Below are 225,899 nucleotides of genomic sequence, written 5' to 3'. Positions count from 1 at the left end.
GCCCGACTATGATGCGACCGCCGTGCTCTACGGCCCGCTTGATCGGCCGACGATCCTCTATGGTGCGCGGGGTGCGCGGGCGGCGGACTATCTGGCGGTGCTGGCCGGGGGTGCGCTTTCGGCCGAGCGGCTGGGCGGCGAACTGCCCAAGGTGACGCCGCAGAAACGGCCCTTCTCGCGGCAGCGCGCGACGCTGGGCGGGCAGAACCAGACCGCGTTCCTGGCGGTGTTCGGCGTCTTCTTCCTGACCCTGTTCCTGGCGGGGCAGGTGGTCGGTACCATGGCCGAGGAGCGGTCGAACAAGGTGATCGAGGTGCTCGCCGCCGCCGTGCCGCTGGAGGCGGTGTTCCTGGGCAAGCTGCTGGGCATGTTCGGGGTCGCGGTGCTGTTCATCACCTTCTGGGGCACGGTGCTCGGTCAGGTGGCGAGCCTGTTGCCGCCCGCCTTTGCCGGAATGGTCGGCGAATTGTCGCCTGCGATCGGCCTGCCGATGTTCACAGTGCTGTTCGTCACCTATTTTACCATGGCCTATCTGCTGCTCGGCTCGGTGTTCCTGACCATTGGGGCGCAGGCCTCGACCATGCGCGAGATCCAGATGCTCTCGCTGCCCATCACCATCGTCCAGGTCGGCATGTTCACCCTGACGCTGAGCGGCTTGTCGCAGCCGGGTAGCTGGTTGGCGCTGGTCGCCGAGGTGTTTCCGCTCTCCTCGCCCTTTGCGATGGCGGGCGTGGCGGCCGCGAGCGATACGCTCTGGCCGCATGCGGTGGCGCTGGCGTGGCAGGCGCTGTGGGTGGCGTTGTTCGTGACGCTGGGCGCGCGGCTGTTCCGGCGCGGCGTGTTGCAATCCGGCAGCACACGGCCATTCTGGCGCCGCAAGGGGGCGTAAATCCTCCCCGGTACGGGGAGGTGGCAGGGCGAAGCCCTGACGGAGGGGGGCATCCACTCGGGACGTCCTTTGCGGCACGCCCCCTCCACCATGCTGCGCATGGTCCCCCTCCCCGTGCCGGGGAGGAACTTGTCGACCTTGCCGGTCGGCATGGCCTTCCTATCTTAGGTTGATGACCGCATCCCCTTCCGATCGCCGCCATTTCCTCTCGCTGGTAGGCCTGGGTGCCTTGGGCGTGGGGCTGTCCGCCTGCGGGCGTCAGGCCGAGGCGGCGGAGCGCTTTCCGGTCGCGATGAGCGATGCGGCGTGGAAGCAGAAGCTCGGTCCTGCGGCCTATAACGTCCTGCGGCGCGAAGGGACCGAGCGGCCCTATAGCAGTCCGCTCAACGACGAGCATCGCAGCGGCATCTTCGCCTGTAAGGGCTGCGGACAGCCGCTGTTTTCATCGAAGACCAAGTTCGATAGCGGCACCGGCTGGCCCAGTTTCTGGGCACCCCTGCCGCGCGCGGTGGGGAGCGAGTCCGATCGGTCGCTGATGATGGAGCGGGTCGAGGTGCATTGCAGCCGCTGCGGCGGACATCTGGGCCATGTCTTCGATGACGGGCCGAAGCCGACCGGCAAGCGCTATTGCATGAATGGTGTGGCGATGACGTTCCAGGCGGGGTGAGTTGGGGAGGGTTTCCCCTGGCCTTCGACGACGCTCAGGCTGAACGGGATTTCGGTAGTTTGGCCGCTCGGAATTGAAGCAGGGTGTTCCACCACATCCGTTCACGCTGAGCGAAGTCGAAGCGCACGTTCAGCGCTATGGGCTGGGCCTTCTGACGCCCGGCCGAGGATTACTGGATCGGCGCCGCGAAGGTCAGGATCCCCGAAACCCGGCCACCATCACGCGAGGCGATCTGGGTGGCGGGCAGGTCGGCGACGCCGCTCTTATGGCCCGAATAGATGAAACCCTTGGTCGGATAGGCGGAGGTGCCCAGGCCGCCATTGGGGCCGTACCAGACCTTGACCATCGACCAGTCGTTGTTGGGCGAAACGTCGACGGCGCGAACGTCGCGCTCGATGCCGCCGCGACGCGACCAGTTGGCATGGGTCAGAAGGACTTCGCGGTCGCTGACGACCTTGCTGACCATGGCGACATGGCCGACGCGCATCCGGCTGGTGGATTCGAAAGCAAGGACCGAACCTTCCTGCGGGGTGTGGCCACGGTCGTAGCGACCCTCGGCCTGGCCCCACCAGGTGTTGGCGTTACCGTGGAGGTCGATGCCCGAGATTTCGCGGGCATAGGGTGCGCACTGCCAGAACTGCGCGGCAGCGGGGGTGGCCATCATCAGGCCGCACGTTGCCATCAGCGCGAATCGCACTGCGAATGCCTTGAACTTCACTGGACCCCCCGGTCGGAATGTCGGTGTGAGTTTCGATTAACCGGGGCTAAATGGATTGGAAAGCGCCGCCAGAACCATATCCGGTGAACGGTGTTTCGGCGGCGGTGACTTGAAAGGCGAGTGGCGAAACGATTTTTTCGTTCCTCGTTTCGCCGCTCGGAAGGCTCGGCTTATCGCCTCAACAGGCGATCCACCGTCACTTGCGTCACCGAGTGATAGCCGGGACGCGCCTTGTCGTAGATTCGCTTGGCCAGTCCCTGGCCCCATTCGCCCTGTCCCTGAAGCTGCTGGAACAGCGGTGCGACGAACTTGCGGCGCCCTTGCGCGGTCAGGAACTGCTCGGCCGAGGCCTCGGCGGGCGGATAGCGGTTGGCGAGCGCGAGGCGCAGCCAGGCAAAGCGGATCTCGCTATTGCCCGTCTCGTTCCAGCGGAACCGTCCGTCGAGCGCGGCGAGGCGTTCGGCGGACAGCTGGCGGGGCAACTGGTCGAGGAAGCGGACATATTCCTGCGTCGTCACCTTGTCGGGCACCGCCGATACGGGACCACCGGCCGCGAACGCCTTGGCCGCCGCGTCGATCGCGGGGAAGGCGTCGGAACGGACATGGACGGCGTTGGCGGGGATGCCCGGCTGATAGACCCATTGGTCGACGCCGATCCTCGCGTCCTCGCCGGGCTTGAGCAAATTCTTGCGCAGATCGGCCAGGAAGCCCGCGCTGGTCTGCGGCTGGAAGGCATGGCGGTCGAAATAGCCGCGCAAATACGCGTCCCAGCGAGCGCGGCCGACGACCGATTCGATGGTGCGCAGGAAGGTCGCGCCCTTGTCATAGGCGATCTGGGTCATGCCGTCGTCGGGATCGCGCTTGGCATCCAGATCGAGGTGCAGCTTGGTGTCGGGCGACTGCGGGCCGCCCGCTTCCTTCACCGCATTCTGCATGTCGGTCCAGGCGAGGTCGGCCTCCATGGCGGCGCGGCGCTTGCCATACATCGACTCCATGATCCGGTTCTCGAAATAGCTGGTGAAGCCTTCGTTCAGCCAGAAATCGTCCCAAGTCGCGTTGGTGACGAGATTGCCCGACCAGCTATGCGCCAGTTCATGCGCGATCAGGCTGACGAGGCTGCGGTCCCCCGCCAGCACGGTCGGCGTCGCGAAGGTGAGCATGGGGTTCTCCATCCCGCCGAACGGGAAGCTGGGCGGCAGGACCAGCACGTCATAGCGACCCCAGCGATAGGGGCCGTACAGCCCCTCGGCGGCGGTGACGAACTTGTCGAGCCCGGCAAACTCCCAGGCCGATTTGTCGAGCATCGCGGGTTCGGTCCAGATGCCGGTGTTGGCGCTGAGCGGCTTGAACTTCAGGTCGCCGATCGCCAGCGCGATCAGATAGGGGGCGACGGGCTTGTCCATACGATAGCTGGCGGTGTGGCGGCCATCGGCACAGGGCGTCTCGCCGGTCCGCTCGCCGCTCATCACGACGGTCAGCGCGCAGGGGGCATTGACGGTGGCGTCCCAGGTCTGGCGGATGCCGGGCGAATCCTGGGTCGGAATCCAGCTGCGGTTGAGGATCGCCTCGCCCTGGCTGAACAGATAGGGCTGTTTCTTGCCCGCCGTCTGTTCGGGTGACAGCCACTGCAGCGCCTTGGCGCCGGGCGCAGAGGCATAGGCGATCTTGACCGTGCGATTGCCGTTCAGCGTGATGGTCAGCGGCGCGCCATGCACCTTGTCGACCGCGCCGACCGTGTAGGGCAGAGGACGGTTCTGCGCGTCGGTGACGGTGACGATGCGCAGGCCGTTATCGTCAACGACCAGTTGCTTTGCATCGGGCCGGGCATCGACCGACAGAGTCGCGATCCCGCGCATCACATGGGTGTCGAAATCGGCATAGAGGTTCAGCGAGACATGGGTGACCCGCGCCTCCAGGGGCTGCGCATAGCTGTGGACGTCACGCGCATCGGGGGAGGTCAGGACCGGCGCGACGTTCGGGGCGGGGGATTGGGCGGCGAGCAGCATCGCCAGGGCGGCCAGGGACATGGGCACTCCGAATGGGACAGGATGATTGCACCATAGCCGGATCGCCGATGAATGGGAGGGCCCTGGACGCAGGGGCTTCGCATAACCAGTTAGGCGGCATGGACGAATTGACGCTGGCGGTGGTCGGGATCGACTTTCCCAATGAGGACAAGGCGCGGAGCAATCGGCGGTTCGAACTGCTCGCCTCTGCGGTCGGCGATCCGGTGAGCCTGCGTCCCGAGCCGCGCAACCGGCATGATGCGAACGCGGTCGCGGTGTTCAGCGCGCGTGACGTGCAGGTGGGCTATCTCTCCGCCGAGCGGGCACCGCTGATCGGCATGCGCATACGGCGCGGCGAGCAGGTGCGGGCGGTGTTTCAGGGCATCACAGGCTCGGTCGCCTATATCCGGGTGCGTTTCGGTGGCGGTGCGCCGACGTTGCCGTCCATCGCGGAGGCGCGGCCCGAGCAGGTCGAGGATGGCTTCTACGCCGATCCCGACGGCCCCGATTGGGGTGCGTAAGGCGGACAACAAAAAAAGGGAGCCGAAACCGGCTCCCTTTCCGTCCGCCTGAGCGGTGATGGTCCGGGCGAGGCCCAAGCCCCGCCCGTGACGATCAGTTGCTGTCCGCGTTGTCGTCCTTGACGATCGCGACAACGCCGATGGCGACGACGCCAGCAGCGATCAGAGCAGCGAGGATGCCGCCGCCGGCCAGCTTGTTGCCCTTGGCGGTCGGAGCCGAAGCGCGAACCGACTTCGAAACCGACAGGCTGGCAGCCGGGTTGGTCGGCGCAGCGGCGACCGGAGCAGCAACCAGAGCCGTGGCGGCAACAGCAGACAGGAACTTCATCATAATCAATCTCCCATGGCGAACGACCGCCAAGACGCGGTGGTGTTCATCGTCCCGATAGCGCAAAAGCATGGGCTCGTAAATTTGTTCCCGCACTGCATCAATTTTTAGACAAAGGCGTGGAACAAATGTCGCAGTCGCTCAGAGAGGCCCGATTGTTTCTAAGCCTAAATGACTGAAATTCTATCGGATCAGCGGCGGATCGTCGCCGTCGCCAGCCCGGCGAAGATCAAGGCTCCGCCGCCCGCGCGCTGAGCCCAGGCCTGTGCGCGTGGCGAACGCAACAGTCCGCCCGCGCTCGACGCCGCCCAGGCATAGCAGCCGTCGGTCAGCGCCAGCACCAGCACGAACGTCACCGCCAATATCCCGGCCTGCGGCCAATAGGCACGGTGCGGATCGATGAACTGCGGTGCGAAGGCGGCGAGGAACAGGATGGTCTTGGGATGGAAGGTGCCGACGCCCAGATTGCCCAGAAAGGCGGCGCGCGGCGAAATCAGGCGCGGGCGAATCGCCACCGCATCGGCATTGCGCGCGCGCCAGAGCCCCATGACTCCGACCGCGATCAGATAGGCCGCGCCCGCCCATTTGAGCAGCCCGAATAGAAAGGACGAGGCCGCTAGCACCGCGCCCATGCCCAGCAGGCTGGCGGTCGAGGCGGCCAGATTGCCGAGCATCAGCCCGCCGACCGAGGCAAAGGCGGTCCGCCGTCCCGATCCGATCGCATAGCCCAGGATCGCCGCGACGCCGGGACCGGGGATCAGCCCGATGACCAGGGTCGCCGCGACGAAGGCGAACCACAGGTCGGGGCGCATCAGCGTCCGCCGTCGCGCCGGGTCAGCGCCGCGACGCAGCTCGCCCGGTCGATCGAACTGCCATCGGGCTCGCGCGCGTCGAGATAGGTCACGCGCGGCTCGGCCCCGTCCTTGGGATAGAGATAGGCATCGAGGACGCAGAAACTGCCCTGGAACTGCAGCTTGCGCGCCGCCCCCTCACGGACATCGGCATCGGCCGTGCCGAACAACTTGGTCAGCCCGGCGGCGTCCTGTCCGATCACCCGCTCAAGCCCGACACTGGTATAGGGCACGGGGACCGGGGCCATGCCGCCGCTGCGCACCGGCGCGGCGGTCTGCGGCACCGTACAGCCCGCCAGCAATGTCAGGCCCAGCAGCGGCAGCGCGATGAGGCGGGTCACGCCTGTCTCCTGTGAAAGAAATGGGTCGCCATGCTCGCCCCCAGGACGGGCGCGAGGAGATTGAGTCCCGGAACCACGAACAGGGTGGCGACGGCAAGCCCCAACAGGAAGCGCGCAGGCCCGGTCGCCTTTCGCCAGCGACGCATGGCGGCGCGGTCCATGTGCCGCGCCGACACCATGTCGCCCAGGTCGCGCGACAACAACCAGCCATTGACCAGCAGGAACGCCGCCGCCGTGCCTACGCCGGTCACGAGCAGCACGATGTACAGGGGCAGCAGGATCAGATTGATCGCGATGACCCGTGCAGCCGAACCCAGACCCATGGCGGTGCCGCGTGCGAAGGAAACCGGCCTGCCGCTCGCCAGCGCATGCGGGTAATGCCGCGCCTCGACCGCCGCGACGATATCGTCGGCGAACACGCCCACCACCGCCACCGCAACCGCGCGAAAGGCCAGCCATAGCGCCAGCAGTTCGACGACAAGGGTGAAGGCGGCCGACCATCCGTCCGCCTGGACGCCCAGCCATCCGGTCAGCGCCGCGCGCATGCCGTACCACAAGGCGACGCCCGCCAGCGCGAAGACGCCCAGTGTCACGCCCAGCGAACGGATCAGCACCCGGCGGATCGCCGGATCGCCCAACTGGGCGAGCGACAGGAAAAAGGCGCGGATCATGGCTCTTCGATGGCGCGGGCGGCATGGGCAAGTCAATGCGGTACGGGGCCATACGGCGGCTCCCTTGCGCAGGGGTAGCGCGCTGACTAGGGCGGCGGCATCACAGCTTGTTTCCCGGAGTCCGTTAATTGACCAACCCCACTTACGACGTGGTGGCGATCGGCAATGCCATCGTCGACATCCTTGCCTCCGCCGAGGATGATTTCATCGCCGAGAACGGCATGACCAAGGGAGCGATGCAGCTCGTCTTTTCGCCGGAGGAAGCCGACGCGCTCTATGCCAAGATGGGCCCCGGTCGCGAGATTTCGGGCGGGTCGGCCGCCAACACGCTGGCAGGCATGGCCGCGCTCGGCGGCAAGACCGCGTTCATCGGCCAGGTCGCCGACGATCAGCTGGGCGAGGTGTTCAGCCACGATATCCGTGCGGCGGGCGTCAAGTTCGACACGCCCGTCCGTCCCGGCCAGCCGACCACCGCACGCTGCATGATCTTCGTCAGCCCCGATGGCCAGCGGACGATGAACACCTTCCTCGGCGCCTCGCACTATCTGCCCGCCGAAGCGCTCGACAAGGCGCTGATCGCCGATGCGGCCTATCTGTATATCGAGGGTTATCTCTGGGATCCGGAAGAGCCGCGCGCCGCGATGCGCGCCGCGATCGACGTCGCCCGCGCGGCGGGCCGCAAGGTCGCCTTCACCGCCTCGGCCGAGTTCGTGATCGACCGCCACCGTGCCGATTTCCATGCACTGATCGATGGTGGCATGATCGACGTGATCTTCGCCAACGAGACCGAGATCGTCGCGCTGACCGAAACGGCGGATGTCGAGGCCGCGATCGCCTCGCTGAAGGACAAGGTCGAGACGCTGGTCGTGACGCTCGCTGAAAAGGGTGCGCTGGCGCAGCGCGGCGATGAGCGCGTGACCGTGCCCGCCCATCCGGTCGACAAGGTGGTCGACACCACGGGCGCGGGCGACCTGTTCGCGGCGGGCTTCCTCTATGGCCAGACGCACGGCCATGATCTGAAGGCCTCGCTGACGTTGGGCGCGGCCTGCGCGGCCGAGATCATCAGCCATTTCGGCGCCCGGCCCCAGGTCGACCTGAAGGCCCTGGCCGCCAGCCTCTAATCCCAATCCTCCCCAAGCTTTGCTTGGGGAGGGGGACCATCCGGAGGGGATGGTCGAGGGGCCAGGCCCCAAAGCAAAAGGCCCGGAGGATCGCTCCTCCGGGCCTTTTTTTGGTTTTCGCGAAAGCCGATCAGCGATCGAGCGGCTTGGCGACCTCCGGCTGCATCGCGGGATCGTCCACCACATCGACGATGCCACGCCCGACATGGCTGCGCTTGCGGCTGTAGAGGAAGTAGATCGCCAGACCCACCGCGCCCCAGCCCGGCAGGACCAGGATCGCGACCAGCGGCAGCGAGAAATACAGATACGCGCAACCGATCATCGCGGCGGGCGCGACGATGAACACGGCGGGCGTGCGGAACGGACGCTTGCGGGTCGGATCGGTCTTGCGCAGCACCATCACCGACAGCGCCACCATGAAGAAGGCGAACAGCGTGCCCGAGTTGGAATAGTCCGCGAGCTTGCCGACCGGCAGGAAGGCCGAGGCCAAGGTCGCGGCGATGCCGGTGACGATCGTCACGACGTGCGGCGTGCGATAGCGCGGATGCACCGAGGCCAGCTTTTCGGGCAGCAGGCCGTCGCGCGCCATGGTGAAGAACACGCGGGTCTGGCCGAACATCATCATGAGCACGACCGACGGCAGCGCCAGCGTGGCGGCCAGGCCGATCAGGTTGCCGATCTTTTCCCAGCCGATGGTGCGCAGGACATGCGCCAGCGCTTCACGCGAGCAGGACAGCGGCTCGGTCGCGCCGCTGGCGACGATCGCCTTGCACTGCGCGGCCAGTTCCGACGTGCCGGGCGACAGCACGACACCGGCGGCGTCGCGCACCGGCTGCGCGCCCAGCGGCGAGCCGATCGCGCCCGCCGACACCAGCAGGTAGAAGACCGTGCAGAACAGCAGCGAGGCGATCAGGCCGATCGGCACGTTGCGCTGCGGGTTCTTGGTCTCTTCGGCGGCGGTCGACACCGCGTCGAAGCCGACATAGGCGAAGAAGATCGATGCCGCGGCCCCCGCCACGCCGGTCAGGCCGGTCGGCATGAACGGCTCGAAATGCGCGCCGTTGATGACCGGCACCGAGAGCGCGATGAACAGGGTCAGCGCGGCGACCTTGATCGCGACCAGGATCGCATTGAACCGTGCGCTCTCGGTGGTGCCGATGACCAGCAGCCAGGTGACGAGCAGCGAGATGATCACGGCGGGCAGGTTGATGTAACCGCCCGACGACGGGCCGTTGACCCATTCCATCGGTATGTCGATGCCCAGCAGGTTGCGAATCTGCCCCACGACATAGCCCGACCAGCCGACCGCGACGGCCGACGCGCCGACCGCATATTCCAGGATCAGCGCCCAGCCGACCATCCAGGCCAGCAACTCGCCCATGACCGCATAGGTATAGGTATAGGCCGAGCCCGCGACCGGCACCATTGAGGCCAGTTCGGAATAGCAGAGTGCGGCCACCGCGCAGACGAACCCCGCCAGCACGAAGGACAGCATCATCCCCGGCCCCGCCTTCTGCGCGGCTTCGGAGGTGAGAACGAAGATGCCCGTACCGATAACGGCGCCGATACCCAGCATGGTAAGCTGGAACGCGCCTAGCGATCGTTGCAGCCCCTTCTTCTCGGCGGTCGCCAAAATGGCGTCCAGAGGCTTAACGCGCCCGAAAATCATGAATGTCCAATCCCCCCGAGGGAAGGGCGGCCCCGACATGGGACACGCCCGGCGTTTGGTGAATGATCCGGGAAGTTAGCTGCAATTTTATTACGCGCAATCCCTAAGGTGCGCGGGATGCGGTTGGGGGAGCGGAAAGGCGATGATTGCCACCCTTCTTTCCTTTCTTAAGCCCCTCCCGCAGGCGGGAGGGGTTTGGGGAGGGTTTGGAGTCTCACCGAGCCTGTCGCCCGTGGCGTTTCCCTCCCCCATCCCCTCCCGCCTGCGGGAGGGGCGGGCCCAGATCAGCGCGCCAGCATCGGGCCGAGCGGCTTGCCTGCCAGGATATGCACATGAAGATGCGGCACCTCCTGCCCGGCGTCCGGCCCGATATTCGCCAGCAGCCGGTATCCCGGCTCGACCGCGCCTGCCTCGCGCGCGACATGGCCGACCGCGCGGACGAAACCGGCGATCTCCGCCTCGCTGGCGCGGCCTGCGAAATCGTCCCACGACACATAGGGGCCGCGCGGGATCACGAGGATATGGGTCGGGGCGTGCGGCGCGATGTCGTGGAAGGCGACCGCCCACTCATCCTCATAGACCCGCCGGGACGGGATTTCGTCGCGCAGGATCTTCGCAAAGATATTTTGGTCGTCATAGGGCAGGGTGGCATCGATCGGCATCGAAACTCTCCAGGGGGTCAGCGGGGCCGGGCGGCCTTTTCGTCATGGCCCGACACACCCTCGCGCCGTGCCAGTTCGGCGCGAACGTCGTCGAGCGTGTGGCCGGTATCGGCCAGCAGGACGATCAGGTGAAACATCAGGTCGGCAGCCTCCGACACGATCTTGTCGGGCTGGGCCATGGCGGCGATGACCGTCTCGACCGCTTCCTCGCCCAGCTTCTGGGCGATCTTCGGTCGCCCCTTGGCGAACAGGCTGGCGGCATAGGAGGTGGCGGCGTCGCCCGCATCCCGGCGCGCGCGGATCGTGGTCTCGAGGCGGTCGAACATGTCCATGACGGCGTGGGTGGCGCGGGGAAGCGCCGGCGTCAATCCTTGCGGTTGCGGCGGCGCATCAGGTGCCGCAGCAGCCAGACCGCACCGATCGCGAAGACGAACAGGCCGATGTCGGACCATTCGGGGTGGGTGCGCGGCTTGGGCGTGCCGCTATGGGCGGTGGCGGTGGTCAGGATGGCGAGCGGCATGGGGGGAGTCTAGCAGCGGTCCGGGCGTGGGTCATCCGGGGGATTTTGGCTCATGCGAAGACGCGAGGACGTGAAGGTTTTTGTTCGCGCGGAGGCGCGGAGACGCGGAGGGTCTGGTTGTTGGGCGGGCTGTGGCCTGCATTTCGAGACCGGTGCGTGTCTTCCGATCGATCGGGTAAGCTCCCGATCCTCCGTTCAGCCTGAGCGAAGTCGAAGGCCAAGGGATAACCGCGCCACTGGGCAAAGCGCCGGGCGTGCGCTTCGACTTCGCTCAGCGTGAACGGAGGCTGGGGACAGGTGGCGGGCGGAAGACGTGTCGCACGAGTGTGAAAGGCCCATTGCCAACTTCACAACCAAACTCTCCGCGCCTCCGCGCGAACCAAAAAATCTTCGAGGCTTAGCGTCTCCGCCTTAGCCTCAATGGGCCCGAACCGGCACCCCTGCTGCCGCAAGCGCCCGATGCGCATCGGCAATCGACGCATCGCCAAAGTGGAAGATCGACGCCGCCAGCACCGCCGAAGCATGCCCGTCGCGCACGCCCGCGACCAAGTCGTCCAGCCCGCCGACGCCGCCCGATGCGACGACCGGCACGCTGGTCCGGTCGGCGATGGTGCGGATCAGATCGAGGTCGTATCCCCCCCGCGTCCCGTCGCGATCCATCGAGGTGACCAGCAACTCCCCCGCGCCCAGCTCTGCCAGCCGCAGCGCATGTTTGACCGCATCGATCCCGGTCGCGCGCCGCCCACCATGGGTGAACACCTCCCAGCCATCCGCCGTGCGCCGCGCGTCCACGCTGGCGACGCAGCACTGGCTGCCGAATCGCTCTGCGATGTCGGAAACGACCTCCGGGCGGCTGACGGCGGCGGAATTGACCGCCACCTTGTCTGCGCCGGCCAGCAGAAGCGCGCGCGCATCCTCCGCCGTGCGCACGCCCCCGCCGACGGTCAGCGGCATGAAGCACACCGCCGCCGTCCGCCGCACCACGTCCAGGATGGTGCCCCGCGCCTCATGGCTGGCGGTGATGTCGAGGAAACACAATTCGTCCGCGCCCGCCGCGTCATAGGCGCGGGCCTGTTCGACCGGATCGCCCGCGTCGATCAGGTCGACGAAGTTGACGCCCTTGACCACCCGGCCATTGGCGACGTCGAGGCAGGGGATGACGCGCGCGCGGACGGTCATGCGGCCGCCGCCACCGACAGCGCCGCCGCCAGATCGAGCCGCCCGTCATAGAGCGCGCGGCCGGTGATGACGCCCTCCACGCCGTCCTGATGATGAAGCGCCAGCATATGAATGTCGCCGATCCCCGCCACGCCGCCGCTGGCGATGACCGGGATACGCACCGCGCGTGCCAGATCGACGGTGGCGGGCACGTTGCAGCCCTTGAGCATCCCGTCGCGGCCGACATCGGTGAAGAGCAGCGAAGCGACCCCCGCATCCTCGAACCGGCGGGCCAGATCCTCGACCGAGACGGTCGACACATCGGCCCAGCCGCGCGTCGCGACCATGCCGTCCTTGGCGTCCACCGCGACGACGATGCCGCCGGGATAGGCCTTGGCCATGTCGCGCACGAAATCCGGATTCTCCAGCGCCGCCGTGCCGATCACGACGCGCGAAACGCCTAGGTCGAACCAGCGCTCGACATTCTCCGGCTTGCGAATGCCGCCGCCCAGCTGGACATGGCCGGGAAAGGCTTTGACGATCGCCTGCACCGCCTCGCCATTGACTGACTCGCCGGCAAAGGCGCCGTCCAGATCGACGACGTGCAGATGCTGGGCACCCGCCTCGGCAAACAGCATCGCCTGATGGGTGGGATCGTCACCATAGACGGTCGCGCGGTCCATATCGCCCTCGGCCAGACGCACCACTTGGCCGCCCTTCAGGTCGATGGCGGGGAAGACGATCAGGCTCACGGATGCCACTCCAGGAAACGGGTGAGGAAGGAGAGGCCATAACGCTGGCTCTTCTCGGGGTGGAATTGCGCGCCGACCACCGTGTCGCGGCCGATCGCGGCGGTGACGGGGCCGGAGTGATCGGTGGTCGCCAGCACATGCTCGCCGGTAAAGGCGTAGCTGTGGAGGAAATAGGCTTCGCCGGGCACGATCAGCGGATGCTCGCTCACAGGCCGGACATCGTTCCAGCCCATATGCGGCACCTTCGCCGATGGCTCGGCGGGGACGAGTCGCGTGACTCGGCCGGGGATCCAGCCCAAGCCCCGATGCTCGCCCATCTCGTCACTGGCGTCGGCGAGCAACTGCATACCGACGCAAATGCCCAGGAACGGCCGCGCGCGGGTGAGGGCGGCGTCGCGCAACGCCTCCTCCAGTCCGTCGACGGCGCGCAGGTTTGCCGCGCAGGCGCCGAACGCACCGACGCCCGGCAGCACGATCCGGTCGGCCTTGGCGATCACATCCGGGTCGGCGGTGATGACCACATCGCTCGCCCCCGCCGCACGCAGGGCATTGTCGACCGAGTGGAGATTGCCCGACTCGATGTCGATCAGCGCCAGCGTCACAACATGCCCTTGGTCGAAGGAATCGCGTCGGCCTTGCGCGGGTCGATCTCCACCGCCATGCGCAGGGCACGGGCGAGGCCCTTGAAGATGCTCTCGGCGATGTGATGGTTGTTATGGCCGTGCAGCAGCTCGACGTGCAGCGTGATGCCCGCTTCCTGCGCGAAGCTGTGGAACCAGTGCTCGATCATCTCGGTCTGGAGCGTGCCCAGCATCGGGTTGGTGAACGGCACCTTCCACACCAGCCAGGGCCGCCCCGAAATGTCGAGCGCGGTGCGGGTCAGCACTTCGTCCATCGGGGACAGCGCCTCGCCGTAGCGATAGATGCCGCGCTTGTCGCCCAGCGCCTTGGCAAAGGCCTGTCCGATCGCCAGCGCGCTGTCCTCGGTCGTGTGGTGCCCGTCGATATGCAGGTCCCCCTCGACCTTGACCGACAGATCGATCAGCGAATGCCGCGACAGCTGGTCGAGCATATGGTCGAGAAACCCGATGCCGGTGGCGTTCTGATAGACGCCGGTGCCGTCGAGATTGACGGTGACGTCGATGACGGTTTCCGCGGTGGCGCGGTGGACGGTGGCGGTGCGCATGGCCTCCCCATAAACACCTATCCGTCCCATGCAATCTTGACCCGCGATCAAAGGCCGCTAGTCCAAGGGATATGACCGAAGGATTGCCCGACAGCCTCATCCCCTATGACGACATCGTGCAGGAGGCCCTGCGCGCCGTGGTGGGGCGTGTGCTCGGCCCGGTGGCGGAGACGGGGCACCTGCCCGGCACGCACCATTTCTACATCACCTTCAAGACGCAGGCGCCGGGTGTCGACATCCCGCAGCGGCTGGTCGAGCGATTCCCGGACGAAATGACGATCGTCCTGCAGAATCGCTTCTGGGACCTGACGGTGGACGAGAATCGCTTCTCGGTCGGCCTCAGCTTCAACCAGGTGCCGTCGAAGCTGGTGATTCCCTATTCGGCGATCACCCGCTTCCAGGACCCCGAGGTGCAGTTCGAGCTCGGCTTCCACGTCGCCGACGATCCGCAGAGCGATCCCGATCCGCACGGCTCGGCCGAGAATGACGAGCCGGTCGCCAAGCCGGTCGAAGACGGCAGCAACGTCGTCGCGGTGGATTTCAAGCGGAAGAAGTAAGTTCCTTGGAATTCCTCCCCTGCAAGGGGAGGTGGCAGGCCGAAGGCCTGACGGAGGGGTGTCACCCTATCGAGAGCGGGACACCCCTCCACCATGCTGCGCATGGTCCCCCTCCCCTTGCAGGGGAGGAAGAGAAAACAGCTCACTCCTCCCCGCGCAACGCCTTCAGGAAGAAGGCATATTGCCGCCGCATGGCATACGCCACCGGCCCGGTGCTGCGTCCGGCGGTATGCTCCCCGCCGGGAATGACCAGCAGGTCGAAATCCTTGTCCGCCTTGATGAGTGCATCCACCACCTGGGTCGTGCTGGCAGGGTCGACGTTGGAATCCTGCTCGCCGACGACCAGCATCAGCTTGCCCTGTAGCTGGTGCGCATGGACCACGCCCGAGGCGTCGAGATAGCTCTGGTCGACCGGATAGCCGAGCCACTGTTCGTTCCAGTCGATCTTGTCCATCCGGTTGTCGAAACACCCGGCATAGGCGACCCCGGCCTTGTAGAATTCGGGGTGGAAGAGCAGCGCATTGAGCGTGCTCTGCCCGCCCGCCGAGCCGCCATAGATGCCGACACGGGAAATATCGACGCCGGAGTCCCTGGCCGCCAGCGCCTTCATCCACTCGATTCGGTCGGGAAAGCCGCTGTCGGCCAGGTTCTTCCAAGCGACATCGTGGAACGCCTTGGAGCGGTTGGCGGTGCCCATGCCGTCGATCATCACGACGACGAAACCAAGGTCGGCGAGCTGCTGCATCCCCATGACCTTGTCGCCGCCGGAAAATCCGCCGAACGGCCAGAAGGCCTTGGGCACGAAACTGTCGTGCGGGCCCGCATAGATGTTCTCGATCACCGGATAGCGCTTGGCCGGATCGTAATCGCGCGGGCGGACGACCAGGCCGTAAATATCGGTCTTCCCGTCACGCCCCTTGGCGGTGAAGCGTTCGGGCGGACGGAACCCGGCGGCGGCCAGTGCGGTGATGTCGCCCTTTTCCAGCGTCTGGATCAGGCGGCCGTCACGCGCGTCGTGCAGTTCCATCGTTTCGGGCAAGTCGGTGCGCGAGAAGACGTCGACATAGGTCGTCATGTCGGGGGAGAAGCGGACCTCGTGAGTCGCATTCTCCCGCGTCAGCCGCGTCAGGTTACGGCCGTCGAAATCGACCCGGAACCAGTGTTTGTAATAGGGGTCCTCACCGGGGACGAAGCCGCTGGCCGAAAACCAGATCTGCCGCTTCTCGTCGTCGACGTGCACGATGTCGCGGACCAGCCAGTTGCCCTTGGTGATCTGGCGCACCACCCGACCGGTCGCGCCGTCGATCAGGTAGAGATGCCGCCAGCCGTCACGCTCCGACGCCCAGAGGATTTCGCGGCCCAGTCCCTTCACGTCATGCGACCAGATGCGGTCGCGGAAGACGAAGGTCTTGGCGGTCTCGGTCACGGCGGCGTGCGCCCGGCCGGTTTCGGCATCGACCGCGATGATCTTCGTCTCGCCGAAGCCGCGCTTCAGGTCGTTGAAGGCGAAGCTCTTGCCGTCGGCGCGCCATTCGGGGGAGGAGAGGGTGTAGGCGCCTGCGAACAGGCTGGGGTCGATGTCGGTACGCTTGCCGTCCGAGACGCGGAACAGGACGGGTGCTTCCTGGTCTACCGCATCGCCGGGCTTGGGATAGAGTTGCTGGACGACTTGCGGCTGGACCTTGCCCGGCGGCGCGGCGAGGACACGCGTGACCATGCGGGCATAGCCGGGGCGGACGCGCTGGAGCGCGATGTGCTGGCCGTCGGGGCTCCAGGCGATGGTTTCGGGGTCGTAGAAATTGGCGGGGCTGCCGTCCTGGCTACGCCATACCTCCTTGCCGCCATTCGCTGCCCGCACGACCAGATTGTCGTCGAGGACCAGCGCCTCCAGCCTGCGATCGGGGGACAGGCGAGGGTGGTTGTCGGCGGCTACGCGCAGGTCGCGCACCACGCCGAAGCCGCGCGGGCGGCTGGCGTTTTCGGGCGGGAGGACCGCGCAGACCGGCTGGACGAGGGTGCAGCGATAGACGGTGTCGTCATAGCCGATCGAGAAGCGGATCGCCGAACGGTCGGGCGTATAGCTGAAATGCTCGAAGGGCAGGCGCAAGGGGGCCACGGACTCGCCCATGACTCTGGCGAGCGCGGGCGCCAATGCGGCGGCGTCGAAGGCGGGGGCTTTTGCGCGGGTGGCGGCGTCCACATCGACGAAGGCGAAGCCCCCCGCCACGGTCTTGCGGTAATGGAAATGCCGCCCGTCCGCGTCCCACTCGGCGGGCGAGGCGATGTCGCGGGTCAGCCATTGCCACTGGTCGCGAAGCGCCAGCGACCCGGCGATCCGGTCGGGTACGGTCTGCGCGGCGAGCGGCGTGGTGGTCAGCAACAGGGCAAGGGCGAAAAGACGCTTCAACGGGCGGCTCCGATGGTGAAGCTGTAGGTCAGCGGCTGGAGCGCGATACGGTAAGGCATGTGCGCACGGCCATCGAGATTCCAGCCGGTATCGCCGCCGACCCCGACCTGGGCAGCGTCGATCAGCAGCGTACCGTCGCCATGCGGGCGGATGTCCGAGCTATGCGCCTGCGCGGGCGGCTTCATCGCGAGGTCGCTGTATGGGAAGGGCAGGGCGTTGACCGACAAGGGCTGCGCGCCCGTGACGCGAAGACCCGTGCCGGTGCCGGTCAGCTGAATCCAGCGTATATCGGTCTTGTTGCCGCTCTCCTGCGGCCGGGCATAGTCGTGATACTGGTCCGCCAGCTTGCCCTCCCAGCGCGCGATCATCGCGCCGGTCTTGCGGTCGGCATAGCTTTCCCACGGACCGCGCCCGAACCAGCTGACGTTCGTGAATTGCTGCCCCGGCGTTGCGAAGGCCAGGCCGACGCGCAACGGATCGGGCAGCGTCATGCGCAGCGGCACGAAGCGCACCGTCGCAGTCGCCGCGCCGTCCGGGGCCATGGTCCAGCGGGTCTGCATCTTGACCGATCCGACGCCCATGTCGTGATCGACGAAGATGGCATTGTCTTCCTGCCGGATGGCGTCGAGGCGACGATGGTCGGAGAAATATTGCCACATCGCATGGCTCTTGGGCACGCCCGCGCCGACATCGTTGTCGGTCGGCGAGCGATAGAAATTGGGCGTACCGCCGGTCAGCAGCGTCTTTCCGTCACGGGCGTAACGGCGGACGAGGCCGGTTGTCCGGTCGATCTCCAGCACGGCATTGGCCGCCTTCAGCGTCATCGCATCGGCGCTTTCCTCCGGCGCGACTGATCCGGCGGGGACGGCGGCGAAGGTCGGAGCGGACAGCGCGAACTGTTCCCAGCCGATGACCTGGCCTGCGGGCAGCGGCGGAATCGCACCCGCCTTCGTCCGCGCGCGCAGGATCAGCGAGCGTTCGGCGGCGGCGTCCTTTGCGGGCGGCAGGGTGAAGGACAGCGGCGCGGCCTGGCCGGCGGCAACCGAAGGCGTCGCGATGCTGCCGCGCGCGGTCTCGACGCCATTCTCCAGCACTGCCCAGTCCAGCGTGAAGCGCGACAGGTCGATATGGTCGTGGCGGTTGACCACCTGCCAGCCGCCGCCCTCATGGGTGAAGTGGATCGGCGACTGGACATGCGCCATCTCATAATATTCGGGATCGGGCGTCCGGTCGGACTGGATCACGCCGTCGCCCACCGGGCTGTCGTCGCCGTGCAGTCCGGCATCCTTGGGATCGGGATCATAGTCCAGGCCCTGCCCCCAATAGGGGCGGCCATCCTTGTCCTTCAGGATCATCGTCTGGTCGACCCAGTCCCAGACGAAGCCGCCTTGCAGCTTGGGATATTTTCGGAAAACGTCCCAATAGCCTTGGAAGTCGCCCAGGCTGTTGCCCATCGAATGGGCATATTCGCACAGGATCAGCGGCTGGGTGAATTCGGGGCGCGTGGCGTAATCGGCCAGCTTCTCGACATCGTCATACATGGGCGCGAAGATGTCGACGTACGCATTGGTCGGGTGCCGCCAGCCGCTCATGCTGTAGCCGAGGAAGTTGATCAGCCGCGTCTTGTCATGTTCGCGGACCCATTTCGCCGCCGCCTCGAAATTCGGGCCGACGCCGCTTTCATTGCCCAGCGACCAGAAGATGACCGAGGGATGATTGCGGTCGCGCTCGACCATGCGCTGCACCCGGTCGAGATGCGCGGCGGCCCATTCGGGCTTGTGCCCCAGGTTGAGCGTGGGATCGTTCTTTTCCTGGGTGAGGCTTAAGTAGCCGTGGCTCTCGATATTGGCCTCGTCCATCACGTACAGGCCATATTCGTCGGCCAGGTCGTACCAGCGCGGATCGTTGGGATAATGCGAGGTGCGGACCGCGTTGATGTTGGCGGCCTTCATCAGCTCGATGTCTTTCCGCATCGTTTCCTCGGACACGATCCGGAAGGTATGCGGGTCATGCTCGTGCCGATTGACGCCGCGAATCATGATGCGCTTGCCGTTCACCCGGACCTCGCCGCCCGCAATCTCGACGGTGCGGAAGCCGATGCGGCGGCTGGTCGCCTCGATCAGCTTGCCCTTTGCGTCGAGCAGTTCGACGAGCAGCGTATAGAGATTGGGGTCCTCGGCGCTCCACGTCTTCACGCCCGGCACCTCGGCGGTGATCGTGGCGGCGGGGCCGGTCGGCGTGACGGTGCGGGTCAGAAGTGCCCGCTTGCCGTCGAGCAGCGTCGCGCGCACGGCGGTCGCCTGTGCCGCCCCCGCCAGATCGACCTCGGCGGACAGCGTGCCGTCGCGATAGTCATGGTTCAGCCCGGCATCGATCTGCAGGTCGCGGATATGGGTTTGCGGCGCGGCATAGAGGGTGATCGACCGCTCGATCCCGTTGACGCGCCAGAAATCCTGATCCTCCAGATAGCTGCCGTCCGCATGGCGATAGAGTTCGATCGCAATGGTGTTCTTGCCCGGCCGAGCGGCGCGGCTGATGTCGAACTCGGTGGGGAGCTTGGAGTCCTCGGAATAGCCGATCTTCTGGCCATTGACCCAGAGATAATAGGCCGCGCCCGCCGCCCCGACGTTCAGCAGCAGGCGGCGTCCGGCGAAATGCGCCGGGACCGTGAAGTCGCGGCGATAGGAGGCGACTTCGTTCAGCCGATGCTCGATGAACGGCTCGTTGCGGGGAAAGGGATAGCCGCTGCCCACGAAGATCGGGCGGCTCAGGCCCTGCGCCTGGAGGATGCCGGGAACCGCCACCTCGCGCCACGTCGACACGTCGCGCGCCGGGTCCTCAAAGCCGACCGGCCGCACCTCGGGATTGGGGGACATATGTACCCGCCACATCCCGTCGAGCGAGAGATGATAGCGCGACTTCGCCATGTCGCCCGACAGCGCGGCGGCGCGCGACTCGAACCCGGCGAAGGTCGTGTGCATCGGCTCGTTGCCGATATGGTTGACGGCGGGATTCTCCCAATCGGGGCGGGCGGGGGTGGTCTGCGCGGCGGCGGTGCCAGCCATCAGGATGGATAGGCTCGCGCTCAACCAAAGCCTGTTGCCTGTCTTCATCCCGTCCTCCCGATCCGTCTTTCAGGTTAACGCTATATTATACGGAATACGAATGCAAAGCCCGGCCGTTACGCCTTGAAATTCATGATACAATGTATCAAGTTGTGCTCATGATCGATGATGCTCCCGTATCCCGCAGCCATCATGGCGGATTTCAGCATATGGATGCGCTGGCCATCTCCGCCTCGACATTGTGCCTGATCCATTGCCTGGTCCTGCCGGTGCTGATCGCCTTTCTGCCCGCCATCGCCGAATGGGCCGATCTGGGCGAGGTGTTCCATATCGTCATGCTCGCGCTGGCCGTGCCGCTCAGCGGGCTGACGCTGTTCGGCGGATGGCGACGGCACGGGGTCGTCTTCCCGATGATCGCGGGGGCGGTCGGCTTGCTCCTGCTGATGCTTGGCCTCGCATTCGAGGGGCAGGGGATGGGGACCGCGTTGACCGTCGCGGGTGGATTGGTGCTGACGGTCGCGCATGTCGCCAATCTGCGCGCCACCAATCTGCACCGACTGATGACCCTGTAACGCGAACGTCGCGTCGCGATCGAAAGCGGTCGCGCAGCCGATTTTCCGATTCCCGCCCCTTGACCACCCGCCGCCGTTTCGCGCAGGCGCGCTGCTATCAAGCAAAGCGACTGGCGGGAGAATGGCATGGCCGAGGCACAGGATCGGATCGTTGCAGGGGTCGAACTGGGGGGAACGAAATCGATTGTATTGATCGGGCGCGGGCGCGACATCCTGGTGTCCGAGCGCCTGCCGACCACCACCCCCGCCGTCACCCTGGCCGCTTTGCGCCAGCGCCTGGCCGAATGGCACGAGCAATATAAGCCCGAGGCGCTGGGCATCGGCAGCTTCGGCCCGATCGCGCTCGACAAGACCGACGCGGACTATGGCCATATGCTCGCCACGCCCAAGCCGGGCTGGGCGGGTGCGGACGTGGCGGGTGCGCTGTCTGAGGGCTTTGGCGAGCGTGTCGCGATCCATACCGATGTGACCGGCGCGGCGCTGGCCGAGGGGCAGTGGGGTGCAGCGCGCGGCCTGTCCGACCATGTCTATGTCACGGTCGGCACCGGCGTAGGCATGGGCATCATCGTCAACGGCCAGCCGGTATCGGGCCGGATGCACCCGGAGGCGGGCCATGTCCGCGTCCGCCGGATGGCGGGCGACGATTTCGCGGGCGCCTGTCCGTTCCATGGCGACTGCCTGGAAGGATTGGTGGCAGGCCCCGGCATCGCGGCGCGCGTCGGTCGCCCGGCGCAGGAGCTGGCGCAGGACGATCCCGCCTGGACCTTCGTCGCGGATGCGCTGGCGGAGAGCTTTGCCGGGCTGTTCCTGACGCTGGCGTGCGGACGTATCGTGATCGGCGGCGGCGTGGGCGTGGGCCAGCCGCAACTGCTCGACATGGTGCGTGCCGCGACGGTCGAAAAGCTGTCGGGCTATCTGCCCTTCGTCAACGCGGCGGAGGTCGCCAACCGCATCGTCCATGCCCAGCTGGGCGACCAGGCCGGGCCGCTCGGCACGTTGGCGCTGGCACGTACGGTGCTGGACTGACGCCATCATTCCTCCCCTTCAAGGGGAGGGGGACCATGTGCAGCATGGTGGAGGGGTGTCCCGCTCTCGATAGGGTGACACCCCTCCGTCAGGCCTTCGGCCTGCCACCTCCCCTTGCAGGGGAGGAATCTTAAAAAGTGCTGTCCTACAACGAACCGATATGGTTCCTCCTGTCCCGTAACGGGGGGGAGAGCATCATGGGGCAGGGGGACGAAGCACGCGTCGATGCGATGATCGCGCAGGTCATCGCGCGCGAGGGGGATTATAGCGACCATTCCGCCGATCGCGGCGGGGCGACGCGGTTCGGCATTACAGAGGCGGTGGCGCGCGCTGACGGCTATGTGGGGCCGATGCGCCGCCTGCCGCTGGCACGCGCGGAGTCCATCTATCGCCGCCTTTACTGGACCGCGCCCGGCTTCGACCGGGTGGCCGCCCGCGCGCCCCGGCTGGCCGAGGAACTGTTCGACACCGGCGTCAATATGGGACCGAACGTCGCGAGCGCCTTCCTGCAACGTGCGCTCAACGCGCTCAATCGCGGCGCGCGCGACTATCCCGATCTGGCGGCGGACGGGCGGATCGGAGCGGCGACGCTGGCCGCGCTCGACGCCTTTCTCCGCCACCGCGGCGCTGCGGGCGAAGTCGTGCTGCTCAAGGCGGTCGAGGCATTGCAGGGCGAACGCTATCTGACGCTTGCCGAGCGACGCCCCGCCAATGAGGCGTTCCTGTACGGCTGGCTCGCAGACCGGCTGTCATGAGCGGCGAGCCGGACACCGACCTCTGGACCCGCCGGGCGCGACCGACCTTCCTGTATGTCATGTACGTGCTGCTGCTCTGGAGCATCCCGATGGGGCTGCTCGCGGGGGTGCGGCCCGGCATGGCGGCGGCGATGGTGCGCGGCATGGCGCAATATCTCGCCGCTATCCCTGAGCCGCTCTATGCGCTCTTCGGCACCGGCTATCTGGGCTATACGGTCGCGCGCGAATGGGGAAAGTCGCGTCAGTAGAAACGCTTGAGCGTCAGCGTCCGGTCCTGTCCGTCGCAGGTGCGCAAATGGACGACGGTGCCCGGCTTGCCCACCGTCCAGCGGGCGACGGGGCTGTCGACATAGTCGCGCGGGATGGGCTGTCCGTCGATGGCGCAGATCGTGTCGCCCTCGCGCCAGCCGCTCGCCGCCGCCGGGCCTCCGCGCATGACGTGCAGCACACGCAGGCGATCTCCCGCCACGCCCATCAACAGCCCGGCGGTCGATCGTTGGGCGGGCATGTCGGCCTGGGGGCCGGGCTTCAGGATCATCCGCCCCGCGCCGGGGTCGAGCAGCACGCGATAGCGTTGCAGGAAGCCCGAGCCGATCCGCCCGGCCGCGCCGACCGACTCGCTGAAGCCCTGGGCTGGTTCGACCCGCACCTCCACCTCATGGGCGGTCAGGTTGCCCAGCCGCACGCTCGGCACGATGGCCAGGTCGTTGACCGTCGGCCCCGCCAGCCCGAAGCCGATCGCGGTGGTGGTCGGCAGCGAGGTCAGCTTCGCTGCGCGCCAGCCCGCCTGGGTGACGGTCAGCGCGGAGCCGTCGCCGGTATCGACGATGACCGGGGACAGCTTCGCCGCGCCCAGCCCGACCATGCTCTCATAGACGCGCCGCTCGGTCGACACGGTCAGCGGCGCTGTGGCGCCGGTGAAGGGCATGCGGCCCGACGGGATCAGCCGAAACCGCTTGGCGGCATAATCGATGTCGAGCGCATGGGCTGCGAGCAGATCGCGCCCGACCAGCAGGTCGACGGGCGTCGCATCCCCGGTCGCGAGCGCAGGCAGCGGCGCGACCACCACCCCGCCGCCCTTGCGGGTCAGCCCGCCCAGCGACAGGTTGCGCGTCGGCATCCACCCGATCGCCACCGGCCCGCCGATCGCGCTGGCCTGTCCGCCGGGGCGCACTTTGGCCTTGGCGGCGATGGGCGAGCTTTGCGATAGCAGGGTGAAGCTGACCCCGGTGTCGAGGATCGCGCTGACCTTCTGCCCGTCGATGGTCATGGCAAAGCGGATCTGGTTGCCCGGTGTCAGCTGAAACGGAATCCAGCGCTGCTCGGCATCGGGTGCCAGCATCGAGACCCCCGGATCGCGCGCGGCGGCGGCGACCACATCCTCCTGCGCGGGGACGGGCTTGGAGTCGCGATGGGCGGCCGGGGCCATCATCGCGGCGGTCAGCAACAGGGGAATGGGGACGAAATAGAGCAGCGAACGCATCACGCCCCAACGCCTAAACGAGCGGGAGGCTGCGCGCGCGGCAAATCGCATGAAACAAGCCGATTGCCCGGTCGCGGCGAACGGCCGGGCAATGTTCGTCATGCTTGGGACTTAGGGCTTAATTGCCGAAGAGTTTGAATGAGGTTCCCACGAATATCCTCACACCAAACCGCTCGTCCTTGTCCTCGACATCCTGCCAGTCCACCCGAACGCCGCCGTTGAGCCCGGAGGCGCCGGAGATGAAGTAGATCGGCACGCCTATGCCGAAGACCTTGTCTCTCGTGTCGTACGCGGCGTTGACGGCGACTCCGACCGGCAACTTACCGCTCCGACCGAGATCGAATTCCCATTGCCATCGGGTCACGGCAAAGACCGAGGAATCTATGTTGCGTTCGGGTTGTGCGAAGGCGCCGGTGAAACATTCCTGAGTACCTGTGGATGCCGCCTTGCATCGTGTCCGGCTCGACACGGCTTGATATTGGCTTCGATATTCATACCCCAGGCCGAGATAGAGCGGCCTGTTGCCGGGATTCACGCCGCCGAACGCGCTCAGCGAATATTCGGTTCGGTTGGCATCTCGGCTTTGAAAGTCGTCGGTCGCCAGATAGGAAAAATTGCGTTTGCCGATCGCCGATGATGCACCGAGATACCAGACTGGCGTATCATTCCATGTATCGTACAGTGCGCTTCCCCCGCTGGCCGAATAGGCGAGGCGCTCGCATTGCTCGCGCGCTTCCGCCGTTTCTGCCAGCGACCGACATTGTTCCTGCCGCTTTTGATATGCCCTGAATCGCTCCTCCCGTGTGCCGGGAAGCGGGGGATTGCGGGAAAAGGCGATTGTCAGCGCCCCTTGCAGCGACAGTGATTTGGGCAAGCCGCCCTCGGTCAGGAAGGCGCCTTCCTTCTTGTCCTTGTCGGAAACGGGAGCGGTGAGCATGGCGGACGCGGTACTGAAGCTCAGCCGCCGATCGTTCGATCTGCTCCAGGATCGCGCGCCGACCAGCGTCACGTTGGTATTGTCATTACCCGTGGAAAGCTGGACGCCGCTTCCCGCAAAACCCGTTCGGATGTCGAGGTCCGGAGCCTGATTTCGGTCGCGTATGGCTTGTTCGGTCCCGTCTTGCGACGTTTGCGCATGGGCCCGTGCGCTTGCCATCAGCAGCGCCGGTATGAGGAGCATCGCTTTCATGGTCATGCCCTCAAAGCGTGAGGAACATGAAGTCGGTGAACCGCGAGCGGTTCGTCGGTATGGCCGTCTCGACGGCTATTCTCTCGATGCCGTCGACCGTGTATTTGATCGTCAGCTTCGCTCCCGGCCTGCCCTGAATGCGCCAATATATTTCGAAGGGGGTGCCGACTTTCAGGCTTTTTCCTGCTTGGTCGTTATCGAAGTCGAGAAGCGTATCGTTGATCTTTATGCTGACGAAATCCAAGCCTTCGCCGCGATCTATTTTGAAAACGACATGGTTGCTTGCCATCTGACTTCCCCTAAGTCTGGACGGCATATTGATGCTATGATTCGCGGCTTCCACAAATCACGAATATGTCCATTTGCGGCATTTTCGCTTTATGAATTTTGACATGAAAACTTTGGAATCATGCGGTTTGATTCGAATGGCATGTCCCAAAAGATGTCCCGATCATCCATTCCGGTTCCGACTGGTTCCAATATGACGAGCCGATAGCCGCCGCCCTTCTTAAAGACACGCCTCCAGCAGCGCCTTGTCGAAGCCGAACTGCTTGGCCTTGTCCAGCGTATAGGGGCGCAGGTTCGACGAGCGATATTCGCCGATGATCTTGCCGTCGGTGCCTTCGTCTAGATATTCGAAGGCGAACAGCTCCTGCGTCACGATCACCGGGCCTTCCATGCCGATCACCTCGGTGATGTTGGTCACGCGGCGGCTGCCGTCGCGCAGGCGCTTGACCTGGACGACCATGTCGACCGAGTCGGCGATCTGGCGGCTGATCGCTTCCTTAGGCACCTTGATGTCGGACATCATCACCATATTCTCCATGCGGGCCAGCGCCTCGCGCGGGGAATTGGAGTGGAGCGTGCACATCGACCCGTCATGGCCGGTGTTCATCGCGGCCAGCAGGTCGAAACATTCCGACCCACGGATTTCGCCCAGGATGATCCGGTCGGGCCGCATGCGCAGCGCATTCTTGACGAGGTCTCGGATGCTGATCTCGCCCTGGCCCTCCAGATTGGCGGGGCGGGTTTCCAGCGGCAGCCAGTGCGGCTGTTGCAGGCGAAGCTCGGCCGCGTCCTCAATGGTCAGCACGCGCTCGCCCGGGTCGATCATCTTGGACAGGGCATTCAGCATCGTCGTCTTGCCCGAGCCGGTGCCGCCCGAAATGACGATGTTGAACCGGGACGCGCCCGCGATCTTCAGCAGCGTCGCCATGTCCTGGCTCATCGATCCCCCGCTCGCCATCATGTCCAGCGTGATCGGCTTGGCGGAGAATTTGCGGATCGAGATGGCGGTGCCGCGCAAGCTCAGCGGCGGCACGATCACGTTGACGCGGCTACCGTCCTTCAGTCGCGCATCGGCCAGCGGCGTCGTCTGGTCGACGCGGCGGCCGACCGAATTGACGATGCGCTGCGCGACTTGGAACAGATGCTCCTCGTCGCGGAAGCGGATATTGGCCAGTTCCAGCCTGCCTTTCCGCTCGACATAGGTCTGCTCGGGGCCGTTGACCATGATGTCGGTGATGTCCGCATCCGCCAGCAGTTCCTCGAGCGGACCCAGGCCCAGCAGCTCGTCGACCAGCACCTTTTCCAGCGCGAACTGTTCGCGACGGTTGAGCGTCAGTCGCAGCTCGGCCAGCACTTCGCCGATGATCGGGCGGAATTCCTCGGCCAACTCGTCCTTGCCCAGCGTCGCGGCGGCTTCCGGATCGACACGTTCCAGCAGGCGGGGGAGAACCTGCTCCTTGATCCGGTGGATCGATGCCTCGAACCCTTCGCCGCGCGCGGGGGTCGGATCGACCGAGGCGGCCTGGCGTTCGGCGAGGCGCTGCATCGCGTCGGCGGCGCTGCCGGGCGCGGCCAGGGCGGTCTCAAGCGTATGGAGCGGCGGGAATTGCGATCCGCCACCGGGGGGCGGCGAATCGGACTCGGGGCGGCTGGCGGGGCCGGGGCCATGCATCGGGCGCGCGACGCCGAAGGCCGGACGCCCTCCGCCCGCGCTTCCCGAACCCTGACGGCGACCGAAGGCATTCATCCCGACATTCCCCATGGCATCCGGCCATTCTCTAAATGCCAAGATTTACCATATGCCTAACCGATCGCGGTTGCAGGCGACGGAAAGGGCGGGATATGGCCCTGTCCCGATGCTGAGCCGGTTCGTCCTTGCCGTCCTTCTGACCCTGGTCGGACTGTCGCCCACGCTGGCCGGGGCGGACGACATCGCCGCGACCGCGCGCGGGGTGGTGCGGGTCGTCACCATCGCGATGGTCGACGATCAGGTGGCCGGGTTCGGCCATGGCTCCGGCTTCGCGGTCGCGCCCAACCGGATCGTCACCAATGCGCATGTCGTCGAACTGGCCGAGCGCTATCCCGACAATGTCGTGATCGGCGTGGTGCCGTCGGAGGGCAGCAAATCCTATCAGGGCCGGGTCATCGCCTATGACGCGCGCCGCGATCTGGCGCTGATCGAGGTGAGCGAGGCCAAGCTGCCGCCCGTCGCCCTCTTCACCGGCCCGGTGACCGAGGGGGATCAGGTCATCGCCCTCGGCTATCCCGGCAATGTCGATCTGGCGACGGCGCAGTCGGCGGCGGACTATATCCGCCCGCTGTCGCCCGTGCGGTCGCAGGGTGTCGCCTCGGGCCGCCGTGCGCTGACGGGCATCGAGGTGTTGCTCCACACCGCCAGCATCGCGCGGGGCAATTCGGGTGGCCCGCTGCTCGATCCGTGCGGGCGGGTGATCGGGGTCAATTCGGCGCTGACGCGGGCGGATGACGGCGATTCGACCTTCGGCTTCGCGATCGCCGATACCGAGCTGATGGCGTTCCTGCGCGAGGCGAAGCAGGCTTACGCCTCGGTCGGCGTGCCCTGCACCTCGATCGAGGAGCGGCTGCGCGAAGATAGCGCGGCGGATGCGCGGGCCGTCGCCGACGCCGCCGCCGCCAAGCGTGAGGCCGCCAATGCCGCCGCGCTGCGCCGCGAGGAAGCGCTGAACGCCGCGCGCGGTGAGGCGGAGCGGCTGCGAGAGAATGTGATGGCGGTCGCCGCCCTGTTGCTGGTCGGCGGCGCGCTGGCGGTCGGCGGGGCCGGGTTGCTGGAGTCGCGGGGTTCCCGGCGCGCGGCGATCTGGACCGTGTCGGCGGGTGGCATCGCTATCGTCGCGGCGGTGGTCGTGTTCCTGCTGCGGCCTTCCGCCGAAATCCAGCTGCCGCGCGAGACCATGGCGACGACCAGCGGACCGAGTGCGCCCGGCGCGGCGATCGGACCGATGATCTGCACGCTGATCCCCGATCGCAGCCGGGTCACCGTCTCGTCCACCGCCGAGACACGACTGGACTGGGGAGCAAACGGCTGTGCCGATGGCCGCGTCCAGTATCTGGAAGGCGAGGGCGGCTGGCAGCGGATCATCGTGCCGGAGGAGGAGCCGACCGTGACCGTCGCCCGGTTCGATCCGGTCACGCGTACCTATACCCAGACCCGCTACATGCTGCCCGCCGCGACGATGGACGCGATCCGCAAGCTGCATCAGCCGAGCACGCCGACCGCGTGCGTCAAGACCGACAAGGCGCTCCAGAATTTGGAGAGCGAGCAGGCCCAGATCCGCCAGCAACTGCCGCCGCTGCCCAATGAGAAGCTGGTCTATAGCTGCCGCTCAGGACGCTGATCCCGACGGCGCGCGCATGAGGGCTTGCGTGCCCGCCATCGTTTCGACGACATAACCCTCCTGACCGATACGGCTTGGGAGGGCCGGACATGACCAAGGGGGGAATACGCGCCCGTCGCTGGATGGCGGCCGCGGCGATGGCGTTTGTGGGGGCATTGGCGGCGACACCCGCCCAGGCCGAATGGCGCGAGGCGCGGGCGAGGCATTTCATCCTCTATGGCAACATGTCCGAGGACGCGATCCGCACCATGGCGACGCGGCTCGAACAGTTCGACGGCACGTTGCGCTATCTCTACCAGAAACCCGAGGTCGAGGGGCAGGAGAGCAACCCCGTCACCGTCTATGTCCTGCCCAGCGTGTCGGCGGTCCGGCGGCTCTATGGCAAGGGCGGCGACCATATCGCGGGCTTCTACGACGGCCGCGTCTCCGGCTCGGTTGCCTTCACGCCGATGCGGGGCGACGAGGAAGGGCCCAATGCGCTCCAGCCGCAACAGGTGCTGTTCCACGAATATGCCCACCACTTCCTGATCGGCAATTCGCAGGTCGCCTATCCGGCCTGGTATGCCGAGGGCGCGGCCGAGTTCGTCGGCACCGCGCGGTTCGAGGCCGAGGGGATCATGCTCGGCGTCGCCGCCCAGCACCGCGCCTATGGCCTGCTCAACGCCGCCAAGCTGCCGATCGAGACGCTGTTCGATTCGTCGCGGCGCAAGCTGGACCCGATGGAGACCGAACAGGTCTATGGCCGGGGCTGGTTGCTGACCCATTATCTGATGTTCGACGCTACGCGGGTCGCGAACTTCAACCGCTATCTGACCCTGCTCAACGAGGGCAAGTCCAGCATCGCGGCGGGCAACGAGGCATTCGGATCGTTGAAGCAGCTCGACCGCGAACTGGGGCGCTATCTGGGGCAGAGCAAGATTCCGGGGCTTCTGGTCCGGTTCGACCGGCTGCCCAAGGCCGAGGTGTCGGTGCGCGTGCTGAGCGCGGGCGAACAGGCGATGATCCCGTTCCGGATGCAGTCGGATCGCGGTGTCGACAGGAAGACGGCGGGCGAGGTCTATGCCCGCGCCTCGGCGGCGGCGGCGGCCTATCCCCAGGATCCGGTCGCGCAAGGGTGGTTCGCCGAAATGGCCTATGATGCGGGGCAGGACCAGGCGGCCGAGGCGGCGGTCGACCGGGCGCTGGCGGCGAAGCCCGGTCTGCAGCAGGCGCTGCTCTACAAGGGGATGCTCCACCTGCGCCGTGCCGCCGGCGACAAGAGCAAGGACCCGGCGCGCTGGACCGAGGCGCGGAGCTGGATCGTCCATGCCAACCGCGCCGATCCCAATGCCGCCGAGCCGCTTGCGGTCTTCTACAACAGCTTCCGTCTGGCGGGCGAGCGTCCGCGCGAATCGGCGGTGAAGGGGTTGGAGCGCGCCTTCGAACTGGTGCCGCAGGACAAGGGGCTGCGCTTCATGCTGGCCAGCCAGCAGATTTCGGACGGACAGATCGACCAGGCCAAGCGCACGCTGCGCCCGCTCGCCTATGATCCGCACGTCCCGGCCGACAATCCAGCGGCGACATTGCTGGCGCTGCTCGACAGCGGCAATCAGGATGCGGTGAAGGCCGCGCTGGCCAATGCGTCGTCCGGCGGAAAGGACGAATAGCAGGTAATCACGTTCCTTCCATTCCTCCCCTTACAGGGGAGGAATTGGGGGCTGCTTATGGGGTATCGTTCTGGCGCGGCCGGTCGGCTGCCAACAGAGCGCGCGACACCGCCTCGATAAAGGCGATCCGCCGTGCGGGTTCGGCCAGTTGCCGATCGGGGGCGCCGGCGGCGGTGACGATCCGGACGATGCGCTCGCGGGTCGCGTCATCTGCCGGGCGTATGTCGGCGGAGGGCAGTGCTTGGACCAGCGTTTGTTCGTTTTCCTCGAAGGCGATCCGGGCGAGGCCGCGCTCGGTCATCGCCACCAGTAACGGCCCCATCGGCGACGGGACGACCGCCCAGATGATGTCCACCCCCGCGCCACCGCGTCGCCACCGCCCCGGCGCCATGCCGAGCCGCCGGTCGCTGTCCGCATAGAAGCGGCTGGGCGCGGCATAGCCCGCTTCGTACAGCGCGGCGGCGATGCTCGGTTCGGCGGCGAGGGCCTGCGCGGCGCGGGCGGTGCGGCGCGCCCGCGCATAGGCGGCGGGCGTCACGCCGGTTGCGCGCTTGAACAACCGGTGGAAATGATGCGGGGCATAACCGACCCGCGCCGCCAGCATGTCCAGCGCGGGCGGAGCGTCGGCCGCGTCGATCAGGGCGATCGCCGCCGCCACCGCCTGCCGGTCGCGGGTCACTTCGTCGGGCAGGCAGCGCAGGCAGGCGCGGAACCCCGCCGCGCGCGCCGCCTGCGGCGTGTCCAGAAACCGGACATGCTCGCGCCGGGGCCGCCGTGCCGCACAGCTGGGGCGGCAATAGATGCCGGTGGTCTTCACGCCGACCACGAACCGGCCATCGGCGGCGCGGTCGCGCGCGTCGAACGCGGCCCAGGCGGCGTCCTCGTCCAGCTGTGGGGGTGGGGTGTCGTTCATGGCGCGATGCTCGTGGCAAAATCCATTGTGGCTTTCATCCCACGGCTTGCGGCCAAAGCTCTGAAACTTGCGTCACCATCCTGTCATAACATGTGCCACGCACCTTGCATCCAAAGGTTCCCGATGCTAACCGCCCGCCAACCCATCGGAGGCGCGTTTTTCGCGCCCCGTTCCCCATGGGGCCAACCCGTTCGTTGTTCGAGGAATTCGCATCCGTGGAGATGTCCGGCGGTACTATAAGCGGCACAGGCGGCATCCAGGCGAGCCTGGGTGGTCGTTATGCGCTCGCGCTGTTCGAAACGGCTGCCGAGCAGCGTTCGATCGACACGATCGAGGCGAGCCTCGTGACCCTTCGCGACGCGCTGGCCGCCGATAAGGATCTGGCCGCGCTGACCAAGAGCCCGGTCGTGGCGCGCGGGCAAGCGGTCAAGGCGATCCTGGCGGTCGCCGATACGCTGGGCCTCGACGGCGTGACCAAGAATTTCCTCGGCGTCCTCGCCGAGAATCGGCGCCTCTCGGCGCTGCCGCAGATCATCCGTGCCTTCCGCCAGCTGGCCAGCCGCCATCGCGGCGAGGTCGCGGCCGAAGTGACGAGCGCCCACCCGCTGACCGAGGCGCAGGTCGCCGAGCTGAAGCAGCAGCTGCGCACCCGCGTCGGTCGCGAAGTGTCGGTCGACCTGTCGGTCGATCCCGACCTGCTCGGCGGGCTTGTCGTCCGCATCGGTTCCCAGATGATCGATAGCTCGATCCGCACCCGTTTGAATGCGCTCGCCAGCGCGATGAAAGGCTGACGTTCCCATGGATATCCGCGCCGCAGAAATCTCCAAGGTCATCAAGGACCAGATCGCCAATTTCGGCACCGAGGCCCAGGTCAGCGAGACCGGCCAGGTGCTGAGCGTCGGTGACGGCATCGCGCGCATCTACGGCCTCGACAATGTCCAGGCGGGCGAGATGGTCGAGTTCGCCAATGGCGTGCAGGGCATGGCCCTGAACCTCGAAGCCGACAATGTCGGCGTCGTGATCTTCGGCTCTGACGCCGAGATCAAGGAAGGCGACACCGTCAAGCGCACCGGCACCATCGTCGACGTGCCGGTCGGCCGTGGCCTGCTGGGCCGCGTCGTGGACGGTCTGGGCAACCCGATCGACGGCAAGGGCCCGATCGAGGCGACCGAGCGCCGCCGCGTCGAGGTGAAGGCACCGGGCATCATCCCGCGCAAGGGCGTGCATGAGCCGGTCCAGACCGGCCTGAAGGCGATCGACGCGCTCGTTCCCGTCGGCCGTGGCCAGCGCGAGCTGATCATCGGCGACCGCCAGACCGGCAAGTCGGCCGTCGCGATCGACGCCTTCATCAACCAGAAGACGGTCAACGCGGGCACCGACGAGTCGAAGAAGCTCTACTGCATCTACGTCGCCGTGGGTCAGAAGCGCTCGACCGTCGCGCAGCTGGTCAAGACGCTCGAAGAGAATGGCGCGATGGAATATTCCATCGTCGTCGCCGCGACCGCCTCGGAGCCCGCGCCGCTTCAGTTCCTGGCGCCCTATACCGGCACCGCGATGGGCGAATATTTCCGCGACAATGCGATGCACGCGCTGATCGTGTTCGACGATCTGTCGAAGCAGGCCGTCGCGTACCGCCAGATGTCGCTGCTGCTGCGCCGTCCGCCGGGCCGTGAAGCCTATCCGGGCGACGTCTTCTATCTGCACAGCCGCCTGCTGGAGCGTGCGGCCAAGATGAACGACGCCAACGGCGCCGGTTCGCTGACCGCGCTGCCGATCATCGAGACCCAGGCGGGCGACGTGTCGGCCTATATCCCGACCAACGTGATCTCGATCACCGACGGCCAGATCTTCCTCGAAACCGACCTGTTCTTCGCGGGCATCCGTCCCGCCATCAACGTCGGCCTGTCGGTCAGCCGCGTCGGCTCGGCCGCGCAGACCAAGGCGATGAAGAAGGTGTCGGGCTCGATCAAGCTGGAGCTGGCCCAGTATCGCGAAATGGCCGCCTTCGCGCAGTTCGGCTCGGACCTCGACGCCTCGACGCAGAAGCTGCTGAACCGCGGTGCGCGCCTGACCGAGCTGCTCAAGCAGCCGCAGTTCAACCCGCTGCCCTTCGAAGAGCAGACGGCGTCGATCTTCGCGGGCACCAACGGCTATATCGACAATGTGCCGGTGGCGCAGGTCGTCCGCTACGAAGCGGCGATGCTGGCCTATCTGCGCAACGATCATGCCGATGTGCTGGCGATGATCCGCGACACAAAGGATCTGGGCGACGAGGCCAAGGGCAAGCTCAAGGCCGCGCTCGACCAGTTCGCGAAGATCTTCGCGTAAACCAAACATAGCCCTCTCCCCTGGTGGGAGAGGGTTGGGTGAGGGGGCGCCGCAAGCGACCCCGCCCGTGGCAAACCCTCACCCCGACCCTCTCCCGCGAGGGGAGAGGGAGGCAGAAGGACGAAGATGGCGAGCCTCAAGGCCCTCAAGATCCGGATCAACTCGGTCAAGTCGACCCAGAAGATCACCAAGGCGATGAAGATGGTCGCCGCCGCCAAGCTGCGCCGCGCGCAGGAGTCGGCGCAGAACGGCCGTCCCTATGCCGAGCGTCTCGAAGCGGTGATGGCCGGCATGGCCGCGCGCGTCGGTGGCGTCGGCGCGTCGCCGCTGCTGGCGGGCACCGGCAAGGACGATGTCCAGCTGCTGGTTGTCGCCACCTCGGAGCGTGGTCTGGCGGGTGCGTTCAACACCAACATCGTCCGCGCCGCGCGCCGCAAGGCCGAAGAGCTGACCGCGCAGGGCAAGACGGTGAAGTTCTATATCGCGGGCAAGAAGGGGCGCGTGCTGAAGCGCTTCTTCCCGAACGCGATCCTCGCCGATCATGACATGAGCACGATCAAGGCGCCCAAGTTCGACGACGCGCGCACCATCGCCGACGACCTGATCGCCCGCTTCGAGCGTGGCGAGTTCGACGTGGCGCACCTGTTCTACTCGAAGTTCGTCTCGGCGCTGGTGCAGGACCCGGTCTCGCAGCAGCTGATCCCCGTGCCGATGCCCGCGCCCAGCAAAGCCGAAACCTCGGTCGAGGCGGTCGCGGAGTTCGAGCCGAGCGAGGAGGACATTCTCGACGCGCTGCTGCCGCGCAACGTCGCGGTGCAGATCTTCCGCGCGCTGCTGGAGAATCAGGCCGGTTTCTACGGTTCGCAGATGAACGCGATGGACAATGCCACGCGCAATGCGGGCGACATGATCCGCCGCCTGTCGATCCAGTATAACCGCACGCGTCAGGCCGCGATCACCACCGAGCTGGTCGAAATCATCTCGGGCGCCGAGGCGCTCTGATGCGTCTTGCGCTCCTTCTGGGCCTGACGGTCGCTCTGGCCGGATGCGGCCGGGCGTCCGACCAGCCGAAGGAGACGCCCAAGGCCTCGCCGACGCCGTTCGTGAAGGGCGGCTGGGCGACCGTGTTCGGCAATGCGCCGGAGACGGTCAGCCTGCTCGACCGGATGGGCTTTCGCATGAGTGGTTACGCGCCCGTCCAAGGTGTGCACCGCGCGATCGCCCAAGCCACCCCGATGGCCGACCCGTCGGTGTCTCCGGTCAATATGGGCAATCTGATCGTCGAGGGCGACGCAGCGCGGCTGAACGAAGTCCGCTTCTCGCTCGACCTCGTCAATCTCGAGACCAGCCCGTTCGCCAAGACGCAGTTTATCCGCTGGGTGACCAAGCCGATGGATCAACTGGGTCTGGACGGCAAGGATGCGGTTTCGGCCGCGATCCAGACCGAAAGCGCCACCACCGGCCACCTGATCGGCGCCGATTACCGTGTTACCCGTGACAAGATCGACGGTGGCCGCCGTCTGGTCGTAACCTTTACCCGCCCCGAAGCCCGCCCCGAAGCGATTTCGGGCTCTACCGAACCAAGGAAGCAATGATGGCAACCGCCGCTGAGGACATCCGGCCGACCACGGCCACCAACAATGTCGGCACGATCGCCCAGGTCATCGGCGCGGTCGTCGACGTTCACTTCCCCGATCACCTGCCCGCGATCCTGTCGGCGCTGGAGACGGACAATAACGGCAACCGTCTGGTGCTCGAAGTCGCGCAGCATCTGGGCGAGAACACCGTCCGCACGATCGCGATGGACACGACCGAGGGTCTGACCCGCGGCCAGACCGTGACCGACACCGGCAACCAGATCCAGGTTCCGGTCGGCCCCGCGACGCTCGGCCGCATCCTGAACGTCGTCGGCGAGCCGATCGACGAGCGTGGCCCGGTCGCTACCGACCTGCGCGCCCCGATCCACGCCAAGGCGCCTGAGTTCATCGAGCAGTCGACCGAGAGCGCGATCCTGGTCACTGGCATCAAGGTCATCGACCTTCTCGCTCCGTACGCCAAGGGCGGTAAGATCGGCCTGTTCGGCGGCGCGGGCGTCGGCAAGACGGTTCTGATTCAGGAACTGATCAACAACATCGCCAAGGGCCATGGTGGTACCTCGGTGTTCGCGGGCGTCGGAGAGCGGACCCGCGAGGGCAACGACCTGTATCACGAATTCCTCGACGCGGGCGTGATCGCCAAGGACGCCGAGGGCAATGCGATCAGCGAGGGCTCGAAGGTCGCGCTGGTTTACGGCCAGATGAACGAGCCGCCGGGCGCCCGTGCGCGCGTCGCGCTGTCGGGTCTCGCCATCGCGGAATATTTCCGCGACCAGGAGGGTCAGGACGTGCTGTTCTTCGTCGACAACATCTTCCGCTTCACCCAGGCGGGTGCGGAAGTGTCGGCGCTGCTGGGCCGTATTCCGTCGGCCGTGGGCTATCAGCCGACCCTGTCGACCGACATGGGCGCGCTGCAGGAGCGCATCACCTCGACCAACAAGGGGTCGATCACCTCGGTCCAGGCCGTGTACGTGCCCGCCGACGACTTGACCGACCCGGCGCCCGCCACCTCGTTCGCCCACCTGGACGCGACGACCGTGCTCAACCGCGCCATCTCGGAGCTGGGCATCTATCCGGCCGTCGACCCGCTCGACTCGACCAGCCGCGTGCTGGAGCCGCGCATCGTCGGCCAAGAGCATTACGAGACGGCGCGTGCGGTCCAGTCGCTGCTCCAGCGCTACAAGGCGCTGCAGGACATCATCGCGATCCTGGGCATGGACGAGCTGTCCGAAGAGGACAAGCTGACCGTCCAGCGCGCCCGCAAGATCCAGCGCTTCCTGTCGCAGCCCTTCCACGTCGCGGAAGTCTTCACCGGCATCTCGGGCAAGTTCGTCCAGATCGAAGACACGATCCGTTCGTTCAAGGCGGTGGTCGACGGCGAGTACGACCATCTGCCGGAAGCGGCCTTCTACATGGTCGGCGGCATCGACGAAGCCGTCGCCAAGGCCGAGAAGATGGCGCAGGACGCCTGATGTCCGCGCCGCGCCGCGAGGACGCGGTCAACGACGTCTGTCCTTGGTCGGGTAAGCCGATCAGCGACGACGGGTTGACGGTCTATCGCGGCGCGGTGGTCGGCTTCTGCAATCCTGGTTGCCGGGACAAGTTCGACGCGGCCATTGCCGCGTTCGACCGCGCGATTGAAACGAGACCCTGACATGCTGCACTTCGAACTCGTGACCCCCGAAAAGCTCCTTCGTTCGGAGGAAGTGCATATGGTGGTCGTCCCCGGCACCGAGGGCGATTTCGGCGTGCTGGAGGGCCATGCGCCCTTCATGTCGACGATCCGCGACGGCGCGATCCAGGTGTACCGCACCGACAAGGGCGAGCCGGAAGCGATCCAGATCCGTGGTGGTTTTGCCGAGGTGGGGCCGAAGGGCCTGACCGTGCTCGCGGAGCATGCGGGCTAAGCCGATACCGATCGATCCGGCCATGGGGCCGATGACATAATGATGGGGGCATCATGCGGTTGGTCTATGCAATACTGGCGCATGATGCTTTCGATCAGCTCGAACGGCTGATCCACCGCCTGCTGGCGGACGCGCCCGAAGATCGGGTTTGCCTTCACATCGATGCCAAGGTGACGCCACCGGCCGGTTTTCTGGCCGGGCTGTCCGACGCGGTCCGTACGCGGGTGACGATGGTTCGTCCCGCCGTCGCGGTCTATTGGGCACACTGGTCGCAGACCGCCGCCATCGCCCGTCTTCTGGGCGCGGCACTCGCCGAACCTTTCGACCTCGTCCATGTCATTAGCGGCCGTGACTGGCCGCTCTGCTCGCGTGAAGAGATGGTGGCGGCGATCGCGGCGGCCCCGGCGGGGGCGTGCTTCATGGACATTCGCGATGACGATCTGGCGTGGCGGATGAACGACTGGTGCTTCATCGATCGCCATTTGCGATCCCGCCCCGATCCGACGCCACTGTCCTGGCGGATCGCCGTGCTCCGCAGCCGGATGTCGGCCTGGGCTAATCGCCAGATGAAGCGCTGGCGCGGCACCCGGAGCGAGCCGCTGGGGCCGTGGGCGACCAGTTGGGAATGGTGGTCGCTGCCGATGGACGCCGCGACGCAGGTGCGCGATGCCACGGACCGGCTGATGGCGAGCGGGCGGCTGCGCTATACCCAGACCAGCGACGAGCATGTCGCGCCGACCGCCCTGCTGGCGGCGGGCTATGCCGACCGGCTGGTGCCGTCACGCCGCATGGTCCGCTTCGCCCCCGGACAGTGGAGCCCGCTGACGCTGACCCGCAGCGATCTGGAATCGCGCCCGGCCGACGCCTGGTTCGGGCGCAAGTTCGACCTGACGGTCGACCCGGCGTTTCTGGACCTTTGACCGCGATCCGGCCGGGAGGCATCTTCGCCGCCCGCGCGGCTAAAAAAAGGGCGGACCGAAGCCCGCCCTTTCGGATCACTCCGCCGCGACGCCTGCGGCCGAGAACATGTCGCCGGTTTCGCCCGGCTCTTCATTGGCGGCCTTGCTGGCCTTCGCCTTCTGGCGGGTATCGAACGCGTCCCACACGTCGTTCCACTGGCCGCGCGTCGCCGCCTTGGAATATTCGGTCGCGCGCGTTTCGAAGAAGTTCGCATGCTCCACGCCGTTCAGCAGCGGGGTCAGCCAGGGCAGGGGATGCTCGTCGATCATGTAGATCGGCTTCAGGCCCAGCTGGCTGAGGCGCCAGTCGGCGATGTAGCGGATATACTTCTTGATCTCCTTGGGCTTCATCCCCTCGACCGGGCCCATTTCGAAGGCGAGGTCGATGAAATTGTCCTCCAGGCGGATCGTCGTCTGGCACACGTCGGCGATGTCGTCCTTGACCGCCTTGGTCAGGCACTGGCGCTCCTGGCAGAAGGCGTGGAACATGCGGATGATGCCCTCGCAATGCAGGCTCTCGTCGCGCACCGACCAGCTGACGATCTGGCCCATGCCCTTCATCTTGTTGAAGCGCGGGAAGTTCATCAGCATCGCGAAGGACGCGAACAGCTGCACGCCTTCGGTGAAGCCGCCGAACATGGCCAGCGTGCGGGCGATGTCCTCGTCGCTGTCGACGCCGAAATTCTGCATGTAGTCATGCTTGTCCTTCATCTCGGCATATTCGAGGAAGGCGCCGTACTCGCTCTCGGGCATGCCGATCGTGTCGAGCAGATGGCTGTACGCGGCGATATGCACCGTCTCCATGTTGGAGAAGGCGGTCAGCATCATCTTGATCTCGGTCGGCTTGAACACCCGGCCGTATTTCTCGTGATAGCAGTCCTGCACCTCGACGTCCGCCTGGGTGAAGAAGCGGAAGATCTGGGTCAGCAGGTTGCGCTCGTGATCGGTCAGCTTCTGCGCCCAATCGCGGCAATCCTCGCCCAGCGGCACCTCTTCGGGCAGCCAGTGGAGCTGTTGCTGGCGCTTCCAGAACTCGAAGGCCCAAGGATATTCGAAGGGCTTATACTGCTTGGAGGCTTGAAGGAGGGACATGAGGGTTACTCCGGATACGAATCAAATAAGGTGAAGAGGTGAAGGCCGGTTCAGCCGCTGCTCGCCCAGGAGCGCAGAGCGGTGGCGAAACCGACGAGAATGATCCCGCCCATGGCGAACATGGTGCCCGCGATCAGTCGGGCGTAGCGGCCCTGCTCCGACCGGGGGGTGCGGAGTTGCAGCAACAGCGTTGCGCCGATCCCGGTTAACAGGGCGGCAACGCCGTACATGATCGCCGCCCCCGTCATGCGACCATTTCCAGCGTTGCGCGTTCCGAACCCGAACCCAACACAGGAGACGTAAGATGGTCGATGTCAGCCAGATCAAGGAACATGCCGAAGTCGTCGGCGCGGACGGCGTCCATGTCGGCACGGTCGATCACGTCGATGGCGATCGCATCAAGCTGACCAAGAACGACAGCCCCCAGACCCAGGACGGGCAGGGCGCCAAGCATCATTACCTGCCGCTCGGCCTGGTCGCCGAAGTCGAGGGCGACACGGTCCGACTGTCCGCGACCGCCCAGAACGCCGTCGACGAGTTCGAAGAGGCCGAGTGAGCCATTACTCCCTCTCCCCTTGGGAGAGGGAGGGAGCCGCGTAGCGGCGGAAGGGTGAGGGCAGGTCCGGTTCATGCCGGCCTGCCCTTTTTCGCGGACAACCCGCCCTCATCCTTTCCACGCGGCTTTGCCGCGCGGACCCCTTCCTTCTCCCCAAGGGAGAAGGAGATTTGGGTCAACACGCCTTCGAGATTTTGCATCGCGTCTGCATTGCTGACGCGAACCGTCCGATACCCCTCGCGCTCCATGAAATCTTCGCGTGACGCGTCATAGCCTTCTGCGGCGGCGTGCGTATCGCCGTCGACCTCGATGACCAGCTTTTCGGCAAAGCACAGCATGTCGGCGAAGAAAGGTCCCAGCGGCGCCTGATGACGCCATTTCAGATGCGGATAGGTTTCACGTAGTGCGCGGAGCAGGCGACGTTCGGGTTCGGACGCGTCGCGGCGGAGTTGGCGGGCGCGTTGCACCGTGCCGGAGCGATGATTGTCGTAGTGACGCACACCCTCACCCTTCCGCCGCCTTCGCGGCTCCCTCCCTCTCCCAAAGGGAGAGGGATTAGGCTGTCACAATTCGCTCACTGACACGCCAAGCACTCGTCGTAATCGGTCGTTTCCCCGATTTCGAACTTCGGTGCGCTGATCGTGTTGTCGGCCTCGACGCCGCCGCTCCCAGCGAAACCGGCGCGCTGCACCGACTTGGAGCGGAGGTAATAGAGCGACTTGATGCCCAGCTCCCAGGCGCGGAAGTGGAGCATCAGCAGGTCCCACTTTTCCACGTCCGCCGGGATGAACAGGTTCAGCGACTGCGCCTGATCGATATAGGGCGTACGGTCGCCCGCCAGTTCGAGCAGCCAGCGTTGGTCGATCTCGAACGAGGTCTTGAACGTGTCCTTCTCTTCTTGGCTCAGGAAGTCGAGATGCTGGACCGAGCCGCCATGTTCGAGGATCGAGTTCCAGACCGCATCCGAATTCTTCGACTTCGCGATCAGGATCTTTTCGAGATAGGGGTTCTTGACCGAGAACGACCCCGACAGCGTCTTGTGGGTATAGATGTTCGCCGGGATCGGCTCGATGCAGGCGCTGGTGCCGCCGCAGATGATGCTGATCGACGCGGTCGGCGCGATCGCCATCTTGCAGCTGAAACGCTCCATCACGCCGACATCGGCCGCATCGGGGCACGGCCCGCGCTCGACCGCCAGGGTCATCGACGCCTGGTTCACCTGCGCATTGATGTGCTTGAACATCCGCAGGTTCCACGACTTGGCCATCGCGCCCTCGAAGGGGATGTTGCGCGCCTGCAGGAAGCTGTGGAAGCCCATCACGCCCAGGCCGACCGAGCGCTCGCGACCAGCCGAATAGGCGGCACGCTCCATGCCCGGCTCGTGCCGCTCGATATAGTCCTGCAGGACATTGTCGAGGAAGCGCATCACGTCCTCGATGAACTGCTTGTCGTCCTTCCACTCGTCCCAGGTTTCCAGGTTGAGCGAGGACAGGCAGCAGACGGCGGTGCGGTCCTTGCCCTTGTGATCGATACCCGTCGGCAGGGTGATTTCCGAACACAGGTTCGAGGTCGACACCTTCAGCCCCAGCTCGCGGTGATGCTTGGGCATGTTCTTGTTCACATGGTCGGCGAAGACGATGTACGGCTCACCGGTCGCCAGACGGGTTTCGACCAGCTTCTGGAACAGCGCACGCGCGTCGACGGTCGCGCGGACCTCGCCGGTCTTCGGGCTCTTCAGCTGCCATTCGGCGCCGTCGCGGACCGCTTCCATGAAGGCGTCGGGGATCAGGACGCCGTGATGGAGGTTCAGCGCCTTGCGGTTGAAGTCGCCGCTGGGCTTGCGGATTTCCAAGAACTCCTCGATCTCGGGGTGTGAGATGTCGAGATAGCAGGCGGCCGAACCGCGACGCAGCGAGCCCTGGCTGATCGCCAGCGTCAGCGAGTCCATCACGCGGACGAAGGGGATGATGCCGCTGGTCTTGCCGTTCAGGCCGACCGGCTCGCCGATGCCGCGCACCTGGCCCCAATAGGTGCCGATGCCGCCGCCGCGCGAGGCGAGCCAGACATTCTCGTTCCAGGTGGTGACGATGCCGTCCAGGCTGTCGGGCACGGAGTTCAGATAGCAGCTGATCGGCAGGCCGCGACCGGTGCCGCCGTTCGACAGGACGGGCGTCGCGGGCATGAACCACAGCTTCGAGATATAGTCGTAGAGCCGCTGGGCATGTTCGGCATTGTCGGCATAGGCCGAGGCCACGCGCACGAACAGGTCCTGATAGCTTTCGCCGGGCAGGAGATAGCGGTCGTTCAGCGTTTCCTTGCCGAAGTCGGTCAGCCGCGCGTCGCGGGCATGGTCGACCTCGACCGGATAGGGTTGCGGGCGCACCGACTTGGTGTCCGCCGGGGTCGGCGCGGGGGCCGCGTTCTGGGCCGTGTCCGCCGCCATCTTTTCGAGCATATCAGTCGTCATGTCGCTATCCCGGCTATCCCTGAAATCCATCACCGATGCCGCTCCTTTGTTCTTGTTCCGTTCGAGTCGGCGTCCAGCCCTTAGCACCGCGCGCCAAGCGCGTCGCGATCAGGACGAGGGAGGTACGGAATCCCCGGTTTCCGGGCTTCCTCCGCATCCGGTCATGCGTTGCGGCATGACCCCCTTCCTACCAGTGCTTGGGGCCGCTCCCGGCCTCTTCCACAATCCTTAGTGGAAAATCCCGAGCGGCACCGCAAGAGGTTAAAGCATGGGGAGGGGGTTGGTTGCGACGAATGGCGGGCACGCCTGGGCCGCCCAAAAGCCGCGACGCATGGATGTCTGCGGGGTTCGGGAAGCGCAAGTCCCTAAAAATATTTTTTGCGGCGGCAGGTCAGCGCGGGGCGAGCAGGAACAGCGCGATCAGGCCGATGATCGCGACCGCCATCTGGGGCGGACGCAGCCGTGCGAAATGGCCCGGCGCGCCGCCCCAGCTCGCCAGCCAAGGATCGGTCAGCGCGATCGAGGCATAGCCCAGGATAAGCAACCCGAAGCCGGTCGACGGCCCCGCGATCAGCGCCAGCAATCCCAGCGAGAATCGCAGGATCATCGTCGCCATCTGCGAAATATGGGTGCCGCCGGGCGTGAAGAAGCTCAGGCCCCGCGCGACGCCGGCCAGGAAGATCAGGATCGCCGCGCCCCATATCTGCCCGATCAGCAGGGCCAGCGGCGTGCCGGCCCAGGCGGCCAGCGCGGCGAGCGGCAGGACCAGAACCGGCCCATAGCCGAAGACCAGGCTGAGCGCGGGGATTCGGGGCGAGGCCCCTTCCGGCGTCGGGGCGGGGCTGGGGGCCGGGGTCGGGTGGGGGAAGGTCATGACGGCGCGAACGTGCGGTGAGGCGTTCCTATCCCCCGAACCGCCCGCCGGGCTAGATCAGGCCGATCGGCGCTGCGATGGCTCATCGTCGTGGCCATGGTCCAGCCACGGATGATCTGCGGGCAGCGGCGTGGCGAAGGCCAGGCCGACCCGCCCCTCACGCTCCCAGCGGATATAGCAGCGGATCGGTGCATCACCGCCGATCCGGATGCCGACCGCCGCCCCGCCGACGACATAGGCGGGGGGCAGGCCCTCGATCATGACGCCCGCCGTCGAGATGTCGCGGATACGCACGTCGATCGTCGCATCGTGCGACAGGATCTGGGCCGCGCGCAAGGTCTTCACGCGCGGAGGGCGTAGCGATTTCAGGCCGACCGGCTCGGCATGGCCGTCATGTTCGAGCATCGACTGGGGCACGTCGACGGCCTCCATCGGCTTGCCATAGACGAAGCCCTGGATATGGCTGCATCCCAGGCTGCGGATCATCTCGATCTCGTCCTGGATCTCCACCCCCTCGGCGGTCGTCTCCATGCCCAGCGTGTCGGCCATAGTTACGATCGCGCGGATGATCGCGGCATTGCGACTGCCCGTGTGACCCGCGCCGCGCACGAAGGACTGGTCGATCTTGATCTTGTCGAACGGCGCGTGACGCAGATAGCCGAGTGAGGAATAACCGGTGCCGAAATCGTCGAGCGCCAGCCGGATGCCCAGTGCCTTCAACGCCGCGAACTGGCGATGCGATTCCTGATTGTCGTTCAGGAAGACGCTCTCGGTGATCTCCAGCTCCAATCGTGACGCCGGGAGCCCCGAATCGGCCAGCGCTTGCGCGACCAGCGCGGTCAGATGCGGCTTGGCGAACTGGATCGACGAGACGTTGACCGCGACGCGCGCCGCCTGGGGCCAGCCCGCCGCCTCTACGCAGGCGGTACGCATCACCCATTCGCCGATCTGTTCGATCAGGCCGCAATCCTCGGCGACCGGAATGAACTGCGACGGCGGGATGTTGCCCTGTTCCGGATGGTGCCAGCGCAGCAACGCCTCATAGCCGACGATCATCGCGTCGCGGGTCGACACGATCGGCTGATAGACGAGGCGCAGCTGACCCTGTGTCAGGGCGAGGCGCAGGTCCTCCTCCATCCGCTTGCGGTTGCGCGCGCCTTCCAGCATTGCTTCGGCATAGAAACGGTGGACGCCGCGTCCGTCGCCCTTGGCGGCGTACAGGCCCAGATCGGCATTGCGGATCAGCGTCTGCGAATCCTCGCCGTCATGCGGTGCGATGGCGATGCCGATCGAACAGCCGATCGTCACCTCGTTGCCCTGGATGTCATAGGGGCGCGAGAGCGCCGCGATGATCCCGTCGGCCAGCGCGGCCAGCCGGTTGCGCGCGTCGATGCCGGGTAGCAGGATCTGGAACTCGTCGCCGCCCAACCGCCCGACCAGCCCGACATCGCCGACCACCCGCTCCAGCCGCCGTGCGACTTGTTGCAGCAGCAGGTCGCCCGCCTGATGGCCCAGCGTGTCATTGACCGCCTTGAACCGGTCCAGGTCCATCAGGAACAGCGCGGTGGGGCGCCAGGGGTTGACCGACTGTTGCAACGTCTTGTCGAGCGACAGCGTCATGCGCTGGCGATTGGCCAGCCCGGTCAGGCTGTCGAACAGCGCCAAGCGGGTGATCTCGGCCTCCGACCGGCGCTTCTCGGTCAGGTCCGAGCCGGAACCGATAAAGCCGCGAAACCGGCCGATGCTGTCCAGGATCGGGCGGCCGGAGATCGACCACCAGCGCTCGGACACGGTGCCGTCCGCCACCACCGCGCAGACCGTATAGTCGGAAAAGCTGGTGCGCGACGCCATGTGGAAGGACAGGGTCCGCTCGGTACCGGGCGCGGAGGGGTCCATCTGGAACAGCTCGGTCAGCAACTGTCCCCGGCTGTCGATGCCGGAGGCCGCCAGGTCGCGTGACACCTTGTCCGACAGATAGGTCAGCCGCCCGTGCCGATCGGTTTCCCAGAACCAGCCGGTGCCATGCTCCTCGAACTCGGCGATCATCTTCACCGCCTGCTGCCCCTGGCCGAAGGCATGCGCGCGGTCGCGGGCGCCGTCATAATCGATCCGCCCGACCGTCCGCGCCTTCAGTACCAAGAAGAGCAGCGGCGGGACGACCGCTGCCAGCACCGGCAGGATCGACACGCCCCAGGCGAGCGCGGTGACCGGGGCCAGAAACGCGAAGCCGAAGGAATAGCCCAGCAGCGCGCCGCGCACCGCGTTCAGCATCGAGGCCGTCGCCCACATCGTACAGGCCAGCGTCAGCGCCGCCGCCCATCCGCCGGCGCCGTGATGCGCGTTCGCCACGATCAGCAGCATCGGCCCGGTGGCGAGCGCGACGACCAGGCCCATGCCGCTCAGCCACTGTTTCAGTCGATAGAAGGGCCATTGGTGCGATACGCCGCGCCACAGCACGAATCCGAACGCCAGCGTGGCCGCTACCATCAGGCCGCCCGCCACTGCCTTGTCGAAGAAATGACGGGATGGCTCGGCCAAGGCGTCGATCGCCAGGATCGTTGCTACGGCGACGATATTCTGCAGGATCGCCAGCGGCCAGGTGCGGCACAGCGTCTTCAACCGCCCCAGGTGCAGCGAGACCAGCAGCTCGTCATTATCCTCGACCAGCCCCATCAGGGCCAGGAAGGACAGGTTCGTGGAGGGGGCGGGCGACATGCGGTGCGGGGGTTTCCAGTTGGTCGGATCAACCCTAGGGTAACTGAGGTTAAGATTGCTTGAAGTCGGCCGCATCCATTGCGCCAGCCCTGCCGCTTTCGCTAAGGACGGGTGCATGACGACCCTCATCCGCGACACCGACCTGATCGAGAGCGTGGCCGACGCGCTCCAGTTCATCAGCTATTATCACCCGATGGATTATATCCGCGCCCTGGGTAAGGCCTATGAGGCCGAGAAGAGCCCGGCGGCCAAGGATGCCATCGCGCAGATCCTGACCAACAGCCGGATGTGCGCGGAGGGGCATCGCCCGATCTGCCAGGACACCGGCATCGTCACGGTCTTTGTGAAATGGGGCCAGGATTGCCGCCTGTCGGGCGACCGCTCGCTCCAGGAGGTCGTCGATGAGGGCGTGCGCCGCGCCTATCTCCACCCCGAGAACAAGCTGCGCGCCTCGATCCTCGCCGACCCGGCCTTCACCCGCCGCAACACCAAGGACAACACCCCCTCGGTCCTGCATGTCGAGATGGTGCCGGGCAACACGGTGACGGTCGACGTCGCGGCCAAGGGTGGCGGCTCGGAGAACAAGTCGAAGTTCAAGATGATGAACCCGTCCGACTCGATCGTCGACTGGGTGTTGGAAATGGTGCCGCAAATGGGGGCGGGCTGGTGCCCGCCCGGCATGCTGGGCATCGGCATCGGCGGCACGGCGGAAAAGGCGGTCCTGCTCGCCAAGGAATCGCTGATGGGCGCGATCGATATGGGCCAGCTGAAGGAGCGCGGTCCGCGCAACGATATCGAGGCGCTGCGCATCGAGCTGTTCGACAAGGTCAATGCGCTGGGCATTGGCGCGCAGGGGCTGGGCGGCCTGTCCACCATCCTCGACGTCAAGATCCTCGACTGGCCGACCCATGCCGCGTCCAAGCCCGTCGCCATGATCCCCAACTGCGCCGCGACCCGCCACGCGCACTTCACGCTGGACGGCTCCGGCCCGGTCTATCTGGAAGCGCCCAAGCTGGAGGAATGGCCCAAGGTCGACTGGAAACCGGACCTGCAGACGGCAAAGCGTGTCGACCTCGACGCGCTGACGGCGGACGAGGTGAAGAGCTGGAAGCATGGCGACCGGCTGCTCCTGAACGGCAAGATGCTGACCGGCCGCGACGCCGCGCACAAGCGGATCAAGGACATGCTCGATCGCGGCGAGGAACTGCCGGTCGAGTTCAAGGGCCGGGTGATCTATTATGTCGGCCCGGTCGATCCGGTCGGCGAGGAAGTGGTCGGCCCCGCCGGTCCCACCACCGCGACCCGCATGGACAAGTTCACCCGCATGATGCTCGACCAGGGCCTGCTGGCGATGGTCGGCAAGGCCGAGCGTGGTCCCGCCGCCACCGACGCGATCCGCGAATACCAGTCCGCCTATCTGATGGCGGTCGGCGGTGCGGCCTATCTGGTCGCCCGTGCGATCAAGGGATCGAAGGTCGTCGGTTTCGAGGATCTGGGCATGGAGGCGATCTACGAGTTCGACGTGGAGAATTTCCCCGTCACCGTCGCGGTCGATTCCGAGGGCCAGAACGTCCACACCCTGGCCCCGCTGGTGTGGCGGGATAAGATCGCGAAGGAAGGTCTGCTGACCCCGGCGTGATCCGGCGCGAACGGAGGGGGGACTATGTACCCCCCTTCCGTTCAGCCTGAGCGAAGTCGAAGGCCAAGGGAAACCCGAGGTTTCGGAGCCGCTCAGGCAAGGTCATGGTATCGCGATGTCATCGCTTGGCTTTCACTGAGGCTGAACGTGGGCAGGGAGAGGCTTACTCCTCCTCCTTCTGCCACCGCACCGCCCAGCTGGCATGGGCGGTCGGCCCCGCGTTGAGGATCGCGAAGAGCAGAAACAGCGTCTGGGTACCGACTTGCATCAGCGCCCCCCGGGGATAGTCGAACGCGGTCGCGCCCATCAGCAATACCAGAGCGGTCATAGTCGTCACCGCGAAGACAGCGAACGTCACCAAATAGGCCCGCGACCGAATCACCCGGTCCCATTCGTCGGCCTTTTCCATGCCGCCAAAGGGCTTGAGCGGCCCCCAAATCTGCACGAAACAGCCGATCGCAAAGCCGATCATCTCGGTGCCATAGCCCAGCGATGCGGCCGGAAAGCGCATGCCATTGGCGACCGAAAAGCCGTAACCGCCAAAGGCCAGCACCAGCGCAAGCGTCGCTGGCCAGCGCAGCGGACGGCGGCGCGGCGGCTGCTCGGTCAGCGCGGGCACGCCGGTCCAGCGAACCATCGCATCGAGCCGTTCGAAAAGCCGTTGGTTCGTCACAGCGTCTCGTCCTCCGCATCGGGCATGGGGACCATGAATTCGGCGAAGGTGGCGGGCAGGCTGACACCGACGACCAGCAGAGTGACGAGCCAGCTGGTCCATTGCATCGGCCGGGTTGGCACCGGGTATCCAAGGCCGGGCGCGGTGATCATCCAACTGATCAACACGGCGACCAGACCGATATAGGCCGCAAAGGCCCGCGCAGTGGCCCGCAGCAGTGCGGCCTGTTCGAATTCGTCGTAAACACCCTGGCCCCGGTCGGTGGCCCAGCTATCCCGTGCAAACGGGGACATCGACATGAAAAGGCCCGGCAGGAAGGCGAGAAACGGCGATGGATGATCGTTTGTCCCGTGGAAGGCGGCCATGGATAGCGCGACCACCGTCGATCCCGCCATCGCCCACCGCACCCAGTAGCGGCGGCGCCGCCGCTCCATCTCGTTGGCGCCCCACTTGTGGATATCATAGCCATCGCGATAGCCGCTCATGCGTTGCACTCCTGTTCAGGAAAGGGAATGGCGATTTCGGCCAGCAGCGCGGGCAGCGTCGTGAACAGCGACGCCAGCACCATGGCCCAGAGCAGCCAGGATCGCGCGCCGAGCACGACCGGCGCACCCGCTTGGCTCGCCCAGGCGGCGGCCAGGGTGAGCGCGATCAAAAATGCCGCGATCGCCGCATGGGCGCGTGCGGTGGCAATGCCCAAAGCCGCCGCCTCGAACTCGTCATATCGGCCGCGTCCCGGAAGGAACAGCGGCGTGCGGGCGAATGGCGACAGGCCGAAGGCGTTGGTGATGTTGAGGGACGTCAGCGCCAACAACAGCCCGTCGGGTTCCTTCCCCGCCACGGTAACGGCAAGTGCGACGGCGACCGGCCAGATCATCCCGAAAGCGAGCGCCCAGCGGACCCATTTGCGCCGCCGGATTACGGGGGCGGGCGGCTCCACGACTTCGAAGCGGGCATCATAGCGCATGGGGGCTCTCCCTGCGGATATGTCGGTCGCGGCTCATGCAAGGTCCTCCTTGTCGGGGAAGGGGATGGCGAATTCGGCGAACAAGGCGGGCAAGTTGCTTGCGATGGCGGCGAGTGCGAGCGCCCAGACCGCCCAGTTGCCCCAGCGATGCGGCATTGGTAAGCCATTGGCGCTGGCGATCGCGCACCATCCCAATGCGCCTGCGCCGAGCAGGGTGACGACCCAATAGGCACGCAGCGTCGCACGCATCAGAGCGGCGCGTTCGAACTCGTCATAATCCCCGAGCGACCAGCTTCCCTTGGCGAACGGGGAACGCCCTGAGGGAAGACTCATCGTGGCGGTCGCGACGAACCAACTGATAGGCAGGCCGCCATGGCCAACCGGCAGCCAAAGTTGCGCGATGCCCAGGGCGACGCTGCCGATGACCGCGACCAGCAGCCACCATCGCAAATGGCGGCTGCGGTAAGGGCGGTCCCCAGCAAACTCCGGCGGCCTTTCCCCCGGCGCGTAGCGGCCGGTCCAGCGGCGGCTGTCATGGCCCATCAGGCGTCTCCATCTCTGCGCAGCGCGTCGGTGAGCGATGGGAAGGGGGTGAGGGAGAAGACCAGCTCGACCGGCGCGTCGAAATAGGCGGCGATCTTCAGGCCGAGTTCGAGGCTGGGCTTATAGTCGCCGCGTTCGAGATAGCCGATGGTCTGCGGATTGACCCCGACCGCTTCCGCCAGCTCACGCCGCGATACGTTGCGGTCGTTCCGGAACAGGGCGATGCGGTTGTGCATATAGGTAGGCTATATGCCTTGTTGTGTTTACACAACGATTCGTTTTGAAGGAGCGAATAGCGCGTAGCAGGTCATTCCTCCCCTGCAAGGGGAGGGGGACCATGCGCAGCATGGTGGAGGGGTGTCCCGCTATCGAGAGGAGGGACAACTCTCCGTCAGGCTTTCGGCCTGCCACCTCCCCTCGCAGGAGAGGAAAGGGGATCAATTCTTGTAAAGCGAGTCCAGTCGCTCGCCGTAAACTTCGCGCAGGACGTGGCGGCGGATCTTGAGGGACGGCGTCAGCTGCTGGTTCTCGATCGCGAAGGGTTCGTCGGCGATGATGAAGCGGCGGATACGCTCGGTCACCGACAGATCGCGGTTCACCCGGTCGATCGCGGCCGAGATGGCGCCGCGGAAATCGAGATCGTCGTCCAGCGCGGCGCGGTTGCACCCCGTGCCCGACCTGGCGCACCATTCGGCGGTCCATTCCGCGTCGGGCACGATCAGCGCGACCATATAGGGCCGCCGGTCGCCCGCGATCATCGCCTGGCCGATCTCGGGTTGCAGGGTCAGCATACCCTCGACCTTCTGGGGGGCGACATTCTCGCCCTTGTCGTTGATGATCAGGTCCTTCTTGCGGTCGGTGATGCGCAGGCGACCCGCCGCGTCGATCTCGCCGATGTCGCCCGTGTGCAGCCAGCCGTCCTTCAGCACCCGTTCGGTCTCGGTCGGGTTGCGCCAGTAACCGTGCATGACCAGTTCGCCGCGCACCAGGATCTCGCCATCCTCGGCGATCCGCACCTCGGTATTGTCGAGCGGCGGGCCGACCGTGTCCATCCGCACGCCGGCCTTGGGCCGGTTGCAGGCGATGACCGGCGCGGCCTCGGTCTGGCCATAGCCTTGCAGCAAGGTGAGGCCGATCGAGTGGAAGAACAGCCCGATCTCGGGGTTCAGCGGCGCGCCGCCCGACACCATCGCCTTCAACCGGCCGCCGAACTTCCTGGCGATCTTGGGCTTGAACAGCGTGTTGACCGCCAGTTGCGCAGGGCGATCAATCAGCCGCAAGCGGCCGTCATAGCTCTTGGCCCCCAGCACCAGCGCTTGGTCGAGCAGCCGTGCGCCCAGCCCGCCCTTCTTCTCGATCGCCTTGGCGATGCGGGTGTGCAGCACCTCGAACAGGCGGGGCACGACGAACATGATCGTCGGGCGCACCTCCTCGATATTGGCGGCGAGCTTGTCGAGCCCTTCCGCATAATAGATCTGTCCGCCCAGCGAGATGGGGAAATGCTGCCCCCCGGTATGTTCATAGGCGTGGGAGAGGGGGAGGAAAGACAGGAACACCTCGTCGTCCCAGCCGAAATCCTCGGCGATCACCGCGCTGCATCCGGCGCAATTGTGCAGGATAGCGCCGTGATGCTGCATCACGCCGCGTGGCGCGCCGCCGGTGCCCGAAGTATAGATGATGCAGGCCAGGTCCTCGCGGGTGAAATCGGCCTGGGCCGCAACCACGACGGGATCGGCGGGATGCTCGGCGATCATCGCATTGTACTGGCGGCACTCGATCTGGCTCGGCCCCAGCTTCAGCGGCTCGATCCCGATCACCGTCTGGACATGGTTGGAGCGCAGCGCGGCGGGCATCAGCGTCGTCGCCAGCTTCTGGGTCGAGACGATGATCGCGCGCGCGCCCGAATTCTCGATGATATGCGCATGGTCGCGCTCGGTATTGGTGGTGTAGGTCGGCACGGTGACGCCGCCCGCCGCCATGATGGCAAGGTCGGCGATGCACCATTCGGGGCGGTTCTCCGACACCAGCATCACCCGGTCGCCGCGTTGCAGCCCGGTGGCCTTCAACCCCGCCGACAGGCTGGCGACCTGACGCGCGGTTTCGGCCCAGCTGATCGAGCGCCAGGCGCCGCCTTCCTTGCGCCAGAGAAAGGGCGCATCCCCCTTCTCGGCGGCGCGCGTGAAGAACATGGTCACGAGATTGGGAAAATATTCGAGCGTACGCATGGTGCCTCTCCCACCGGCCCGTATCGCACGGGGTAACGCGCGACCGGGCTCTTGGTTTATCTTATTCCGCCGGACGACCCGGCTTATCGCCGACGCGTCGGATCGCGGTCGTCCGGCCGGTCACGTCGATCGCCGCGCCCTCGCTGCGCGGATCGGCGGCACCGACCCAGCGGCCACCGGCCCGCTCGATGGCATTGGCCTTCAGCCCCATCGGCGCGACGACCACCGTCTCGCCCAAGGCTTGCAGGCCGGGGACGAGCGCTTCGAGCGAAGTGCCCTGTTCGACCGTCGCGACCTTGTACGGCGCGAAGAGCAGTCCTTGCGCGATCGCATCCTGCGCGCTCAGCTTCCAGTCGATGACGCCGATGATCGCCTTGGCGACCTGGGCGATGATGGTCGATCCGCCCGCCGCGCCGACCGCCAGGCGGACCTTGCCGTCGGGGCCATAGACGATGGTCGGCGACATGGAACTGCGCGGGCGTTTGCCGCCCTCGACCCGGTTGGCGACCAGATCACCGCCCTTGACCGGCACGATGTCGAAATCGGTCAGCTCGTTGTTCAGCATCGTGCCGTCGACCGACAGGCCCGAGCCGAACGAACCCTCGACGGTGGTGGTCACCTCGGCGACGTTACCGGCGGCGTCGACGGTGACGAGATCGGTGGTGCCGGGCACCTCGCTGATCGGCGCGCGGACACGAGGCGGGGCACCGGGCGGCGTACCGGGCGACACCGACGCCATGGTGCGGTCGGGCGCGATCAGCGCGGAGCGGCTGGCGATATAGGCCGGGTCGAACAACCCTTTCAGCGGTACGCGGACATAATCGGGATCGCCCAGATACATGTCGCGGTCGGCATAGGCCAGGCGTGAGGCTTCGGCGAACAGATGCCAGGCTTGCGGAGAATCCTTGCCCAGTCTGCCCATGTCGAAGCGTTCGAGCAGCTTCAGGATCGACAGCATCGTCGAACCGCCGCCCGAGGACGGCCCCATGCTGCAAATCCGATAACCGCGATAGGTCGCGCAGAGCGGCGGTCGCGGCTTGGCGGCGTAGGAGGCCAGGTCGCCGGTCGTCATTTTCGACGGATTGCGCTGCGCGGTATTGACGGTCGTGACCAGCTTCTGCGCCTGTGGCCCGATATAGAAAAAGTCGGGGCCGAGCTTGGCGATGCGTTCCAGCAGTGCGGCCTGTTCGGGGTTGCGGATGACGCTGCCCAGCGGGAGGACCTGTCCGTCCGCGCCGGTCAACCGCGCGCGGGTGGCGGCATCGACATGGCCGCCATAGCGGGTCAGCGCGGTCTGGAGGCGTGGGGTCAGCTGGAAACCGTCTCGCGCCAGCCGGATGGCGGGCTGGAACAGCCGCGCCCAGGGCAGCTTGCCGCCCTGGGCATGGGCCAGCGCCATGCCGCGCAATGCGCCGGGCACGCCGACGCTGCGTCCGCCGGGGACGGCATCGGCATGACTGAGCGGGCGGCCATCGGGGCCGTAGAACCAGTCGGGCGTCGCGGCCATCGGCGCGGTTTCCCGCGCGTCGATGGTGTTGGTGCCGCGCGCGTCATGGCGCACCCAATAGCTGCCGCCGCCGATGCCGGAGCTTTGCGGCTCGACCACATTCAACGCCAGCATCGTCGCGATGGCGGCGTCGGTCGCGCTGCCGCCCGCCCGCAATATCTCGACCCCGGCGGCGGCGGCGCGGGGGTCGGCAGCGCTGACCATCCCTTCGGCGGGGGCCTTAGCGGGGGCCTTGGCGGGCTGGCGTGCTTCGGCGGGCGCGGCGAACGGCAGCGTCAGCGCCGCCATGGAGAGGAGCCAGTGCTTCATGCGGCCAACCCTAGCGGCAAGGCTCTCCCTACGCCAAGCCGTAACGTCAGGCGCCGACGGCCTCGCTTACGCTGGCGAACCCGTCGCGGGCCAGCAGCGCATCGAGATCGGTCAGGATGCGCGCGGCGAGGCCGGGGCCCTTATAGACCAGTGCCGAATACAGCTGGACCAGGCTGGCCCCGGCCCGGATGCGGGCATAGGCCTCCGCGCCGGAGTCGATCCCGCCCGCCGCGATCAGGGTCATCGCCGCCCCGGTAGCCTTGCGGAAATCGGCGAGCCGCGCGCGGGCGAGCGGGGCGAGCGGACGGCCCGACAGCCCGCCGGTCTCGGCGGCATCGGGGCTCTTCACGTCCGGCCGGGTGATGGTGGTGTTGCCGATGATGATCGCATCCAGCCGGTTGTCGATCGCGGCGCGCGCGATCTCGTCGATCTGGGCGGGGTCGAGATCGGGGGCGACCTTCAGGAACAGCGGCACCGCGCCCGCCGCTTCACGCGAGGCCGCCAGCAGTTCGGCCAGCGCGGCCCCGTGCTGCAGGTCACGCAGGCCAGGCGTGTTGGGGCTGGAGATGTTGATCGTGACGTAATCGGCGATCGGCGCGGCCTGCGTCACGCCGTGGCGATAATCGGCGATACGGTCGGCGGCGTCCTTGTTCGCGCCGACATTGATGCCCAGCACGCCCTTGCGCTTGGCGGCCTTCGCCCGTGCCAGTCCCGCGTCCAGCCCGCCATTGTTGAAGCCATAGCGGTTGACCACGCCCTGGTCCTCGACCAGCCGGAACAGGCGGGGCTTGGGATTGCCGGGCTGGGGTTTCGGGGTCAGCGTGCCGATCTCGACCATGCCGAAGCCCAGGCCGAAAAAGCCGTCGATCGCCTCGCCATTCTTGTCGACGCCGGCCGCCAGCCCCAGCGGATTGGCGAAGTCGATCCCCGCCACCTTGGTCGCCAGGCGCGGATAGCGCGCCGGATCGGCCCCCATCGGCGCGCCCAGTGCGCCCCAACGCGACAGCATCGCCACCGTCAGACCATGGGCGCGTTCGGCATCGAGCGCGAAGAGGAGCGGGTGATAAAAGGCCATGTCGGCCCGGTTAGCGGATTGCGGGGGGAGGGGGAAGAAGGCGGTTGTTACGCCTTCTCCTTCTTGCTCCCCTCCCGCAGGCGGGAGGGGAGCGGCAAGATCGAAGCGCATGCGCCATCGCCGCGTCAGTCATCACAAGGAACGCTATTACCCAACATGGGTTGGTGGGGACCTACAGGGAGAGCCCCGATGAAGACCCCCGTCGCATTCACCCCCCAGGTCGAAGACGTGAAGCCTGAAGAAGGCGAAACCGTCGACCAGATGAAGCAGTCGTTCGAGCACATCCTCGACACCACGTCGAAGGACTATGGTCACGGCGTCCGCGCCGTCCATGCCAAGGCGCATGGCATCATCCGGGGCAAGCTGAAGGTTCACGACAACCTCCCGCCCGAGCTGGCGCAGGGGCTGTTCGCCAAACCGGGCGAGTATGACGCGGTGGCGCGCATCTCGACCAATCCGGGCGACATCTTGGATGACGCCATCGGCCTGCCGCGCGGGCTCGCGCTGAAGGTGATCGGTGTCGAGGGCGAGCGGCTGCCGGGTTCGGAGGGCGATGCGACGCAGGACTTCGTCATGGCCAATGCGCCGGTGTTCACCGCGCCGACGGCGGATGCCTTCGCCAAGAATTTGAAGATGCTGGCCTCCACCACCGACAAATTCGAGGGCGGCAAGAAGCTTCTGTCGGGCATATTGCGCGGGATCGAGGCGACGCTGGAGACGGTCGGCATGGAGAGCGCGACGCTCCAGACGCTGGGCGGGGCCAAGCAGGTGCACCCGCTGGGCGAGACCTATTACAGCCAGACGCCGTTCCGCTACGGCGACCATATCGCCAAGTTCGGCCTGTTCCCTGTCAGCCCCGCGCTGACCCAGTTGACCGGCGATACGGTGAATACGCACGATCGCCCCGATGCCCTTCGCGAAGTGGTGCGCGAGGTAATGATCGAGCAGGGCGGCGAATGGGAATTGCGCGTCCAGCTCAACCGCGACCTCGATGCCATGCCGATCGAGGATGCGACTGCCGAATGGAGCGAGGAGGACAGCCCGTACATCACCGTCGCGACCTTCACCGCCGAGCCGCAGATCAGCTGGCAGGACGGCCAGACCAACGCGATCGACGATGCGCTGTCCTACAGCATCTGGCACGGGCTGGCCGCGCACCGGCCGCTGGGCAATATCAACCGGGCGCGCAAGGACACCTATCGTTTCTCGGCCGACTATCGCGGCCGGGTGAATGGCTGCCCCATGCATGAGCCGCGTGCCATGGCCGAGTTGCCGTGACGGCGGCGGACGGGCTAGGACAGGCGGCATGATCCGCCTATTTCATGTCAGCGACGTGCATTTCGGTGCCGAGGACCCTGCCGCGCTCGCCTGGTTCGCCGAGCGGGTCGCGGCGGAAAAGCCGCATGCGGTTATCATGACCGGCGACCTGACCATGCGCGCGACCAAGCGCGAATTCCAGGCGGGCAGCGCGTGGTTGCAATCGCTGGGCGTGCCGGTGACGGTCGAGGTCGGCAATCACGACATCCCCTATTATTGGGACCCGTTCCGGCGGCTGTTCGCCCCCTATCAGCGCTATGCCGCGATCGAGCGGATGATCGAGAAGCCGCTCGACCTCCCCGGCGTGACCGTGGTGCCGCTCAAGACCACCGCGCGCGCCCAGTGGCGATGGAACTGGTCCAAGGGGCGGGTGAGCAGCGGTTCGCTCCGCCGCGCGCTGGCGCTGATCGAGGAGGCGCCCAAAGATCATCTGATCCTGGTCGCCGCGCACCATCCGCTGATCGAGGGGCCGACCAAGGGCACCGCCAAGACCCGCAACGGCGATGCGGCGCTGACCCAGCTGGCGGCGGCGGGGGCGCATGCGGTGCTGTCGGGCCATGTCCACGATCCGTTTGACGTGCCGATCGACCGCGATGGCCGGATCATCCGCATGATCGGCGCGGGCACCCTGTCCAAGCGCACCCGCAAGACGCCGCCCGCGTTCAACGAGCTGCGTGTCGAGGGGCTGGGCTTCGAGACGCTGGTCCGCAGCTTCGGCGAAACCGCACCGCATGTGATTACCGAGGACATGCGGGCGGGTTAGGGCGTGGGCTTCGACTACGCTCAGCCTGAACGGAGGTTGGGAATCGTTCTTATACAAACAGCCGTTCAGGCTGAGCGAAGTCGAAGCCCACCCCCCGACCTCGCCCGAAGCGATCACCCCCGCATCACATGCGGCCGAGCGGCGACTTGGTCGTACATCCGCCCCGGCTGGTCGAGCCAGATCGGCGACAGCTTGCTCGAATCCGTGCGCTCCAGCCCGACCGCATAGGCGCAGCGGGCGACGCCCCAGTCGGTATGGGCGGCGGCGGCCAGGATCGGCACGAACATCGGGCGGCCCGCCGCGTCAATCACATGGATCGCCTCGCGCGGAAGGGCGGTGACGCCGCGCACGGTGCGGCTTTCGCCGGGCGCCAACGCAAAGGCCGGGACGATCGGGCGACCCTGCGGCTGATGCGCCAGCTCGATCAGCTGGGCGTCCAGCCCGGCATGGGCGCTGAGCAGCCGCAGGTCGACCGCGACCCGGCCGATCGGCGTGGCACCGCTATTATGCACCGTTACCTCGGCCTCGATCGTCGCAGTCAGCATGTTGAGGCCGACGCGCACCGGCCGCGCCTCGACCGCCAGGAAGCTCGGCTCGGGCGGCATGGCCGGGGCGGGGGCTTGCGGCGGCGTGGCCGGTGCGCGCGGCGCCGCGTCGGGCATCGGCGGGGGCGGCAGTTCAACCGGATCGGCGGCGGCGCGCGGGGCGGGGGCCGGGAGGGCCGGAATCTTGCGGCTGCGCCGACCCAGCCAGATACCGATGGCAAGCGCGGCAAGGCCGGTGCCGATCAGCATCGGCCAGAAGGGCAGGCCGCGATCCGTCTCACCCTGCTCGGGGGCGGCGGTACCCGGTGCGGCGATGGCAGGGGCCTGGTCGTTGGCGATGGTCACGCCGTCGACGCCGGGCGTGGTGCTGCCGGCGGGTTCCGCCGCGCGGTCGGGCAGGCGGGTGGCGGGCGGCTCGGGCGAGGGCGCTGGTGCGGGCGTCTCGACCGGGGTCGGGCTCGGCGTCGGTGTCGGCGTGGGACGCGGGGTCGGCCGGGGCGTCGGGGTGGCGCGCGGCGTCGGGGTCGCGGCCGGAGCGGCCTGGGCCGCAGATTGGTTGGGCAGGACAATGCGCGGCGGCGGCGGGGTCGGCACCGTGGTCGGATTGGTCTGCGGAGTCGAAAGGCGCGGGGTCAGGCTGAACCCGTCCAGCCCGCCGGTGCCTGCGCGCGCGGCGTCATTGTCCTGCGACGTGGTCTGGAACGGGACGGCAGCGGCGGGCAGCGGGGCAAGCACCGGCACCAGCGTCAGGGCAAGAAGGCGCGCGGCGCGGCGCGGCCCGGACGATGTCATGAAATGCATTCCTCGTGGTAACTACAATCTTCAACCGCCGTCCGGGTTCCAGACCCGGCCGCATCAGCCGTGCCCGGTAGGCCCGGATGATGCAACCCCATAGTGTAACGTCATATGCGGCCAATATGTGGCAAGCCTCGCGCGGGCGGGAACTTTGCCCCCGGCTGCGCGTGCCCCGGTTTGACAGCGGGGGGCGCCGCGCCTATATCGCGCTCACTCACCACGATCTTCGGGAAATGACGCGCCTTCGCGCAGCGTGTCGGTCGAATGGAAGGTCGCTGGTTCAACGGACGCCGGATGCCGCCGCAGACACTTGCGCGCGGCCTTTCGGCGTCTGTCGTTGCGTCTGGCCCGGAGGCATCCGGGCAGTGATTTACGGCTGACGAGGCAGACAGACCCATGGCAACCAAGGCGATCGACAGCGGCTCCGCCCCGCGCAAGGGCGATGGCGGCACCGCCAAGCGGCGTATCCGCAAGGTGTTCGGCGACATCCACGAAGTGGTGCAGATGCCGAACCTGATCGAGGTTCAGCGCGAAAGCTACGAGCAGTTCCTGCGCTCGGACAAGTCCACGGGCCATGTCTCGGGGCTGGAAAAGACGCTGCGCAGCGTCTTCCCGATCCAGGATTTCGCGGGCACCGCCTATCTCGACTTCGACGATTACGTCCTCGAGGATCCGAAGTTCGACGTGGAAGAATGCCGCCAGCGGGGCATCACCTATGCCGCGCCGATGCGCGTCACGCTGCGCCTCACCGCGTTCGAGGTCGATCCCGACACCGAAGCCAAGTCGGTCATCGATATCAAGGAGCAGGACGTCTACATGGGCGACATGCCCCTGATGACGGAGAACGGCACCTTCTTCATCAACGGCACCGAGCGCGTCATCGTCAGCCAGATGCACCGTTCGCCGGGCGTGCTGTTCGACCATGACCGCGGCAAGACCCACGCCTCGGGCAAGTATCTCTTTGCCGCGCGCGTGATCCCGTATCGCGGCTCGTGGCTGGACTTCGAATTCGACGCCAAGGACATCGTCAACGTCCGTATCGACCGCAAGCGCAAGCTGCCGGTTACGGCGCTGCTCTATGCGCTGGGCATGAACTCGGAAGAGATCCTCAACTATTTCTACAACCGCCTGACCTTCGTTCGCGGCGACGGTGGCTGGAAGATCCCGTTCCAGGCCGAGAACTGGCGCGGCGCCAAGCCGATGTTCGACATCGTCGACGCCAGCTCGGGCGAGGTCGTGTTCCCGGCCGGTCAGAAGATTTCGCCCCGCGCGGCGAACAAGGCGGCCAAGGACGGCCTGTCGCAGCTGCTGATCCCGACCGAGGAGATCTTCGGTCGCTACTCGGCCTATGACCTGATCAACGAGCAGACCGGCGAAATCTACGTCGAGGCCGGTGACGAGATCAGCGCCGAGAACCTCGAAGCGCTGGACAAGGCGGGCGTCGACACGATCGAACTGCTCGACATCGACCATGTCGCGACCGGTCCGTGGATCCGCAACACGCTGAAGGCCGACAAGGCCGAAGAGCGCGAGCAGGCGCTGTCGGACATCTACCGCGTCATGCGCCCCGGCGAGCCGCCGACGCTGGAGACGGCGGAGTCGCTGTTCGCCGGCCTGTTCTTCGATCCTGATCGCTACGACCTGTCGGCCGTGGGGCGCGTCAAGCTGAACATGCGCCTCGACCTCGACTGCCCGGACACGGTGACGACGCTGCGCACCGAGGACATCCTGGCGGTCGTGAAGACCTTGGTCGACCTGAAGGACGGCAAGGGCGAGATCGACGACATCGACAATCTCGGCAACCGCCGCGTGCGTTCGGTGGGCGAGCTGCTGGAGAACCAGTATCGCGTCGGCCTGCTGCGCATGGAGCGTGCGGTCAAGGAGCGCATGTCGTCGGTCGACGTGTCGACCGTAATGCCGAACGACCTGATCAACGCCAAGCCTGCCGTGGCGGCCGTGCGTGAGTTCTTCGGTTCGTCGCAGCTGTCGCAGTTCATGGACCAGACCAACCCGCTCTCCGAAGTGACGCACAAGCGTCGCGTCTCGGCGCTCGGGCCGGGCGGTCTGACGCGTGAGCGTGCGGGCTTCGAAGTCCGCGACGTTCACCCGACGCATTATGGCCGTATTTGCCCGATTGAGACGCCGGAAGGCCCGAACATCGGTCTGATCAACTCGCTGTCGACCTTCGCCCGCGTCAACAAGTACGGCTTCATCGAGACGCCGTACCGCAAGGTGATCGACGGCCGCGTCACTGACGAGGTCGTGTACCTGTCGGCAATGGAAGAGCAGAAGCACACCGTCGCTCAGGCTTCGGCCGCGACGGACGCCGACAACCGCTTCACCGAGGATCTGGTCTCGGCGCGTCAGGCGGGTGAATTCCTGATGGCGCTGCCCGATCAGATCACGCTGATGGACGTCAGCCCTAAGCAGCTCGTCTCGGTCGCCGCCTCGCTCATTCCGTTCCTGGAAAACGACGACGCCAACCGCGCGCTCATGGGCTCGAACATGCAGCGCCAGGCCGTGCCGCTGGTGAAGGCGGAAGCGCCCTTCGTCGGCACCGGCATGGAAGAGACCGTGGCCCGCGACTCGGGCGCGGCGATCGCGGCGAAGCGCGCCGGTATCGTCGACCAGGTCGATGCGTCGCGTATCGTGGTTCGCGCGACCGGAGAGGTCGATGCGGGCAAGTCGGGCGTCGACATCTACACGCTGATGAAGTTCCAGCGTTCGAACCAGTCGACCTGCATCAACCAGCGTCCGCTGGTGAAGGTGGGCGACGTCGTGAAGGCGGGCGACGTGATCGCCGACGGCCCCTCGACCGAGTTCGGCGAGCTGGCGCTGGGCCGCAACGCGCTCGTCGCGTTCATGCCCTGGAACGGCTACAACTATGAGGACTCGATCCTCATCTCCGAGCGGATCGTGAAGGACGACGTGTTCACGTCGATCCATATCGATGAGTTCGAAGTCATGGCGCGTGACACCAAGCTCGGGCCGGAAGACATCACCCGCGACATCCCGAACGTCGGCGAGGAAGCCCTGCGCAACCTCGACGAGGCGGGCATCGTCTATGTCGGGGCCGAGGTGGAGCCGGGCGACATCCTGGTTGGCAAGATCACGCCGAAGGGCGAATCGCCGATGACGCCGGAAGAAAAGCTCCTCCGCGCGATCTTCGGTGAAAAGGCCAGCGACGTGCGCGACACCTCGCTGCGTCTGCCGCCGGGCGTGGCCGGTACGATTGTCGACGTGCGCGTCTTCAATCGTCACGGCATCGACAAGGACGAGCGCGCGATGGCGATCGAGCGCGAGGAGATCGAGCGTCTGAAGAAGGACGCCGACGACGAGCGCACGATCCTCAACCGGGCGACCTGGAGCCGCCTGCGCGAAATGCTGCTCGACCAGACGGCCACCGCGGCGCCCAAGGGCGTGAAGAAGGGCATCGTCATCGATGCCGAGGTGCTGGAATCAGTTGATCGTCACGAATGGTGGAAGTTCGCCGTCGCCGACGACGCGCGCCAGAGCGATCTGGAAGCGGTCAAGGCGCAGTATGACGAAGCCGCCAAGCGGATCACGGACAAGTTCCATGACCGCCGCGACAAGCTGGAGCGTGGTGACGAGCTGCCGCCGGGCGTGCTGAAGATGGTCAAGGTCTTCGTCGCGGTGAAGCGCAAGCTGCAGCCGGGCGACAAGATGGCCGGCCGTCACGGCAACAAGGGCGTCATCAGCCGCATCCTGCCGCAGGAGGATATGCCCTTCCTCGCGGACGGTACGCCGGTCGATCTCGTGCTGAACCCGCTGGGCGTGCCGTCGCGCATGAACGTCGGTCAGATCTTCGAGACGCATCTGGGCTGGGCGGCGCGCAACCTGGGTATGCAGGTCGCGGCGCAGCTCGAGGATTGGCGTGAAGCCAACCCCGACGCCAAGCCGGGCGCGGTGCCGGAAGCGGTGAAGTCGCGGCTCGTGGAAATCTACGGCGATCACTATGCCGAAGACATCCAGAACCGGGACGACGAGGAAGTGGCCGAGCTGGTCCAGAACATCCGCACCGGCGTGCCGATGGGGACCCCGGTGTTCGACGGCGCGCGTGAGAGCGACGTGTCGGAGATGCTGGAGCTGGCAGGTCTGCACACCTCGGGCCAGTCGGACCTGTTCGACGGGCGCACCGGCGATCAGTTCGACCGCAAGGTGACCGTCGGCATCATCTACATGCTGAAGCTGCACCACCTGGTCGACGACAAGATCCACGCACGTTCGATCGGGCCGTACTCGCTCGTTACCCAGCAGCCGCTGGGTGGTAAGGCGCAGTTCGGTGGCCAGCGCTTCGGTGAGATGGAAGTGTGGGCGCTCCAGGCATATGGCGCGGCGTACACGCTCCAGGAAATGCTGACGGTGAAGTCGGACGACGTGGTCGGCCGCACCAAGGTCTACGAAGCGATCGTCAAGGGCGACGATACCTTCGAGGCGGGCATCCCGGAGAGCTTCAACGTGCTGGTCAAGGAAATGCGCTCGCTGGGTCTCAACGTCGACCTCAAGTCGATGGAAGACGCCCAGGACGACGGTCTGGCCGAGGCGGCGGAGTAAGACAGGTGACGCCGGTGGGGCACATGCTCCACCGGCACCTTGCCTACCCCGCCCGATGAATTTTCCCTCCCTGTGAGGAAAGCAAAATGAACGAACTGACCAACTTCGCCAATCCGGTGGCCAAGCCGGAAACCTTCGACCAGATTCAGATCGGCATCGCGTCGCCCGACAAGATCCGCTCCTGGTCGTTCGGCGAGATCAAGAAGCCCGAGACGATCAACTACCGCACGTTCAAGCCGGAACGTGACGGCCTGTTCTGCGCGCGCATCTTCGGTCCGATCAAGGATTACGAATGCTTGTGCGGCAAGTACAAGCGCATGAAGTACAAGGGCATCGTCTGCGAAAAGTGCGGTGTCGAAGTCACGGTGTCGAAGGTCCGCCGCGAGCGGATGGGCCATATCGAACTGGCCGCCCCCGTCGCGCACATCTGGTTCCTGAAGTCGCTGCCGAGCCGCATCGGCCTGCTGCTCGACATGCAGCTCAAGCAGCTCGAGCGCGTGCTGTACTTCGAAGCCTATATCGTCATCGAGCCGGGCCTGACCCCGCTGGAGAAGTATCAGCTTCTCACCGAGGACGAACTGCTCGACGCGCAGGATGAATATGGCGAGGACGCCTTCTCCGCCGGGATCGGCGCGGAAGCGGTCCGCATCATGCTCGAGAATCTCGACCTGGAAGGCGAGAAGGTCGCGCTGCTCGAAGAGCTGGCGACGACCAAGTCGGAGCTGAAGCCCAAGAAGATCATCAAGCGCCTGAAGGTCGTCGAGAGCTTCCTGGAATCGGGCAACCGTCCCGAATGGATGATCCTGGAAGTCATTCCGGTCATCCCGCCCGAGCTGCGTCCGCTGGTGCCGCTGGACGGCGGTCGTTTCGCGACCTCGGACCTGAACGACCTGTATCGCCGCGTCATCAACCGCAACAACCGCCTCAAGCGCCTCATGGAGCTGCGTGCGCCGGACATCATCGTCCGCAACGAAAAGCGCATGTTGCAGGAAGCGGTCGACGCGCTGTTCGACAACGGTCGTCGCGGCCGCACGATCACGGGCGCCAACAAGCGTCCGCTGAAGTCGCTGTCCGACATGCTGAAGGGCAAGCAGGGCCGCTTCCGTCAGAACCTTCTGGGTAAGCGCGTCGACTATTCGGGGCGTTCGGTCATCGTGACCGGCCCGGAGCTGAAGCTGCACCAGTGCGGCCTGCCCAAGAAGATGGCGCTCGAGCTGTTCAAGCCGTTCATCTATGCCCGCCTGGACGCCAAGGGTCTGTCGATGACCCTGAAGCAGGCCAAGAAGTGGGTCGAGAAGGAGCGCAAGGAAGTCTGGGACATCCTGGACGAGGTGATCCGCGAGCACCCGGTCATGCTGAACCGCGCGCCGACGCTTCACCGTCTGGGCATCCAGGCGTTCGAGCCGGTGCTGATCGAGGGCAAGGCGATCCAGCTCCACCCGCTGGTCTGCTCGGCATTCAACGCCGACTTCGACGGCGACCAGATGGCCGTGCACGTTCCGCTGTCGCTCGAAGCGCAGCTGGAAGCGCGCGTCCTGATGATGTCGACCAACAACATCCTGTCGCCCGCCAACGGCAAGCCGATCATCGTGCCGTCGCAGGACATGGTGCTGGGCCTGTATTACCTGTCGCTCCAGAAGGAGAAGGAACCCGGCGAAGGCATGATGCTGGCGGACATGGAGGAGGTCCATCAGGCCCTCTTCGCCGGTGCCGTCACGCTGCACACCAAGATCATCAGCCGCGTTCCGCAGACCGATGAGCAGGGCAACCAGTATCTCAAGCGCTTCGAGACGACCCCGGGCCGCATGCTGCTGGGCGAGACGCTGCCGAAGAGCCACAAGGTGCCCTTCGACATCGTCAACCGCGTCCTGACCAAGAAGGACGTCGGCGAGGTCATCGACGAGGTGTATCGTCACACCGGCCAGAAGGAGACCGTGCTGTTCGCCGACGCGATCATGGCACTGGGCTTCCGTCACGCGTTCCGCGCCGGCATCTCGTTCGGCAAGGACGACATGATCATCGCGCCGGACAAGGATCGTCTGGTCGACGAGACGCGCGAGCAGGTGAAGGACTTCGAGCAGCAGTATCAGGACGGCCTGATCACGCAGCAGGAGAAGTATAACAAGGTGATCGACGCCTGGAGCCGTTGCGGCGACCAGGTCGCGAACTCGATGATGAACGAGATCAAGGCGGTCCGTCATTACGAGGACGGCCCGATGGAAGGCCGTGAGAAGCCGATCAACTCGATCTACATGATGGCTCACTCGGGCGCCCGTGGTAGCCCCGCGCAGATCAAGCAGCTGGCGGGTATGCGCGGCCTGATGGCCAAGCCGTCGGGCGAGATCATCGAAACGCCGATCATCTCGAACTTCAAGGAAGGTCTGACCGTTCTTGAATACTTCAACTCGACCCACGGCGCGCGTAAGGGCCTGGCCGACACGGCACTGAAGACGGCGAACTCGGGTTACCTGACCCGTCGTCTGGTCGACGTCAGCCAGGACTGCGTCATCATCGAAGAGGATTGCGGCACGACCCGCGCCCTCGAGATGAAGGCGATCGTGCAGGGCGGTTCGACCATCGCCTCGCTCGGCGAGCGTATCCTGGGCCGCACGACGGCCGAGGACATCGTCAACGCCAAGACCGGCGAAGTCATCATCGCATCGGGCGTCCTGCTCGACGAGCCGATGGTGGCGCGGATCGAAGCGGCGAACACCCAGTCGGTCAAGATCCGCAGCCCGCTGGTCTGCGAATCGAAGATCGGTGTCTGCGGCAAATGCTATGGCCGTGACCTCGCCCGCGGTACGCCGGTGAACATCGGTGAAGCGGTCGGCGTCATCGCGGCGCAGTCGATCGGTGAGCCGGGCACGCAGCTGACCATGCGTACCTTCCACATCGGTGGCGCGGCACAGCTGAACGAGCAGTCGAACCTGGAAGCGGCGGTGGACGGTGTCGTCCAGTTCCGCGACCTGCGCCTGATCACCGACCAGCGTGGCCGTCGCGTGGTGCTGAGCCGTTCGGGCGAGATCGCGATCGTCGACATGGACGGCCGCGAGCTCTCGGTCGACCGTATCCCTTACGGTGCGTATGTCCTGTTCGACGATGGCCACATCGTCTCGAAGGGCGATCGCATGGCCGAATGGGATCCGTTCACCATGCCGGTGATCACGGAAAACCCCGGCACGGTGAAGTTCCAGGACCTCATCGAGGGCAAGACCCTGACCGAGCAGGTCGACGAAGCCACGGGTATCGCCCAGCGCGTCGTCACCGAATATCGCGCCTCGACCAAGTCGAAGGAGGATCTGCGTCCGCGCATGACCCTGCTCGACGACAATTCGGGCGAGGCCGGTCGCTACATGCTGGCGCCGGGTGCGACGCTCTCGGTTGAGGACGGTGCGCAGGTGCAGGGCGGTGACGTTCTGGCCCGTGTCGCCCGCGAGTCGGCCAAGACCCGCGACATCACCGGCGGTCTGCCGCGCGTTGCCGAGCTGTTCGAGGCACGCGTGCCGAAGGACTCGGCGATCATCGCCAAGGTCTCGGGCCGTGTCGTGTTCGGCAAGGATTACAAGGCGAAGCGCAAGATCGGCATCCAACCCGAGGATGGCGGCGAGGTCGTCGAGTATCTGGTGCCCAAGTCGAAGGTGATCGACGTTCAGGAAGGCGACTACGTCAAGCGTGGCGACAACCTGATCGGCGGTTCGCCCGATCCGCACGACATTCTGGAAACGATGGGCGTGGAGCCGCTGGCCGAATATCTGGTCAGCGAAATCCAGGAAGTGTATCGTCTCCAGGGCGTGAAGATCAACGACAAGCACATCGAGACGATCGTTCGTCAGATGCTGCAAAAGGTCGAGATCACCGACGGCGGCGACACCACGTTGCTGAAGGGCGAGCAGGTCGATCGCGAGGAAATGGACGCGATCAACGACAAGCTCGAGCCGAACCAGGCGCGTGCGCAGGGCAAGCCCGTCCTGCTCGGCATCACCAAGGCGAGCTTGCAGACCCGCAGCTTCATCTCGGCGGCGTCGTTCCAGGAGACCACCCGCGTCCTCACCGAGGCGGCGGTCCAGGGCAAGCAGGACACGCTGATGGGCCTGAAGGAAAACGTTATCGTCGGCCGCCTGATCCCGGCGGGTACCGGTGCGGGCATGAACCGCCTGCGTGTGGCGGCGTCCAGCCGCGACGCGGCGCTCCGGGCGCAGCAGCGCAAGCTGGCCGAGGCGATCGTCGCGCCGGTCAGCGCGGCCGAGCAGCGGGCGGCGGAAAACGCCCGTTCGCCGCGTGACGATGCGGGCACGGGCAGCGATCCGCTGGCCGAGGTCACGCCGTCGGGCCACGGCACGGATGCCGATGCCGGTGAATATCTGAACGACTGATCCGACTAACGGATTGGAATGAAAGGGCCGCCGTCCGGGCAACCGGGCGGCGGCTTTTTACCGCCAGCCGTGCGCCCATATGACGGCAAGCAAGACCGTGGTTCCCGGTCATAATTTGTAACAGAAAAAGTGACGGATTTGCGCCGAATGGAGGGCGCGCAAGTCCGGATGCAGGAACCGAAACGCCCTCCCAACCATATACAGATATTGGAGAAGATCCCGGTGACGCGCGGGTTATTGGCGCATCGTCGGGACCCTGGAGACCTGAAATGACGTCGCCTGAGATTGACGAAGACTATTTCTACCAGCGTGCCGAAACCGAACTCGAACTGGCCCAGAAGGCGACCCACCCTGCCGCGGTTCGAGCGCATTATATCATCGCCAACCACTATCTCGACCGTGTTTACAGCCAGCCGGAAAGCGCGTTGACCGCCGAGGTGGCGGCGGAATAAGCTGTTCAAAGATATGGTTTTTGCAACCGGGCATGTCGGCTTCGACGCCCGGTTGCTTCCCCCTCACAGATCCGCGAACGATCGACGCGCCTGATGGGACGTAACGCCCGGAATGGTCGCCGCAAAGGCCAATAGATCGCGTTCGAAACGAGCGCGGGCCGCGATCGTTCTACGGCCGTTTTCGATGAACGCAGGCCGCGTCCGGTCATCCATTTCCGCCAGCTGCTGCTGCCATCGATCGGTGGTGGTGGCCGCGTTTATACGCTGCTCGACCCGCGGCACCGGCGGAGGCGGATTGCGGCCGAGCAAGGCACCGATCTTGGCGACGAAGCGGTCGAGATCGGCTTGCGTACCATCGATGGCGCACTGTGCCGCCGCCGTTCCGCCATAACAGTCGAGGTCATGTGCCGTCTCGGCATAGGCGGTCATGCTGGCATAGGTACGGGCGAACGCCGCCCTGCGGGGCGCAGGCCAATTGCGTTGCCAGCCGGCCATGAGCCGCTGGCGATCCTGTTCGCGCAGCTTCGCGTGATGGGCCGCGCATACCCCGCCACTCCCCCCGCTCGAAATGTCGTCGCAGATCGCGAAGGGCTTGGCGACAGGCTTCCCAGCCATGGCTTGCAAATGCTCGATCCGGTCCTCGGTGGCGCTGGCGGCGTCGTCGATTCCGCAAGCCATGTGGATCGCCCGGTCGATATCGCGCGCGCCGCCCCAGCCATTGGCATAGGCGACCGCAAGAATGCCCGAGCCGGAGAAATAGGCGTTGGGCGTGTCCACCTCGTCGTCGCGTTCCAGAATGGCGCAACGCCGCGCCGCCACCGGATCGGCAGGACGACCGATGCCATAGAACAGCGCTTCGCTGTCGCAGCCCTTCAACGCCGCCGTCTGTGCCCTGTCCGGTCGTTCGGACGGTGCGGGTTCGCGGTCGATCAAGCGGCGGCACAGCGCGCGTGACGGTGCGGCTTCGGCGAAATAGGGCGAGTCCTTGAGATAGGAGATGTCGGCGCTCGACCAGTCGTAGCGCGGTGTGGACGCGGCGATCAGCCAGGGTGCGCCGAAGATCGCCAGCCAGCGCAGCGGAAGGGTCGACAGGACGCGGGCGGGATGGGGCATCGGCACAGGACGTGATCCGCGAACGGGATGGCTCCCGGCATGTTCGGCCACGCATCGCTCGCGGGCAAGGCTTTTCGGTGCGAAGCTATGCATGCCCGACCGCCTCTCGACAGGGCCGCTTCGGGACCATAGGCGACGGCGATGGATCGACCTCTCCCGCCGCTTGCGCCGTCCTCATGGGAAGGGCGCACCGCCAGTATGGCGCTGTTCGCGATCACCTATGCGCTGGCGATGGTGATCTTCTTTCGCGTGCCGATCACGAGTGGATTCGATCTGGGCTTCGGGGAGCGCGGCGATGCGCTGATCGAGATGACCATCCTCGAACATTGGCGCAATGTCTGGTCGGGGGTGTCGTCGTGGAACAGCGGCTTCTACTTCCATCCCTATGGCGGGACGCTGGGCTATAATGACGGCTATTTCCTTTATGGCATCGTGTACAGCCTGTGGCGGCTGGTCGCCGATCCGTTTCACGCCGACACGCTCAACATCCTGACCTTCAAGACGATCGGCTTCGTCGCGGCCTATTCGCTGGTGGCGCGGAGCCTGTGCTGGGGACGGGGGCCGGCGTTGCTCGTCGCGTTGCTCTGGACGATCGCCAGCAACATCCATCTGCAAGCCGTCCACGCCCAGTTGCAGAGCGTCGCGCTGCTCCCCGTCGGGATGATGCTGGCGATCGGTTGCGTCCGGGCCGTGGGGGAAGGGCGGCGCGGCGCGGCGCGGGTCCGGGCAGTCGGGCTGGCCGCACTGATGGCGGCGTGGCTGATGACGTCCTACTACATGGCTTGGTTCACGATCTTTTCGGCCTGCCTGTTCCTGCTCTGCTGGGGCGTGATGGCCGGGCAGGCGCGGCCCGCCGCCGCCTTCGCGCTGGTCCGCCGTCATGCCGGGACGATCGCGGTCGGCTTTGCCGCCTTCGCCGTGCTGATCCTGCCCTTCCTGATCGTCTATCTGCCCAAGATGCGCGAGACGGGGGGCGAGGGGTTCGAGGATATGCTCGGCTATCTCGTCACGCCGGTCATCGACATGGTGAATGTGGGCCCCGGCAATTACATCTGGGGCTGGCTGTTCGTGCCGCTCCATGCGCTGGTCCGCCACCTGCTGCCGGATGATCCCGATTTGCCGCGCCGTGTGTTGGGCGGCGAGCATGAGGCGGGGTTTCCGCTGCTGATGGTCGCGCTGTTGCTGGTCGCGGCGTGGCGGATCGTCGTGCGGCGCCGGGTGGGAGAGGCCATGGCGCCAGTGACGCTGCGCGCCTTTACGCTGGCGATGATGATCGCCTGGGTCCTGACGCTGCAATGCTGGTACGCCTCGCCCTGGGTGCTGGTGTTCGAACTGGTGCCCGGGGCCAAGGGGCTGCGCACCGTCTCGCGCTATCAGCTGTGGCTGACCCTGCCGTTCCTGCTCATCATCGTCGCAGGCTGGCGGGCGCAAGCGGCGCGGCTGCGGGACAAGCGCCCGGCCTGGGCAGCGGCGATCGTCGCGCTGTTGGTCGCCGAAAATCTCAGCGCCGAGACGCCCGCCCAACTCAGCCGTGCCGAGCACCGCGCCGCGCTGTTCGCCATTCCCCGGCCGCCGCGCGAGTGCAGCGTCTTCTACGTCACCGCGTCGCGCGTGAGCGAGCCGCTCTATATCGGCGAGGAACTGCACAAGCTCTATCCGCACAATGTCGACGGCATGTTCCTGGCCGAGCTGTGGCGGGTGCCGACGATCAACGGCTTTTCGACCTTCAACCCGCCCGACTGGCGGTTCGGCGATCCGCTGGCGGCGGACTATGACGCACGGGTGGCGGCCTATGCGCGACGGCATGGGCTGCGCCATGTCTGCGGCCTCGACATGCGGCGGGCGCAGCCCTGGGCGCGACTTGGGAGCACGTTCGGCTTGTGATAGATCAATCCCGACCGCCGCCCGCAAAAGGCCGGTCGGGGAGACAGGAATGCGCCGAAGCCTGCTGGTTTTAGCATGTGTCGTACTGACGGGAGCCGCGCCCGTCGCAGGCCAGACCGTCCCCGAGCGAGCGAAAGCCGCCGCGTCCGGCCCCGATGTCGTCGTCCAGGGCGTCCGAACCCGCCTGAGCAACTGGCGCGAGGCGGAGACGAGCCATGTCGTCGTGCTGAGCGACGGCTCCGAAGCCGACCTCGTCCGCGTCACCCGCAATCTGGAGCGGCTGCACTTCCTGTTGTCGGGGCTGCTTGGCCGTAACGCCGGGGCCGATCCGACGATCAAGCTGCGCGTCACGCTGATCGGCGACGTGCCGATGTTCCAGGCGATGGACCTGCGCAACCGCCGCTGGCAACAGGGGCCGTTCGCCGATCTCTTCTCGCCGCTGCGCTATTACGACCCGCGCGAGACGGGGGCGGTGATGGCGACGACGCGGGTCGACCAGCGGACCGTGATCGAGCGGCAGATGCTGGACGCGCGCTCCGTCCAGACGATGCTGTCCGACCCGTCGCTGCGCGCGCAACTGGGCGGGGCGGACCCCGCCTCGCAGGCGGCCCTGTCGAGCGCGGCGATCGGCGACTTCGCCATGTCGGGCATGTCCGGCGCGAACGGCCTGACCACCAGCTTCGGCGAGAATGCGATCCCGGTGACGGCGGACAGCCTGCTCTATGCCGGCTATGCGCAGCATTATCTCCAGACCTATTTCCCGGCGGCCTATCCGCGCTGGTATCTGGACGGCTTCGCGCAGGTTTTCTCGACGCTGGAGGTCAAGGGCGACCATGTGCTGGAATATGGCCGCAGTCCCAAGGGCACTTCGGCGGTGTTGCGGGCTTTCGGCAGCTATCCGATCCGCGATGTGCTCGACGACCGCTATCTGGAGCAGAGCCCCCGCAAGACCGGCTGGACGCCGATCCATGCCTGGATGCTGACCCATTTCCTGTTGTTCTCCGACACCCGGCGGCCGCAGCTTCGGCAGTATCTGGCCTTGCGGGCCGGGGGTGCGGATGCGGCGACGGCGGCCAAGGCGTTCGGCGACCAGCAGGCGCTGGCGCAGGAACTCCGCCGCTATTTCGGTGCGCGCAAAGCGTTCGAGACGGTGACCTATGCCCCATCGCTGATCGAGCAGCCCATCGTCCACCGACTGACCGAAGGCGAGGCGGCGTTCGTGCAAGGACAGCTGGAGCTGGGATCGCGGGTCGAGATCCCGACCATGCCCGCCGATGCGCCGCCCGAGGCCGCCCGCGCGATCGCAAAGGCGCAGGGTGAGGCGATCAAGGCGCGCGATAGCTGGCTGATTCGGTTGCGGCGCGATGCGGCGAAATGGCCCGGCGAATATGGCGCACAGCTGCTGCTGGCCGAGGCCGAGTGTCGCAGCGGCCATGCCGACGAATGCCTGGAGGCGGCGAGCCATGCCGTCACGCTGGCCCCGCAGGACGCCGATGCGCGTGCCTGGGTCGGCATGGCGCGGGTGATGCAGGCGTCCGCCCAGAGCGAACCGACCCGCACCGCAACGCTGGCCGAGGCCCGCAAGGCGATCGCGGCGGCCAACCATCTCGACCCCCGCGCGGTCGCGCCGTTGCTCAGCTATTATCGCAGCTATGCCGGGGTCGGGCAGGCGGCGCCGGACAATGCCATAGACGGCCTGCAGGCCGCGCTGACCGCGGTGCCCAACGCCCCGTCGACCCGTGTCGACCTGGCCGAAGCGCTGGCGGCCAAGGGCGGCACGACCGTCGCCCGCCGCATCGCCATGCCGGTGGCGAAGGGGGCGTATGACAGCCCGGAGCGGCCGCGGGCCCTAGCGCTGGTGGCGGGGGCGAGCAGATAGCGTGACGGTGGGACCTACCGACCCGACGCCAGCCGAGGCGCTGACGATCGCCAAAGCCATAGTGGAGTCCCGCTATGGCGGCGCAGCCTTCGCTTATGTGGCGGGCTCCATCATGCGCGGCCAAGGCACGTATCTTTCGGACATAGACCTTGTCGTCGTCTTCGACCGCCTGGAGGCTGCACGCCGCGAATCCTTCGTCGTCGAGGGGATACCCGTCGAGGCTTTTGTCCACGACCCCGCGACGCTGGCCTGGTTCGTCGAAGACGACGTGGCACGCGGCCGCCCCAGCATCCTGAATATGATCGCGGAGGGCGTCGTCATAGGCCGGGATCAGGATCGTGCCGAGCCGTTGCGCGCGGCCGTGTCGGCGCGTCTCGCGGATGGCCCGCTGCCATTGTCGGCGACGGCTCTGAACGCCTTGCGCTATGAGATCACCGATGCCGTGGATGATCTTCGCGGAAAGCGGAGTGCCAGCGAAGTCATGGCAATCGGGGTGATGCTCCATCCCAAGCTGGTCGAACTGGCCTTGCGGGGCAGGGGGCATTGGAACGGCACCGGCAAATGGGCGCCCCGTCTTCTGGCGAAAATGGATGAAGGCGTGTCGGACAGGTTCAATACCGCCTTTAATGTGCTGTTCGCCAAAGGCGATGTGGGCCCCGTGATCGCGCTGGCGGAAGCGGAACTGGCACCGCATGGCGGCTGGCTGTTCGACGGCGATCGGCGAGAAGCGCCTGCAACATGGCGTATCGCCTGACAGAGCCTTTTCGACGACGATGATCTTATCATCCCCCCGCCGCCCGCCCCAAAAGAAAGGCGATTATGTAGTTTGCAAACAGGCGTAACGCGTCAGTGATCGCCGCTCTCAAATAGCTCTTGTCCATAAGGCAAGTGGACACCGAGCCGCTCGCAATAACACGCCGCATGACAGGGCCACGACTGATTGCCCTCACCTTTGGTAAGAATGGCGAGGGTGCATGGGTCTAACCCGACCTCGGTGACAGGCTCGCCGCAGAAACAGCAAACGCCGTCAATCATTCTGGCATCTCCGACTTGGGCTCGTTTGCAAGGTATGTAATCGTCAAAAGAAAAGGGCGACCCCCGAAGGGGCCGCCCTTGACTTTAGCTCGCCAAGCGAACGGGTGCGACAGGTTGCCCTGCCGCAGTCCGATTACTTGAGCTCGACGGTCGCGCCGGCTTCTTCGAGCTGCTTCTTGATCTTCTCGGCCTCGTCCTTGGCAATGCCTTCCTTGACGGGCTTCGGAGCGCCTTCGACCAGCGCCTTGGCTTCGGTCAGGCCCAGGCCGGTGATCGCGCGGACTTCCTTGATGACGTTGATCTTCTTGCCACCGTCGCCGGTGAGGATCACGTCGAATTCGGTCTTCTCTTCAGCGGCCGGAGCGGCAGCGCCGCCAGCGGCAGGCGCAGCTGCAACAGCAGCGGCGGCCGAGACGCCCCACTTCTCTTCGAGCATCTTCGAGAGCTCAGCGGCCTCGAGGACGGTCAGCTCGCTCAGCTGGTCAACCAGCGCGTTCAGGTCTGCCATGTTCTTATCTCCAATACGGGCCGGATGAAGTGGCCCGAGTGTGTCAGTTCAATCGTGTTCGCCCGAAGATCAGGCGGCTTCCTTGTCCTTGTCGGCATAAGCCGCTAGGACGCGGGCGATCTGCGCTGCGGGAGCCTGGGTGATGGTGGCCAGCTTGGTCGCCGGAGCGACGATAAGACCAACCAGCTTCGCCCGGAGCTCGTCCAGCGAGGGCAGAGTCGCCAGCGCCTGCACGCCTGCGACATCAAGGACGTTCGCACCCATCGATCCGCCGACGATCTCGAACTTGTCGGTCGTCTTGGCGAAGTCCACGGCCACCTTGGCGGCGGCCACGGGATCGATCGAGCTGGCAATGCCGACGGGACCCGTCAGCATGTCAGCGACACCGGCATAGTCGGTGCCCTGGGCTGCGATCTTGGCAAGCCGGTTCTTCGAGACCTTGTAGGTCGCGCCGGCTTCCCGCATCTTCGTGCGCAAGGCCGTCGACTGGGCGACGGTCATGCCGTGGTTGCGGGTGATGACCACCACGCCAACCTCGTTGAAGTTGCGGTTCAGTTCGGCGACGGCCTGGCTCTTTTGATCGCGATCCATGCCATTCTCCATGGTTGGAACGACCGCGAACGGCCATCCCGGTTGCTTGACCGGGGGGTGAAACCACCCCTCGGGGTGTCCAGCGATGGGGAATGGGCAACCGACGCGTGAGAAACGCGGGGCAGACCGGGCGGGACCAGCGAGTGGCACGACCGGCAAAATCCTTTTCCCCGTCTCGGCAGGAGATTAAGTCAGGGCATATTCCCCGGCACCTGCTGTCTTGGACGGAATCCGAACGGGCAAGCCCATCCGGATGCGAGGCTGCCCATACGAGGATCGAAGGCGCGAGTCAAGCAATCTCGTCGCATGACGCGTGTGTCATGTTTCAGTCATGCATTGGTCACCGACATGACGCCGAAATGAAGCGTGCATGACTTGGTTCGGCGGCAAAGCGCCCCTGCTTACCGCAGCGCTTCCCGCGCGGTATCGGGGGAAATTCCATGTCGGATATCAACAACATGGTCGCCTATGACGATGGCGACATCGACACCAACCGCTCCGCCAACGCGCATATGAGCGATTTGATCGCCACCCGCTTGTCGCGTCGCCAGACGCTGCGCCACGGGGTATCGGCGATGACGACCGCTTTGTTCGGTGGCGCGCTGCTGGCCGGTTGCGACGACGAGAATCCGCAGGCCGTCACCGCCACGGCGGCGGGCAGCACCGCCAGCGTCGCGGCTGGCCGCCCGGTCACGCTGACCGGTACGGTGGGCAGCGGCCAGGTCGCCAATGTCAACTGGAGCCAGACGGCGGGTCCGTCGGTCACGCTGACCAATGCCAATCAGCTGGTCGCCTCGTTCCGCGCGCCCGCCGTGACGACCGCGACGCAGCTGGCCTTCAACCTCGAGATCACCAGCCGCGACGGCCTGGTCACCAACAACAGCGTGACCGTCACCGTGACGCCGATCACGCTCGACTTCACCGCCGTACCGCACAGCCTGGCGGACGTGGTGACGGTGCCTGCGGGCTATAGCGTCAGCGTACTCTATCGCCTGGGCGATCCGATCGCGGCGGGCGTACCCGCCTATGCCAATAACGGCACCGACACCAACTTTGCGCAGCGCGCGGGCGACCATCATGACGGCATGAGCTATTTCGGGCTGGCATCGTCGGGCAGCAACCCGGACCCGAACAACAGCACGCGCGGCCTGCTGGTCCTCAACCACGAGAATATCAGCGAGCAATATCTCCATGTGAACGGCCAGACGCCCGCCCCGCGCCCCGAGAGCGAGGCGATCAAGGAGATCGAGTGCCACGGCGTCTCGGTGATCGAGGTGACGCGGAGCAACGGCGCGTGGCGCTATGTCCAGGGCTCGGCGCTGAACCGTCGCATCACGCCGAATACGCCGATGGCGTTCAGCGGCCCTGTGAAGGGCAGCGCCTGGCTGAAGACGGCCTATTCGACCGATGGCACGGGCGGTCGCGGCACGATCAACAATTGCGCCAACGGCACGATGGCGTGGAACACCTATCTGACCAACGAAGAGAATTGGGCGGGCTATTTCCGCCGCAGCAGCGGTGACGCGGCGGTGCGGACCGCGACGACGCCGAAGCAGAACGTCTCGCTGGCCCGCTATGGCATCGGCGAGGGGCGTGGCGGCAATTACAACTGGACCACGGTGACGCCGTCCGACGCGTCGAGCACCGTCTTCCGCCGCTGGAACGCGACCGCCACCGCCGCGCTGGCCGCTGACGGTACGGCGGATTTCCGCAACGAGCCGTTCCAGTTCGGCTGGGTGGTCGAGATCGATCCGTTCAACCCCGCCTCCACCCCGCGCAAGCGCACCGCGCTGGGCCGGATGAACCATGAAGGTTGCCAGAGCGGCCGGATGATCGCCGGGGTCCGCCCGGCCTTCTATATGGGCGACGACGCGCAGAACGAATATATCTACAAATTCGTATCGGCGACCCCGTGGAGCGCCTCGGACGCCACGGCCTCCGACCGTCTGGCGGTGGGCGACAAATATCTCGACACCGGCACGCTCTATGTCGCGAAGTTCAACGCGGACGGCACCGGCATGTGGATGCCTCTGGTGTTCGGCCAGAACGGGCTGACCGCGTCGAACAGCGTCTATCCCTTTGCCGACCAGGCCGATGTGCTCATCAACACCCGTCTGGCGGGCGATGTGCTCGGCGCGACCAAGATGGACCGGCCGGAGTGGACTGCGGTCAATCCGGCGACCGGCGAGATGTATTGCACGCTGACCAACAACAGCTCGCGCAAGCCGGTTGCGTCGGGCAGCAACACCGCCGTCGATGCCGCCAACCCGCGCGCCTATGTCGATGCGCCCTCGACCTCGGTCGGCAATCGCAACGGCCATATCATCCGCATCCGCGAGACAGGCGACACGACCGAGGCGACCAGCTTCACCTGGGACGTCTATGCCTTCGGTGCGGGTGCCGACCTCGACCCGACCAACATCAACCTGTCGGGTCTGGATGCGACGAACGACTTCTCCTCGCCCGACGGCTTGTGGTTCAGCCTGCCGAGCAATGTCGCGGGGCAAGCGACGCCGGTGATGTGGATCCAGACCGACGACGGCGCCTTCACCGACGTCACCAACTGCATGATGCTGGCCGCGATCCCCGGCCGGGTCGGCGACGGCGGCACGCGTTCGGTGACGAGCAGTGCGGGCGGCGCCTCGGCGACCGTCACCACCCGCATCGGCAAGGCGCCCGGCGTCACGCTGAAGCGCTTCCTGGTCGGCCCGAAACAGTGCGAGATCACCGGCATCCACTCGACGCCGGACGGCACCTCGGTCTTCGTCAACATCCAGCATCCGGGCGAGGGCGCCAGCAGCCCGTCGGCCCCGACCAGCAACTGGCCCGACAGCCAGTCGGGCAGCGCGGCGGCCACGGTGCGCCCGCGCTCGGCCACGATCGTCATCACCAAGAATGACGGCGGCGTGGTCGCGATCTGATCCACTGGTCGCATCGCAAGCGCCGGGGGGCGGGAAGGTGATTGCCTTCCCGCCCCCTTTGGCGTTTGAAGACCGCCGAACGGAGGGGCGGCATGACGACGACACGGCGTGAAGTGATGGCGGGCGCGATCGCGGCCACGGGGCTGGGCGTGGCGGGCGAGCCGCTGTTAGCGCGGCGGCCGGGTCGCGATCGGCTGATCGCGGGCACCTATGCCAATGAGGGCGGCAAGGGCCTGTATCCGATCGTCGACGGGCGCGTTGGCGCGCCGGTGACGGGGATCGTCAACGCCTCCTATGGCGTCGGTGGCGGGCCTGACGGCACCTTCTATCTGCTCCGCGAACAGGCCGATGGGCGGGTGGCCGCCTATGGTCCCGACTGGAGGTCACGCGGCGGGGCCTCGACGGGCGGTGCGGACCCGTGCCATGTCGCGATCGACCGCGCTTCGGCCTGTCTGGCGGTGGCCAATTATTCCAGCGGCTCGGTCGCCTTCTACAGACTGGACCGGCAGACGGGCGCGCCGGGCGAACCACAGCTCTTCCAGCATCGCGGGACCGGTCCCAATACCGAGCGTCAGGCCGGGCCGCACGCGCATTGGGTGGGGTTCAGCCCCGACCGGCGCTGGCTGCATTCGGTCGATCTGGGGGCGGATGCGATCTTCGCCTATCGCTTCGATCCGGTGGCGCGCACGCTCACCGACCAGCGGATCGCGTGGCAGGCTCCGGCGGGCGTCGGGCCGCGCCATATGGTCCGCCACCCGACCTTGCCGCGTGCTTATCTCGCCTGCGAGTTGAGGCCGAAGCTGTTTGTCCTCGACGCGCTGCCCGATGGGCGTTTTCGCGACGCGGGCGAGCACGCGCTGCTCCTCGAGGGCACGAAGGGGCCGTCCTATGCCGCGCATATCGCGATCGATCGGGCGGGGCGGACGCTCTATGTGTCCAATCGCGGGGCGAACAGCATCACCGTCTTCGCCCTCGACGCCAGGGGCGAGCCTCGGGTGGTGCAGCATGTCCCGACCGGCGGCGACTGGCCGCGCTTCTTCCTGCTGCGCGAGGAACGGGGCGAGATGTTGGTAGCGAACGAGCGTTCGGGTACGGTCAACGCTTTCCGTATTGGCAAGGATGGTCGCCTTACCCCGACCGAGCGCAGTATCGCCATTCCGGGCGTGGTGTTCCTGGCCGAGGTCTAGACGGAAAGCCTCGCCTTTAGCCGCTCCCCTCCCGCAGGCGGGAGGGGATGGGGGAGGGGAAGGCGTCTCACCGAGACCATCGCGTGCGGCTAAGCCCCCACCCCAATCCCTCCCCCCTGCCGGGAGGAGGGGCTTATTGAATTCCTGACCTCGAAGGCGGCTATGCGCTTCTTCCAACCCCTGCTTGCCGGAGCCACCTTGTCCGGCCGTCTGCTTGCCTGTGTCGGGGCGGTCATCGGGATCGCGCTGACCATCATCGTCTGCGGCGGGCTGCCCATGTTCGGACCGGACTTGCCGATCATCGTCGCGCCGCTGGGGGCCTCGGCCGTGCTGGTCTTCGCGGTGCCCGCCAGTCCGCTCGCCCAGCCCTGGTCGGTGGTCGGCGGCAATGTCCTGTCGACGCTGGTCGGGGTGGCGATGTTCCAGGCCATCCCCTCGCTGCCACTCGCGGCCGGATGCTCGGTGGGCGGCGCGATCCTGGTCATGTCGGTGACGCGCTGCCTGCATCCGCCGGGCGGGGCGGCGGCGCTGACCGCCGTCATCGGCAGCCAGGGGATTCACGCAGCGGGCTTTTCCTTCGCCTTCGCGCCGGTCGCGATCAACTCGATCGCGCTGGTGGCGCTGGGCATGTTCTTCCACCGGGCGACGGGGCGCAGCTATCCGCACGAACCCGCGCTTGCCCCGCCGGTGAGCGACGCCTCGCGCATCCGGGCCGAGGATGTCGACGCCGCGCTGGAGGATATGCACGAGAGTTTCGACATCGCGCGCGAAGATTTAGATATGCTGCTCGCCCATGCCGAACGCCATGCGCGAGCGAGGGTGGCGCCGGTGCGGGCAAAGCGCTTTTTGAGGGGCGGTTAAGGAGCCACTCTCCCGTTCACGCTGAGCGAAGTCGAAGCGCACGCCCAAGGCCGGGTGGCTTGGCAAATGTCGGCCCTTGGCCTTCGACTTCGCTCAGGCTGAACGGACCGGGGGGCAACAAAAAGCCCGCCCCCCACGAAGAGGGACAGGCCTTTCCGTCACAGGGTAAACCCGATCAGCGATACTTGCCGCTGAACGATACGCCGATGATGCGCGGTTCGTTGAACACGGCCGCCATATAGTTCTCGATCACGCCCTTGAGGTTCTTCTCGTTCGTGATGTTGCGGGCGAAGACCGACAGGCTCCAGTCGTCGTTCGGCGCGGAATAGCCGATGCTCAGGCCGCCCTCGAAATTGCCGTTCGAGGTGAACTCCTTGGTCCGGTACAGGACGAAGTTCGTGTACCCTTGCAGGTTCCAGTCGGTGGAGATGAACGCCTTGCCGCCACCTTCCAGCGGCATGTCGTACTTGGCCGCCAGGTTGACGTTGTACTCCGGCGCGTTGGGCAGCGGGTTGCCGTTGATCGGCACGAAGAACGCGTTCGCCCCGAAGATGCGGCGGGTCGTCACCGGGCCGTTCAGCACGGTGCAGACCATCACGCCGTTTAGGCCGCAGGTCTGGACGCTGACGTTACGATCGCGGATTTCCGAGTGCAGGAGGCTGACGCCCGCCGACAGCGCCAGGTTGCGCACCGGCAGCCACTGCGCATCGGCTTCCAGACCATAGGCAACCGCCTTGTCGGCGTTCAGCAGCACGCCGTTGCCGTCCGAATCATTGCCATTCAGCTGGATGTTCTTCACCCGATACGCAAAGGCCGCCGCGTTCAGGCGCAGCGTGTTGTCGAACAGCTTCGACTTGAAGCCGGTCTCGAACGACAGGTTCGTTTCCGAACCGGCGGTCGAGAAGTCCGAGTTGAACACCGCCGAGCGACCTTGGATGGTCGGGCCGCGGAAGCCCTGCGCCGCGCGGACATAAACGTTGACGTTCGGGTTCACCTCATAGAGCGCCGACAGGTCCCAGCTGGGCTGGGTGTCCGACAGGCGCACGTCGCGGCGGCCGCGATAGGTGGAGACACCGGCGGCGCTGTCGGCGGTGCGCAGCAGCTGGGTCCGCTTGGTGTCCTCGCTGATCCGGCCCCCGGCGGTCAGGGTCAGGCGGTCGGTCGCGCGGTAGCTGACCTGGCCGAACAGCCCCCAAGACGTGTTGACGTCGTGCAGGCGCACCCAGTTGTTCGGGTTGGTCCCGATCAGGAAAGCGCGCTGGTAGAAGTCGGTGATGTCGCGGCTGTCGAAATAGATGCCGCCCAGCTGCCACTTGAAGGCATTGTCGCCGGTGGAGGCGAGGCGGACTTCCTGCGTCCACTGGTCCAGCCCGCGCACCTGACCCTGGCTGAGGCCATAGCCGTTGGGCACGCCGTTGACCGGGAAGTTGGTCGCGGCACCGCCATCGGTGTCGCCCCGGCTGAAGCCAGCCGTGGTCTCATAAGCGGTGATCGAGGTCAGTTCGGCCCCGCCCATGTCCCAGGCGGCGCGCAGCGAAGTGCCTTGCGTGTCATAGGACTGCGGGTTGTCGCGGCCTTCGTCATAGGCGACGCGGTCGCGCGGCTCGGCCGACACGTCGTTCGAGCCCTTCTTCAGCGCACCGCGATGGAACAGCGTCGAAGTGCCGTCATACCAGCGAGCATGGCCCGACAGGTTGAACGACAGCGTGTCGGTCGGCGTCAGGAGCAGCTGGAGCCGCACGTCACGCTCGGTGAAGCCGCCCATGGCGTCCTTCTTCGGGGTCAGCGTGCCGTCGGCGCTGGGGCCGGAATAGACATTGTCGACCCAGTTGTCGCGGTGCTGGACCAGCGCCGACAGACGGAAGGCCAGCACGTCGCGGATCAGCGGGCCGCCGACACCGGCATCCATGCTGATCGTGTTGTAGCTGCCGATCGAGGCGGTGGCGCGGCTCTGGAAGCTTTGCGTCGGCTTGATCGTATCGAACTTGATGATGCCCGCAGTCGTGTTGCGACCGAACAGCGAACCCTGCGGGCCGCGCAGCACTTCGACTTGGTCGACGTCGAAGATCGGGTTCGACTTCAGCACGACATGCTCCAGGACCACATCGTCCTGGATGATCGAGACGGGCTGCGACGCGCCCAGATAGAAGTCGATATTGCCTAGGCCGCGAATGTAGAAGCGCGGGAAGATACGGCCGGTGGTCGTTTCAGCGTACAGGCCGGGCACGCGACCCGACAGCGCTAGAATGTCCTCGCCACCCTGCTGGAAGGTGCGCAGGTTCGACCCGCTGACCACGCCGACCGACACCGGCACGCGGTTCAGGCTTTCCGAACGGCGCTCGGCGGTGACGACGACGTCGCCCAGCCCCTGCTGCTCATCCGTTGCGGCGGTGGTGGCCGCGCCCTGATCGGCGGCAGCTTGCGCCATGGCCGGCACGGTTGCCAGCGTTCCCCACGCAGCGCCCAGCAGCGCCGCGGTCTTGATAACCGATTTCATATATTCCCCACGCTCCGGCGAGCGGTTCACGCCGCCCGACTGATTAGATTTTCCCGGTAGGGCGGGCGGTTAGAGGCGCATTATGGCGCTCGCGTGACAGAGGTGATGCGCCAAAACCACAGTGGGGGATGAAATCGCCATGGCATCCGCCGCGTGACGTTCAGGGGCGTGTGGGGCAGCTTGACCGTCCCGGCTGACGGCGGGTGTCACATTGCTGTAACCCAGTTTTGCTTGACGTGATGCCTGCGTCTGGTCAGGGGGGCGACATTCGTGCCATCCTAGGTTCATGACCCTTTCACGGTCCGGCGTTTCGCCGTGGCCCGATCGGCCATGGCTTGAAGACGTGTACGCTATCGGATCACTATCGGGGTTTACCGACTGATGTTCGCCTGGTTCCAACGCCTCCTGCCGAAGACGGGAAATTTCTTCGAGCTGTTCGAGGCGCAAGCCGCCACCATCCTTGCGGGGGCCGAAGCCACCGTCCGCATTTTCGACGCGCCCGGCAGCACCGCCGACGAGATCGCCGTTGTCGCCGCGCGCGAGCATGACGCCGACGAGATCACGCGCCAGGTGCTGACCTCGGTCCGCTCGACCTTCCTGACGCCGTTCGACCGCGCCGCGATCACCTCGCTGATCGGCTCGATGGACGACACCATCGACGAGATGCACGCGGCGGCGACCGCGATCGGCCTGTACCGGCTGACCAAGTTCGCGCCGGAAATGCGCGAAATGGCGGCGGTCGCGGTCGAGGCGGCCAAGCTGACCGTCGAGGCGATGCCGTTGATGCGCGACGTCGCGCGCAACGGCGATCGGCTGCACGCGCTGACCGAGGAACTGGTCCGGCTGGAGGGCCGCGCCGACGAGATGCACGCGGCGGGCCTGAAGCGCACGCTGGACGAATGCGGCGAGCGCGACACGCTGCGCTTCGTGATCGAGAAGGAAGTGTACAAGCATCTGGAGCGCATCCTCGACGCGTTCGAGGATGTCGCCGACGAGATCGACGGCATCGTCATCGATCACGCCTGAGGCGGCGGCAATGCACGAACTCGCCTTTCCGCTGCTGGCCGGCCTGATCCTGGTCGCGCTGGCGTTCGATTATCTCAACGGCCTGCATGACGCGGCCAATTCGATCGCGACCGTCGTGGCGACGCGGCTGTTGTCGCCGGTCGCGGCGGTCGGCTTCGCGGCCTTCTTCAACTTCGCCGCCTATTTCCTGACGGTGGCCTTCCCCAGCCTGCACAAGGTCGCCGAGACCGTCGGCAAGGGCCTGATCGCGCAGGACGTGGTGACGCCCTCCGTCATCTTCGGCGCGCTGGGCGGGGCGATGGCGTGGAACGTCATCACCTGGCTGCGCGGTATTCCTTCGTCGAGCAGCCATGCGCTGGTCGGCGGGCTGGTCGGCGCGGGCATCGCGCATGCGGGCATGGGTGCCGTCCAGTGGGCGGGCCTGAACAAGACGCTGATCGCGATCGTCCTGTCGCCGATGCTGGGCATGATGCTGGCGATGCTGGTCATGCTGCTGAGCAGCTGGGCGCTGCGTCGCTCGACCGCGGGCCAGGCGGAGCGTAGCTTCCGCGCAATGCACCTCGTCTCCTCGGCCGCCTATTCGCTCAGCCACGGCCTGAACGACGCGCAGAAGACGATGGGGATCATCACCGTCCTCCTTTATTCGACCGGCCGCCTGACCGGCCCGTTCGAGGTGCCGCACTGGGTCGCCATCTCCTGCTATGTCGCCATGGCGCTGGGCACGATGACCGGCGGCTGGAAGATCATCGAGACGATGGGCAGCCGCATCACCAAGCTGTCGCAGCATCAGGGGTTCAGCGCCTCGACGGCGGGCTCGATCGTGATCTTCTGCGCTTCGGCCCTGGGTATCCCGGTGTCGACGACGCACACCATCACCGGCTCGATCATCGGTGCGGGCGTCGCAAGGCGCGCCTCGGCGGTGCGCTGGGGCGTGGCGGGCAATGTGGTGATCGCCTGGATCATCACCATCCCCGCCTCCGCCGTGATGGGGGCGGGGTTCTACCTGCTGACCAAATTGTTCTGATGAAGGGGGAGGCGAGGGCCTCCCCTTTTTCTTTTGGGCATACCACCCTCCGTTCAGCCTGAGCGAAGTCGAAGGCCACGGGAAACCAGCGGAGAATGCTATTCCTCCCCTGCAAGGGGAGGCGGCAGGCCGAAGGCCTGACGGAGGGGTGTCCCGCTTGGTTTGGCGCACGCCGCCATCGCGACCGGTGACACCCCTCCACCAGCTTCGCTGGTCCCCCTCCCCTTGCAGGGGAGGAATAGGACGTGGCCTTCGACTTCGCTCAGGCTGAACGGTTGTAGGGGATGAGTTGCCCCACCCCCTTCATATCACGACCCCGTAACTGGCCCCCCGGCGGCCTGGAACAGGGCGACCGTGTCGGTCATCCGCGCCGCCTTGGCCTGGATCAGTTGCGACCGGGCCTGGGCGTCCGTGGCGGTGGCGTTCAGCAGTTGCAGCGTCCCCACATCGCCCAGCGCCAGCTGCCGCCGCGCGAAGGTCAGCGCCTGGCCCGCCGCGTTGCTCGCCCGCTGGGCCGCATCGAGCGCCTGCGCGTCGGTCGACAGGCCGGTCAGCGAGTCCGCGACATTGCCGAACGCCTGGAGCACGGCTGCGCGATACTGCGCCTTGGCCCCCTCCAGCGCCGCTTCCGCCGCCTTTTGCTGGTGGCGCAGCGCATTAGCGTGGAACAGCGGCTGGGTGATGCCACCGAGCAGCGCCCAGAAGGGATTGCCGCTCTTGAACATGTCGCCGAAATTCTGCGCAGAGCCACCGGCATTGGCCGACAGCTGGATGCTGGGCAGGCGTGCGGCGATGGCGGCGCCGACATCGGCACCCGCACCCTGCAACTGCGCGGCGGCCGCCAGCACGTCGGGGCGGCGCTGGACCAGCTCGGACGGCACGATGGCGGGCAATTCGGTCGGCAGGGTCAACTGCGACAGCTCGGGCAGCGGCGGCAGGGCCGATCCCGCCGGGCGGCCGACCAGCGTCGCGATGACGGTGCGCTGAGCGGCTTCGGCGCGAACCAGCGGGGGCAGGGCGCCCTCGGCGGTGGCGAGCGCGGCCTGTTGCGTCGCCACATCGGACGCGCCCACCGCGCCCAGCCGTTGGCGTTGTTGCAGCGCGCCCAATATGTCGCGATTGACCTTCACGGCGGTCTGTGCGGCGGCGACCTGTTCGGCCAGGCTCGCCCGCTCGATCAGCGCGGTGACGAGGTTGGCCGCCACCGTCATCCGCGCCGCATCCAGCTGATGCCGCTGAACCTCGGCCCGCGCGACGGCGGAGCGGACCTGCGCCCGGTTGCCGCCGAACGCGTCGACGTCATAGGAGACGCTGACCTGCGCGGTATGCAGCGTGTAGAGCTGCTGGTTCTGGTCGGCGACCGCCGGGGACAGCGCGTTGGATACGCGGGTCCGCTGCACATTGTAGTTCAGCCCGCCCTGCGGGAAGAGCAGCGTGCCGCGCGTCGCCCGCGCCTGTTCCTGCGCTTGGCGCAACGAGGCTTCCGCCACCGCGACATCGTTATTGTGCGCCAATGCCTCGGCGACCAGCGCGTCGAGCTGGGCATTGCCGAAGGCGTGCCACCACTCGGGCGCCACGGTAGCGGACACCGTCTGCGCCGGGCCGGTCGCGGGGGCGATGACCGGAGCAGGCGTCAGCGGCGGCAGGCTGGCATGCGCGTCCAGGTCGTGCGGGCCGACCGCACACCCGGAGATGCTGGCGGCAACGCACGCCAGCAGCGGCAGGGTCAGGAAACGCTTCATGCCGGAACCCCGGATTCAGGAGTGGTGGTATCGCCCTGGTCGTCGACCATCGGGTCATGCTTCTTCTTGCGCTGTGCCAGCGGCAGACGGGTCGAATAGCGGCTGATGAGCACGGGCAGGACCAGCAGGATCAGCACCGGGGCCAGCGTCATGCCGCCCACCACGACCAGCGCGAGGGGCTTCTGCACCTGGCTGCCGATGCCGTGCGACAGCGCGGCGGGCAGCAGACCTATGGCGGCGACCAGACAGGTCATGACGACGGGGCGCAGGCTGTTCTTGACGGTGTTGGCCAGCGCATTCTCGCGCGGGGCCCCTTCGTCGATCGCGTTGTTGAAGGTGGTGACGACCAGAATCCCGTCCATCACCGCGATGCCGAACAAGGCCACGAAGCCGATCGCCGCGGAGATGCTGAATGCCGTGCCGGTCAGGGCCAGCGCCAGCACGCCGCCCACGATCGCCATCGGGATCGCGGAGAAGGCGAGCAGACTGTCGCGCATCGAGCCGAAGTTCGCATAGAGCAGCAGCAGGATGAGCACGAGGCTGATCGGGACCACGATCTCCAGACGCGAGATCGCGTTCTTGAGGTTGTCCAGTTCGCCCGCCCATTCCAGGTGATAGCCCGGCGGCAGGTGGACATTCTGGTTGATCCGCGACCGGGCCTCCTCGACCGCGCCGCCCAGATCGCGGCCGCGCACCGAAAATTTGATCGGGATGTAGCGTTCCTGATGCTCGCGATAGATGAACGAGGCGCCGGTGGTCAGCTTGACGCTGGCGACCTCGGACAGCGGCACCTGGATGGTGCCGTTGCCGTCGGGGCTGGGCGCGCCGATCGTGATGCTGCGCACCGATTCCAGCGAGTCGCGCTGCTTGGGCTGGAGCCGCACGATGATGGGGAAGTGGCGGTCGGTGCCCGGCTCGTAGAGGTCGGCGGGCGACTGGCCACCGATGGCGGCGGCGACGGTCTGGTTGATGTCGTCGGGGGTCAGGCCATAACGGGCGGCCTTGGCGCGATCGACGTCGATCCGCACGGTCGGCTGGCCCAGGATTTCGAATACGCCGAGATCCTCGATGCCCTTCACCTTGGCCATCTGCGCCTTGATCTGGTTGGCCAGCTTTTCCAGCGTGACCAGATCGGGGCCGAACAGCTTGATTGAGTTCGCGCCCTTCACGCCCGAGGCGGCTTCCTCGACGTTATCCTCGATGATCTGCGAGAAGGAGAAATCGACGCCGGGATATTTCTTGGCCAGCTTGGTCGACAGCTCGTCGATCAGCTTTTCCTTGGTCATGCCGCTGGGCCAGGTGTCGAAGGGCTTGAGCGGCACGAAGAACTCGACGTTGAAGAAGCCGGTCGCATCGGTGCCGTCGTCCGGGCGACCATGGGCGGACAGGACCGCCGTGGTCTCCGGGTAGCTGGCGATGATCTTGCGCACTTCGTTCGTCACCTTCTCGCCCGCCTCCAGGCTGATCGAGGAGGGAAGGGTGGCGCGGATGTACATGTTGCCTTCTTCAAGGTGCGGCAGGAACTCGATGCCCAGCGAGCGCACGCCGACCACGGCCAGCACCATCATCAGCGCCGCGCCGCCCAGCGTCACCACCTTGTTGCGCAGCGCGAAGGAGGCGGCGGGTTCATAGACGGCGCGAAGCTTGCCGACGATGAACGTCTCGGTCTCGGCCAGCTTGTCCGGCAGCAGCAGCGTCGAGAGCACCGGCGCGACGGTGAAGGTCGCGAGCAGGCCGCCGCTGATCGCATAGGCATAGGTCTTGGCCATCGGGCCGAAGATGTGGCCCTCCACGCCGGTCAGGGTGAACAGCGGCAGGAAGCTGGCGATGATGATCGCGGCGGCGAAGAAGATGCCGCGGCTGACCTCGGACGAAGCGCCCAGCACCGCGCCGAAGCGGCTGGCCAGGGTATAGCGGCCCTGGCCATTCTCGACGGCGGCGGAGCGTTCGACCATGTGGCGGAAGATATTCTCCACCATGATGACGCAGGCATCGACGACGAGGCCGAAGTCGAGCGCACCCACCGACAACAGGTTCGCACTCTCCCCCTGCAACACCAGGATCAGGATCGCGAAGGCGAGCGCGAAGGGGATGGTCGCCGCCACGATGATCGCCGAGCGCAGATTGCCGAGGAACAGCCATTGCAGCGCGAAGATCAGGAGGATGCCGACCACCATGTTTTCCATGACGGTGTGGATGGTCAGGTTGATCAGGTCGGAGCGGTCGTAGATCCGCTCCAGATGCACGCCGGGGGGCAGCACGCCGCTGTCGTTGATATTGGCGACCTCGGCCTGGACGGCCTTGATCGTCGGCATCGACTGGGCGCCGCGCTGCATCAGGACGATGCCCTGCACGATGTCGTCGTCGTTATTATATCCGGCGATGCCCATGCGCGGCGCGTTGCCGACCTTGACGGTCGCCACGTCCTTGATGAGCACCGGCGCGCCGCCCGCCTGGCCGACCAGCACGTTCTGGATCGCGTCGGGCGACTGGATCAGGCCGATGCCGCGCACGATCGCGGCCTGCTCGCCGAAGTTGATCGTCTGGCCGCCGACATTGCCGTCGCTCTTGGACAGCGCCGCCAGCACCTGTGCGACCGTCACGCCATGCGCGTTCAGCCGGTTCTGGTCGATCACCACGTCATAGGCGCGCAGCTTGCCGCCCCAGCCGGTCACGTCGATGACGCCCGGAATCCGCTTGAACCGGCGCTGGAGCACCCAGTCCTGCAGCGTCTTCAGGTCCATCACCGAATAGCCCTTGGGCGCGACGATGCGGTAGCGATAGATTTCACCCACCGGCGAGGTCGGCGACAGCGTCGGCTGTGCGCCACCGGCCAGCGGCGGCAGCTGCGACAGGCGGTTGATGACCTGCTGGCGCGCCTGTTCGTTAGTATAGTCGTAGGTGAACTGGATCTTGATGTCCGACAGGCCGAACAGGCTGATCGCGCGGATCGCGGTCAGATGCGGGATGCCCGCCATCTGCACCTCGATCGGGATGGTGACGTTGCGCTCCATCTCCTCGGCGGATAGGCCTTGGGTCTGGGTGATGACCTCGACCATCGGTGGAACCGGGTCGGGATAGGCTTCGATGTTGAGGTTGATGAAGCCGATGACGCCAGCGACGATCATCGCGAAGAACAGGCCGACGATCAGCAGTCGCTGACGCAGCGCAAAGTCGACGATGCGGTTCATTATTCGCCGATCCCCGCTTCGTTGACGAACAGCGCGCCCGAGGTGACGATCTTCTCGCCCGGCTTCAGGCCGGAGGTGATGGTGACCAGGCCGTTCGCCGAGTCGCCGGTCTGCACATCGCGCGCGACCAGCAGGCCGTCGGGCCGCATTATCCAGACACGGGCGTTGTCGCCTTCATGGATGACGGCGGCGGCGGGCACGCGGATCGCTTCGCCCGCGTTCAGATGCTTGATGGCGAAGCTGGCGAACATCTGCGGCTTCAGTGCCTTGTCCGGGTTGGGGATGGAGGCGCGGACGGGCAGGCGGTGGGTCTGCGGGTCCAGTGCGGCACCGACCAGGTCGATGGTGGCGTGGAAGACGCGGCCGGGCACGGCGGGCGTCGTCACTTCGACCGGATCGCCGACGCGGACATTCTCGGCATCGCTCTCGGCCACCTGTGCGACCAGCCAGACGCGCGAGGGGTCGGTGATGGTCATCACCGGCTTGTCGCCGCCCTGCGAGACGTACTGGCCCGGTGCGACATCGCGCGAGGCGACGACGCCGCTGATCGGTGCGACCAGCGTGGTGATGTCGTGAATGCCCGAGCCCTGGCCCGCATTCTCCAGCCGGTTGATCTCACCCTGCGACTTGCCGAGGATCGCCAGCTTGTCACGCGCCGCGCCCAGCGAAGCGGCGGCGGTGCGCGCCGTCGCCTGCGCGGCGGCGAGATCGGCTTTGGCCTGCTGATAATCCTTCAGCGCGCCGCCGGCGGTCTCATAGATCTGCTGCTGGCGGTCGGCGTTGCGCTGCGCCGCGACCAGCTGCGCCTGCGCATTCTGGTAGGCGGCGCGCGCCGAGAACAGGCCCGAGCGGGCATCGACGAAATCGCTGGTCTTGATCAGCAACAGCGGCTGGCCCTGGCGCACCACCTGACCCGCATCGGCCAGCACGCGCACCACCTGACCGGCATAGGGCATCAGCACCGGGGTCGAGCGGGTCGCATCGACGGTGATCGCGCCGGTCGCCATCGTCTGGTCGCCCGACGCGCCCAGTCCGACGCGCATCGTCGGCATCGCGGCCAGCTGGTCCTTCGACAGGCGCAGCGTGCCCGGGGGCGGCGGGGCGGGGGGAGTCTCCTCCTTGTGCGTCAGTTTGCCGATGACCGTGAACAGGACCAGCGCCCCGATTAGGACGGCGGCGGCGATGCCGACCCAGCGCCATTGCTGCGCGGAGGACAGGCGACGGGTCTCGGGTAGCGTTGCGTCGGCGGGATTGACGTGCATCGGGCTCTTTCGGCGCAAGAAGGCGGATATTAGCCCGGCCGATAGGGTCAAACCCCTGACGGACCCCTTACGGGTTCCTTACGAGACGTTCATAATCGCGCGTCGTCGCAATGCCCAAAATCCGCTACCATCGCCCGAACGACCCGATTCCAATGTCTTGGGGGGAGGGTAGGCGACATGACCGGCCTGTCACCTGTCAGGAACAAAAGTCACGGTTCGTCGTTAAAAACGAACGGCTCGACATAAGGGAGGGTATAAGATGGCCAGTCACATGCCGCCGCCACGGATTTCCGACATGCCGCGCGAGCAGCGTCTGGACGCGCTCTATCGCCGTGCGGCTGAGGATCGCGCTCGGTATATGGCGCTGCGCACCCGCAAGCCCGGCCTGCTCGACCGGTTGCTCCACATGTTCTGATCGATTTGCGTCGCGTGCGTCAGGGGAAGGAACGACGCACGCGACGACGTGGAACGGCCCGTGGGCGCAAACGCTTTTCGCGCCGCATGTCGCTATGACCGATGGCGATCATGATGATGACGAGCGAGGACAGTGCCGACACGGTCAACCAGATTTCCACCAGCGCGCCCGCCATGCCGTCTCCCCCTGTTCCGAAACGCGCCAACGCGCACCGCCGCGATCCGATCCCTCGGCGCCCGGCATTATCCTTTGGTCGTGCGGTGCCGACCGCGATATAGATCGCGCCATGATCCGATCCGATCGCCGTTCCTGGCCGCTGGCCATCTGGCTGGCCCTGCTGTCCGGCTATGTCGATGCGATCGGATTTCAGCAGCTTGGCGGCTATTTCGTTTCCTTCATGAGCGGCAATGGTACGATGCTCGCGGTCCGGTTGGCCGCACCGCACGGACCCTTGTCGGGTGCGGTCGCGATATTGGCGATGCTGCTGGCGCTTTTCGTCGCAGGCGTGATGGTCGGCACGCTGATCCGGCTGGCGCTGCCGCGCATCGGGCAGGTGGCGGTCCTGCTGCTCGTCGCGCTGCTCCTGGGCGGCGTCGCGCTACTGGGCAGATGGACCGCGCCCGCCATGGTGCTGGCGATGGGCGCGACCAATGCCACCTTCGAGCGCGATGGCGAGGTGAGCATTGGCGTCACCTATATGACCGGCACATTGGTCAAGATCGGTCAGCATCTGGCGCAGACCGTCGCGGGGCGGGAGCGTTGGGGCTGGTTGCCCTATCTGCTGCTCTGGTCCGGGTTTCTGGTCGGTGCCGGGCTGGGGGCGCTGGCCTTTCCGCTCTGGGGATTGGCCTCGCTGGCGGCGGCGGTGGCGGGCGCGCTGATCGCGGCGGGGGCGGCGTGGCGGCTCTGTCCGGCGGTCTGACGCACGCCGAAACGGGCTCGCCGCCTTTTTGGTCGACCCGACTTGGATTTCACGCTTAAGCAATATAATTACAAGCGAAAGAGTCGGGCATCAGACCCGAAACAGGAGAGCTTATGCGCGTGATCGACCACCTGGTTGCCGGCGGACAGACCGCGACCGACGCCGCCGGAACCCGTCCCGAGGGTCGCTTGGGTGATGTCTTCGACCCCAATAGCGGCCAGGTTCAGGCCCGCGTGATGCTGGGCGACGCCGCGCTGCTCGAACGCGCTGTCGCCGCCGCACAAGCCGCGCAACCGGCCTGGGCCGCGACCAATCCCCAGCGCCGGGCGCGCGTGATGTTCCGCTTCAAGGAACTGGTCGAGCGGAATATGGATGCGCTGGCGCATCTGCTCTCCTCCGAACATGGCAAGGTGATCGCCGACGCGAAGGGCGACATCCAGCGCGGGCTGGAGGTGATCGAGTTCGCCTGCGGTATCCCCCACGCGCTGAAGGGCGAATATACGCAAGGCGCGGGGCCGGGCATCGACGTCTATTCGATGCGCATGCCGCTGGGCATCGGCGCAGGCATCACGCCGTTCAACTTCCCCGCGATGATCCCGATGTGGATGTTCGGCGTCGCCATCGCCTGCGGCAACGCCTTCATCCTGAAGCCGTCCGAGCGCGATCCCTCGGTCCCCGTCCGCCTGGCCGAACTGATGCGCGAAGCGGGTGCGCCCGAGGGCATCCTGCAGGTCGTGCACGGCGACAAGGCGATGGTCGATGCGATCCTCGACCATCCGGCGATCAGCGCGGTCAGCTTCGTCGGCTCGTCCGACATCGCGCATTACGTCTATCGGCGCGGCGTCGAGGCGGGTAAGCGCGTCCAGGCGATGGGGGGCGCCAAGAACCACGGCATCGTCATGCCCGACGCCGACCTGGACCAGGTGGTCGCCGACCTGTCGGGCGCGGCCTTCGGCTCGGCGGGGGAGCGGTGCATGGCGCTGCCCGTGGTGGTGCCGGTCGGGGACAAGACGGCGGACCGCTTACGCGAAAAGCTGATCCCGGCGATCGACGCGCTTCGGGTCGGTGTCTCGACTGACGAACAGGCGCATTACGGCCCGGTGGTGAACGCCGCGCACAAGAAGCGGGTCGAGGACTGGATTCAGACCGGCGTCGATGAAGGTGCCGAACTGGTCGTCGACGGACGCGGCTTCCAGCTTCAGGGCTATGAGGAGGGTTTCTTCATCGGCCCGTCGCTGTTCGACCGGGTGACGCCCGCCATGCAGAGCTACAAGGAAGAGATTTTCGGCCCCGTCCTCCAGATCGTCCGTGCCCCCGATTTCGAGACGGCGGTCCGCCTGCCCAGCGAGCATCAATACGGCAATGGCGTCGCCATCTTCACCCGCAACGGCCATGCCGCGCGCGAGTTCGCGGCGCGGGTCGAGGTGGGCATGGTCGGCATCAACGTGCCGATCCCGGTGCCGGTGGCGTATCACAGCTTCGGCGGCTGGAAGCGCTCGGCGTTCGGCGACGTCAATCAGCACGGCATGGAGGGCGTCCGCTTCTGGACCAAGGTGAAGACGGTAACCCAGCGTTGGCCGGATGGCTCGCCCGATGGCGGCAACGCCTTCGTTATCCCGACAATGGCCTGAACCTTGGCACGCCCCTCCCGCAGGCGGGAGGGGATGGGGGAGGGCAGGGAGTCTCACAGAGACCATCGCCCGTGGCGTAGCCCCCTCCCCAAACCCCTCCCCCCTCCGGGGGAGGGGCTTTAGATGGACGAGACCGACCGATGACTCAATTCGACCTCACCGACGAGCAGCGCGAGATCCAGGAACTGGCGCGCCGTTTCACCGCCGACCGCATCACGCCGTTCGCAGGCGAGTGGGACGAGAAGCACATCTTCCCCCGCGACACGATCAAGGAAGCCGCCGAACTCGGCTTCGCCGCGATCTACGTGTCCGAAGAGTCCGGCGGCATCGCGCTGGGGCGGCTGGAGGCGGCGCTGATCATGGAGGCGATGGCCTATGGCTGTCCCTCCACCTCCGCCTTCATCTCGATCCATAACATGGCGTCGTGGATGATTGACCGCTTCGGCGATGCGGACGTGAAGGGCCGCTACCTGCCCGATCTCGTCACCATGGAGCGGATGGCGAGCTATTGCCTGACCGAGCCGGGTTCCGGCTCCGACGCCGCCGCGCTCAAGACCCGTGCGGTCCGTGATGGCGACCATTATGTCGTCTCGGGCTCCAAGCAGTTCATCTCGGGCGGTGGCGATAACGAGGTGTACGTCACCATGGTCCGCACCGGCGAAGACGGGCCGAAGGGCATTTCCTGCCTGGTGATCGATAAGGACATGCCCGGCGTCTCCTTCGGCGCGAACGAGCGCAAGCTAGGCTGGCATTCGCAGCCGACGCGGCAGGTGATGTTCGACAATGTTCGGGTGCCGGTCGCCAACCGGCTGGGCGCGGAGGGCGAGGGCTTCCGCATCGCGATGATGGGGCTGGACGGCGGGCGGCTCAACATCGGTGCCTGCTCGCTGGGGGGCGCGCAGCGCTGCCTGGACGAGGCGGTCGCTTACGTGAAGGACCGCCGCCAGTTCGGCAAGGCGATTGCCGAGTTCCAGAATACCCAGTTCACCCTGGCCGACATGGCGACCGAGCTGGAGGCTGCGCGCGCGCTGCTCTATCTCGCTGCCGCCAAGGTGACGGACAATGCGCCGGACAAGACGCGCTTTGCGGCGATGGCCAAGCGGCTGGCGACCGACACCGGATCGTCGGTGGTCGACCGCGCGCTCCAGCTGCATGGCGGCTATGGCTATCTGATGGACTATCCGATCGAGCGTTTCTGGCGCGACCTGCGCGTGCATTCGATCCTGGAGGGCACGAACCAGGTGATGCGGATGATCGTCGGGCGCGATTTGTTGAAGGATTGAGCCGTTCCCCGGCGAAGGCCGGGGTCCAGTTTCTAAGCAGCCGGTGGCGCGCCTCATACGTTACCGCAACTGGGCTCCGGCCTTCGCCGGGGAACGGGAAGGGGTTAAGGAAAGACATGAGTGAAGACCTGATCGTCACCCGCGAAGGCCCGGTCGGGCGACTGCGGCTTAACCGGCCCAAGGCGATCCACGCGCTGACCCATGACATGTGTGAGGGCGTGCTGGCCGCGCTGGAGGACTGGCGCGGCGATCTGGGCGTCGAGGCGGTCATCATCGACCATGCCGAGGGGCGCGGCTTTTGCGCGGGCGGCGACATTCGCCTGCTGGCAGAAAGCGGTGCGGGCGACGGCGAGGCGGCGCGGGGCTTCTTTCACAGCGAATACCGGATGAACCACCGGCTGTTCACTTATGCCAAGCCGATCGTCGCCTTCATGGATGGCATCACCATGGGCGGCGGTGTCGGCATTGCCGCGCCTGCCCGCTTCCGCGTCGCGACCGAGAATACCCGGTTCGCCATGCCGGAGACGGGCATCGGCCTGTTCCCCGATGTCGGCGGCGGCTGGTATCTCTCGCGCCTGCCGGGGCGGATGGGCGAGTATCTGGCGCTGACCGGCCACCGGCTCGACGGGGCGGAGGCGTACGCCTTGGGGCTGGCCACCCATTATCTGTCGTCTTCCACGCTGGACGAGGCCAAGGCTGCCATCATCGCCGCGCCGCAGGAGATCGCCGCGACGCTCGACCGGCTCTCCACGCCCGCGCCCGACGCGAGAATCATGGCCCATGCCGCCGAAATCGACCGGCTTTTCGCTGCCGATACGCTGGAAGAGATCATCGCCACGCTGGAAGCGGATGGCGGCGAATGGGCGGCGCAGCAGCTCGCCGTGCTGCGCACCAAATCGCCCCAATCCTGCAAGGTGTCGCTCCGTCTGCTGCGCGAGGGGAGGCTGACCACCGACTTCGCTGACGAGATGCGCCGCGAGTACGGCATCGCCTCGCGCGTGGTGCAGCGCCCCGATTTCGTCGAGGGCGTCCGCGCGCTGATCGTCGACAAGGACAATGCGCCGCGCTGGGACCCCGCCATGCCGGAGGGCGTGACCGACACGATGATCGACCATATCTTTGCGCGCATGCCCGAGGGGCAGGCCTGGACACCCGACGACCGCTGAGAAGGACGCCCGCATGACCGACTACAACACCCTGATCGTCGAGCGCCGCGAGGCGGTGACGTTGGTGACGCTCAACCGGCCGCAGGCGCTGAACGCGCTCAATGCCGAGCTGCTGGCCGAACTGCTCGACGTGATGCGCGCCTATGACGCCGATCCTGAACAGCGCTGCGCCGTCATCACCGGCAGCGCGAAGGCATTCGCGGCGGGCGCCGACATTAAGGAAATGCAGGAGATGGGCTTTGCCGCTATGTATGGCGGCAACCATTTCACCGGCTGGGACGACTTCACCCGTACCCGCAAGCCCATCATCGCAGCGGTCGCGGGCTATGCGCTGGGCGGCGGCTGCGAGCTGGCGATGATGTGCGACTTCATCCTCGCCGCCGACACGGCCAAGTTCGGCCAGCCCGAGATCAAGCTGGGCGTGACGCCGGGCATGGGTGGCTCCCAGCGGCTGGCCCATGCGGTCGGCAAGGCCAAGGCGATGGAGATGTGCTTGACCGGCCGGATGATGGACGCCGAGGAAGCCGAGCGTTCGGGCCTCGTCGCGCGCATCGTCCCCGCCGCCGACCTCGTGGATGAGGCGCTGGAGACCGCCGCGACCATTGCGGGCATGGCCCCGATTGCGGTCAAGGCCAACAAGGAAATGGTCAACGCCGCCTTCGACATGGGGCTGGCGCAGGGCGTGCAGTTCGAGCGCCGCCTGTTCCACGGCCTGTTCGGATCGGCCGACCAGAAGGAAGGCATGGCCGCGTTCGTCGAGAAGCGCAGCCCCAACTGGACCAATCGCTGATGAGTCTCACGCCCCTCCCATAAACGGGAGGGGATGGGGGAGGGCAAGGAGTCTCACCGAGACCATAGCCTGTGGCCTTTCCCTCCCCCAACCCCTCCCGCCTGCGGGAGGGGGGCAGAAGAAACAGAAGAACACGTTAGGAGAGCATCATGGCGCGGATCGCCTTTATCGGCCTGGGCAATATGGGCGGCGGCATGGCCGCCAACCTCGCAAAGGCGGGGCATGACGTCCGCGCCTTCGACCTGTCGGCGGACGCGCTGGCGGCGGCGAAGGCGGCCGGGTGCCTGCCCGTCGACAGCGCCGTCGCGGCGATGGACGGGGTCGAGGCGGTCGTGACCATGCTGCCCGCCGGAACCCATGTCGAGCGCGTCTATGCCGACGCCGTGTTCGCCGCCGCACCTCCGTCCGCGATCCTGATCGATTGCTCGACCATCGACGTCGCCACCGCGCGCCGCGTCGCGGAGGCGGCACAGGGCAAGGGCATGATGGCGGTCGACGCGCCCGTATCGGGCGGAATTGCGGCCGCCAAGGCGGGGACGCTGACCTTCATGGTCGGTGGTTCGGAACAGGCCTTTGCCCGCGCAGAGCCGTTCCTGTCCGCCATGGGCCAGGCGGTGATCCATGCGGGCGGCAACGGCGCAGGCCAGGCGGCCAAGATTTGCAACAACATGCTGCTCGGCGCGACGATGATCGCGACCTGCGAGGCGTTCGTGCTGGCCGAGAAGCTGGGGCTGGAGGCGCAGACCTTTTACGACATCGCCTCGGTCTCGTCGGGACAGAGTTGGTCGATGACCAGATACTGCCCGGTCCCCGGCGTCGGCCCGGAGACACCCGCCGATCACGACTATCAGGGCGGCTTCGCGGCGGCGCTGATGCTGAAGGACCTGAAGCTGGCGATGCAGGCGGCTGAGGATGCGGGCGCGACGACCCCGATGGGCGAGCGTGCGGCGGAGTTGTACGCGGCATTCGTCGGAGAAGGGCAGCCGCCGGTGGACTTTTCGGGAATTATCCGCACGCTCCGCTAAACCCGAATCCCCCCTTCGCTCAGGCTGAACGGAGGTTTGGGTAAGGGGCGGGAAGTGGTGTGAATAACCGAACCCGCCTTTTCCCCCTGACCAATGCGGCCTAAAGCCCGGAGGGTGATGGAAATACCCGCTCCCCTCCGCCTGCGTGTCGACCGCGATGCGCTTATGTCCAACTGGCAGGCGCTCGATCGGTTGAGCGGGGCGGCGGCGTGCGGCGCGGCGGTCAAGGCCAACGGTTATGGCCTGGGCGCGCGGTTGGTGGCCGAAACGCTGGCCAAGGTCGGATGCCGCGACTTCTTCGTCGCCAACTGGGCCGAGGCGCAGGCGTTGGCGCCGCTGGGCATCACCCTGTCGGTCCTGCACGGCCTGCGCGCCGAAGATCTGCCCGCCGCCAAGGCCGGTTTCGCCCGCCCGGTGCTCAGCACGCCAGAACAGATCGCCCGCTGGCGGGACAGCGGCGGCGGGGTCTGCGACGTGATGGTCGATACCGGCATGAACCGGCTGGGCGTGTCGGTGCAGGCGGTGCGCGACGGCCTACTCGACGGCCTGACGATCGAGACGCTCATCAGCCACCTCGCCTGCGCGGACGAGGACGTGGCGATGAACGAGCGACAGCGTGCGGCCTTCGCCAGCCTGACCGGCCGTACGGCCGCGCGGCGGATGAGCCTCGCCAATTCGGCGGGGATCGGTCTCGGCGCGGATTATCATTTCGACCTGACCCGGCCCGGCCTAGCGCTATACGGCGGCCTGCCGCGCCCCAACATGGCGGGGCACCTCCGCCAGGTCGCCTGGCCCGAGGCACAGATCCTCCAGCGCCGCCATGTCCCGGCGGGCGAGACGGTCGGCTACAATGCCACCTGGACCGCGACCGCCGGCACCGAGGTCGCGATCCTGAACCTGGGCTATGCCGACGGCTATCGCCGCGCGTTGTCTGGCGTCGGGGCGGCGGTGGCGGACGGAGAGAGCCTGCCGGTGCTCGGCCGCGTGTCGATGGACCTGCTGGCGGTCGACGTGACCGCGCGCCCCGACTTGGTCGAGGGTGACTGGCTGACCATGGACTATGATCTGGCGGCGGCGTCCGCCGCATCGGGCGTGTCGCAATATGAGTTGCTGACCGGCCTCGCCCAGCGCTTCGCGCGGACATAAAAAAAGGGGCCGCCTCTTTCGAAGCGGCCCGCATAGTTCAGGAATACACCTTAGAAACCGGCGCGTACGTTCGCAAAGATGGTGCGGCCGACATAGTCGTAGGCGCTGTACAACGGCACGTTACCGACGCGGTTATAAGCGCCCGAGGAGATTTGCGGCAGCTTCTGCTGGAACAGATTGCGGACGCCGAACGTAAACTGGAACTTGTCGGTTACCTGCCAGCGTAGCGAGGTCGAATGGATGAAGTAGTCCTTTGCCTCGAACACATAGGTGTCGCGCGACGCCTGAGTCAGACCCAGATAGTCTGCGGTGGTGTTGGTGGCGCCAACCCATTCGACCGAGTAGCGGAACGACACCTTGTCGACCCGAACGCCCCCGTCGAACACGCCCGACCAGCGCGGATTGTTCAGTGAGCCGATGGCGTTCTGGATCGGATCAGTCGGCAGGAGCTGGGTATAGCGTTGACCGAAGCGGGTCACCTGGCCACCGATGTCGAAATTCGCCTCGCCCCGACGAACCGAATAGCGTGCGTTGAAGTCCCAGCCCGTGACCTTCGCAGTAGCGATGTTCACGAAGCCGGTCGTTACGGTCAGCGCCTGGTTTGCGGAGTTGCGTACAGCCAGAGAGCAGATGCTCTCCCGGCGGAAGTCAGGGTCATCATAGCATTGCTGCAGGATCGTACCGGCAGCCAGCTGAGAAACGCCGCCATCAACCTTGATGTCAAAATAGTCGGCCGACAGCGACAGCTTGCCCCATTCGCCAAAGCTCGGCTGCAGCACGCCACCGGCGGTCCACGCCACCGAATTCTCCGACTTCAGACCCGATTCCGCGCCACCACGTTGCAGGACCGTGACGCCGTTGGTCTGGATGAAACCGTTGCTCAGCCCTTCGGACTGACAGTTCGCTACGCGAACCGGATTCTGGCCGGCCGCGCCCAGATTGTTACAAGGGTCGATCGAAGAGGACTGGAAACCGGAGGTCGCCCCCAGGAACTGTTCGAACAGGCCCGGTGCGCGGTAGCTCGTTCCATAGCTGCCCCGTGCCGACAGCCAGCGGAATGGTGAATAGATACCGCCGACCTTGTACGTCGTCTGCGACCCATAGGACGCATAGTCGGTGTAACGGGCCGAAGCCTTGAGCGTCAGGTCTTCGAAAAATGGACGATTGGTCAGCAGTGGAGCTTCGATCTCGCCGAACACTTCCTTAACATTGTCGCTACCACGGGTGATCGTCGACGAGGTGAAGTTATAGACGTTGCCACGCTGGCTCTCCAGCGACGGCGTGTCGTTCAGTGTCTGCTTGCGATATTCGGCACCGACTGCGATCTGAACCGGACCGCCCCAAATGTCGAACAGCGGGCCATCGACAACGGCGCTGACGATCGTTTCGCGGAACTTGGTCGTACCCGTTACGGGAGCGGAGATGAAGCCGATCCACGAGGCGGGGAACTGGCCGCCGACGACCGCCGGGGTCAGGGCCGGTGCAGCAACGCAGCCGCTCGCCGTGTTGCGACAAACAAAGCCCGAACCCGAGGCGACGACGTCTAGGCTCTGGTTAAGTTTGTCGGTCAGCACCAGATCCGAGGTATAGGACGCGTCCGACCAGGAGCGCAGCGCATAGGCATCATAGTGGAAGCCACCGCCCAGATCGCCGCGGATACCGCCGACCGCGCGGACGAAGTCGACCGTCTGGCGATTGTTGTAGATCCCATAGTCCGCGAACACGCGGATGCCGACGGGCACGCCGGGGTTTGTCGGTTGGGCGGGCAGGGCGGCCGTCGGGAAGCGCAGATTCGCTGGTATTAGCGGGCTGCCAAACGGGTAGTCAAACGACAGCTGGCGGTTGCCATTCTGTTCGGTCTTGCGGCGGTTGACCAGCAATTCGGTGTAGATTTCCGCATTGCCTAGGCTGTTCAGTTCATATTTCCCCTGAAGGTAACCGGTGTAGTTCTGGCCCGGATTGACGATCTCGTTCGCATACAGGGACGGCGGCAGCGTATCGCGAACGCCGAGCGGCAGCAGCCCGCCACCAACGCATTCGAAACCGGCCACTGCGCCACCTGCCGTACCATCGGGGCGGAAGCGGTTGCAGACCTGCTGCGCAGGGGTACCGAAACCGGCCGAAGAGGGCAGGGTGCCATAGCCCGCAGGCACGCCAGCGGCGCGATCGACCAATGAGCCGTTGAAATTCGGCGTAGCGATGGTGTTAATCGTTACACCGCTCTCACCGGTGACGCCGGTCGGATAACATTTCGGCTGGCCGGTCAGCGGGTCGATAAAGTCGCCCGTGCCGGGCGCGCTGCTGGCATTCGCCTTGCGGTAGCTGGTCTGGCAGCGTGCGAAAGCCAAGTCGCGATAGTTGACCGCTTCACGGTTCGAATATTCGATCGAGCCTGTGATGCTGAATCGGTCCCCCTGCGCCCCAAACAACAGGCCGTAGCGCTCGGTACGGCCTGCGCCGATTTCCGGTGCGTTGATCTGGGCATCGGCCATGATGCCCTTGAAGTTGCTACGCGTGATGACGTTCACCACGCCTGCGATCGCGTCCGAACCATAAATGGACGACGCGCCGCCGTTCAGTATCTCGATTCGGTCCACCATGATGTTCGGCAGGGTGTTCAAGTCGGCCGAGCCTACCGAACCGCGCGAACCCGATGGTGCAAGACGACGACCGTTGAGCAGCACGAGCGAGCGTGATGTGCCGAAACCGCGCAGCGACAGGGTATTCGCGCCAGGTCCGCCAGCCGTCACGAAGCCGCCATAGGTGTTGTTAATCTGCGCCGTGCCGTTGCTGACGGCTGCACTCTGCAGCACCTGTGCAGTCGACGTGAAGCCTGCCTGTGTCGCCTGGTCGAAGCTGACGATATTGACGGGGTCCGCCGTGTTGTACTGGTTGCGGCGGATACGCGAACCGGTGACGACCACATCATCGCCGCTTTTACGCTCGCGCTCAGCTACGCGACCTGCCGCGGCGTCCTTGTCTTCTTCCGATATGGGCGTGTCGGTAGTCGCTGGCTGTGTGATTTGCGCGTGTGCAGAAATCGGCAAAAGAACCAAAGTGCCAGCGAGCGCCGAAGCTCCCAGCAAGGTGCGCATTCTCATCCTGTTTACCCCCAATTATGACGGATCATTCACGTCCGTTAATCGCAGGGAAAGAAATTTTCGGTGGGAAAACAAGCGCCGTCGAAACGGCAGGTGAAAATTATGTCACGATAGTTGCAGGGATGTGACAGCTTCGACACATCCCTGCAATCCAATCATTAATCGCGAAATTTTCGAAAAGTGGCGTGTTTATCGCTCAACACACATAGCGATGCCCATCCCGCCGCCGATGCACAGCGTCGCCAGGCCTTTCTTCGCGTCGCGCTTCTGCATCTCGTAGATCAGAGTCGTGAGGACGCGTGCGCCGCTGGCGCCGATCGGGTGGCCCAGCGCGATCGCGCCGCCGTTGACGTTGACCTTCTCGGGATCGAGGCCCAGTTCCTTGCCGACCGACAGGGCTTGGGCGGCAAAGGCTTCGTTGGCTTCGATCAGGTCGAGGTCGCCGACGGTCCAGCCCGCCTTTTCCAGCGCGCGCTTGGTGGCGGGGACGGGGCCGATGCCCATGACCGAGGGATCGACACCGGCCGAGGCCCAGCTCTTGATCGTGGCGAGCACGGGGGCGCCGCGCTTCTCGGCTTCCTCACGGCTCATCAGGACGATGGCGGCGGCACCGTCATTCAGGCCGGAGGCGTTGGCGGCCGTGACCGTGCCGTCCTTCTTGAAGGCGGGGCGGACGCCCGAGACGCTTTCGATGGTCGCACCGGCGCGGATATATTCGTCATCGGCAACGACCGTGTCGCCCTTGCGGCCCTTGATGGTGACGGGCGCGATCTCGTCCTTGAAGCGGCCCTCGCCGCGCGCCTTTTCGGCCAGATTCTGCGAGCGGACGGCGAACTTGTCCTGCTCGTCGCGGGTCACCTGATACTGCTCGGCCAGGTTCTCGGCGGTGATGCCCATGTGATAGCCTGCAAAGGCATCGGTCAGGCCGTCATGGACCATGGTGTCGACCATGGTCAGCGGACCCATCTTGGTGCCGCCGCGCATCGTTTGGGCGTGGGGCGACAGCGACATCGACTCCTGGCCGCCCGCGACGACGATGGTCGCGTCGCCATTGGCGATCGCCTGCATCCCCAGCGCCACGGCGCGCAAGCCCGAGCCGCAGACCTGGTTGACGCCGTAAGCGGGGACTTCCTTGGGGATGCCTGCTGCCATCGAGGCCTGACGCGCGGGGTTCTGGCCTTGCGCGGCGGTCAGCACCTGGCCGAGGATCACCTCGGACACGTCCTCGCCCTTGATGCCCGCCTGTTCCAGCGCGGCGGTGATCGCCACCCGGCCGAGTTCGTGCGCGGGCGTGGCGGCAAAGGCGCCCAGGAAGCTGCCCACGGGGGTACGCTTGGCGGCGGTAATGACGATCTCGGTCATGAAGGCTCCTCTCAACTTTCTCTCTATCTAGGGGCGGGAAGGCCCGTGATCCAGTCGGCCAGCGGCTGCCAGAGCTGTTGCTCCGCATGGCTGCCGACCACCATGCCGACATGGCCCGTGCCGCCGCTGCGCCGGTCGGACAGGCCGATGGCGGTGGCGGCGGGGACAATCCGGTCGGCGGTGGCGACGAACTCGACGCTAGGGGCGTCGCATTGCGCGGGTGTGACGGTTGCCCCGGCGACGCGCCATTGTCCCCGACCGGGACGATCCTGAGCGATCAACTCCTCAAACAATTCGCGGCCGAATGCGTGGGGCAGGGGAGCGCCCTGATTGGCCCAGTCCTCCAGCCGGATGAAACGGCGGGCCGCCTCGCTGCGTGGATCGAGATCGGCGAAGGCCGCATATTTGGCGATGGTCCGCGCCGGATCGAGCCGCCAGAAACCCGCCTGCAACGCCTCCATGGGGACGAGGCCCAGCGCTTCGGAGGTTGGTTTGATGCCTGCCCATTGCGCGGCCATCGCGGCACGGGCCTCGTCGCCATAGCCGGTGAAGTGCCACGGCGCGGCGATGGCGGCCAGCCCGGCGACCTTGCTGCGCGCCGCCGCGGCCACTGCCAGCGTGCCGCCCAGGCAATAGCCGACCAGCACCGGCGGCTGTGCGAAAGTGGCAATCAGGGGCAGCAGGAAACGCTCGACATGCGCCGCCACGTCGAGGTCGCGATCCTTGGCTCCCGGCGTTCCCCAGTCGATCAGCCATGGATGACATCCCCGCCCACGCAACCAGCGGATCAGCGAGCGGTCGCGCGAAATATCGAGGATCGAAGGCGGATTGATCAGCGAGGGGATGAACAGCACCGGCCGCCCATCTCCACCACCGTCCCGCAGACGCACCCGGCCGCGCCGCCGCCGGACGGGCAAGGCGCGCATCGGGCGCTCGCGCTTGGCATCCTGAAAACGGCGCAGGCCGGTCAGCGCGGCCTGGGCCCGCTCGGGATTTTCCGCAGCCTCGCTGCGCAACATCGCCAGGAACAGCGGCAAGGGGCGCGGACCATGTTGCGATGCGAAATCCAAGGCGTTAGGCTGCGGCAAAACCATGAAAGGCGGGGGTCCATGAAGAAGCAGGCATCGGACGGCGTCGTGATCGTCAAGAAATATGCGAACCGGCGGCTCTACAACACCGAAACCTCCTCCTACATCACGCTCGACCACCTGGCGGGCATGATTCGCGCGGGGCGCGACTTCAAGGTGGTCGACGCCAAGACCGACGAGGACATCACCCATAATGTCCTGACCCAGATCATCATGGAAGAGGAAAGCCGGGGCGAAACGATGCTGCCGGTCAATTTCCTGCGCCAGCTCATCTCGATGTACGGCGATTCGATGCAGGCGATGGTGCCGGGCTATCTGGAGGCGTCGATGGACAGCTTCCGCCGCAACCAGGAACAGTTTAAGTCGGCGGTCGAGGGAGCATTCGCCAATACGCCCTTCGCCGACATGGCCAAGCGCAACCTGGCGATGTTCGAGGCGGCAACCCAGGGGTTCAAGCCGGGTGCGGCGGCGCCTGCGCCCGCTCCGACAGCACCTGCCGCCAGCAAGGACGCGGAGATGGCGGCTCTGAAGGCGGAGCTGGCCGCGCTCAAGGACAAGATCGAGAAGCTGGGGGAGTAATCCCTATCCTCCGTTCAGCCTGAGCCCTTCGACTGGCTGGCAAGCCAGCCGCTCAGGATAAACTTCGGCGCATCGCTTCGAAATCGAAGGCCATGCTGAAGCGGCAGACGCCGGGCAACTATCTATTCCTCTCCTGCAAGGGGAGGGGGACCAGCGAAGCTGGTGGAGGGGTGTCACCGACCGCGAGGACGGTCCTTCCTCTCGAGTCGGGACACCCCTCCGTCAGGCCTTCGGCCTGCCACCTCTCCTTGCAGGGGAGGAATAGGTACACCCAGCCGCAATGGTCGGGCGTGGCCTTCGACTGCGCTCAGGCGGAACGGCGGCGGGGAGTGATCGCCTCCATTGAACCCGCCGCCCCCCACCTCCATATCGCCGCGCATGAGCGGGAATGAACACGCCATGCCCACCTGGCATGGCACGACGATTTGCTCGGTGCGCCGTGGCGGCCGGGTGGTGGTGGCCGGGGACGGTCAGGTTTCGATGGGCCAGACGGTCATGAAGCCCAATGCGCGCAAGGTCCGGCGGCTGGGCGACGGCTCGGTCATCGGCGGCTTTGCGGGTGCGACGGCGGATGCCTTCACCCTGTTCGAGCGGCTGGAGGCCAAGCTGGAGCGGCATAACGGCCAGTTGCTGCGCGCGGCGGTCGAGCTGGCCAAGGACTGGCGGACCGACAAGTTCCTGCGCAACCTCGAGGCGATGATGATCGTCGCTGACAAGGACGTGACGCTGATCCTGACCGGCAACGGCGACGTGCTGGAGCCGGAGAACGGCATCTGTGCGATCGGATCTGGCGGCAATTACGCGCTCGCGGCGGCCCGTGCGCTCGTCGACTATGAACAGGATGCCGAGACGATCGCGCGCAAGGCGATGGCGATCGCCGCCGATGTCTGTGTCTACACCAATGACCGCGTCACGCTCGAAGCCATCGATGGCGCCCAGTAAGCACCCCGTAATCCGAAAGCTCCCATGAACGACCAGTTGACCCCCAAGGCGATCGTCGCCGCGCTCGACGCGCACATCATCGGCCAGGCCGACGCCAAGCGCGCCGTCGCCGTCGCGATGCGAAACCGCTGGCGTCGCCAGCGGCTCGGCGCGGATCTGCGCGATGAGGTGACGCCCAAGAACATCCTGATGATCGGCCCCACCGGCTGCGGCAAGACCGAGATCAGCCGCCGTCTGGCCAAGCTTGCCGATGCGCCCTTCGTGAAGGTCGAGGCGACCAAGTTCACCGAGGTCGGCTATGTTGGCCGCGACGTCGAGCAGATCGCGCGCGACCTGGTCGAGGAGGCGATCCGGCTGGAAAAGGAACGCCGCCGCGTCGCGGTGAAGGACAAGGCGGGAGAGGCGGCGATGAACCGCCTGCTCGACGCGCTGGTCGGCAAGGATTCGAGCCAGGCGACGCGCGAGGCCTTCCGTCAGCGCTTCCGCGACGGTCATCTCGACCAGACCGAGATCGAGATCGAACTGGAGCAGGCGCAGGCGACGCCGTTCGAGATTCCCGGTGCCGCGCCGCAGATGATCAACCTGTCCGAGATGATGGGCAAGGCGTTCGGCGGCCAGCCGCTCAAGCGCCGCAAGCTGACCGTCTCCGCCGCCTGGACCAAGCTGGTTGAGGAAGAGGCGGACAAGCGCCTCGACCAGGACGAGGTCAGCCGCGCCGCGCTGGCCGATGCCGAGGCGAACGGGATCGTTTTCCTCGACGAGATCGACAAGATCGCGGTTTCGGACGTGCGCGGCGGTTCGGTCAGCCGTGAGGGCGTGCAGCGCGACCTGCTGCCGCTGATCGAGGGGACGACGGTCGCAACCAAATACGGTCCGATGAAGACGGACCATATCCTGTTCATCGCGTCGGGCGCGTTCCATGTCGCCAAGCCGTCCGACCTTCTGCCCGAATTGCAGGGCCGTCTGCCAATCCGGGTCGAGCTGAAGGCGCTGACCGAGAGCGACTTCGTCGCGATCCTGTCGGACACCAAGGCGTCGCTGCCCGCGCAGTACAAGGCGCTGATCGGCACCGAGGGTGTCGAGATCGCCTTTACCGAGGATGGCATCGCCGCGATCGCGCGCATTGCGGCCGAGGTGAACGGCCAGGTCGAGAATATCGGCGCGCGGCGGCTTCAGACGGTCATGGAGAAGCTGTTGGAGGAAATCAGCTTCGAGGCGGAGGATCGTCAGGGTTCGACGCTGATCGTGGATGCGGCCTATGTCGACAAGCAGCTGTCGGCGGTGGCGCGGAATACGGATTTGAGCCGGTTCGTTTTGTGATTGGGGTGGGGGCTCGGTGAGACACCGATGCCCTCCCCCATCCCAGTTTCAGGTAAACGATGCCCCGCATCGTTTAGGTCATGCCGGGGGCATGACCGACCTGAAACTCGCCTGCGGGAGGGGCGTGCCCAAGCCGTAGCGTATGCGTTGAGTCGCAACATTTGGTCTTGCCGCTCCCCTCCCGCAAGCGGGAGGGGGTGGGGGAGGGCACGCCCCAGGCGATGCAGCGCTACTTCTTCACCCGATCATACGGCACGAACCCGTCGAAGAAACACCAGGCCGTCGGGATCGACAGCCCCTGCTGCAACACCCGGAACCGGTCGTTGCGACAGACCTGCGGTCCCCAGCGGTCGATCAACAGCGTGTTGAACGGCTGAATACCAAAGCACTGCCCGCGCACCTTGGCCCGCCAGACGCGACGCCCCGCATTGATGACGATCACGTCCTTGTCGGCGATGACCGGCCCCGACATGGTGGTGCTGGTATCGACGCACTGTGCCGGTGGCCCGGCAACGCGCCCGGCAAAGGGATCGGACTTGGCCGCCGACAGCGTCAGGGTCAGGCCCAGCGCGGCGGCGATGGCGGCCTTGCCGCGCATCAGCCCTGCTTCCGATAGGGGATGAACTCGTCGAAGCTGCAACTGCCGGTGAAGAAGCCAGAGGTGCGGTCGACCGTCTGCGCAATGTCGCCCGAACAGAGCTGGCCCGTGGTCGTGCGGGTCACGAAGATGTTGTTGCCCGACCCGCCGACATCGCTGCACCCGCCCGCCGTCCGGCTGACATATTTCAGGCGCGGCGACACTGTGTAGACGATGGTCGGGCCGTACGACCGCACCTGCTGCATCCGGTACTGGCTGATGCACTGGGTCGGCGCGCCGGGCGTCAGGCCGCGAAGCGCCTTGTCCAGATCGGCGCGCTCGGTCTGCGCGCGCTGCTCGACCTGTGCCTTTTGCGCCGGGGTCAGCGTACAGGCGCTCAAGCCCGCCATGGGGATCAGAACAGGTAACAACGTCACGATACGCATCATTCCGTCTCCGTCTAAACGCCCCTGTAGCAATGGCTTAACCCTTGAACGCGTCCTTGGCTGCACGGCGCTGCGCCAGTTCGTCCGCATCGACCGAGCGGAGAAAGGGGTTGGTCGCCCGCTCCAGCGCGATGGTCGTCGGAATGGTCGGCTCGCCCTGTTCGCGCATCGCGACGACATCGGCCAGCCGCTCGGCGATGGCGTCATTGTCAGGCTCCACGGCGGCGGCGAAGCGGGCGTTGGACAGGGTGTATTCGTGACCGCAATAGACGCGCGTGTCGCCCGGCAGCCCCGCGAACCGGCGCATATTGGCGTGCATCTGCGCCGCCGTCCCCTCGAACAGCCGCCCGCATCCCATGGCGAACAGCGTGTCGCCGGTGAAGATCGTCGCCCGGTCGGCGATGTGAAAGGCGATATGGCCCGCCGTATGGCCGGGCACCGACCAGATGGTCGCCACCGCATCACCGACCGCGATGGTGTCGCCTTCGTCCAGCAGCGTGTCGAGCCCGTCGATCTTCGCCGCCTCCGCCGCCGGACCCGCGACGCGGGCCCCTTGCGCCTTCAACGCGGCGGCACCGCCGACATGATCGGGATGCCAATGGGTCAGCCAGACCTGATCGATCGTCCAGCCGCGCGCGGCGGCCGCCGCCGCGACGGGCGCGGCCTCGCCGGGGTCGAGCGCGACGGTCTGCCCGGCGTCATGGATCAGCCAGGCATAATTGTCGGAGAGGACGGGGACTCGAACGATTTCCATGGAAAGCCTCTTACCAGCTTCCGACATTGGGCATCGAGACCCAAGGTTCGGCCGGCGGCAGCGCACCGTCCTGCAACAGTTCGATCGAGATGCCGTCGGGCGTCTTGACGAAGGCCATATGCCCGTCGCGCGGGGGACGGTTGATGATGATCCCGGCATCCATCAGCCGCTGGCACGTCGCGTAGATATCGTCGACGCGGTAGGCCAGGTGGCCGAAATTGCGACCGCCGGTATAGATTTCGGGGTCCCAATTGTGGGTCAGCTCGACCTCGGCCCGGCCTTCGTCGCCCGGCGCGGCCAGGAAGATCAGCGAGAAACGCCCGCGCTCATTGTCCACGCGGCGGACCTCCTTAAGGCCCAGCAGCTCGAAGAAGCGGATGCTGGCGTCGAGATCGCTGACGCGGATCATGGTGTGGAGATAGCGCATCGGGTGTTCTGCCTGTTCAACGGGGCCGCTCGGGCGGGACAGCCATGCTATCCCGAACGGGAAAGCATGACCTTTACGTGCGATAAGGAATTAGCGGGACGGGAATTGCGAGAGCGCCTTGGCCGTCTCGGCGCGGATCGGGCTGTCGGGCGGGGCGAGGCGGGCGGCCTCGCTCCACGCCTTGCGCGCGCCTGCCTCGTCGCCCGCGACGGCGGCGATATTGCCCGCCTCCAGTTGCACGCTGGCATCGTCGGCGGAGCGGGCCAGCGCCTGGGCGATATCCTTCTGTGCGCGGGGCAGGTCCTTCATCCGCCGCGCCAGCGTCGCCGAGAGCAGCCAGGCAAGCGGATCGGCAGGGGCGTTGGTCAGCGCCGCATCCAGATCGACTCGCGCGGCGGCCATCTGCCCGCCCGCGACCGAGGCGCGCGCCCGGTCGAGCTGCGCCTCGCCCAGCGCGAAGCCGCTCAACTCGCCTGCCGCCAGCGCGGCATCCAGCGCGGCGCGGGCATGGGGGGCGTCTCCGGCGGCCAGAAAGGCATTGCCCGCCTGCGCCCAGTAATTGGCGGCGCGCACGTCATGCGCGGTCTCGGCGGCGCGGGCGGCCTGTTGAAAAGCGTCCGCCGCCGCCGCCCAGTTGCGCTCGGTCGCAAAGGCCAGCCCCAGGCATTGCTGCGCGAAATAGTCGCCGCCCGCCAGCCGCCACTTGCCCGCCTCGACCTTGGCGGCGGCGGGATCGCGATCGGCCAGCGACACGCAGCGCTGATACCGAGCCTCGCGCGGGTCGGTGGGCAGGGGCGGCGTCTTGGCGGGGGCGGACTGGACGGCGGCGGCGAGCGCCAGGGAGAGCAGGATCATAGGCGGTGCAACACGTCCTCGACGGCCCGGATCAGCAGCGCGATATCGGCATCGCGCGACAGCCGGTGGTCCCCGTCCTTGATCAAGACAGTCTGCACATCGGCTGAACGGAACAGCTGCGCCAGATGGGTGGTCCGATGCCAAGGCACATCGGGGTCGGCCATGCCCTGCAGCAGCCGCACCGGCCCGTCGAACGTAATCGGACCAAACGTCAGCCGGTTGGCCTCGCCCGACGACCAGAAGCGGCGGGTATAGACGGTGGGGGCGGGGCCGTAGGGGTTGGGGCGCTCCAGCCGCCCGGCCTGGAGAATCGTCATCTTCTCCTCTTCGGAAAAGCCCCAGTCGGTGAAGTCGGGCGCGGGGGCGATGCCGACCAGCGCCTTGACCTGATCCGGCCGGGCGGCTGCGGCGAGCAGCATCAGCCAGCCGCCCATCGACGATCCGACCAGCACCGCCGGACCCTTCACCACATCGTCCAGCATCGCGACCACATCGTCGCGCCAGTCGGCCAGCGCCTGATCCTCGAACGCGCCCTCCGACTCGCCGCAGCCGCCATAGTCGAAGCGCAGGAAGGCACGGCCGTTCGCCTGAGCCCATTCCTCCAGCGCCAGCGCCTTCGACCCCTGCATGTCCGAGGCATAGCCCGGCAGGAAGACGATCGCGGGGCCGGTCCCCGGCGTCCAATTGTAGGCAAGCTTGGGGCGGGGGGCGAGGGTGTCGGTCATGACCGGGATTTAGGATGCGGCGGCGGGATTGGAAACCCGATGCCGCGATCTCTCACCCCCCAATTCCAACCCCCGTTCAGCCTGAGCGAAGTCGAAGGCCACGTCATAGCCTCTCCAAGCACCCCCGTGGAGAGGTCATCCCTTGGCCTTCGACTACGCTCAGGCTGAACGGAGGTAGGGGCATTCCTCCCCAAGCTCGCTTGGGGAGGGGGGGCGCCGCGAAGCGGTGGTGGAGGGACACCCCTCAGATCACATATTCCACGCTCTTCATCTGCGCCTGTGCGGCCTGCTTCTTGCGCCGCTTGGCCACCATCTCGGCATGGAGCCGGGCAACCGTGTCGCTGCCCGTCGTAGTGCACAGCCCCGGCACGACCGCATGGACGATTGCGCCCAGCCCGCCGAGGATCATGATCCCCCCGAATCGCGCCGCGACACCGAAATGCTCGACATAGCTTTCGCCGACGCTCTGGGGATGCTCGGTAAACAGGCGGCGGAACATGACGGACGTTCTCCTATGGCCGTTCGTGCCGAACCTATCACGGCGATGGGAATTGGCCAATCAGCCTTTGGACGGGCTGACGAAGATGTCCTCGATCGCGCAACCGAACAGCTCGGCGATCTTGAAGGCGAGGGGGAGCGAGGGATCGTAGCGCCCCGTCTCGATCGCGTTGACGCTCTGGCGGCTGACCTCCAGCCGCTCAGCCAGGTCCTGCTGGCTCCAGCCGCGTTCGGCCCGCAGGGTGCGGAGGTGGTTGTTCACGCCGGGCTCCGCTCGATCAGGCGGTTGACGCAAGAGCCTATGCCCAGTCCGGCGAACCATAGGATGGGCCAAGCATAGCCGACCAGATGCGGTAGCAGGTCGAAACCTTCCAGAAAGCCCCAGAGTGTTGCCCCGGTCATCGACACGCCGGTCGCAATCAGCGACTGCCGGACCAATAGCATCCGCAGATATTCGTCCCGCTCCTCGGTCATATACAGCCCGATCGCGACGAAGAAACCGACAACCGGCAAAGCGGGCAACACCCCGACCAGATAGGCCGCCGCGCCGCTGACCATGTGGCGGTTCAACAGATAGACTGCCGACAAAAGCAGAGCCGCGTAGAGGATTGCGAGCAGGATGACCCGACGCTGGTACCGACGCGTTGCGGACAACAAAGCCATGAAGAACTTCCCTCAGATGTGAAGGAGGCTTTACATGGAAAGCTGGCTTTACGTCAAGCGTCCTTTACGTGGCTCCGAGCTGCTCCACCATGTCCTGCGCCAACAGGCTGAGCGTATCGTCGCGCGCGCCCATCACCACGATCCGGTCGCCCGCCCGCGCCTCGGCCACCAGTGCCGCCGCCGCCTCGGCGCGGTCGGCGATGTGGCGGGCGTCTGCTCCACGCGTGCGCAGGTCGGCGACGATGTCGGCGCTGGTCACTTCGCGCGCGACGGTGCCGCCGAAATAGGCCGGGTCGGGCAGGACCAGCACGTCGTCGGGCTTCATCCGCACGGCGATGCTGTCGACCAGTTCGGTCCGCATGACCTTCAGCGGACCATAGCCGTGCGGCTGGAACAGGATCAGCAATCGCCCGGCAAAGGCGTGGAGCGTGTCGAGGGTCGCGGCGATCTTGTCGGGGTTGTGGCCGAAATCGTCGATGACCGTGACGCCGTTCGCCTCGCCGACCTTCTCGAACCGGCGCTTCAGGCCGGTGAAGCGCTCGACAGCGCGGATCGCGTCGATCAGGGGGACGCCCGCCGCCACGCTCGCGCCGATCGCAGCCAGCGCATTGGAGACGTTGTGGAGGCCCGGCACCGATAGCCGCACGCCATAGCCCGCCCCGCCCGTGATCAGGTCGAAGGAGATGGCAAAGGGCTCGGGCTTCAGCGCCTCGGCCACCAGATCGGCCGCACCCTCGACCGCGAAGGTGGTGAGATTCGGCAGGTCCGCGAGCAGCGCCGCCGTCTCCGCATCGCCCGCATTGGCGACCACGTGTTGCGCGCGCGCCGCGAACCCACCGAACAGGGTGCGCAATTCCTCCAGCGACTTGTGGTCCAGGCTGACATTGTTCAGCACCGCGATCGCCGGATTGTAGAGCGCGATCGAGCCGTCGCTTTCGTCCACTTCGCTGACGAACGCGTCGCCGCCGCCGACCAGCGCGCTGGCAAAGGGGCTGTCGGGCGAGACGAAATCCTTCATCACCGCGCCGTTCATCGCGGTCGGATCGCGCCCCGTCTGGTGCAGGATGAAGGCGATCATGCCGGTGACGGTCGACTTGCCGCTGGTCCCCGCAACGCCGATGGGCAGCGTGCTTTCGTTGAACAGGCTTGCGAGCATCTGTGCACGCGTGGCGCGCGCGCAGCCCAGCCGGTTGGCGACGACGATGTCGGGCACCGTGTCCTCGACCGCGGCCGAGGCGATGACGAGCTGATCGGCGGAGGTCACGCCCGACCCGTCCTGCGGGAACAGCGCGATCCCGGCGGCGCGCAGCGAGTCGAACTTGGCCGCGACGCGCCCCTGATCGAGCCCCCGGTCGGACCCCGCCACCGTCTGCCCGCGCGCGCGCAGGATCATCGCCAGCGGCATCATGCCCGATCCGCCGATACCCACCAGAAAACAGGAATTGCCGTTGGTCATGGCGCCACGCTATCGGCGAGTTGTGGTTGCAGGGCAATGCCCGGCCGGACGGGCCGCCAAGGGGGTACGCCAGAATGAAGATCGGAATCCTCGCCCCCGCCAGCATCGGCAACCCCGCCGCCGAAGCGCCGGTCAGCGCCTTTGCCGCGATCGCCTATCCGGACGTCGACCTGATCTTCCACCCGCAATGCTATGAGCAGGACGGGCACTTTGCCGGGAATGACGAGCGCCGCGCCTCGGCCTTTCTGGAGTTCGCCAACGATCCCGGCATCGACGCGATCTGGTTCCTGCGCGGCGGATACGGATCGAACCGCATCCTGTCGCGGGTCATGCCGAATCTGAACGCGGCGGCGGGGCACAAGACCTATATCGGTTATTCCGACCTCGGCTTCGTGCTGGCCGCGCTCTATGCCCGGCGGATCGGACGGCCGGTGCATGGGCCGATGGCGAGCGACATACGCCGCCAGCATGGCGATGTGACGGTGGCGCGCTCGCTCGGCTGGCTGGTCAGCGGCGACCGGCAGGGGCTGGAGCCGGGCCTGGACGGTCGCCCGGTAGCGGCGTTCAACCTGTCGATCCTGTCCGCGCTGATCGGTACGCCCTGGCTCCCCGACCTGACCGACCATGTCCTCATCATCGAGGAGGTGTCCGAGCATCTCTATGCCGTCGACCGGATGCTGTTCACCATGGCGAATGCCACCCAGTTGAAGGGTGTCGCGGGCGTGCGACTGGGCGCGGTCAGCAATGTCCAGCCCAACGAGCCCGAATGGGGCGAGACGCTGGAATATATGATCCAGCGCTGGTGCACCGAGATGGGCGTGCCCTATCTGGGGCGGGCGCGCATCGGGCATGTCCAAGACAATCATGTGGTGCCGTTCGGGATCGTGTGACGATAAGGAAAAGGGAGGCCTGACGTGAGAGCAGCGACGATCGGAATGGTGATGATCCTGTCGGCCAGTGGCGCGATCGCGCAGACGGTGGAGTCGCCGCAGATTCAGGTTTCGGGGACCGGCACCGCCAAGGCGCCGCCCGACCGCGCTACGGTCGGCTACCGCGTTCGCGGCGAGGGGGCGACCTCGGACGAGGCGACGACCAGGCTGCGTGATAATGCCAAGGCCATCCGCACCGGCGCCGCGGGGTTGCTGCGCGGCGAAATGGAACTGCACACCGCCGACTTCGACATCAAGCCTGTCCGGTCCCGCGAATGTACGCAGAATGATTACGGCCAGGTACAGCTTTCGACCGGGCCCTGCGCGATCCTGGGCTATGTCGCAACCATGCCGGTGTCCATCGACACGCCGCGCATCAAGGATGCCGGAACGCTCGTCGGCCTGATCGGGCGGCTGGGTGGGATCGACGTCGGGCTGCAGCGTTTTTGGCTGAAGGACGAAACACCGGTCCGGCAACAGGCGATGCTCGCCGCGCTGGCGAGCGCCAAGGCGCAGGCCAAGCTGATCGCGGAAGGTTCGGGCGCCCGGGTTGGCGCGCTGTTGCGGGTCCAGGATGGCAGCTTCGCCGACCGGTCCATCATCGTGACGGCCGCCCGGGCCGACCAGGCGCCCCCGCCGCCGCCCCCGCCACCGCCGCCCGAAGCGATCCGGGTCGACCTGTCGCCGACGCCCATTTCGATCAACGTCAATGTCATGGTGGCCTACGCCATCAATCAATAAGTGGCGACCATGCCGCGCGATCTCGCCACAAGGATCGCGCGGCGCGACAGACAAAACCGGTGCTGCGCTCTGTTAAGGATAATGACTTAGGTCAGGATTGCACGCGTTCCTGCCGCTTCGTTCAACAAAGCAGATTATGATTTGCCGGTTATGCAGAATATTATTGTTTTCCTGATTTTAGAAACTTGAGTGTCGGCCGGTTCGTCTTTCCGCTGGGGCGCCAGTAGGAGAGACATCATGGCAGACAGCAATGGCGGCGGCGGCCGCGAGAACAATCCGGGCAATTTCGCCAACGACCGCGAAAAGGCGTCCGAAGCAGGGCGCAAGGGCGGTCAGGAAAGCGGCGGCAACTTCAAGAACGATCCCGAACGCGCCGCCGAAGCCGGGTCCAAGGGCGGCCAGGCCAGCCATGGCGGCGGTGGTCAGGGACGCTGATCCCTACCGCACGAACCTTGGGGGCGGCGGTGGTGACGGGCCACCGCCGCCCCCTTTTCTTGGTCGTAGCGCGCGCAACAGATGGCGTTAACCATTTGCGCCTACGGTCCAACCCCATGGAAATGCGCAAGCTCTGCAGCGGATGCCGCGACGGGATCGACTTTGAAATCCCCTTCGTCATGGCGTTCCAGCCGATCGTCGACACGGCGACCGGCCGCCCCTTCGCCTATGAAGCGCTGATCCGCGGCACCGGGGGCGAGGGCGCGTACAGCGTCCTGTCGCAAGTGAACGAGGCGAACCGCTATTCCTTCGACCAAGCGTGCCGGGTCAAGGCGATCGAAACTGCGATGGCCGCCGGGATCATGGAGGGCGATGCGCGCTTGTCGATCAACTTCCTACCCAACGCCGTCTATTCGCCCATGGCCTGTATCCAGCTGACGCTGCGCACCGCGCAAGATCAGGGGCTGCCGATCGATCGGCTGATCTTCGAGTTTACCGAGAACGAACAGATGGGCTCGCCCGAGCATGTCGCGAGCATCATCGACACCTATAAGCAGATCGGCTTTTCCGTCGCGATCGACGATTTCGGGGCGGGCCATTCGGGGCTGGACCGCTTCGTCCGCTTCGCGCCCGACGAGGTGAAGCTGGACATGGAGCTGGTCCGCGACATCGACACCGATCCCCGCCGCCGCGCCATCGTGCGCGCCATGGTCGGCATGTGCGCCGAACTCGACACGCTGCTGATCGCCGAGGGGATCGAGACGGCGGCCGAGGCGGCGATGCTGAACGATCTGGGCGTGCGTTATCATCAGGGCTATTGGTATGCGCGGCCCGCACTGGGAGTGCTGCCGGAGATCCGGGCGCACGCCTGACCGCCACCCCATATACCTGCCGGGGATTCTTCCCTATAGAGCCGGTCGCGCCGGGTTCCGCTGGCGCGTCACCCGTAATTATCGAAGAGAGTATCCATGTCCGCGATGTTCCGTATCACGCTGCCCGACGGCTCCGTCCGTGAGGTCGCGCCCGGAACTACTCCCGCGGACATCGCCGCCGCGATCGGACCGGGGCTGGCTAAGGCGGCGATCGCCGCGCGCGTCGATGGCGAGCTGCGCGACATCATGCGCCCGTTCGAGGGCGACTCCGCACTCGCCCTGGTGACCGCGAAGGACGAGGCCGACGCGCTCGAACTCGCGCGCCACGACTATGCGCATGTCCTGGCCGAGGCGGTGCAGGCACTGTTCCCCGGCACGCAGATCACTTTCGGTCCGGCGACCGATGACGGCTTCTATTACGACTTCGCGCCCAAGGACCGGCCCTTCACCGAAGAGGACTTGCCCGCGATCGAGGCCGAGATGCGCAAGATCATCGCCAAGGACGAGCCGCTGATCCGCGAGGTCTGGACCCGCGAACAGCTGATCGAGCGCTGGACGGCGCAGGGCGAGAGCTTCAAGGCCGAATGGGCGGCCGAGCTGCCCGACGACGAGGAACTGACCGTCTATCGTGCGGGCAAGGGCGAGGATGCCTGGCTCGACATGTGCCGGGGGCCGCACCTCGCCTCGACCGGCAAGCTCGACCCCAATGCCTTCAAGCTGACCCGCGTGTCGGGCGCCTATTGGCGCGGCGACCAGAAGAACGCGATGCTCAGCCGCATCTACGGCACCGGCTGGCTGAACAAGAAGCAGCTGGCCGAGCATCTGACCCGCCTGGAGGAAGCCGCAAAGCGCGACCATCGCAAGCTGGGCAACGAGATGGACCTGTTCCACCTCCAGCAGGAGGCGCATGGCTCGGTCTTCTGGCATCCCAAGGGCTATCGCATCTGGCGCGAGCTGGAGGCCTATATGCGCCGCGCGATCGACGCTGGCGGCTACCGCGAGGTGAAGACCCCGCAGGTCATGGACGCGCGCCAGTGGGAGCAGTCGGGCCATTGGGGCAAGTATCGCGAGAACATGTTCGTGATCCCCGACGAGGTGCCGAACGTCGAGGACGAAGGTCCGCTGGTCTCGGACGATGCGCAGTGGATGGCGCTGAAGCCGATGAACTGCCCGGCGCACGTCCTGATCTTCCGCCAGGGGATCAAGTCCTATCGCGACCTGCCGCTGCGCTTCTACGAAAATGGCTGCTGCCATCGCAACGAGCCGCATGGTGCGCTGCACGGCCTGATGCGCGTGCGTCAGTTCACCCAGGACGACGCGCATATCTTCTGCCGCGAGGACCAGATCGTCGAGGAGGTTCGTGCCTTTTGCGAACTGGCGGACCGGATCTACAAGGATTTCGGCTTCACTTACTCGATCAAGCTGGCGCTGCGCCCCGAAAAGCGCTTCGGCACCGAAGAGATGTGGGACATGGCCGAGACCGAGCTGCGCGACGCGGTCGTGCGCGCGGGTCTCGCCACCGAGCAATATGGCTGGGAAGAACTGCCGGGCGAGGGGGCTTTCTATGCGCCCAAGCTGGAATGGCATCTGACCGACGCGATCGGTCGCACCTGGCAGGTCGGCACCATCCAGTCGGACCGGGTTCTGCCCGAGCGACTCGATGCGTCCTATATCGGTGAGGATGGCGAGCGGCATCGCCCGATCATGCTCCACCGCGCGATCTTCGGCTCGTACGAGCGGTTCATCGGCATCCTGATCGAACATTATGCGGGCCGCTTCCCCGTCTGGCTCGCGCCGGTGCAGGCGGTGGTTGCGACCATCGTGTCGGACGCAGACGGCTATGCGGAAGAGGCGGCGGCCAAGCTGGCGGCGGCGGGCATCCGCGTCGAGACCGACCTGCGCAACGAGAAGATCAACTACAAGGTGCGCGAACACTCGGTCGCCAAGGTCCCCGTGCTGCTGGTCGTCGGCAAGCGCGAGGCCGAGGAGGGCAAGGTCGCCGTCCGCCGTCTTGGCAGCCAGGCGCAGGAAATCATGACGCTGGACGAGGCCATCGCGATGCTGCGCGAAGAGGCGACCCCGCCCGATTTGCGCGGCTGAAACATTATAGGATGAACGAAAGGGCGGGACGTTGGTCTCGCCCTTTCAAATTTGTGCCCGATCGCTTATATTGAAATCGTAATTGCCACAGGAGAAATACCCATACGTCCTCCCATGATGCGCCGTCCGATGCAGGCGCCGCCGATGAACGGTCCTCGGTTCAACGAGTGGATTCAAAGCCCCAAGGTTCGCGTGATCGACCATGAGGGCGAGAATCTCGGCGTGATGTACACGCGCGAGGCGATGGCCCAGGCCCAGGAGCTCGGCCTCGACCTGGTCGAGGTGTCGCCGAACGCGGACCCGCCCGTCGCCAAGTTCCTCGACGTCGGCAAGTATAAGTACGAGGCGCAGAAGAAGGCGAACCTCGCCCGCAAGTCGCAGAAGACGCAGGAGATCAAGGAGATCAAGATGCGTCCGAACATCGACGACCATGACTACGACACCAAGATGAAGAAGGTGGTCGAATTCATCGGCGAGGGCGACAAGGTGAAGGTCACCATGCGTTTCCGCGGTCGTGAGCTGAGCCATGGCCAGCTCGGCATGAACGTGCTCCAGCGCGTCGCCGAGCAGGTGGCCGAGGTCGCCAAGGTCGAAGCCTATCCGCGCATGGAAGGCCGCCAGATGCTGATGGTGTTGGCGCCCAAGTGATGCGGGGCGACCGGGGGTGTAGTCCCTCGGGCTCGCGCGATGTTTGTGAAACCCCTGGTGGCCCGATGGGCCGCCGGGGGTTTTCGTTTGTGGTTTGCGCGTAGGACGCAGAGGTGTTTGAAATGCTGTGCAACGGTGTGGTCCGCCTGTGCCACATCCCCAACCTCCGTTCAGCCTGAGCCCTTCGGCTGGCTGGCAAGCCAGCCGCTCAGGATAAACTTCTGCGCCACGCGCAGAAGTCGAAGGCCACGGGAATCCGGCAACCTCACGCGCGGGGATAGGCTGGGGCGTGCACTTCGACTTCGCTCAGTGCGAACGGAGGTCGGGATTTGGGCGAGCGGAAACTTAGGGAGTCATCGGCCTGCACCTATTCCTCCCCTGCAAAGCTCGAACACGAAGCTGGTGGAGGGGTGTCCCCGTTACGAGGGCAGACTATCTCTCCGGCCGGGACACCCCTCCGTCTGGCCTTCGGCCAGCCACCTCCCCTGCCAGGGGAGGAAGGCTTGCTGCTCGCCCAGAGCGATCTCTGCGTCCTCAGTGCGAACCTCCGTTCGCACTGAGCGAAGTCGAAGTGCATGTCCGAACTTGTGCCGCGAAGGTCATCCCTCGACCTTCGACCTTGCTCAGGCTGAACGGAGCGGGCGTTACGCCGCGATCTCCAGCGCTTCCCCCGCCGCCGCGCCCAGCAGGCGCTTCTCCAGCGTCTTCAATCGCCCGCCATTGGTGATCTGATCCCCGGTCAGGTCGGTCAGATAGAACACGTCGACCGCCCGTTCGCCGTATGTCGCGACATGCGCGGAGTGGATCGTCACCTTCGACTGGAACAGCGCGTGTGCCAGCTGGTTGAGCAGCGCCGGGCGATCCCGTGCATGGACCTCGACCACGGTGAAGCGGTTGGAGGCGCGGTTGTCGATCAGGACGTTGGGCGCGATCGGGAAGGCATCCGCGCGGGGGCGGGCATTAGGCTTGGCGACCAACCGGTCGGCCAGCTTGCTGCGATTGGCAAGCGCATCCTCGATCGCGCGGCGCAGGCGGGCCAGCTGACCCGGATCGTCGAAGGGCCGCCCCAGCGGGTCCTGCACCAGGAAATTGTCGATCGCCATGCCGTCGCGCGTGGTGTGGATGCGCGCGTCGATGATGTTGCCGCCCGCGACATGGATCGCACCCGCGATGCGGTAGAACAGCCCCGGATGGTCGGCGGCATAGATGGACACGAGCGTCGCGCCGCGCTCGCCATAAACCTGCGCGTCGATCGACAGCTGCGCGTCACCTGCCGCCGCCATCTGGCGCGCGTTATGGGCCAGCACATCCTCGGGCTCTGCGATCCAATAGGCTTCGGGCAGGCGGCGGACATGCGCGGCGAACTGCGCCTCAGGCCAGCCGAGCAGCTCGCCCAGCCGCGCCTGCTTGGCGGCGATCCGCTCGGTCCGGCCGCGCTGCTTGTGGCCCAGGCGCAGCACCTCTTCGGCGGCGTCGTAGAGGTCGGCAAGCAGCTGACGCTTCCACCCGTTCCACGTTCCGGGTCCCACCGCGCGTATGTCGACGATAGTCAGCAACAACAACAGGCGCAGCCGCTCGGGGCTTTGCACCGTTTCGCAGAAATCGAGGATCGTCTTGAAGTCCGACAGGTCGCGCTTGAACGCGGTGGCGGACATCAGCAGGTGCCAGCGGACCAGCCACGCCACCGTCTCGGTCTCCGCCTCGCTCAGGCCGAGCCTAGGACAGAGCCGCTCGGCCACCTCCGCGCCCAAAATCGAATGGTCGCCGCCGCGCCCCTTCGCGATGTCGTGGAGTAGCACCGCGACATAGAGGACGCGGCGCGACACGATCTGGCCGATGATCGCCGAGGCGACGGGGTGCTCCTCGACCAGCTCCTGTCGCTCGATCCGGGCGAGCAGGCCGAGCGCGCGGATGGTATGCTCGTCGACGGTGTAGTGGTGGTACATGTCGAACTGCATCTGCGCGACGACGCGGCCGAAGTCGGGCATGAACCGGCCGAACACCCCCGCCTCGTTCATCCAACGCAGGACCAGCTCGGGGTCGTGGCGGCTGGTCAGCACGTCGAGGAACAGCGCGTTGGCGCGCGGATCGGTGCGGATGTCGTCGGCCAGCTTGGCGTCGCGCGAAGCGGCGCGGACCGCCAGCGGATGCACCTCCAATTCGTAACGATCGGCAAGCTGGAAGATCTCGATCAGCCGGACCGGATCTTCCTGAAAAAAGTCGTCGCGTGGCAGAGCGAGGCGCCCGCGATCCAGCACGAAGCCGTTCAACCGGCGCGGCCGTCTGCGGATGGTGGGCAGGCCGAAGCGGTGTCCGCGCGCCGCGAACCGCTCGTCCAGATGCGCCAGGAACGCGCCGGTCAACGCGCCGACCGTCTTCACCTGCAGGAAGTAGAGCTGCATGAACCGCTCGACCTTGGCCTTGCCGGGCCGGTCGGAGAAGCGCATCCGCTCGGCGATCTGGCGCTGCACGTCGAAGGTGAGGCGGTCTTCGGCCCGGCTAGTGATGGTGTGGAGGTGACAGCGCACCGCCCACAGGAAATTGTCGGCGCGGTGGAATTGTCGATATTCCTCGCGGGTGAACAGGCCCCGGTCGATCAGCTCGGCGGCGCGGTCGACGTCATAGACATATTTGCCGATCCAGAAGAGCGCGTGCAGGTCGCGCAAGCCGCCCTTGCCCTCCTTGACATTGGGTTCGACGACATAGCGGGTGTCGCCCATTTTGCGGTGGCGCAGGTCCCGCTCGGCCAGCTTGTCGGCGATGAATTGCCGGTGCGAATCGGTCTGGATCTCGGCCTTGAAGCGGCGTGATGCCTCGTCATACAGCGCTTGGTCGCCACATAGGAAACGCCCCTCCAGCAGGGCGGTGCGAACGGTGACGTCGCCCTTGGCCTGGCGGATCATCTCGTCGATCGAACGGCTGGAATGGCCGACTTTCAGCCCGAGATCCCAGATCGAATAGAGCATCGATTCGATGACCTGCTCGGCATGGGGCGTTTGCTTGAAGGGGGTAAGGAAGCCGATATCGACGTCCGAATAAGGCGCCATCTCGCCTCGGCCATAGCCGCCGACCGCGATCAGGGTCAGGCGCTCGCCCGCCGTCGGATTGCTCAAGGGGTAGAGCGTGTCGGTGGTGAAGTCGAACAGCACCTTCAACACCTGATCGGTCAGGTACGCCTGCGCCGCCGCAGCCTCCAGCCCGCGCGAGGGGTGGAGCGAGAGCCGCCGCGCCACCTCCTGCCGCCCGGCATCGAGCGCGGTGCGAAGGACCGGCGTGACCAGGGTGCGGCCCTCCGGCCCCGTGATCCCGAGTGCGGCGACCTGTTCGGCGAGCGCGCGACGGTCGACGATGGCGCGGCGGTTGGGGAGGGTTTCGAAACGGCTGTGCATGGGGGTGTCATAGAGGGTCGGGATGAACAAATGGAGAGGCCAAGACATATTCCTCCCCTGCAAGGCGAGGGGGACCATGCGCAGCATGGTGGAGGGGGGTCACCCTCTCGATAGCGGGACACCCCTCCGTCAGGGCTGCGCCCTGCCACCTCCCCTTGCAGGGAAGGAAGATTAGGATGCTTGGGCCTGTCCCCCGACCATGATACCGCCCCCTGCATGGCCGACCACCACGACATCCCCGCCCTGATCGCCGATATGGGCCAGCGCGCCCGCCGCGCCGCCGTCACGCTGGCGCAGATGCCGACCAAGGCGAAGGCGAACGCCCTTCGTGCTGCCGCCGCAGCGATCCGCGAGGCGACCCCGGCGGTGCTGGAGGCCAATGCGCGCGACGTGGCGGCTGGCGCGGCCAACGGCCTCAGCGCCGCGATGCTCGACCGGCTGACGCTCGATGAAGCGCGGATCGCCGGTATCGTCGCGGGCGTCGAAGCCGTGGCGGCACTGCCCGATCCGGTCGGCGAGCGGATCGACGAGCGCACCCGTCCCAACGGCCTGAACCTATCGCGCGTCCGCGTGCCGGTGGGGGTGATCGGCATTGTCTATGAAAGCCGCCCCAACGTCACGGTCGACGCCGCTGCACTCTGCGCGATGGCGGGCAATGCCGCGATCCTGCGCGGCGGGTCGGAGGCGGTGCACAGCAACCGCGCGCTGCACGCCGCTTTCGTCCGGGGCTGGACGGCGGCGGGGGGACCTGCGGATGCGGTGCAGCTGGTGCCGACCACCGACCGCGCCGCCGTGGGCGCGATGCTGGCCGCCGACGGGCTGATCGACCTGCTGATCCCGCGCGGCGGCAAGAGCCTGGTCGCGCGGGTACAGGCCGAGGCGAAGGTGCCCGTGCTCGCGCATCTCGACGGGATCAACCATGTCTATGTCGACAGCTCGGCCGATCATGCGATGGCGACGCGGATCGTGCGCGACGCCAAGATGCGCCGCACCGGCATTTGCGGGGCGATGGAGACGCTGCTGATCGACCGCGCCTATTGCCACCCCGCCGAGCTGGTCGCCGCGCTGGTCGACGCGGGCTGCACGGTGCGCGGGGATGCCGACATCCGCGAGATCGTGCCCGGACTGGAGGCCGCCACGGCCGAGGACTGGGACACCGAATATCTCGATGCGATCGCCAGCGTTGCGCTGGTCGATGGGGTAGAGGGCGCGATGGCGCATATTGCCGCGCATGGATCGCACCATACCGACGCGATCGTGGCGCGGGACGAGGCGATCGCCGAGCGCTTCCTGGCGCAGGTCGACAGCGCCATCGTGTTGTGGAACGCATCGACCCAGTTCGCGGACGGCGGCGAGTTCGGACTGGGCGCGGAGATCGGCATCGCCACCGGGCGGCTGCACGCGCGCGGTCCGGTCGCGCTCGAAGGGCTGACCACCTATAAGTGGGTCGGGCGCGGGACCGGGCAGATCAGAGGGTGAAGATTGGTCTGCTCGGCGGGTCGTTCAATCCCGCCCATAAGGGGCATCGCCGCATCACGCTGGACGCGATGCGCGCGCTCGATCTCGACGAGGTGTGGTGGCTGGTATCGCCCGGCAATCCGCTGAAGGACGGCGCCAGCGACATGGCGCCCTTTGCCGCGCGGCTGGCGTCGGCGCAAAAAATGGCCCAGCGCGCGCCGATCCGGGCGAGCGCGATCGAGCAGGAACTGCACACCCGCTATACCCTCGACACCGTGCGCGCGATCACCCGGCGTTATCCCGGCCACACGTTCATCTGGCTGATGGGCGAGGATAATCTGCAGCAATTTCATCGCTGGCGCGGGTGGCGCGATATTGCCCGCGCGATCCCGATTGCGGTTATCGGCCGTCCGGGCTACAATGCGGCCGCCCACACGACACCCGCGCTGGGCTGGTTCAGGCGTTTCCAGAGGCGTCCGGGCCAGGCGAAGAACTGGACGATGTGGAGTTTGCCGGCCTTCGTGCTGTTGCGCTTCCGCCCCGACCCGACTTCTGCCACGGGCCTTCGGGCCCGCGATCCGGACTGGTTTCGGCATATGGGCCGAAACGTCCCCTGAACAGGAGCTCACTTGGCCACTTCCCCGCAATCGCCGCGTCCGTCCGATCCCGCCGAGGTGGAGGCGCTGCATCGCCTGATCCTCGCGTCGCTGGATGACGACCAGGCGGTGGAGACGATCTCGATCCCGCTCGCGGGCAAATCGTCGATTGCCGATTTCATGGTGATCGCCAGCGGTCGCTCGACCCGGCAGGTCGCCTCGATGGCGATGAAACTCGCTGAAAAGATCAAGGCCGAGTTCGGCCGTTCGGTCCGGATCGAGGGGCTGCCGACCGCCGACTGGGTGCTGATCGACGCGAACGACGTCATCGTCCACCTGTTCCGGCCCGAGGTCCGCACCTTCTACAATCTGGAGCGCATGTGGGCGTTCGGCGATGCGCCGACTCCCCCGGCCAGCCCGGCCGACCGTAACCCCTGATTCACGCCAAGGTCCGCCCGTGCTGCTGCATATCGTCGCGCGCGGGCGGATCGGCCGTTCGCCCGAGGCCGAGCTGGTCGACCGCTATATCAAACGGATCGGCTGGCCGACCAAGGTCACCGAACTCCCCGACACCGGCGGCAAGGTCCCGCCGCTGGAGGGGCAGGCGCGTCTGGTCCTGATGGACGAGAAGGGCGAGAACCTGTCCTCGATGGATTTCGCGCGTCGGCTGGAGCGCTGGCGCGATGATGGCGTGCGCGAGTGCCGCTTCATGATCGGCGCGGCGGACGGCTTCGAGGATGCCGACCGGGCGCGCGCCGACCTGCTCATCTCCTACGGCCGGGCGACCTGGCCGCATATGATGGCGCGCGCGATGCTGGCCGAACAGCTGTTCCGTGCGACCAGCATCCTCGCCAACCACCCCTATCATCGCGAAGGCTGAACGCGTGAGGCGGCGGCATGGCGTGCTGGCGCTGGCGGCCCTGGCGCTGCTCGGCGCGACCGACATCGCCGCCGACCAGCGACGGCTGGCCGATGCCCGTGCGGGTGCGGCGGCAGCGCAGGCGCGAGCCCAGGCGCTGGAGCAACAGGCCGGAGCCGAGCGCAACGCCGCCGCCATCGCCCAGGCCAAAGAACGCGCCATGGCCGCCCGCGTCGCAGCGGCGGAGGCCGAGGTGACGGCGGCCCGCGCCCGCGTCGATCTGGTCGCCGGGCTGCTCGAGCAGCAACAGGCGAAACTGGCCAGCGCGCAGGCCCCGCTCGCGCATCTGCTGGCCGCGATGCAGAGCATGGCCGCGCGTCCCCCGGTCGCGGCGGTGGCGCAGCCCGGTTCGGTCGCCGATCTGGCGCATGTGCGTGCGGTCTTCGCTACCGTCGCCCCCGTCATCGCGCAGCGTTCCGCCACCGTCCGCGCCGAACTGGCCACCACCCGCCGGGTCCGGGCACAAGTGACGGTGGCGGCGCGCGCCCTCACCGAAACCACCGCCAAGCTGGAGAGCGAACGCCAGGCGCTGGCCCGGCTAGAGGCGAGCCATCGCGGCCGCGCCGAGGCACTGGGGCAGGTCGCCATCGACGAATCCAACCGCGCGCTGGCGCTGGGCGAGGCGGCGCGCGACATCGTCGACCGCATGGCCGAACGCGGCGAAGCGAAGGCGATAGCGGGCGAACTGCTGGCGCTGCCCGGACCCCTCTCCCGCCCGCTCGGTGCTGGCGTGATGGGACCCGCCATTGCGCCGGGCACCTATCGCCTGCCGGTGCAGGGCCGGGTGGCAGGTGGCTTCGGCGAGATTTCAGACTCGGGCGTGCGGGCGCGCGGCATCACCCTAACGACCGTCCCCTACGCCCCGGTCGTCGCGCCTGCGGGCGGCGAGGTCCGCTATGCAGGCGCGTTCCGGGGCTATGGCGGGATCGTCATCCTGAATCACGGCACCGGCTGGACCAGCCTGGTAACCGGCTTGGGCGGCATCGCGGTCAAACCGGGCGACCATGTCACAGCGGGGGCGGTCCTCGGCCGGGCGGGACGGGGACGAGCCGGTGTCGAGCCGCGCGTGACGGTCGAATTGCGCCGCGACGGGCGGCCGATGGATATTGCCGCCCTGCTGGGGTGAGCGCTCGGATAGTCTTGGGGCTGTTTCACGCCATGGACAGATATAGGCCATAACGCGCTATCATCGGCTGGGCGAACAGGACGGACTCAGGCACTTCCGCGCCCGTCTCAGGGCGTGGAAAGACCAGTCAAAACAAGCCCCGCTAAAGCAAGATGACATAAGATGCTCTCATCCCCTTCAGGGGGAGGAGCCCGGGGGTGGGGCGTATCCGCAAGCGCGGCGTTCGTGAAGGGGCCCCACCCCACCCTTGAAGGGGAGGGGCTCACATTGATTGAAGGCATTGTCATCATGCTCCAATGGCATGGCCGATCATGATGACGGCGCACCGTTGGCCGATGCTCAAGTGCCGAAACGGCCTGTCCATCAACTTAATCTAGAGTAATTCCCCGTATCGCGATGCCATGAATTGGCTCGTCTCGTTCGCCGTGGTTTTGGGAATGGCCTTTCTGGTCCTGTCCCTGCCGTCCATCGCGTCCATCCTGCGCACGCTGGGGGATGGCCGTATGCGGACGAGCTGGGTGTGGCTGCGCCGACTGATCGTCGCATTCATCGCGGGCTATGCCATTTTCGGAGTCCTGCGCGGCGGCGCGGTTGTGGCGGTCCCGGATGTGATCGTGTCACTGATCCTGGCGGCGGGCGGGGCATTCGTCCTGATTGTCGCCCGGCTTTCTGACCTGACGACGCGCGATATCGTGCGCATCTCCACCCTGGAGCGCGATGTGATTCGCGACCCGCTGACCGGCCTCTTCAATCGCCGGTATCTGGATGCCAAGCTGCATGAAGAAACCGATCGGTCGCGCCGCTATGGCACGCCCTTCTCGACGCTGATCGTCGACATCGACCGATTCAAGCATGTGAACGACACCTATGGCCATGCGATCGGCGATCGGGTCATCCGTCACATAGGGGGTCTTCTCGCCGATAGCGTGCGGCGCGAGGACGCGGTTGCCCGTTTCGGCGGTGAGGAGTTTGTCGTACTGGCCCCCGACCTGGATCTCGACGAAGCCGTGGTGCTGGGCGAGCGGCTCCGCGATGTGATTGCCACCCGGACCGTGCCCTTGCCCGACGGCCACATATTGATGATGACGGCCAGCCTGGGTGTGGCAACCCTCGCATCGGACGAAACGCCCTTCGAACTGCTGGCACGAGCCGACAAGGCTCTGTACCGCGCCAAGCAGGATGGCCGCAACCGAACCTGCCGGTCAGAGGCGCACGATAAGACCATGGTGGCCTGACGCGCATTTCGCCGCCCCGGTGAACGCCACCGGTCACCCCCCGTTCAGCACGGTTGCGCTTTGATTGCGTCCGGCTTCCCGCTACACAGGCGGTCTGCTTATCTGGTCCAGGACCCTCGATGCCCCGCCCGCTTTTCAGACTTCCGCTGCCGAACCGTCCGCTTCTGACTGCTACTGCCCTTGTCGGCGCGCTGGCCATGGTGCCGATCACGACCTCCGCGATGGCGGCCGTGGACAGTTCGACCGTCCGCCAGTTCGACCGGTTCCTCGACGTGTATAACCGGATCAAGGCCGATTATGTCGACAAGGTCGATGACGACACGCTCATCAAGGGCGCGATCCAGGGGATGCTGGCGGCGCTCGATCCGCATAGCAGCTATGTCGACGCACTCGACTTCGACAATCTGAAAATCCAGACCGAGGGCAATTATGGCGGGCTGGGCCTGACCGTCTCGATGGAGGACGGTGCGATCAAGGTCATCGCGCCGCAGGAGGATACGCCTGCCGGCCGCGCGGGCGTGAAGTCGGGCGATTACATCACTCATATCGACGGCAAGCTGATTTATGGCCAGTCACTGGACGAGGCGATCGGCCAGATGCGGGGCAAGCCGGGTACCAAGATCAAGCTGACCATCGTCCGCCCCGGTCGCGACAAGCCCATTGAGCTGACCCTGACCCGCGAGGTCATCGTCCAGCGCCCGGTCAAGTGGGAGGTGCGGGGCGATGTCGGCTATATCAACATCAACACCTTCTCCGAAAATACCGGTGCCGACACCCGCGCGGCGATCATGGCGATCGACAAGGCGCTGGGCCATCGGCCACTGGGTTACGTGGTCGATCTGCGCGACAATGGCGGCGGCCTGCTGACCCAGGCGATCGCGGTCAGCGACGCGTTCCTCGATCACGGCGAGATCGTGTCGCAGCGCGGTCGCGAGAAGTCGGATATCGAGCGTTACTACGCCAAGCCCGGCGACGACGCGCATGGCCTGCCGGTGATCGTGCTCACCAATTCGGGCACTGCCTCGGCCTCCGAGATCGTCGCGGGTGCGCTGCAGGATCATCACCGCGCGCTCATCATGGGCGAGCGCAGCTTCGGCAAGGGGTCGGTCCAGACGCTGCTGCCGCTCGGGCCGGAGACAGCGCTGCGCCTGACCACTGCGCGCTACTACACCCCCTCGGGCCGGTCGGTGCAGGAGGGCGGGATCGAGCCCGACATCAAGGTGCCCGAAATCTCCGATCCCGACTACAAGACGCGCCCCGTCTTCCGCGAGGCCGATCTGCGCCGCCACCTCATCAACGAGGTGAAGGCCGATAACGCGATCCTGGAAGAGGATACCAAGACCGATCCGCGCTTCGCGATGACGCCGGAGCAGTTGAAGAAACAGGGGATCGAGGACTTCCAGCTCTATTACGCGCTGAAGACTATCGCGCGGCTGGGCGGCGCGGCCCAGGTCGCCGCCGCCACCAAGCCGCCGGTGAAGTGACGATGGCGACCCCGCGCACCCGCAACGAATGCATGGCGAACTGGATCGCCTTCCTGCTGCCCGCCGCCCTGCTGGGCGGCGCCTGGGGCAGTCAGCTTATCGGCGGGCTTTACCCGTGCGAGATGTGCCATTGGCAGCGCTGGCCGCATTACGCCGCGCTGGCGCCCGCCTTCCTTGCCTTCTTCGTGCCGCAGCGTAGCGTCCGGGGATCGCTTGTCGTGCTCGCGGCGTTGTTGATCGCGGTGTCGGGGGCGATCGGTGTCGCCCATGCCGGGGTCGAATATGGCTGGTGGCAGGGCTTTACCGCTTGCACCTCGACGGTGAGTTTCACGGGCGGGAGCGCCGCCGACCGGCTGAACGCGATTTTGAAGGCGCCGGTCATCCGTTGCGATGTGGCGCAATGGACCCTGGGCGGGATTTCGCTGGCCGGGTTCAACGCGATCTTCTCGCTGGGCGGTGCGGCGGCGATCCTGCTGTTGATGAGGAAGGCGCGATGAGCCAGCTTCGCTGGATGCCGGGCGACCGGCGCGAACCGATGAAGGCGATGGTCCGGGTGGACCAGGCCGGGGAATATGGCGCGACCCGCATCTATGCGGGACAGCTGGCGGTGCTGGGCGACCGGCATCCCTTTGCACGCGCGATCCACCACATGGCCGAGCAGGAAGAGCGCCACCGCGCGTTCTTCGACCGGATGATCGCCGAGCGCCGGGTGCGCCCGACCTTGTTCCAGCCCTTCTGGGACAAGGCCGGTTTCGCACTGGGCGCGATCACCGCCGCGATCGGGCCCAAGGCGGCGATGGCCTGCACCGCGGCGGTCGAGACGGAGATCGACAAACATTATCAGGAACAGCTGGACCAGTTGGGCGACAGCGATCCCGAGTTGTCGGACGCCATCGCCGATTTTCAGGCCGAGGAGCTGGAGCATCGGGACCATGCGCTGGGCGCGGGCGCGGAAGAGGCGATCGCCTATCCGGTGATGTTCGGACTGATCCGGGCGGGCTGCAAGGTCGCGATCGCAGCGGCCAAGCGCCTCTGAACGATATAGCGGGAGAGAGAGGATGACGAACCGGTCCTGGGCCGCGGGCATGTTGGCCATGATGACGATCATAGGCGCAGGGACGGCCCCGGCGCTGGCGCAACAGGTCGCCGCCCCCGGTGCGGTTAAGCCCAAGAAGATCGAGGCACCGGGCGAGGTGTCGCGCAATGCCCCCGTCAACGGCGTACTGACCCTGTTCGGCAACGAGCGCTGCCCGACCGACAATCAGGGCAACGAGATCGTCGTCTGCGTCCGGCGCGGCGCGGAGGAACAGTTCCGCGTGCCCAAGGAATTGCGCGACCTCCAGGTGACGCCGGAGAATGAGAGCTGGGCGGCGCGCGCGACGGGGACGCTGAACGAGGGCGCGGGTGTGAATAGCATCGGCAGCTGCTCGGCGGTGGGCGCTGGCGGCGCGACGGGGTGCTTCGCCCAGCGCGTGCGAGAGAACCGCGCCGCCAACGCTCAGCGCCAGCGTGACGATACACCGCGCAATCCGTGATAGGTGGAGTCATCGTCGCAAAGGCTTGGGGCACGCGTTGGTAGCCCTTATGGGCGTCTCGTAACTGGACCCCGGCCTTCGCCGGGGTGGCGCGTTGGGGGCAGGTCCGACCTCCGCTTCTGCTGAAAGTAGCCAGAACGTAAATCCGGCGGCGGCTAGATTGGGATGACATAGGGTCGACCCACTCCAAGCACGGCGTTTGCGGAAGCGCCCCACCCCCGGCCCTGAAGGGGAGGGGTGGATTAATCTGACGTCATCCTGCTCTAGGCGGATGTCAGCCCTTGGCCTTCGACTTCGCTCAGGCTGAACGGAGGTGGGGGGTAGGCATGGCATAGGGCGGTGACGAGCTTGCCCCGCGCATTTTGCCGTCAACCCAAACCTTCGACCGGCCTGAGCGGAGGTGGAGCTTAGCAAAGCATAGGGCATTGACGGGCCTACCCCCGTGCATTCCGCCGCGTATCCCAACCTCCGTTCACGCTGAGCGAAGTCGAAGCGCACGCCCCGCACGGGCGGCTTGGCGCACTTCGGCCCTTGGCCTTCGACTTCGCTCAGATTGAACTAAGGGCGGGAATACCCCCTACGCCGCCACCGCCTGCACACGCGGAACCTGTGCCATCCGCTCCAGCGCCAAGGCGCGGGCCGCCTCGTCGGGCGTGATGCCGTTCCGGTCCGCCAGCGCGAGAACCGCCGCCATCTTCTTGCCGACCGCCAGCACCCGGCGCCGCACTTCGGGGGTGCGCCAGCCCAGATACTCGCCCGCCACGTTGATGATCCCGCCCGCATTGGCGAGGAAGTCCGGCGCATAGAGCACGTCGCGTTCGGCCAGCCGCGCGGCCATGTCTTCGCTCGCCAGCTGGTTGTTGGCCGCGCCGCACACCACGCTCGCGCGCAACTGGGCGATCGTCTCGGCGTCCAGCACGCCGCCGAGCGCGCATGGGGCCAGCACGTCGACGCGGGCGGACAGCAGCGCCCGGCTGCTCATCACCATCGCGCCGAAGCGGTCGGCGGCGCGCGCCGCGACCTCGCTGCGCGGCTCCGCGACGATCAGCTTGGCGCCCTGTTCGTGCAGCAGTTCGCACAGCGCATAGCCGACATGGCCCAGCCCTTGGACGCCGACCGTGACGTCGGACAGCTCCGCGCCCAGGCGCTGGCTGACCGCGACGCGCATCGCCTGTACCACGCCCAGCGCGGTCCAGGGCGAGGGATCGCCGCCGGGCTTCTGGCCCGACACGGGCAGTCCCGCGACATGGCGGGTGCGGATGGCGACCTCCGCCATGTCCGCGACGCTGGTCCCGACATCCTCGGCGGTGACGTAGCGGCCCTTCAATTCGGCCACCTGATGCCCGAACGCGCGGAACAGCGCGGCGCGGTCGAACGGCCCCTGGGGCAGGCGGATCACCGCCTTGCCTCCGCCGAACGGCAGGTCGGCCAGCGCGTTCTTGAGCGCCATGCCCTCGGCCAGCCGCAGTGCATCGACCGTCGCGGCGCGGTCGTCGGCATAGTGCCACAACCGACACCCGCCCGCCGCCGGGCCGAGCGTGGTCGAGTGCAGCACGATGACCCCGCTCGCCCCGCTGTCCTTGTCGTGGAACGTCACCACCTCTTCGGGGGGCAGGCTGTGTGGGTCATGGGCTTGGCGGAGCATCGGTCTTATCCCTGAATTTCTGTTGGAAAGGAAATAGCCCGAAGCAAAAGGCGAATCTGATCCGATTCCATGGCCGATGGTCGATTCTTCGGTTAGAATGACCTCAAAAATGCTATTTGGAGGATGAAATGTCGCAAGGTCTGGATATCTGGGAACGCCGCATCCTCGCCTTGCTGCAAGAGGATGCCAGCCTGTCCACTGCCGCCATCGCCGAGGCGGTCGGGCTGTCGGCCTCGCCCTGCTGGCGGCGGATCGACCGGCTGGAGCGCGAGGGGATCATCAAGCGCCGGGTCGCGCTGGTCGACCGGGCCAAGGTCGGGCTGAAGGCGCAAATCTTCGCGCAGGTGAAGCTGAACGCGCATGGCCGCGCCAATCTCGACGAGTTCACCGCCGCGATCCGCGAGGTGCCCGAGGTGATGGAATGTCATGTGTTGATGGGCTCGGTCGACTTCATGCTGCGCATCGTCGCGGCGGACATCGAATCCTACGAACGGCTGTTCTTCGAGCGGCTGTCCAACCTGCCGGGGGTGCAGGAAATCAACTCGACCGTGGCGTTGTCGGAGATCAAGTCGACGACGTCGCTGCCGATCAGCGCCTGATTGAAATCCTCCCCGGCACGGGGAGGGGGACCGCCGCGAAGCGGTGGTGGAGGGGGCGAGCGGCAGGGGGCGCCCTGTGTGGAAATCCCCCTCCGTCATCGCCGGCGCGATGCCACCTCCCCGTGCCGGGGAGGATTGCGCCGTATGTCCCGCCCCGCTAGCCCCACCGCCTCGAACCAAGGGGTGATCCGATGGCACGGTGGCAGGGCTTGGGAGGTATTCGGGCGGGGCTGTTCCTGCTGGTCTGGTTCTCCTGCGCCTGGTTCGGATCGTGGGAGTTCAACCCCAACAACGCGACCCGCCTGTTCGCCACGATCCGCATGGTCGAAAACGGCACCGCGACCATCGACCCGTTCGCGCCGCTGACCATCGACAAGGCGCAGTTCGGCGCGCACGCCTATCTCGACAAGGCGCCCGGCATGACGCTGATGGCGTTGCCCGCCGTGGCGTTGACCGATCTCGTCACCGGCGACCGGGCCGAGCGGCATGTCCTGTCTTCGGTCGACCCAGAGTTCGTCGATTATCTGAAACTGCGCACGCGGGTCGCCGCCGCCACCGGATCGGCGCTGCTGACCGCGACCGCGGCCGTGCTGTTGTTCGATCTGGCGCTGGGGCTGAGCGGCAGCGCGGGGGCGGCGTTGTTCGCAGGCCTCGGCTATGCGCTGGGCACGCCGATCTGGGGCTATTCCACCACGCTGCTCGGCCATGCGAGTGTGGCGGCGCTGTTCGTCATCGCGCTCGCCGGGGTCGCGCGGGGTGGCGGCAGATGGCTGGCGGTGGCGGGGCTGGCGCTCGGCTGGGCGGTGGTGGTCGAGTATCAGGCGGTGCTGGCCGGGTCGGTCATCGGGCTTTGGGCACTGGCGCGCCACCGGGCGAACCCCAAGGCGCTGGTGCCGTTTCTGGTGGCGGGGCTGGTCGGGCTGTTGCCGCTATTCGCCTATAATCTCTTCGCCTTCGGGACCATGTTCCGCATCGGCTATTCGGGCGTGGTCGGGTTCGAGGGCATGAATCAGGGGCTATTCGGGCTGACCTTTCCCCGGATCGCCGTCTTGCGTGAAATCCTGTTCGGGCCGATGCGCGGGATCGTCTGGGTCGCGCCGGTGCTGGTCCTGGCACCGATCGGGCTGTGGCGGCTGGCGGAGGAACGGGCGACGCGCGGGGCTGCGCTGACTGCGGCCGGGGTGACGCTCGTCGCGCTGCTGGTCAACGCGGCCTATGTCTATTGGGACGGCGGCAACGCCACCGGCCCGCGTCATGCGATGCCGCTGGCGGGCGTATTGGCGCTGGGGTTGGCGCCGCTCTGGGTGATGGCGCGGGCGCTTTGGCAGAGGGCTGCGCTGGCGCTGGTGCTGGCGGCCTCGGTCGTGATCAATCTGACCATCGCCTCGGCCGAAATCTTCGCGCCGCCGACCTTCCGCTGGGCCTGGTGGCAGGCGGTTATGCAGCAGCGCTTTCTGGTCGGCGACCTGCGTACCATTCCCTCCGACTGGTGGGGATGGACGACGTGGGACGGCCTGTACCTGTGGGCGGCGGTCGCGATCCCGCTCGCCCTGTGGCTGGTTCAGTCCTGTGCGCGCTTCAGCCCGCGGACCCGGTGCCAGACATAAAGGCCGATCAGCACGACCAGCACGATGCCGATCGCCAGGTCGGCGCGGTGGAAGAACGCCTTCACGCGGGGGTCCGAGTCCCACTTCTCGCCCAGTTCACGCCCGACGATCGCCAGCACCAGACAGAAGGGCCAGCTGCCGAGAAAGGTATAGAGGTGGAAGGGCACGAGCTTCATCCGCGCCACCCCCGCCGGAAAGGCGATGAAGGTGCGGATGACGGGCAGCAGCCGCCCGATCAGCACCGCGATCGAACCATAGCGCGCGAAGAAACGGTCGGCGGCGTCCAGCTCGCCAGGGCCGATCAGCAAATATTTGCCCCAGCGCTCGGCCACCGGCCGTCCGCCGCGCTTGCCGATCTCATAGGCGACGATCGACCCCAGATTGCACCCCAGCGCCCCCGCCGTCGCGGCGAGGTAGAGGTTGAACTGCCCGGTCGACACCAGATAGCCCGCAAACGGCATGATGATCTCTGAGGGCAGCGGAATGCACGCGCTCTCGATCGCCATCAGCAGCATGATGCCCAGATAGCCACCGGTGGAAATGACCCAGATGGCGAAGCTCGCCAGCGCGGAAAGAATATGCTCGACCATGGGGCCAGCGACTTGCGCGATCGGGGGGCGGGGGTCAATCGGAACCGCGCGGGGGTGCGGCCGGTTTGGGACGCCATGACCAAGCTGACCCTGAACGATGGCCGCTCCATGCCCCGGCTTGGGCTGGGCACCTATCAGATCCCGGATTCTCAAGCTGCGCTGGTGGTGCGGCGTGGCCTCGATACCGGTTATGGCCTGGTCGACACCGCCGCCATATACGGCAATGAGCGCGGTGTGGGCGACGGAATGCGCGACGCCGACGCGTTCCTGACCACCAAGCTATGGAACGACCGCCACCGCGATGCCGAGGCGGCGCTGGACGAAAGCCTGGCGTTGCTGGGCGTCGAGGCGGTCGACCTCTACCTGATCCACTGGCCGGTCCCAGCAGAGAACGCCTATGTCGAGGCGTGGCAAAGCTTGGTCGCGCTTCGCGAGGATGGCAAGGCGAAGTCGATCGGCGTGTCGAACTTCCTGCCCGAGCATCTCGACCGGATCATCGAGGCGACCGGGGTGGTGCCCGCCGTCAACCAGATCGAACTCCACCCGCGCTTCCAGCAGCGCGAGGCGCGGGCCTATCATGAAGCCAAGGGCATCGTGACCCAGAGTTGGAGCCCGCTCGGGCAGGGCGGCGACGTACTCAAGACGCCCGAGATCGTCGCCATCGCGGAGAAGCATGGCCGATCGGCGGCGCAGGTGGTGCTCGCCTGGCATCTGGCGCACGGCCTGTCGGTCATCCCCAAGGCGGCGGATGCCGCGCATATGGCGGACAATTTCGCCGCGATCGAGTTGACGCTGGATGACGAGGATATGGCCGCCATCGACGCGCTGGACGATGCGGATGGGCGGATCGGACCGGACCCGAGGACGATGTAAAGTCTGGGCGGGCCGAACGGCGGTCAGTCCATATCGAATATCGCGCTTATACGTCCGCGGTCGTGACCGAGTAGCCAATCCGCATGGGTCGCGTGAAGCACGCGTAGCGCCGCGGCGTCATGCGCCATGACGTCCATGCCACGATCGTCGTAGATGTGGAGCATCGTTCCGGCACTGGGATCGAGCAGGAATGCCACAATCGGCGCGCTCGGCGAGATCGGCATTTCCGCCGCGATGCTATGCCAAATCAGGCAGTCGCGTGCGACCTTGTCGTTGTCCAGTCGGCAACCGCGAAGAGTCCACTGATAGGCTTCGTCCGATCCGTCGTGATAGAGGACGCTTTGCCACTCGCTCGTATAGGCGGCCTGGAATCCGCTTGCCCGCAAAGTCGCGAACGCGGCCGCAGACGGCACATGGTGCGGGTCGGCGGGATTCGCCGCATCATCGACCGAGGCGACGACGGCATGGCATCCGTTCTGAAAAAGCGCGTCGGCTATAGCGATAGCGCGGCGGAAGGCCTGCAGAAATCGTGGGATCGGATGATCATCACCATCCCATCCGTCACCGCCCAAATCGAACCGCAGTCGCGGCTCCTGACGGGAGAAACGTTTCATCCAGAGGGACGACCAAGACTGCTCGAGGGATGACGAAGCCATCAGTCCCCATAGCACGAATCGACACGGGCGGCGGGTCGGCCCAACTTAACTGACTGCCTGCGCCGCCAGCTTCAGATCCTCGACGAACCGCGCATATTCGACCTCCTTTGCCGCCGGATCGGGCAGGCGGAGCAGATAGCTCGGATGCACCGTGATGAAGGCCATGCCGCCATCGGGCAGCGTCAGAGCCTTGCCGCGTTCGCGGCCGATCGTCATGACCTTGCCGAACAGCGACCGCGCTGCCGTCGCCCCCAGCGCGACCGTCACCCGAGGCTGGATCAGCAGGCGTTCCTGTTCGACCCACCAGCGACAGGCCTGGATTTCGCCAGCATTGGGCGAGCTGTGGATGCGGCGCTTGCCGCGCGGCTCGAACTTGAAATGCTTGACCGCGTTGGTGACATAGGCCGTCGCCCGGTCGATCCCGGCTTCCGCCACCGCGCGGTCGAACACCTGTCCGGCGGGGCCGACAAAGGGATGGCCCGCCAGATCCTCCTGGTCGCCGGGCTGTTCGCCGACGAACATCAGGGGCGCGTCGACCGGGCCTTCGCCGAATACCGTCTGGGTCGCGGGAGCGTAGAGCGGACAGCGGGTGCAGGTCATCGCCTCGTCCCTGAGCGCCGCCCACGCAGCCTGCGCATTGCCGCCGCGCCCGGTCCGCACATCCGTCTTGGCCGTTGCGATCATACCCGTCTCCCGCGCCTGCGCGCCCGCGATCAATTCGGAGACCAACGCGGTTTCCGGCATGTTTTTCCAGTATTTGCGCGGCATCTCCTTGAGCATCGCGCCGATCTTCACGCGGGCGGGATTGAAGATGCTGGCATAATAGGTCTTCCACACCGCCTCGGTCGGATCGCCCTCGGGCGCGTCGGCCCTGCTCGCGCCGGGACCTTCGGTGAGCGTCTTGCCGTCCCAGTGGAGCGACACCTCGGGCGTCAGGATCGACCAGCGCATCGTGGTGAAGCGGTTGACGAAGAACGCCGCATTGGCGCGCACGATATGATGCTCGGGCTCGAACCAGGCGACATAGCGCGGGCCGTCGTCATCCTCGGTCTCGCGAAAGCGCAGGAACGCGCGCATCTTGTGAATGTCGCGCCGCACGGCCTTGGCCAGCCGGTCGAGGCGGCGGATCAGCGGGTCGGCCTGATCCTCGATCAGCCGCGGCTGCGCGCGCAATCGGTCGAGCGCGGTGTGGAGTAGCGCGAACCGCTCCGGGCCGTTGGACAGGATGACGCTGCGCGCGAGGTCGATGAACGCGCGGGAGACGTTGAAGCGGGGGGTGGCGGTGGTCGGCGTGTCGTCGCCGACCGCACCGAACAGGTCGGCGGGCTGGTCGCCGACCTGCCACACGACCTGATCGGGTGGGACGCTGTCGGCGATCAGCCCGCGTGCGGCGTCGCGCCACGCGTCGAAATCGTCGGGGGCGGGCAGGGTTATGATGCGCATGGGTTCGCGACGTTCCTCCCCTGCAAGGGGAGGGGGACCAGCGAAGCTGGTGGAGGGGTATCCCCGGCTGCGAGGGCAGGCTTCGCTCGCGACCGGTTACACCCCTCCGTCAGGCCTTCGGCCTGCCACCTCCCCTGTAAGGGGAGGAATGTAGCGCTCAAAATCAATCGCGCTCGTCCGCACCGGGCGGGTTGGCCTTGGCTTCCTTCGCTTCGATGGGTTTGCGCTCTTCGTAAATCTCCGCCAGCTTCTGCTCGGTGGCGTCGTCGAGTTCCTTCTCGGCGGCGGGGAACATCTCTTCCTCTTCCTCGTCGATATGATGCTCGTAGCGATGGCGCATATGGAAGAATTTGGACTCCCACTCGTCCGACGCGAAGTCGAGGTCCATCATTTCGCCCAATAGATCGTCGATCTCCTTATGCTCGGACACCGAGTGGCGCGCATCGTCGCGCAGCTCGGGCTCGCCCAGCATGGTGGCGTAGAGCGACTCTTCCTCGGCGGCGGCATGGCTTTGAATCTCGATACGGAACGCTTCGAACAGCTTCTTGCGCTTGGCGCCGTCGCCCTTCAGCTCGGCGAGTTCCTTCAGCATCTCGCGCTGCTTGTCGTGGTCGCGCTTCAGATCGGCATAGATTTCGGCGGTGGCCATGATCGTCTCCTTCGCATGGCCCAACGGCGCAAGATGACGCGCGTTTCACCCGCGAATCACTCTCATGGAATCAAGTGTACTCAGCCGAACAGCTCAAGCTGCTTGGCGCTAGGCTTGATCAACGGTTTCAGGTCCGCCCGCTCGGCCAGCGCCACCGGGCGCCAGTCCTCCGCGATCAGGAAGGGGCGCAGCTTGGTGATCGAGACGGTCAGCCGCCCGACATCCTCCAGCCTCAGCTTGCGCCATTTGCGGGTGGCGATGATCCGGTCCACCGCCTTCACGCCCAGGCCGGGAACGCGCAACAGCATTTCACGCGGGGCGCGGTTCACATCGACCGGAAAATTCTGGCGGAATTTCAAAGCCCAGGCGAGCTTGGGATCGATGTCGAGCGGCAGCATCCCCGTCGCTTCGTCCGCGGCCGCCGCCACTTCATTGGGGCGATAGTCGTAGAAGCGCATCAGCCAGTCGGACTGATACAGCCGATGCTCGCGCATCAGCGGTGGCCGTTGCAGCGGCAGCACGGCCGAGGCGTCGGGGATCGGGCTGAACGCCGAATAATAGACGCGACGCAGGCGGAAGCGGTCGTACAGGGTTGCGGCACGACCGACGATATCGCGGTCGGTCGCGGCATCCGCGCCGACGATCATCTGGGTCGACTGGCCGGCGGGCGCGAAGCCGGGCGCGGACTTGTACTTCTTCGCCGCATCGGTGCGATCCTCGATCGCGGTCTTCACATCAGCCATCGCGCCTTCGATCCGGCCCGCATCCTTTTCGGGCGCGAGGCGGCGGAGACCGCCCTCCGTGGGTAGCTCGACATTGATCGACACGCGGTCGGCATGCACCCCGGCCAGCCGCACCAGCTCGGGATCGGCATCGGGGATCGTCTTCAGATGGATATAGCCGCGAAAGCCATGATCCTCGCGCAGGGACCGCGCGACCTCGACGATCTGCTCCATCGTATAGTTGGACGACTTGATGATGCCCGAAGAAAGGAACAGCCCCTCGATATAATTGCGCCGATAGAAGGCCAGCGTCAGGTTCACCACCTCCTGCGCGGTGAAGCGCGCGCGGCGGACGTTCGAGGACTTGCGATTGATGCAGTAATGGCAGTCGAAGATGCAGCTGTTGGTCAGCAGGATCTTCAACAGCGAGATACAGCGGCCATCGGGTGCATAGGCGTGGCAGATTCCCATGCCCTCGGTCGAGCCGATCCCCTTGCCGTCGCGGCTGTTACGTTTCGACGTGCCCGACGACGCGCAGGAAGCGTCATATTTGGCGGCATCCGCCAGGATCGCCAGCTTCTCACGGGTATCGAGTTGCGCCATGTGTTCGATATATGTTCGCATCGACGGTCGGGCAAGCGGAACTCCGCCAGTCATCGTCCGTACAGCCCGTCTGATCCAGATTGGCGGCGTCGAGGGGAGACGGATGATGTGTAAGGTGATGATCGCACTGGCTTTGCTCGGTGCTGCCGGTCCGGCGATGGCGCAGGTCGTGACGCGCGAGGCGAAGACTGCCGACTATGAATTCAGCTACGCCTATCCCGCCGCCGCTGGGCGCATCGCGGGACTGAAGTCATGGCTCGATGCCGAGCGCGGACGCATCCAGGCGAAGACCGCGCACGACGGTGCCGCCGCACGTCGCGATGCCCGGCAATCGGGCTTTCCCTATAACCGCTATTCCTTCGACAAGACATGGAAGGTCGTCACCGACACGCCGCGCTTCCTGAGCCTGTCGGGTAACAGCTATAACTTCACCGGCGGCGCGCACGGCTCGCCTGCTTCCTATGGGCTGGTATGGGACAAGGCGGCGGGGCGGCGGCTGGACCCCAAGGCGGTGTTCACGTCGCTGCCCGCGCTCCAGACGGCGATCCGCACCGACTATTGCGCCAGGCTCAAGGCCGAGCAGTTGAAGCGCAATCAGGGCGAGGTATCGTCGATGAACGCCTGTCCGCCGGTCAAGGACCTGACATTGCTGCTCGGTTCGACCAATGGCCGCGCGATCGACCGGATCGGGCTGATCGCCGATCCCTATGTCGCGGGCTCCTACGCCGAGGGGGCGTATGAGGTGACGCTGCCGGTAACGCGGGCGGTCATCGGGGCGGTGAAGCTGGAATATCGCGGGGCGTTCGCGGTGCGGGGGTGAGGGGTTTCATCGCGACTGCCACCTGATCGGCCACACGGGCTGGCTGCGCGCGGCAGTGCAGGGCGCCAATGACGGTCTGTTGTCGACCGCGAACCTGGTGGTCGGCGTCACAGCCAGCGGCGCGGATCGTCCGGCATCCTGATCGCCGGACTGGCAGGGTTGGTCGCGGGTGCCTTTTCGATGGCGGCGGGCGAACATATTGCGGTCCGTTCGCAGACTGATCTGGAGGTGGCGGACGTGGCACACGAACGCGACGAACTCACCGCCGATCCGGTCGCCGACGAAGCGGAACTGACCGCCATCTGTCACACGCACGGGCGGGGCGAGCAAGCGGCGCGGCGGTGTACGTATGTGGATATGGGGCGCGCTCGCCAAGGTGGCGGTGATCGGATACTTGGCGGGGACGGTGCTGTAGGACAAACGATGTGCTAGTACGCCGGATATCGTCGGCAATTTAAATAATTGATAATAGAGGTTTGTTTTAAGCAGGTTCTCTATTGTCGTTTCGAAGGTGTTTCGTCATACTGCGAGTAGTTGATTTGCTGGGGAAGCTATATGCGCCAAGTCATTATAATGTCACTGTGTTTGGTAGCATTTGGCCTGGCCGGTTGTAACCGCGACGAAAAAGTCTTGGCTTCAACGAGCGTTACAAGCCGGAGGCTGACGGTGTCGGGTCCGGTAGACGGCGTTCGCCGTTTCGCCAAGCTCCAGCAATCGCGTACGCCGGCGCTGCCCGTATCGCCGATCACTGATGGAAAGGGCGACAAGGCACACGCCGTTGTCTTGCTGCCGGCCAATTATACGGGACAGGATTTGATCCATACGGCGCGAGAGGCATTGGCCGCCGATTTGGACTATGAATATGCCGAGCTGCGCGCCACAAATGTGGTGCGTAAATCCTGAAACGGCCTTTGATCGGGAATATCGGCGCGAGCATGTGCCGATGTTTTCGGTGTTCGGGTAGTAGTTATGGCTGATGGGAAGCCCTAACCCTGCCGCCGCCCACGCCCCTTGGTCATCGGATCGGGCTTCTTCGGCGGCACCCAGCCTTCGGGGCGTTCGGGGCGCGACTGGCTGGTGCCCAGGCCCATGGCGCCCGGTTGCTGGCGGGTCAGGCCGCTGGTGTCGACGCCCGCGTCCTCCGCGCCGCCGCGCATCAGGTTGATGCGGTCGCGTAAAGCCCGCGCCTCCTCGAAGTCGAGGCGTTCGGCGGCGGCTTCCATCTGGCGGCGCAGCTCTTCGATGGTCAGGGCGGTCATGCCCGGATCAACGCCTCAGGCGGCGATGCGTGCCGCCTCGGTCTCGGCGATCCAGCCGCCGCCCAGCACCCGGTCGCCGTCATAGAGCACCGCCGCCTGGCCGGGCGACACGCCATATTCGGGCGCATCGAAGACCAGCCGGTCGCCGACCATGCGGGCAGGCACCGGCTTGGCCATCGAGCGCACCTTGGCGAAGAGCGGGCCGTCCAGCGGGCCGAGGATGTTCATGCCCGTCAGCCGCGCCGCCTCCACCGCCAGTGCGATGCGCGGGCCGACGACGACGCGTTTGGTGTCTGGCTCCAGCCGCACGACATAGAGCGGCTCCGGGCTGCCGCCGATCTCCAGCCCGCGCCGCTGACCGACCGTATAATGGATCAGGCCGCGATGCTCGCCGAGCTTCTCGCCCGACAGATCGACGATATCGCCGCGCGTATCCGCTTCCGGACGCAATTTTTTGACGAGGCCCGCATAGTCGCCATCGGGGACGAAGCAGATGTCCTGGCTGTCGGGCTTGGCCGCAACGCCCAGACCCAGTTCGGCCGCGATCTCGCGCACCCGCGACTTCGGCAGCGCGCCGAGCGGGAAGCGGAGGAAGTCGAGCTGGCCCTGCGTGGTGGCGAACAGGAAATAGCTCTGGTCGCGTGCCGGATCGGCACCGCGATGCAGCTCCGCGCCGTTCATGCCCTCGACCCGACGGACATAATGGCCCGTCGCCAGACAGTCGGCGCCCAGGTCGCGCGCGAGCTTAAGCAAATCGGTGAATTTCGGCCCCATATTGCACTGGACGCAGGGGATTGGGGTGCGTCCGGCCAGATATTCATCGGCGAAGCGATCGACCACCTGCGTCCGGAAACTGTCCTCATGGTCGAAGACGTAATGCGCGATGCCGAGGCGATCGCACACGGCGCGCGCGTCGCGGATGTCGCGGCCCGCGCAGCACGCGCCCGCGCGGCCCACCGCCTCGCCATGGTCATAGAGTTGCAGGGTGACGCCGATCGTCTCGGCCCCCGTGGCATGGGCAAGCGCGGCCACGACCGAGCTGTCGACGCCGCCCGACATCGCGACCACGATCCGCTTGGCTCGGGGATCGCCCCCAAGCTGAAAATCCACCATCTGCTCCATGCCGACCTCCATACGCCTTTCGCGGGCGTCTTGCAAAAAGGCGGAAATTGCCGTGTCTTCGTCGGCGCATGAGAGGCGGAAAGCCGCATGGCTCGGTTAAAAAAGCCAGAATGCTTTCCGGCCTTTACCCGGCTTTCATATCCCGCCGATAAGAAGGTCGCTCACCCACCGGGATTGGACCGCGCTTTTGGATCTGAGTTTCAACCGTTTCGATCGGGATACCGAACTGACGGTGCTGCCGCCGGACCTGGCCGTGCTGATGGTCGGTGCGACCGCGCGGCAGGCGGCCAGTCCGACCGCGGTGGTTCAGGCCGGTTTTGCCCGTGTCTCGCCCGATCCGATGCTGTTCGCCCCGCTGGACGGGGCGTTCAACGGGCCGATGGCGCGGGCGCTGATGGCGTGGAGCAGGAATGAATGATCCGTTAACCTTTCGATTTTAGGCGATGTTCAAGGGCACATGGTAGAGCGGCCCTACAGACGACATGGGGTAGGGAGCCCCGACGAGGTTTGATGATGATCGAGAACCAGAAGATCCGCCCTGCCAAGGTAATCGGGCCGCTCGGCGAACCGCTGACGCTCGAAACCCTGCCGCCGCCCAGCACGACGCGCTGGGTCGTCCGTCGCAAGGCGGAGGTGGTTGCGGCCGTCAATGGCGGGCTGCTTTCGGTCGACGAGGTCTGCCTGCGCTATGGCCTGACCGTGGAGGAATTCGCGGGGTGGCAGCGTGCGATCGACCGTTCGGGGATGCCGGGCCTGCGCGTCACCCGCATCCAGCATTATCGCTCGCTCTACGAGCGCCAGCAGAAATACTGAGGCCCCATAGCCCTTCGTATAAAAACGATCGCATTGTTGACATTCTGAAAACGCTTCGTCGAATTGCCGGTACGGTCACGGAACAATAGCCACATTCGCACGTCTTTTCCCCGTGTCCCGCTCGCGGGCCCAACGGAGGGAAAGACAATGGGTATTATCCTGTGGCTTATCGTCGGTGGTGTCATTGGCTGGCTGGCCAGCATCATCATGCGTACCGATGCCCAGCAGGGCATCTTCCTGAACATCGTCGTCGGTGTCGTCGGCGCGTTCATCGGCGGCCTGATCTTCGCAGGCGGTTCGATCAACAATGCCGGTCTGACGCTGACCTCGTTCCTCGTTTCGCTGCTGGGCGCTGTCGTCCTCCTCGCGATCGTGAACCTGGTTCGTCGCGGTCGGGTGCGTTAATCGACGCACTTGCTCGTTGAGACGAAAGGGCCGTCCGGGATGACCGGGCGGCCCTTTTTCGTGCGTTCGTGTTTCGGGTATGGTGTGGGCGTCGTCGTCCCGCCGAAAAAGCCGCCCCCATGTCGATCGGCGATGGGGGCGGTGACGTTCAGTTCAGCAGGAAACGGACCGAGACGTTGACGGTCACGTCGCGCTCGCCCGGCGCAATGCTGGTCTTTTCCATCGCGTCGGAGCGCATCGCCTGCACGCGGAGCATCATCGGTGGCTGGGGGCCACCCGCATCCGCGCCATTCTCGGTGATCGACACGATCCGCGCGACCCGCAAACCCGCCGCCTTGGCATAAAGCTCGGCCCGCGCCCGTGCGCGCTGGATCGCGTCGGTGCGCGCTTCGTCCAGCGCGGCATCGGGCTTGTCGATGGAGAGGTTGGGGCCGTCGATCTGGTTGGCCCCCTGTGCGACCAGCGCGTCGAGCACGCTGCCCGACTTAGCGACATCGCGGAAACGGACACTGATCGTGTTGGTCGCCTGATAGCCGGTGATCGCCGGCGGGACATTCTCGCCATAGCGATATTGCGGCTGGAGCTGCACGGTCGCGGTCTGGATGTCGCGGTCGGCGATCCCGGCGCGCTTCACGGCGGCGAGCACCCGCGCCATGCGCTGCGCATTGTCCGACAGCGCGGCGGCAGCGGTCGCGCCCTGGCTGACCACGCCCGCCCGAATCGTCGCCAGGTCGGGCACGCGCGTCGTGCGCCCCTCGGCCGACACGTCCAGCACCGCCCCGGCGGCGGGCACCAGCGGCTCAACCGTGGTGGCGGGCGCGGTCTGGGCGAACGCCGTCACCGGCGCCAGTGCGGCGGGGGCCAGTGCGGCCATGAGCAGTATCTTGTTCATCGACATCTCCCTTTGTGATGATGGGGCAAGGCTTTGAAGCCTCGCGGCAAAACGGATCATGAACGCATCGCAACGATCTTGGAGCCGCCGCAATTCCCGCTTAACAAAAGACACTTGAGCGGTGTGCTATATTTCTATAACACAGCGGCGATGGGCGCATCCTGCATGGCAATGTGCGCACGATGGATGCGGTTCGGGGATCGATGACGAACATGAATTACGAGACGGGGGCGATCGGTGGCGGCCAGCAGGTAAAGCTGGAGGGGCCGGTGTCCGCACCGCGCAGGCGCTGGGTCTGGATCGTCGCGGCGGTAGTCGTGCTGGTGCTGGCGGGCTGGTTGCTGTTCGCGCCCAAGAAGCACGAGGCGGCCGCGGGGGCGGGCGCGGGAACGCAGGTGCCCAACATCACCGTCGTCGTCCCCGGCCAGCAGGCGGTCAGCCGCGTGATCTCGGCCACCGGCACGCTGGCCGCACGCCGTGAAATGCCTGTCGGCGTCGCGGGCGAGGGGGGTATGATCACCCGCGTCCTGGTAGAGCCGGGCCAGTGGGTCCGCGCCGGACAGGTGCTGGCGACGGTCGACCGCTCGGTCCAGACCCAGACCGCCTCGGCACTCGACGCGCAGATCGCGGTCGCCCGGTCCGACCAACAGATCGCGCAGGCCGAACTCGACCGTGCGCAGCAGCTCGTCGATCGCGGCTTCATTTCCAAGGCGGACCTCCAGCGTCGTGCCGCGACCCGCGACGCCGCCGCCGCCCGCGTCCGTCAGGCACAGGCATCCTATAAGGAAGCGCTCGCGCGCAACGGCCGTCTCGACATCCGCGCGCCCGCCGAGGGTCTGATCCTGACCCGCGCCGCCGAGCCAGGCCAGATCGTCAGCTCGGGCTCGGGTGTGCTTTTCCGCATGGCGATGGGCGGGCAGATGGAGCTGCGCGCGCAGCTGGCCGAAGCCGATCTGGTCGGCCTGTCGGTCGGCGCGCCCGCGACCGTGACCCCGGTCGGCGGCGACAAGAGCTTCAAGGGCGAAGTATGGCAGGTCTCGCCCGTCATCGACCCGCAGACGCGTCAGGGTGTCGCGCGCGTCGCTTTGTCCTATGACCCGGCGCTGCGTCCCGGCGGTTTCGCCGCGGCGACGATCCGCGGCGGTGCGGGCCATGCCCCGGTCCTGCCGGACTCGGCGATCCAGAGCGACGACAAGGGCAGTTTCGTGTATATCGTCGGAGCCGACAACAAGGTCGCGCGCCGTGACGTCAAGATCGGTCAGGTGTCGGACGATGGCGTGACCATCGCCTCGGGTCTGAAGGGTGACGAGCGGGTGGTGCGGTCGGCGGGTGGCTTCCTGGCGGCCGGGCAGCTGGTCCGCCCGATCCTTGGCGGCCAGGAGGCCAAGTAACATGAGTTTCCGCAACATCTCGGCATGGGCGATCCGGAACCCCGTTCCACCGATCGTCCTGTTCGTCGCGCTGACGCTGGCGGGGATCGTCAGCTTCATGCGGATGGACGTCAACAACGACCCCGATATCGATTTCCCGATCGTCGTCGTCGTCGTCAGCCAGCCGGGTGCGGCACCGACCGAGCTGGAGACGCAGGTCACCCAGCGGGTCGAGGCGGCGCTCAGGAACCTCCAGGGCGTCGACCAGATCACCTCGACCGTGACCGAGGGGCAGTCGCAGACGCTGGTCCAGCTCGACATCGGCACGCCGATCGACCGCGCGGTCAGCGATGCGCGCGATGCGATCACCCAGATCCGCTCGATGCTGCCCGACGGCATTCTCGAGCCGCAGGTGATCCGCGTCGACTCGACCGACAACGACCTCGCCAGCTATTCGGCGGTCGCGTCCAACATGACGCCCGAACAGCTCAGCTGGTATATCGACAACAACGTCACCAAGGAGCTGTTGTCGGTTCCCGGCCTGTCCAAGGTCATCCGCAACGGCGGCGTGACGCGCGAAATCCGCGTCATCCTCGATCCGCTGAAGCTCCAGGCGCAGGGGCTGACCGCCAGCGAGGTCAACGCGCAGCTGCGCATGACCAACCTGAACGCCGCCGGTGGCCGCGCCGAGATTGCAGGCACCGAACAGGCGGTCCGCGTGCTGGGCAATGCGCGCAACGCCTATGATCTGGGCCAGACCCAGATCAACGTGCGCGGTGGCCGTACCGTGCGGCTGGCCGACATCGCCACCGTCCGCGACCTCTATGCCGAGCAACGCTCGCAGGCGGCGGTCGACGGGCGGCAGGTCATCAGCTTCGACTTCCAGCGCGCCAAGGGTGCGTCGGACGTCAGCGTCTATAATGGCGCGGTCGAGAAGCTGAAGGCGCTGGAAAAGCGCAACCCGGAGGTCAAGTTCGTCCTCCGCTCGAACAGCGTGAAATATACCGAGGCGCAATATGAAAGCGCCATCCACGCGATGATCGAGGGCGCGGTGCTGGCCGTCATCGTCGTCTTCCTGTTTTTGCGCGACTGGCGGGCGACCGTCATCTCGGCGCTGGCCATCCCGCTGTCGGCGATCCCGGCCTTCTGGTTCATGGACCTGCTGGGCTTCACGCTGAACCAGATGACGCTGCTCGCGCTCAGCCTGGTGGCGGGTGTGCTGGTCGACGATGCGATCGTGGAGATCGAGAATATCGTGCGCCACATGCGCATGGGCAAATCCGCCTATCAGGCGTCGATCGACGCGGCGGACGAGATCGGTCTGGCGGTGCTGGCGACGACCATGGCGATCGTCGCAGTGTTCCTGCCCGTCGCGCTGATGCCCGGCGTACCGGGTCAGTATTTCAAGAATTTCGGCCTGACCGTCGTCGTCTCGGTCCTGATGAGCCTGGCGGTGGCGCGCATGATCACGCCGATGATCGCGGCCTATTTCCTGAAGTCGGCCGGTCACGCCAGCCACGGCGAAGGCAAGTTGATGGACGCCTATATGGCGACGCTGCGCTGGTCGCTGCGCTATGACCGGCCGACCGACGGCTTGCGGCGCAGGGGCATCCGGCGCGTGCTTGGTCGGTTCCGCGACCATCGCCTGTGGGTCATCGGCATCGGCGTCGGCGCCTTCATGCTGACCATCGCGATGTTCGCCATCATCCCCAAGACCTTCCAGCCGCCGCAGGACAATGACCGGGCGGTCGCCAAGATCGACATGGTTCCTGGCACCACTCTGGCCCAGACCGATGCGGTGGTGAAGAAGGTGGCGGCGTTCCTGAGCAAGCAGCCCGACGTGGAGTCGGTCTATGCCCGCACCAATGTCGGCAATGGCCGCGTGGTTGCGACGTTGAAGGAGGATCGCTCGATGAAGAGCACCGACTTCGAACGTTCGCTGGCGCCCGAACTGGCCGCGATCCCCGATGCGCGCGTGTCGTTCCAGTCGCAATTCGGCTGGGGCTCGAGCGGGCGCGATCTGACCATCACGCTGGGCGGCGACGATCCTGCGGTGCTGCGCGATACGGCGAACAAGATCGTCGAGCAGATGGGGACCATCCCCGGCCTCGTCGCGCCGCGCATCGTCGGCAATGTCGACCGGCCGGAAATCGTCATTCGCCCACGCCTCGACCTCGCGGCCAATCTGGGCGTGACGACGCAGGCGCTGTCGAGCGCGATCCGTATCGCGACGCTGGGCGATATCGACCAGAATTCGGCCCGCTTCTCGCTGTCCGATCGTCAGGTGCCGATCCGCGTCGCGCTGGACCAGAATGCTCGCGCGCGCCTGTCGACTATCCAGAACCTGCCGGTGCAGACCCAGACCGGCGGCTCGGTGCCCTTGAGCGTCGTCGCCGATATCGGCCTGGGCGCAGGGCCGACCCAGATCGACCGCGTGAACCAGCGGCGTCAGGTGACGGTCGGCGCGGATCTCGCCAAGGGCCTGATCAGCGGCGACGCGATGAAGAAGGTCCACGACCTGCCGATCATGAAGAACATGCCCATGGGGGTCGGCGAGATGGTGTTGGGCCAAGCCAAGATGCAGGCGGAGATGATGGCCAACTTCTTCACCGCCATCATCTCGGCGGTGTTCCTGGTCTTCGCGGTGCTGGTGCTGCTCTATCGCCGCTTCCTGCCGCCCTTCGTCAACATGGCCTCCCTGTTGCTCGCACCGCTGGGCGGGTTGCTGGCGCTGTATTTCAGCGGCAATCCGCTGTCGCTGCCGGTCTATATCGGGTTGCTGATGCTGCTCGGCATCGTCGCCAAGAACTCGATCCTGCTGATCGACTTCGCACTGGAGGAGATCGCCAAGGGCGTGCCGATCCATGAGGCGGTGCTGGATGCGGGCCACAAGCGCGCCCAGCCGATCGTGATGACCACGGTCGCGATGGTCGCGGGCATGATCCCGACCGCGCTGTCGCTGGGCGGTGACGGATCGTGGCGCAGCCCGATGGGCGTGACGGTGATCGGCGGCCTCGCTTTGTCGACGGTGCTGACCCTGCTGATCGTCCCGGCCGCGTTCAGCCTGGCGGTGGGTGTCGAGCGCTGGATCGGCCCGCGCCTGGGCCGACGCCTGTTGACCTACAAGCCCGGCGACGAGCTGGGCAGCGGGCCGGTGATCGAGGGGCCAACGGGTGGCCCCGCGCTGCCGCCCGCGACGGGCAAGCTGGGCTACGACCCGGCGGAGTGAAATGATCCTCCCCGGTACGGGGAGGGGAACCATGCGCAGCATGGTGGAGGGGGATCGCCACAAAGGACACCCTGCGTGGAAGCCCCCCTCCGTCAGGCCTTCGGCCTGCCACCTCCCCGTGCCGGGGAGGATTGCCTTGGCCCCGCTTTCGTTACGCTCGGGAAAGATTCCTCTTGAACAAAGCCGCCCTTCGCGAATTGTCGTAGGTGATGGAACTCGCAATGCGATCGGGGGGTAGCCAGACCGTTCCAGCCGCCCTGCGGAAGATGCGGGTCGTGGCCACGGGGCTGTTGGTCGGCATGGCGGCGCTGTATCTGGTGTCGCGCGCCCTGCAGCCGGTGCATCCCGCTTGGGGCTATGTCCGCGCTTTTGCCGAGGCGGCGATGGTCGGCGGGCTGGCCGATTGGTTTGCCGTCACCGCGCTGTTCCGCCATCCGCTTGGCCTGCCGATCCCGCACACCGCGATCGTGCCGCGCAACAAGGACCGGATCGGCGACACGCTCGCCAATTTCCTGCGAACCAATTTCTTGATCCCGCGCGTCGTAGCACGCCGCATGGTGCGGCTCGACGTCGCGGGCGCGGCCGGGCGCTGGCTGGCGCAGCCGCCGCAGGAGGGCGGGCGCATCCGGCGCGGGGCGTCGCGCCTGTTTGCCGAGATGCTGACCGCCTTCGACCCGCAGCGGCTGGGCGGCATGGTCAAGGCGGGGATCGGGTCGCGACTGCGCGCCACCGAAGTCGCGCCGATCCTGGGCCAGTTGCTGAAGGCCAGCATCGCCGAGGGGCGGCATCTGCCCTTGCTCGATTCCGTGCTGCGCTGGGCCGCGTCGGCGCTCGACGCCAACGAAGCGATCGTGCGCGCCATGGTGCATGAGCGGGCGGGCGCAATCCTACGCTGGACGGGGCTGGACGAGACGCTGGCCGACAAGCTGATCGACGGGCTGCACAAGTTGCTCCATGACGTTGCCGAGGATCGCGACCATCCGCTGCGCCAGAAAATCGAGGAGGGCCTCGATCGCCTCGCCTGGGACCTGCAATATGATCCCGACATGCGCGCCAAGGTGGAGGCGATGAAGGCCGAGTTGATCGCCAATCCGGCGATGCAGCGCTGGCTCGACGGCTTGTGGGAGCAGGCGCGCGAGGCCTTGCTGCGCATGGCGCGCGATCCGCAGGCGGTAACGGCCGGGCGGCTGGGCGATGCGATACGTCAGCTGGGCCAGACGTTGCAGGACAATCCCCGGCTGGCGGCGACGATCAACCGCTTCGTCCGCCGCGCGATCGCGGGCATCGCGGCGGACTATGGCGACGGCATCGTCCAGCTGGTGTCGGAGACGGTGCGCGGCTGGGATGCCGACACCGTCACTTCGCGGCTGGAAAATGCGGTCGGCCGCGACCTGCAATATATCCGCATCAACGGGACATTGGTGGGCGGCAGCGTCGGCCTGATCCTGCATCTGCTGGATCGCCTGCTATGAAAACGTCACGCGCTCGTATAATTAAAGCCGCCGGTCGATTCGTCGCGGGAACGAAGCGCCTTGTCGATGCCCCCGCTTTCCCGCAAAGAGGCAGTTGATGAACGCCAAGGCCGATTATCAACATGACCCGGCCGACGGAGGAGCCTTGCGTTTCACCGGCAGCCTGTCGCTGGCGACGTTGGGCAACCTCCCCGAGCGGCTGGATCGCGAGGATGCGGCGGTGCGCCGGGTCGACCTGTCGCAGGTGGACCGGATCGATACGGTCGGTGCCTGGCTGATCCACCGCTTCGCCGCGCGCAACGATGCCGCCATCGACGGTCTGGACGACGACCAGCGCCATCTGTTCACCAAGGTGACCGAGGCAGATCAGCCGGTCGCGATGCGCCCCAAGCCGATCAGCCCCTTCGCGCGCGTGGCGGGCGAGGTCGGCGATGCGGTGGTCGCTGCCTTCCAGACGCTGTACGGTCTGCTCGGCTTCATGGGCGCGACGGTGCTCGCCGGGCTGGCGGTGATCCGCCATCCGCGCCGCTTCCGCTTCAATGCGGTGGTGCATGAGTTCGAGACGGTCGGCGTCTCGGCGCTGGCGATCATTGGCCTGATGAGCTTCCTGATCGGCATCGTCATCGCGCAGCAGGGCGCGGTGCAGCTTCGCCAGTTCGGCGCGGAGGTGTTCACCATCAACCTGGTCGGCCGCCTGACCCTGCGCGAACTCGGCGTGCTGATGACCGCGATCATGGTCGCCGGGCGTTCCGGCTCGGCCTTTGCCGCGCAGCTCGGCACGATGAAGCTCACGGAAGAAATCGACGCGATGCGCGTCATCGGCGTGTCGCCGATGGAGGCGCTGGTCGTGCCGCGCACCATCGCGGCGGTCACGCTGATGCCGCTGCTCGGTTTCTATTCGTCGTTGATCGCGATGATCGGCGGCTGTTTCCTGGCGGCGGTGTCGCTGGGCATTCCGCCCGTCACCTTCATCGCGCGCATCCGCGAAGTGGTGCCGATCACCGACCTCTATGTCGGCCTGATCAAGGCCCCGGTGTTCGGCGCGATCATCGCGATCGCGGGCTGTTTCCAGGGCATGCAGGTCAAGTCGGATGCCGAGCAGGTCGGCCTGCGCACCACCGCCGCGGTGGTGCAGGCGATCTTCCTGGTGATCGTGCTCGACGCCTTTTTCGCGGTCTTCTTCACCTGGATCGGATGGGATTGATGGCCGAGCAGGACGAACATCTGATCCAGGTCCGGGGCCTGCGCAACAGCTTCGGCGAGCAGGTCATCCATGATGGCCTCGATCTCGACGTGCGCAAGGGCGAAATCCTGGGCGTGGTCGGCGGGTCGGGCACCGGCAAGTCGGTGCTGATGCGCACGATCATCGGCCTCCAGACTCCCGATGCGGGCGAGATCACCGTGTTCGGCGAGCCGACCATCGGCCGCGAGGCGACCGAGGCGGTTGACGTGCGCAAGCGCTGGGGCGTGCTGTTCCAGGGCGGCGCGCTGTTCTCGACACTGACCGTGGCCGAAAATGTCGCGGTGCCGCTTCGCGAGTTCTACCGCGACCTGCCCCCGGCGCTGATGGACGAGATGGCGTCCTACAAGGTCGTGATGACTGGCCTGCCCGCCGACGCCGGGCCGAAATATCCGGCCGAGCTGTCGGGCGGTATGAAGAAGCGGGCAGGGCTGGCGCGTGCGCTGGCGCTCGACCCCGAACTCTTGTTTCTCGACGAGCCGACGGCGGGTCTCGACCCGATCGGCGCGGCGGCGTTCGACCAGCTGATCGCGTCGCTCCAGAAGACGCTGGGGCTGACCGTCTTCCTCATCACCCATGATCTCGATACGCTCTACGCGATCTGCGACCGGGTGGCGGTGCTGGCCGACAAGAAGGTGATCGCCGTCGGTACGATCGACGAGCTGATCGCGCTCGACCATCCGTGGATCGAGGAATATTTCAAGGGGCCGCGCGGCCGTGCCGCCGTTGCCGCCAAGGACGAGGTGGCGGACATCCGCCCCCGTTCGGCCGAGGCCGACGCCGCGCGCCACCCCACCGAAGTCGACGCCCATGCCACGGGACAGCGGTCCCAGGGTAATGCGGCCGATGCCCATGCGAGAGGCGAAGCAGGGACACGCTGATGGAAACCCGTTCGAACCACGTCCTTGTCGGCTCTGTCGTGCTGATCCTGCTCGCAGTGCTGGCCATCTTCACCGTCTGGATCGCCCGTTTGGGCGGCACGTCGGAGAAGGAATATGACATTTTCTTCCGCCAGTCGGTGGACGGCCTGGCTAAGGGGTCGGCGGTCACCTATTCGGGCGTGCCCTCGGGCCAGGTGAAGGAAATCGCGCTGTGGCGTCCCGATCCGCAATTCGTGCGGGTCCGCGTCTCGGTCAACGAACAGACGCCGATCCTGCAGGGTACGACCGCGTCGATTTCGGCCAGCTTCACCGGCACCAGCACCATCTCGCTGGACGGTGCCCGCAAGGGGGCGCCGCCGATCACCTGCCCGGTGCCGGAGAACAAGACCGTCTGCCCGTACGGCGTGCCGGTCATCCCGACCAAGCAGGGTGGTATCGGCGCGATCCTGAACTCCGCGCCGCAGCTGCTGGAGCGGCTGTCGACGCTGACCGAGCGGCTGACCGGCCTGTTGTCGGATCGCAACCAGGCGTCGATCGCGGGCATTTTGGACAACACCAACCGCCTGACCGATGCGCTCGCCGATCGCGGGCCGGAGATCGCCGCGACGCTGGCCCAGACCCGCGTGGCGATCCAGCAGGCGGGTGACGCGGCGCAGTCCATCGGCCAGCTGGCGGCGACCACCAACGGCATATTGGCCGAGGATGTGAAGCCAACCATCGCCAATCTGAACCGCACCATCGCCTCGGCACAGAAGAGCGCCGACACGCTGAACGCCGCGATCGGCGATGCGCGGCCGGGCCTGCAGACCTTCTCGAAGCAGACCGTGCCGGAGGTGGATCGTCTGGTGAAGGACCTGCGGGTCATGACCCAGTCGCTGTCGGCGGTCGCCGAAAAGGTCGACCAGCAGGGCGCAGGGTCGCTGATCGGGCAGCAGAAGCTGCCGGACTATAAGGGCAAGTGAGGATGCCGATGAGGACCGTCATGAAGACTCCGCTGATCGTGATGCTCGCATCGCTTCCGCTCGCCGGCTGCATCAGCTTCGGCGCCAAGCCGCCGCCCTCGCTGCTGACGCTCCAGGCGCAGTCGGCACCGAGCGTGGGGCAGACGCAGGATTCCGGGCCGGCCAAGTCGATCACCATCCAGGTGCCGTCCTCGCCGCAGGAACTGGCGACCGCGCGCGTGCCGGTGCAGGAGAATGCGACCAGCATCGCCTATGTGAAGGATGCGCAATGGGCCGAGCCGCCTTCGCGGTTGTTCGCGCGGCTGATGGCCGACACGTTGACCGCAAGGGTCGGCCGCGTCGTCCTGTCGTCGCGCGATTCAGTCGGCGATCCGGGTGCGCGGCTAGGTGGTGAGCTGCGCCAGTTCGGCATGGACGCGACCCGGCGTGATGCGGTGGTAGTGTATGACGCCACGCTGCAACGCGACGGCCAGACCAATATCGAAAAGCGCCGCTTCGAGGCGCGGGTGCCGGTCGGCAAGATCGACGCGACGAGCGTCGGTCCGGCGCTGAACCAAGCGGCGAACCAAGTCGCCCAGCAGGTTGCCGACTGGGTGGGGCGGTAAGCGTCAATCCTCCCCGCTTGCGGGGAGGGGGACCAGCGAAGCTGGTGGAGGGGGATTGCCGCAAGGGATGACCTTTATGGAAGCCCCCCTCCGTCAGGGCTTGCGCCCTGCCACCTCCCCGTGCCGGGGAGGATTTTTGGGTCGAAGCGGAACTTTCGCCCTCCCGAAACGTGTGCTGCCGGATGACGGAAATATGCCGCATCCGTCACAATTTGCGACAGAAACACACTGGACGGGGCCGTAACGGCACGGCACGTTCCCGCCCCATGAAGCCTCGCACTCGCGTCCTTCTTCTGGCCCTGACGGCTCTGTCCGCCTGTACGGTCGGTCCCGATTATCGTCCCGCCGCTCCGCAGGCGCTGGGGGTGCCCGACGCTTGGTCGGTGCCCGCCGCCACGGCGCAGGCGCAGGACCTGAGCCATTGGTGGCGGTCGTTCGACGATCCGCTGCTCGCCGAGCTTGTCGAACAGGCGGTGGTCGCCAATACCGATGTGGTTCAGGCGATCGCCCGGCTGCGGCAGGCGCGCGAAAGCTTGATCCAGAGCCGCGCCTCGCTGCTTCCCAATGTCTCGGGTTCGACCGGCTATCAGCGCAACGAGAATTTGCGCGGCGGCGGGCGCAGCTTCACGCTGCCCGACGGCACCGTCGTCGATACCGGCGGGGGCGGCAGCAACAGCTTCACCGTGGGCCTGTCGGCCAGCTATCAGGTCGGCCTGTTCGGCGAAGTCCGCCGCACGGTCGAGGCCACGCGCGCGACCTATGAGGGCGCGGGGTTCAGCTATGCCGCGACGCTGCTGACCGTCGAGAGCGAGCTGGCGCGCAACTATATGCTGGCGCGCGCCTATCAGGCGCAGCTCGCCAATGCGCGGGCTAGCCTGACGCTGCAGGACGACAATCTGGAGATTGCGGGTTTCCGGGTACAGGCGGGCCTTGTCTCCTCGCTCGACGCCGAACAGGCGCGCAGCCAGCGGGCGCAGACCGCTGCGACCATTCCGTCGATTGAACAGCAATATAATGCCGCCGTGTCGCGGCTGGGCGTGCTGACCGGCCAGGCGCCCGGCGCGGTCAAGGCGCGACTGGCGGTGGTCAAGCCGATCCCGACCGGCCCCGCTATAATCGGCACCGGCATTCCCGCCGACATATTGCGCCGTCGCCCCGATGTCCGCGCGGCCGAGCGTAACCTCGCCGCCGCGACCGCGCGGATCGGGGTGGCGCAGGCCGCGCTCTATCCTGCGCTGGCCATTTCCGGGAATATCAACACGGCGGCGACCAGCATCGGATCGTTGGGCGATGCGATCACCGGCAGCCTGTTCGCCGGGCTGACCCAGGCGATCTTCAACGGCGGACGGCTGCGCAGCCAGGTTCGTAATGCGCAGGCGCTCGCCGACCAGAGCTACGCCGCCTATCAGGGCACGGTCCTGCTGGCGCTGGAGGATGTCGAGAACGCCATCGTCGCGCTCAACACCGCGCGAGAGCGCGAGCGGCAATTCGCCATCCAGCTCGACGCCGCGCGCAACTCGGCGATCCTGGCGCGCAGCCAATATCGTTCGGGCCTCACCGATTTCACCACCCTGTCGCAACAGGAGGCCGCGTTCCTGAACGCGCAGAACGGGCTGGTTCAGGCCCGCTCCGACGCCGCGACCGCGCAAGTCGCGCTGTTCGCCGCGCTGGGCGGCGGATGGGACGACACGACCACCCCCGAAGCGCCGCCGCGCCTCGCCACAACCCCGGACAACCGCTGATGGCCGACCAGACTCTCGACGATTTCCTGGGCGTGAAGCCACAGCCGCGCTGGCGCAAATGGGTGCAGTGGGGCGTGGTGATCGTCGGCGTCGTGCTGCTCGCGCTGCTGCTCAAAAGCTGTTTCGGCGGATCGAAGGAGGCGGGCTTCGCAACCGCCCCGGTCACGCGCGGCGACCTGACCGTGACCGTCTCGGCCACCGGCAAGCTGGCGCCGACCAACCAGGTGACGGTCGGCTCGCAGCTGTCGGGTCTGGTGACGAAGGTCGTGGTCGATGTGAACGACCGGGTGAAGGCGGGCGAGGCACTGGCGCTGATCGATCCCGAACAGATCGACGACCAGATCCGTGCCGCGCAGGCGACGCTCGCCGCCAATGTCGCGCAGGTGGCGCAGGCACGCGCCACCGTGTCGGAATCCCAGGCGCAACTCGCGCGACTGGAACAGGTCTATAAGCTGTCGAACGGCCGCGTACCCTCGGCCACCGAACTCCAGGCGGGGCGTGCCGATGCCCAGCGCGCCGTCGCGGCGCTGCGCGTGGCGGAGGCCAATGTCACCGCCGCCCGCGCCCAGCTGGCCCAGTCGCAGACCCAGCGTCAGCGCGCGATCATCCGCTCGCCGGTATCGGGCGTGGTGCTGGCGCGGCAGGTCGATCCAGGCCAGACGGTCGCGGCGTCGTTCAACACGCCGACGCTGTTCGTCATCGCCGAAGACCTGACCAAGATGAAGCTGGAGGTCGCGATCGACGAGGCCGATGTCGGCGAGGTGAAGGTGGGGCAAAAGGCCGATTTCACCGTCGACGCCTTTCCGGGGCGGACCTTCCCGGCGACGATCACCCGCGTCGACCTGGGATCGAACCTGACGGTCAGCGCGGCGACCTCGTCCACCTCGTCGACGGCCAGCGCCACCTCTACCACGGGGCAGGTGGTCAGCTATGCCGCCGATCTGACGGTGGCCAACCCCGATTTGCAATTGCGCCCCGGCATGACCGCGACCGCCGATATCGTGACCTCGGACAAGAAGAACGTTCTGCTGATCCCCAATGCTGCGCTGCGCTTCAAGCCGTCGGACGGCGCGGGGCAGGGCGGTGGCGGCATCGCCGGATCGCTGACCTTCCGTCCGCGCCGCGACCGCGCCGCGCGTACCGCGACCGTTCAGCGCGGCGCCACGCAGACCGTCTATGTCCGCGGGAACGACGGCAAGCCCCAGCCGATCCAGATCGTCACCGGCGACACCAACGGCTCGATGACCGAGGTGCTGTCTGGCGGCCTGAAGCCCGACATGCAGGTCATCACCGGCCAGCTGGCGGGTGGCGAGAGCGCGGCTCCGCGTGGCGGTGGCCAGCGGCGTCAGGGCGGCGGCCAGCAGGGTGGCGGTGGTGGCCGCTGACGCCCCGCTCATCCAGCTTCGCGGCGTTACCAAGACCTATGGGATGGGCGCGACCCAGTTCCAGGCGCTGAAGGGGGTCGACCTGGACATTGCGGCGGGCGATTTCGTCGCGGTGATGGGGCCTTCGGGCTCTGGCAAGTCGACCACGATGAACATATTGGGCTGTCTCGACGTGCCGAGCGGCGGCAATTTCCTGTTCCGCGGCCATCATGTCGAGACGCTGGACCGCGATCAGCGGGCGATGCTGCGGCGGCGTTATCTGGGCTTCGTGTTCCAGGGGTTCAATCTGCTTTCGCGCACCACCGCGCTGGAGAATGTCGAGCTGCCCTTGCTCTATCGCGGCGAGGACAAGAAGACCCGCCGCGACCTGGGCATGGCGGCGCTGGAGAAGGTCGGCCTCGACAAATGGTGGGACCATACCCCCGCCGAGCTGTCGGGCGGCCAGCAGCAGCGCGTGGCGATCGCGCGCGCCATCGTCACCAGTCCCGATGTCCTTCTGGCGGACGAGCCGACCGGCAATCTCGATTCCGAACGCTCGGTGGAGATCATGGAATTGCTGACCGGCCTTAATCGGGACAGCAACATCACCGTGCTGATGGTTACGCATGAGCCCGACATGGCGGCCTTCGCGCGCACCGTCATCCACTTCAAGGACGGGCTGGTCGATCGGATCGAGGCACAGCACCGGCCGGGCGTCGTGCCGGAAATGGACGTGATCTGATGTTCGGCACGACGCTTATCCTCGCTATCCGCTCGATCCGGCGGCATGTGCTGCGCTCGTTCCTGACGACTTTGGGCATCATCATCGGCGTCGGCGCGGTCGTGACCATGGTGACGCTGGGCAAGGCCACGACGGCGGCCGTGCAACAGTCGATCTCGTCGCTGGGCACCAACATCCTGCAGGTCCGCCCCGGTCAGGGCTTCGGGCGCGGCGGCGGCGGCCCGCGCCCGCCCGACTTCAAGCCTGAGGATGTCGACGCGATCGCCGACCAGATCGCCGGTGTCACGGCGGTAGCGCCGCAGGCGCAGACGACCGCGACCGCCATCTATGAGGGCGCCAACTGGTCGACGACGGTGACCGGCACGACGCTGGCCTATTTCACCGTTCAGCCCTGGCCGCTGGCCTCCGGGCGATACTGGACCGGCGCGGAGCAGGCGGCGGGCAAGGCGGTGTGCATCATCGGCAATACCGTGCGACAGAACCTGTTCCGCAACACCGATGCGGTCGGCAAGCGCTTCCGCATCGGGGCGATCAGCTGCGACGTGATCGGCGTGCTGACCACTCGCGGGCAGGGGGGCTTCGGCGATCAGGACGACGTGGTGCTGATGCCGATCAAGGCGGTGCAGCGCCGCTTCACCGGCAGCCGCGACATCCGCCTAATGCTGGTCGGTGTCGATCAGGCCTATTCGACCTCGGCGGTGCAATCGTCGCTCACCGATCTGCTCCGCGAACGGCGCAACATCAGCGGCGGCAAGGACGACGACTTCAACATCTTCGACACCAAGCAGATTAGCGATACGCTGACCAGCACGACGACGATGCTCACCCGGATCGTCGCGGCGGTGGCGGCGATCAGCCTGGTGGTGGGCGGCATCGGGATCATGAACATCATGCTGGTATCCGTCACCGAGCGGACGCGCGAGATCGGCATCCGCCTGGCGATCGGCGCGGTCGCGCGCGAGGTGCTGATGCAGTTTCTGGTCGAGGCGGTGGTGCTGTCCTGCCTGGGCGGGATCATCGGCCTGATCCTGGCGCAGGCGATCATCGCGCTGCTGGTGCCCGTCATGCAGGTGCCGTGGACCTTCGACCTTCAGATCAACGTCATCGCCTTTGCCATCTCGGCGGTGATCGGGGTGGTCTTCGGCTATTTCCCGGCGCGGCGGGCGGCGGCGCTCAATCCGATTGACGCGCTACGGCACGAGTGATCGTCCGCTCGGGCGCGTGGACGAGCTGCCGCAGCTTTTCCAGATCCTCGGGCGTGTCGATGTCGATCAGCTCGGCAGGCGCGGTCACGACATGCCGCCCGCCCGCGACCAGCTTGCGGCCGCCCTCGTCGCCCTCCAGCTTCAGCAGCGCCTCGAACCGGCCTGATCCGAAGACACCTGGCGGCGTGGGATGCTCGCCATTGCTCGATACTACCACTGAATCCGGGCCCTCGAACGCGTCGAACAACCGATAGATGTGCGCCGCCGTCACGCGTGGCATATCGGCCAGCGCGATCAGAATCGCCTGGGGCGACGTCTTCATCGCCTCACGCACGCCCAGATGCAGCGAGTGGGACATGCCCTGGGCGATGTTGGCATTGTGGATGACGCGATAGCCGCGCGAGCCGAAGTCGAGCTGGCACCCGTCCGTCACCACGATCCGGTCGGCAAAGGGGATGCTTTCCAGGGCGGTGGTGACGTGGAAGCCCACCGGCTTGCCGAGAAACTCGGCCTCCAGCTTGTTCTCCATCCCGAAGCGGCTCGACTGTCCCGCCGCCAGCAGGACCAGGACCACATTGTCAGCGTCGATCATGAAAGGCTCCTATCATCGCCGCCGCGATCGACAGCGCGATCTCGGAGGGGCCGATCGCACCGATGTCGAGGCCGACAGGGCCATCGATCCGGTCGATCGCCTGGAGAGAAACGCCCATCGCCGCCAGACGCTCCCGCCGCGCGGCATGGCTGCGCCGACTGCCCAGCGCGCCGACATAGGCGGTGTCGCTGGCGAGCGCGGCGACCAGCGCGGGATCGTCGATTTTTGTGTCGTGGCTCAGCGTCACCACGGCGGTCGCGGGGCCGGGCGCATAGGCGGCTACCGCCTCGTCGGGCCAGCGATCGTCGAGCGTGACGCCGGGAAAGCGTTCCTCGGTCAGGAAGCGGGCGCGCGGGTCGATGACGACCGTTGCGATGCCGAGCGTCTGGGCGAGTTGCGTGAGGCTCTGCGCGATCTGCACCGCGCCGACGATCAGCAGCCGGCGCGGCGGGTCGTAGCGGTTGGCGAAGACCTCCCCCGTCTCGATCGGGCGCAGGTCCGAATGGCCGCTGGTCAGGTCGGTGGTGACGGTCAGCGCCTGGCCCCGCTCGCGCGCCTCGGCGATCCGGTCGAAGAGTTCGGGGTCGAAGCCGTCCGCCGACACCGGCTGCACCATCACCGCGATCTCGCCGCCGCAGGGCAGGCCGACTTCCCAGGCCGAAGCATCCGCCACGCCGTAGCGCTTCACCTGGAACGGCGCGCCCGCGATGACTTCGGCGGCGGTGTGGAGGATGTCGTTCTCGACGCAGCCGCCCGACACCGATCCTTCGAACCGGCCATCGGCATGGACCAGCATATGGCTGCCGCGCGGGCGTGGTGCCGACCCCCAGGTCGACACCACCGTCGCGATCGCCATCGGCTCGCCCCGCCATTCCCTTGCGGCGGCGAGGACGCTGTCATGGTCGCTCATCAAAGCGCCGGAAGATGATCGAGCAGCTTGTCGAGCGTCACCGGCATATCGCGCACCCGCACGCCGGTGGCGTTGTAGATGGCGTTGACCACCGCCGGGGCCGCGCCCGAGATGCCCAGCTCGCCGATCCCCTTGGCGTGGATCGGATTGGCATGGATGTCCCGTTCGTCGAGGAAATGGACTTCCAGTTGGGGCACGTCGGCGTTCACCGGCACATGATATTCGGCGAGGTCATGATTCACCAGCTTGCCGGTGCGCGGGTCGTGGATCAGCTCCTCGGTCAGCGCGGTGCCGATGCCGAAGGTCATGCCGCCCAAACACTGTGAGCGCGCGGTCTTGGCGTTAAGGACCCGCCCCGCCGCGAACACGCCCAGCATCCGCCGGACGCGCACCTCGCCGGTGACGACGTTCACCCCGACCTCGGCGAAATGCGCGCCGTAGCTGGCCTGATTGAACTGCTTTTCCTGCTGGCCCGGCTTGATCTCGCCGATGGCGGACAGGCCGTCCTTGCCGACCAGTTCGGCCAGCGGCACCGAGCGGTTGTCGCCGATCGCCATGCCGTCCTTGAGCGTCAGCTCCTCGGCCTTCACACCCATCGCCTTGGCCAGCTTCTCGCGCACCCGTTCCGCCGCAAGATACACCGCCGAACCAGCCGACGCCGCACCCCAGGACCCGCCCGAACCGGCGGCAGGGGGATCGTTGGTGTCGCCCAGCGACATGGTCACCTTCTCGACCGGCAGGCCCAATATCTCGGCGGCGATCTGCGCCATGATCGTATAGCTGCCCGTGCCGATATCGGTCATCGCGGAGGATACCGTCGCACTGCCGTCCGGGTGCAGTTCGACCTTGGCGGCGGACTGTTGCAACTGGTTCGAGCGGCACGCGGCGGCAACGCCCATGCCGATCAGCCAGTCGCCCTCGCGCCGCTGGCCCGGTGCCTGGCGCTGGTCCCAGCCGAAATGCTTCGCACCTTCCTCCAGCGAGCGGGTCAGGTTGCGCGAGGAATAGGGGACCTTCAATTCCGGGTCCTGCTGGGGGTCGTTGACCTTGCGCAGGGCGATGGGGTCCATGCCGATCGCCTCGGCCAGCTCGTCCATGGCGCATTCCATGCCGACCATGCCGACCGCTTCGCCCGGCGCGCGCATCGAGCCCGACAGCGTCCAGTTCAGCCGGACCACGTCATGATTGATCCGCCGATTCTCACCGCCATAGAGGAAGTGGGTGCCGATCCCGACGGGCTCGAAGAAATCCTCGTCGGGCAGGTTGGAGGTGATGGACTCATGGCCTAGCGCGACGATGCGACCACCCGCCTCGGCACCCAGCCGCATCCGCTGTTCGGTATTGGAGCGGCGGACGGTGGCGTCGAACACCTGCTGGCGCAGCATCACGGCCTTGACCGGGCGGCCCAGCTGCTTGGCGGCGATGGCAGCGGCGACGCTCTCGGGCGCGATGCCCAGCTTCGACCCGAAGCCGCCGCCGATATAGCGCGAGATGATCCGCACCTTGGACTGCGACACGCCCAGCGCCTTGGCCAGTTGCTGCGCGTCGGAGGTCGGCATCTGGTACGCGCCGTAGAGCGTCAGCGCGCCGTCTTCCCAGACCGCGATCGAGGCATGGGGCTCCATCGCCGCCGAGTTCTGGCTGGGCGTGGTATAGGTCACATCGACCTTGACGGGCGCATTCTCGAACGCCTTGTCGAAATCGCCCTGGTCGTAATAGCCCTTGATGAGGCCGTCGGGGGCAGGCTCAGCCTTGTCCTTGTTCGCCTCATAATCGAACGCGCCGTCGTCGAGCGGTTCGTAATCGACCTTGAGCTGCTTCGCGGCGTCGCGCGCCATCTCGAAGCTCTCGGCGACGACGATCGCGATGATCTCGCCGAAATAGTCGATGGTGCGCACCCCTTGCGTCGGTGCGCTCGTCTCGCCGCCCTGCTGCGAATTGCGGATGAAGGTGGCGTAGTCGGTGATGACGTCGATGACGCCGGGCATGGCCTTCATCGCATCGGCGTCGATCGCCTTGATTTTGGCATGGCCAAGGCCTGCGCTGACCAGCACGCCGTGCGCGACATTCTCGATGGCGTATTCGGCCGCATAGGTGGCGGTGCCCGTCACCTTTTTCGGGCCGTCCACGCGGTCGAGCGGTTTGGAAATCACCCCCTGCACTCCGGTGTCGAGCAGGCTGTCGGGATGCGGCTGATTCATGGTCAGCGCGTTCGTGTCGTCCTTGCCGAATCCGAACATGGGATCAGCCCTCCTGCGTCAGTTCACGGAGCGTCGCGATTAGCGTGCGGCGCGTCAGCGGAATCTTGAAGTCGTTCGAGCCATAGCCTCTGGCGTCCGCCAGCAGTGCATCGGCGGCGGCGTGGAAGGCGGCGTCGGTCGGTTCCTGCCCGACCAGCGCGGCCTCCACCGCCTCGTCGCGCCACGGCATCGGGCCAAGCCCGCCAAAAGCGAGCCGCGCCGAGTTGATCTTGCCACCCTCGACCGCGATGATCCCGGCGACCGACACCAGCGCAAAGGCGTAGGAGGCGCGGTCACGAACCTTGCGATAGGTCTGGCGACCCTCCGGTGCAGGGGGCAGCTCGACATGGGTGATGAGTTCACCCGGCTCCAGGACATTCTCGATCTCGGGCGTCGAACCGGGCAGGCGATAGAACTCCCCGATCGCGATCCGGCGGCGATCGCCGTCGGGCTTTTGCGTGACGATCACCGCCTCCAGTGCGCGCATGGCGACGGCCATGTCGCTGGGGTGCGTCGCGATGCACTGGTCCGAGGTGCCGAGGATCGCCAGGATGCGGTTCTCGCCGCCGATCGCCGAACAGCCGCTGCCGGGCTCGCGCTTGTTGCAGGGGGTGGCGGGGTCGTAGAAATAATAGCAGCGGGTCCGCTGGAGCAGATTGCCTCCGGTCGACGCCTTGTTGCGCAACTGCCCCGAAGCCCCGGCCAGCAAGGCGCGCGACAGCACGGGATAGCGCTCGATCACGCGGGCATCGGCGGCAAGGTCGCTATTGGGCACCAGCGCGCCGATGGTCAGGCCGCCATCCTCGCGCTCCTCGATCTCGGTCAGCGGCAGTCGGCTGATGTCGATAAGCGTCTCGGGCGTCTCGACCTGCAATTTCATCAGGTCGAGCAGGTTGGTGCCCCCGGCGATGAAGCGTGCGCCGGGCGCCGCCCCGTCACGGGTAGCCGTCGCGACCGAGTCGGCGCGGGCATAGTCGAACAGCTTCATGCCGCGACCTCCTTACCCACGTCTTCGTTGGGATTGCAGTCGCCTAGCCCCGCCACATCGCGGATCGCATCCACGATATTGGGATAGGCGGCGCAGCGGCACAGATTGCCGCTCATCCGCTCGGAGATTTCCTCGACCGTCAGCTCGGCTGGGCCCAGATCCTCGGTGACATGGCTGGGCCAGCCCTTCTTCACCTCGTCCATCATGCCGACCGCCGAACAAATCTGGCCCGGCGTGCAGTACCCGCACTGGAAGCCGTCATGCCGCACGAACGCATCCTGCAAGGGGTGGAGATTGCCCGGCTGGCCCAGCCCCTCGATCGTCGTGATCTCGTCATCCTGATGCATCACCGCCAGCGTTAGGCAGCTGTTCACCCGGCGCCCGTTTACCAGCATGGTGCACGCCCCGCACTGGCCATGGTCGCAACCCTTTTTCGAGCCGGTCAGCCCTAGATGCTCGCGACACAGGTCGAGTAGCGAGGTTCGGACATCGATCTCGATGTCATGTGATTGACCATTGATTGTGAAATGCACGGGCGCATCCCCTTTGGGATTAGAATTGGATGAAACAACGCCATGAATCTCTTGCGTTTCCCGTTGCGAACCACTCTCATTGCCGTGAGCGTCGTCATGGGGCAGGGTGAGGCCATGTCCGCCCAAGCCCCCAAGTCGCTGTCGTCCCCCATCGTCATCGCACATCGTGGGGCGAGCGGCGAGCGCCCCGAACACACGCTGGCCGCCTATGACCTGGCGATCCGCGAAGGCGCGGACGTGATCGAGCCCGATCTGGTGCCGACCAAGGACGGCCACCTCGTCGCGCGGCACGAGAACGAGATTTCGGGCACGACCGATGTCGCGTCGCACCCCGAATTCGCCGATCGCAAGACGACGAAGACGATCGACGGCCAGCAGGAGACCGGCTGGTTCACCGAGGATTTCACGCTGGCCGAGCTGAAGACCCTGCGCGCCCGCGAACGCCTGCCGCAACTACGTTCGACCGACTATGACGGGCAGTTCCAGATCCCGACGCTGGAGGAGATCATCGCGCTCGCCAAGGCTCGGTCGAAGGAGACGGGCCGCACCATCTCCATCTATCCGGAAACCAAGCACCCGACCTATTTCGCCTCGATCGGCATTGGCACCGATGCGCCGCTGGTCGCCGCACTCGACAAGGCCGGGTGGAAGACGGCGGATGCGCCCGTCTTCATCCAGTCGTTCGAGGTGAACAACCTGAAGCATCTGAAGACGATGACCGGCATCCGCCTGATCCAGCTGGTCGCGGGCGAGGGCGGTCCGGCGGACAAAGCCGCACCCAGCTATGCCGCGATGATGACGCCCGAGGGACTTAAGCAGGTCGCGACCTATGCCTGGGGGATAGGTCCGGACAAGGCGATGCTGTGGCACGGCGATGCGCCTACGACATTGGTCGCCGATGCTCATGCGGCGGGGCTACGCGTCCATCCCTGGACCTACCGCGCGGAAAACCAGTTCGTGCGGCCTGCCTTTCGGAAGGGCACCGATCCCAAGGCGCATGGCGATGTCGCGGGCGAAATTCGCGCCGCGCTGGGTCAGGGCATCGACGGTTTCTTCACCGATTTCCCGCAAATCGGGGTAGATACGCGCAACGCTTTTTTGCGCGCCCGCTGAAAGACATATGATCCATGCGTAACCTCGCCCTGAAACTCGCCGTCCTGACCCTGCCGCTAGCGACCGGAGGCTGCGTCAAGACGGTGGCGAGCGTGGTGAAGGCACCATTCCAGGCGGCGGGGCAGGTGGTCGACTGGACGACGACCAGTCAGGACGAGGCCGACCGCAATTACGGCCGCAAGATGCGCAAGCAGGAAGCCAAGGAGGGGCGCGAGCGGCGCGAATATGAGAAGCAGTGCCGCAAGCACCCCGAGCAATGTCAGCAGAGGGGCCAGCAGGGCCAACAGGGTTATGACGGCTACCGCGCCGGTTACTGATCGCTGACGGGCGGCGGCCATCCCGCGAGGATGGTCGCCACCGCCGCCAGCACCTGCGGCCGGTGCTGCACCCATAAATGGCTGGACGTGACCTCGACCGCCGGGGTCGTGTCGTCGCGGCAGATGGACCCCGTCACCAGCCCGTCGCTCCGGCTCCAGATCGCGGCCGAGGGGCAGGGGAGCGGCCCCGCGATCGCGTTCGAGCGGGCGATCACCGCCGGATCGTCGATCCGCTCGCCGGTCAGATGCTCGAAGGCGCGCCAGACATTGGTCGCGCGCGGCGGTCCGGCATAGGGCGAGGCGATGGTGATGACGCCCGCGACCAGATCGGGGCGCGCCTGTGCGACCATCCGCGCCATGATCCCGCCCAGGCTTATGCCGATCAGCGTCACCGGACCAGTGTCGGCCAGCGCCTCGATCCGCGCGGTCAGCCGTTCGGCATTCGGCCCGACGCTGCGGATGCCAAGATTGCGGCCAAGCCCCCATTCGTGCACCCGGTAGCCCTTGCCGGTCAGGTAGCGGCGCAGGACGACCGTCGCCCGGTCGGTGTTGACGAGGCCGGGCAGCACCATGACCGTCCGCCCGTCCCCTCGCGGTGCGGCGGTGAGGTCCGTGCGGTGCCGCCACCAGGTCGCGCCCATCCACAGCGCGCGCGGCAGCTCAGCGGCCCATAGTGCTTTTGACGGCGGCGGGATCACAGCCACCACGTCACCGTCCATGGAAAGGGCGTCCACCACCCCGTTCGCACCCCCGCCGCCGCCAGCGCATCGCCGGTCCAGTTGTTGCAGGTATGCGCGGCGCTGTAACGCCCATTGGCTTCGTAGAAGGCGTCATACACGTCATAGCCTGGATAATGCGGCCCTCCCCGCCGCCAGCTTGCCTGGATGAAGGTGACGAGACGGCGATAGGCTTGCGGCGACAGACGGATCATGCGGACATCGTCGCCATTGGCGCGGGGCAGTGGCAGATGGTCGACATGGATCAGCGTCCGGTCGCTGCCAAAGGCGGCGTGCAGGATCGTCCCCGGCTTCACGTCGCGCCAGCGCGGCGTCTCACGAAAGAAGCCCGCCTCGCCCCAGCCGATCGCAAGGAAAGGGAAACCCGCATAGCGCGGATCGCGCAGGTCCTGCGGCCGTGCCCAGTCGCGCCAGTCCACCCCGGCCGCTTGTTTCGGCACGATGATCGCGGTGTGAACCGCGCTCGACTCGACGAAGATGGTGATGGCATCCGCTCCGGCGGCGGGCGAGGGCGCCGTCGCGCGGGGAATCGCGCCCAGCGCCAGTCCCAGGCAGAAATAGCCGAACGGGATGAGGCCGATCGCGGCCAGCACCCCTCTTGCAACGTGCCCCAGCCGTCGCCACGATATGGTTTCATTTGTCACCATCATCATGATAGGCTCCGCGCATGGCACAGGATACCCATGTTCTCGCCGCCCCGCCCGAGGGAGCCTCCGCCGACTGGACCATCCCGCAGGGGTGGGAGCATTATACGGCGGAGGAACATGCGACCTGGGATACGCTGTTCGCGCGCCAGTCCAAGCTGCTTCCGGGCCGCGCGTCGGAGGCCTATCTGCGCGGCCTCGACGTGCTCAAACTGTCGCGGCCGGGCATTCCCGATTTCGAGGAATTGTCCGAACGCTTGATGAAGCTGACCGGGTGGCAGGTCGTGGCGGTGCCGGGGCTGGTGCCTGATGACGTCTTCTTCGACCATATGGCCAACCGCCGCTTCGTCGCGGGCAATTTCATCCGGCGGCCGGATCAGCTCGATTATTTGCAGGAACCGGACGTTTTCCATGACGTGTTCGGCCATGTGCCGATGCTCGCCGATCCGGTCTTCGCGGACTATCTCGCTGCTTATGGGCGCGGCGGGCAGCGCGCGCTGGGCATGGATGCGCTGAAATATCTGGGGCGGCTCTACTGGTACACGGTCGAGTTCGGGCTGGTGCGCGAGGATGGCGACCTGCGGATTTACGGTGCGGGTATCGTGTCGAGCTATTCGGAAAGCCGCTTCGCGCTGGAGGACCCGAGTCCCAACCGGATCGGCTTCGACCTCGCCCGCGTGATGCGGACGGAATACCGGATCGATGATTTCCAGCAGAATTACTTCGTGATCCGGAGTTACGAGGAATTGCTCCGCACCACGCTGGAGACGGATTTCGCGCCGCTTTATCAGGAGATCAAGGCGTTGCCGGATGTTCCGCTGGCGGAGATCGTGCCGGGGGATGAGGTGGTGACGTATGGGACGCAGGCCTATGCTCGGGCGAAGGCCGGATAGGGATTCCGTTGGGCTTCGACTTCGCTCAGCCTGAACGGCTGTGGGGAGTGTGGACTGGATACTGATCCCCGTTCCGCCTGAGCGAAGTCGAAGGCCACGCCCAGACTTCGGAACCTTATCCCGCACCCCCGGTTCGCCCAATATGCACGACCAGCCCAACAGAGCGGTGAAATACCCGCTGCTCGCCCGCCCGCACATCCAGCTCTACGGCACGGTGGACGAGGTGATGTACGCCGGGTTCAAGGACCAGCTCGCCGCCGCTGAGCAGGACGGTCCGCTGGTGGTGTCGATCACCACGCTGGGCGGCGACCCGGAAATGGCCCGCGCGATGGGCGACTCGATCCGGCTGCTGCGCGATTATACCGGCCGCGAGACGCTGTTCCTGGGCAAGGTCGCGGTCTATTCGGCGGGGGCGACCTTCATGTCGGCCTTTCCGGTCGAGCATCGCTTCCTGACGCGCGGCACCCGGCTGATGCTCCACGAGCGCCAGATGTCGGGGTCGATCGACCTGTCGGGGCCGCTGACCAACCTGCCCGTCGTGCTCAAGGCCAAGCTGCACGAGATCGAGCAATCTGTCCTGATTCAGGAAGAAGGCTTCCGCGCCATCGTCAACGGCTCGAACGTCAGCTTCGAGACACTTCAGGAAAAGGCGCGCAGCAACTGGTATATCGATGCCGAGGAGGCTCGCGAGCTGGGTCTCGTTCTTGATGTGATCTGAACCAGCGCCTAAATCGGTCAAGACATTTGCGACAAGCGCCCCTGTCATGTATCGGCGGGGTCGATCCTTTGCCGACAGCCTGTCGGCCCATCCAGCGGGTTTGTGACCATGGCCGAATTTGCCCTGCCGAAGAACAGCGTCATCAAGAAGGGCGAAACGCACCAGGCGACCACCGGCGGCCGCCTGAAAAAGTTCAAGGTCTATCGCTACGACCCCGATTCGGGTCAGAACCCGCGTTACGACACGTTCGAGGTCGATCTGGACGAGTGCGGCCCGATGGTGCTCGACGCGCTGATCAAGATGAAGGCCGAGCAGGACAGCTCGCTGACCTTCCGCCGTTCGTGCCGCGAGGGCATTTGCGGGTCGTGCGCGATGAACATCGACGGTCGCAACGGCCTGGCCTGCACCACCGCGATCGAGGATGTGAAGGGCACGGTCCAGATCACGCCCTTGCCGCATATGGACGTGGTCAAGGACCTGGTTCCCGACTTCACTCATTTCTATGCGCAGTACGCCTCGATCAAGCCGTGGCTGCAGACCGTGTCGCCGGCCCCCTCGGGCAAGGAGCGGCTCCAGTCGCCGGACGACCGCGCGAAGCTCGATGGTCTGTACGAGTGCATCCTGTGCGCGTGCTGCTCGACCTCGTGCCCCAGCTATTGGTGGAACAGCGACAAGTTCCTCGGCCCGGCGATCCTGCTCCAGGCCTATCGCTGGCTGGCCGACAGCCGCGACGAGATGACCGGCGAGCGTCTGGACGAGCTGGAGGATCCGTTCCGCCTGTATCGCTGCCACACGATCATGAACTGCGCGAATGTCTGCCCCAAGGGTCTGAACCCGGCCAAGGCGATCGCCGAGATCAAGAAGATGGAAGCCGAGCGCGTCATCTGATCCGGCTGGCATGATGGAAACGGAAAAGGGGGTCGGAAACGGCCCCCTTTTTCCATTCTATCTGGTCCGCCAACCACCCTCACCCTTCCGGCGCTGACGCGCCTCCCTCCCTCTCCCGATGGGAGAGGGAAGGGGCCCGCCCGCTGCAAGCGGGTGGGAAGGGTGAGGGTGGAGAGGGGTTGACGCCAGCCACCCCAGGGCAGACATCGCCCCTGACATGCCCGACATCCTCAACGCCTATCGCCGCCTGGTCTCCGCCGAAGAGCTTCGCCCAGATCCCGAACAGGCCGCCGCCGCCGCGCGACTCGAAACCCTCGCGGCCGAACTGGAAACTCCGCGCAAGACCGGCCTCTTCGCCCGCCTGACCGGCAAGGGCACACCCGCCCCGAAGGGCGTCTATCTCTGGGGCGATGTCGGGCGCGGCAAGTCGATGCTGATGGACCTGTTCTTCGACCATGTCGCGGTCGAGGCCAAGCGTCGGGTCCACTTCGCCGAGTTCATGCTGGAGGTCCATGCCCGCATCGCCACCGAGCGCGCCAAGCAGGCGGGCGACCCGATCGCTCCGGTCGCCGCCGCTCTGGCCGAGGAAGTGCGGCTGCTGGCCTTCGACGAGATGATGGTGACCAACAGTCCCGACGCGATGATCCTGTCGCGGCTGTTCACCGCGCTGATCGAGGCGGGGGTGACGATCGTCACCACCTCCAACCGGCCGCCCAAGGACCTCTACAAGAACGGCCTCAACCGCGAGCATTTCCTGCCCTTCATCGCGCTGATCGAGGCGCGGCTGGACGTATTGGCGCTCAACGGGCCGACCGACTATCGCCGCGACCGGCTGGGGCGGCTCGACACCTGGCTGGTGCCCAATGGGCCGAAGGCGACGATGACGCTGTCGGCGGCGTTCTTTCGCCTGACCGACTATCCGGTCGAGGATGCGGCGCATGTGCCCTCCGAGGACCTGAAGGTCGGCGGACGCGTCCTGCATGTGCCCAAGGCGCTGAAGGGCGTCGCGGTCTTCTCGTTCAAGCGGCTGTGCGGCGAGGCGCGGGGGGCGGCGGACTATCTGGCGGTCGCGCGGCGTTTCCACACCGTCATTCTGGTCGGCATCCCCAAGCTAGGGCCGGAGAACCGCAACGAGGCGGCGCGCTTCGTCCAGCTGATCGACGCGCTCTACGAACACAAGGTCAAGCTGCTCGCCGCAGCCGATGCGCAGCCCGCCGAACTCTATGAAACCGGCGATGGCCGCTTCGAGTTCGAACGCACGATCAGCCGGTTGGAAGAGATGCGGTCTGAGGAGTATCTGGCCCAGGGCCATGGCTCGGAAGGGGCTTAATCAAGCCATAATGCACTTGCGAACCATTATCGTTTAAAATCTTAAACTCTGTGGAATAACGGTTGCCCCGACGCCGCAATAGGCGTAGGCCGCGTGACCAATCACGTACGTCCACTACGGAGTAGGATTGGAATGGCTCGCAAGAAGATCGCGCTGATCGGCGCCGGTAATATCGGCGGCACGCTGGCGCACCTCGCCGCGCTCAAGGGGCTGGGCGATATCGTCCTGTTCGACGTCGTCGAGGGTGTTCCGCAGGGCAAGGCGCTCGACCTGTCGCAGTGCGGCCCGGTCGAAGGCTTCGACGCGAATATCAAGGGTTCCAACGACTACGCCGATATCGCGGGCGCCGATGTGATCATCGTCACCGCCGGTGTCGCGCGCAAGCCCGGCATGAGCCGCGACGATCTGCTCGGCATCAACCTGAAGGTGATGAAGGCGGTCGGCGAGGGTATCGCCGCCAACGCGCCCGACGCCTTCGTGATCTGCATCACCAACCCGCTCGACGCGATGGTCTGGGCGCTGCGCGAATTCTCGGGTCTGCCCGCGAACAAGGTCGTCGGCATGGCGGGCGTGCTCGACTCGGCGCGCTTCTCGCATTTCCTCGCCGAGGAGTTCGGCGTGTCGGTGAAGGACGTGAACACCTTCGTGCTCGGCGGCCACGGCGACACGATGGTCCCGGTCCTGGAATATTCGACCGTCAGCGGCATCCCGGTCAGCGACCTGATCGAGATGGGCTTCTCGACCAAGGAAAAGGTCGACGAGATCATCAAGCGCACCCGCGGCGGCGGCGGCGAGATCGTCGCGCTGCTCAAGACCGGCTCGGCCTACTATGCGCCCGCCACCAGTGGCATCGCGATGGCCGAGGCGTATCTGTACGACCAGAAGCGCATCCTGCCTGCCGCGGCGCACCTGTCGGGTGAGTATGGCATCGACAACCTCTATGTCGGCGTCCCCGTCGTGATCGGCGCTGGCGGTGTCGAGAAGGTCGTCGAGGTCAAGCTGTCGGACGAGGCGAAGGCCAACCTTCAGGTCTCGGTCGACGCGGTCAAGGAACTGCTCGTCGCCTGCAAGGGTATCGACGGGTCGCTGGCCTGATCCATTCCATTGTGCCCCGGCGGAGGCCGGGGCCCAGTTGGGAAGGCATTCGAGATGGAGCGACCGGGCTATGTCTATATCATGGCCAGCGATCGCAACGGGGCGCTCTATCTCGGCGTGACCAGCAACCTCGCCCAGCGCGTGCTTCAGCATCGCGACGGGGTGGTCGCCGGGTTCACGCGAAAGCATCGCTGTCATCGCCTCGTATGGTTCGAGGCGCATGAGAGCATCGAATCAGCACGGCAGCGCGAGCTGCGGATGAAGGAATGGAAGCGGGCCTGGAAGCTGCGGGAAATCGAAGGGCTCAATCCCGACTGGGATGATCTTTACGACCGGATCGCACTGCCATGACCGTTTCCCCAACTGGGCCCCGGCCTTCGCCGGGGAACAAGAGGAAGAGAAGTTAGATGAGCATCCTCGTCAACAAGAACACCAAGGTCATCACCCAGGGCATGACGGGTGAAACCGGCACGTTCCACACCCAGCAGGCGCTGGCGTACGGTACGCAGATGGTCGGCGGCGTGACGCCGGGCAAGGGCGGCACCGAGCATATCGGCCTGCCGGTCTTCAACACCGTAGCCGAAGCCAAGTCGAAGACGGGCGCCGACGCGTCGGTCATCTACGTGCCGCCGCCCTTCGCGGCCGACTCGATCCTGGAGGCGATCGACGCGGAAATCCCGCTGATCGTCGCGATCACCGAGGGCATTCCGGTCCTCGACATGGTCAAGGTCAAGCGCGCCCTGTCGGGTTCGAAGTCGCGCCTGATCGGTCCGAACTGCCCGGGCGTGCTGACGCCGGGTGAATGCAAGATCGGCATCATGCCCGGTTCGATCTTCAAGAAGGGCTCGGTCGGCGTCGTGTCGCGCTCGGGCACGCTGACCTATGAGGCGGTGTTCCAGACCTCGAACGCTGGCCTGGGTCAGACGACTGCGGTCGGCATCGGCGGCGATCCCGTCAACGGCACCAACTTCATCGACGTGCTGGAGCTGTTCCTGGCCGATGACGAGACCCAGTCGATCATCATGATCGGCGAGATCGGCGGCTCGGCGGAAGAAGAAGCCGCGCAGTTCCTGCGTGACGAAGCCAAGCGCGGTCGCAGTAAGCCGATGGCTGGCTTCATCGCGGGCCGCACCGCGCCTCCGGGCCGTCGCATGGGCCATGCCGGTGCGATCGTGTCGGGCGGCCAGGGCGGCGCTGAGGACAAGATCGCGGCGATGGAAGCGGCCGGGATCAAGGTCGCGGCCAGCCCGTCGGAGCTCGGCTCGACGCTGCTGTCGGTGCTGAACAAGTAAGGCGTATCGCGTCACCCCGGCACAACCGCCGGGGTCCGTGGCGGCAGGCGGGCCGCTCGCGGCTGCGGACCCCAGGCGGATGTGCCGGGGTGGCGATCATGAAGAAGACGGGCGGTCGAGGAAGCGTCTCATGGGCTACGAAGGCCAGGAATTCAGCGACATCGCGGCGGGCGTCAGCCCCGCCTTCATCGAAACGCTCTACGCCAAGTATCAGGCCGACCAGTCGTCGGTCGATGCGGGCTGGCGGACCTTCTTCGAGGGTCTGGAGCAGGGCGTGGGCGCCCCCAGCTGGCAGAACAAGCGCTGGCCGCTGACCTCGACCGACGATCTGACGGCGGGCCTCGACCCGACCCAGATGGAACCGGCCCCCAAGCCTGCCAAGGGTGGCAAGCCCGCTCCGGCAGCCGCCGCAGCGGCCCCCTCGACCGCCGACATCGTCAAGGCGGCGGGTGACGCGATCCGCGCCCAGCTGCTGATCCGCACCTATCGCGTGCGCGGCCACCTTGCGGCGAACCTCGACCCGCTGGGCCTGTCGGGCCTGCGCGAGCTGCCGGAAGACCTGAAGACCGAATATCACGGCTTCACCGACGCCGATATCGACCGCAAGGTCTACCTCGGCGGCACGATGGGCTTCGAATGGGCGACCGTTCGCGAGCTGGTCGACACGCTGCGTAAGAATTACTGCGGCAATATCGGCCTCGAATATATGCACATCGCGGACGTGGAGGAGCGTCGCTTCCTTCAGGACCGGATGGAAGGTCAGGACAAGGCGATCGACTTCACCGTCGATGGCAAGAAGGCGATCCTGAACAAGGTCATCGAGGCCGAGCAGTGGGAAAAGTTCCTCGGCAAGAAATATGTCGGTACCAAGCGCTTCGGCCTGGACGGCGGCGAGTCGATGATCCCCGCGCTCGAGTCGGTCATCAAGTACGGCGGCCAGATGGGCGTGCGCGAGATCGTGTTCGGCATGGCGCATCGCGGCCGCCTGAACGTGCTGGCCAATGTGATGGCCAAGCCGCTGCGCGTGATCTTCCACGAATTTGCCGGTGGCTCGGCCAACCCCGATGACATCGGCGGTTCGGGCGACGTGAAGTACCATCTCGGCACCTCGACCGACCGTGAGTTCGACGGCCACAAGGTCCATATGTCGCTGGTCGCCAACCCCTCGCACCTCGAGGCGGTGAACCCGGTCGTGCTGGGCAAGACCCGCGCGATCCAGACGATCGCCGACGACCTGACCGATCACTCGGCGTCGGTGCCGGTGCTGATCCATGGCGACGCCGCCTTTGCGGGCCAGGGCATCGTCTGGGAGTGCCTCGGCTTCTCCGGCATCCGTGGTTACAACACCGGCGGCTGCGTCCACTTCATCATCAACAACCAGGTGGGCTTCACCACCTCGCCGCAGTTCGCGCGCTCCTCGCCCTATCCGTCGGATGTGGCCAAGGGTGTCCAGGCGCCGGTCTTCCACGTCAATGGCGACGATCCCGAGGCGGTCACCTTCGCTACCAAGATGGCGATCGAGTTCCGTCAGAAGTTCCACCGCGACATCGTGATCGACATGTGGTGCTATCGCCGCTTCGGTCACAACGAAGGTGACGAGCCGGGCTTCACCCAGCCGCTGATGTACAACAAGATCCGCTCGCACCCCGGTGTCAGCGAAATCTACTCGAAGCGCCTCGTCGCCGAGGGTGTGGTCGATCAGGCCTGGGTCGATGAGAATATCAAGCAGTACACCACGCGCTGCGAAGGCGAGTTCGAGGCGGGCCAGAGCTACAAGCCCAACAAGGCCGACTGGTTCGCCGGTCGCTGGTCGGGTCTGTCGGCACCGAAGGAGACCGATCAGGGTCGCCGCAACGTCGAGACCGGCCTCGACAAGAAGCTGTTCGACGCGATCGGCCGCACGCTGACCACGATCCCCGAGGGGCTTCAGGTCCACAAGACGCTGAACCGCGTGCTCGACGCCAAGCGCCAGATGTTCGCCACCGGCGAGAATTTCGACTGGGCGACCGGCGAGGCCTTGGCCTTCGGTTCGCTGCTGTCGGAAGGGTACGGCGTCCGTCTGTCGGGCCAGGATTCGGGTCGCGGCACATTCTCGCAGCGTCACGCGGTCTGGGTCGACCAGACCGACGAGCACAAATATGTGCCGCTCAAGACCGTCGAGCATGGCAGCTTCGAAGTGCTGGACAGCCCGCTGTCCGAATATGGCGTGCTCGGCTTCGAGTACGGCTATGCGCTGGCCGACCCGAAGACGCTGGTCATGTGGGAGGCGCAGTTCGGCGACTTCGTCAACGGCGCGCAGATCATGATCGACCAGTTCATCACGTCGGGCGAGTCCAAGTGGCTGCGTGCCAACGGCTTGGTGATGCTGCTGCCGCACGGCTATGAAGGGCAGGGTCCGGAGCACTCGTCGGCCCGTCCCGAGCGCTTCCTCCAGTCCTGCGCCAACGACAATATCCAGGTGGCGAACTGCACCACCCCGGCCAACTATTTCCACCTGTTGCGCCGGCAGATGCATCGTAACTTCCGCAAGCCGCTGGTCGTCTTTACGCCGAAGTCGCTGCTGCGTCACAAACTGGCGGTGTCGAAGGCCGAGGACTTCCAGGGCGAAAGCCACTTCCGTCGCCTGCTGTCGGACACCAATGGTGCCGCCGACGAGGCCACGACGCGGCTGGTCCTGTGCACCGGCAAGGTCGCCTATGACCTGATCGAGGCACGCGACGCGGCGGGCGACACCACGACCCAGATCGTGCGCGTCGAGCAGCTCTATCCGTTCCCGAGCGATGCGCTCGCCAAGCGGATCGCGCGGATGCCGAACCTTCAGGACGTGGTCTGGGCGCAGGAAGAGCCGAAGAACAACGGTTACTGGTTCTTCGTCGAGCCGCTGATCGAGGAGGCGCTGGCCGAGGCCGGTGCGAGCGTGAAGCGGGCGCGCTATGCGGGTCGCGCGGCGGCGGCTTCGCCCGCCACCGGCCTGATGAAGCGCCACACCGCCGAGCAGGGCGCGCTGGTCGCCGATGCACTGGGCCATAATGTCCGCGAGGAAATCCGCCGGACGCGCGCCGAGGGCAGCAACACCACCGCCAAGCCGACCACGGCGGCCGCGGACTGACTTACCGAGTTCCCCGGTTCGTGACCGAGCCGGGGAGGGATGAAATCTGGCGCGGGCGTTTTGCCCGCCCGCGTAAGAGCCCCGGTCGATGGACCGGGCGGAGGAAATGGAAATGGCGACTGAAGTTCTGGTCCCGGTACTGGGCGAATCGATCTCCGAGGCGACGCTGGGCGAATGGCTGAAGCAGCCGGGTGACGCGGTGGCGGTCGACGAGCCGATCGCGAGCCTGGAGACCGACAAGGTCTCGGTCGAAGTGCCCTCGCCGGTGGCGGGTGTCATGGGCGGTCATGCCGTCAAGGTCGGCGACACGGTGCAGGTCGGCGCGCTGCTGGCGACCGTCGAGGCCGGTGGCTCGGCCCCGGCCAAGACCGAAGCGGCGACCCCGGCCGTGACCGCAGCCCCGGCGGCCGCTCCGGCACCCGCCGCTGCGCCTGCTGGCGACGAGTCGAGCGACTCGCCCGCAGCACTGTCGCCGTCGGTGCGTCGTGCGGTGCTCGAGCACGGCCTCGACCCCGCGACGATCAAGGGCACCGGCAAGGACGGCCGCATCACGAAGGAAGATGTCGCCGCCGCCGCCGCCAACAAGTCGAGCGCACCGGCGCCTGCCGCCGCTGCTCCGGCCGCTGCCCCCGCCGGTTCGGCGCGCAAGGAAGAGCGCGTGAAGATGACGCGCCTGCGTCAGACGATCGCCAAGCGCTTGAAGGAGGCGCAGAACACCGCCGCGATGCTGACGACGTTCAACGACGTCGACATGACCGCCGTGATCGAGGCGCGCGCCAAGTATAAGGACCTGTTCGAAAAGAAGCATGGCGTCCGGCTGGGCTTCATGGGCTTCTTCGTGAAGGCCGCGACGATGGCGCTGAAGGACATTCCGTCGGTCAACGCCTCGATCGAGGGCGATGAGATCGTCTATCACGACTATGCCGACATCTCGGTCGCCGTCTCGGCCCCGAACGGCCTGGTCGTGCCGGTCATCCGCGATGCGCAGGACCTGACGGTCGCGGGCATCGAAAAGACGATCGGCGACTTCGGCAAGCGCGCCAAGGACGGCACGCTCAAGATGGACGAGATGAAGGGCGGCACCTTCACCATCTCGAACGGCGGCGTGTTCGGCTCGCTGATGTCGACCCCGATCATCAACCCGCCCCAGTCGGCGGTGCTGGGCCTCCACCGCATCGAGGAGCGCCCGGTCGTCGTCGACGGCCAGATCGTCATCCGTCCGATGATGTACCTGGCGCTGTCCTATGACCACCGGATCATCGACGGCCGCGAGGCGGTGACCTTCCTCGTCGCGCTGAAGAACGCGATCCAGGACCCGACGCGCATCCTGATCGACCTCTGATCGCTTTGTGATCTATACGGGCCCTCGAACGGTCGAGGGTCCGTCCTTGCTGTGACAGGCGGGTGCGCCCGCAGGCTGGACCCCGAGAGCCGGGGAACGGGAGAGACAAATGGCTGAGTATGACTATGACGTCCTGGTGATCGGCGCTGGCCCCGGCGGCTATGTCGCGGCGATCCGCGCGGCGCAGTTGGGCCTGAAGACCGCATGCGCCGAAGCGCGCGAGACGCTGGGCGGTACCTGCCTCAATGTCGGCTGCATCCCGTCTAAGGCACTGCTGCACGCGTCCGAGCTGTTCGAAGAAGCGAGCCACGGCGCGCTGGCCAAGTTCGGTGTCGAGATCGAGGGCGCCAAGCTCAACCTCGACCAGATGCATGCCGAAAAGGCCAAGGCGGTCGGCGAGCTGACCGGCGGCATCGAATATCTGTTCAAGAAGAACAAGGTCACCTGGCTGAAGGGGAAGGCCGCGTTCCAGGATTCGAGCACGGTCAAGGTCGGCGACCAGACCGTCACCGCGCGCGATATCGTGATCGCGACGGGCTCGGTCGTGACCCCGCTGCCGGGCGTCGCAATCGACCAGAAGGTCGTCGTCGACTCGACCGGCGCGCTGGCGCTGCCGAAGGTGCCGGAACATCTCGTCGTCATCGGCGGCGGTGTGATCGGACTGGAGCTGGGCTCGGTCTGGCGTCGTCTCGGGGCCAAGGTCACGGTCGTCGAATATCTCGACCAGATCCTGCCGGGCTTCGATGGCGAGGTCCGCAGGGAATCGGCCAAGCTGTTCAAGAAGCAGGGCATGGAGCTGAAGACCTCGACCAAGGTGACCGGCGTCACCGTCGAGGGCGACCGCGCGACCGTGTCGGTCGAACCGGCGGCTGGCGGTGCGGCGGAAACGCTGTCGGCCGACGCCGTGCTGGTCGCGATCGGCCGCAAGCCCAACACCGATGGCCTGAACCTCGAAGCGGCCGGCGTGAAGCTGAACGGCCGTGGCCAGGTCGAGATCGACCATGACTTCGCGACCAATGTCGACGGCGTCTGGGCGATCGGCGACGTGGCACCCGGCCTGATGCTCGCGCACAAGGCCGAGGACGAAGGCGTCGCGGTGGCCGAGAACATCGCGGGCCAGACCGGCATCGTGAACCACGACGTCATCCCCAGCGTCGTCTACACCATGCCCGAGATCGCCGGTGTCGGCCTGTCGGAAGAAGCCGCCAAGGAAAAGGGCGAAGTGAAGGTCGGCAAGTTCCCCTTCATGGCGAACAGCCGCGCCAAGACCAACCGCGACACCGACGGCTTCGTGAAGGTCATCGCCGACGCCAAGACCGACCGCGTGCTGGGCGTGTGGATCATCTCGAGCCTCGCGGGCACGATGATCGCGCAGGCCGCGCAGGCGATGGAGTTCGGCGCGACGTCGGAAGACATCGCGTACACCTGCCACGCCCACCCGACCCATGCCGAGGCGCTCAAGGAAGCCGCCATGGCGGTGCAGGGCAAGCCGATCCACATCTGATCGGCTATCGCCGGACGAACGAAGGGGGCGGGCATCGCGAGGTGCCCGCCCCTTTTGTCATGGGCCTCTCGAATTCCTCCCCTGCAAGGGGAGGGCGATCATGCGCGGCATGGTGGAGGGGTATCCCACTCTCGATAGCGCGACACCCCTCCGTCAGGCCTTCGGGCCGCCACCTCCCTTTGCAGGGGAGGAAAAGGGCTTCAGGCTCATCCGTACGGACGGAACTTCGCCGCCGACGGCGACGCAGGAGCGCATGACGCGGCCCGCCTCGACAAAACCGAGCTTGGTAAGCACCCGACCCGACGCGGGATTGTCCTCGAAATAGCCTGAGGTCAGGCGAGCAAGCCCAACATGCTCGAATCCAAAACCCACGACCGCCCGCGCTGCTTCGGTCGCTATTCCTCGCCTCCAATGGGCCGGGGACAGCCAATAGCCCAGCTCCGCGGTCTCCTCCTCCGGGGTCAGGCCGACCGCACCGATCAGCCGGTCCTCGCCCCGCAGCGTTATCGCCCATACCCATTCGGCGGGCACGACCCGCTCCAGAAAGAAGCACGCATCATCCGGCCCATAAGGGTGCGGCACGCGGGCCAGACGGCGTGCGACGTCCCAGTCCCCGACGATGGAGATGATCGCCTCCCCATCACGCTCGGTCGGACGCCGCAGCGACAGGCGGGTAGTGGCGAGGTCGGGGCGGCTATCGAGATAAGGGATCATGGTCTTGCCCACCGAAAGTTCATCTTATCGGCACCGGATACAAAAAAGGCGGCCAACGCTTTCGCGCCGCCGCCCTTCCTGTTCCGGACGAAAGGCTTACGCCTCGCTGCGGTCCCCGTAATTGGCCAGTTCGTCGCCCATGATGCGGGTGACGTGCAGCACGTTGGTCGACCCCGGCGTGCGGAAGGGGACGCCCGCCATCAGCACGACCTGGTTGCCCGCCTCGGCGATACCGTGGCGCAGCGCCATGCGCTTGGACTTGGCGACCATTTCCTCGAAGGATTCGACGTCGCGGGTGTGGACCGCGTGAGCGCCCCAAAGCAGGCCCAGGCGACGGGCCGTCTCCAGCTGCGGCGTCAGGACCAGCAGCGGCACCGAGGGACGCTCGCGCGCGATGCGGCGCGCGGTCGAGCCGCTGGTGGTGAAGCAGATGATCGCCTTGGCCGACACGGTGTCGGTGATCCGCGCGGCGGCCTCGGCCAGTGCGTCGGCGGTGGTCGGATCGGGGGTCATCGCGGTGAAGTGGACGCGGTCGCCATGGCCGGGGTCGTTTTCCACCGACACGCCGATCGCGTTCATCATCGCGACCGACTCGACCGGCCAGGACCCCGCCGCCGACTCGGCCGACAGCATGATCGCGTCGGCGCCGTCGTATATGGCGGTCGCCACGTCCGATACTTCGGCGCGGGTGGGCGAGGGGCTCTGAATCATCGATTCAAGCATCTGCGTCGCGACCACCACCGGGCGCCCCATGCGGCGCGACACCTCGACGATGCGCTTCTGGAGCGGCGGCACCGCCTGGGGCGGCAGTTCGACGCCCAGGTCGCCGCGCGCGACCATCACGCCGTCGCACTGCTCGACGATCTCTTCCAGGCGGTCGATCGCCTGCGGCTTCTCGATCTTGGCGAGGAGCGCGGCGCGCCCCTTGATGAGGCCGCGCGCCTCCATCAGGTCCTCGGGGCGCTGAACGAAGGACAAGGCGATCCAGTCCACGCCCTGCTCGACCGCAAAGGCCAGGTCCGAACGGTCCTTCTCGGTCAGCGCGGCCATGGGCAGCACGACGTCGGGGACGTTCAGCCCCTTGTTGTTCGACAGCGCACCGCCGACCTCGACCAGCGTGGTGATCTTGTCCGCGTCATGGAAGGCGACGCGCAGCACCAGCTTGCCGTCGTCGAGCAGCAGGCGCGCACCCGGTTCGATCGCGGCGAAGATTTCCTTGTGCGGCAGCTCGACACGGGTCGCGTCGCCCGGCGTCGGATCGCGATCGAGGATGAAGGTGCTGCCGGTTTCCAGCATGATCTTGCCCTCGGCGAACTTGCCGACGCGCAGCTTCGGGCCCTGAAGATCGGCCAGGATGGTAGTCGGGCGGCCGAACCGCTCCTCCAGGCCGCGGATCGCCTTGATCAGCGGAATCTTCGACTGCTGGTCGCCATGGCTCATATTGATTCGGAAGGCGTCGGCGCCAGCCTGAAACAGGGTGGCGATCGTCTCGGGATCGCTGCTGGCCGGGCCGAGCGTGGCGAGGACGCGGACTTTGCGCGAACGCGGGGGGAGGGCCTTGGTCATGTTCACATCCTGCTTCTTTGCGGCCAGTGTCCTAAAGCCTAATGCGTTACGATCAACCTAGGAGCGACGAATATGAGCGATACGCTGGATGCGTTGAATGCAATCGATGACGCGGCGGCTGCGGCGGCGTTTCGTCGGCTGGTGATGCATTTGCGCCACCGTACGGATGCGCAGAATGTCGACCTGATGGGGCTGGCGGGCTTTTGCCGCAACTGCCTGTCCGACTGGGTGGGCGAGGCGGCGGGCGTCGACAAGGCGACCGCGCGGGCCGCGATCTACGGCATGCCCTATGACCAGTGGAAGGCCGAGCATCAGGCCGAGGCCACGCCGGAGCAGCTGGCGCGCATGGCCGAAAGCGTGAAGAAGAACCGTTAACGCCCGCTTGAGCGACGGCGCGGAACCGCCTAGACCGCCAGCGATCCCGACATCCGCGCCGGACCGACCTTGCCCTTTGGTGGGGGCCGAGTCGTGGCGGCGGGTTCCTGGGAGCGAACCGGATTTTTTAAGGGTTGGAAGAATGGCGGACGAGAATTTCGACAGCAGCGGCAATGTGACGGCCGACGAGCTGCGCCTGCTGATCGAGCGGGCCGAGCGGCTGGAAGAAGAGAAGAAGGGTATTTCGGACGACATCAAGGATGTCTTCGCCGAAGCCAAGGCGCGCGGGTACGACCCTAAGGCGATCAAGAAGATCATGGCTATCCGCAAGAAGAAGCGCGAAGAGTATCAGGAAGAGGAAGCGATCCTCGAAGTGTATATGAAAGCGCTGGGCATGATCTGATCCCGGTTTCGGGTTCGGAGATGTGAAGGGCGGCGGGGCTGGTGGCTCCTCCGCCCTTTTTGATTGTGACGGGCGGTGGGGCGTGGCCTTCGACTTCGCTCAGGCTGAACGGGGGTGGTGCTTTGAACGCTTTTTCACGGTGATCGTTCGCGCCAATGGACTTTCTGAAGCCTTGCGGTCATCATGGAATGGGAACGAGCCAAGCGGGTGGCAGCGTTGCGTCAAAGTATCTTTTTAGCTGGGGCTTTGATCTTCGTCAGCGCGTTTCATCTCATTCCGGCTTGGCTGAATGAAGAAATCCCTTCGAGGCAACCCGTGCGGCCAATTACGAGGTCTGGCAGGCCCTATGTCTTTTGGTGTGGCGTCGGGGTTTTTGCCACGGCCGGTGCGGTAGGCGTTCTGATATTGATCTTCACTGGTTTTCGTGCGCTATGGATTGCGATGTCGACCTGACATTTGCGATGGCTGAACATTCGATGTGGAGGCGGAATTTGCGGATATTCTATTCGCTTGTATCCGTTCCGCCTGAGCGAAGCCAAAGGCCAAGGGAAACCCTCACCCCATCTCCGCCGCCTGGGTCGTCCACCCCAGTCGCGGAATCGTGATCGACCGCTTGCCCGTCAGGTCGGTACGGCACACGAACAGGTCGCGGCTCTCGATATAGGCGATCAGCCGCTTCACCCGGCCCAGCGAGCTGGTCCCGTACGTCTCGGCGATCTTGGTATCCGGCGGGCAGGGCAGGCCCTCCCGCGCGGCCCGTGCCACCAACAGGAACGCGCCCAGCATGTCGTCGGGCAGCATCGCGGCCAGCGCCAGCGCTTCCTGCCAGTCGGGATCGTTGACGTCGAAAATCCCCGCCCGCGCGCAGGACAGTCGCCGCGCAAAGCCGTTCAGGTCGAGCGGCGGCCGGGCGAGGCCCGCCATCCGGCAGCGCACCTGGAAATCCTGGAACAGGACAGAGGCGGGGCGGAAGGTCGATTCGGGGTCCTCGACGATGGCGCGCAGCACCTGTTCGTAGATCGCCTCGACCTCGGCCTCGTCCATCTCGGGCGCGGGCGGCGCGGCGGTGGTTGGTAGGGGCGGGCGGCCGAGATCGGCCATCAGCTCTTCGGCGGGCACCCGGCGCGGGCGCGGGTCGAAGGTCATGGGCAGGGTCGGCGCTTCCTCGACCGGCGCGAAGAGCAGTTCCTGCAAGTCCGGCGGCGGGGCGTCGGGCAGGGGGGTCAGCTTGGGGCTGCCCGACCGCGCCGATGTTTCCACCGCGCCGATCTTCACCGTGATCGGCCGCCGCGAAACGGCGGGGCCGAGCGCCAGGAAGGTGCCGCGCGCCAGATCGCGGATCGAATCGGCCTGTCGCCGCTCCATGCCGAGCAGATCGGCGGCGCGCGCCATGTCGATGTCGAGGAAGGTGCGGCCCATCAGGAAGTTGGACGCCTCCGCCGCGACATTCTTGGCGAGCTTGGCGAGTCGCTGGGTGGCGATCACCCCCGCCAGCCCGCGCTTGCGCCCGCGACACATCAAATTGGTCATCGCGGACAGCGAGGCGCGGCGGACTTCCTCGGTCACTTCGCCGCCGGTGGTGGGGGCGAAGAGCTGTGCCTCGTCGACGACGACCAGCGCGGGATACCAATGCTCGCGCGGCGCATCGAACAGGGCGTTGAGGAACGTCGCGGCGCAGCGCATCTGGCCCTCGATCTCCAGCCCCTCCAGGCTGAGCACCACCGAGGCGCGGTGCTCGCGAATCCGCGAGGCGAAGCGCCCGACCTCCCGCTCGGCATAGTCGCCCGCCTCGATCACGACATGGCCGTAAGCCTTGGACAGGGTGACGAAATCGCCCTCGGGGTCGATGACCACCTGTTGCACCTGGCCCGCCGATTTCTCCAGCAGGCGGCGCAGCAGATGCGACTTTCCCGACCCCGAATTGCCCTGCACCAGCAGGCGGGTCGCCAGCAGTTCCTCAAGATCGATCGGCACCGACGAGCCGCGCTCATCGGTTCCCATATCCACGCGTACCGTCATGACTGGCGTTTGGCCGATCAACGCCCCAAGGAGCAAGGCATTTGATTCCTCACGAGGAGCGCCAAGCCCATGGCCCTGTCGACCGCTGCCGAAATCGCCCGCCGCACGCTCGGCAAGCCCGCGCACGAACTGGACGAGGAGGAAGCCCAGGTCATCGCCGATATCGAGTCGGGCCAGCTCAGCGCGCGCGACGCCGCCGATGTCGCGGACGAAACCTCGACCTGGGGCGAGAAGCTGGCGGACCGGGTGGCGGCGATCGGCGGCAGCTGGGGCTTCATCATCACTTTTTCGGTGATCCTGCTGGGGTGGATGCTGCTCAACTCGGACGTGCTCAGCCATTTCGGCATGGCGTTCGATCCGTACCCGTATATCTTCCTCAACCTGATGCTCTCGACGCTGGCGGCGATTCAGGCGCCGGTCATCATGATGAGCCAGAACCGGCAATCGGCGAAGGACCGGCTGGCGGCGAGCCTCGACTATCGCACCAATTTGCGCGCCGAGATCGACATATTGCGGCTGCACCACAAGCTGGACAACGCCGTCACCGAACGGCTCGATACGCTGGAGGCGAAGATCGACGGGTTGGCAAAGGCCCTTGGGCAGTCGTAAAGAGCCCGATCATCTCAAGAGGCACCGATGGCAGGCCACAGCAAATTCAAGAACATCATGCACCGCAAGGGCGCGCAGGATAAGAAGCGCTCGGCAGCATTTTCCAAGCTTTCCCGCGAAATCACCGTGGCGGCGAAGATGGGCACGCCCGACCCGGACATGAACCCGCGTCTGCGCGCCGCGGTCAACGCGGCCAAGGCGGCCTCGATGCCCAAGGACAATATCGCGCGCGCCATCGACAAGGCCTCGCGCGGCGACGGGGAGAATTACGAAGAAGTCCGCTATGAAGGCTTCGGCCCCGGCGGCGTCAGCCTGATCATCGAGGCGCTGACCGACAATCGCAACCGCACCGCGACGAACGTGCGCACCGCGGTGTCGAAGAATGGCGGCAATCTGGGCGCGGGCGGCTCGGTCAGCCACGGCTTCGACCGGATGGGCCTGATCAACTATCCCGCCAGCGCGGGCGACGCCGAAAAGGTGTTCGAGGCGGCCTTGGAAGCGGGGGCGGAGGATGTGACCTCGTCGGAGGATGGCCACGAAATCTGGACCGCGCAGGGTGATCTTCACGAAGTCGCCAAGGCGCTGGAGCCGGTGCTGGGTGAGGCCGAAGGCGCCAAGCTCGCCTGGCGTCCGCAGACCATGGTCTCGGTCGACGAAGCGGCGGCGGCGACGCTGTTCAAGCTGATCGATACGCTGGACGATGACGACGACGTCCAGACCGTCTGGGGCAATTACGAAGTCTCCGACGAAGTGATGGAAAAGCTGGGCTAAACCCCGTTCCTCCCCAAGCGATGCTTGGGGAGGGGGGCCGCCGGGCGAAGCCCGGTGGTGGAGGGGCAAAGCTGCACGAATGACGCTCCCCGCCGAAAGCCCGAAATGACCCCACCCCCCGCCATCATCCTCGGGCTCGACCCTGGTCTCGGCACCACCGGCTGGGGGGTGATCGCGGTGGAGGGCAACCGCCTGCGCCACGTCGCCAACGGCCAGATCAAAACCGAGCCGTCGATGCCGCTGCCGCGCCGCCTCGCGAATCTGCACGCCGCGCTGTACGACGTGATCCGCCAGCAACAGCCCGACGGGGCGGCGGTGGAAGAGGTGCTGGGCAACAGCAACGCGCAATCGACGCTAAAGCTGGGTCAGGCGCGCGGCATCGTCCTGCTATCGGCGGCGCAGGCCGGGCTGATCGTCGGCGAATATCACCCCAGCATCGTCAAGAAGGCGACCGTCGGCACCGGCGGCGCAGACAAGAAGCAGGTGCAGGCCATGGTCGGGCATTTGCTGCCGGGGGTGAAGCTGACCGGGCCGGACGCGGCCGATGCGCTGGCGGTGGCGATTACGCATGCGCATCACTTGGCGAGTGCTCGGGCGATGTCGCGGCGGGTTGGGGCGGTTTAACGGGGCGTCTCGCTGGCGGTGAGGCCCTCCCCCATCCCCTCCCGCTTGCGGGAGGGGCGTGCCAAAGGGCGCTTGCAGGAACACCTCGAGGCAGCGCTTGCCGACAGCCCAGTAACGCACCCCTCCCGCAAGCGGGAGGGGATGGGGGAGGGCAGGTTCCAGGCGACTCGCCCAGCGATACCCCCGTGACGTCCACCCCCTTTTGTTCTAACCCATCCCCATGATCGCGCATCTCAAGGGACGTTTGGACTCCACCGGCATCGACCATGCGGTGATCGATGTCGGCGGGGTCGGCTATCTGGTCGGCGCTTCGGCCCGCACTTTGTCGTCCATCGGGCCGGTGGGCGAAGCGGCGATGCTGCATACCGAGATGCTGGTGTCCGAGGATTCGATCCGCCTCGTCGGTTTCGCCAGCGCGGACGAGCGTGACTGGTTCCGGTTGCTGACCGGCGTGCAGGGGGTGGGTTCGCGCGTGGCGCTGGCGATCCTGTCCGCGCTGGAGCCTGCCGATCTGATGCGGGCGATCGCCAGCGGCGATAAGGCGATGGTCGCGCGGGCAAACGGCGTGGGGCCGAAGCTCGCCCAGCGGATCGTGATGGAGTTGAAGGACAAGGTCGGCGGCATCGTGCTCGCGCCCGGTTCGGGCGGCGGGGTGGCCGCGTCGGCCGGGGCAGGCGCGGATGCGGTGTCGGCGCTGCTCAACCTGGGCTTCCGACCCGCCGAGGCCAATGCGGCCGTGGCGGCGGCGGAAGAGGAATTGGGGGCCGGGGCGTCGCTGGATGCGCTGGTGCGGTTGGCCTTGCGCAAGGCGGCGAAGTAGCGCGGGTGGTAAGGGTGGGGCGTGGGCTTCGACTACGCTCAGCCTGAACGGCTGTTGTAGATCGGACCTGCCCCCAAACTCCGTTCAGCCTGAGCGAAGTCGAAGGCCACGGGAACCGACTAACCCAACAACCCCGGCACCTCACGCCCCGCAAAATGCGCCTCCAGGTTCTCCACCACCATTGCCGCCATCGCCGCACGCCCCTCCCGCGTGGCACTCCCCTGATGCGGGGCGAGGACGACATGGTTCATCCGGCGCAGCGCGTAAGGCACGTCGGGCTCATCCGCGAACACGTCCAGCCCCGCGCCCGCGATACGATGCGACTCCAACGCCGCGATCAGCGCGTCTTCATCGACCAGGCTGCCGCGCGCCACATTGACCAGCACGCCGTCCGCCCCCAGCCGATCCAGCACACCGCCATCGACCACCCGCCGCGTCTCGTCCCCGCCCGGCGCGGTGAGGAACAGCACGTCGCTTTCCGCCGCCAGCGTTGCCAGATCGGGCATGAAGCGCCAGGCCACCGGCTTCTCCGACCGCGCCGTGTAGACGATCTCGCCACCGAACGGCTCCGCCCTCTTGGCGATCGCCTGTCCGATCCGGCCCAGCCCGAAAATCCCGATCCGCCGTCCGCTGGCGCGCCGACCCAGCGGCACGGTCCAGTTGCCCATCCGCATCGCCCGGTCGTTCGCCGCGATCCGCCGGTCGACGGCCAGCCACAAGGCGATCGCCTGATCGGCGACATCCTCGGTCAATATGTCGGCGGTGATCGCGACGCGGATACCGCGCGCCGCGACCGCGTCATGATCGATCCCGTCATGGCCGACGCCGTGGATCGCGATGATCTCCAGTTCGGGCAGCCGGTCCAACAGCGCGGTGTCGACCGTCATCTGCCCACCGCCGACGATCGCTTTGGTGGTCGGCGGCGGCGCATCCCGGTGCAGCGTAAAGCGTTCGGCGAGCAGCAGCTCCAGGGCGGGCGAGACGGCGGTAGCCAGGAAGAGGTCGTGCGGCATGGCCCCCGGTGTAGCGCGTTTCCGTTCGCGAGTCCGCTATCCGGGGTTAAGCCATCGCACGGGCGATTGTCCCGGCCGCGCATCGCCTGCTATGTTCGTGCAATGTTCGCGGAGCTTCTCGACAGCCATGCCCCGCAACCGCTAGGGCTGACCTCGTGACCGACCAAGACCGCCTGTTATCCGCCAGCCGCCGTCCCGAGGATGTCGACGCCGCGCTTCGCCCCAAGAGCCTGGACGAATTCGTCGGGCAGCAGGCGGCGCGCGACAACTTACGCGTCTTCATCCAGGCGGCGCGCGGGCGTGGCGATGCGCTGGACCATGTGCTGTTCTTCGGCCCGCCGGGTCTGGGCAAGACGACGCTGGCGCAGATCATCGCGCGCGAGATGGGTGTGGGTTTCCGCGCGACCTCCGGCCCGGTGATCGCCAAGTCGGGCGACTTGGCCGCGCTGCTGACCAATTTGGAGGACGGCGACGTCCTGTTCATCGACGAAATCCACCGTCTGCAACCGGCGGTCGAGGAAGTCCTGTATCCGGCGATGGAGGACCGCGTTCTCGACCTGATGATCGGCGAGGGGCCGTCGGCGCGTTCGGTGCGGATCGACCTGCCGCGCTTCACGCTGGTCGGTGCTACGACGCGGCAGGGATTGCTGACCACGCCCTTGCGCGACCGCTTCGGCATTCCGGTGCGTCTGCAATTCTACACCGTCGAGGAACTGACCCGCGTCGTCACCCGCGCCGCGCGGCTGCTCGACCTGCCCATTGCCGAGGACGGCGCGGTCGAGGTCGCGCGGCGCTCGCGGGGCACGCCGCGTATCGCCGGGCGGCTGCTGCGCCGGGTGCGCGACTTCGCCAGTGTGGCGGGGCATGAGATCGTCCATGCCGCCGCCGCCGACCAGGCGCTCAATCGGCTGGAGGTCGATGCGCTGGGGCTGGACGCGATGGACCGCCGCTATCTGACGATGATCGCCGACGTCTATCGCGGCGGGCCTGTCGGCGTGGAGACACTGGCCGCCGGTCTGTCCGAACCGCGCGACACGATCGAGGAGGTGATCGAGCCGTTCCTGATCCAGCTCGGCCTGCTCGCCCGCACCGCGCGCGGGCGCATCCTCAATCCGGGTGGGTGGAAGCATCTGGGGCTCAACCCGCCGATCGGATCGCAGGACGGTCTGTTCGACGCCTGAGGGGGCGAGCGTCACGCGTCGCACCCCACCTCCGTTCAGCCTGAGCGAAGTCGAAGGCCACGCGGAACCGGCAGAAACACAAGCCCGCCTTGCTCGCAGGATATCCCGTGGCCTTCGACTTCGCTCAGGCTGAACGGAGGTCAGGGGCGGGCTCAAAATGGACCCCCGCCGGTCGGAAGACCGATAGGGGCCAGGTGGGTATTTCTCTATGCTGCGTTCGGCCCGGCATCTCCGTTCGGGGAACGATCACGGCCCCGTAACCGCATGATTCCGCACGCGAAGGTGCGGGAGCCACGAGCTTTGGGGATGACCGGACCGTCCGGAGAGGCAAGGCCGAGCCGGGGTAACGAACCCCCCTGACTTCGGTTGCGCGAGGCGGACGATCATTTTCCGATCCATTCCTCCCCTGCAAGGGGAGGTGGCAGGCCGAAGGCCTGACGGAGGGGTGTCACGCTATCGAGAGGGGGGACACCCCTCCGACGCGCTACGCGCGCCACCTCCCCTTGCAGGGGAGGAAAGTTTGAGGCTGCCCCAGCGCATAGTATTACCCCGATAATACACTTGAACCCGGCGACCATCCCCTCCACACTATGCGTGCGTATTTGGAGAGTTTGAACAATGGCCACGACCGCCGATACCGTGACCCAGGAAAAGGGGCTGACGCTGACGCCGCCCGATCCCGTGCCGACGGTGGCGCCCGCCCAGGCCGCCGGACTGGTGCCCGTCGACGACAAGACGCGCACGCAGCTGGAGCAGAAGGTCGACGGCTTCGTCGCCGAGCTGATCGCGCAGGACGTGAACAGCCCTGAATTCGGCCGCCGCGTCGATGCGATCACGGCGATGGGGCAGAAGGAAATTCGCGAGGCGGCCAGCCAGTCCAACCGCTTCCTCGATCGCCCGGTCAAGGCGATGGATGGCGAGACGGGGGTGGGCAAGGACCTGACCGAGCTGCGCCGCGTCGTCGAAAGCCTCGATCCCGGTCGCCAGGGCAATCTCTCCGCCCCGCGCAAGTTGCTCGGCATCCTGCCCTTCGGGAACAAGATGCGCGACTATTTCGACGGCTATCGCTCGTCGCAGACGCATATCGCGGCGATCCTGAAGAGCCTTTCCTCGGGCCGCGACGAACTGCTCATGGACAATGCCGCCATCGATACCGAGCGCGCGAATCTGTGGTCGGCCATGGGGCGGCTGGAACAGATGATCCATCTGTCCAAGACGATGGACGCCAAGCTGGAGGATACCGCCAACGAGCTGGATCATACCGATCCTGCCAAGGCCAAGGCGATCCGCGAGACCGCGCTGTTCTACACCCGTCAACGGACCCAGGACCTGCTGACCCAGATGGCGGTCACGGTGCAGGGCTATCTGGCGCTCGATCTGGTCAAGAAGAACAATGTCGAGCTGGTGAAGGGCGTCGACCGCGCCTCGACCACCACCGTCTCGGCGCTGCGCACCGCCGTCACCGTGGCACAGGCGCTGGCCAACCAGAAGCTGGTGCTCGACCAGATCACCGCGCTGAACACCACGACCGCCAACATCATCGATTCGACCGGCAAGCTGCTACGCAGCCAGACCGCACAGATTCACGAGCAGGCGGCGGCCTCGACCATCCCGTTGGAAACGCTGCAACGCGCGTTCCAGAATATCTATGACACGATGGATGCGATCGACAGCTTTAAGCTCAAGGCACTCGATTCGATGAAGACGACCGTGACGACGCTGGGCAACGAGGTCGAGAAGTCGAAGGGCTATATCGCCCGTGCCGAGGGCGCGCAGAACCCGCAGCTGACCAGCGGGTCGGCCGCATCGTCGTTCAAGCTGGAGGCGCTGTAATCCCGTGACCACCCCCCGCTCGAACGAGGTCGATGCCCAGATCGAGCGTGCGCGCGAAGTGATGGCGCGCATCTCGCAGGATTATCGGGGCCAGGCGGAGGCCACGATCAAGCGCGCCCGGCGCAAGACGCGCTCTGCGTTGCGTCGGCTTGCGATGATCGCCTTCGCCAACGGCGTCATCCTGATGGCGGCGATGGTGACCGGCCTGATCCTGCCCGGCGGCATCGGTATTTTCGGCGCGCTGGCGGCGATGATGCTGATGCTGGCGGCGACGCTCGCCATCGCACTCGCGCCCGCCGCGCGCGCGCCGACGCCCGCCAAGCTGGCACAGGTCGATATCAAGGCGCTGCCCGCCCAGACCGAACGCTGGCTGGAGGCGCAGCGCCCGCTGCTGCCCGCACCCGCCGTGCAACTGGTCGACCGGATCGGGCGGCGTCTGGACACGCTCTCGCCGCAGTTGGCGGGCGTCGATAACGAGACGCCCGAGGCGATGGAGGTCCGCCGCCTGATTGGCGAGCAGCTCCCCGCTTTCCTGCGCGACTACGAACGCGTGCCCGAGCCGCTGCGCCGGGTCGAACGCAACGGCCGGACGCCGGATGCGCAGCTGGTCGATGGCCTGAAGCTGATCGAGCAGGAAATCGGCGACATGACCCAGCGGCTGGCCCAAGCCGACCTTGACAGCCTGTCGACCCGCAGGCGATTTCTGGAAATGAAATATCGCGAGGAAAGGGCGGACTGATGCGGGGCGCGGCAATGGTGGTGACGATGATGCTCTCCACCGCCGCAATGGCACAGGACGGGCCGAGCAAGGCGGACTGGGACGCCATCAACGGATCGCTGGATCAGCTGAAGGACGGCCGCTATCTCGACGCGGCGGACATATTGCGGCCGCTGGCCTTTGACGCGTCCGGCAAGCCCAAGCCCGGTATCTTCTATAGCCAGTGGCGAGAGGCGCAGACGCGCATGACGGCCGAGCCCGTCGGTCCCGAGCCGCAACCGTCGGATGGACCCAAGGCCAAGGCGGCCGCCGAGCGTCTGGTCGCCGCCACGCCGCGCGATGCGATCGCGGAGATCGTCGCGCGGGCGGCCAAGACTCGCGTGGTGATCCTCAACGAAGATCATGGCCGGCCGCGCGATCGCGCCTTTGCGCTGGAAGTTGCGGGGGCCTTGCGTCCGCTGGGCTATTCGCTGCTCGCGGCGGAAACCTTCTGGAACGCGGACGGTCAGGCGCCGATGGCTCGGTTGGCGAAGGATGGCTTTCCGGTCCACAGCTCGGGGCATTATACCCAGGACCCGGTGTTCGGTGACTTCGTCCGGCAGTCGCTAGCCATGGGCTATCGTCCCGTGGCCTATGAAGAGATGGAAAGCGGCAAAGGCCTGAGCCGCGCCGAGAGCATCGCCCGGCGCGAGGAGGCGCAGTCCAGCAGCCTGGCCAAGGTGCTGGCCGCTGATCCCAAGGCCAAGATGTTCGTCTATGTCGGCCACAGCCACGTCGCCGAGGAGCCGATCGACGGCTCCGGCAACGCCAAGCAAAGCTGGATGGCGGCTCTGCTGAAGGCCAAGACCGGCATCGATCCGTTGACCATCGACCAGACCACGCTGGGGCAGAGCGCCAGCGGCTATAACGGCTTGGCGCGCCGGGTTTTGGCGGCCAAGGCGTCCGGCCGCTCGGTCGTACTGTTCGACGGCGACCGTCCTATGACGGTCGGCCAATATGCCGGTGCGGTCGATCTGCAGGTCTATCATCCGACCACGCGCATGGTGAAGGGTCGCCCCGACTGGCTGGCGGCGATGGGGCGCAAACCGATGGCCATTCCGGCGGGCTTCGTGCCGCAAAAGGGCGAGCGGCTGGTGCAGGCATTCATCGCGGGCGAGAGCGACGATGCGATTCCGGTCGATCAGGTGCTGGTCCAGGCGGGCAAGGACGTGCCCGTTCTGCTGGTGCCCGGCGACAAGCCCCTGCGGCTGGCGATGCAGGACCCGGCGCCCGCCAAACCCTAAACCGGCTTTCTTCCCCTGGCGGGGGAGGGGGACCATGCGCAGCATGGTGGAGGGGTGTAACCGGTGGAGAGGGAGCGCCCCGGAGCGGCGGGTGACACCCTTCCGTCAGGCCTATGGCCTGCCACCTCCCCTTGCAGGGGAGGAACGGGTTCATGGCCGCTGGCACTCGCGCCGAACAGCATTATCCCCCAAATGAAAAGAGGCTGCCGGGACGTCATCGCGACGGCCCCGGCAACCCCTAAACATGGTCAGCGGCCGGAGAGCTCCAGCCCGGGAGACCATGCGGGCCTCAAGACATCAGGCGCGACCGTTGATTGGGGGAGAATACCCCCCGAGACGCGCCCATCGATGTCAGAGACCGGCCCCCCGAACGAACTGAACCGACCCCCTTGCTGAACCATGAGACATCGGATCACCTCCTTTCGCTAGTTAAAGCCAATGCGCCCTTTCAAAGTGCGCAACGCCAATGTGCGTAGGCGAAAGCCAATAAACAAGACTTGTAATGCGATGATGTTTGGCCGAGCATCCTGCGCCCGCCAAATCGCGGGACTCAGCCCCGGCAATCCTCGATCACGCGCCCGATCTCCGCATAGGCGGGGATGACCAGCGGCACCTGGCCGCTTTGTTCGATCGTGAACCGGCCCCGGCTGAACGCCATGGCATCCAGCAGCGGATCGGCGACCGGCAGCGACAGCTCCGCGCCACCCGCGACCGCATGGGCGGTCAGGCTGCGCGTCGTGCTGGAGGTGCGGACGGTGACCGCACCCGCGACCGAGGCGGGGCGGCCGAGGCGAATCTGGCGGGTGCGCGGATCGCAGGCCAGGGTTAGGCGGGTGACGCCGCCGGTGCCGAACACCGCGATCGAGCCTTGCGCCGCGCGCTGGTAACGCCAGTCCCCCGGCGTCAGCGGCCAGTCTCGCCAGTCGCTCCCCAGCACCGGGCGCGGCGCGGGCGGGGCGGGGTGGGGGGCGTGTTGCACCGGGGCTGCGGCCTCCGGGCGGGTCGCGGCGGGGATACAGCCCGACAGGGCGGCGGCCCCGACGATCGGGGCGAGGGAAGCAAGGGACAGGCGACGCATCGCGTCCAGCCTATGCGGGAGGGTGGCCGGATGCTCAACCCCGCGCTGCGACGGGACGTGCCGATGCGGCGAGGGTCGGAACCCGGCCCCGCCCTGACGGTTCATCCGACCAAATGGAGGTTAATATGGCCGAACACGACACGCCCACCCTGATCCTGGTCCAGTCCACCGTCTCGGGCACGCTGAAGCTCGAAAGCCGCGATGGCGATGCGATCGGTAGCGTCTATGCCTTCATGGTCCATAAGCGCTCGGGCCGCGCGACCCATGCGGTGCTGGCGCTGGGTGGGTTCCTCGGCATGGGCAAGAGCTTCTATCCGGTGCCGTTCAGCCTGTTGCAGTTCGATCCGGTGGGCGACCAGTATGTCATCACCGTCGACCGTCGCCTGCTGGAAGGCGGACCGAGCTGGTCCAACAATGCGCCGGTGTTCGATCAGGCTTATGCCGATCGGGTTGCGGGTTATTATGGGGTGGGGACGGAGAATTTAGATTTGGGGTGAGGTTTCGGAGGGCGGTCCTTGTGGCTTGCCCTCCCCCATCCCCTCCCGCCTGCGGGAGGGGTGCGTTACTGGGCAAGCATCAAGGCGCTACGTCTGAGAAATTCCTACCGCTGCCACCGGCACGCCCCTCCCGCAGGCGGGAGGGGATGGGGGAGGGGCACCGCCAAGCAGCCCACCCCAATGATCAATTCGCCTTCCGCCCACTGGCAAACTTCTTGCTCTTCCCGAACCGAGTCTTGCGCGTCCCCGGTTTGCCCTCGTTGGACCGCCCCATGATCGGCGCCTTCTGCTCATGCACCGGCAGGCCCAGTTCCTCATTCTCCAACTGGCGAATCTCATCGCGCAACCGGCCCGCTTCCTCGAATTCGAGGTCGGCCGCAGCCTTGCGCATCTTCTTCTCGAGTTCCTCGATATAGGCGCGCAGATTGTGGCCGACCATGTGCGGACGGTCCTCGTCGATCGGCACGGTCACCTGGTCGCCCGACGCCACATGCGCGATGATGTCGCCGATCTGGCGGCGGATCGTCTGAGGCGTGATGCCGTGTTCGGTGTTGTACGCCATCTGCTTCTCGCGACGCCGCGAGGTTTCCAGCATGGCGCGTTCCATCGATCCGGTGATCCGGTCTGCGTACAGGATCACCCGCCCATCGACGTTGCGCGCGGCACGCCCGATCGTCTGGATCAGCGAGGTTTCGGACCGCAAAAACCCTTCCTTGTCCGCGTCCAGGATCGCGACCAGCCCGCATTCGGGAATGTCCAATCCCTCGCGCAGCAGGTTGATGCCGATCAGTACGTCATACACGCCCAGTCGCAAGTCGCGGATCAGCTCGATACGCTCCAGCGTCTCGACGTCCGAGTGCATGTAGCGGACCTTGATCCCCGCCTCATGCATATATTCGGTCAGGTCCTCCGCCATTCGCTTGGTCAGCGTAGTGACGAGGGTGCGGTAACCGAGCTCGGTCGTCTTGCGCGCCTCGATGATCAGGTCCTGCACCTGCTCCTCGACGGGCTTGATCTCGACCGGCGGGTCGATCAGGCCGGTGGGGCGGATGACCTGCTCGACGAAGACGCCGCCGGTCTGCTCCATCTCCCAGTTGCCGGGGGTGGCCGAAACGCTGACCGTCTGCGGGCGCATCGCGTCCCATTCGTTGAAGCGCAGCGGCCGGTTGTCGATCGCCGATGGCAGGCGAAAGCCATATTCGGCCAGCGTGATCTTGCGCCGGTGGTCGCCGCGCGACATGCCGTTGATCTGGCCGATGGTGACATGGCTCTCGTCGACGAACAGCACCGCGTTTTCGGGGAGATACTCGAACAAAGTGGGCGGCGGTTCGCCGGGCAGGCGACCGGTCAGGAAGCGGCTGTAATTCTCGATGCCGTTGCAGCTGCCGGTGGCCGCGATCATCTCCAAATCAAAGTTGGTGCGCTGCTCCAGCCGTTGACGCTCCAGCAACTTGCCCTCGATCTCCAACTCCTTCAGCCGCTCGGTCAGCTCGAACTTGATCGCCTCGACCGCCTGCTTCATCGTCGGACCGGGCGTGACATAGTGCGAATTGGCGTAGATGCGCACCGAGTTGAGGCTCGCCACCTTCTTGCCGGTCAGCGGATCGAACTCGACGATTTCCTCGATCTCGTCGCCGAAGAAGGACACGCGCCAGGCGGAATCCTCATAGTGCGATGGGAAGATTTCGAGATTGTCGCCGCGCACCCGGAAATTGCCGCGCATGAAGGCGGCGTCGTTACGCTTGTACTGGAGTGCGACGAGCTTGCGGATGATCTCGCGCTGGTCGACGCTTTGGCCCTTTTTCAGGTCGAAGATCATCGCCGAATAGGTTTCGACCGAGCCGATGCCGTAAAGGCACGACACCGAGGCGACGATGATGACATCGTCACGCTCCAGCAGCGCACGGGTTGCCGAGTGGCGCATCCGGTCGATCGACTCGTTGATCGAGCTTTCCTTCTCGATATAGGTGTCGGACCGGGGTACATAGGCTTCAGGCTGGTAATAGTCGTAATAGCTGACGAAATATTCGACCGCGTTATTGGGGAAGAAGTTCTTGAACTCCCCATACAACTGTGCCGCGAGGATCTTGTTGGGGGCAAGGATGAGGGCCGGGCGCTGCAATTCCTCGATCACCTTCGCCATGGTGAAGGTCTTGCCCGAGCCGGTGACGCCCAGCAGCACCTGATCCTTGTCGCCCGCGCGGGCGGCGGCGGTCAGTTCCTTGATCGCTGCGGGCTGGTCGCCGCTGGCGGTATATTCGGTGACCAGCTCGAACCGCTTGCCCCCTTCGGCCTTTTCGGGACGCGACGGGCGGTGGGGGATGAAGCTGACCCCGGTTTCGGGCTCGTCGAGGGTGGTGCGGATCTGGATCGCCATGAAAGGGAATATGGGTCCAGTTGCGCTTTTGTTCCAGTGGGGCCGAGGTTTCGGCGTGGGCTTCGACTTCGCTCAGCCTGAACGGGGTTTGGTATCCGGTACCATTCCAACATTCCGTTCAGCCTGAGCGAAGTCGAAGGCCAAGGGATCGCTATCGCAAAGCCCGAACCTGCGGCGTGTCGAGGCAAGCCCGCATCGCCGCATCGCTCGTCCGTACCGCGCCCGCAGCCTGGAACGGCGCGATTTCCACCGGCTCGCCCAGACGGACCGCCGCAAACCGCCCCGGCGCTCCCGAACAGCGCATCGCCGCATCCAGCAACTTGGGCGGCGTATCATAAGCCTCATAGGAAAGCCGGAACGTGCCCCAATGGATGGGGATCGCCGTGGACGCGCCCAGCCGCTCGAAAATCTGCACGGCCTGCGGTGGCCCGACATGGCTGCCCGACGCCATCTGGCCCGGCACGAAGCGAAACGCGCCGATCGGCAGCAGGGCGAGGCGCACCGGGCCAAGTCGCGCCGCTTCCTCCGGCCAGCGGCCGTCGCCCATGCCGGTATCGCCCGCGAAAAAGATATTCCCGCCGGGCAATTTCACCACGAAGCTGGACCAGAGCGCGCGGTTGCGGTCGGCGAACCAGCGGCTGCCCCAATGATGGTTGCGGGTCACGGCCACCGAGATGCCGGGCCGGATCACCTTCTCCCGGCCCCAGTCTAGCGCGGTGGCGGGGACGCCGACCTGGCCGATTACGCTGTCATTGCCCAGGCTGGTGACGACGAGCGGCCGGTCGCGGGCCCACAGCTTTTTCAGCGTCGTCTGGTCGAGATGGTCGTAATGATTGTGGCTGATGAGGATCAGGTCGATCCGGGGCAGGTCGTCCAGCGCCACGCCGGGCCGCGCCACCCGCTTCGGACCGAAGCCGAACGGTCCCGCGCGCTCGGCATAAATGGGGTCGGTCAGGATGTTCAGGCCCTGGGTCTGGACCAGCACGGTCGCATGGCCGATCCAAGTGGCGACCATGCGCTGTCCGTCGACGCGGGCCTCGGGCTTGGATGGCTGGACGGCCACCGTCTCGGGCCAGACGGGGCGGCCGTCATCGCCGGTCAGCTGTCGCCACAGGAAACCGCTGCGCCCGCCGCGGGTCGGCATCCGAAAGGTGTCGCTATCGCCATCGGGGTTGAAGAAGCGCTCGCCGTCATAATGGCCGCTCTCCGGCCCCTCATAATAGAGCCGGTCGAGATAATGCGGCACGATCGTCGCGCTCAGGCCGAGCACGATCAGGATCAGCGCCAGCGCCTTGGCGACGCGGCGGACGATCGTCATGCGGGAGCAACCCGGTCGTAAAAGCGCATCGCAAAGCTCCTGACGGTCAGCAATGACCGCGCGCGATGCGGGCCTGCCAGAGCATAAGAAGCGGCACGACTCCCAGTTCCATTACCAGCCCCAACTGATGCCCGGGGGAGGGGGCGCCGATCGTCGCCCAGGACAGCAGCCGTGCCAGACCGCCCGCCACCACCAACAGGCCGAGCAGGCGGAACCGCGCGCTCTTGCGCTCGATGCCGGGCACGCAGGTCGCGAAGGCGAGGCCGAGCGCAAAGAAGATGCCCGAGACGTACCGGAACTGGCTGTCCAGATCGGTGGGGATCACCGGCGCATGACCCAGCCAGCCCGGACCGCGCGCGATGCTGATCCCTCCGATAGTCAGCGGCACCAGACAGGCGATGGCGACGATGGTCTGCAAGGCGCGCCGCTCGATCGGCGTGACGCTCAATTGAGGATTTCCTTGCGGACGTGAATGGCGCGCAACGAGATGCGCACCTCGATCATGAAGGCGATCAGGCACAGGGTCAGCAGGCTGACCGACATGATGAAGGCCAGCGCGATCCAGGTGCCGATATGGAATTTACCGATATTGGCGATGAACAGCACCGCGATCACGATACAGGCCATCACCGCGCTCGACACGGCCAGGAACAGCGCGGCGTTGATGATCGACATGCGCCGGTCGAGCAGCCGCAGCTCCCATTTGTGGCGCAACCGCTCGGGGCCGTCATCGACCTTGTGGATCATCATCTCCAGCCCGCGCGCCCGGTCGATGACCCGCGCCAGCCGCCCGGCCAGCACGTTCAGCAACTGCCCGATCGCGGCGAGCAGGAAGACGGGGGCCAGCGACAACTGGATGGTCTGGGCGATGGTGGCGACGGCGGGCAGGGTGGGCATCGCCGGAAATGGTGGCGTGTCGCGCCGGGCGGGGCAAGGGGGAAGTGGGATACAATCATTCCTCCCCTGCAAGGGGAGGTGGCAGGCCGAAGGCCTGACGGAGGGGTGTCACGGGGTGAGAGGGAGAAGTTCCTCGCAGCCGGTTACACCCCTCCACCATCCTGCGAATGGTCCCCCTCCCCTTGCAGGGGAGGAACGGGTTGCCGTTACACCGGCGCGGCGTCGGCGCCCGCGCCGTAATGGTGCCAGGTGAAGATCGCCAGCGCGCTGCGGTGCGGGCGGAACGCCTCCGCCAGTTCGCGGACCAGCTTTTCCGACGGGCGCGCGTCATGACCCAGGATACGCCCCATCTCGATCTGCACGGCCAGGTCGCCTGCGGGCCAGATGTCGGTGCGCCCTTCGGCGAACAGCAGATAGACCTCGGCCGACCAGCGGCCGATGCCCTTCACCGCGACCAGCTTGGCGATCGCTTCCTCGTCATCCTGCGGCAGATCGGACAGATTCAGGCGGCCGCTCGTCACTTCCTCGGCAAGGCTGCGGAGATAGCCCGCCTTTTGGCGTGATATACCCGCGCTCCGCAGCTCCTCGTCGGTGACGCCGTGAAGCCGCGTCGGGTCGCTCGCATCGCCGAGCAGTTCGTTCAGCCGCCGCCAATGCGCATCGGCCGAGGCTACCGAAACCTGCTGGCCCAATATGGTGCGGACCAACGTGGCATAGCCGCGCGCCCGGATACGCGGCGCGGGATAGCCGATCCGCTCCAGCGCGGCGGCGATGGCGGGTTCGACGGCGGCGAGCGCGTCCATGCTTTCGCGAATCTGTTCGGCGCTTAGCCCCATGATGCTTGATCCGCGCGTTCAGGCCCGGCAGAGCCGCTTTCAACACCAGGGCCGACAAGGAGAATGGACATGCCCAAGCTTATCGTCGTGACCCGCGACGGGGAAGAACGCGAAATCGACGGCGAAGCCGGTCTGTCGGTGATGGAAGTCATCCGCGACGCGGGTGTCGACGAATTGCTGGCGCTGTGCGGCGGCTGTTGCAGCTGCGCGACCTGCCATGTGCATGTCGACCCGGCCTTTGCCGACACGCTGCCCGTGCTCGGCCCGGACGAGGACGACCTGCTCGATTCGACCAGCGACCGGGATGCGACCTCGCGACTGTCGTGCCAGCTGCCGTTCGGTGAAGCGCAGGACGGGATGCGGGTGCGGATCGCGGCGGAGGACTGACGGCGCATCGCGTCGGAACGTCGGAGGCGGGGTTTCTGCCCCGCCTTTTTGTTCGCGCAAAGGCGCGGAGATGTCCGGCGCGGAGCGAGCGGGCCCTGCTATCGCGACCAGTAGCCTTGGATTGGGATGACATAGGGCCGACCCAAGCCGAGCCCCTCCCCCTAAAGGGGAGGGGTTGGGGTCGGGCATCACCACAGGCACGGCGTTTGCGGCAGCGCCCCACCCCCGGCCCCTCACCTGAAGGGGAAGGGTGGATCAATCTCACGTCTTCCTGCTTAAGGCAGTCCGAGAGGCCTTGCGGCCAGAAACGCCACCTCCGCGAACCGAAACCCCGTGGCCTTCGACTTCGCTCAGGCTGAACGGAGGAAGGGGATGGTGGCCACACGTACCAACAGCCGTTCACGCTGAGCGAAGTCGAAGCGCACGCCCGGCGCTTGCCATTCCCACTATCTGCGACCTGCGCGCCAAAACAAAGCGGCAGGGAACCGACCCCGCCGCCCGGGAAATCACCGCGCCGCCACCGCATACAGCGCGATCGCCGCCGCGTTGGAGACGTTCAGGCTTTCCACCTTAGGGCTGATCGGCAGCTTGGCAAGTTCGTCGCAATGCGCCTCGGTATTCTGGCGCATGCCTTCGCCCTCGGCGCCCAGCACGATGCAGATGCGCTGCGTGCCCATTGCCTGGGCCAGCGTCTGGCTGGCATGGCCGGTCAGGCCGATGCGCCAGAAGCCAGCCTCCGCGATTTCCTCCAGCGCACGCGCCAGGTTCACCACGCGCACCCAGGGCACCGTCTCCAGCGCGCCGCTGGCCGAGCGGGCGACCGTGCCCGATTCGGGCGGCGCGTGCCGGTCCTGGGTCACGATGGCGAGTGCGTCGAACGCGGCGGCCGAGCGCAGGATCGCGCCGACATTGTGCGGGTCCGTCACCTGATCCAGCACGACGAGCGGCCGCTGATTATCCTGCGCCTCGTGCAGCAGATCGCCCAGCCAGATATCCTCCAGCGGATCGACCTCGGCCACCAGCCCCTGATGCGGCGCGTCGGACGGAACCAGGCGGCCCAGATCGGCGACGTCGGCATAGGTGACCGGCACGATCGGCGGCAGGTCGAGCGCGGCCAGCGCCTCGCGCGTGCCCCAGATCTTGCGCACCGTCCGGTTGGGATTGGCGAGCGCCGCGGTCACCGCATGTCGCCCCCAGAAGCGGGGGCGGTTGGATGAACCCTGGCTGGGGCGATGTCCTCGGCGTGCCATCAGTCGTCGGTATCCGTAAAATCAAAGGGTTTGGTCGTCGCCGGTTGCGTCGGCACCGGCGGGCGCGGCAACGCCTTGTCCGCATTCGCCGCCGCGAGCAAGACCCCGGCGAGCACGACCGAGGCCTGACGCATGTCGTCGCCCTTCAGATGGTCGAAGGTATCGGCCGAGCTGTGATGCGTCCGGCTGCCATAATCCAGCGGGTCCTGGATGAACTGGAAGCCCTGCACGCCGACCGCCTGCATGAAGACATGGTCGGTGCCGCCGGTCGTCCGCTGCACGACATTGCCCGCGCCCAGCGAGGCATAGGGGGACAGCCATTCCTTCAGCATCGGCACCGCCGCCGGATTGTTCTCGGCGTAAATCCCACGCAGCTTGCCCGAGCCATTGTCGATGTTGAAGTACGCCGCCAGATCGCCGTAACCCGGCTTGGGCGTGATCGGCCAGCGATTGGTCCAGCCATAATAGCGCTTCAGGCCCGATTGCGGCGCATCGTCGGGGCGGCCGCGCGTCGCCAGATGCTGTTCGACATAGGCCATGGAGCCCAGGATGCCCTGCTCCTCGCCCGACCAGAGCGCGAAGCGGATGGTCCGCTTCGGCCGCTGGCCGGTGGCGGCCAGGATGCGTGCGGCCTCCATGATCATCGCGCTGCCCGCCGCATTGTCGGTCGCGCCGTCGCCCGCGACCCAGCTGTCGAGATGCGCGCCCGCCATCACATAGCCCGCCTTGGGGTCGGTGCCGGGGATTTCCGCGATGATGTTGTACGCATTCACGTCGCTGTCGTCATATCGGACGTCGCTCAGCACCTCGATCGTCGGGGCGGGGCCGGTCTTCGTCAGGCGCGCGAGGCGGCGATAATCCTCGGCGGCCAGTTCGATGCCGGGGACGGCGGGCGTCTCGCCGCGTCCGAACAGATAGCCCTCGCCGTGCACCAGCTTGCCGTCGCGGTAGCTCTGGGTGACATAGGCCACCGCGCCCTCGGCCTTCAGGAACGCATCGAGCTTCTGCGCGAAGTCGAGGCGCTTCATGCGACGGTCGGCGCTGTCGGGATCATGCTCGGGCTGGACGTAGAGGTCGAGCTTGGAAATGTCCTCGCCGGTCAGGCGGCGGAAGGGGGCGCTGGTCTGCTCGTCGCCGGTGCCGGGCATCGTCACCATGACGATCTTGCCGCGCAGCTGGCCGCGCCACTTGTCGAAGTCCCGCTCGCGCTTCATCGGCGCGACGATGACGGGGGCGGTGACGGCGCCATTGGTGCCGGGCGTCCAGGCGATCGGGATCGCGGTCAGTTGCAGCGGGCGAGGCGACACCATGCGCACGCTGGCGCGCTCGATCGACCAGCCGCGTCCGAACGCGAAGCCTTCCTTATGGACGTTCTTCAGCCCCCATTTGGCGAACTGCTCGGCGGTCCAGCCCTCGGCGGTGCGCATTGCCGGGCTGTTGGTCATGCGCGGGCCGATCACGTCGGTCAGATGCTGCACGGTCTGCATGACCTGGCTGTGGTTCATGCCCTCATCGATCAGCCGGTTGGCGGCGCTGCGGTCCTGCGCGGAGGCTGCGGCGACAGGCAGCAGGGCGGCCGCCGCGACGGCGGCGAGCAAGGATGGGCGCATCATGATATTTCCCCCGGTATCTCTACTGATGGGACAAAGGCTATGTCCCGTTCGCCCGACATGCAAGCAACGGGATCAATCGCGATCTGTGCAAAACGCACAAAACGGCGTTGACAGGCCGCGCGCGCTTCGGCATTGGGCGCGCCTCGCTTCGATGGAGCGACACCCCGGAAGGGTGGCCGAGTGGTTAAAGGCAGCAGACTGTAAATCTGCCCGCGTGAGCGTACACTGGTTCGAATCCAGTCCCTTCCACCATCCCCGCCAATCGGCTAGGGTCGATCAGCGGTGCTGGACCTGAGCGGGTATAGCACAATGGTAGTGCAGCAGCCTTCCAAGCTGAATACACGGGTTCGATTCCCGTTACCCGCTCCATCCCCGGAAATCTTCGGCAAGTCCGGCTGTTACATTATTTCACCGCATAGCCCTTGACCCCCATGGCAAACCACGCCACGCGGTTCTCGATTTCACGCATGAAAGAGAGTTTCGCCCGATGGCATCGGTCAATTTCGACATCCCCCATGGCCTGGGTCATGCCGAAGCACGGCGCCGGATCGAGCAGGGGCTCCCCAAGCTGGAAGCGCATATTCCCGGCGGCGGCCAGGTCTCGTCGGAATGGCCCGCCGAGGATCGGCTGATCCTGACCATCATCGCCATGGGTCAGACGGTAAAGGCCGATATGGAGGTCGCGGACGATGCCCTGCGCGGCACGGTCACGATCCCGATGATGCTGTCGATGATGGCGGGGCCGATCGGCGATTTCGTGAAGACCAGCGCCGAGAAAATGCTGTCCAAGGCGTAACGCGGTCGATCCGGATCAGCGGGAATCGCGATCCGGCAGGTGCCGGGTTGCGACGCCGACCAAGACCGCCGTCGACAACAGGATCGACGAAACCAGCCCGCCGATCGCGAGCAGCCCGCCACTGGTGACGCGTAGTCCAAACCGCAGATCGACCGCGCGCCCGGCGGATAGGCGCAGCGTCGCCTTATGCGAGACAGGGTGCTGGTCGAGCGGTTTCGGAGTCATGCTGGTTTAACGCCCCGGTCGTCCGGCGGTTCATCCGGCGATGTGTCCGGCACTTCCGAATTATCTCATGATTTTCGCCCTGAGTTGAACGCGTTGGCGATCAATCCGCATTGGCCGCAAGCAAATATGAGAGTCGTTTCGCGCCGATAACGGTAAATTATCATCTCCCTGCTAAACATAAATTAGCAAAGGGACAACCTCTTGAACATAAACGAAAAATGCCGTGCTGGCGGAATGATCGTCATGGCGGTCCTGATAACGGGCGCGGCGTTGACCGGATACGAGATCAACACGATCCGTATCGGCGGTCCGCTGGCGGCCTCCAATCAGCGGATCAGCGATCTCCAGGCCGACATCCTTCCCCCGCCCGCCTATATCATCGAGCCATTTCTGGAAGCGACCCTGTTGGTCGAACAGCCCGCGACGCTGCCCGATCGGCAGGCCGCGCTGACCCGGCTGGAACGCGATTTCCGGGCGGGCATCGCCAAATGGAAGGCGTCGGAGCTTCAGGGCGGGTTGAAGTCGATGTTGATCGACAAGGCGGCGCGCAACGCCGACGATTTCTGGGGCGAACTCGACAATGTGACCCTCCCGGCGATCCGGCGGGGCGACCGGGCGGCGGCGCAGGCCAGCTATGCCCGGCTTTCAGATCTCTACGCCGCGCATCGGCGCGACATCGATGCGCTGGTGAAGGCGGCGGGCGAGGCGCAGGCGCGCGTCACCGAAGAAAGTCTGGCGACGCTGCGCATGACGATCGCGATTCTGGCGGTGCTGGGCCTGATCGTGGCCGGGATGCTGGGGGGCGGACTGTTCTACCTGCTGCGCCGGGTGCTGCGTCCGATCGGTGCGACGGCCGATGCGATGCGGCGCATGGCGGGCGGCGACCTCGCGCTGAAGCTCGACGGGCGGGAGCGCGCGGACGAGATCGGCACCATGGTCTCGGCGGTCGAGGTCTTCCGCGTCGCCGCGCAGGCGCAGGTGAGCAACGGCGAGAAGCAGGAGGTGGTCGTGCGCGAACTGGCCTCGGCGCTGAACGAACTGGGCGAGGGCAATGTCGCTTACCGGGTCGGCGACACGCTACCCGACGAATATCGCGGTCTGGGCCGGTCGTTCAACGACAGCATGGAGCGGCTGTCACGCACCCTGACGCGCATCTCGCGCTCGGCAGGCCATGTGCGAAGCGGCGCCGCCGAAGTCCGCGCCGCGTCCGACGACCTGTCGCAACGCACCGAGCAGCAGGCGGCCAGTCTGGAGGAAACCGCCGCGGCGATGGACGAGATCACCGGCGGCGTGCGCACGACGGCCAGCGGCGCGAACCGCGTCAACGCGATCGTGGTGGCCGCGCGGCAGGAAACCGAGGAATCCGGCGCGGTGGTCCGCCGCGCGGTCGAGGCGATGGGCGCGATCGAGCGGTCCTCGACTGAGATTTCGGAGATCATCACGGTGATCGACGGCATCGCCTTCCAGACGAACTTGCTCGCGCTCAATGCGGGAGTCGAGGCGGCACGGGCCGGGGATGCGGGCAAGGGCTTTGCCGTGGTCGCCTCCGAAGTGCGCGCGCTCGCCCAGCGTTCGGCCGATGCGGCGCGCGACGTGAAGGAACGCATCCAAAGCTCCAGTTCGCAGGTCGGCATCGGCGTCGATCTGGTCAACGAGACCGGCCGCACGCTGGAGGCGATCACCGCGCGCATTGCCGAGATCAGCGCGCTCGTTTCGCAGATCGCGTCCTCGGCGGAGCAGCAGGCGACCGGCCTGCAACAGGTCAATATCGCGGTTGCCGACATGGACGGTTCGACCCAGCAGAATGCGGCGATGGTGGAAGAGGCGACCGCCGCCGCCCGTCACCTGGCGGCCGAGGCTGAGGTGCTGGCCAGCGAAGTCGCGCAATTCCGGCTGGATACCGCCGATTATCGGGGAGCGTCGTCGTCCCATCTGGCTCTGGTCGCCTGAGCGGGCAGGGAAGTCGCCGCCGGAATGCGACGGGGACTGGCATCCCCGCGCAAGCGTCCTTAAGTCCTGAACCATGCTGACTCCCGAACAGGCCCGCGACCGGGCCGCAGACATCGTTGCCCGTGCCCGCGCCGCCGGAGCCGACGCCGCCGACGCGGTTTTTGCCGCCGATGCCGCGCTGGAGGTGTCGGTGCGCCTCGGCGCGCTGGAGGATGTCGGCCGCTCGGAGAGTGAGGAACTGGGCCTGCGCGTGTTCGTCGGGCGGCGCTCGGCCAGCGTCTCGACATCGGACCTGTCGGGCGATGCGATGGACCGCGCGGTCGAGCGCGCCGTCGCCATGGCGCGCGAGGCGCCCGAGGATCTCTGGGCGGGCTTGGCGCCAGAAGAGCGGCTGTTGCACGGTGCGCCGCCGATGCTCGACTTGGACGATGGCGGCGAGGTCGCGCCCGAAGCTCTGCGCGCCGCTGCGCTGGAGGCCGAAGAGGCCGCGCGGGCGGTGGCGGGCGTCACCAACTCCGAGGGGGCGGGGGCATCGGCCTCGCGCGTCGTCTCGGCGCTGGCGACCAGCCATGGTTTCGCGGCGGGCTATGCCGCCACCGGTTACGGCCTGTCGGTCAGCGTGGTGGCGGGCGAAGGCGCGACCATGCAGCGCGACTATGCCCATCACGGCGCGCGCCTTCGCCGCCTGCTCGAAAGCCCCGAGGCGATCGGCATCCGCGCGGGCGAGCGGACGGTCGCCCGCGTCAATCCGGGCAAGCTGGCCAGCGGCGCGATGCCGGTTGTCTATGATCCGCGCGTGGGGTCCTCGCTGGTCGGCCATCTCGTCTCGGCGATCGCGGGCGCGGCGATCACGCGGCGGACCAGCTTCCTGCTCGATGGCCTGGGCGAGCGGGTGATGGCGGCGGGCATCCGGATCGAGGACGATCCCCACCGCCCGCACGGCCTGCGCTCGCGCCCCTTCGACGGCGAGGGGCTGGCGGTGTCGCCGACCGCCATCGTCGAGGACGGGGTGCTGGAAACCTGGCTGCTCGATTCCGCCTCCGCGCGGCAGCTGGGGCTGGAGCCGACCGGCCATGCCGCGCGCGGCACCGGCGGCGGGCCGGGCGTGTCGACCAGCAACCTGTTCATGGCGCCGGGCCGCGTGCCGGTGGAGACGCTGATCGCCGACATCGCCGACGGCGTATACGTCACCGAGCTGATCGGCAGCGGCGTGAACCCCGTCACCGGCGACTATAGCCGGGGCGCGGCGGGCTTCCGCATCGTCGGCGGACGGATCGCCGGGCCAGTTGCGGAGTTCACCGTGGCAGGCAATCTGAAGGATATGTTCCTCGGCATGACCCCGGCCAATGATCTGGAATTCCGCTACGGCGTCAATGTGCCCACCCTGCGAATCGATGGAATGACGGTTGCCAGCAGCTGAGCTGGTCCCCGCTGTCGTCGCGGCGGCGCGTGAGGCGGCGGCGATGGCGCTTGCCCGCTGGCGTACTGATTTCCGCCAATGGGAAAAGACGCCGGGCAGCCCGGTATGCGAGGTCGATCTGGATGTCGACCGGATGCTCTATGCCCGGCTCCACGCGCTGATCCCCGATGCGGGCTGGCTGTCGGAGGAAACGGCGGACAAGCCCGACCGGCTGGCGGCGCGGCGGGTCTGGGTGGTCGACCCGATCGACGGCACGCGCGACTATATCCGGGGGCGCGAGGGCTGGGCGGTCTCGGTCGCGCTGGTCGAGGACGGCGTGCCGGTGATCGGCGTGCTGGCCGCGCCCGCGCGCGGTGAGCTGTGGCTGGCCCAGGCGGGGCATGGCGCGACCCGCAACGGCAGTGCGCTCAGCGCGGGCTATTGCCACCAGATGCCCGGTGCGCGCGTACCCGTGGATGCGCTGCCCAAGGCCGACCGCGATCTGGTCGCGGTGTTCAAGCCCAACTCGATCGCGCTGCGCATCGCCATGGTCGCCGCCGACGAGGCCGATCTGATCGCGACCCTGCGCTGGGGCAATGAGTGGGACATCGCCGCCGCCGCGCTGATCGCCTCCGAGGCGGGGGCAGGGGTGGCGGATGCGCTCGGCCAGCCTTTGCTCTTCAATAAGCCCGACCCGCGCGCCTTCGGTGTGCTGGTGACGGCGCGCGGCCTTCAGGGCCCGGCGCTTGAGCGGCTCACGCCCCGCGCTCGCGAGGTCATCGTTCCCGTCACCGGCTGAGCATCTGCTCCACCCATTCGGGCACCAATTGCCCCGCCAGGCCGAGGCGGCTTTCGTCGAACCATCCGCTCCCCTCCGACCGTTCGAGATTCAGCTCCAGAGTCGCGGCACCAAAAGCGTTCGCCATCCGCACGAACCCGGCCGCCGGATAGACCGCGCCCGAGGTGCCGATCGACACGAACAGATCGGCCTGCGCCAGCGCCGCCTCGATCCGCTCCATGTGATAGGGAATCTCGCCAAAGAACACGATGTCGGGCCGCAAGCGCGGCGCGGTGCAGGCGGGGCAGGACGTGCCGGGCGGCAGATCGCCCGGCCAGTCGAACCGCTCGCCACAGGCGGCGCACAGGGCCTGCTTCAATGCGCCATGCATATGCAGCATCCGCTCCGCCCCCGCCCGTTCGTGCAGATCGTCGACATTCTGCGTGACGATCAGCAACTCCCCCCGCCATTCCCGATCCAGCCGCGCCAGGGCGTCGTGTGCCGGATTGGGTTCCACGCTGGCAAGCCCCGCCCGCCGCAGATCGTAGAAGCGGTGGACCAGGTCCGGATCGGCGGCGAGCGCCTCGGGCGTGCAGACATCCTCCACCCGGTGCCCCTCCCACAGCCCGCCGGGGCCACGAAAGGTGGCGATGCCGGACTCGGCGGAGACGCCTGCGCCGGTGAGGATGACGATGTTTTGGGTGGCGCCTATCCGCATCAGTCTTTTGCTTTGCTTATTTCCGATCATTCGCGTGCTTCGCGTATCGCTTCCAACTCTGCCAGCCTTACGGGATCGCCCGCTGCGAGTACCTCTTCGAGATAGAAGCTGTACGGGATGTCGCGCACCACCTGTTGGGCTTCACCGCTATAATCGGCGGCAATGACCGCGAACGCGTCGACCAGCTGACGGAGAAATCCTCGGTCCAGTTCTTCGAGTTGACCCGCAAGGCTTTCCATCATCTTTACGGCGATATCCGGATCGAGTTCATCGTCATCAGTGAGGTCGAGGAACACGACGTAATCCGCTATGATATGGGCAATCTGTACGGCTATCATGGTTTCACCACCTTTACGTGAATGTTGGTAACATTCATCTTCTTGAGAAGTTTGAGCGCTTTGGCCTTTTGAGCGGGCGTTGGAACTTCCCATGATCCAATGAGGCGATGCTGCGCCAATACCTCCGATTGCCGCAAGATTTGAGCGCGGGCGCGCGGTGCGTCTCGGACGCTCCACTTGCGATCAATGACGTAATCGCCTTGGATGCCATCGAACTTTACAGGCCGTTTCGAGCCGTCCGGCATGGTTCGCATCAATGTCGGCGCTTGGCCGGGGCGCGAGCCGGGCGCGGCATCGTTATAGACTTTCCAAGGCTTGTCGGATCTGACCGTTTCCTTCACCCAGCCGATCTGAGGCGGATCAAAATTCGGCCGGCGTGTTGCCATGCGAAGCCGGCGCCCGGCGGCAACCTTGGCGAGCGCGGCGCCGGGTGCTGCCGACAGCGCTACGTTCCCGACGACCGTTCCAGTAGCATGGCCGACATCCCTTGCAGAGGCGTTGCCAATCGCGCTGGTCGCGCGCGAAATTTGAATTCGCGCTGGCGTATTCTCTGCAGCGATTGCAGCGTCGATCATGTTCGCAATCCCGCGACCAGTCTCCCGAATCGTCGTCACCGGATTCGTCGTCAATGTGGTCTGAACAGCAGCAACTGTCCCTTTCCCAACATCATAAATCCCTTCGCCAACACCTCCGATGAACTCCGTGACGGGGTTCGGCTGACGGGGTCGGTTGGATCGCTGTTTGAGCGTCCCCGGCCGCGATGATGGCGTGACTGGCGACTTACCCGTCGGGGGTGTGTGCCGAATTCGCCTGGATATGCGCCCGCCCGCCGCGTCACTGCCGCCCGTGCCGTGTTGACGTCCCGTCCCTGCGAAGGTGAACCGACCATTCGCCGGATCGTGCCAGGGATTGAATTTGAGTTCGATACCATCAGGACCAAGCGCCGACGGCAACCTGCCTGTACGCAGCCAAAACGAAAATGCCTGATCTGGCTTATCGCAAAACGCCCCCGTCATGTGGATCCCATCCCCCCCAAATGGATACTGGAACATAACATGAACATTAGGGGAGGGTCAATGTTGGGTTGATTTGGCACCCATCGACTTTTCCTCGGGCTTGTCCTTCATTCAGGTGTTCCTTTGCGTGATCGGCCCTGCTGCGACGTATTGAATATGCCGCGCGTGAAACCGGAGCCATGTGCCTCGGATATCAAATCCGTATCGATCGCCGGAGAATGGATACTCAAACCTTGCACTTCCCTCGCGCAATCTGTTCCCCCCGGCAGGCACCTGTGCCAAGGAACGCCGCATGACTTTTTCGCTTTTTGCCACCGGAGCCCCCGCATGACCGCCATCGGTATCTACGGCAGCGCCGGGCGCATGGGCCGCGCGATCGCGGACCTGATCGAGGGCGAGGGCGCGACCCTGGCGGGTGGCTGCGATTCGCGTGACGACCCGGACGCGCTGGCCAAGGCCGCCGACGTGCTGGTCGACTTCTCGATCGCGGGCGCGCTCGACGTGCATCTGGCGGCGGCGCGGGCGGCGCGCACCCCCATCGTGATCGGCACCACCGGTCTTTCCCCGGCTCAGCATGCCGCGATCGACGAGGCTGCCACCGACATCGCAGTACTTCAGACCGGCAATACCTCGCTCGGCATCACGCTGCTCGCCAATCTGGTGCGCGAGGCGGCGGCGCGGCTGGGCACCGACTGGGATATCGAGATCACCGAGATGCACCACCGGCACAAGGTCGACGCGCCCTCGGGCACCGCCTTGCTGCTGGGCGAGGCGGCGGCGGCGGGGCGGGGGCACAGCCTGTCCGAGCTGCGCGTCGACGGCCGCGCCGGGCTGGTCGGTGCGCGGACCGAGGGCACGATCGGGCTGGCGGCGCTGCGCGGCGGCTCGGTGATCGGCGACCATGAGGTGATCTTCGCGGGCGAAGGCGAGCGCGTGACGCTGGGCCATTTCGCGCAGGACCGGACCATCTTCGCGCGCGGGGCGGTGCGCGCGGCGCTGTGGCTCGCGGGGCAGGCGCCGGGACGCTATCGCATGGGCGACGTGCTGGGTCTGTAACGGCCATGAAGAAGGCCGATATCGTCGAATTCTATCACCGGCTGGCGGAGGCGAACCCGCATCCCGAAACCGAGCTGGAATATCGCAACCCCTATACGCTGGTCGTCGCCGTCGCGCTGTCGGCGCAGGCGACCGATATCGGCGTCAACAAGGCGACACGCGCGCTGTTCGCCGAGGTCGATACGCCGCAGAAGATGCTGGAGCTGGGCGAAGAGGGGCTGAAACAGCACATCAAGACGATCGGGCTGTTCAATACCAAGGCCAAGAACGTCATCGCGCTGTCGCAGATGCTGGTCGACGATTATGGCGGCGAGGTGCCCGAGGATCGCGCGGCGCTGGAGCGCTTGCCCGGCGTCGGGCGCAAGACGGCCAATGTCGTGTTGAACACGGCTTTCGGGCACGAGACCTTCGCGGTCGACACGCATATCTTTCGCGTGTGCAACCGCACCGGCCTGGCCAAGGGCAAGACGGTGCTCGCGGTCGAGCTGAAGCTGGACAAGGCGACGCCCGCGCCGTTCCGGCTCCACGCGCATCACTGGCTGATCCTGCACGGCCGCTATATCTGCAAGGCCAGACGCCCCGAATGCTGGCGCTGCCCGGTCGAGGATCTGTGCGCCTACCGCCCCAAGACGCCCGCGCCCGCGATCAAGGCCGGAAAAGCGGCGGCGGCATAAAAAGGGCTGGCGCAGGGTGGCAGGCGATGCTAACCGGCCAGCCCACGCACCCGTAGCTCAGCTGGATAGAGCGCTGCCCTCCGAAGGCAGAGGCCACAGGTTCGAATCCTGTCGGGTGCGCCATCCCTTCTTCGTTTCGATGTTCCGATCCCTCAATGGCTCAGCTGTTGCAGGTCGAGCGATAGCGGCGTCGGCGTATCGTCCAGACGCCAGGCGCCGTCGCGAAAGACCAGATCGACCCGGTCGTTGCGTTCCTCCGTCAGCGCTTTTTGCAGCCAGGGATACAGGGCGGTGATGCCGGGGCTGCGCGTCCAGGCCGGGATGTCGGTCAGGCGGAAGCGATAGGCGATTTCGGCGCGGCGCATCATCGGGTCGGCATTCTCGACCGCGACCTGGGTCGGGGTGACCGTACCATAACAAAGCGCGTCCTTGCCGCCGCCTTTCTCCGGGGCATGGGCGCGGAAATAGCGATCGCCCTCAGCGGTCGGGACATAGCGTAGCGCCGGGCGCGGCCCGACCGCACCTGGAAAGGACGAACGTCCCGCCAGCCGCAACAGTCCCGCATCGACAAAGGCCTGCGCCCGCTGACGCATCTCCGGGCTGTCGACGGCGACGTCCCAGGGCATCTTGAAGAATGGCGTACAGGCGGGATGCTTGGCGAAATAGGCCTTCAGAAGTCTGCGGGCCTCATCGCTGCCGGGCGGCGCAGGGTCGCTGGCGTCATAGGCTTCCCCCATTACCTGCGTACCGGACTGGCCGGACGGCACATCGCTCGGGCCGGAACAGGCGGCGAGCAGGGCGAGGGCGGGCAGGGTGCCCGTCAATCGATGCATGAACGACCTCCCATGGTGATCCTCATGGGGCGGTCAGCGCATCATGCCCCGATCTCGTTCCATTGTCGAAACCGTTTGGGGGCGGCGATCAGGGCCATGGAAAGCCACCGCGCCACGCGATATGGCTCGCCGGTCCGCGGTCTCACCGGCACATCCCGGCATGTCCGCTTTATGGTGAAACGAGGCCGCCCGAGCGATGATCATTTCCGCCCCCAGCGATTACCGGGAGGCCGCGCGCCGCCGTTTGCCGCCCTTCCTGTTCCATTACATCGATGGCGGCGCGAATGCCGAGCATACGCTGCGCCACAATGTCGAGGATCTGGCGGGAATCGAACTGCGCCAGCGCGTGCTGCGCAACGTCGCGGACCTCAGCCTGGAGACCGAGCTGTTCGGCGCCCGACTCGCCCTGCCGGTGGTGCTGGCGCCGGTCGGGCTGACCGGCATGTATGCCAGGCGGGGCGAGGTGCAGGCGGCGCGCGCGGCGGCGGCGGCGCGCGTACCCTTCACCCTGTCGACCGTCTCGGTCTGCGCGATCCGGGAGGTGCAGGCGGCATCGTCCGCGCCGATCTGGTTCCAGCTCTACGTGCTGAAGGACCGGGGCTTCATGCGCGACGCGCTGGAGCGGGCGCAGGCGGCGGGGATGACGACTTTGGTCTTCACCGTCGACATGCCGGTGCCGGGATCGCGCTATCGCGACGCGCATTCGGGCATGTCGGGGCCGAATGCGGCGTTCCGGCGGATGGTGCAGGCGGTCACCCATCCGCGCTGGGCGTGGGACGTGGGGCTGCGCGGGCGGCCGCATGATCTGGGCAATATCTCGGCCTATCGCGGCGCGCCGACCGCGCTGGAGGACTATATCGGCTGGCTGGGCGCGAACTTCGATCCCTCGATCGCATGGCGCGACCTGGAGTGGATTCGCGATGTCTGGAAGGGCGCGATCGTCATCAAGGGCATTCTCGACCCGGAGGATGCGCGCGACGCGGTGCGCTTCGGCGCGGACGGGATCGTCGTGTCCAACCATGGCGGGCGACAGCTGGACGGGGTGTCCTCGACCGCCCGCGCGTTGCCCCGGATTGCGGACGCGGTGGCGGGCGAGTTGAAGCTGCTGGCGGATTCGGGCGTGCGCTCCGGGCTGGACGTGGTGCGGATGCTGGCGCTGGGCGCGGATGCGGTGATGCTGGGCCGCGCATTCATCTATGCGCTGGCGGCGGACGGGGAGGCGGGGGTCGCCAATCTGCTCCGCCTGTTCGCCGCCGAGATGCGGGTGGCGATGACGCTGACCGGCGTGCGGTCGGTAGCGGAGATCGACCGCACGGCGTTGGCGGGCGACCTCTGAGCCGGGGCGGCCGAACCGATCGGGGTGGGGCGAAATGATGACAAAGGATGAAAAGGCACGCGCGTGCGATATTAGCGCATGACACCGCCGCATTCCGTCTGATAGCCCTATGCCCATGCCCGTTTCGGCCGCCGCATCCGCCCGCGAGATCCTCGTTCGTCTGCACGACGTCATGGCGTCGCGCACCCCCGCCCAAGCCAAGCTGAATCAGGTGGTCCAGATCATCGGTGAGGCGATCGGGAGCGAGGTCTGCTCCATCTATCTGCTGCGCGAAGGGGTGCTGGAGCTGTTCGCGACGCGCGGGCTGGCCGAGGAGGCGGTGCACGTCACCAAGCTGGCGCTGGGCGAGGGGCTGGTCGGCACCATCGCCGAGGATGTCGAGGTGCTGAACCTGGACGAAGCGGCCAGCCATCCAGACTTCGCCTACAAGCCGGAGACCGGCGAGGACCGTTTCCACAGCTTTGCGGGCGTGCCGATCATCCGGCGCGAGCGGGCGGTGGGCGTGCTGGCGGTCCAGCATAGCGAACCGCGCAAATATGCCGATGTCGAGATCGAGGCGCTGCAGACCGTCGCGATGGTCCTGTCCGAACTGATCGCCAATGCCGGGCTGATCGATGCGGCGGGTGCGGCGGGCACGCGGCCGCAGATGACCGCGACGATCCGCCTGTCGGGGCAGAAGCTGGTCGAAGGCATGGGCAGCGGCTTTGCCGTCTATCACCAGCCGCGCATCGTCGTCGAACATACCGTCGCCGAGGACATCGATGCCGAGCGCCGCCGCGTCTATGCCGCGTTCGACAAGATGCGCGAGCAGATCGACCGCATGGCGCGCGAGGCGGAGTTCGGCGTCGCGGGCGAGCATGTCGAGGTCATCGAGACCTACAAGATGTTCGCCTATGACGAGGGCTGGGCGCGCCGCATCAATGAGGCGATCGACAGTGGCCTGACCGCCGAAGCGGCGATCGAGCGGGTGCAGCAGCGCACGCGCCAGCGGATGCGCCAGATCGACGATCCCTTGCTCGCCGACCGGATGCACGATCTGGAGGACCTGTCCAATCGGCTGCTGCGCATCGTGTCGGGCCAGATGGGCACGGCAGCGCAGCTGGGCCTGCGCCAGGACACGATCCTGATCGCGCGCAACCTGGGTCCGGCCGAGCTGCTGGAATATGACCGGCGGCGGCTGAAGGGCGTGATCCTGGAGGAAGGGTCGCTGACGGCGCATGTCATCATCGTCGCGCGGGCGATGGGCGTGCCGGTGCTGGGCCGGGTCAGCGACGTGCGCCGCCAGATCGCAGACGGCGACCAGTTGCTGCTCGACGTATCGGAGGGCAGCGTGCTCGTCCGACCCTCGTCGGCGATGGAGGAGGCGTTCGACGCCAAGCTGGAACTGCGGCAGAAGCGCCGCGCGGCCTTTGCGGCGCTGCGCGACGTGCCGCCGGTGACCAAGGACGGCCACCGCGTCACGCTGATGGTCAATGCCGGGCTTCGCGACGATGCCGCGGCGCTCGACACCACGGGGGCGGACGGGATCGGCCTGTTCCGCACCGAATTCCAGTTTCTAGTGTCGGCGACTTTGCCGCAGCGCGAGCGGCAGCAGCGGCTGTACCGCGACGTGATGGAGGCGGCGGGCGACCGGCCGGTCGTGTTCCGCACCATCGACATCGGCGGGGACAAGGCTTTGCCCTATCTCAACACCGATGGCGCGGACGAAGAGAATCCCGCGATGGGCTGGCGCGCGCTGCGCCTGGCGCTGGAGCGCGACGGGTTGATGAAGGCGCAGGCCCGCGCGCTGATCGAGGCGGGGTCGGGCCGCACGCTGAACATCATGTTCCCCATGGTGTCCGAGGCATGGGAGTTCGACGAGGCCAAGGCTTTGTTCGAGGCGCAGCGGGCCTGGCTTGGCTCGCGCGGGCGTCGTCTGCCGCTCGACGTGCGTTACGGCGCGATGCTGGAAGTCCCGGCGCTTGCCGAGCAGCTGGACCTGATCCTGCCCAATGTCGACTTCCTGTCCATCGGCACCAACGATCTGACCCAGTTCCTGTTCGCCGCCGATCGCGCCAATCCCAAGCTCGCCGAGCGCTATGACTGGCTCAGCCCGTCGATCCTGCGCTTCCTGCGCCGGGTGGTGGGTCCGGCGCGCGACGCGGGCGTGCCGGTCGGCGTCTGCGGCGAGATGGGCGGGCGTCCGCTGGAGGCGATGGCGCTGATCGGGCTGGGCATCGACCGGCTGTCGATTACCCCGGCGGCGGTCGGCCCGGTGAAGGCGATGATCCGCTCGCTCGACCGGGACGCGATCACGGCGGAGATGGCCCGGCTGCTCGCGCATCCCGTGCGTGACATGCGTGGGGCGCTTGGTGCCTGGGCTGCGACGAACGGTGTGGAATTGGCCTGATCCAGGTCAGGGGTTCGCGTTGACTTGATCCCACCCGTCTGAAAGAACGACCGCGATCATGGGGTGGGCCATGGTCGCTTCGGAGTTGAGAATGGACGAGGTCAATCCCGGCCACGATGCCGCACCAGCGGCACCTGCCCGCGCCGGTGACGTCCTGCGCACGGCGCGTGAGGCGCAGGGGCTATCGCTGGGCGATATCGGTGCGCGGACGCGCATCCCCAGTCGTCATCTCGCGGCGATCGAGGCATCCGATTATCAGAGCCTGCCGTCGGCCACCTATGCGGTCGGCTTCGCCAAGGCCTATGCCCGCGCGGTCGGCGCCGATGAGGTCGCGATCGCGCAGGCCGTGCGCGCCGATGTCGACCGGTTCGGCCGCCGCGTCACCGAATATGTGCCGCAGGACATTGCCGATCCCGCCCGCGTGCCCTCGCGTGGGCTGGCGATCGTCGGGGTGGGCCTGGCGCTGGCACTGCTCGTCATCGCGGGGCTGTGGTATGGCACCGACCTGTTCCGCCGCGACCGCACCGCGCAGGAGGTGCCCGCCGCGACCCCGCTGACCAATGCGTCCGCGCCCGCACCGACGCCTGCGCCCAGCCCGACGCCGGTGACGGCGGGCAAGGTCGTGCTGACTGCCAATGGCGACGTGTGGCTGCGCGTCTACGATGCGGACAATGTCACGCTGAAGATGGGCACGTTGAAGCCGGGCGAAAGCTATGAGGTGCCCGCCACCGCAAAGGGGCCGCTGCTGAATGTCGGCCGCCCCGACAAGCTGAGCGTGACGCTGGACGGCAAGCCCATTCCGCCGCTGGGCGATGGTTCGCGCGCGATCAAGGACGTCCGGCTCGATCCGCAGGCGATCGGCGCGCGGCTGTCGGGTGCTCCGGTCGCGGCTTCTGCGCCGACGCCGACCGTGCGTACCCCGCTGCGTGAGCGGACGGAGCGCCGTTCGACGCGTGCTGCGGGTGGCGAGACCGGCGGCAACGCCCTGACGGCGCCAGCGCCTTCGCCTTCGCCCGCCACCACCGCACCGGCGGACCTGTAAGAAGCGGAAATCTTCAGGCTGGAGACAGCCGGGGCAGGGCAGGGTGGCCCTGTCCCTTTCATAATCAGCCCACCGGGGGGTGAAACCGATGCGTAACCTGTTGCTGGCCGGGGTCGCGGCCGTGATGATCCTGCCGACCGCCGCCATCGCCCAGTCCAATGTCGAGGGCCGGGTCGGCAAGCTGGAAAGCGAAATGCGCGCCGTCCAGCGCAAGGTCTTCCCGAACGGCGCGGGCGGCTATGTCCAGCCCGAGATCACCGCGCCGCAGACCCAGGCGCAGGCGCCGGGCGTTCCTGCCTCCAGCGCCTTGTCCGACCTGACCTCGCGCGTGACCTCGCTGGAGGAGCAGATGGCCGGACTGACCGGCCAGATCGAGCAGAACGGCTATCGCACCCGCCAGCTCCAGGATCAGTTCGACGCCTATAAGCGCGCCACCGAAGCGCGGTTGAAGGCGCTGGAGTCCGGCCCCGCGCCGATCGCTCCTGCGGGGCAGAGCGCGCCGCTCGACACGTCCGCTGCGCCCGCCACCACGAGCGGATCGACCCGCCCGACCAAGACCCCGGCGGCCCCCTCGGTCGTGACCGGCGACACCGCGACGGCGACCCCGGCGGCGGCGGTCGACAAGCCCTCGACCGGTGATGCGGCCGAGGATGCCTATCTTTACGGCTATCGCCTGTGGCAGGCCAAGCGATACCCGGAGGCGGAGGCCGCGCTGAAGAAGATGGTCGCCGACTATCCCAAGAGCCGCCGCGCCAGCTTCGCTCAGAACCTGCTGGGTCGCACCTATCTCGATTCCGGCAAGCCCAGCCTCGCGTCGATGGCTTTCTACGAGAATTACAAGAAATTCCCGGATGGCGAGCGTGCGCCTGACAGCCTTCTCTATCTCGGCCAGGCGCTGACCAAGCTCAACAAGCCTGCCGATGCCTGCAAGGTCTATGACGAGCTGAGCGATGTATACGGCGCCAAGCTGTCCGGTGCGATGAAGGCGCAGATCGCGAGCGGCCGCAGCGCGGCGAAGTGCCAGTAAGGAACTGAGGGGGGGATTTCTCGCTCCGCTCCACCCTCACGCTTCCAGTGCTGTGCACCTCCCTCCCTCTCCCGATGGGAGAGGGAAGGGGCCCACCCGCGATAGCGGGTGGGAAGGGTGAGGGCGGTCCGCACGCCATCGGGCAGCGCAAAACCGCTTGCACTGGTAAGGCGGAAGGGCCAGAGGGCGCGCATCCCTGACCAGTTTTGAGAGCATCATGGCCACCGATGCCACGGCCGTCGATCAGATTGCGCGCTTCGCCGCCGATCTGACGCTTCTTCACGATCCCCATGCCAATGCGGCACCCTTGTTGCTGGCGGTGTCCGGCGGGCCGGACAGCATGGCGATGCTGACCCTGGCGGTGGCGGCCTTTCCGGGGCGGATAGCGGTGGCGACGGTCGACCATGGCCTGCGGCCCGAGGCGGCGGACGAAGCGCGCATGGTCGCCGATCACTGCGCGAAGCTGGGCATGCCGCATCATAGCTTGCGCCCCGAGACAGCGATCGCGGGGGCCAGCATCCAGTCCCAGGCGCGCGAGGCGCGCTATGCCCTGCTCGCCGCGCAGGCCCGCGCGATCGGCGCGGCCGCGATCCTGACCGCGCATCATGCCGACGATCAGGCGGAGACCTTCCTGATGCGCGCGGCGCGTGGGGCGGGGCTGTCGGGCCTGTCGGGGGTACGGGCGCGGACGGTGATCGCCGATGCGGTCGTACTGCGGCCATTGCTCGACTGGCGCCGGGCCGAGCTGCGTCAGATCGTCCGCCGCGCCGAAGCGCCGTTCGTCGACGATCCCGCCAATCACGATCCGCGCCACGACCGCACCCGCTTCCGGCAGTTGCTCGACGGGCATGAGTGGCTGGGCGTCGCGCAGCTTGCGCGGGCGGCGGCGCAGCTGGCCGAGGCGGATACCGATCTGCGCGCGACGGTCGACTGGCTGTGGGCCGAGCGGGCGCAGATCGACGGTGACAATGTCCGTATCCAGGCCGCCGATTTGCCGCGCGAGCTGGGACGGCGCCTCGCCCGCCGCGCGATCGGCACGGTCCGCGCCGCTGCCGGGATCGAGGCTCCCGCCTGGAGCGAGGGGAGCAATATCGAAAAGCTGCTCGAATCGCTGGCGCAGGGCAGCCGCGCGACCCAGGCCGGGGTGATCGCGAGCGTCCGCTCCGGCGTCTGGCGCTTCCGTCCGGCCCCGCCGAGGAAGACGGGCTGATCCTCCCCGGTACGGAGAGGGGGACCACGCAAAGCATGGTGGAGGGGGCGTGCCGTGAGGAATGTCCTATGCGAAGCGCCCCGTCAGGCCTTCGACCTGCCACCTCCCCGTTCCGGAGAGGATCGATCAGGCCCGATCACAATGATCGGTCTTGTTCCATTGCCATTAACCTCGTCATGCCTATCTTGGAGGCTGAAAGGTATCCGGCACCGATGAACGACAACGACAAGCAGCAGAGCCCCGATCCCAATGGGGGCGGCAACCCCTGGATGAAGAGCCTGTTGATCTGGGTGGGCATCCTGATGGCGCTCGCCCTGTTCGTCAGCCTGTCGGGCGCGGGTTCCTCGGCGCAGAGCGGCAACCAGATCGAATATTCGACCTTCCTGGACAAGGTCGACGAGGGCACGGTGAAGACCGCGACCATCTCGCGCGAGTCGATCACCGGCACGCTGTCTTCGGGTGAGAAGTTCCGCACCACCCCGGTTCCCGACTCGCAGCTGATCCCGCGTCTGCGCGAGAAGGGCGTGACCTTCACGGCGAAGACCGAGGAAGGGCCGTCCATCTGGATGCTGATGCTCTACAATTCGCTGCCCTTCCTGCTGTTCATCGGCATCGCCTTCTTCGTGCTGCGCCAGATGCAGAAGGGCGGCGGCGCCAGCGGTGCGATGGGCTTCGGCAAGAGCCGGGCGCGGATGCTGACCCAGAAGGAAGGCAAGGTGACCTTCGACGATGTGGCCGGCATCGACGAAGCGCGCGAAGAGCTGCAGGAAATCGTCGAGTTCCTGAAGGACCCGTCGAAGTTCGCACGCCTCGGCGGCAAGATCCCGAAGGGCGCGCTGCTGGTCGGCTCGCCGGGTACCGGCAAGACGCTGCTCGCCCGCGCGATTGCGGGTGAGGCGGGCGTGCCCTTCTTTACCATCTCGGGTTCGGACTTTGTCGAGATGTTCGTCGGCGTCGGTGCTAGCCGCGTGCGCGACATGTTCGAACAGGCGAAGAAGTCGGCCCCCTGCATCGTCTTCATCGACGAAATCGACGCGGTCGGCCGCCATCGCGGTGCCGGCCTGGGCAATGGCAATGACGAGCGTGAGCAGACGCTGAACCAGCTGCTGGTCGAGATGGATGGTTTCGAGGCCAATGAAGGCATCATCATCATCGCCGCGACCAACCGCCCCGACGTGCTCGACCCCGCGCTGCTGCGTCCCGGCCGCTTCGACCGTCAGGTCGTGGTGCCGCGCCCGGACATCGATGGCCGCGTGAAGATCCTCGAAGTCCATATGAAGAAGGTGCCGCTGGCCCCCGACGTCGACGCCCGCGTCATTGCGCGCGGCACGCCGGGCTTCTCGGGCGCGGACCTCGCCAACCTCGTCAACGAAGCGGCGCTGATGGCGGCGCGCAAGGGCAAGCGCCTGGTCGCCAATGCCGAGTTCGAGGAAGCCAAGGACAAGGTCATGATGGGCGCGGAACGCCGCTCCATGGTCATGACCGACGACGAGAAGCGGATGACCGCCTATCACGAGGCGGGCCATGCCGTCGTCGCGCTGCACGAACCCGCGTCTGACCCGATCCACAAGGCGACGATCATCCCGCGCGGCCGTGCGCTGGGCATGGTGATGCGCCTGCCGGAACGCGACTCGTACAGCTATCACCGCGACAAGATGTACGCGAACCTGGCGGTCGCCATGGGTGGGCGCATCGCCGAGGAGATCATCTTCGGCTATGACAAGGTGTCGAGCGGTGCCAGCGGCGACATCCAGTACGCCACGGGTCTGGCCCGCGACATGGTCACCAAATGGGGCATGTCGGACAAGGTCGGCCCGGTCGAATACGCCCAGCCGGAAGGCGAGAGCTTCCTGGGCTATTCGTCCAGCCAGCCGGTGCGCATGTCCAACCAGACCGCGCAGCTGATCGACGACGAGATCAAATCAATCGTCGAGGGCGGTCTGCATCGTGCCAAGCACGTCCTGACCGAGCATGTCGACCAGCTCCATCTGCTGGCCGGTGCGCTGCTGGAATATGAGACGCTGTCGGGTGACGAGATCAAGAAGCTGATCGCGGGCGACGATATCGGTCGTGACGATCCCAAGCTGAAGGCGGCCCCCATCGCCAAGGCCGGGACCTCGATCCCGAAGACCCGGCGTGGGGCAGGACCGTTCGGGTCGCCAAGTCCGCTGGGGGCGTGATCGCTTCGATAGGCTGACGAAAGGGCCGCTCCCGGTGAGGGGGCGGCCTTTTTGTTTTGGGCGTCGTCCCACGCCCCGAAAGCCTAGCCGCGAGCCCGTCACACCATTAAGCTCCTCATCCGGGTCGCAAAAACACCGGCATCCATGCCGAACCCGCGACCATCAGTGGAGGATGCCGGATGACCGATTCGCTGCGTGACCGCGCCGTCCAGATCTATGACGCCTTTACCCATGAGCATCACGACCGCCGCACATTGCTGCGCCAGATGACCGCGCTCGCGGGATCGGTCGCCGCGGCCGAGGCGCTGATCCTGGGTATATCCGCCAGCCCCGCCGCCGCCGCGCTGACCGATGCGCATGATGCCCGGCTGCGCATCGACCGTCGCGAGGGCATGGAGGCGGGTGCGCGCTCGGCCGCCTATCTCGCCAGTCCCAAGGGCGTGAAGAAGCGGCTCGGCACGGTGCTCGTCATCCACGAAAATCGCGGGCTGACCCCGCATATCGAGGATGTCACGCGGCGTGTGGCCCTCGCCGGGTTCCACGCCATCGCGCCCGATCTGCTTGCCCCGCAAGGCGGCACGCCTGCCGATGAGGACCGCGCGCGGACGCTGATCGGCACGCTCGACTATGATCTGGCGCTGGCCCAGGCGCGGGCGATGATGGCCCATGCCGTGGCCGACAAGACGGGGACAGGCCAGGTCGGCGCGGTCGGCTTTTGCTGGGGCGGGGCGTTCGTCAACCGGTTGGCGGTGGCGGCGGGCCCGGCGCTGTCGGCGGGCGTAGCTTATTACGGCCCCGCACCGAGTGCCGGCGAGGCGGCGAAGGTCCAGTCGCCGCTGATGCTGCATTATGCGGGCAAGGATGCGCGGGTGAATGCCACCGGCGAGCCTTGGGTTGCGGCGCTCAAGACGGCGGGGCGGCCGGTCGAGGCCTTCACCTATCCGGGCGTCGACCATGCCTTCAACAACGACAGCTCGGCCGAGCGCTATAATGCGGCGGCGGCGACCCAGGCCTGGGCGCGGACGATCGCCTTCCTGCACCGCCATCTCGATCGTGCCTGATTTCGCCCCTCGCACCGCCATGGAGAGCCTGATGACCGCCGACCTGACGCTGTACACCAATCCCCAGTCGCGCGGCCGCATCGCGCGCTGGATGCTGGAGGAAACGGGGGCGACCTATGAGACGGTCGTGCTGGATTACGGGGCGACGATGATCGCGCCCGACTATCGCGCGATCAATCCGATGATGAAGGTGCCCGCCATCGTCCATAGGGATCAGGTGGTGACCGAGGCGGCGGCGATCTGCGCCTATCTCGCCGAAGCCTTTCCCGATGCCGAACTGTCGCCCTTGCCGCGGGAGCAAGCGCGTTATTTTCGCTGGCTGTTCTTCGCCGCCGGGCCGCTGGAGGCCGCGATCACCAATCGCGCGATGGGCGTGGACCCGACCGCCGAGCAGCAGCGTATGGCGGGCTATGGCGATTTCGACCGGGCCGTGGGTGTCGTCGGCGCGGCGGTGGCCGAGCATCCCTATATCACCGGCGAGCGCTTCACGGCGGCGGATGTCTATCTGGGGTCGCAGCTGATGTGGTTCACCCAGTTCGGGCTGATCCCCAAGTCCGATGCGATCATGGCCTATATCGGTCGCTTGCAGGATCGTCCCGCGCATCGGCGCGCCACCGCGCTGGACGATGGCAAAAGCGCGGAAGACGCCTGACGATCAGATCGAAGAGTCGGCTCCCGCCTGCTGATGGGCGTTGCGCAGCATTTCGAGCCCGGCGGCGATGTGGTTGCCCGCCAGCGGCTGGTTCAGTGCATCGGCGCCGTCCATCGCGGCCTTTGCGAAGGCGATGACCTGCTCGAAAGTAATGGCATGCTCGCTCATCTTCGGTTCCATTTCCACCACAACGCCTCTGTTCCAACGTCCCAACGACTCGACGTGAACATAATCCTAAGTCGCAATAAAGTTTCGTGCGATATATAAAAGCGGCTGATCTATCTTTGGACTGCCCCCCGGTGGGACACCGAGGGGCAGTCGAGCCTTCAGCGCATCA

212 protein-coding genes and 3 tRNA genes (2 of these 215 running past the window's edge) are annotated in these 225,899 nt (G+C 66.4%); 122 read left to right on the top strand and 93 right to left on the bottom strand.

Annotated features, from left to right (window positions below; translation table 11 throughout):
• Both KV697_RS08630 and msrB read left to right on the top strand, forming a co-directional pair.
• A protein-coding gene (locus KV697_RS08630) for an ABC transporter permease (RefSeq protein WP_219020929.1) crosses the window boundary here: on the top strand, window positions 1–889 show its 3' portion. It extends 338 nt beyond the left edge of the window; only the last 889 of its 1,227 coding nucleotides appear in the window; the start codon falls outside the window, past its left edge; its stop codon occupies window positions 887–889.
• A gap of 172 nt (window positions 890–1,061) precedes the next feature.
• Window positions 1,062–1,556: a peptide-methionine (R)-S-oxide reductase MsrB gene (gene msrB, locus KV697_RS08625; RefSeq protein ID WP_219020928.1), complete on the top strand. Its 495-nt coding sequence runs from the start codon at window positions 1,062–1,064 to the stop codon at window positions 1,554–1,556.
• Between the two features lie 169 nt (window positions 1,557–1,725).
• Here msrB and KV697_RS08620 read toward each other — a convergent pair whose 3' ends face one another.
• Window positions 1,726–2,220: a CHAP domain-containing protein gene (locus KV697_RS08620; protein WP_257575751.1), complete on the bottom strand. Its 495-nt coding sequence runs from the start codon at window positions 2,218–2,220 to the stop codon at window positions 1,726–1,728.
• A gap of 224 nt (window positions 2,221–2,444) precedes the next feature.
• Window positions 2,445–4,301 carry a M1 family metallopeptidase gene (locus KV697_RS08615; protein ID WP_219020927.1) on the bottom strand — a complete coding sequence of 619 codons (1,857 nt, stop codon included), beginning with the start codon at window positions 4,299–4,301 and terminating at the stop codon, window positions 2,445–2,447.
• A 98-nt stretch (window positions 4,302–4,399) separates the two neighbouring features.
• Between KV697_RS08615 and KV697_RS08610 the strand changes: the two genes are divergently transcribed.
• Complete coding sequence (locus KV697_RS08610) at window positions 4,400–4,801, top strand: HIRAN domain-containing protein (protein ID WP_219020926.1); 402 nt, start codon at window positions 4,400–4,402, stop codon at window positions 4,799–4,801.
• Window positions 4,802–4,895: 94 nt separating this feature from the next.
• Here KV697_RS08610 and KV697_RS08605 read toward each other — a convergent pair whose 3' ends face one another.
• From KV697_RS08605 to KV697_RS08590, 4 genes are all read right to left on the bottom strand, one after another.
• A complete protein-coding gene (locus KV697_RS08605) occupies window positions 4,896–5,132 on the bottom strand; it encodes a hypothetical protein (protein ID WP_058746830.1) in 237 nt (78 codons plus the stop codon).
• A gap of 188 nt (window positions 5,133–5,320) precedes the next feature.
• Entirely contained in the window at window positions 5,321–5,941 is a 621-nt protein-coding gene (locus KV697_RS08600; protein WP_219020925.1) for a LysE family translocator, read from the bottom strand.
• On the bottom strand, window positions 5,941–6,321 hold the full coding sequence (locus KV697_RS08595; RefSeq protein WP_219020924.1) for a hypothetical protein: 381 nt from the start codon (window positions 6,319–6,321) through the stop codon (window positions 5,941–5,943). The genes KV697_RS08600 and KV697_RS08595 overlap by 1 nt, the downstream gene beginning before the upstream one ends.
• Window positions 6,318–6,992 carry an EI24 domain-containing protein gene (locus KV697_RS08590; protein WP_219020923.1) on the bottom strand — a complete coding sequence of 225 codons (675 nt, stop codon included), beginning with the start codon at window positions 6,990–6,992 and terminating at the stop codon, window positions 6,318–6,320. The genes KV697_RS08595 and KV697_RS08590 overlap by 4 nt, the downstream gene beginning before the upstream one ends.
• A gap of 128 nt (window positions 6,993–7,120) precedes the next feature.
• On the opposite strand from KV697_RS08590, the gene KV697_RS08585 reads away from it, so the two are divergent.
• The gene (locus KV697_RS08585) at window positions 7,121–8,113 is read left to right on the top strand and encodes an adenosine kinase (RefSeq protein ID WP_219020922.1); all 993 of its coding nucleotides are present in this window, start codon (window positions 7,121–7,123) and stop codon (window positions 8,111–8,113) included.
• A gap of 130 nt (window positions 8,114–8,243) precedes the next feature.
• Here KV697_RS08585 and KV697_RS08580 read toward each other — a convergent pair whose 3' ends face one another.
• The 8 genes from KV697_RS08580 to hisB form a co-directional block, all read right to left on the bottom strand.
• Window positions 8,244–9,782: an amino acid permease gene (locus KV697_RS08580; protein ID WP_219020921.1), complete on the bottom strand. Its 1,539-nt coding sequence runs from the start codon at window positions 9,780–9,782 to the stop codon at window positions 8,244–8,246.
• 284 nt (window positions 9,783–10,066) lie between these two features.
• On the bottom strand, window positions 10,067–10,444 hold the full coding sequence (locus KV697_RS08575) for a histidine triad nucleotide-binding protein (RefSeq protein WP_056430687.1): 378 nt from the start codon (window positions 10,442–10,444) through the stop codon (window positions 10,067–10,069).
• 17 nt (window positions 10,445–10,461) lie between these two features.
• A complete protein-coding gene (locus KV697_RS08570; protein ID WP_076714945.1) occupies window positions 10,462–10,776 on the bottom strand; it encodes a phosphoribosyl-ATP diphosphatase in 315 nt (104 codons plus the stop codon).
• Between the two features lie 32 nt (window positions 10,777–10,808).
• Complete coding sequence (locus KV697_RS08565) at window positions 10,809–10,964, bottom strand: hypothetical protein (protein WP_219020920.1); 156 nt, start codon at window positions 10,962–10,964, stop codon at window positions 10,809–10,811.
• Window positions 10,965–11,381: 417 nt separating this feature from the next.
• Complete coding sequence (gene hisF, locus KV697_RS08560; RefSeq protein ID WP_219020919.1) at window positions 11,382–12,143, bottom strand: imidazole glycerol phosphate synthase subunit HisF; 762 nt, start codon at window positions 12,141–12,143, stop codon at window positions 11,382–11,384.
• Window positions 12,140–12,874: a 1-(5-phosphoribosyl)-5-[(5-phosphoribosylamino)methylideneamino]imidazole-4-carboxamide isomerase gene (gene hisA / locus KV697_RS08555; protein WP_058732180.1), complete on the bottom strand. Its 735-nt coding sequence runs from the start codon at window positions 12,872–12,874 to the stop codon at window positions 12,140–12,142. The genes hisF and hisA overlap by 4 nt, the downstream gene beginning before the upstream one ends.
• A complete protein-coding gene (hisH, locus tag KV697_RS08550; protein WP_219020918.1) occupies window positions 12,871–13,476 on the bottom strand; it encodes an imidazole glycerol phosphate synthase subunit HisH in 606 nt (201 codons plus the stop codon). The genes hisA and hisH overlap by 4 nt, the downstream gene beginning before the upstream one ends.
• Window positions 13,473–14,060 carry an imidazoleglycerol-phosphate dehydratase HisB gene (hisB, locus tag KV697_RS08545; RefSeq protein ID WP_007406107.1) on the bottom strand — a complete coding sequence of 196 codons (588 nt, stop codon included), beginning with the start codon at window positions 14,058–14,060 and terminating at the stop codon, window positions 13,473–13,475. Before hisB ends, hisH begins: the two co-directional genes overlap by 4 nt.
• 71 nt (window positions 14,061–14,131) lie before the next feature.
• Between hisB and KV697_RS08540 the strand changes: the two genes are divergently transcribed.
• Window positions 14,132–14,617, top strand: a complete 486-nt coding sequence (locus KV697_RS08540) for an SspB family protein (protein ID WP_042486441.1) — start codon at window positions 14,132–14,134, stop codon at window positions 14,615–14,617.
• A 142-nt stretch (window positions 14,618–14,759) separates the two neighbouring features.
• On the opposite strand, the gene KV697_RS08535 is transcribed toward KV697_RS08540, so the two are convergent.
• Window positions 14,760–17,024 (bottom strand): S9 family peptidase, encoded by a 2,265-nt coding sequence (locus KV697_RS08535; RefSeq protein ID WP_219020917.1) that lies wholly within the window; start codon window positions 17,022–17,024, stop codon window positions 14,760–14,762.
• Complete coding sequence (locus KV697_RS08530; protein ID WP_219020916.1) at window positions 17,021–20,089, bottom strand: glycoside hydrolase family 2 TIM barrel-domain containing protein; 3,069 nt, start codon at window positions 20,087–20,089, stop codon at window positions 17,021–17,023. Before KV697_RS08530 ends, KV697_RS08535 begins: the two co-directional genes overlap by 4 nt.
• Window positions 20,090–20,247: 158 nt before the next feature.
• On the opposite strand from KV697_RS08530, the gene KV697_RS08525 reads away from it, so the two are divergent.
• From KV697_RS08525 to KV697_RS08510, 4 genes are all read left to right on the top strand, one after another.
• Window positions 20,248–20,661, top strand: coding sequence for a MerC domain-containing protein (locus tag KV697_RS08525; protein ID WP_257575748.1), 414 nt, complete (start codon window positions 20,248–20,250; stop codon window positions 20,659–20,661).
• Window positions 20,662–20,787: 126 nt separating this feature from the next.
• Complete coding sequence (locus KV697_RS08520) at window positions 20,788–21,687, top strand: ROK family protein (protein WP_219020915.1); 900 nt, start codon at window positions 20,788–20,790, stop codon at window positions 21,685–21,687.
• A 197-nt stretch (window positions 21,688–21,884) separates the two neighbouring features.
• Window positions 21,885–22,442: a glycoside hydrolase family 108 protein gene (locus tag KV697_RS08515; protein WP_219020914.1), complete on the top strand. Its 558-nt coding sequence runs from the start codon at window positions 21,885–21,887 to the stop codon at window positions 22,440–22,442.
• Entirely contained in the window at window positions 22,439–22,690 is a 252-nt protein-coding gene (locus tag KV697_RS08510; RefSeq protein ID WP_219020913.1) for a 3TM-type holin, read from the top strand. The genes KV697_RS08515 and KV697_RS08510 overlap by 4 nt, the downstream gene beginning before the upstream one ends.
• Here KV697_RS08510 and KV697_RS08505 read toward each other — a convergent pair.
• From KV697_RS08505 to KV697_RS08490, 4 genes are all read right to left on the bottom strand, one after another.
• Entirely contained in the window at window positions 22,684–23,925 is a 1,242-nt protein-coding gene (locus tag KV697_RS08505) for an aspartyl protease family protein (RefSeq protein WP_257575845.1), read from the bottom strand. The genes KV697_RS08510 and KV697_RS08505 overlap by 7 nt on opposite strands.
• A gap of 118 nt (window positions 23,926–24,043) precedes the next feature.
• Window positions 24,044–25,114, bottom strand: a complete 1,071-nt coding sequence (locus tag KV697_RS08500) for a hypothetical protein (RefSeq protein WP_219020912.1) — start codon at window positions 25,112–25,114, stop codon at window positions 24,044–24,046.
• Window positions 25,115–25,124: 10 nt separating this feature from the next.
• Window positions 25,125–25,403, bottom strand: coding sequence for a hypothetical protein (locus KV697_RS08495; RefSeq protein WP_219020911.1), 279 nt, complete (start codon window positions 25,401–25,403; stop codon window positions 25,125–25,127).
• A 219-nt stretch (window positions 25,404–25,622) separates the two neighbouring features.
• Window positions 25,623–27,149, bottom strand: a complete 1,527-nt coding sequence (locus KV697_RS08490) for an ATPase, T2SS/T4P/T4SS family (RefSeq protein ID WP_219020910.1) — start codon at window positions 27,147–27,149, stop codon at window positions 25,623–25,625.
• Between the two features lie 109 nt (window positions 27,150–27,258).
• Between KV697_RS08490 and KV697_RS08485 the strand changes: the two genes are divergently transcribed.
• Window positions 27,259–28,776, top strand: coding sequence for a S1C family serine protease (locus KV697_RS08485; protein WP_219020909.1), 1,518 nt, complete (start codon window positions 27,259–27,261; stop codon window positions 28,774–28,776).
• Window positions 28,777–28,865: 89 nt separating this feature from the next.
• Window positions 28,866–30,422: a hypothetical protein gene (locus tag KV697_RS08480; protein ID WP_257575746.1), complete on the top strand. Its 1,557-nt coding sequence runs from the start codon at window positions 28,866–28,868 to the stop codon at window positions 30,420–30,422.
• A 55-nt stretch (window positions 30,423–30,477) separates the two neighbouring features.
• Here the strand turns inward: KV697_RS08480 and KV697_RS08475 are convergent, their stop codons facing one another.
• On the bottom strand, window positions 30,478–31,335 hold the full coding sequence (locus KV697_RS08475; RefSeq protein WP_219020908.1) for a bifunctional transcriptional activator/DNA repair enzyme AdaA: 858 nt from the start codon (window positions 31,333–31,335) through the stop codon (window positions 30,478–30,480).
• A gap of 221 nt (window positions 31,336–31,556) precedes the next feature.
• Between KV697_RS08475 and KV697_RS08470 the strand changes: the two genes are divergently transcribed.
• From KV697_RS08470 to KV697_RS08435, 8 genes are all read left to right on the top strand, one after another.
• Window positions 31,557–32,126, top strand: a complete 570-nt coding sequence (locus KV697_RS08470; RefSeq protein WP_183952715.1) for a F0F1 ATP synthase subunit delta — start codon at window positions 31,557–31,559, stop codon at window positions 32,124–32,126.
• Between the two features lie 7 nt (window positions 32,127–32,133).
• Window positions 32,134–33,663 (top strand): F0F1 ATP synthase subunit alpha, encoded by a 1,530-nt coding sequence (atpA, locus tag KV697_RS08465; RefSeq protein ID WP_007406897.1) that lies wholly within the window; start codon window positions 32,134–32,136, stop codon window positions 33,661–33,663.
• Window positions 33,664–33,789: 126 nt separating this feature from the next.
• The gene (locus tag KV697_RS08460; protein ID WP_219020907.1) at window positions 33,790–34,665 is read left to right on the top strand and encodes a F0F1 ATP synthase subunit gamma; all 876 of its coding nucleotides are present in this window, start codon (window positions 33,790–33,792) and stop codon (window positions 34,663–34,665) included.
• Entirely contained in the window at window positions 34,665–35,258 is a 594-nt protein-coding gene (locus tag KV697_RS08455; RefSeq protein WP_219020906.1) for a hypothetical protein, read from the top strand. The genes KV697_RS08460 and KV697_RS08455 overlap by 1 nt, the downstream gene beginning before the upstream one ends.
• A complete protein-coding gene (gene atpD, locus KV697_RS08450) occupies window positions 35,258–36,730 on the top strand; it encodes a F0F1 ATP synthase subunit beta (protein ID WP_219020905.1) in 1,473 nt (490 codons plus the stop codon). Before KV697_RS08455 ends, atpD begins: the two co-directional genes overlap by 1 nt.
• On the top strand, window positions 36,730–36,912 hold the full coding sequence (locus KV697_RS08445) for a hypothetical protein (protein WP_058718239.1): 183 nt from the start codon (window positions 36,730–36,732) through the stop codon (window positions 36,910–36,912). The genes atpD and KV697_RS08445 overlap by 1 nt, the downstream gene beginning before the upstream one ends.
• A 1-nt stretch (window position 36,913) precedes the next feature.
• The gene (locus tag KV697_RS08440; protein ID WP_058718238.1) at window positions 36,914–37,165 is read left to right on the top strand and encodes an ATP synthase F1 subunit epsilon; all 252 of its coding nucleotides are present in this window, start codon (window positions 36,914–36,916) and stop codon (window positions 37,163–37,165) included.
• Between the two features lie 53 nt (window positions 37,166–37,218).
• Window positions 37,219–38,085 carry a beta-1,6-N-acetylglucosaminyltransferase gene (locus tag KV697_RS08435; RefSeq protein ID WP_219020904.1) on the top strand — a complete coding sequence of 289 codons (867 nt, stop codon included), beginning with the start codon at window positions 37,219–37,221 and terminating at the stop codon, window positions 38,083–38,085.
• A gap of 75 nt (window positions 38,086–38,160) precedes the next feature.
• Here the strand turns inward: KV697_RS08435 and KV697_RS08430 are convergent, their stop codons facing one another.
• Window positions 38,161–39,216, bottom strand: a complete 1,056-nt coding sequence (locus KV697_RS08430) for a ribonucleotide-diphosphate reductase subunit beta (protein WP_219020903.1) — start codon at window positions 39,214–39,216, stop codon at window positions 38,161–38,163.
• A 50-nt stretch (window positions 39,217–39,266) separates the two neighbouring features.
• On the bottom strand, window positions 39,267–39,464 hold the full coding sequence (locus tag KV697_RS08425) for a hypothetical protein (RefSeq protein WP_219020902.1): 198 nt from the start codon (window positions 39,462–39,464) through the stop codon (window positions 39,267–39,269).
• Between the two features lie 56 nt (window positions 39,465–39,520).
• Between KV697_RS08425 and KV697_RS08420 the strand changes: the two genes are divergently transcribed.
• Window positions 39,521–39,772 (top strand): DUF2171 domain-containing protein, encoded by a 252-nt coding sequence (locus KV697_RS08420; protein WP_219020901.1) that lies wholly within the window; start codon window positions 39,521–39,523, stop codon window positions 39,770–39,772.
• Window positions 39,773–39,843: 71 nt separating this feature from the next.
• Here KV697_RS08420 and KV697_RS08415 read toward each other — a convergent pair whose 3' ends face one another.
• From KV697_RS08415 to KV697_RS08400, 4 genes are all read right to left on the bottom strand, one after another.
• Window positions 39,844–40,272 (bottom strand): endonuclease domain-containing protein, encoded by a 429-nt coding sequence (locus KV697_RS08415; RefSeq protein WP_219020900.1) that lies wholly within the window; start codon window positions 40,270–40,272, stop codon window positions 39,844–39,846.
• Window positions 40,273–40,346: 74 nt separating this feature from the next.
• Window positions 40,347–42,269 carry a ribonucleoside-diphosphate reductase subunit alpha gene (locus KV697_RS08410; RefSeq protein WP_219021311.1) on the bottom strand — a complete coding sequence of 641 codons (1,923 nt, stop codon included), beginning with the start codon at window positions 42,267–42,269 and terminating at the stop codon, window positions 40,347–40,349.
• A gap of 361 nt (window positions 42,270–42,630) precedes the next feature.
• A complete protein-coding gene (locus KV697_RS08405) occupies window positions 42,631–43,113 on the bottom strand; it encodes a DUF3429 domain-containing protein (RefSeq protein WP_219020899.1) in 483 nt (160 codons plus the stop codon).
• Window positions 43,114–43,170: 57 nt separating this feature from the next.
• Entirely contained in the window at window positions 43,171–45,828 is a 2,658-nt protein-coding gene (locus KV697_RS08400) for a putative bifunctional diguanylate cyclase/phosphodiesterase (protein ID WP_257575740.1), read from the bottom strand.
• Window positions 45,829–45,943: 115 nt separating this feature from the next.
• Here KV697_RS08400 and KV697_RS08395 point away from each other — a divergent pair, with 115 nt between their 5' ends.
• Window positions 45,944–47,467, top strand: coding sequence for a fumarate hydratase (locus KV697_RS08395; protein ID WP_219020898.1), 1,524 nt, complete (start codon window positions 45,944–45,946; stop codon window positions 47,465–47,467).
• Between the two features lie 163 nt (window positions 47,468–47,630).
• Here KV697_RS08395 and KV697_RS08390 read toward each other — a convergent pair whose 3' ends face one another.
• The 8 genes from KV697_RS08390 to KV697_RS08355 form a co-directional block, all read right to left on the bottom strand.
• Window positions 47,631–48,140 carry a hypothetical protein gene (locus tag KV697_RS08390; RefSeq protein WP_219020897.1) on the bottom strand — a complete coding sequence of 170 codons (510 nt, stop codon included), beginning with the start codon at window positions 48,138–48,140 and terminating at the stop codon, window positions 47,631–47,633.
• On the bottom strand, window positions 48,137–48,625 hold the full coding sequence (locus KV697_RS08385) for a hypothetical protein (protein ID WP_219020896.1): 489 nt from the start codon (window positions 48,623–48,625) through the stop codon (window positions 48,137–48,139). Before KV697_RS08385 ends, KV697_RS08390 begins: the two co-directional genes overlap by 4 nt.
• Window positions 48,622–49,107 (bottom strand): hypothetical protein, encoded by a 486-nt coding sequence (locus KV697_RS08380; RefSeq protein ID WP_219020895.1) that lies wholly within the window; start codon window positions 49,105–49,107, stop codon window positions 48,622–48,624. Before KV697_RS08380 ends, KV697_RS08385 begins: the two co-directional genes overlap by 4 nt.
• A 33-nt stretch (window positions 49,108–49,140) precedes the next feature.
• Window positions 49,141–49,650 (bottom strand): hypothetical protein, encoded by a 510-nt coding sequence (locus tag KV697_RS08375; protein WP_219020894.1) that lies wholly within the window; start codon window positions 49,648–49,650, stop codon window positions 49,141–49,143.
• Complete coding sequence (locus KV697_RS08370) at window positions 49,650–49,886, bottom strand: helix-turn-helix transcriptional regulator (RefSeq protein WP_219020893.1); 237 nt, start codon at window positions 49,884–49,886, stop codon at window positions 49,650–49,652. Before KV697_RS08370 ends, KV697_RS08375 begins: the two co-directional genes overlap by 1 nt.
• Before the next feature lie 201 nt (window positions 49,887–50,087).
• Window positions 50,088–51,875, bottom strand: coding sequence for an AMP-dependent synthetase/ligase (locus KV697_RS08365; RefSeq protein ID WP_219020892.1), 1,788 nt, complete (start codon window positions 51,873–51,875; stop codon window positions 50,088–50,090).
• A gap of 61 nt (window positions 51,876–51,936) precedes the next feature.
• Window positions 51,937–53,670 carry a gamma-glutamyltransferase gene (ggt, locus tag KV697_RS08360; RefSeq protein ID WP_219021309.1) on the bottom strand — a complete coding sequence of 578 codons (1,734 nt, stop codon included), beginning with the start codon at window positions 53,668–53,670 and terminating at the stop codon, window positions 51,937–51,939.
• Between the two features lie 67 nt (window positions 53,671–53,737).
• Window positions 53,738–54,766, bottom strand: a complete 1,029-nt coding sequence (locus KV697_RS08355) for a quinone-dependent dihydroorotate dehydrogenase (RefSeq protein ID WP_219020891.1) — start codon at window positions 54,764–54,766, stop codon at window positions 53,738–53,740.
• A gap of 189 nt (window positions 54,767–54,955) precedes the next feature.
• Between KV697_RS08355 and KV697_RS08350 the strand changes: the two genes are divergently transcribed.
• On the top strand, window positions 54,956–56,044 hold the full coding sequence (locus tag KV697_RS08350) for a catalase family protein (RefSeq protein ID WP_219020890.1): 1,089 nt from the start codon (window positions 54,956–54,958) through the stop codon (window positions 56,042–56,044).
• A gap of 28 nt (window positions 56,045–56,072) precedes the next feature.
• A complete protein-coding gene (locus KV697_RS08345; protein WP_219020889.1) occupies window positions 56,073–56,846 on the top strand; it encodes a metallophosphoesterase family protein in 774 nt (257 codons plus the stop codon).
• A 113-nt stretch (window positions 56,847–56,959) separates the two neighbouring features.
• Here the strand turns inward: KV697_RS08345 and KV697_RS08340 are convergent, their stop codons facing one another.
• Window positions 56,960–58,183, bottom strand: coding sequence for a hypothetical protein (locus tag KV697_RS08340; RefSeq protein WP_219020888.1), 1,224 nt, complete (start codon window positions 58,181–58,183; stop codon window positions 56,960–56,962).
• Window positions 58,184–58,582: 399 nt separating this feature from the next.
• Here KV697_RS08340 and rpoB point away from each other — a divergent pair, with 399 nt between their 5' ends.
• From rpoB to KV697_RS08325, 3 genes are all read left to right on the top strand, one after another.
• On the top strand, window positions 58,583–62,761 hold the full coding sequence (gene rpoB / locus KV697_RS08335; RefSeq protein ID WP_184104923.1) for a DNA-directed RNA polymerase subunit beta: 4,179 nt from the start codon (window positions 58,583–58,585) through the stop codon (window positions 62,759–62,761).
• A gap of 86 nt (window positions 62,762–62,847) precedes the next feature.
• The gene (gene rpoC / locus KV697_RS08330) at window positions 62,848–67,134 is read left to right on the top strand and encodes a DNA-directed RNA polymerase subunit beta' (RefSeq protein WP_219020887.1); all 4,287 of its coding nucleotides are present in this window, start codon (window positions 62,848–62,850) and stop codon (window positions 67,132–67,134) included.
• Between the two features lie 269 nt (window positions 67,135–67,403).
• A complete protein-coding gene (locus KV697_RS08325) occupies window positions 67,404–67,586 on the top strand; it encodes a hypothetical protein (RefSeq protein WP_219020886.1) in 183 nt (60 codons plus the stop codon).
• Between the two features lie 63 nt (window positions 67,587–67,649).
• On the opposite strand, the gene KV697_RS08320 is transcribed toward KV697_RS08325, so the two are convergent.
• Window positions 67,650–68,699 (bottom strand): hypothetical protein, encoded by a 1,050-nt coding sequence (locus KV697_RS08320; protein WP_219020885.1) that lies wholly within the window; start codon window positions 68,697–68,699, stop codon window positions 67,650–67,652.
• A gap of 141 nt (window positions 68,700–68,840) precedes the next feature.
• On the opposite strand from KV697_RS08320, the gene KV697_RS08315 reads away from it, so the two are divergent.
• Genes KV697_RS08315 through KV697_RS08305 form a run of 3 tightly spaced genes read left to right on the top strand, consistent with a single transcriptional unit; the run spans window position 68,841 to window position 73,216 of the window.
• On the top strand, window positions 68,841–70,583 hold the full coding sequence (locus KV697_RS08315) for a hypothetical protein (protein WP_257575739.1): 1,743 nt from the start codon (window positions 68,841–68,843) through the stop codon (window positions 70,581–70,583).
• Between the two features lie 49 nt (window positions 70,584–70,632).
• The gene (locus tag KV697_RS08310; RefSeq protein WP_219020884.1) at window positions 70,633–72,462 is read left to right on the top strand and encodes a hypothetical protein; all 1,830 of its coding nucleotides are present in this window, start codon (window positions 70,633–70,635) and stop codon (window positions 72,460–72,462) included.
• A gap of 1 nt (window position 72,463) precedes the next feature.
• Window positions 72,464–73,216 carry a nucleotidyltransferase domain-containing protein gene (locus KV697_RS08305; protein ID WP_257575738.1) on the top strand — a complete coding sequence of 251 codons (753 nt, stop codon included), beginning with the start codon at window positions 72,464–72,466 and terminating at the stop codon, window positions 73,214–73,216.
• A gap of 414 nt (window positions 73,217–73,630) precedes the next feature.
• Here KV697_RS08305 and rplL read toward each other — a convergent pair whose 3' ends face one another.
• Window positions 73,631–74,005: a 50S ribosomal protein L7/L12 gene (rplL, locus tag KV697_RS08300; RefSeq protein WP_007403895.1), complete on the bottom strand. Its 375-nt coding sequence runs from the start codon at window positions 74,003–74,005 to the stop codon at window positions 73,631–73,633.
• Between the two features lie 69 nt (window positions 74,006–74,074).
• Complete coding sequence (rplJ, locus tag KV697_RS08295) at window positions 74,075–74,596, bottom strand: 50S ribosomal protein L10 (RefSeq protein WP_056437177.1); 522 nt, start codon at window positions 74,594–74,596, stop codon at window positions 74,075–74,077.
• Window positions 74,597–75,036: 440 nt separating this feature from the next.
• Between rplJ and KV697_RS08290 the strand changes: the two genes are divergently transcribed.
• The 3 genes from KV697_RS08290 to KV697_RS08280 all read left to right on the top strand — a co-directional run bounded on the left by KV697_RS08290 (window position 75,037) and on the right by KV697_RS08280 (window position 79,565).
• Window positions 75,037–77,517 carry a PhoX family protein gene (locus KV697_RS08290; protein ID WP_219020883.1) on the top strand — a complete coding sequence of 827 codons (2,481 nt, stop codon included), beginning with the start codon at window positions 75,037–75,039 and terminating at the stop codon, window positions 77,515–77,517.
• Window positions 77,518–77,609: 92 nt separating this feature from the next.
• Window positions 77,610–78,704, top strand: coding sequence for a lactonase family protein (locus KV697_RS08285; RefSeq protein WP_219020882.1), 1,095 nt, complete (start codon window positions 77,610–77,612; stop codon window positions 78,702–78,704).
• A gap of 162 nt (window positions 78,705–78,866) precedes the next feature.
• A complete protein-coding gene (locus KV697_RS08280) occupies window positions 78,867–79,565 on the top strand; it encodes an HPP family protein (RefSeq protein ID WP_219020881.1) in 699 nt (232 codons plus the stop codon).
• Between the two features lie 175 nt (window positions 79,566–79,740).
• On the opposite strand, the gene KV697_RS08275 is transcribed toward KV697_RS08280, so the two are convergent.
• Window positions 79,741–82,062 carry a TonB-dependent receptor gene (locus tag KV697_RS08275; RefSeq protein WP_219020880.1) on the bottom strand — a complete coding sequence of 774 codons (2,322 nt, stop codon included), beginning with the start codon at window positions 82,060–82,062 and terminating at the stop codon, window positions 79,741–79,743.
• A gap of 381 nt (window positions 82,063–82,443) precedes the next feature.
• On the opposite strand from KV697_RS08275, the gene KV697_RS08270 reads away from it, so the two are divergent.
• Together KV697_RS08270 and KV697_RS08265 are read left to right on the top strand one after the other, a co-directional pair.
• Complete coding sequence (locus tag KV697_RS08270; protein ID WP_219020879.1) at window positions 82,444–83,088, top strand: DUF47 domain-containing protein; 645 nt, start codon at window positions 82,444–82,446, stop codon at window positions 83,086–83,088.
• A 10-nt stretch (window positions 83,089–83,098) separates the two neighbouring features.
• Window positions 83,099–84,112 carry an inorganic phosphate transporter gene (locus KV697_RS08265; protein WP_219020878.1) on the top strand — a complete coding sequence of 338 codons (1,014 nt, stop codon included), beginning with the start codon at window positions 83,099–83,101 and terminating at the stop codon, window positions 84,110–84,112.
• A 308-nt stretch (window positions 84,113–84,420) separates the two neighbouring features.
• On the opposite strand, the gene KV697_RS08260 is transcribed toward KV697_RS08265, so the two are convergent.
• From KV697_RS08260 to KV697_RS08250, 3 genes are read right to left on the bottom strand one after another with little or no spacing between them, the layout of a single operon-like run.
• A complete protein-coding gene (locus KV697_RS08260; RefSeq protein ID WP_219020877.1) occupies window positions 84,421–85,854 on the bottom strand; it encodes an efflux transporter outer membrane subunit in 1,434 nt (477 codons plus the stop codon).
• A complete protein-coding gene (locus tag KV697_RS08255; protein WP_219020876.1) occupies window positions 85,851–89,045 on the bottom strand; it encodes an efflux RND transporter permease subunit in 3,195 nt (1,064 codons plus the stop codon). Before KV697_RS08255 ends, KV697_RS08260 begins: the two co-directional genes overlap by 4 nt.
• Window positions 89,045–90,307 (bottom strand): efflux RND transporter periplasmic adaptor subunit, encoded by a 1,263-nt coding sequence (locus KV697_RS08250; RefSeq protein ID WP_219020875.1) that lies wholly within the window; start codon window positions 90,305–90,307, stop codon window positions 89,045–89,047. Before KV697_RS08250 ends, KV697_RS08255 begins: the two co-directional genes overlap by 1 nt.
• A gap of 259 nt (window positions 90,308–90,566) precedes the next feature.
• On the opposite strand from KV697_RS08250, the gene KV697_RS08245 reads away from it, so the two are divergent.
• Complete coding sequence (locus KV697_RS08245) at window positions 90,567–90,722, top strand: hypothetical protein (RefSeq protein ID WP_219020874.1); 156 nt, start codon at window positions 90,567–90,569, stop codon at window positions 90,720–90,722.
• Window positions 90,723–90,741: 19 nt separating this feature from the next.
• Here the strand turns inward: KV697_RS08245 and KV697_RS08240 are convergent, their stop codons facing one another.
• On the bottom strand, window positions 90,742–90,897 hold the full coding sequence (locus KV697_RS08240) for a hypothetical protein (RefSeq protein ID WP_219020873.1): 156 nt from the start codon (window positions 90,895–90,897) through the stop codon (window positions 90,742–90,744).
• 111 nt (window positions 90,898–91,008) lie between these two features.
• On the opposite strand from KV697_RS08240, the gene KV697_RS08235 reads away from it, so the two are divergent.
• The 7 genes from KV697_RS08235 to alr all read left to right on the top strand — a co-directional run bounded on the left by KV697_RS08235 (window position 91,009) and on the right by alr (window position 98,685).
• Window positions 91,009–91,644: a YoaK family protein gene (locus KV697_RS08235; RefSeq protein ID WP_219020872.1), complete on the top strand. Its 636-nt coding sequence runs from the start codon at window positions 91,009–91,011 to the stop codon at window positions 91,642–91,644.
• A 113-nt stretch (window positions 91,645–91,757) separates the two neighbouring features.
• Window positions 91,758–93,275, top strand: coding sequence for a CoA-acylating methylmalonate-semialdehyde dehydrogenase (locus tag KV697_RS08230; protein ID WP_219020871.1), 1,518 nt, complete (start codon window positions 91,758–91,760; stop codon window positions 93,273–93,275).
• Window positions 93,276–93,415: 140 nt separating this feature from the next.
• On the top strand, window positions 93,416–94,558 hold the full coding sequence (locus tag KV697_RS08225) for an acyl-CoA dehydrogenase family protein (RefSeq protein WP_219020870.1): 1,143 nt from the start codon (window positions 93,416–93,418) through the stop codon (window positions 94,556–94,558).
• Between the two features lie 116 nt (window positions 94,559–94,674).
• Entirely contained in the window at window positions 94,675–95,724 is a 1,050-nt protein-coding gene (locus KV697_RS08220) for an enoyl-CoA hydratase/isomerase family protein (protein WP_219020869.1), read from the top strand.
• A 13-nt stretch (window positions 95,725–95,737) separates the two neighbouring features.
• On the top strand, window positions 95,738–96,514 hold the full coding sequence (locus KV697_RS08215) for an enoyl-CoA hydratase (RefSeq protein ID WP_219020868.1): 777 nt from the start codon (window positions 95,738–95,740) through the stop codon (window positions 96,512–96,514).
• Between the two features lie 149 nt (window positions 96,515–96,663).
• Window positions 96,664–97,539 carry a 3-hydroxyisobutyrate dehydrogenase gene (gene mmsB / locus KV697_RS08210; RefSeq protein WP_219020867.1) on the top strand — a complete coding sequence of 292 codons (876 nt, stop codon included), beginning with the start codon at window positions 96,664–96,666 and terminating at the stop codon, window positions 97,537–97,539.
• A gap of 117 nt (window positions 97,540–97,656) precedes the next feature.
• Window positions 97,657–98,685: an alanine racemase gene (gene alr, locus KV697_RS08205; RefSeq protein WP_219020866.1), complete on the top strand. Its 1,029-nt coding sequence runs from the start codon at window positions 97,657–97,659 to the stop codon at window positions 98,683–98,685.
• 50 nt (window positions 98,686–98,735) lie between these two features.
• Here alr and KV697_RS08200 read toward each other — a convergent pair whose 3' ends face one another.
• The 3 genes from KV697_RS08200 to KV697_RS08190 form a co-directional block, all read right to left on the bottom strand.
• On the bottom strand, window positions 98,736–101,780 hold the full coding sequence (locus KV697_RS08200) for a TonB-dependent receptor domain-containing protein (protein ID WP_219020865.1): 3,045 nt from the start codon (window positions 101,778–101,780) through the stop codon (window positions 98,736–98,738).
• A 195-nt stretch (window positions 101,781–101,975) separates the two neighbouring features.
• Complete coding sequence (locus KV697_RS08195; protein ID WP_219020864.1) at window positions 101,976–103,148, bottom strand: acetyl-CoA C-acetyltransferase; 1,173 nt, start codon at window positions 103,146–103,148, stop codon at window positions 101,976–101,978.
• Window positions 103,149–103,171: 23 nt separating this feature from the next.
• The gene (locus tag KV697_RS08190; protein WP_257575737.1) at window positions 103,172–104,185 is read right to left on the bottom strand and encodes an alpha/beta fold hydrolase; all 1,014 of its coding nucleotides are present in this window, start codon (window positions 104,183–104,185) and stop codon (window positions 103,172–103,174) included.
• Between the two features lie 72 nt (window positions 104,186–104,257).
• On the opposite strand from KV697_RS08190, the gene phaR reads away from it, so the two are divergent.
• The 3 genes from phaR (at window position 104,258) to hslU (ending at window position 107,077) form a co-directional block, all read left to right on the top strand.
• Entirely contained in the window at window positions 104,258–104,815 is a 558-nt protein-coding gene (gene phaR, locus KV697_RS08185) for a polyhydroxyalkanoate synthesis repressor PhaR (protein ID WP_219020863.1), read from the top strand.
• A gap of 399 nt (window positions 104,816–105,214) precedes the next feature.
• Window positions 105,215–105,757, top strand: a complete 543-nt coding sequence (gene hslV / locus KV697_RS08180; RefSeq protein WP_058744342.1) for an ATP-dependent protease subunit HslV — start codon at window positions 105,215–105,217, stop codon at window positions 105,755–105,757.
• Between the two features lie 24 nt (window positions 105,758–105,781).
• A complete protein-coding gene (gene hslU, locus KV697_RS08175; protein WP_219020862.1) occupies window positions 105,782–107,077 on the top strand; it encodes an ATP-dependent protease ATPase subunit HslU in 1,296 nt (431 codons plus the stop codon).
• A gap of 229 nt (window positions 107,078–107,306) precedes the next feature.
• Here hslU and KV697_RS08170 read toward each other — a convergent pair whose 3' ends face one another.
• From KV697_RS08170 to KV697_RS08125, 10 genes are all read right to left on the bottom strand, one after another.
• Complete coding sequence (locus KV697_RS08170; RefSeq protein WP_219020861.1) at window positions 107,307–107,675, bottom strand: hypothetical protein; 369 nt, start codon at window positions 107,673–107,675, stop codon at window positions 107,307–107,309.
• Window positions 107,675–108,100, bottom strand: coding sequence for a hypothetical protein (locus KV697_RS08165; protein ID WP_219020860.1), 426 nt, complete (start codon window positions 108,098–108,100; stop codon window positions 107,675–107,677). The genes KV697_RS08170 and KV697_RS08165 overlap by 1 nt, the downstream gene beginning before the upstream one ends.
• 37 nt (window positions 108,101–108,137) lie before the next feature.
• On the bottom strand, window positions 108,138–108,854 hold the full coding sequence (gene gloB, locus KV697_RS08160; RefSeq protein WP_219020859.1) for a hydroxyacylglutathione hydrolase: 717 nt from the start codon (window positions 108,852–108,854) through the stop codon (window positions 108,138–108,140).
• Window positions 108,855–108,864: 10 nt separating this feature from the next.
• Window positions 108,865–109,281 carry a VOC family protein gene (locus tag KV697_RS08155; RefSeq protein WP_076717443.1) on the bottom strand — a complete coding sequence of 139 codons (417 nt, stop codon included), beginning with the start codon at window positions 109,279–109,281 and terminating at the stop codon, window positions 108,865–108,867.
• A gap of 90 nt (window positions 109,282–109,371) precedes the next feature.
• Window positions 109,372–110,136 carry a tetratricopeptide repeat protein gene (locus KV697_RS08150; protein ID WP_219020858.1) on the bottom strand — a complete coding sequence of 255 codons (765 nt, stop codon included), beginning with the start codon at window positions 110,134–110,136 and terminating at the stop codon, window positions 109,372–109,374.
• On the bottom strand, window positions 110,133–110,861 hold the full coding sequence (locus KV697_RS08145) for an alpha/beta hydrolase (protein WP_219020857.1): 729 nt from the start codon (window positions 110,859–110,861) through the stop codon (window positions 110,133–110,135). The genes KV697_RS08150 and KV697_RS08145 overlap by 4 nt, the downstream gene beginning before the upstream one ends.
• A 244-nt stretch (window positions 110,862–111,105) precedes the next feature.
• Window positions 111,106–111,360: a DUF6356 family protein gene (locus KV697_RS08140; protein WP_219020856.1), complete on the bottom strand. Its 255-nt coding sequence runs from the start codon at window positions 111,358–111,360 to the stop codon at window positions 111,106–111,108.
• A 60-nt stretch (window positions 111,361–111,420) separates the two neighbouring features.
• Window positions 111,421–111,621, bottom strand: coding sequence for a helix-turn-helix transcriptional regulator (locus KV697_RS08135; RefSeq protein ID WP_219020855.1), 201 nt, complete (start codon window positions 111,619–111,621; stop codon window positions 111,421–111,423).
• On the bottom strand, window positions 111,618–112,022 hold the full coding sequence (locus tag KV697_RS08130) for a hypothetical protein (RefSeq protein ID WP_219020854.1): 405 nt from the start codon (window positions 112,020–112,022) through the stop codon (window positions 111,618–111,620). Before KV697_RS08130 ends, KV697_RS08135 begins: the two co-directional genes overlap by 4 nt.
• Before the next feature lie 64 nt (window positions 112,023–112,086).
• Window positions 112,087–113,478, bottom strand: a complete 1,392-nt coding sequence (locus tag KV697_RS08125) for a UDP-N-acetylmuramate--L-alanine ligase (protein WP_219020853.1) — start codon at window positions 113,476–113,478, stop codon at window positions 112,087–112,089.
• Window positions 113,479–113,552: 74 nt separating this feature from the next.
• Here KV697_RS08125 and KV697_RS08120 point away from each other — a divergent pair, with 74 nt between their 5' ends.
• The 6 genes from KV697_RS08120 to infC all read left to right on the top strand — a co-directional run bounded on the left by KV697_RS08120 (window position 113,553) and on the right by infC (window position 119,203).
• Window positions 113,553–114,368 carry an LD-carboxypeptidase gene (locus KV697_RS08120; protein WP_219020852.1) on the top strand — a complete coding sequence of 272 codons (816 nt, stop codon included), beginning with the start codon at window positions 113,553–113,555 and terminating at the stop codon, window positions 114,366–114,368.
• A 24-nt stretch (window positions 114,369–114,392) separates the two neighbouring features.
• On the top strand, window positions 114,393–115,148 hold the full coding sequence (locus KV697_RS08115) for an SIMPL domain-containing protein (protein WP_257575731.1): 756 nt from the start codon (window positions 114,393–114,395) through the stop codon (window positions 115,146–115,148).
• Between the two features lie 237 nt (window positions 115,149–115,385).
• Window positions 115,386–115,583, top strand: a complete 198-nt coding sequence (locus KV697_RS08110; protein WP_219020851.1) for a general stress protein — start codon at window positions 115,386–115,388, stop codon at window positions 115,581–115,583.
• 122 nt (window positions 115,584–115,705) lie between these two features.
• The gene (locus tag KV697_RS08105) at window positions 115,706–116,455 is read left to right on the top strand and encodes an EAL domain-containing protein (RefSeq protein ID WP_219020850.1); all 750 of its coding nucleotides are present in this window, start codon (window positions 115,706–115,708) and stop codon (window positions 116,453–116,455) included.
• Window positions 116,456–116,551: 96 nt separating this feature from the next.
• The gene (gene thrS / locus KV697_RS08100; protein ID WP_219020849.1) at window positions 116,552–118,555 is read left to right on the top strand and encodes a threonine--tRNA ligase; all 2,004 of its coding nucleotides are present in this window, start codon (window positions 116,552–116,554) and stop codon (window positions 118,553–118,555) included.
• Window positions 118,556–118,669: 114 nt separating this feature from the next.
• Window positions 118,670–119,203 carry a translation initiation factor IF-3 gene (gene infC / locus KV697_RS08095; protein WP_037569087.1) on the top strand — a complete coding sequence of 178 codons (534 nt, stop codon included), beginning with the start codon at window positions 118,670–118,672 and terminating at the stop codon, window positions 119,201–119,203.
• A 644-nt stretch (window positions 119,204–119,847) separates the two neighbouring features.
• On the opposite strand, the gene KV697_RS08090 is transcribed toward infC, so the two are convergent.
• Window positions 119,848–122,592 carry a [protein-PII] uridylyltransferase gene (locus KV697_RS08090; RefSeq protein WP_219021304.1) on the bottom strand — a complete coding sequence of 915 codons (2,745 nt, stop codon included), beginning with the start codon at window positions 122,590–122,592 and terminating at the stop codon, window positions 119,848–119,850.
• A gap of 216 nt (window positions 122,593–122,808) precedes the next feature.
• Between KV697_RS08090 and KV697_RS08085 the strand changes: the two genes are divergently transcribed.
• From KV697_RS08085 to KV697_RS08040, 10 genes are all read left to right on the top strand, one after another.
• Window positions 122,809–124,071: a glutamate-5-semialdehyde dehydrogenase gene (locus KV697_RS08085; RefSeq protein WP_219020848.1), complete on the top strand. Its 1,263-nt coding sequence runs from the start codon at window positions 122,809–122,811 to the stop codon at window positions 124,069–124,071.
• Window positions 124,068–124,667, top strand: coding sequence for a nicotinate-nucleotide adenylyltransferase (locus tag KV697_RS08080; protein ID WP_219020847.1), 600 nt, complete (start codon window positions 124,068–124,070; stop codon window positions 124,665–124,667). The genes KV697_RS08085 and KV697_RS08080 overlap by 4 nt, the downstream gene beginning before the upstream one ends.
• Window positions 124,668–124,679: 12 nt before the next feature.
• Window positions 124,680–125,084, top strand: coding sequence for a ribosome silencing factor (gene rsfS / locus KV697_RS08075; RefSeq protein ID WP_219020846.1), 405 nt, complete (start codon window positions 124,680–124,682; stop codon window positions 125,082–125,084).
• Between the two features lie 19 nt (window positions 125,085–125,103).
• A complete protein-coding gene (locus KV697_RS08070; RefSeq protein WP_042483928.1) occupies window positions 125,104–125,526 on the top strand; it encodes a 23S rRNA (pseudouridine(1915)-N(3))-methyltransferase RlmH in 423 nt (140 codons plus the stop codon).
• A 4-nt stretch (window positions 125,527–125,530) separates the two neighbouring features.
• Window positions 125,531–126,691 (top strand): murein hydrolase activator EnvC family protein, encoded by a 1,161-nt coding sequence (locus KV697_RS08065; RefSeq protein WP_219020845.1) that lies wholly within the window; start codon window positions 125,531–125,533, stop codon window positions 126,689–126,691.
• Window positions 126,692–127,128: 437 nt separating this feature from the next.
• Window positions 127,129–127,926 (top strand): GGDEF domain-containing protein, encoded by a 798-nt coding sequence (locus KV697_RS08060; protein ID WP_219020844.1) that lies wholly within the window; start codon window positions 127,129–127,131, stop codon window positions 127,924–127,926.
• A gap of 197 nt (window positions 127,927–128,123) precedes the next feature.
• Window positions 128,124–129,410, top strand: coding sequence for a S41 family peptidase (locus KV697_RS08055; protein WP_219020843.1), 1,287 nt, complete (start codon window positions 128,124–128,126; stop codon window positions 129,408–129,410).
• A gap of 2 nt (window positions 129,411–129,412) precedes the next feature.
• Entirely contained in the window at window positions 129,413–129,907 is a 495-nt protein-coding gene (locus KV697_RS08050; RefSeq protein ID WP_219020842.1) for a disulfide bond formation protein B, read from the top strand.
• The gene (locus tag KV697_RS08045) at window positions 129,904–130,446 is read left to right on the top strand and encodes a demethoxyubiquinone hydroxylase family protein (protein WP_257575726.1); all 543 of its coding nucleotides are present in this window, start codon (window positions 129,904–129,906) and stop codon (window positions 130,444–130,446) included. The genes KV697_RS08050 and KV697_RS08045 overlap by 4 nt, the downstream gene beginning before the upstream one ends.
• A 58-nt stretch (window positions 130,447–130,504) precedes the next feature.
• The gene (locus KV697_RS08040; RefSeq protein ID WP_257575725.1) at window positions 130,505–130,945 is read left to right on the top strand and encodes a hypothetical protein; all 441 of its coding nucleotides are present in this window, start codon (window positions 130,505–130,507) and stop codon (window positions 130,943–130,945) included.
• 577 nt (window positions 130,946–131,522) lie between these two features.
• Here the strand turns inward: KV697_RS08040 and KV697_RS08035 are convergent.
• On the bottom strand, window positions 131,523–132,590 hold the full coding sequence (locus KV697_RS08035) for a Glu/Leu/Phe/Val family dehydrogenase (RefSeq protein WP_219020840.1): 1,068 nt from the start codon (window positions 132,588–132,590) through the stop codon (window positions 131,523–131,525).
• A gap of 128 nt (window positions 132,591–132,718) precedes the next feature.
• On the opposite strand from KV697_RS08035, the gene KV697_RS08030 reads away from it, so the two are divergent.
• Together KV697_RS08030 and KV697_RS08025 are read left to right on the top strand one after the other, a co-directional pair.
• A complete protein-coding gene (locus tag KV697_RS08030; RefSeq protein ID WP_219020839.1) occupies window positions 132,719–133,189 on the top strand; it encodes an Lrp/AsnC family transcriptional regulator in 471 nt (156 codons plus the stop codon).
• Window positions 133,190–133,380: 191 nt separating this feature from the next.
• Window positions 133,381–134,796, top strand: a complete 1,416-nt coding sequence (locus KV697_RS08025) for a hypothetical protein (protein ID WP_219020838.1) — start codon at window positions 133,381–133,383, stop codon at window positions 134,794–134,796.
• Here the strand turns inward: KV697_RS08025 and KV697_RS08020 are convergent.
• The gene (locus tag KV697_RS08020) at window positions 134,751–135,386 is read right to left on the bottom strand and encodes a DedA family protein (protein ID WP_042483974.1); all 636 of its coding nucleotides are present in this window, start codon (window positions 135,384–135,386) and stop codon (window positions 134,751–134,753) included. The genes KV697_RS08025 and KV697_RS08020 overlap by 46 nt on opposite strands.
• 75 nt (window positions 135,387–135,461) lie before the next feature.
• On the opposite strand from KV697_RS08020, the gene KV697_RS08015 reads away from it, so the two are divergent.
• A complete protein-coding gene (locus KV697_RS08015; RefSeq protein ID WP_219020837.1) occupies window positions 135,462–136,259 on the top strand; it encodes an aldo/keto reductase in 798 nt (265 codons plus the stop codon).
• Between the two features lie 23 nt (window positions 136,260–136,282).
• Here KV697_RS08015 and KV697_RS08010 read toward each other — a convergent pair whose 3' ends face one another.
• The 4 genes from KV697_RS08010 to KV697_RS07995 all read right to left on the bottom strand — a co-directional run bounded on the left by KV697_RS08010 (window position 136,283) and on the right by KV697_RS07995 (window position 140,332).
• Complete coding sequence (locus KV697_RS08010; RefSeq protein WP_219020836.1) at window positions 136,283–136,873, bottom strand: DUF3885 domain-containing protein; 591 nt, start codon at window positions 136,871–136,873, stop codon at window positions 136,283–136,285.
• Window positions 136,874–136,960: 87 nt separating this feature from the next.
• Window positions 136,961–138,358: a UdgX family uracil-DNA binding protein gene (locus tag KV697_RS08005; RefSeq protein WP_219020835.1), complete on the bottom strand. Its 1,398-nt coding sequence runs from the start codon at window positions 138,356–138,358 to the stop codon at window positions 136,961–136,963.
• A 163-nt stretch (window positions 138,359–138,521) separates the two neighbouring features.
• On the bottom strand, window positions 138,522–139,007 hold the full coding sequence (locus KV697_RS08000) for a hemerythrin domain-containing protein (protein WP_219020834.1): 486 nt from the start codon (window positions 139,005–139,007) through the stop codon (window positions 138,522–138,524).
• Between the two features lie 80 nt (window positions 139,008–139,087).
• Window positions 139,088–140,332 (bottom strand): putative DNA modification/repair radical SAM protein, encoded by a 1,245-nt coding sequence (locus tag KV697_RS07995; protein WP_219020833.1) that lies wholly within the window; start codon window positions 140,330–140,332, stop codon window positions 139,088–139,090.
• A 106-nt stretch (window positions 140,333–140,438) separates the two neighbouring features.
• Here KV697_RS07995 and KV697_RS07990 point away from each other — a divergent pair, with 106 nt between their 5' ends.
• The 3 genes from KV697_RS07990 (at window position 140,439) to KV697_RS07980 (ending at window position 142,055) form a co-directional block, all read left to right on the top strand.
• The gene (locus KV697_RS07990) at window positions 140,439–141,152 is read left to right on the top strand and encodes a DUF4163 domain-containing protein (RefSeq protein ID WP_257575721.1); all 714 of its coding nucleotides are present in this window, start codon (window positions 140,439–140,441) and stop codon (window positions 141,150–141,152) included.
• 180 nt (window positions 141,153–141,332) lie between these two features.
• Complete coding sequence (locus KV697_RS20300) at window positions 141,333–141,584, top strand: VIT1/CCC1 transporter family protein (RefSeq protein ID WP_374011399.1); 252 nt, start codon at window positions 141,333–141,335, stop codon at window positions 141,582–141,584.
• A 123-nt stretch (window positions 141,585–141,707) separates the two neighbouring features.
• Window positions 141,708–142,055, top strand: a complete 348-nt coding sequence (locus KV697_RS07980; protein WP_219020832.1) for a hypothetical protein — start codon at window positions 141,708–141,710, stop codon at window positions 142,053–142,055.
• 83 nt (window positions 142,056–142,138) lie between these two features.
• Here KV697_RS07980 and KV697_RS07975 read toward each other — a convergent pair whose 3' ends face one another.
• On the bottom strand, window positions 142,139–142,411 hold the full coding sequence (locus KV697_RS07975) for a UvrB/UvrC motif-containing protein (protein WP_219020831.1): 273 nt from the start codon (window positions 142,409–142,411) through the stop codon (window positions 142,139–142,141).
• Window positions 142,412–142,426: 15 nt separating this feature from the next.
• The gene (gene mnmA, locus KV697_RS07970) at window positions 142,427–143,533 is read right to left on the bottom strand and encodes a tRNA 2-thiouridine(34) synthase MnmA (protein WP_374011398.1); all 1,107 of its coding nucleotides are present in this window, start codon (window positions 143,531–143,533) and stop codon (window positions 142,427–142,429) included.
• Between the two features lie 187 nt (window positions 143,534–143,720).
• On the opposite strand from mnmA, the gene KV697_RS07965 reads away from it, so the two are divergent.
• From KV697_RS07965 to KV697_RS07955, 3 genes are all read left to right on the top strand, one after another.
• The gene (locus KV697_RS07965) at window positions 143,721–143,951 is read left to right on the top strand and encodes a hypothetical protein (protein ID WP_219020830.1); all 231 of its coding nucleotides are present in this window, start codon (window positions 143,721–143,723) and stop codon (window positions 143,949–143,951) included.
• 95 nt (window positions 143,952–144,046) lie between these two features.
• Entirely contained in the window at window positions 144,047–144,346 is a 300-nt protein-coding gene (gene sciP, locus KV697_RS07960) for a CtrA inhibitor SciP (RefSeq protein ID WP_219021300.1), read from the top strand.
• 147 nt (window positions 144,347–144,493) lie between these two features.
• Window positions 144,494–144,751 (top strand): GlsB/YeaQ/YmgE family stress response membrane protein, encoded by a 258-nt coding sequence (locus KV697_RS07955; protein WP_042483991.1) that lies wholly within the window; start codon window positions 144,494–144,496, stop codon window positions 144,749–144,751.
• A gap of 148 nt (window positions 144,752–144,899) precedes the next feature.
• On the opposite strand, the gene KV697_RS07950 is transcribed toward KV697_RS07955, so the two are convergent.
• Window positions 144,900–145,649, bottom strand: coding sequence for an SIMPL domain-containing protein (locus KV697_RS07950; RefSeq protein ID WP_219020829.1), 750 nt, complete (start codon window positions 145,647–145,649; stop codon window positions 144,900–144,902).
• Between the two features lie 206 nt (window positions 145,650–145,855).
• On the opposite strand from KV697_RS07950, the gene KV697_RS07945 reads away from it, so the two are divergent.
• The 11 genes from KV697_RS07945 to KV697_RS07895 all read left to right on the top strand — a co-directional run bounded on the left by KV697_RS07945 (window position 145,856) and on the right by KV697_RS07895 (window position 160,455).
• Window positions 145,856–147,034 (top strand): efflux RND transporter periplasmic adaptor subunit, encoded by a 1,179-nt coding sequence (locus tag KV697_RS07945; RefSeq protein WP_219021299.1) that lies wholly within the window; start codon window positions 145,856–145,858, stop codon window positions 147,032–147,034.
• Window position 147,035: 1 nt separating this feature from the next.
• Window positions 147,036–150,242 carry an efflux RND transporter permease subunit gene (locus tag KV697_RS07940; protein ID WP_219020828.1) on the top strand — a complete coding sequence of 1,069 codons (3,207 nt, stop codon included), beginning with the start codon at window positions 147,036–147,038 and terminating at the stop codon, window positions 150,240–150,242.
• 266 nt (window positions 150,243–150,508) lie between these two features.
• A complete protein-coding gene (locus KV697_RS07935; RefSeq protein ID WP_219020827.1) occupies window positions 150,509–151,714 on the top strand; it encodes a DUF445 domain-containing protein in 1,206 nt (401 codons plus the stop codon).
• Between the two features lie 97 nt (window positions 151,715–151,811).
• A complete protein-coding gene (locus tag KV697_RS07930) occupies window positions 151,812–152,918 on the top strand; it encodes an ABC transporter permease (protein WP_219020826.1) in 1,107 nt (368 codons plus the stop codon).
• The gene (locus KV697_RS07925; RefSeq protein WP_219021298.1) at window positions 152,918–153,835 is read left to right on the top strand and encodes an ABC transporter ATP-binding protein; all 918 of its coding nucleotides are present in this window, start codon (window positions 152,918–152,920) and stop codon (window positions 153,833–153,835) included. The genes KV697_RS07930 and KV697_RS07925 overlap by 1 nt, the downstream gene beginning before the upstream one ends.
• A complete protein-coding gene (locus tag KV697_RS07920; RefSeq protein WP_219020825.1) occupies window positions 153,835–154,797 on the top strand; it encodes an MlaD family protein in 963 nt (320 codons plus the stop codon). The genes KV697_RS07925 and KV697_RS07920 overlap by 1 nt, the downstream gene beginning before the upstream one ends.
• Window positions 154,798–154,817: 20 nt before the next feature.
• On the top strand, window positions 154,818–155,402 hold the full coding sequence (locus KV697_RS07915; RefSeq protein ID WP_219020824.1) for an ABC-type transport auxiliary lipoprotein family protein: 585 nt from the start codon (window positions 154,818–154,820) through the stop codon (window positions 155,400–155,402).
• Between the two features lie 266 nt (window positions 155,403–155,668).
• The gene (locus KV697_RS07910) at window positions 155,669–157,144 is read left to right on the top strand and encodes an efflux transporter outer membrane subunit (protein WP_219020823.1); all 1,476 of its coding nucleotides are present in this window, start codon (window positions 155,669–155,671) and stop codon (window positions 157,142–157,144) included.
• The gene (locus KV697_RS07905; protein ID WP_219020822.1) at window positions 157,144–158,529 is read left to right on the top strand and encodes an efflux RND transporter periplasmic adaptor subunit; all 1,386 of its coding nucleotides are present in this window, start codon (window positions 157,144–157,146) and stop codon (window positions 158,527–158,529) included. The genes KV697_RS07910 and KV697_RS07905 overlap by 1 nt, the downstream gene beginning before the upstream one ends.
• On the top strand, window positions 158,519–159,250 hold the full coding sequence (locus KV697_RS07900) for an ABC transporter ATP-binding protein (RefSeq protein ID WP_219020821.1): 732 nt from the start codon (window positions 158,519–158,521) through the stop codon (window positions 159,248–159,250). The genes KV697_RS07905 and KV697_RS07900 overlap by 11 nt, the downstream gene beginning before the upstream one ends.
• Window positions 159,250–160,455 (top strand): ABC transporter permease, encoded by a 1,206-nt coding sequence (locus KV697_RS07895; protein ID WP_219020820.1) that lies wholly within the window; start codon window positions 159,250–159,252, stop codon window positions 160,453–160,455. Before KV697_RS07900 ends, KV697_RS07895 begins: the two co-directional genes overlap by 1 nt.
• Here KV697_RS07895 and KV697_RS07890 read toward each other — a convergent pair.
• Genes KV697_RS07890 through KV697_RS07870 form a run of 5 tightly spaced genes read right to left on the bottom strand, consistent with a single transcriptional unit; the run spans window position 160,424 to window position 165,718 of the window.
• Complete coding sequence (locus KV697_RS07890; RefSeq protein WP_219020819.1) at window positions 160,424–161,047, bottom strand: nucleotidyltransferase family protein; 624 nt, start codon at window positions 161,045–161,047, stop codon at window positions 160,424–160,426. The genes KV697_RS07895 and KV697_RS07890 overlap by 32 nt on opposite strands.
• Window positions 161,034–161,957 (bottom strand): XdhC family protein, encoded by a 924-nt coding sequence (locus KV697_RS07885; protein ID WP_219020818.1) that lies wholly within the window; start codon window positions 161,955–161,957, stop codon window positions 161,034–161,036. The genes KV697_RS07890 and KV697_RS07885 overlap by 14 nt, the downstream gene beginning before the upstream one ends.
• Window positions 161,957–164,197 carry a xanthine dehydrogenase family protein molybdopterin-binding subunit gene (locus tag KV697_RS07880; protein WP_219020817.1) on the bottom strand — a complete coding sequence of 747 codons (2,241 nt, stop codon included), beginning with the start codon at window positions 164,195–164,197 and terminating at the stop codon, window positions 161,957–161,959. The genes KV697_RS07885 and KV697_RS07880 overlap by 1 nt, the downstream gene beginning before the upstream one ends.
• Before the next feature lie 4 nt (window positions 164,198–164,201).
• Complete coding sequence (locus KV697_RS07875; RefSeq protein WP_219020816.1) at window positions 164,202–165,185, bottom strand: FAD binding domain-containing protein; 984 nt, start codon at window positions 165,183–165,185, stop codon at window positions 164,202–164,204.
• A complete protein-coding gene (locus tag KV697_RS07870; protein WP_219020815.1) occupies window positions 165,182–165,718 on the bottom strand; it encodes a 2Fe-2S iron-sulfur cluster-binding protein in 537 nt (178 codons plus the stop codon). Before KV697_RS07870 ends, KV697_RS07875 begins: the two co-directional genes overlap by 4 nt.
• 114 nt (window positions 165,719–165,832) lie before the next feature.
• On the opposite strand from KV697_RS07870, the gene KV697_RS07865 reads away from it, so the two are divergent.
• A complete protein-coding gene (locus KV697_RS07865; RefSeq protein ID WP_219020814.1) occupies window positions 165,833–166,831 on the top strand; it encodes a glycerophosphodiester phosphodiesterase in 999 nt (332 codons plus the stop codon).
• Window positions 166,832–166,845: 14 nt separating this feature from the next.
• Window positions 166,846–167,148 (top strand): hypothetical protein, encoded by a 303-nt coding sequence (locus KV697_RS07860; protein ID WP_219020813.1) that lies wholly within the window; start codon window positions 166,846–166,848, stop codon window positions 167,146–167,148.
• On the opposite strand, the gene KV697_RS07855 is transcribed toward KV697_RS07860, so the two are convergent.
• Together KV697_RS07855 and KV697_RS07850 are read right to left on the bottom strand one after the other, a co-directional pair.
• Window positions 167,142–167,855 (bottom strand): esterase/lipase family protein, encoded by a 714-nt coding sequence (locus KV697_RS07855; RefSeq protein WP_257575718.1) that lies wholly within the window; start codon window positions 167,853–167,855, stop codon window positions 167,142–167,144. The two genes, KV697_RS07860 and KV697_RS07855, sit on opposite strands and share 7 nt — an antisense overlap.
• Window positions 167,843–168,538, bottom strand: coding sequence for a TIGR02117 family protein (locus KV697_RS07850; protein ID WP_219020812.1), 696 nt, complete (start codon window positions 168,536–168,538; stop codon window positions 167,843–167,845). Before KV697_RS07850 ends, KV697_RS07855 begins: the two co-directional genes overlap by 13 nt.
• 14 nt (window positions 168,539–168,552) lie before the next feature.
• On the opposite strand from KV697_RS07850, the gene phhA reads away from it, so the two are divergent.
• The 10 genes from phhA to lpdA all read left to right on the top strand — a co-directional run bounded on the left by phhA (window position 168,553) and on the right by lpdA (window position 180,700).
• Window positions 168,553–169,422 (top strand): phenylalanine 4-monooxygenase, encoded by an 870-nt coding sequence (gene phhA / locus KV697_RS07845; RefSeq protein WP_219020811.1) that lies wholly within the window; start codon window positions 168,553–168,555, stop codon window positions 169,420–169,422.
• Between the two features lie 142 nt (window positions 169,423–169,564).
• Complete coding sequence (locus tag KV697_RS07840) at window positions 169,565–170,140, top strand: ClpP family protease (RefSeq protein ID WP_219020810.1); 576 nt, start codon at window positions 169,565–169,567, stop codon at window positions 170,138–170,140.
• A gap of 108 nt (window positions 170,141–170,248) precedes the next feature.
• Complete coding sequence (locus KV697_RS07835) at window positions 170,249–171,028, top strand: succinate dehydrogenase iron-sulfur subunit (protein WP_042484025.1); 780 nt, start codon at window positions 170,249–170,251, stop codon at window positions 171,026–171,028.
• 217 nt (window positions 171,029–171,245) lie between these two features.
• Window positions 171,246–172,358 carry a cell division protein ZapE gene (gene zapE / locus KV697_RS07830; protein WP_219020809.1) on the top strand — a complete coding sequence of 371 codons (1,113 nt, stop codon included), beginning with the start codon at window positions 171,246–171,248 and terminating at the stop codon, window positions 172,356–172,358.
• A 132-nt stretch (window positions 172,359–172,490) separates the two neighbouring features.
• Window positions 172,491–173,453, top strand: a complete 963-nt coding sequence (mdh, locus tag KV697_RS07825; protein WP_219020808.1) for a malate dehydrogenase — start codon at window positions 172,491–172,493, stop codon at window positions 173,451–173,453.
• Window positions 173,454–173,507: 54 nt separating this feature from the next.
• Window positions 173,508–173,804: a GIY-YIG nuclease family protein gene (locus KV697_RS07820; protein WP_219020807.1), complete on the top strand. Its 297-nt coding sequence runs from the start codon at window positions 173,508–173,510 to the stop codon at window positions 173,802–173,804.
• A 56-nt stretch (window positions 173,805–173,860) separates the two neighbouring features.
• Window positions 173,861–174,745 (top strand): succinate--CoA ligase subunit alpha, encoded by an 885-nt coding sequence (sucD, locus tag KV697_RS07815; RefSeq protein ID WP_042484035.1) that lies wholly within the window; start codon window positions 173,861–173,863, stop codon window positions 174,743–174,745.
• Window positions 174,746–174,875: 130 nt separating this feature from the next.
• Window positions 174,876–177,854 (top strand): 2-oxoglutarate dehydrogenase E1 component, encoded by a 2,979-nt coding sequence (locus tag KV697_RS07810; protein WP_219020806.1) that lies wholly within the window; start codon window positions 174,876–174,878, stop codon window positions 177,852–177,854.
• A gap of 112 nt (window positions 177,855–177,966) precedes the next feature.
• Window positions 177,967–179,196, top strand: coding sequence for a 2-oxoglutarate dehydrogenase complex dihydrolipoyllysine-residue succinyltransferase (gene odhB / locus KV697_RS07805; protein WP_219020805.1), 1,230 nt, complete (start codon window positions 177,967–177,969; stop codon window positions 179,194–179,196).
• Window positions 179,197–179,305: 109 nt separating this feature from the next.
• Complete coding sequence (gene lpdA / locus KV697_RS07800) at window positions 179,306–180,700, top strand: dihydrolipoyl dehydrogenase (RefSeq protein WP_219020804.1); 1,395 nt, start codon at window positions 179,306–179,308, stop codon at window positions 180,698–180,700.
• A 153-nt stretch (window positions 180,701–180,853) separates the two neighbouring features.
• On the opposite strand, the gene KV697_RS07795 is transcribed toward lpdA, so the two are convergent.
• Together KV697_RS07795 and pyk are read right to left on the bottom strand one after the other, a co-directional pair.
• Window positions 180,854–181,414 carry a GNAT family N-acetyltransferase gene (locus KV697_RS07795; RefSeq protein WP_219020803.1) on the bottom strand — a complete coding sequence of 187 codons (561 nt, stop codon included), beginning with the start codon at window positions 181,412–181,414 and terminating at the stop codon, window positions 180,854–180,856.
• A 96-nt stretch (window positions 181,415–181,510) separates the two neighbouring features.
• A complete protein-coding gene (gene pyk / locus KV697_RS07790) occupies window positions 181,511–182,980 on the bottom strand; it encodes a pyruvate kinase (RefSeq protein ID WP_219020802.1) in 1,470 nt (489 codons plus the stop codon).
• Between the two features lie 72 nt (window positions 182,981–183,052).
• On the opposite strand from pyk, the gene KV697_RS07785 reads away from it, so the two are divergent.
• Both KV697_RS07785 and KV697_RS07780 read left to right on the top strand, forming a co-directional pair.
• Window positions 183,053–183,355, top strand: coding sequence for a DUF1244 domain-containing protein (locus KV697_RS07785; RefSeq protein WP_056437009.1), 303 nt, complete (start codon window positions 183,053–183,055; stop codon window positions 183,353–183,355).
• Window positions 183,356–183,497: 142 nt separating this feature from the next.
• Window positions 183,498–183,758 (top strand): DUF2312 domain-containing protein, encoded by a 261-nt coding sequence (locus tag KV697_RS07780; RefSeq protein ID WP_037570224.1) that lies wholly within the window; start codon window positions 183,498–183,500, stop codon window positions 183,756–183,758.
• 555 nt (window positions 183,759–184,313) lie between these two features.
• Here KV697_RS07780 and KV697_RS07775 read toward each other — a convergent pair.
• A complete protein-coding gene (locus tag KV697_RS07775) occupies window positions 184,314–185,777 on the bottom strand; it encodes an ATP-binding protein (protein ID WP_056437012.1) in 1,464 nt (487 codons plus the stop codon).
• A 69-nt stretch (window positions 185,778–185,846) separates the two neighbouring features.
• Between KV697_RS07775 and KV697_RS07770 the strand changes: the two genes are divergently transcribed.
• The 4 genes from KV697_RS07770 to ruvA all read left to right on the top strand — a co-directional run bounded on the left by KV697_RS07770 (window position 185,847) and on the right by ruvA (window position 188,601).
• Window positions 185,847–186,386, top strand: a complete 540-nt coding sequence (locus KV697_RS07770) for a DUF1003 domain-containing protein (protein ID WP_219020801.1) — start codon at window positions 185,847–185,849, stop codon at window positions 186,384–186,386.
• Window positions 186,387–186,413: 27 nt separating this feature from the next.
• Window positions 186,414–187,157: a YebC/PmpR family DNA-binding transcriptional regulator gene (locus KV697_RS07765; protein WP_042484083.1), complete on the top strand. Its 744-nt coding sequence runs from the start codon at window positions 186,414–186,416 to the stop codon at window positions 187,155–187,157.
• Between the two features lie 105 nt (window positions 187,158–187,262).
• Window positions 187,263–187,781 carry a crossover junction endodeoxyribonuclease RuvC gene (gene ruvC / locus KV697_RS07760; protein ID WP_219020800.1) on the top strand — a complete coding sequence of 173 codons (519 nt, stop codon included), beginning with the start codon at window positions 187,263–187,265 and terminating at the stop codon, window positions 187,779–187,781.
• A 220-nt stretch (window positions 187,782–188,001) separates the two neighbouring features.
• Window positions 188,002–188,601 carry a Holliday junction branch migration protein RuvA gene (gene ruvA / locus KV697_RS07755; protein WP_056437027.1) on the top strand — a complete coding sequence of 200 codons (600 nt, stop codon included), beginning with the start codon at window positions 188,002–188,004 and terminating at the stop codon, window positions 188,599–188,601.
• A gap of 119 nt (window positions 188,602–188,720) precedes the next feature.
• Here ruvA and KV697_RS07750 read toward each other — a convergent pair whose 3' ends face one another.
• Window positions 188,721–189,614, bottom strand: coding sequence for a 2-hydroxyacid dehydrogenase (locus KV697_RS07750; RefSeq protein WP_219020799.1), 894 nt, complete (start codon window positions 189,612–189,614; stop codon window positions 188,721–188,723).
• Window positions 189,615–189,769: 155 nt separating this feature from the next.
• On the opposite strand from KV697_RS07750, the gene ruvB reads away from it, so the two are divergent.
• The 4 genes from ruvB to KV697_RS07730 all read left to right on the top strand — a co-directional run bounded on the left by ruvB (window position 189,770) and on the right by KV697_RS07730 (window position 194,629).
• Window positions 189,770–190,795 (top strand): Holliday junction branch migration DNA helicase RuvB, encoded by a 1,026-nt coding sequence (gene ruvB, locus KV697_RS07745; protein WP_058718293.1) that lies wholly within the window; start codon window positions 189,770–189,772, stop codon window positions 190,793–190,795.
• A gap of 618 nt (window positions 190,796–191,413) precedes the next feature.
• Window positions 191,414–192,628 (top strand): toxic anion resistance protein, encoded by a 1,215-nt coding sequence (locus KV697_RS07740; RefSeq protein WP_219020798.1) that lies wholly within the window; start codon window positions 191,414–191,416, stop codon window positions 192,626–192,628.
• A 4-nt stretch (window positions 192,629–192,632) separates the two neighbouring features.
• Window positions 192,633–193,367, top strand: a complete 735-nt coding sequence (locus tag KV697_RS07735) for a hypothetical protein (protein WP_257575705.1) — start codon at window positions 192,633–192,635, stop codon at window positions 193,365–193,367.
• Window positions 193,367–194,629, top strand: a complete 1,263-nt coding sequence (locus KV697_RS07730; protein ID WP_219020797.1) for a hypothetical protein — start codon at window positions 193,367–193,369, stop codon at window positions 194,627–194,629. The genes KV697_RS07735 and KV697_RS07730 overlap by 1 nt, the downstream gene beginning before the upstream one ends.
• A 550-nt stretch (window positions 194,630–195,179) precedes the next feature.
• Here KV697_RS07730 and KV697_RS07725 read toward each other — a convergent pair.
• A complete protein-coding gene (locus tag KV697_RS07725) occupies window positions 195,180–195,707 on the bottom strand; it encodes a hypothetical protein (protein ID WP_257575704.1) in 528 nt (175 codons plus the stop codon).
• Between the two features lie 125 nt (window positions 195,708–195,832).
• Between KV697_RS07725 and KV697_RS07720 the strand changes: the two genes are divergently transcribed.
• Complete coding sequence (locus KV697_RS07720; RefSeq protein ID WP_219020796.1) at window positions 195,833–196,204, top strand: PRC-barrel domain-containing protein; 372 nt, start codon at window positions 195,833–195,835, stop codon at window positions 196,202–196,204.
• Window positions 196,205–196,388: 184 nt separating this feature from the next.
• Here the strand turns inward: KV697_RS07720 and uvrB are convergent, their stop codons facing one another.
• The 5 genes from uvrB to KV697_RS07695 form a co-directional block, all read right to left on the bottom strand.
• Window positions 196,389–198,581: an excinuclease ABC subunit UvrB gene (gene uvrB, locus KV697_RS07715; protein WP_219020795.1), complete on the bottom strand. Its 2,193-nt coding sequence runs from the start codon at window positions 198,579–198,581 to the stop codon at window positions 196,389–196,391.
• Between the two features lie 151 nt (window positions 198,582–198,732).
• The gene (locus KV697_RS07710) at window positions 198,733–199,899 is read right to left on the bottom strand and encodes an MBL fold metallo-hydrolase (RefSeq protein WP_219020794.1); all 1,167 of its coding nucleotides are present in this window, start codon (window positions 199,897–199,899) and stop codon (window positions 198,733–198,735) included.
• A 46-nt stretch (window positions 199,900–199,945) separates the two neighbouring features.
• Entirely contained in the window at window positions 199,946–200,347 is a 402-nt protein-coding gene (locus KV697_RS07705) for a DUF4345 domain-containing protein (protein ID WP_219020793.1), read from the bottom strand.
• Entirely contained in the window at window positions 200,344–200,796 is a 453-nt protein-coding gene (locus KV697_RS07700) for a DUF2721 domain-containing protein (RefSeq protein ID WP_219020792.1), read from the bottom strand. Before KV697_RS07700 ends, KV697_RS07705 begins: the two co-directional genes overlap by 4 nt.
• A gap of 206 nt (window positions 200,797–201,002) precedes the next feature.
• Window positions 201,003–201,632 (bottom strand): DNA-3-methyladenine glycosylase family protein, encoded by a 630-nt coding sequence (locus tag KV697_RS07695; protein WP_219020791.1) that lies wholly within the window; start codon window positions 201,630–201,632, stop codon window positions 201,003–201,005.
• 69 nt (window positions 201,633–201,701) lie between these two features.
• Here KV697_RS07695 and KV697_RS07690 point away from each other — a divergent pair, with 69 nt between their 5' ends.
• Complete coding sequence (locus KV697_RS07690) at window positions 201,702–202,019, top strand: 2Fe-2S iron-sulfur cluster-binding protein (RefSeq protein WP_219020790.1); 318 nt, start codon at window positions 201,702–201,704, stop codon at window positions 202,017–202,019.
• A 506-nt stretch (window positions 202,020–202,525) separates the two neighbouring features.
• On the opposite strand, the gene rlmB is transcribed toward KV697_RS07690, so the two are convergent.
• Together rlmB and KV697_RS07680 are read right to left on the bottom strand one after the other, a co-directional pair.
• Window positions 202,526–203,269 (bottom strand): 23S rRNA (guanosine(2251)-2'-O)-methyltransferase RlmB, encoded by a 744-nt coding sequence (gene rlmB / locus KV697_RS07685; RefSeq protein ID WP_219020789.1) that lies wholly within the window; start codon window positions 203,267–203,269, stop codon window positions 202,526–202,528.
• On the bottom strand, window positions 203,269–204,879 hold the full coding sequence (locus KV697_RS07680; RefSeq protein WP_219021294.1) for a M20/M25/M40 family metallo-hydrolase: 1,611 nt from the start codon (window positions 204,877–204,879) through the stop codon (window positions 203,269–203,271). The genes rlmB and KV697_RS07680 overlap by 1 nt, the downstream gene beginning before the upstream one ends.
• 169 nt (window positions 204,880–205,048) lie before the next feature.
• Here KV697_RS07680 and KV697_RS07675 point away from each other — a divergent pair.
• The 3 genes from KV697_RS07675 (at window position 205,049) to KV697_RS07665 (ending at window position 205,678) form a co-directional block, all read left to right on the top strand.
• Window positions 205,049–205,134 (top strand) — tRNA-Tyr (locus KV697_RS07675).
• 43 nt (window positions 205,135–205,177) lie between these two features.
• Window positions 205,178–205,251: transfer RNA gene (locus tag KV697_RS07670), tRNA-Gly, on the top strand.
• A gap of 118 nt (window positions 205,252–205,369) precedes the next feature.
• The gene (locus tag KV697_RS07665) at window positions 205,370–205,678 is read left to right on the top strand and encodes a polyhydroxyalkanoic acid system family protein (protein WP_219020788.1); all 309 of its coding nucleotides are present in this window, start codon (window positions 205,370–205,372) and stop codon (window positions 205,676–205,678) included.
• Between the two features lie 15 nt (window positions 205,679–205,693).
• Here KV697_RS07665 and KV697_RS07660 read toward each other — a convergent pair whose 3' ends face one another.
• A complete protein-coding gene (locus KV697_RS07660; protein ID WP_219020787.1) occupies window positions 205,694–205,903 on the bottom strand; it encodes a hypothetical protein in 210 nt (69 codons plus the stop codon).
• A 243-nt stretch (window positions 205,904–206,146) separates the two neighbouring features.
• Between KV697_RS07660 and KV697_RS07655 the strand changes: the two genes are divergently transcribed.
• The 3 genes from KV697_RS07655 to KV697_RS07645 all read left to right on the top strand — a co-directional run bounded on the left by KV697_RS07655 (window position 206,147) and on the right by KV697_RS07645 (window position 210,051).
• Window positions 206,147–207,853: a methyl-accepting chemotaxis protein gene (locus tag KV697_RS07655; RefSeq protein WP_219020786.1), complete on the top strand. Its 1,707-nt coding sequence runs from the start codon at window positions 206,147–206,149 to the stop codon at window positions 207,851–207,853.
• 73 nt (window positions 207,854–207,926) lie between these two features.
• Window positions 207,927–209,273, top strand: a complete 1,347-nt coding sequence (locus KV697_RS07650; RefSeq protein WP_219020785.1) for a TldD/PmbA family protein — start codon at window positions 207,927–207,929, stop codon at window positions 209,271–209,273.
• The gene (locus KV697_RS07645; RefSeq protein WP_219020784.1) at window positions 209,260–210,051 is read left to right on the top strand and encodes a 3'(2'),5'-bisphosphate nucleotidase CysQ; all 792 of its coding nucleotides are present in this window, start codon (window positions 209,260–209,262) and stop codon (window positions 210,049–210,051) included. The genes KV697_RS07650 and KV697_RS07645 overlap by 14 nt, the downstream gene beginning before the upstream one ends.
• Here the strand turns inward: KV697_RS07645 and KV697_RS07640 are convergent.
• The 3 genes from KV697_RS07640 to KV697_RS07630 are packed head-to-tail and all read right to left on the bottom strand — an operon-like array spanning window position 210,041 to window position 211,661.
• Window positions 210,041–210,748, bottom strand: a complete 708-nt coding sequence (locus KV697_RS07640) for an NAD-dependent deacylase (protein WP_374011397.1) — start codon at window positions 210,746–210,748, stop codon at window positions 210,041–210,043. The two genes, KV697_RS07645 and KV697_RS07640, sit on opposite strands and share 11 nt — an antisense overlap.
• 26 nt (window positions 210,749–210,774) lie before the next feature.
• A complete protein-coding gene (locus KV697_RS07635) occupies window positions 210,775–211,086 on the bottom strand; it encodes a hypothetical protein (RefSeq protein ID WP_257575699.1) in 312 nt (103 codons plus the stop codon).
• Window positions 211,083–211,661 carry a hypothetical protein gene (locus KV697_RS07630; RefSeq protein ID WP_219020783.1) on the bottom strand — a complete coding sequence of 193 codons (579 nt, stop codon included), beginning with the start codon at window positions 211,659–211,661 and terminating at the stop codon, window positions 211,083–211,085. The genes KV697_RS07635 and KV697_RS07630 overlap by 4 nt, the downstream gene beginning before the upstream one ends.
• A 768-nt stretch (window positions 211,662–212,429) precedes the next feature.
• On the opposite strand from KV697_RS07630, the gene dapB reads away from it, so the two are divergent.
• From dapB to KV697_RS07615, 3 genes are all read left to right on the top strand, one after another.
• Complete coding sequence (dapB, locus tag KV697_RS07625; RefSeq protein WP_219020782.1) at window positions 212,430–213,158, top strand: 4-hydroxy-tetrahydrodipicolinate reductase; 729 nt, start codon at window positions 212,430–212,432, stop codon at window positions 213,156–213,158.
• 5 nt (window positions 213,159–213,163) lie between these two features.
• Window positions 213,164–213,832, top strand: a complete 669-nt coding sequence (gene nth, locus KV697_RS07620; RefSeq protein WP_219020781.1) for an endonuclease III — start codon at window positions 213,164–213,166, stop codon at window positions 213,830–213,832.
• A 46-nt stretch (window positions 213,833–213,878) separates the two neighbouring features.
• Window positions 213,879–213,955: transfer RNA gene (locus tag KV697_RS07615), tRNA-Arg, on the top strand.
• A gap of 29 nt (window positions 213,956–213,984) precedes the next feature.
• On the opposite strand, the gene KV697_RS07610 is transcribed toward KV697_RS07615, so the two are convergent.
• Window positions 213,985–214,665 (bottom strand): hypothetical protein, encoded by a 681-nt coding sequence (locus tag KV697_RS07610; RefSeq protein ID WP_219020780.1) that lies wholly within the window; start codon window positions 214,663–214,665, stop codon window positions 213,985–213,987.
• Between the two features lie 196 nt (window positions 214,666–214,861).
• Between KV697_RS07610 and lldD the strand changes: the two genes are divergently transcribed.
• The 8 genes from lldD (at window position 214,862) to KV697_RS07570 (ending at window position 225,562) form a co-directional block, all read left to right on the top strand.
• Complete coding sequence (lldD, locus tag KV697_RS07605) at window positions 214,862–216,001, top strand: FMN-dependent L-lactate dehydrogenase LldD (protein ID WP_219020779.1); 1,140 nt, start codon at window positions 214,862–214,864, stop codon at window positions 215,999–216,001.
• Between the two features lie 115 nt (window positions 216,002–216,116).
• Window positions 216,117–218,390, top strand: coding sequence for a phosphoenolpyruvate--protein phosphotransferase (gene ptsP, locus KV697_RS07600; protein ID WP_219020778.1), 2,274 nt, complete (start codon window positions 216,117–216,119; stop codon window positions 218,388–218,390).
• Window positions 218,391–218,481: 91 nt separating this feature from the next.
• Entirely contained in the window at window positions 218,482–219,432 is a 951-nt protein-coding gene (locus KV697_RS07595; RefSeq protein ID WP_257575698.1) for a helix-turn-helix domain-containing protein, read from the top strand.
• Between the two features lie 88 nt (window positions 219,433–219,520).
• Window positions 219,521–220,459, top strand: coding sequence for a tetratricopeptide repeat protein (locus tag KV697_RS07590; RefSeq protein WP_219020776.1), 939 nt, complete (start codon window positions 219,521–219,523; stop codon window positions 220,457–220,459).
• Between the two features lie 217 nt (window positions 220,460–220,676).
• Complete coding sequence (tilS, locus tag KV697_RS07585; RefSeq protein ID WP_219020775.1) at window positions 220,677–221,669, top strand: tRNA lysidine(34) synthetase TilS; 993 nt, start codon at window positions 220,677–220,679, stop codon at window positions 221,667–221,669.
• Between the two features lie 212 nt (window positions 221,670–221,881).
• On the top strand, window positions 221,882–223,849 hold the full coding sequence (gene ftsH, locus KV697_RS07580; protein WP_219020774.1) for an ATP-dependent zinc metalloprotease FtsH: 1,968 nt from the start codon (window positions 221,882–221,884) through the stop codon (window positions 223,847–223,849).
• 179 nt (window positions 223,850–224,028) lie between these two features.
• Window positions 224,029–224,910 (top strand): dienelactone hydrolase family protein, encoded by an 882-nt coding sequence (locus KV697_RS07575; RefSeq protein WP_219020773.1) that lies wholly within the window; start codon window positions 224,029–224,031, stop codon window positions 224,908–224,910.
• 31 nt (window positions 224,911–224,941) lie between these two features.
• A complete protein-coding gene (locus KV697_RS07570; RefSeq protein ID WP_219020772.1) occupies window positions 224,942–225,562 on the top strand; it encodes a glutathione S-transferase family protein in 621 nt (206 codons plus the stop codon).
• Between the two features lie 3 nt (window positions 225,563–225,565).
• Here KV697_RS07570 and KV697_RS07565 read toward each other — a convergent pair whose 3' ends face one another.
• Both KV697_RS07565 and gor read right to left on the bottom strand, forming a co-directional pair.
• Entirely contained in the window at window positions 225,566–225,730 is a 165-nt protein-coding gene (locus KV697_RS07565) for a hypothetical protein (RefSeq protein WP_219020771.1), read from the bottom strand.
• 158 nt (window positions 225,731–225,888) lie between these two features.
• On the bottom strand, window positions 225,889–225,899 hold the 3' end of the coding sequence (gene gor, locus KV697_RS07560) for a glutathione-disulfide reductase (RefSeq protein ID WP_219020770.1). Its footprint extends 1,339 nt past the window's final position; 11 of the gene's 1,350 nt are visible here — the last part of the coding sequence; the start codon falls outside the window, past its right edge — the gene reads right to left on this strand; it ends in the stop codon at window positions 225,889–225,891.

The organism is Sphingomonas sanguinis, from assembly GCF_019297835.1.
Classification (GTDB): domain Bacteria; phylum Pseudomonadota; class Alphaproteobacteria; order Sphingomonadales; family Sphingomonadaceae; genus Sphingomonas; species Sphingomonas sanguinis_D.
Note: the sequence above shows the minus strand (reverse complement) of the source record. Positions and strands in the feature narration are given on the sequence as shown.

Bases quoted from the DNA above. Each gene is read 5' to 3' on its own strand.
- msrB (WP_219020928.1), top strand. From the start codon at position 1,062: ATGACCGCATCCCCTTCCGATCGCCGCCATTTCCTCTCGCTGGTAGGC.
- KV697_RS08620 (WP_257575751.1), bottom strand. From the start codon at position 2,220: ATGATGGCCACCCCCGCTGCCGCGCAGTTCTGGCAGTGCGCACCCTAT.
- KV697_RS08615 (WP_219020927.1), bottom strand. From the start codon at position 4,301: ATGTCCCTGGCCGCCCTGGCGATGCTGCTCGCCGCCCAATCCCCCGCC.
- KV697_RS08610 (WP_219020926.1), top strand. From the start codon at position 4,400: ATGGACGAATTGACGCTGGCGGTGGTCGGGATCGACTTTCCCAATGAG.
- KV697_RS08605 (WP_058746830.1), bottom strand. From the start codon at position 5,132: ATGATGAAGTTCCTGTCTGCTGTTGCCGCCACGGCTCTGGTTGCTGCT.
- KV697_RS08600 (WP_219020925.1), bottom strand. From the start codon at position 5,941: ATGCGCCCCGACCTGTGGTTCGCCTTCGTCGCGGCGACCCTGGTCATC.
- KV697_RS08590 (WP_219020923.1), bottom strand. From the start codon at position 6,992: ATGATCCGCGCCTTTTTCCTGTCGCTCGCCCAGTTGGGCGATCCGGCG.
- KV697_RS08580 (WP_219020921.1), bottom strand. From the start codon at position 9,782: ATGATTTTCGGGCGCGTTAAGCCTCTGGACGCCATTTTGGCGACCGCC.
- KV697_RS08575 (WP_056430687.1), bottom strand. From the start codon at position 10,444: ATGCCGATCGATGCCACCCTGCCCTATGACGACCAAAATATCTTTGCG.
- KV697_RS08570 (WP_076714945.1), bottom strand. From the start codon at position 10,776: ATGGACATGTTCGACCGCCTCGAGACCACGATCCGCGCGCGCCGGGAT.
- KV697_RS08565 (WP_219020920.1), bottom strand. From the start codon at position 10,964: ATGCCGCTCGCCATCCTGACCACCGCCACCGCCCATAGCGGCACGCCC.
- hisF (WP_219020919.1), bottom strand. From the start codon at position 12,143: ATGACCGTCCGCGCGCGCGTCATCCCCTGCCTCGACGTCGCCAATGGC.
- hisB (WP_007406107.1), bottom strand. From the start codon at position 14,060: ATGCGCACCGCCACCGTCCACCGCGCCACCGCGGAAACCGTCATCGAC.
- KV697_RS08540 (WP_042486441.1), top strand. From the start codon at position 14,132: ATGACCGAAGGATTGCCCGACAGCCTCATCCCCTATGACGACATCGTG.
- KV697_RS08530 (WP_219020916.1), bottom strand. From the start codon at position 20,089: ATGGCTGGCACCGCCGCCGCGCAGACCACCCCCGCCCGCCCCGATTGG.
- KV697_RS08525 (WP_257575748.1), top strand. From the start codon at position 20,248: ATGATCGATGATGCTCCCGTATCCCGCAGCCATCATGGCGGATTTCAG.
- KV697_RS08520 (WP_219020915.1), top strand. From the start codon at position 20,788: ATGGCCGAGGCACAGGATCGGATCGTTGCAGGGGTCGAACTGGGGGGA.
- KV697_RS08515 (WP_219020914.1), top strand. From the start codon at position 21,885: ATGGGGCAGGGGGACGAAGCACGCGTCGATGCGATGATCGCGCAGGTC.
- KV697_RS08510 (WP_219020913.1), top strand. From the start codon at position 22,439: ATGAGCGGCGAGCCGGACACCGACCTCTGGACCCGCCGGGCGCGACCG.
- KV697_RS08505 (WP_257575845.1), bottom strand. From the start codon at position 23,925: ATGCGTTCGCTGCTCTATTTCGTCCCCATTCCCCTGTTGCTGACCGCC.
- KV697_RS08500 (WP_219020912.1), bottom strand. From the start codon at position 25,114: ATGAAAGCGATGCTCCTCATACCGGCGCTGCTGATGGCAAGCGCACGG.
- KV697_RS08495 (WP_219020911.1), bottom strand. From the start codon at position 25,403: ATGGCAAGCAACCATGTCGTTTTCAAAATAGATCGCGGCGAAGGCTTG.
- KV697_RS08490 (WP_219020910.1), bottom strand. From the start codon at position 27,149: ATGAATGCCTTCGGTCGCCGTCAGGGTTCGGGAAGCGCGGGCGGAGGG.
- KV697_RS08485 (WP_219020909.1), top strand. From the start codon at position 27,259: ATGCTGAGCCGGTTCGTCCTTGCCGTCCTTCTGACCCTGGTCGGACTG.
- KV697_RS08480 (WP_257575746.1), top strand. From the start codon at position 28,866: ATGACCAAGGGGGGAATACGCGCCCGTCGCTGGATGGCGGCCGCGGCG.
- KV697_RS08475 (WP_219020908.1), bottom strand. From the start codon at position 31,335: ATGAACGACACCCCACCCCCACAGCTGGACGAGGACGCCGCCTGGGCC.
- KV697_RS08470 (WP_183952715.1), top strand. From the start codon at position 31,557: ATGTCCGGCGGTACTATAAGCGGCACAGGCGGCATCCAGGCGAGCCTG.
- atpA (WP_007406897.1), top strand. From the start codon at position 32,134: ATGGATATCCGCGCCGCAGAAATCTCCAAGGTCATCAAGGACCAGATC.
- KV697_RS08460 (WP_219020907.1), top strand. From the start codon at position 33,790: ATGGCGAGCCTCAAGGCCCTCAAGATCCGGATCAACTCGGTCAAGTCG.
- KV697_RS08455 (WP_219020906.1), top strand. From the start codon at position 34,665: ATGCGTCTTGCGCTCCTTCTGGGCCTGACGGTCGCTCTGGCCGGATGC.
- atpD (WP_219020905.1), top strand. From the start codon at position 35,258: ATGGCAACCGCCGCTGAGGACATCCGGCCGACCACGGCCACCAACAAT.
- KV697_RS08445 (WP_058718239.1), top strand. From the start codon at position 36,730: ATGTCCGCGCCGCGCCGCGAGGACGCGGTCAACGACGTCTGTCCTTGG.
- KV697_RS08440 (WP_058718238.1), top strand. From the start codon at position 36,914: ATGCTGCACTTCGAACTCGTGACCCCCGAAAAGCTCCTTCGTTCGGAG.
- KV697_RS08435 (WP_219020904.1), top strand. From the start codon at position 37,219: ATGCGGTTGGTCTATGCAATACTGGCGCATGATGCTTTCGATCAGCTC.
- KV697_RS08430 (WP_219020903.1), bottom strand. From the start codon at position 39,216: ATGTCCCTCCTTCAAGCCTCCAAGCAGTATAAGCCCTTCGAATATCCT.
- KV697_RS08425 (WP_219020902.1), bottom strand. From the start codon at position 39,464: ATGACGGGGGCGGCGATCATGTACGGCGTTGCCGCCCTGTTAACCGGG.
- KV697_RS08420 (WP_219020901.1), top strand. From the start codon at position 39,521: ATGGTCGATGTCAGCCAGATCAAGGAACATGCCGAAGTCGTCGGCGCG.
- KV697_RS08410 (WP_219021311.1), bottom strand. From the start codon at position 42,269: ATGGATTTCAGGGATAGCCGGGATAGCGACATGACGACTGATATGCTC.
- KV697_RS08405 (WP_219020899.1), bottom strand. From the start codon at position 43,113: ATGACCTTCCCCCACCCGACCCCGGCCCCCAGCCCCGCCCCGACGCCG.
- KV697_RS08400 (WP_257575740.1), bottom strand. From the start codon at position 45,828: ATGTCGCCCGCCCCCTCCACGAACCTGTCCTTCCTGGCCCTGATGGGG.
- KV697_RS08395 (WP_219020898.1), top strand. From the start codon at position 45,944: ATGACGACCCTCATCCGCGACACCGACCTGATCGAGAGCGTGGCCGAC.
- KV697_RS08385 (WP_219020896.1), bottom strand. From the start codon at position 48,625: ATGAGCGGCTATCGCGATGGCTATGATATCCACAAGTGGGGCGCCAAC.
- KV697_RS08380 (WP_219020895.1), bottom strand. From the start codon at position 49,107: ATGCGCTATGATGCCCGCTTCGAAGTCGTGGAGCCGCCCGCCCCCGTA.
- KV697_RS08375 (WP_219020894.1), bottom strand. From the start codon at position 49,650: ATGGGCCATGACAGCCGCCGCTGGACCGGCCGCTACGCGCCGGGGGAA.
- KV697_RS08370 (WP_219020893.1), bottom strand. From the start codon at position 49,886: ATGCACAACCGCATCGCCCTGTTCCGGAACGACCGCAACGTATCGCGG.
- KV697_RS08365 (WP_219020892.1), bottom strand. From the start codon at position 51,875: ATGCGTACGCTCGAATATTTTCCCAATCTCGTGACCATGTTCTTCACG.
- ggt (WP_219021309.1), bottom strand. From the start codon at position 53,670: ATGGCGGCGCTGACGCTGCCGTTCGCCGCGCCCGCCGAAGCACGCCAG.
- KV697_RS08355 (WP_219020891.1), bottom strand. From the start codon at position 54,766: ATGGCCTTTTATCACCCGCTCCTCTTCGCGCTCGATGCCGAACGCGCC.
- KV697_RS08350 (WP_219020890.1), top strand. From the start codon at position 54,956: ATGAAGACCCCCGTCGCATTCACCCCCCAGGTCGAAGACGTGAAGCCT.
- KV697_RS08345 (WP_219020889.1), top strand. From the start codon at position 56,073: ATGATCCGCCTATTTCATGTCAGCGACGTGCATTTCGGTGCCGAGGAC.
- KV697_RS08340 (WP_219020888.1), bottom strand. From the start codon at position 58,183: ATGACATCGTCCGGGCCGCGCCGCGCCGCGCGCCTTCTTGCCCTGACG.
- rpoB (WP_184104923.1), top strand. From the start codon at position 58,583: ATGGCAACCAAGGCGATCGACAGCGGCTCCGCCCCGCGCAAGGGCGAT.
- rpoC (WP_219020887.1), top strand. From the start codon at position 62,848: ATGAACGAACTGACCAACTTCGCCAATCCGGTGGCCAAGCCGGAAACC.
- KV697_RS08325 (WP_219020886.1), top strand. From the start codon at position 67,404: ATGACGTCGCCTGAGATTGACGAAGACTATTTCTACCAGCGTGCCGAA.
- KV697_RS08320 (WP_219020885.1), bottom strand. From the start codon at position 68,699: ATGCCCCATCCCGCCCGCGTCCTGTCGACCCTTCCGCTGCGCTGGCTG.
- KV697_RS08315 (WP_257575739.1), top strand. From the start codon at position 68,841: ATGGATCGACCTCTCCCGCCGCTTGCGCCGTCCTCATGGGAAGGGCGC.
- KV697_RS08310 (WP_219020884.1), top strand. From the start codon at position 70,633: ATGCGCCGAAGCCTGCTGGTTTTAGCATGTGTCGTACTGACGGGAGCC.
- rplL (WP_007403895.1), bottom strand. From the start codon at position 74,005: ATGGCAGACCTGAACGCGCTGGTTGACCAGCTGAGCGAGCTGACCGTC.
- rplJ (WP_056437177.1), bottom strand. From the start codon at position 74,596: ATGGATCGCGATCAAAAGAGCCAGGCCGTCGCCGAACTGAACCGCAAC.
- KV697_RS08290 (WP_219020883.1), top strand. From the start codon at position 75,037: ATGTCGGATATCAACAACATGGTCGCCTATGACGATGGCGACATCGAC.
- KV697_RS08285 (WP_219020882.1), top strand. From the start codon at position 77,610: ATGACGACGACACGGCGTGAAGTGATGGCGGGCGCGATCGCGGCCACG.
- KV697_RS08280 (WP_219020881.1), top strand. From the start codon at position 78,867: ATGCGCTTCTTCCAACCCCTGCTTGCCGGAGCCACCTTGTCCGGCCGT.
- KV697_RS08275 (WP_219020880.1), bottom strand. From the start codon at position 82,062: ATGAAATCGGTTATCAAGACCGCGGCGCTGCTGGGCGCTGCGTGGGGA.
- KV697_RS08270 (WP_219020879.1), top strand. From the start codon at position 82,444: ATGTTCGCCTGGTTCCAACGCCTCCTGCCGAAGACGGGAAATTTCTTC.
- KV697_RS08265 (WP_219020878.1), top strand. From the start codon at position 83,099: ATGCACGAACTCGCCTTTCCGCTGCTGGCCGGCCTGATCCTGGTCGCG.
- KV697_RS08260 (WP_219020877.1), bottom strand. From the start codon at position 85,854: ATGAAGCGTTTCCTGACCCTGCCGCTGCTGGCGTGCGTTGCCGCCAGC.
- KV697_RS08255 (WP_219020876.1), bottom strand. From the start codon at position 89,045: ATGAACCGCATCGTCGACTTTGCGCTGCGTCAGCGACTGCTGATCGTC.
- KV697_RS08250 (WP_219020875.1), bottom strand. From the start codon at position 90,307: ATGCACGTCAATCCCGCCGACGCAACGCTACCCGAGACCCGTCGCCTG.
- KV697_RS08245 (WP_219020874.1), top strand. From the start codon at position 90,567: ATGGCCAGTCACATGCCGCCGCCACGGATTTCCGACATGCCGCGCGAG.
- KV697_RS08240 (WP_219020873.1), bottom strand. From the start codon at position 90,897: ATGGCGGGCGCGCTGGTGGAAATCTGGTTGACCGTGTCGGCACTGTCC.
- KV697_RS08235 (WP_219020872.1), top strand. From the start codon at position 91,009: ATGATCCGATCCGATCGCCGTTCCTGGCCGCTGGCCATCTGGCTGGCC.
- KV697_RS08230 (WP_219020871.1), top strand. From the start codon at position 91,758: ATGCGCGTGATCGACCACCTGGTTGCCGGCGGACAGACCGCGACCGAC.
- KV697_RS08225 (WP_219020870.1), top strand. From the start codon at position 93,416: ATGACTCAATTCGACCTCACCGACGAGCAGCGCGAGATCCAGGAACTG.
- KV697_RS08220 (WP_219020869.1), top strand. From the start codon at position 94,675: ATGAGTGAAGACCTGATCGTCACCCGCGAAGGCCCGGTCGGGCGACTG.
- KV697_RS08215 (WP_219020868.1), top strand. From the start codon at position 95,738: ATGACCGACTACAACACCCTGATCGTCGAGCGCCGCGAGGCGGTGACG.
- mmsB (WP_219020867.1), top strand. From the start codon at position 96,664: ATGGCGCGGATCGCCTTTATCGGCCTGGGCAATATGGGCGGCGGCATG.
- alr (WP_219020866.1), top strand. From the start codon at position 97,657: ATGGAAATACCCGCTCCCCTCCGCCTGCGTGTCGACCGCGATGCGCTT.
- KV697_RS08200 (WP_219020865.1), bottom strand. From the start codon at position 101,780: ATGCGCACCTTGCTGGGAGCTTCGGCGCTCGCTGGCACTTTGGTTCTT.
- KV697_RS08195 (WP_219020864.1), bottom strand. From the start codon at position 103,148: ATGACCGAGATCGTCATTACCGCCGCCAAGCGTACCCCCGTGGGCAGC.
- phaR (WP_219020863.1), top strand. From the start codon at position 104,258: ATGAAGAAGCAGGCATCGGACGGCGTCGTGATCGTCAAGAAATATGCG.
- hslV (WP_058744342.1), top strand. From the start codon at position 105,215: ATGCCCACCTGGCATGGCACGACGATTTGCTCGGTGCGCCGTGGCGGC.
- hslU (WP_219020862.1), top strand. From the start codon at position 105,782: ATGAACGACCAGTTGACCCCCAAGGCGATCGTCGCCGCGCTCGACGCG.
- KV697_RS08170 (WP_219020861.1), bottom strand. From the start codon at position 107,675: ATGCGCGGCAAGGCCGCCATCGCCGCCGCGCTGGGCCTGACCCTGACG.
- KV697_RS08165 (WP_219020860.1), bottom strand. From the start codon at position 108,100: ATGCGTATCGTGACGTTGTTACCTGTTCTGATCCCCATGGCGGGCTTG.
- gloB (WP_219020859.1), bottom strand. From the start codon at position 108,854: ATGGAAATCGTTCGAGTCCCCGTCCTCTCCGACAATTATGCCTGGCTG.
- KV697_RS08155 (WP_076717443.1), bottom strand. From the start codon at position 109,281: ATGCGCTATCTCCACACCATGATCCGCGTCAGCGATCTCGACGCCAGC.
- KV697_RS08150 (WP_219020858.1), bottom strand. From the start codon at position 110,136: ATGATCCTGCTCTCCCTGGCGCTCGCCGCCGCCGTCCAGTCCGCCCCC.
- KV697_RS08145 (WP_219020857.1), bottom strand. From the start codon at position 110,861: ATGACCGACACCCTCGCCCCCCGCCCCAAGCTTGCCTACAATTGGACG.
- KV697_RS08140 (WP_219020856.1), bottom strand. From the start codon at position 111,360: ATGTTCCGCCGCCTGTTTACCGAGCATCCCCAGAGCGTCGGCGAAAGC.
- KV697_RS08130 (WP_219020854.1), bottom strand. From the start codon at position 112,022: ATGGCTTTGTTGTCCGCAACGCGTCGGTACCAGCGTCGGGTCATCCTG.
- KV697_RS08125 (WP_219020853.1), bottom strand. From the start codon at position 113,478: ATGACCAACGGCAATTCCTGTTTTCTGGTGGGTATCGGCGGATCGGGC.
- KV697_RS08120 (WP_219020852.1), top strand. From the start codon at position 113,553: ATGAAGATCGGAATCCTCGCCCCCGCCAGCATCGGCAACCCCGCCGCC.
- KV697_RS08110 (WP_219020851.1), top strand. From the start codon at position 115,386: ATGGCAGACAGCAATGGCGGCGGCGGCCGCGAGAACAATCCGGGCAAT.
- KV697_RS08105 (WP_219020850.1), top strand. From the start codon at position 115,706: ATGCGCAAGCTCTGCAGCGGATGCCGCGACGGGATCGACTTTGAAATC.
- thrS (WP_219020849.1), top strand. From the start codon at position 116,552: ATGTCCGCGATGTTCCGTATCACGCTGCCCGACGGCTCCGTCCGTGAG.
- infC (WP_037569087.1), top strand. From the start codon at position 118,670: ATGATGCGCCGTCCGATGCAGGCGCCGCCGATGAACGGTCCTCGGTTC.
- KV697_RS08090 (WP_219021304.1), bottom strand. From the start codon at position 122,592: ATGCACAGCCGTTTCGAAACCCTCCCCAACCGCCGCGCCATCGTCGAC.
- KV697_RS08085 (WP_219020848.1), top strand. From the start codon at position 122,809: ATGGCCGACCACCACGACATCCCCGCCCTGATCGCCGATATGGGCCAG.
- KV697_RS08060 (WP_219020844.1), top strand. From the start codon at position 127,129: ATGGCCTTTCTGGTCCTGTCCCTGCCGTCCATCGCGTCCATCCTGCGC.
- KV697_RS08055 (WP_219020843.1), top strand. From the start codon at position 128,124: ATGGTGCCGATCACGACCTCCGCGATGGCGGCCGTGGACAGTTCGACC.
- KV697_RS08050 (WP_219020842.1), top strand. From the start codon at position 129,413: ATGGCGACCCCGCGCACCCGCAACGAATGCATGGCGAACTGGATCGCC.
- KV697_RS08045 (WP_257575726.1), top strand. From the start codon at position 129,904: ATGAGCCAGCTTCGCTGGATGCCGGGCGACCGGCGCGAACCGATGAAG.
- KV697_RS08040 (WP_257575725.1), top strand. From the start codon at position 130,505: ATGATGACGATCATAGGCGCAGGGACGGCCCCGGCGCTGGCGCAACAG.
- KV697_RS08035 (WP_219020840.1), bottom strand. From the start codon at position 132,590: ATGCTCCGCCAAGCCCATGACCCACACAGCCTGCCCCCCGAAGAGGTG.
- KV697_RS08030 (WP_219020839.1), top strand. From the start codon at position 132,719: ATGTCGCAAGGTCTGGATATCTGGGAACGCCGCATCCTCGCCTTGCTG.
- KV697_RS08025 (WP_219020838.1), top strand. From the start codon at position 133,381: ATGGCACGGTGGCAGGGCTTGGGAGGTATTCGGGCGGGGCTGTTCCTG.
- KV697_RS08020 (WP_042483974.1), bottom strand. From the start codon at position 135,386: ATGGTCGAGCATATTCTTTCCGCGCTGGCGAGCTTCGCCATCTGGGTC.
- KV697_RS08015 (WP_219020837.1), top strand. From the start codon at position 135,462: ATGACCAAGCTGACCCTGAACGATGGCCGCTCCATGCCCCGGCTTGGG.
- KV697_RS08010 (WP_219020836.1), bottom strand. From the start codon at position 136,873: ATGAAACGTTTCTCCCGTCAGGAGCCGCGACTGCGGTTCGATTTGGGC.
- KV697_RS08005 (WP_219020835.1), bottom strand. From the start codon at position 138,358: ATGCGCATCATAACCCTGCCCGCCCCCGACGATTTCGACGCGTGGCGC.
- KV697_RS08000 (WP_219020834.1), bottom strand. From the start codon at position 139,007: ATGGCCACCGCCGAAATCTATGCCGATCTGAAGCGCGACCACGACAAG.
- KV697_RS07995 (WP_219020833.1), bottom strand. From the start codon at position 140,332: ATGGCGCAACTCGATACCCGTGAGAAGCTGGCGATCCTGGCGGATGCC.
- KV697_RS07990 (WP_257575721.1), top strand. From the start codon at position 140,439: ATGTGTAAGGTGATGATCGCACTGGCTTTGCTCGGTGCTGCCGGTCCG.
- KV697_RS20300 (WP_374011399.1), top strand. From the start codon at position 141,333: ATGGCGGCGGGCGAACATATTGCGGTCCGTTCGCAGACTGATCTGGAG.
- KV697_RS07980 (WP_219020832.1), top strand. From the start codon at position 141,708: ATGCGCCAAGTCATTATAATGTCACTGTGTTTGGTAGCATTTGGCCTG.
- KV697_RS07975 (WP_219020831.1), bottom strand. From the start codon at position 142,411: ATGACCGCCCTGACCATCGAAGAGCTGCGCCGCCAGATGGAAGCCGCC.
- mnmA (WP_374011398.1), bottom strand. From the start codon at position 143,533: ATGGAGCAGATGGTGGATTTTCAGCTTGGGGGCGATCCCCGAGCCAAG.
- sciP (WP_219021300.1), top strand. From the start codon at position 144,047: ATGATCGAGAACCAGAAGATCCGCCCTGCCAAGGTAATCGGGCCGCTC.
- KV697_RS07955 (WP_042483991.1), top strand. From the start codon at position 144,494: ATGGGTATTATCCTGTGGCTTATCGTCGGTGGTGTCATTGGCTGGCTG.
- KV697_RS07950 (WP_219020829.1), bottom strand. From the start codon at position 145,649: ATGTCGATGAACAAGATACTGCTCATGGCCGCACTGGCCCCCGCCGCA.
- KV697_RS07945 (WP_219021299.1), top strand. From the start codon at position 145,856: ATGAATTACGAGACGGGGGCGATCGGTGGCGGCCAGCAGGTAAAGCTG.
- KV697_RS07940 (WP_219020828.1), top strand. From the start codon at position 147,036: ATGAGTTTCCGCAACATCTCGGCATGGGCGATCCGGAACCCCGTTCCA.
- KV697_RS07935 (WP_219020827.1), top strand. From the start codon at position 150,509: ATGCGGGTCGTGGCCACGGGGCTGTTGGTCGGCATGGCGGCGCTGTAT.
- KV697_RS07930 (WP_219020826.1), top strand. From the start codon at position 151,812: ATGAACGCCAAGGCCGATTATCAACATGACCCGGCCGACGGAGGAGCC.
- KV697_RS07925 (WP_219021298.1), top strand. From the start codon at position 152,918: ATGGCCGAGCAGGACGAACATCTGATCCAGGTCCGGGGCCTGCGCAAC.
- KV697_RS07920 (WP_219020825.1), top strand. From the start codon at position 153,835: ATGGAAACCCGTTCGAACCACGTCCTTGTCGGCTCTGTCGTGCTGATC.
- KV697_RS07915 (WP_219020824.1), top strand. From the start codon at position 154,818: ATGAAGACTCCGCTGATCGTGATGCTCGCATCGCTTCCGCTCGCCGGC.
- KV697_RS07910 (WP_219020823.1), top strand. From the start codon at position 155,669: ATGAAGCCTCGCACTCGCGTCCTTCTTCTGGCCCTGACGGCTCTGTCC.
- KV697_RS07905 (WP_219020822.1), top strand. From the start codon at position 157,144: ATGGCCGACCAGACTCTCGACGATTTCCTGGGCGTGAAGCCACAGCCG.
- KV697_RS07895 (WP_219020820.1), top strand. From the start codon at position 159,250: ATGTTCGGCACGACGCTTATCCTCGCTATCCGCTCGATCCGGCGGCAT.
- KV697_RS07890 (WP_219020819.1), bottom strand. From the start codon at position 161,047: ATGATCGACGCTGACAATGTGGTCCTGGTCCTGCTGGCGGCGGGACAG.
- KV697_RS07885 (WP_219020818.1), bottom strand. From the start codon at position 161,957: ATGAGCGACCATGACAGCGTCCTCGCCGCCGCAAGGGAATGGCGGGGC.
- KV697_RS07880 (WP_219020817.1), bottom strand. From the start codon at position 164,197: ATGTTCGGATTCGGCAAGGACGACACGAACGCGCTGACCATGAATCAG.
- KV697_RS07875 (WP_219020816.1), bottom strand. From the start codon at position 165,185: ATGAAGCTGTTCGACTATGCCCGCGCCGACTCGGTCGCGACGGCTACC.
- KV697_RS07865 (WP_219020814.1), top strand. From the start codon at position 165,833: ATGTCCGCCCAAGCCCCCAAGTCGCTGTCGTCCCCCATCGTCATCGCA.
- KV697_RS07860 (WP_219020813.1), top strand. From the start codon at position 166,846: ATGCGTAACCTCGCCCTGAAACTCGCCGTCCTGACCCTGCCGCTAGCG.
- KV697_RS07850 (WP_219020812.1), bottom strand. From the start codon at position 168,538: ATGATGATGGTGACAAATGAAACCATATCGTGGCGACGGCTGGGGCAC.
- phhA (WP_219020811.1), top strand. From the start codon at position 168,553: ATGGCACAGGATACCCATGTTCTCGCCGCCCCGCCCGAGGGAGCCTCC.
- KV697_RS07840 (WP_219020810.1), top strand. From the start codon at position 169,565: ATGCACGACCAGCCCAACAGAGCGGTGAAATACCCGCTGCTCGCCCGC.
- KV697_RS07835 (WP_042484025.1), top strand. From the start codon at position 170,249: ATGGCCGAATTTGCCCTGCCGAAGAACAGCGTCATCAAGAAGGGCGAA.
- zapE (WP_219020809.1), top strand. From the start codon at position 171,246: ATGCCCGACATCCTCAACGCCTATCGCCGCCTGGTCTCCGCCGAAGAG.
- mdh (WP_219020808.1), top strand. From the start codon at position 172,491: ATGGCTCGCAAGAAGATCGCGCTGATCGGCGCCGGTAATATCGGCGGC.
- KV697_RS07820 (WP_219020807.1), top strand. From the start codon at position 173,508: ATGGAGCGACCGGGCTATGTCTATATCATGGCCAGCGATCGCAACGGG.
- sucD (WP_042484035.1), top strand. From the start codon at position 173,861: ATGAGCATCCTCGTCAACAAGAACACCAAGGTCATCACCCAGGGCATG.
- KV697_RS07810 (WP_219020806.1), top strand. From the start codon at position 174,876: ATGGGCTACGAAGGCCAGGAATTCAGCGACATCGCGGCGGGCGTCAGC.
- odhB (WP_219020805.1), top strand. From the start codon at position 177,967: ATGGCGACTGAAGTTCTGGTCCCGGTACTGGGCGAATCGATCTCCGAG.
- lpdA (WP_219020804.1), top strand. From the start codon at position 179,306: ATGGCTGAGTATGACTATGACGTCCTGGTGATCGGCGCTGGCCCCGGC.
- KV697_RS07795 (WP_219020803.1), bottom strand. From the start codon at position 181,414: ATGATCCCTTATCTCGATAGCCGCCCCGACCTCGCCACTACCCGCCTG.
- pyk (WP_219020802.1), bottom strand. From the start codon at position 182,980: ATGACCAAGGCCCTCCCCCCGCGTTCGCGCAAAGTCCGCGTCCTCGCC.
- KV697_RS07785 (WP_056437009.1), top strand. From the start codon at position 183,053: ATGAGCGATACGCTGGATGCGTTGAATGCAATCGATGACGCGGCGGCT.
- KV697_RS07780 (WP_037570224.1), top strand. From the start codon at position 183,498: ATGGCGGACGAGAATTTCGACAGCAGCGGCAATGTGACGGCCGACGAG.
- KV697_RS07775 (WP_056437012.1), bottom strand. From the start codon at position 185,777: ATGACGGTACGCGTGGATATGGGAACCGATGAGCGCGGCTCGTCGGTG.
- KV697_RS07770 (WP_219020801.1), top strand. From the start codon at position 185,847: ATGGCCCTGTCGACCGCTGCCGAAATCGCCCGCCGCACGCTCGGCAAG.
- KV697_RS07765 (WP_042484083.1), top strand. From the start codon at position 186,414: ATGGCAGGCCACAGCAAATTCAAGAACATCATGCACCGCAAGGGCGCG.
- ruvC (WP_219020800.1), top strand. From the start codon at position 187,263: ATGACCCCACCCCCCGCCATCATCCTCGGGCTCGACCCTGGTCTCGGC.
- ruvA (WP_056437027.1), top strand. From the start codon at position 188,002: ATGATCGCGCATCTCAAGGGACGTTTGGACTCCACCGGCATCGACCAT.
- KV697_RS07750 (WP_219020799.1), bottom strand. From the start codon at position 189,614: ATGCCGCACGACCTCTTCCTGGCTACCGCCGTCTCGCCCGCCCTGGAG.
- KV697_RS07740 (WP_219020798.1), top strand. From the start codon at position 191,414: ATGGCCACGACCGCCGATACCGTGACCCAGGAAAAGGGGCTGACGCTG.
- KV697_RS07730 (WP_219020797.1), top strand. From the start codon at position 193,367: ATGCGGGGCGCGGCAATGGTGGTGACGATGATGCTCTCCACCGCCGCA.
- KV697_RS07725 (WP_257575704.1), bottom strand. From the start codon at position 195,707: ATGCGTCGCCTGTCCCTTGCTTCCCTCGCCCCGATCGTCGGGGCCGCC.
- KV697_RS07720 (WP_219020796.1), top strand. From the start codon at position 195,833: ATGGCCGAACACGACACGCCCACCCTGATCCTGGTCCAGTCCACCGTC.
- uvrB (WP_219020795.1), bottom strand. From the start codon at position 198,581: ATGGCGATCCAGATCCGCACCACCCTCGACGAGCCCGAAACCGGGGTC.
- KV697_RS07710 (WP_219020794.1), bottom strand. From the start codon at position 199,899: ATGACGATCGTCCGCCGCGTCGCCAAGGCGCTGGCGCTGATCCTGATC.
- KV697_RS07700 (WP_219020792.1), bottom strand. From the start codon at position 200,796: ATGCCCACCCTGCCCGCCGTCGCCACCATCGCCCAGACCATCCAGTTG.
- KV697_RS07695 (WP_219020791.1), bottom strand. From the start codon at position 201,632: ATGGGGCTAAGCGCCGAACAGATTCGCGAAAGCATGGACGCGCTCGCC.
- KV697_RS07690 (WP_219020790.1), top strand. From the start codon at position 201,702: ATGCCCAAGCTTATCGTCGTGACCCGCGACGGGGAAGAACGCGAAATC.
- rlmB (WP_219020789.1), bottom strand. From the start codon at position 203,269: ATGGCACGCCGAGGACATCGCCCCAGCCAGGGTTCATCCAACCGCCCC.
- KV697_RS07680 (WP_219021294.1), bottom strand. From the start codon at position 204,879: ATGCGCCCATCCTTGCTCGCCGCCGTCGCGGCGGCCGCCCTGCTGCCT.
- KV697_RS07665 (WP_219020788.1), top strand. From the start codon at position 205,370: ATGGCATCGGTCAATTTCGACATCCCCCATGGCCTGGGTCATGCCGAA.
- KV697_RS07660 (WP_219020787.1), bottom strand. From the start codon at position 205,903: ATGACTCCGAAACCGCTCGACCAGCACCCTGTCTCGCATAAGGCGACG.
- KV697_RS07655 (WP_219020786.1), top strand. From the start codon at position 206,147: ATGGCGGTCCTGATAACGGGCGCGGCGTTGACCGGATACGAGATCAAC.
- KV697_RS07650 (WP_219020785.1), top strand. From the start codon at position 207,927: ATGCTGACTCCCGAACAGGCCCGCGACCGGGCCGCAGACATCGTTGCC.
- KV697_RS07640 (WP_374011397.1), bottom strand. From the start codon at position 210,748: ATGCGGATAGGCGCCACCCAAAACATCGTCATCCTCACCGGCGCAGGC.
- KV697_RS07635 (WP_257575699.1), bottom strand. From the start codon at position 211,086: ATGATAGCCGTACAGATTGCCCATATCATAGCGGATTACGTCGTGTTC.
- KV697_RS07630 (WP_219020783.1), bottom strand. From the start codon at position 211,661: ATGATCGACGCTGCAATCGCTGCAGAGAATACGCCAGCGCGAATTCAA.
- dapB (WP_219020782.1), top strand. From the start codon at position 212,430: ATGACCGCCATCGGTATCTACGGCAGCGCCGGGCGCATGGGCCGCGCG.
- nth (WP_219020781.1), top strand. From the start codon at position 213,164: ATGAAGAAGGCCGATATCGTCGAATTCTATCACCGGCTGGCGGAGGCG.
- KV697_RS07610 (WP_219020780.1), bottom strand. From the start codon at position 214,665: ATGCATCGATTGACGGGCACCCTGCCCGCCCTCGCCCTGCTCGCCGCC.
- lldD (WP_219020779.1), top strand. From the start codon at position 214,862: ATGATCATTTCCGCCCCCAGCGATTACCGGGAGGCCGCGCGCCGCCGT.
- ptsP (WP_219020778.1), top strand. From the start codon at position 216,117: ATGCCCGTTTCGGCCGCCGCATCCGCCCGCGAGATCCTCGTTCGTCTG.
- KV697_RS07595 (WP_257575698.1), top strand. From the start codon at position 218,482: ATGGACGAGGTCAATCCCGGCCACGATGCCGCACCAGCGGCACCTGCC.
- KV697_RS07590 (WP_219020776.1), top strand. From the start codon at position 219,521: ATGCGTAACCTGTTGCTGGCCGGGGTCGCGGCCGTGATGATCCTGCCG.
- tilS (WP_219020775.1), top strand. From the start codon at position 220,677: ATGGCCACCGATGCCACGGCCGTCGATCAGATTGCGCGCTTCGCCGCC.
- ftsH (WP_219020774.1), top strand. From the start codon at position 221,882: ATGAACGACAACGACAAGCAGCAGAGCCCCGATCCCAATGGGGGCGGC.
- KV697_RS07575 (WP_219020773.1), top strand. From the start codon at position 224,029: ATGACCGATTCGCTGCGTGACCGCGCCGTCCAGATCTATGACGCCTTT.
- KV697_RS07570 (WP_219020772.1), top strand. From the start codon at position 224,942: ATGACCGCCGACCTGACGCTGTACACCAATCCCCAGTCGCGCGGCCGC.
- KV697_RS07565 (WP_219020771.1), bottom strand. From the start codon at position 225,730: ATGAGCGAGCATGCCATTACTTTCGAGCAGGTCATCGCCTTCGCAAAG.